Genomic DNA, 230,686 nt, shown 5'->3' on the forward strand with positions numbered 1-230,686 from the left:
TCTGCATTTATCCGTGCTTCCTTTTCACCAAATAAAGCTGGGCTTTGCCTAATCCTCCCGGTATTACATTTCCTACATTAATTACTTCACGTGCATAATACAAAGTAGAATCGTAGCTTTTCAGAGTATAATAATTATCCATCAAGCCAATCCATGCCTGGGTTTGCTCTTTCTTACTTTCAGCATTTCTAAGCAGAACTCTGAAATTTGTTACGGCATTATTGAAATTACCTCTGCCAATTTCAAGTTCAGCAGAACGCTGCGCTGCGGCTGCCACAAAGGTGGACCGGTTTTCCTGTACAACCTTAGAGTAATATTGTAATGCTTCCTCTACATTATCCGTTTTGTCAAAAGATGAACCAATAAAATAGCGTGCATCGTACTGGTGCTTGCTCGCGGGATAGGTATTAATGAATTCCTGTAATGCCTTTTTTGCATTTTCATACTTTTCAGCATAATACAGGTTACGTAAATTGTCAAATTCAACTTCTTCCAGTTTTTCGTTACCAGGATTATTTTTACGTACTACACCGAGCACTTGCGTAAATTCTTCCGGACGGCCAACCGCGGTATAACTCTCCTGAATTCCTTCAAGGGCACTATTGGCGGATGGCGACTCAGGAAATTCAGTTAATATTTTCCGAAAATCCACAATCGCCTGTTCATATACCTGTAAATTGTAATACGACTGCGCACGACGAAGCAAAGTTGCAGGAATGAGATAACTTTTGGGTTTTTCATTAATCATCCTCGTGAAGCCTTTTACAGCCGCAGAGTAACTTTGATTTTGAAAATCAATATCAGCCAGCTGGAAATAAGCGTCATCAAGATATCTGGAAGATGGATAAGCACTGATCAATGATTCGAATTGCTTCCGGGCTTCCTGCTCGCGGTTCATATATACGTAAGCACGTGCTTTTTGAAAAAGAGCATAATCCTTATCTACTTTTCCGTTGGCCACTACTTTTTCATAGGTCCTGATTGCCTCATCATAATTTTTTGCCGCAAGGTAACAATCAGCCAGCCTTGCGTGAGCATCTTCAATTACCTGACTTTCGATTCCGTCCATGTTACTTACAAAATCCTTAAAATATCCTAATGCCTGACTATACTTTTTCTGGTTGTAATAAACATACCCTAATGCATATAAACTCTTCCTGGAATATATCCCGGCTTTCGGGTTTTTCGAAATTTGATTATACAATGAGATGGCTTCGTCGGTTCTTTTTAATCCGTATATAGATTCGGCTTTGTAAAAACCGGCAGCAAGAGATACTTGTTCATCAATAGGGAATTTCAAAGATTTATCAAAAAGCAGAATTGCAGGTTCAAACTTTTGAAGATTGAATTCAACCACACCCTGATTGTACGTGAGCCGCTGATAAGTTCCGTTGATTTTTGTATTTCTCTTGGAAAGGCCTTCAATGTATTTGATTGCTCCTACATTATTGCTTGCTCCGGAATAACCTTCAGCTACCAATTCTGTTGCTTCCTCTATATGCTTGCTTTGAGGATAACTGGCAATAAAGTCATTAAACTCTTTAATAGCATCATTGTTGCTTCCGGCTTCAAGCTGAATTTTAGCATGGTTATATGTAGCTTCTTCTTTAACTACTGCGTTAAAGTCAAGCTTAGATGCATTGTTGAAGGATGTTAAAGCATAGCTTAAATTACTTGTCTTTAAATAGCTGATACCTAACAGGTAAGAAGCGTACTGCGAAACAGAGTCCTTGCCAGGTGCAACCCCTTTTAAGGCCGTTATTGTACCATCATAATTGTTAGTACGGAATAAAGCATGGCCATAATGTAATGCAACTGCGGGAGGAATAGCCCCTGCTCTCATATTCTTATACCGTTCATATGCTTTAACAGCAGAGGCATAATCTCCTTTTTCATAATATACTTCTGCAACATATAATGCCACGTCGTCGAGCTTATTATTACCCTTCTGTTGGGTTAAAATCTTTTCACCATACTGCAATAGCTGATCATACTTCTTTAACTGGTACAGAGAAGAAATAATCCAGTTTGGCGCTTCATTTTTGTAATAAGGATGGTTCTCAATCCTTTGAAAATCCTGATAAGCCTCTTCAAAATTGTTCTTCTGGTAATTAATTACTCCGGCGTAAAAAGAGGCGTCTCCTGCGTTGGCAAACGCAACATCCATTTTTACCTGGTTAAATAAAGGCAATGCAGCATCCAGTTGTTTTGTATTGTAGTAAGACATAGCAAGCTGGTAAGCACTTTCCGTTTTCTTTGCATTGCTTCCTGGTAATTTAACAGATTTTTCCAGATAAGTTATTGCCTTTTCATAATCTCCTGCTTCATAATAATATTTTCCCAGATCACTATAAATCTGCTGTGCTTTGGGGTGTTCAGCATGGTTTTTAACAAAACGGTCTACCTGAACCTCTGCTTCCGGGTAATTCAGGTATAACCCGGTGACCGCAACATAATATTCAGCAGTTACTTTATTATAATCACTTGTGTTCAGTAGTTTATCCTCTGTATTCAAGTACTCACCAAATTCCTGGCGGGCAGCTACAAAATTAGATTTTTCATAATACTCAAGGCCATTACGGAAGTGTGCTTCCGGCTCCGTTATACTCATTGTACTCTGAGCCAATACCGTAGACGCACCAAAAGCGAAATATAACCCAAGGGTATAAGTGCTATTTTTAAAAAGCATAGGGGTTGGTTTGGATTGTAAAATAATTTAATGTGTTTTATAATAAACAGGCATTATACAAATAAAGGAATGAATTACCTTCAAAAATCATCAGCTATCTAACGAAAAGCATTTTAAAACCGTATACGTGTAAATAGGAACAGTCTTCATTAATGTATTAACTTAGAAAATAACTTCATTTCTTGACAGGGAATCCATAAAACCAGCTTCCATAGACTCGAATGTCCTGGCGACTCCTACCAGAAACACATCATCTATGCACTTTTCTATTTCTTCCACTTTTGCAACCTCGTATTCTTCGATTTTGTAAGTTTGCTCGTACATTCCGTTTTCAACCTTAATAATGTATTTATTATTCCATTGATAAATACTGATCTTGTATTTATTATTAACTATATCCTTTATATATCTCATTATATTTAATTTTTATCAAAAGTAATCATTTCAAAATTGGTATGAATTTCTCTTTCAAAACACAATTAGTACTAATATTTATAGTACTAATATTTTTATCTTGTGATGGTCAGGATAAAAAGGATGCAGCTGATTTTTTTAAAGGGAAATGTTGCCTTAACTCAAAATAATTATTCCGAAGCATTGAGAATGTATGACGAAGCAATCAGCAAAAATTCAGAATTTTCTGATGCTTATCTCAATAAAGGGATATGTCTAATGAAATTGAACAGGATAAATGACGCCTATGAGATTTTAACTGAAGCTATTAAAATAGATCCGACTCTTGTACAGGCAATTCTCGTTAGATCTGAAGCCGGGCTGTTATCAGGCAAATTGAACGAAGCAGAAGAAGATCTAAGGCAAATCCAAAAAGTTTATAAGGACTCTTCCAGGTATTTCCTGATACATGGAAATTTAATGGAAACCCGGGGACAAACGCCGCAGGCCCTTGCGGATTATGACCGGGCCGTATTGCTGGACATTGCAAATGTAGAGGCTTTGGTTAACCGCGGTGCGATTCAGTATAAAATGGGATTATATAAGCTGGCTGGAAAAGATTTTAGTGATGCTGTTAAAATAAATCCTCTTCAATCAGAAGCACTTAATAATTTAGGGCTAATTGCCATTAAAAATAAGAATTGGAAAGAGGCAATAGCTTATTTTGACAAAATATTGAACCTGAATCCGGCTGAACCCCTTGCATTAAACAACAAGGGTTATGTTTTACTTCAAACAGCACAATTTCCGGAAGCAAAGAAACTTATTGAACGATCACTGGAAATTTTACCTGTAAATGGTTATGCATTTAGAAATATGGGTATTTATTATCAAAGTATTGGACAAATGGATAGAGCACTGGCAGAATATAAAAAAGCTATTGACCTGGCAGATCCGGTGGATGAACTTTACGGCCTTGCAGGAATTGCTTTCCTGAAATCCAATGATAAATCGTCAGCATGCAAAATATGGAAACAAGGTATCATACTTAAAGATTCTGTTTCCATGGTAGAATATCGGAAAAACTGCAACTGATCATTCTTCTGAAAGCATAAGCGATTTAATTCCTTTCCAAACTAATGCATTTTCTTCCGGGTCAGTAAATATTTCTAATAGACCAATACCAGGTTTGTTTATAAATGTACTTAAACCTGAATCTAAAATAGTAAAATTGTTGATCTGCATATAAGGTATTTCCGAATCCTCAGCTGTTCGTTTGGCAGAGAAAGAATGCGTGGTTTCAAAATAATTCCCAAGCTCAGGTAATTTCGATGGCCCATCAATCATTCGAAAGATGTTTCCGCCTCTGTTATTAATTACAATAATTTTAAGATTAGCCGGTAATGGTTTTATTAACAGGCCGTTTCGGTCATATAGAAATGCGACGTCACCAACTATTAAGAAGGTAGGAAATTTACTTATAATTGCAGCACCTATTGCTGTACTTACAGAGCCATCGATTCCACTTGTGCCACGGTTGCAGAAAAGACCATTGATCCTATCCGTTTTTCCCAATGCATTCACGTAACGAATAGGCATGCTGTTCCCGACATGCAACTGAGAAGACAGGGGTAACTGTGTTAAAATGGCATTAATGGAAGTTAAATCATTTAACGTAGTTAGATTGGAAAGATACTGCTCCAATATTGCGCTTGCACGTTCGTCTTTACGTTTCCATTCACTAATGTACGAGCTGTCATTTTCAGGATCAGAATTCTGCACAAATAGCTGATAATCAATTTTTTCGAATAGATTATCAAAAAAATATTCAGGTGACACAGGGATTTGCGTCGTAACGGATTGTAAAGGATCTGTCCAAATGCTATCCTGACTTATGTGCCAATGCTGAATAGCGGGATTTTTCCGCAAAAAAGTCTTCAATTCCTTTGACAATAAGGACAAACCATAAGTTATCAAAAGATCAGGTTGCAGCTTATCGTTTTCCTTAGTTGCAGATAAAAATAAATCCTGATGATAAACAAATGATTTACTACCGGACAGATTAGTTATACTATCTCCTATTACCGGCACATCCAGCTCTTCGGAAATTTTGGCAAGAGAAGTATTTAATCTGTCACTTTTCCAATACTGACCACCTACAATTAATATTTTTGAAGCATCGTCCCATTCATTTAACAATTCATGCCATATCTCCGTGCTAAGAATAGCTTCTGTTTCTGTACGTCTGATAATCCTTATTTTATCAGATTGTAACAGGTTTTCAGTCAAAGCGGGATAAAATGGTTCTCTAATCGGAACATTGATGTGTACCGGGCCATGTGGTACCGTTTCTGCTATATTAATAGCGTCATTGGTAATCCTGTTAATTGACCATACTACATCTGCATTAGTATAGTCAGAAGATAATTCAAAAAATCTTTTGACATGCTTCCCATATATTTCTGACTGATATATAGTCTGGCCGTCATGCTGATGAATCCATTCCTTAGGGCGATCAGCCGTCAAAACTAACAAAGGAATATGCTGGAAAAACGCTTCTGAAACTGCGGGGGCAAGATTATATGCTGCACTGCCAGAAGTACAAAGCACAACGACAGGTTTTCTGGTTTGCTGTGCCATTCCTAGAGCAATGAACCCCGCGGAACGCTCATCCATTACAGCATGCATTTCAAAGCCCTGGTGACGCGAAAAAGCGAGGGTTAGTGCTGCACTTCTGGAACCAGGAGATAACACTACATGACGGATTCCATGTGCATAACAGATTGCCGCCAGATCAATTAAAGGTTGTAATATTGCCATTTTGCTATTGTACAAAAAAAGCCTCAGTTGAGGCTTTTTTTGTTTATTTTAATATTTACAGAAATTAGATCCTGATTATCCAAGGTAAGTTTTCAGGGCCTTACTTCTTGAAACATGACGTAATCTCCTGATTGCTTTTTCTTTTATCTGACGAACACGTTCACGTGTAAGGTTGAATTTCTCGCCTATTTCTTCCAATGTCATAGCATGTTCACCATTTAAGCCGAAATACAGAGCAATGACATCAGCTTCTCTTTGCGTTAGCGTGCAAAGTGCTCGTTGTACTTCCTTGCGTAAGGATTCGTTCACTAACCCTGAATCCGGCTTGTCTTCCAGGTCGTTTTCAAGAACATCCAGCAAGCTGTTTTCTTCACCCTGTACGAAAGGAGCATCCATAGATACATGCCTTCCTGATATTTTCATTGTGTCAACAACTTCTGACGAAGAAATTTCCAGTACTTCTGCAAGCTCTTCAGGTGATGGCTCACGTTCGAACTTTTGTTCCAATTCAGAAAAAGTCTTGGAAATCTTATTTAAAGAACCAACACGGTTCAAAGGAAGACGAACGATACGAGACTGTTCCGCCAAAGCCTGAAGAATAGACTGGCGGATCCACCAAACTGCGTATGATATAAATTTAAAACCACGCGTTTCATCAAAACGTTGTGCGGCTTTAATCAGACCTAAATTTCCTTCATTAATTAAATCTCCTAAAGACAGCCCCTGATTCTGGTATTGCTTAGCAACCGAAACCACAAAACGAAGGTTGGCTTTTGTTAATCTTTCCAGAGCTAGCTGATCACCGTCTCTAATTTTTTGAGCTAACGTCACTTCCTCATCCGGCGTTAACAAATCCACCTTACCGATTTCCTGTAAATATTTATCTAATGACTGACTTTCACGGTTGGTAATTTGCTTACTGATCTTTAGCTGTCTCATCTAAATTCTTTATTAATATGTATGAATAACGACATCATAAATGCCCTCGTTTAGAAAAACACTATTTTAAGCGTTTTTGTTCTCTGGTTTTGGCAGTAAAACCTTACGGGACAAACGATATTTACCTGTTTTCTTGTCGACTTCTACTAATTTAACCTGAATATCTTCACCAACTTCTAAAACTCCATCCATTGTCTCCAAGCGTTCCCACTTAATTTCGGAAATATGAAGCAATCCGTCTTTACCAGGAAGGAATTCTACAAACGCTCCGAACGGCATAATAGATTTTACTTTACCTTCATAAATTTCGCCTATCTCCGGTACCAAAATAATTCCTCTGATACGTGCAACAGCTTTATCCATTGAAGTCTTATCTGCTGAGAATATACTTACAAAACCTGCACCATCTTTTTCTTCTATCGAAACAGTTGCACCAGATTCCTTCTGAATATCCTGAACAACCTTTCCACCCGGCCCAATTACAGCTCCAATCATTTCGCGATCAATTTTTATTATGACGGCGCGAGGCGTGTGAGGTTTCAGTTCTGTACGACTTTCTTTTATAGTTTTATTCATTTCGCTCAAAATATGCAACCTGCCAGCTTTTGCCTGTAGCAAAGCTTCGGTTAATACTTCAAACGAAAGGCCTTTTACTTTCATGTCCATCTGACAAGCGGTGATACCTTTTTCAGTACCTGTCACTTTAAAGTCCATATCACCCAAATGATCTTCGTCACCAAGGATATCAGATAAAACAGCATATTTCCCTGTAACTTCATCGGATATTAATCCCATGGCAATACCGGATACAGGCGCCTTAATTTTCAATCCCGAATCCATCAAAGCCAATGAACCGGCACAAACCGTAGCCATGGATGAAGAACCGTTGGATTCAAGAATGTCAGAAACGATTCGAATTGTATAAGGATTATCTTCTACTGCCGGAAGTACTTTTTTAAGCGCACGTAATGCCAGGTTTCCATGACCTACTTCGCGACGTCCTGGTCCACGGTTAGGTTTTACTTCACCAGTAGAGAATCCTGGAAAATTGTAATGAAGAAGGAATTTGCTATACCCGTATTTCAAAGGTGTATCAATAATCTGCTCATCATTTTTGGTTCCAAGTGTTACAGTAGTCAGGGATTGTGTTTCTCCACGAGTAAAAAGTGCAGATCCATGTGCATTTGGAAGGAAATCTATTTCAGACGCGATTGATCTTACCTCATCCAGTTGACGGCCGTCCAAACGAATTCTTTCATCAAGCACAAGCCTGCGTGATGCTTCCCAAACAATATCTCCGAAATAACGTTTCAACAATGCATTGTTGATTGTTTCTTCTTCTCCGATTGTACCTAAAAATTCAGTTAAAACAGCTTTAAAACCATCTTTACGAACAGTTTTATTATTTGAACCAAGTTGCGTTACAGCATATACTTTATCATAGCAAAATACCCTTACCCTTGCTTCAAGTTCAAGATCCTGTTCGTCACCTACATATTCTCTCTTAACAGTTTTACCAACCTCAGCTTCAAATTCTTTCAGGGCAACACATTGCAATTTTATTACCTCGTGGGCAACTTTCAGCGCTTCGATAATTTCGTCTTCTGAAACTTCATCCATTTCGCCTTCCACCATTGCGATATCGTTATACGTTGCTCCAACCATCAGGTCAAGAGTTGCTCTTTCCAGTTCAGCAGATCCCGGGTTAACAACATATTTTCCATCAATTTTAGCAACACGAACCTCTGATACAGGTCCGCCAAAAGGAATATCCGAAGCCATTAATGCAGCAGAAGCAGCAAGAGCAGCAAGAGCATCAGGCAATGCTGATGGATCCGCCGATATTACAAGAAGATTCACCTGAGTTTCCGCATGATAATCATCAGGAAATAAAGGACGCAAAACGCGGTCAACCAACCGGCATATTAATACTTCATGATCTGAAAGTTTTCCTTCACGACGCATAAAACTGCCAGGTATTCTACCCGCAGAAGCAAATTTTTCCTGATAATCTACTGATAGAGGTAAAAAGTCAAGCCCCTCTTTAATGTCTTTGTTTGCAACCACAGTCGCCAGTATCATGGTATTACCCAATCTTACTACTACTGATCCGTCGGCTTGTTTTGCTAATTTTCCTGTTTCAATTGTAATTACTCTACCATCTGGCAGAGGTATAGTCTTGGTAACTATATTAAATAGCATAGAATATGTGATTTTTGAAAAGCTGTTGAAACGTGTCCTTACGTTTCGGAAGTTACCTCTGATAAAATTCTGCAAAAAATCAGGGAACTATCTTTATAGAAGTTCCCTGATCAATAATTACTTACGTATGTTCAATTCGGCAATAATCGCACGGTAGCGGCTAATGTCGTTTTTGAAAAGATAGTCCAACAATCTTCTACGCTTTCCTACCATTTTGAGCAGACCCAATCTGGTATCGTTGTCTTTTTTGTGCGTTTTTAAGTGATCGTTCAGATAATTGATACGATACGTAAACAATGCAATTTGTGATTCAGCTGATCCGGTATCTCCACCTTCTCTTTTAAAACCTTTAGTTTCGAAGATCTCTATCTTCTTTTCCGCGGTCAAATACATGATTGTAACGACAGATTAAATAATAATAAGTAATTTATAGCACCCTGCTCTAAATAAGGTTGCAAAATTAAGAACTTTAATTGGTATTATGAAAATATAATTTAACTATGACCCTATTACGTCGGATTTACCGAATCTGTCTGCCCATTTGGCTTTCATTCTTTTGATAAACATATGATATACATCCATCTCGAAAAGCCTTGAATCACTCCTGGCACGATCAACAAAATAAAGTCCGGTAAGGAATAAAACAGTATTGGCCATCCAGGCACCTATACTGACTCCTAAAAGCCCTTCTTTCACCCACTTGTCACCCTGATTTGTCAATACGTACAACAGAATAAAAAAGAGGATAGATATCAGAACCGGAACTCCAAATCCGCCTTTTTTAATAATTGCACCCAATGGAGCCCCTATTAAAAACATGATAAGGCATGATAGCGCGTTGGTAAATTTGTGATGCTTTTCCAGCTCATATTTATTTGCGTCCTTCAACTTGGTCTGCATATAATCAGCCTGTGAATTCACAAAACTGAGCATGCTGTTAGATGCATTTTTCGTATTAGTCAGAATTTCTTTTTCAAACTATCACTGACTGGCTTTATAAGCAAGGAGTCAATCCATTTTCCAGGCTTTATTTTCTGATCAGTTCCCGTTTTATAGTTGTACGAGTAGTATTGCTGGCTTCCGGGAACAAGATTCTTTTGTGTTTCATCATAGGATTTTCTCAGGGAATCAGCAGTTGCCGTAAGATCGCCAATATTTTTCATGAATTCGTGGTACTTAAACTGCCCTTCATCCGTACGTTTCATACCAAACGAAGCTAAACTTTCTGTCAGTTTATAGTGATCAAATGCATCACGCTGAAAATTATGGACAACAGCAGTTGAAATGCCAGGTGAAGAAATATAACTGGGCCTTGACCCGTTTGATCCGGCAACTTCCATGTAATGTGTCCCCTTATAAAGTTCAATTACGAGGTAACGGTTGTCATTAATGGAATACATCCTGCCGGAATCAGCCAGAATTATTTCTGTATTTCCTAATTCATATGATCTGTTATTGTGTTTATATATTACCATACCGATCAGCTTTCCATTCTCTTCTTTCTTATCTACTTTAATACTGTAACCAGGCAGGTCATTATAAAAAATACCTTCTTTTATTTTCAGTGTGGCTTTCGTTGTTTTGATATCATACAGGAGACTATAACCTTTTAAATTGGCCCAGGGCGATACCCGATCGTTGAAATAAAAGGAAAATATACTTATTCCGACTGCAACAATAAATAACGGAGCCATAGCTCTTACAACCGAAATACCAGCACTTTTGATAGCAGTAAGTTCAAAAAACTCTCCCAGGTTACCGAATGCCATAAGTGAAGACAGCAGCATTGCAAGCGGTAACGCAGTAGGAACGGTTATGAGGCTGAAAAAGAAGAACAATTGGGCATAATCCAAGAGTCCAAGATCTTTCGACACAAAATCATCAATATAAAAAATCATGATCCGCATCAAAAAGACAAAAACCACAATGGACATTGTAATAAAAAACGGTCCCCAAAAGGACATTAAAATAAGCTTATCAAGCTTTTTCATCAACTCCCGACAATTTCTTTAAGATTATCAATAAACCCATGCCATAAAGAATCAAGTTCAGCCTGATCACGATTTGACGAATAATCCACGACCCGCAAAAAGGTAGTTTGAGTTAAATCGCTTACTTCCAGTTTTAGTTCCACATGATTGTTGTCCAACTCATCCTCACTTGTATTTTCAAACTCAAACTTTACAGCTTTATTAATTCTGAGTCCTGTTTGCTTTGCTATATGGCTATCTCCATCCCATTGAAAATCAAAACGATGATCCGGCAATACTTTTACTTTTTCAGCGAACCATTGTTCCAGACCCGATGGTGTGGATATATATGGGAAAAGCACTTTGGGTGACGAACGCAATTCAAATTCAGTTACAAACTTATATTTTTCCATACTAACAAAAGTAAAAGGGTTAACCTCATCAGCGAATACTTTACTAACTGATTTAAAAATTGTAATATAGCATAATTCGGTTATATAAAGCATTAATATCCGCTCTGCTTTTTTTCAAAATTATAATTTTATACTGAATTTAATAAAACCCATTGCACCATAAATTATTTTAACATACTTTTGCACCACAATTACGGCGGGGTAGCTCAGATGGTTAGAGCGTAGGATTCATAACCCTAAGGTCGGCAGTTCGATCCTGCTCCCCGCTACGAAAGGCTCCTTAACAGGAGCTTTTTTAGTTTCACCTCAATTCTTTCACAAACCGAAAATTCACGTTTTTAACATCTGAATTTTTTGGACTGATTATCTTCCCCAAATCTTTTAATTCCTAAATGCAAACTTAATTATGCATTCATACATACGAATTTGACATCTGCTGCGTCTTTAAATCAGGTCTGTTATTAAGTTAATTACTACTACCAGCAAAAAAAATATTACATTAATATCTCACTATTTTCAGTCCTATTTCTCCTTGAATTACAATTAATTAACTGATTATTATATAAAATATTTTTTTAATTGGTGCCTATGCAAATACAGTAAATTTTTCTTTCCTTCGTAGCGTTTTAAGGAGAATTAAATAGCTTATTCCCAGAAAGTTTAATTCTTTAAGAATATGAAAAATAGCCTGGAAGAAAAACGAAAAGAAATATTTGAGTTGCATCAGTCATGGCTGAGACCTGAAACACCTCTTATGAGAAATCCTGCTCGACCATCAGCTACTGTAAATACTGAGAATGAAAAAGTAACGAATGCATCGATATCCAAAAAAAGCAGATTCAATACAGCTGTGATTATCATTACCATCATTGTTGTAATACTTGAATTTCTGTTTTTTGCCAATGAACTGGGATGGTTTAAATGATATCCTGAACTATTTCAATCAATTTTATGCCAGATTGATGCAAATTGAAGAATAACAATATTTTTATATTTGGACAATGTAAAACTTGCCCTGGTAAATGAGAAAACTGTATAGCTCAATCCGAAATAAAGTAATACTTACCAACGTAATACCTCTTAATTGAAATTTCAATAATAGGTTAAACTGTCAACTCATGGAAGAAAAAAGCATTGACCAACTCCGCCGTGAAGCACAAGAATTATATCAGTCTAAATTACAAGCGTATCAGCAGGCTCAAAATGAGACAACGCAAAAAAGTGAACCCGCACCCAGTCAATCAAGGAAATCCAACGAATTAAAGAAGTTTTTTGATTTGGTATTTTTTAGGCTGGAAAAAAAAATATACATAAGACTAAAGGTAATACAGAGGAATTATTTCAATCAAAACCGATACTAAATCACCAGATTAGAAGAGAAACACCCCAAATACTAAAAAAACCAGGGATAACGATAACTGAAAAAGTTTTGGAGCCTACGTTTTATAAATCCGTATCAAGGCAAAAAAGTATTGACGAACTCCGCAAAGAATCGCAGGAAGCAAATCAGTCAAAACTACAGGCATATAAGCAATCACAGCAAGAATCTGCAACAAGAAGAACTGCAGAAACCTAAAACATCAAAAATGGAGGCAGCATCTGCCGTAAGCAGAACATCATCTATACTTACTGGCAAATCGGAAACAGCTTCTGGTACAGGTTTAAAAAAATCATCTGAGCAAAAGAATAACCTGTTTGTGATATCAGTTTTTCTTGTAATGGTAATCCTTGTATTGGTAAAACTGCTTTTGTTTGCAGTATAAATATTGGAATGGAGCACTGATAAATTTAATTCTGTTCTGTTAACAAGAGAATTAAATTCGTCAACTTTCAGTTTGTATTACGTACAAGCATCAATACTCCATTCACCACTCTGTATAATGAAATTATTACTACACTATTTAAGCAGATATAAAGCCCTCATTTTCCTTGCCTTACTCCTAGCTGCGGTCAATCAAATTTTCTCTTTGTTAAACCCTTACATATTAGGAAATTACTTAATTGATCCGTTTGCCAATAAGGCCAAGTATTTTAGAGATAACGGTTTGAACAATGAATTTTTCAGAGGAATTACCCTTGGCCTGCTTTTGATTATTGGTACAGCAATGGTATCCCGAATTGCCAAAGCCTTTCAGGATTATGTAGTAAATGTTGTAATACAAAAATTTGGGGCAAATCTTTATACGGACGGGCTTCGTCACGCTTTAAGGCTACCATTTCAGGATTTTGAGGATCAGCGAAGCGGTGAAACTTTGTCCGTACTCCAAAAAGTAAGGGCAGACTGTGAAAAGTTTATAACCAATTTTGTGAACGTACTGTTTTCTACACTGGTAGGAATCGTTTTTGTGGTCATTGTTGCTTTTAAATTGAGCCCGATGCTTCCGCTTATTTATTTGGTTGGTTCCGTCGTTTTGGCATTGCTAACAAGCGTATTAAGCAGAAAAATAAAAAGCATACAAAAAAATATCGTTAAAGAAACCACTGCACTCGCGGGTTCTACCACGGAATCGTTAAGAAATATTGAACTGATTAAAAGCCTGGGACTTACCCAGCAGGAAATAGCAAGGCTCAATACAACCACATTTAAAATATTAAAGCTCGAACTAAAGAAGGTAAAAAGCATCCGCTCAATCAGTTTTATACAAGGAACATTTGTTAATTTTTTACAGCAATGTATCATGTTCGCATTGCTTTTCTTTGTCTTCCGTGACCAGATCACAGTTGGCCAGATGATGATGATGCAGTTTTATTCATTCTTCATTTTCGGTCCCTTACAAGAACTTGGAAATGTAATTTTATCTTATCGTGAAGCCGAAGCATCGCTGGTAAATCTGGAAGCACTTCTTGCAAGGCCAGTCGAACATAAGCCTGCTAATCCGGTTACGATAGAATCCATAGAAACATTAAGATTTCAAAATGTTCGCTTTCAGCACCAGTCGGCTACCCGTCCGGCATTGGAAGAAATTTCATTTCAGGTCAAACGAGGCGAAACTATTGCATTCGTGGGGCCATCTGGTTCAGGGAAAACTACTTTGGTAAAGTTATTGGTAGGTTTGTATCATCCCAATACCGGTTCTATCTTTTACAATGACATTGACGATAACAACATAGACTTTGATGATATGCGTCATAAAATAGGTTTTGTAACACAGGATACACAGCTTTTCTCCGGAACAATTAAGGAGAATCTTCTTTTTGTAAATCCCGAAGCATCTGATGAACTGATAAGTGATGTACTACGTAAATCTGCATGTTACAACTTGTTATCCCGGGCAGAACATGGAATTGAAACGGTTATCGGTGAAGGCGGATTGAAGCTTTCAGGAGGAGAACGCCAGCGTTTGTCCATCGCGCGTGCATTGTTAAGGAACCCGAATCTGATGATATTTGATGAAGCAACTTCCGCTTTGGATTCATTGACAGAAGAGGAAATATCAAACACCATTCGCACCATTACGGACCGAAGACAACATATCACCGTTATGATCGCTCACCGGTTGTCTACGATCATGCATGCAGACAGGATTTATGTACTGGAAAAAGGCAAGATCATTGAAACCGGCAGTCACACTTCGCTGATTGATGAAAAAGGTTTATACTATGCAATGTGGCGTCAACAAATTGGTGAAAGAAAAGATGATGAAAAAGCACTTGCGGCTGTAAGTGATGAAGTAATATAATACTTAGCAAGATCCGGGTTTCTCAAATCTTTCTGCACTGCTATTTTTGAACAAATTAACCATCAACTCAGAAGGTTAATTTGTTCAAAAACAGAATGAATGCTCTTGATAAAATAACCAATGCAGATTGGGAAAGTATAAGCGAAGCTATGCACGAACATGGTTTTGCTTTAATAAAAAATGTATTGGATGATGTTGATAGTGAAAAATTCATAACAAATTACTCAAACAAGGAAATTTACCGGAAAACCATTGTTATGGAACGATACCGGTTTGGATTGGGAGAATATAAATATTTCAATTATCCATTACCAGATCTTATCAGTAACATCCGTGCGGCTGTCTATCCAAAACTTGCACCAATTGCCAATAAATGGATGGAGGTTTTGAATATAAATAAACAATTCCCTGATTCACTCGAATCTCTTAAAGAGTTTTGTCACGCTAATAGTCAAACGAAACCAACAGTTTTGATTTTAAAATATGGTCAGGGTGGTTTTAATACATTACATCAGGATTTATACGGGGATATTTTCTTTCCAATTCAAAGTGTACTTTTTTTAAACGAACCTGACATAGATTATATTGGTGGCGAGTTTGTATTGATCCAACAAACGCCGAGAGCACAATCGAAAGCTATTGTATTAAAACCAGCCAAGGGTGATCTGTTAATTTTTACTACAAATTTTCGTCCGGTAAAAGGAAGCAAAGGTTATTACCGCGCAAATATGAAACACGGGGTAAGTGAAGTACATAGCGGAAATCGTTTTACACTGGGTATTATTTTCCATGACGCCTTGAACTAATGTTTCAACACACAGAATTAGGAAACAGCAGCTTTGAAAGAAAACGCAAATTAAAATCTTTAATAGACAACGGGCAGGTCAAGTTTGGTGGAAACAAACTGTTGAAAATATATGGCACCTTGTCATGCAAATCAGGAAAACGGATGAAAATTGAAAACCGGGTATTTTTTTCAACTGAACCGGAAGCGGTTAAAGAAGGATACCGACCTTGTGGACATTGTATGAGGGAAAAATATCTGGCTTGGAAGAATAATCATAACTCATATTCGAACAGTAAGACTTCTCCATAAGTAAAAAACCAGATAACTTTCCCAGCCTTTAAAGGTCTCGAAAAAAGCAGAAATCTTATCCAGTTCGCTTCTCTGCCCAATTATGTTATGATTGGCCAATGCATTAAGCAAGCCAATATCGCCGTGGGGAATACATCCAGGCTCTTTCAGGGATTTCATAAGTACATAATTGGCCGTCCACGCTCCTATTCCTTTCTGATCAGTTAAAGTTTTTTTTCTGGAAGCAAAATCGGGTAATTCTTCTATTATTGCCTTACTAAGTGTTCCATTTGAAAAAGCTATGGCAGTTCCAACCACGTAGTTAATCTTCTGTTGTGAGAATTGCATAGCACGTAATTCCTCGATATCAACATTTGCGAGGGTATCACTATCCGGAAATATAAAATACAACTCACCTTGATATTCAATTCGCTTGCCATATTTTTCTATCAGGCGTCTTTTCACTTTATAAGCAAAAGTGAGGTTAATCTGCTGACCAATAACACACCAGCAAATGGCTTCAAAAAGATTTTCAATTCCCAGCAGGCGTAAACCTTTAAAATCCTCAGCCATATATGCTAATCTGCCATCTTTTTTTAACAGATCGTAAAACGGCTGGATATTGCGGTTCATATCAAACCATTCAATGATATAATCACTAACAAATTTTTTGCTTTCATAACTGACTTCCCCAACCAGGATATTTACCTCCAAAAAACTGCCATTTTCAGTAACCCGTACCAGGTAAATTTCCCCTTCAAATTCAATTGCTTTCATAATATCATGCTGATGAATAATATGCAGGCAATCGTCATAATTTCTGTTTAAAAACCAAAGACACTCCTGAAAACTGAAAAGGGCAGGAATCGGAATCAATAAAATGCGGTCACTTATCATTTAATAAAATTAATGAATCGAAAAACTTACAATAACCCGCTTCTTGCTTATTATGCGAAATTGAAAAGATTTAATGTACAATTTTAAAAACCAGTTCCTTTAGTAATTCTCCTTCAGGTATGCTGACGCCATCCAGGCCTTTTAATCGGCCGTCACATTCGCGTAAATAGTGAATGACACTGGCTGTTTTCTGTAATGGGAAATTTCTAGCAGCCAGGTTGTAATCTTTTACAAAAAATGGATTAATACCCAGTTCAGCGGCTATTCCTTTTTCAGATTTATCTTTGCTTGCATGCACCAGGAGCACTTTTGTAAAAAAACCGTAGAGAATGATCAGAATTGGCGACAAAGGGTTGTCTTTTAAATTGGCAGCAAAGTAGGTTGAAATCCGGTTTGCTTTGAGTACATCGCGGGTTGCGAGCGCCTTCTGAAACTCAAAAACATTGTATTCTTTACTGATCCCTACGAATTTTTCAACAGCTTCGGCATCTATCCCCTGATCCACGCGTAGGTTCACCATGATCTTACGGATTTCGTTCGTAAGCCGTTTAAGGTCATTTCCGATGTTATCAACAATCATTTGCACAGCCTTAGGACTTATCTTTACACCCTCGGTCTGACAAAATGAAGCAACCCAGTCAGGAAGTTTGTTGTCGTACATTTTTTTGGACTGGACCACCACACCATGATTATTGAAAGCTTTTACATAAGACTTCCTTTCGTCGGCATTGGCTTGGAAACATAATATAAGAACTGTGCTTGTAAGTGGATTTAATGCATAATCTTCCAGTCTTGCCAGTTGTTCTTTTTGTTCAATACCTCCCAGTTTATTAGCATCTTTCACCATAATAAGCTGTCGGTCAGCCATAAATGGATATCTTCGTGCATAACTTAACACGCCGGCAACATCAGTATCCTTACCATACAATACGAATTGATTAAAACCCTTTTCTGACTCTGATACAACTCTTTTTTCCAGCTCATCTGCAATAGCATCAATATAATAGGGTTCATCTCCGTACAAAAAATACAAAGGCCTGTATTTCTTGCTTCTTATCTCTTTTAATACAACATCCGGCGTTTGGGCCATAATAATTTTCTGAATTTTTTAACAAACAATTCTAATTTAACCTTTTTACATTTTCAGTAATAAAAGCAGCGGATATTTCCTGTAATTCAGGAAAAAAAGTCCTGAATTTCTGAAAATAAAATTCTTCATTTTTTCTTAATTCCAATCCCGCATCTTTAATGGAAACAAGAAAATCTGCGCGTCTTGACATTCTGTTAAAGGTTAGATCAATACCTTCAAAAGTAGCATAACTATTTAACCAATCCTGACGGATCATAGACCTGGACATCGGAATCATTGCTTCGGGAATCAGGTATTCATTTTTTTGAATGACAGTATACATTCTGTCAGAATAAGCCAACAGGGATTCCGAACAAAAGTGATTAAAGTATTTAGCCAGAAAATAATCAAAATAAATGTCAACAATTATACCGGCGATCCTGCCATGAACTTCCGCAACCTTATTTTTCGCTTCACGTACAACAGGGTGGGAATCAGTGAACATGTCTATGTGCCTATGCAGTTTAAGGCCAGCTACATACTCCTGATTCCAGTTTACTGTCTTCTCGTCAGTAAGCCGTCCTTTGACAAAATCACCGACATAATTTCCCATAATTACTGCACTCTTATCTCCTGACAGCAATAAATGCGCTAAAAAATTCATAAAAATGACATTTTGACAAAATTGCAGTAGGTTTGCCTAACAAATTTGTGAGGGACTCAATCCGGGAACAATTATTTTACAACAACAATTATTTTAACCAAACAAGCAAATGAAAGTCGAAAAAAATAACGTGATCACGTTAAAATATAGCCTGCGCATACCCGATACGGATGGGGAAATGGACATGGTAGAAGTTGTAACGGAAGAAGATCCAATGTATTTTATACAGGGTGTGAGCGGATTACCCGAAGGTTTCGAAAACCAGATTGAAGGCCTTGTTGCAGGTGATACTTTTGATTTTACCGTTGAGCCGGAAGAAGGATACGGAGAGTTTGACCCGGAAGCCATTGTTGAACTTTCACGCCAGGTATTCCAGATGGAAGATGTAGATCAGGAAGAACTACTTCAGATTGGTAATGTGATCCCAATGACGAACGAAGACGGCGAACGTATGCATGGCCAGATCGTTGAAGTCAAAGACGATGTTGTAGTTATGAATTTTAACCATCCGCTGGCTGGTAAAAAAATGCATTTTGAAGGTCAGATAATTTCCATTCGTCCGGCAACTGCTGAAGAAATAAGCCATGGACACGTACACGGAGAGGGCGGCGTTCACCATCATTGACGTGTCCAGAGATTAAAGTTTAGAGTTTAAAGTTCAAGGACGCACTGTTCCACTCTGAACTTTAAACTCCTTAACTTGTTAATCTGCTTTGTACTGCTCTACTTCTACTCCGAATCTTTTTAGAAATTCGACACCTTCCTCAATTGCAATTCCTTTGTATGCAGCGTAAGAATGCAGGAAAATTACTTTTTTAATTTTCATTGTATAAATAACCCTTGCACACGCAATACATGGGGCCAGCGTTACAAATAGCGTAGATCCTTCAATATTCGAACCATTTTTAACAGCAAAAAGAATGGCATTCTGTTCTGCATGTAATGCAAGTGAGCAGCTTCCTTTTGCATCTCTCGGACAACCGGTCTCGGGAAATTCCTCGTCGCAATTATGCGTTCCTGCGGGAGGGCCGTTATAACCGATTGAAATAATACGGGTATCCTTGGTAAGTACAGCACCTACCTGTGCTTTTATACAATGGGAACGCCTGGCAAGATTTATGGCCAGTTCCATGTATATCTCGGCAAATTCAGGCTTGGAATTCGTTGTTAATAAAGTCATTGAATAGTATAAAACTAGATATTACCTGCAAACTTAGAAAAATGATGGTTTGGATTCAATATACATTAATATTTTGGCTGAGGTGTGTATCGCTTATTGCACTGCTTCTTTTTGGCTGTATTGCGTATTCACAACAGCAAAAAACAATACTGACACTTAGTAAACAATCACCTGCGCTTTTTAAATCCTATAAATTTTTTATTCAGCAGGTAGAAGATAAACGAAAAGAACCTGGCGCCGGAATGGGAAAAGTAATAGTTTTTGGTAAAGAATTGCCTATGACATTACCAGGTGCAGCCGAAAAGGAATTGTTTTTGTACTGGTCCTTTGCAGCGCCGAAAAATAAGGACACTTATTTGCCACTTTATATTACAGTAAAAGATTTCCAGATTAATGAAAAAAGGGTAGCACCAAACAAAGTAACCGGAGAAATAAAATTGTCTGTTACCTTCCGCTGGTACCGGAATATGCAGCCAGTCGAACTGACCAATTACCAGACATCGGCTAATTATATCCGCCCTGAACAGGATTTCGATTATGAAAAACTGGCAGGCCAGCTTCTGAATCAATCTCTTATACATTTCAATAAATGGATGACTTCCAATGCAGGTAAAAGTTCAGCATTGGCGAGAAATTTATTATTGGTTTTTAAAGAAATTACAATTCCCGGTCAGTCGGATACCGTTTTCTACGACCCGAAACGGCCTTTGGTCTGGTCAGACTTCAAAGGCCAGAGCAGCAGGCCGGGCAGCCGGTACGCAGCAGCAGTTTTTACAAGTTTTGGTTATGAGGGTAAATCTTATCCAAAGGGTGATGATCTGGTAGTGGAAATAGGCTTGAAAATTTTTATGGTAAAAAGTATGTCCTGGGGACGGCCTGATGCGCATAATACGACCACATTACGGCATGAACAGCTTCATTTTGATGTGACCCGGATTGTAGTGGAACGATTTAAAGAACGTCTGAAAAAAGCAGAATTGACCATAGAGGACTTTGACAGTGAAATTCAATATCAGTTTCTTGAAGCATTCAGGGAAATGAATACAGAGCAGGAAAATTATGATGGCGAAACAGGGCATGGTATAAACGGATCGGCACAGGCTGGTTGGGATCGTAAGATTTCAGCGGAAATTGAGGCCATTTACTCAATGCAATAACAAAGAACCTTCTGAAAGGTCATAAATTTTGTAATTCTGGCCGGAAAGGTAAGCAGTCCATTTTTCCTTTTTTCTGCCACGGATTTCACCTCCCAGTAAAAACATGGTTCGCTTATCAGGTAACGAAACAGTTTCTGATTTTCTGAATTTTCCACCGGTAATAAGTTCATAATCAATTGGTAATGCAGAATTGATAAAATTGCCGTGGTAAATTATTTTTCCCCTCCACGATATCAGTTTACCTGCTGGCATATTAGCCACATTTAATCTGCCCGACTTTAAATTTTGATCTTTTTGTAAGTAAACTGTTTCAGTGATTCCCTGGCTAATTGCGTAATTTTTGATGTGAAATTTATAAGAATCGACATCCCGTTGAAAAGCTTCGTCGCTTGAAATAAAAAGCTTATTTCCTATTTTAAAGCTCATGACAGAATGCCTGGGTACTGAATGTATAATGGCGGCTGCTGAAAGATAAGTTTGTATGCTGGCTGATAAAGAATAAACCACAAAAAGTACAACGATGACACAACTACGCTTCAAAACTAAATATTCCTGCTTATAGTAACTATACCATACTGCAGTTAAAACAAGATATAAAATCATTACCTCTACCCTATCCAGATACAAGTTTTCAATCAGATATCCTGGTAATAATTTAGGAACTGAAACTGAAATATTGGTTAAATAAGCTGATGCTTCTACCCAGAAATTCACAACAAATTGCAACCAATCGATATGAAGTAAACTTGCAAAAAGCAAAGCCATGGAGGCCGGCAACAAAAAATTGGTGAAGAAAATTACAAAAGGATTGATGAGCCAGAAATAAAACGGGAATTGATGGAAATAAAACAAGCTTAACGGGAATGTAGCAAGCTGGGCTGCAAAGGACAATGCTGTAATTTGCCAAACATATTTTAATAAGAAATTAGAAGGCTTCCAAATACTATCTATTGATTCATACAATAAGAAAATACCTGACATTGCCAGGAAGGACAACTGAAATCCAACATCATACAAAGCATGCGGATCTAATATCAGTATTAATATGCCGGAAATCGCCAGGGTGTTCATTGAAGTCTGCTTTCGGCTGAACGCTTCGGAAATAATAAATACGATGCACATTAATGTAGCTCGCTGAACAGATGGAACCAAACCTGTTACCAATGCATAAAAGCAAAGCAATGCCGTTACAACTAACAGGTAGGCATATTTTCCAGTTTTCCAACGTTTTAACCAGCCAAATAACTTGCTTATCACCATAAACAATATCGCAACATGCATTCCCGAAACAGATAGAATATGAATTGTACCGGAAACAGTATAATCATCAATCTGGTCAGAGCCAAGATCATCTCTCCGGCCCAATAACATCGCTTTGACCAGGCCGTACGAGTCATCATTTTTGATATTATCCCGAAATTTCCGGTCGGCCCACTCGGAAACAGCAGTGCTCCACAATCCGGGCCGGTAAGATTGATTTTCGGAAGTTAAAACAGAATAAGAGTCCTCCGGTAAATAATCCGTCCAAACAATTCCTTTATTCCATAAATAGCGCCGGTAATCAAATTCTTCCGGATTAAGTGATTTTACCGGTTTGTCCAGGCGGCCATTCACAATCATATAATCACCCGGTTTTGGTACCATCGCTGCGTCAACAGCGATGCTTACGAGTGCTTTTACATCTGCTTTAATCCATAACTTTTCATGAAGCATTCGTGTAACCAGGATTTCCAATCGAATGGATTTTGACCGTTTTTCAGGCAGGGATTTTACAATTGCTTCGTAAGCGGAATAATCCTTTTCAGTTAAAGCAAGCTGGTCCGCTTCAAGCCGGCAATTTTGCAAAGAGGAGGATAATGCGCCTCCGATTACCAGAAACAGTGAGAAGGCTGTTCCAAAATAAAAATGAGATTTCTTTTGGTAACAGTAGAAAGCAATGGCCGCAACCGCAATTAATAATCCAAGTAAAACCTTGCTAATTAAGGCTGAATCAAAAATCAGGCACTCTTTGAGAAGAATGCCTGACATGAAAAACAGAAAAAAACTGATAAACGGTACGCGTGAAAGCATGGGCCAATACTAAGGAATAAAAAAACGTTTGGTTACCATGTCATTCGCAGTATTAACTCGCAAAAAGTAAATACCAGCAGGATAATTTTTTACATTGATATAAGTCCAGTTTTTAACTTCATCCGTCATCTTAATTCCACTTGCATTAATGATACTTACAGATAGACCAGTATAATCAGGAGCATAAATATCGGCGTTCAGGAAATCACTCACCGGATTCGGATAAATATCAACAGTTAAATTGGCGTCAGTCTTACTCGCAAATTCAACTAATTTTGCCCTTCTCGGGCTCAAAGCCAGTGCCGCATGCATTCTGTTTTTTTGATCACCCGTAAAAACACTCATACATACATCCGGAGAATAATCCATGTAATTCTCGATCATATTCCGCGAGACCGGACCATTACAGGTTGAGAATTTGGGCTGACAGGAAGTATCCGTTGTTTCATTGGCATTTTCTGCTCGTGGCGTATCGCTGCAATAATCCGTTCCACAGTTTGACAGTCCCCAGATATGATAAAGACCAAGCCAATGTCCTACTTCATGTGTTGTAGTCCTTCCCAGATTATAAATCGTCCCGGAATTACCGGAAGAATTTCTGCCAAAATATCTTGAATCAATAATAACTCCATCTGTTAGTGGACCATCCTCGTCTTCATCCGTTGTGGACAAACCTTGTGTGAGGTCATTAACTTCAGTTACAACAGGAAATTGTGCTACGCCAAGATAACGATTTGACAACCTGCAAACCCAAATATTTAAATAGCGGCTCGTAAGCCACGGAGGCGAAATGGTTGCCAGTAATTTATCATCTGTAAGTGGACTGAACTGAGCCTGGTCATTGTAAGTACGGACAATATCAATCAATTTAAAGCGGATTCCTGTATCAACGGCAAGCGAATCGGTATAAAAACCTTTGTAACCGGACTGATTGGAATAATCCTCGTTCAAAACATCAATCTGGCTCTGGATCTGTTCGTCTGAGATATTGGAATTATTTGTTCCGCCAATCTGATTGTCCGCCTGACTATGTACAACATGTATGATTACCGGAATAGTAATTACTTCATTTGCGGAAGTCCGTAACCTTGAATCGCTCTTAATATAATTTTGAATGAGCCTCTCTGTCTCCTGCCTTCGTTTTAACAATGCAGGATTTCTTAAAAATTTTATTGAGTCGCGCTCTGTTGTAACACAGCGAATTAACGCCGGGTCAGTGGTCTGCGCTTTGGCCGATACAGCCATAATTAGAAAAAATACCGCCTGAAAAAGCAGTATTCTATTGCTCAGATTTATCATAAGCTGCAAGTATATCTCTTACCAAACGATGGCGCACAACATCGGAACCATCCAATTCAACAAAACTAATACCTTTTATCCCTTTTAAAATGGCCAGTGAATCAATCAAACCCGATTTCAGATTTTTAGGAAGATCTATCTGTGATTTGTCACCAGTAATTATTGCTTTGGAGCTTGGCCCCATACGCGTCAGGAACATTTTCATTTGCATGGGCGTCGTATTCTGAGCCTCATCAAGCAGGATGAATGCATTATTCAGCGTTCTGCCACGCATATAAGCCAATGGTGCGATTTCAATCACCCGGCTTTCCAGATATAATTTCAATTTTTCGGGTGCGATCATATCGTCGAGCGCATCATAGATCGGGCGGAGGTACGGATCAATTTTTTCTTTCAGATCGCCGGGTAAAAATCCCAGGTTTTCTCCTGCTTCCACCTGCAGGCCGGGTAATGATAATTTTCCTTACTTCCTTGTTTTTCAGCGCACGCACTGCAATAGCTACGGCTGTATATGTTTTCCCTGTTCCCGCTGGGCCAACCGCAAACACCAGATCAAATTTTGAGGCTTCTTCTACCAAAAGTTTCTGATTGGCAGTTTTGGCTTTTACTACAAGCCCCTTATTACCATAAATAATTACGTCAGCGTCGTCATCAGCGTTTTTTGATGTTGAGTTGGATACTCCTGACAGATAACCTTTTACATTGTCATTTGTAACCTTTCCGTATCTTAAATAATGGGCTATTAAAGAATCCATTACATCAGTGATCCGGATTATTTCAGGAGCAGTTCCCTGTATCCTGATCTCGTTGCCCCGTGAAATAATTTTGCTTTCGGGGAAAGCAGCTGCGACTTCTTTAATGTTCGAATTGTGAATTCCCAAAAAATCGACCATAGAAATGTCTTCGAGCGTGATGATTTTTTCCAGCAAATGAATTGATGTTTGAGTGTTTAATTAATTTTCTAAAATTTAGTAATAATAACCAAGATTTATGTGATTATCATACACAATAACTGTTACCAAATCTTATTTATAATAAAAAACAAAAAAATATGAGCAACTGATTCATTATCAGTCAAACAAAATTATTATTCTACCACAAAAAAAATACTTGTTGCCACTTTCTTTCCTCCATCGCCTGCAATGCTTAAATTTGTGTTAACATGGAAAATAACAAGGCAACAACCAACTACACCTCAACAGGTTCAAAGCAAGCTGGTACCGCAAGGAAGCCAACTGGTACACGCACAACAGGGCCTGATCAAACTTTCAGCAAACTTCCACCCCAGGCCATAGATGTGGAAGAAGCAATTTTGGGGGCGTTAATGATTGAAAAAGACGCTCTAACGGCTGTTGCAGATATTTTAAAACCGGATAGTTTTTATAAAGAGGCACATCAGCGCATATATTCTGCAATCATTACACTTTTTGCAGATTCGGAGCCGATTGATATGCTTACTGTTACTTCCAAATTGAGAAGTACAGGCGAGCTTGAAATTATCGGTGGTGCTTCCTACATTATGGAATTGACTTCCAGAGTCAACTCTGCCGCCAATATTGAATTCCATGCACGTATTATTTCTCAGGCAGCAATTAAACGCGAACTGATAAAAATTTCTTCTGAAATCCTTAAAGAAGCTTTTGAAGATACAACAGATGTTTTTCGTCTGTTGGATAAAACAGAGCAGTCTCTTTTTCAAATTTCCGAATCCAATATAAAGAAAAACTATTCGGACATGGGGGCATTAATGCGTCAGGCATTGGATGAACTTGATAAGAAAAAGAATAATAAGGATGGTTTAACGGGGGTCCCTTCCGGTTTCAGTGCCTTGGACAGACTTACTTCCGGCTGGCAGAAAACAGAATTAATGATCCTGGCTGCAAGGCCGGGTATGGGTAAAACTGCCTTCGTGGTTTCGTCCCTTCGAAATGCAGCTGTGGATTTCAATATGCCTGTTGCTATTTTTTCCCTTGAAATGTCCTCCGTTCAGCTGGTAAATCGTTTAATATCCGCTGAAGCTGAAATTGACAGTGAAAAGATACGCCGCGGTACACTTGCCCCCCACGAATGGGAACAATTGCACCACAGGATTCACAGGCTTACCAATGCGCCCATTTTTATAGATGATACTCCTGCCCTGTCCATTCTCGAATTACGTGCGAAAAGCCGCCGTTTAAAGGCACAGCACGATATCCAGATGATTGTGATTGACTACCTTCAGTTAATGACCGGTGATACCGGTGGAAAAGGTGCGGGAAACCGTGAGCAGGAAATTGCCATGATCTCAAGGTCATTGAAAAATCTTGCGAAGGAACTGGATGTACCGGTAATTGCACTTTCTCAGCTAAGCCGAGCCGTAGAAACGCGCGGTGGAGAAAAAAGGCCGCAACTTTCAGATTTACGTGAATCCGGTTCTATCGAACAGGATGCAGATATGGTTATTTTCCTATATCGTCCTGAATATTACGGTATCACAGAAGACGAATCAGGAAATTCTGTTGCTGGTATCGGTGAAGTAATTCTGGCAAAAAACAGGTCGGGATCCCTGGATACAATTCAGTTAAAGTTTATTGGAAAGTATACCAAATTCGCCGATCTTGATTCACAGTTTTCACCAGCTCCATATTCAGTAGACCGCCCGATTGCCAATACCAATCCAATTGCTTCCTTTGAAAGCCAGGCGCCACCAGCCGCAAGCGGCACATTAAGAAGCCGCGCAAACGATCTCAGCAATTTTGATTACAAAGGCCCCGACAGCGAACCGCCGTTTTGAAAAATGGGTTAAGGGTAAAAAGGTTGATGGCTGAATACGCTGAATACAAAGAAAAAAGGGTTAAAGTGTGAACAATATCTTGAACAAAATACCTTAATAAAGCCAATGTGAACATGGTAGACAGGGATAGTCAATAGCGTACTATACTTCTTTTTGTTTTAGATAATAAATTGAAGTATTAGCAGGCCTAAAATCATGTATGTTATTTTACAGACACTTTTAAAAGGAGTTTCGTTGAAAATTAATATCTAAAAGTGAAAAGAAGGAAGCAACAGTGCCTGGTGTAGCAGTAGCTCCAGAACAAAATAGGAGAAATGACTAAACTTTGTACAAAAACAAGAACTTTCCAAAGCACTTCTCCCCCCTTTGTTCTGTGTTTAATCGCTTAATATAACGATAGTGATGAAAAATTCAGGAACCGATTCCAGGTTTTGTTATAATTATTACGTCTTATTGAGCAATGTAAAATTTGTATTTTAACGTAGTTCTTATTGATGAAAATTATAATCAACTTGTGACAATTAGCTTTGTATGAGTAACTATTCTAGTAGACCGCATCAAATGAGAAAATTTTATCACTTTACCTATAAAAGAACAGTATTGGCTCTATCGTTCTTATATTTAATAACTTGCCCTAGCTGTAATAAGCAGGAGGATAATACAAGTTCAAATAAAAAATTAAGAGCTCTTGAAGCAGAAAACGAGACCTTGAAAAAGAAATTCAAAATTTAAACAAGCCTATTGACACAGTAGCACTTTATCAAGAAAATGGCATTAATGATCAAAAAGTAGTTAACAATAATTTAAATTTGATTAGAGACTTTTGTGATGATGATTTTAAACGATCTCGCTCAGAGCTGATTCAAGAAGGAAAAGAACTTGATTACAAAATTTCAAAAATTAATATTACTGATGGGGTTTTAACTTATGGTGTTGTTATACCTGGGATAAATGGATTAATGGAATATGAGTGTAGTCCTAAATTGGGAGAGTTAACTGTTCGTTTTCGAGGAGATATTGAGTTTGCTCAATTACAATACGATGAAATAAAATCAAAAATTACATGGGAAGGATGTGAAAAAAGGGAAGTTGGGGAACTTTGTGAAGCGTTTCAAGAAATGGAAGCGTTTCCTTTGAAAACTCACTTCCTAATAAATATCGTAAAAGACGATCAAACTGGAATTTTTGTTTTTAAAAGAATTATTAGCCCTAAATGATGAAGCTCGACTAATATTGGTAGACTAGACTATTCGGACCAAAATCCGTAGTCCTAACCTATTTAAAAGGAAAAACACATCACCAAACCCTTTCTATTAAAGTTATATGAGAAATTTAACTTCCATCCTTTCAGTAATATTTATCTTAACGAGTTGTTCAACAGGCTCTAATGGAAATGACTTTTGGATGCTGTTTGCTTTTCCATTATTGGGGGTAGCCTATTTTATAGGCAGAATTGCCCACGATTACTTTGAAAGAAATTTACCTGAGGAAAAGAAAAATAATGACCCTCAACCATTCCCCATAATGATAATTGGTTCTGTAATAATCGGGGCAATAATTTTACTATTCAAAATTATATTTTAACTACATCCCCAAACCTCTCTTTTTCTGCTGCTCCTGCTGATATTTAATTTCCGGCTGCTGCCCCAGCGCTTTCTTTTCCCTTTTATTCTGCTCCAAAGCTTGGTCTTTAGCTTGTTTGGTCTGGTCGGGTTAAATTAAAAGAAAGTGCAAAAACCGTCACGAGTTTTGTAAAGCAAAATAATCTGATCAATATCCCATTTATCTAATTCTCAGCCTAGTCTATGAAGATATTTTAAGAATAGTCAAGTATAGCAAATGACGACTCAGGTCTTTCTTGTTATTTTAGATCAATAATTCATTTTTAAAGGTGTTGAGGCTGATCATAGATGCCGGCAGGGTGACCGGATACGATCCGTTCACCCTTGAACCATTAACCTATTTACCCCCTCCTTTTCAACAACGCTACATTTTCAACGTGATGCGTGTTCGGGAACATATCTACCGGCTGAACCCTTGTTACTTCATAATCGTCGGCCATAAGTGCCAGATCCCTCGCCTGGGTTGCCGTATTACAGCTAACATATACTACGCGGTCAGGAGCTGCTTTTAATATCGTTTCTACTACCGGCTGATCCATTCCTGCTCTTGGCGGATCGGTAATAATTACATCAGGCCTACCGTGTTTTCTTAAAAATTCTTCATTCATAATCCGGCGCATATCTCCCGCAAAAAATGAAGTATTGGTTATGCCGTTTATTTTCGAATTAATTCTTGCATCTTCTACCGCCGCCTCTACATATTCTATACCAATAACTTTCTTTGCCTGCCTCGCTACAAAGTTGGCAATCGTACCGGTACCTGTATATAGATCATAAACAAATTCATTACCTGTCAAACCGGCAAATTCCCGTGTTACACTAAATAAATTATAAGCCTGGGCAGAATTGGTTTGGTAAAAGGATTTTGGGCCAACCAGGAAAGTCAGGTCTTCCATTGTTTCTCTGATATTAGTTTCTCCCGAGTAATGTATAACCTCCTGATCCTGGTAAGAATCATTTCCTTTGAGATTAACAATGTAATTGAGGGATGTAATTTCAGCATGCGTTTTCTGTAAATACTGCATCACCATTTCTATAGCCTCATCATTTTGCTCCCCAAATTGTACGATTACCATGACATCACCAGAATTCGCTGTACGTATAACCAGATTCCTTAACGTACCTACATTGAAACGTACGTCGTAATAAGGTATTCCATGCAACTCGCCAAAATGATGTAGAGAATTCCTGATCGTATTGGAAGGATCAGGCTGAAGGTGGCAATGGTCAACTGTAAAAATTTTATCAAACCTTTTCGGAACATGAAATCCCAAAGCATGTTTGGTAAACTGTGCTCCCGAATCCATTTGTTCCTTGGTAAGCCAGCGCCAGTTGGAAAAAGTAAATTCCAGTTTATTGCGGTAATATTCTGTTTTTGGCGCTGCCAGAATTGGATTAATTACAACGTCTTTTATTTTTCCTATCCTTTCAAAATGGTCAACTACCTGCTGCCTTTTAAAATTAAGCTGGTGCTCATAACCGATATGCTGCCATTTGCATCCGCCACAAACCGAATAATGCAAACAATAAGGCTCCGTCCGCATGGTAGATTTGGAATGAACTTTTGTAACAATGGCTTCCTTTAATTTCTTTTTGACTTTGACGACTTCCAGATCAACTATGTCACCGGGAGCAACATTCCCTTCTACAAAAATTACGCCGTCTTCTGATTTAAATATACATTTGCCTTCTGCCGCGAAATCCGTAATTTCAACGTATTCATAGGTATTCTTTTTGGACATATTTCTTTTATTAATTACTCGACCCGAATATTATCGGATACAATTTACTACCATTTTTAAGCCATGAAAAATCAGTTTACCCTACTATTTCTGATTCTGCTGTCCTTCTTTAATGCAAATGCAACTCATATAGTCGGTGGCCAGCTTTTTATTACTGAAAACAAAGGCTCGTATTATAACTACAAAATAGGGCTCACGATGTACTTCGATGCCATCAATGGCAATCCGGGCGCTGAAGATCCATTTGTAAACATTTATGTCTTTAGAAAAAGAGACAACGTATCGGTTGGCTATCTTCAGGCCCCAAAAATAGAACGAAAATCGGTCAATTACACCAATCCAGTGTGTGGAATCTCAACTTTGGAAACCATTATGATCACTTATGCCTCGGATTTAAGGCTTGAAGGAAGTGCATTTAATGACCCGCAAGGCTATTATATGGTGTGGGACCGCTGTTGCAGGAACGGAACAATTACCAATATAAAAATACCCGGCGATGCAGGAAGTTTGTTTTATCTGGAATTTCCACCAATAGTTAAAAATAATGTCAATTTTAGTAATTCTTCTCCTGTCTTTCCTACCATACAGGGTGATTATGCATGTGTAAATGCACCTTTTCTGTTCAATTTTGGCGGAACCGACGCCGATGGAGATAGTCTGGTTTACAGCCTTATAACACCAATGCAGGGATATTCAACCAAAGATGTACCAAGCGCACCCGGACAGGGAGCTTCCAGTTATCCCACAGTAACCTGGATCGACGGCGTTACTATTGCTAACATTATTCCAGGCCCCAAACCCCTTACAGTTGATTCCAAAACCGGAATGCTTTCAGTTACGGCAGGAAGTACAGGCCTGTATGTGTTCACAGTCCGGGTAGATGAATACCGTAATAAAACCAAAATTGGCACTTTGACACGTGATTTCCAGCTGAAAGTAGTGGACTGCCCCAAAATGGATGCCCCAAAATTGCTTTTCAAACCTGTCGGCAGAGATACTTTTTACACACAAAATGAAATTATCACAATAACAAAAGATGATCCCAATTGTTTTGAAGTAATGGTTACTGATCCGTCTATCAATGATCACATTAAAATAAACGGTGTGGCCATCAACAATTCCGAAAACTACTTTACCGTCCTGCCCGCTGAATTTCAAACAACAACTGCTAATGATACCATGCGTTTTCAGATCTGTCTGGACGAGTGTTTTGTAACCTATGACAACCGGCCGATCAGGATTGAACTGATTGCGGAAGATCAGAGTTGTCCAGTGCCTTTGTCTGATACATTGACCATTTTCATCAGGCGTGAAAGCAGCGGCAATACAGCGCCTGTGGTTACGACATCACTGACAAACGATTACGTACATGCTACAGCGGGGCTGCCGGTTAAATTTACGGTTTATGGTAAGGATATAGATAAGGACAGCATTGCCTTGTCTGCGCAAGGGCAGGATTTTACGATTTCTTCACAAGGGATGGTTTTTAATCCAATTTCAGGAAAAGAAACAATTCAGCAGAATTTCACCTGGACTCCGCCCTGCAATGCAAAAAAAGGAGATACGCTTGCTGTAGATTTTCTACTTAAAGATCTGCGCTGTTCAGGAAATCCCCTTGGCGTTTCTAAACCGGTTTATTTTATTATTGATCAGTCACCAAACAATCCGCCTTCTGTTTCGACAGATCTGAATTCTTCCACTATTTCCTATACAATCGGTAATTCAGGAACTATAGAATTCAATGTGTTGGCAACGGATGCTGATACTAACACAATTACTTTGGCAGCTCTGGGCCGTGGCTTTGATATGCAGGCCATGGGTATGAATTTCACTAATAAAACCGGTATTAAAAATTTAACTTCTCCTTATTCCTGGACACCGGATTGCGCTTTAATGAATGGTTCTACAGAACAGGTTTTTACAATTGACTTCATTACCGCCGACAAAAATTGCCTTTCTGCAAGCGATACAACAACGGTAGAAGTAACCATAAAAGACAATGCAGAAGATCAAATGCCTGAACTGCCAAATGTGATTACACCAAATGGTGATGGCAAAAATGACTGCCTTCTGCTCGACAATCTTCCAGCTGGAACCTGTGTAAACCAGTTCAAAGATGTAACCATTTTTAACCGATGGGGAAAACAGGTTTACTATTCAATCGAAAAAGATAAAAACTGGTGCCCCTCAGATATTTCAGGAGGTTACTATTATTATCTTATCCGTTATACCAACCAATCATATAAAAGCGGATTAACTGTTTTGAAATAATCATTGCCCCGACTGTTATATTATTATTTCATACGTCAAAGATGCGGAAATTCGCATCTGCTATTTTTGCTCTCTGCTCTACAAATAATTGATCATTAAGAAACCGGAAGGCACATCGGGTTGTTAGAAAAAAGTACTAACTATTTTCAACAGGATGTTAACTTCATTTCAGTGGTCATTTCTTTTAGCGCGGCTTGCAATAGGAATGAGTATGTTTGGGCATGGACTGGTCCGGATTCCAAAGCTACACGGATTCAGTAACTGGATGCTTGGACAATTTCAGAAATCTATACTTCCAAATGCAATTGTTGAACCATTCAGTTATATCCTTCCGGTTGCTGAGTTCTCTATTGGATTGTTATTGTTGCTGGGACTGTTTACCAGGCAGGCACTCATCGCCGGAAGCTTTGTTATGATTGCCTTGATTTTTGGATCTTCCATGATAGAGGAATGGGGCGCTATCCCGTCGCAACTTTTCCATGCTGCTTACTTTTCAATATTACTATGCTTTGTACATTCATACAATGTTTTTGCACTGGATAATCTTATCAAAAAAACATGAGTACAATTCAATAATATACTGTATTAATAATAAGCTAAATACATATCATACATTCAATTTTATCGATAAGACAGTACCTTTTAGTATGTATTAAATGTACTAAACTATTATTTTTTATAGTACATGCTTTACTAATAATAGGTATCCTACTTTTCATATTATATATTTTTAACAACATGATTAAAAGACAATTAGGAAATTCTGATTTATATGTTGCGCCTCTCACTTTGGGTGGAAATGTATTTGGCTGGACCATTGATGAAGCAAAATCTTTTGAAATACTGGATGGATTTGTTAGTGCCGGATTCAATTTTATAGATACAGCAGATGTTTATTCAAGCTGGGCACCGGGAAATACTGGTGGTGAGTCGGAAACGATTATTGGTAAATGGATGAAAGAAAAGGGTAACCGTGAGCATGTGATCATTGCTACGAAAGTCGGTGCTGATATGGGTCAGGGAAGAAAAGACCTAAGTAAAAATTACATTGTTAAGGCCGTTGAAGATTCCCTGAAACGTCTGCAAACTGATTATATAGATCTCTATCAAACACACTGGGACGACTTGCTTACACCAGTTGAGGAAACCTTAGAAACTTACTCGGAATTAATAAAGGAAGGAAAAGTACGCTGGATTGGTGCGTCAAATCTTTCAGTTGCCCGGTTAAGCGAATCACTCGAAGCCAGTAAAGAGAATAGTTTTCCAGCGTACCAGACATTTCAGCCAGAATACAATCTATACGCCAGAGAGGGATTTGAAAAGGAAATGGAGGTGGTTTGTCTTGAAAATAATTTGGGTGTTATCAATTATTATTCTCTTGCCAGTGGTTTCTTAACCGGAAAATACCGCAGTGAAGCAGACCTTGGCCAAAGTGCAAGAGGAGGTGGAATAAAAGATTTTTTAAATGAGCGAGGCTTTAAAATTTTAAAAGCACTGGATGAAATATCAACCCGCTATGAAACGGATCAGTCAAGTGTCGCTATTGCATGGCTGATTGCCAGAAAATCAGTAACTGCACCCATTGCCAGTGCTACAAACTTAAAGCAACTAGAAGCGCTGACGAATGCTGCTGACCTGAATCTGGACGCAAGTGCTATTGAAATTTTAAATAAGGCAAGTTCTTATTGAATAAATTAAGCCCTTAAATTTTCACAAAGCTGCATCATTCCGGTGCAGCTTTTTTTATTTTAAAAACTTTAAAATTCCGTAGAACTTTAATTTTAACAGAAACGTATTCATACTGTAATAAAAATAATTACAGTATGAATAATAGTAAATTTGCTATCTCAGTACATATTCTGACGCTGTTAGCAACTGCGGAAGAGGAATGGATGTCTTCGGAATATCTTGCCGGCAGTATTAATATTAATCCGGTTATGGTGCGCAAAGAGTTGATCAATCTGCGTGAATCTGGATTAGTTACCAGCAAGGAAGGAAAATCAGGTGGGAGCAAATTAGGTAAGTCCCCTGACGCGATCCTGATGTCTCACGTATATGAAGCTGTAAGACAAACCGAGCTTCTGGGAAAAGGAAGGAACTCACTTAATCCTCACTGTCCGGTTGGCCGGAAAATTAATGAACACCTGGATAGTCTGTACGAGGAATCCGAGAGAGCATTGATTACGAGTCTGGCCAAAACTACTCTAGCAGATTTTTGTAAGAAATTTGATTAATTTTTTTTCAACAAACTGTAACATTTTTTATTTCAGTATATATATTTTTTTAATATCAAAAGTTTAATAAAATGAAAATTGCACTAATTGGGGCAACAGGATTTGTGGGCTCGCATGTTTTGACAGAATTGGTTAATCGTGGTCATGAAGTTACTGCTATATCGCGAAACCCGGAAAAGCTGGATATAGACAGCAAGCTTGTTAAATCAACACAAGCAGACGTATTTAATGAAGATGAATTTGCCAGGATAATTGAAGGGCATGATGCGGTTATCAGCGCATATAATCCTGGCTGGACCAACCCCAATATATACAATGAATTTTTAGCAGGTGCGCAGGCGATACAGGCAGCAGTGAAAAAATCCGGTGTTAAAAGAATACTGGTAGTTGGTGGAGCAGGTAGTCTGGAAATTGCTCCCGGAATACAGTTGGTTGATACACCTGAATTTCCGGAACAGTTTAAACCGGGAGCTACATCCGCCCGTGATTACCTTAATATTCTTAAAAAGAACTTAATCTGGATTGGACTTTTCTAAGTCCGGCAATTGAAATGCATCAGGGAACATCCGGTGTACGAAGAGGGACTTACAGAACAGGACTCGATAATCCAGTATTTGATAAAAACGGCAGAAGTGTATTGTCTGTAGAAGATCTGGCCCTTGCTATTGTTGACGAAATAGAAAATCCACAGTTCATACAAAAGCGCTTTACTGCTGCATACTAACAGTATTGTATAAAATGTTAGAAATGTATTTTATGCATCTAACATTTTATACAATATAGTATTTTTAAATTTTAATATATGTATTAAAAGTAATATACTAATAAAAATAAATTAACATATTATATCATAGTTACATTTAATACATTCAAAACATATTAAATATACATTTACTTTGATATTTTTTGAATGTATTTTTCTTGTAAAAATCTTTTAATCAAATATATACATCAATGAAACTGAGAGGCCTGAAAAATTTTACGGATAGTTTTTCACAATCTGATACCATGCCCGTATTATTTCTGGGACATGGTTCACCAATGAATGGTATTGAAAATAATCAGTTCACCCTGGAATGGAATAAACTGGGAGAAGCAATTCAGGTTCCGAAAGCTGTAATTGTAATTTCGGCGCACTGGCTTACCAAGGGAACAAAGATCACGGCCATGCAAAACCCAAAGACTATTCATGACTTTGGAGGGTTTCCCAAACAGCTGTTTGACGTACAATATCCAGCTCCGGGTGACCCGGTTTTAGCTCTTGAAACGTCACGTTTGGTAAAGAGCACCAACGTTGGTTTAGATCATGACTGGGGGCTGGATCACGGAACCTGGACTATTGTCAGACATATGTACCCAAATGCGAATATTCCTATATTACAGTTAAGCATCGATTATGATAAACCCGCGGAATATCACTACGCACTTGCGAAAGAACTTGGAGAACTTCGTAAAAAAGGAGTGCTTATTATTGGCAGCGGTAACATGATTCATAACCTGCGAATGGTTGCATGGGACAAAGTCGCAGAACCTGAATTTGGTTACGACTGGGCAATTGAGTTGAAAATAAAAATGAAGGAACTGGTAGAAAATGGTAACCATGAGCCATTGATCCATTATGAAAAAATGGGTGCAGCAGCACGTTATGCGATTCCAACACCCGACCATTATTATCCCTTGTTATATGCATTGGGTTTGCAGGAAAAAAATGAGCAAGCGACCACTTTCAACGATGTAGCTGTGATGGGTTCGCTAACTATGACGTCGGTTAAAATCAGCTAATATTTTTGTTAATAAACAGGACCTGACACAAGTTTATGTTCGGTGAACGGTTATGGCATAGTTTTTCATTACATTTATTATTCAACAAATCAGCTGCTATCATGAACCGTAAACTTCTTGCAACAACATCAATTTCCATTCATGCAACACCTGCTGAAGTATGGCAGGCGCTCATAAATCCGGCAATTATTAAGGAATACATGTATGGAACCGAGACCAGAACTGACTGGGTATTGGGGAGTCCGATTACTTTTTCAGGAGAATATAATGGTAAATCTTACATTGACAAAGGTGAAATTCTGGCGATAAATCCGGAACGTGTCCTGAGTTACAGCTATTGGAGTTCTCTATCCGGTACAGATGATTTTGAAGATAATTACGCACACATAACCTACCACCTTTCCGAATTTGATGACGAGACTATTCTGGTCATTACGCAGGACAATCTGGAAGATGATGAAGAGGTTATAAAAGTAGAAGACAACTGGATGAAAGTTTCCCACACCATTAAATCTGTAGTAGAAGAAAATTCAATTTTGAAGAAAAAATAATATTCCTTCAAAACTAAAAATTTTATGAAAAGATCTTAACCCCTAAATTATCCGAACATGGAGGTTAAGATCTTTTTTCGATATTCAAAAATACCCTTCACTTCATTTTTAACAAATAAAGCGTCCACTATATTTCCCAAAAATCCCAGTGGCACTTTATAATTCAAAATATCTTCCATCAGTACCCCACCATCCACAGCTGTAAAATGATGCTGATGATGCCAAAAAGAATACGGCCCAAATCGCTGTTCGTCGATAAAGTATTTTTTGTCTTCAACATGCGTGATCTCGGTACACCACTTCATTGGAATTCCCAGAACAGGACGCACAACATACCTGATAATTTGCCCAGTGTACATCTTTTCGCCATGATGCTTAGAAGTAACCACAAAACCCATGTGAGCAGGTGTAATGTCTTTTAAATTAGCCGGATTAGAAAAGAATGACCATGCCTCTTCAAGTGAAATGGGTAATTGTTGGGTAAAATATAACTCCTGCATGTAGGCTCTCAAAAACTAAAAGTGAATATGGTACTTAACTTAAAATGATTGTGCCAACAGAATTTTCAACTAAAAATTCTTACACCATGCCTTTCATACTTAGCGCAATTCTTTTCCTGGCCAGATCAACTTCGGTAACTTTTACCGTCACCACCTGTTGCAGCTTTACAACTTCATTCGGATCCTTAATGAATCTGTCTGCCATTTGTGAAAGATGAACCAATCCATCCTGTTTCACACCAATATCCACAAAAGCACCAAAGGCAGTAATGTTCGTAACCAGGCCTGGCAAGATCATACCAATTTTCAAATCCTCAGGTTTGCGGACTGAACTGTCAAATTCAAATCTTTTGACAGGCGTTCTTGGATCACGTGATGGTTTTTCCAGTTCCTGCAAAATGTCTTTTAACGTTGGCAAACCGACGGTAGCTGAAACGTATTTTGAAGGATTGAGTTGTTTGCGTAATTCAGCTTTCTGAACCAGGTCTTTTACTGTTGCTCCCACATCTTTCGCCATTTGTTCTACCAGCGAGTAACTTTCAGGATGTACTGCACTATTGTCCAGCGGATTAACCCCGTTTTCTATTCTTAAAAAACCGGCAGCCTGTTCAAATGCTTTTGCACCCAGGCGTGGAACTTTTAACAACTGCTGCCTTGATTTAAAATTCCCGTTTTTAGCCCTGAAATCGACTATATTTTGCGCCAGTGCCGGTCCTAAACCGGAAACGTAGCGCAATAAATGCTTACTGGAAGTGTTGAGATTTACGCCTACGGAATTTACGCAGCTTTCTACGACTACATCCAAAGCATTCTTCAATGAATTCTGATCCACGTCGTGCTGATATTGCCCTACTCCAATTGATTTCGGATCAATTTTTACAAGCTCTGCTAACGGATCCATTAAACGGCGGCCGATGGATACTGAGCCACGAACGGTAACATCTTTGTCAGGAAATTCCTCACGTGCCACATCAGATGCCGAATAAATGGAAGCACCCTGCTCACTGACCATAAATAAACCTATTTCATCAGATTTGCTTAAAGAATTCAGGAGTTTTTTGGTGAAATCTTCCGTTTCACGCCCTGCTGTCCCGTTTCCAATGGCAATGGCTTCAACTTTAAATTTCGTGATCAGTTCAGTCAGTGTGTAGTTAGCTTCATTGGTTTTGTCAAATGGATAAATTACCTTATCAGCAATCAGATTCCCCTGACTATCAAGCACTACCACCTTGCAACCCGTTCTATAACCGGGATCAATCGCCATCACGTTTTTCTGGCCCAGAGGTGACGCAAGTAAAAGCTGCCTCAAATTTTCTGTAAATATCTGGATAGCAGAAACGTCAGCTTTTTCTTTGGACAGATTCGAAAATTCCGTTTCTATTGAAGGTTTGAGCATACGTTTATAACTATCCTCCACAGCAAGTTCAATCTGGTCTTTGCAGGCATTTGTACCCCTAACGAATATGCGGTCCAATGATTCAAGCACCTGTTCTTCATCCGGGGAAATATCCACGCCCAAAAATCCTTCCTCTTCACCACGGCGGATAGCAAGTAATCGGTGTGAGGGAATTCTGGACAATGGTTCCGAAAATTCAAAATAATCCCTGTATTTGGCACCTTCTTCCTCTTTCTTCTTTTTTACTTTTGAAGATATTACTGCGCTTCGTTGAAAAAGCGAACGAATACGTGTACGGGCTTCCTGATTTTCATTGATCCATTCTGCCATAATATCCCGGGCTCCATGTAAGGCATCATCGACATTTTGCACCTGGTCATTCAGAAAAGACACTGCTTTTCTTTCAGGATCATTTTCTTTCCCCAAAAAAATAAGCCGGGCCAATGGCTCCAATCCTTTTTCAATAGCGACGGAAGCACGTGTTTTACGTTTTTGTTTATATGGCAAATAAATATCTTCGAGTTCTACGAGTGTAAAAACGTTGTTAATTTGCCTTCGTAATTCGGGGGATAATTTCCCCTGTTCGTCAATATTTTTCAAGATAGCCTCCCTTCGTTTCTCAACATCCTGTTGCTTTTGCCATGCATCTTTTATTGCACCAATCTGAACTTCATCCAAGCCTCCTGTTGCTTCTTTCCTGTATCTGGAAATAAATGGCAGTGTTGCTCCTTCTTCAAAAAGCTGTATGGTATTTCGAACTTGTTTTTCAGAAACGCTGGTCTGTTGGGAAATAAGGGAATAATTCATGGTATTCTTCTATCAAAAAAATCTATATGTTGTAAAAGTAACGAGGGATTTTAAAACATGTGTATTCCTTGCTGATTATTCTATTATTGACGGTAGTTCAAAAAATATCATTGAAAACTTATTCAGCGGTTTATATTCTGATTTGTAAAGGAAAACAAATCCTGTAACTTGTAATCTTTACCTCGTTATCCTAAATCCTCATTCAATTGATACAATTTTTCTATAAAAAATATTTTTGCTGCCCTTTTTGATGTATTTGGGCACCAACGCTTTGCATGCACAGCAAAAAGTCAAATTCAATGTTATCGCATTTTATACCGGGATCAATGACATGGCGCACGTGAGTTTTGTGCATGAAGCCAATAAATGGTTTTCAAAAACGGCGGCTCAATACAAGTTCACCTACGATTCCACCAATAACTGGAATAACCTGAATGAAGAGTATTTAAGTAAATATCAGGTTATTTTGTTTTTGGATACCAGGCCCGAAAAGCCGGAACAAAGGAAAGCATTTCAAAAATATATGGAAAATGGCGGCGCGTGGATGGGTTTTCACTTTTCTGCATTTGCACTGACTCCGTCTGATTTTTCGCAAAACTGGGATTGGTACCATCAGGTATTCCTTGGATCGGGCCAGTATAAGAGCAATACCTGGAGACCAACCTCTGCCATTTTACGTGTTGAGAACCAACAACATCCAGCTGCTAAAAACCTGCCGGAAACCTTTAAAGCCTCACCCAATGAATGGTACAGATGGGAAAATGATCTGAAAGCCAATCCTGATATTGACATACTTTTATCCATAGATCCCGCAAGTTTCCCGCTCGGTACCGGGCCAAAACAGCATGAAATATGGCATGACGGTTATTATCCAGTTGCGTGGACAAACAAAAAATTCAAAATGATGTACTTCAACATGGGTCATAATGATATTGACTATGAAAACAAAACCAATAAAGAATTATCGTTTACATTTGAAAATAAACTCCAAAATCAATTGATTTTGAACACATTACTTTGGCTTGGAAATGACAGGAAATAAAGTTTAAGACTAATCTTTAAATCATTTATTATGAGATCCATTTTAACATTATTCATTTTTCTGGTAATGATTTCAGCATCCTTTGCACAAACCAGCGGTTTTGTCGACAATGGAGATTGTAAAACCTATTTCCGGACATTTGGAAACAAAAAGCCCATATTGATCATTAACGGTGGCCCTGGTATGAACAGTGATGGATTTGAGGCTCTGGCTAAAACGTTATCAAAAAATAATCAAACCATTATTTATGATCAGCGTGGTACGGGTAAGTCGGTCCTGGATAAAGTGGATGGTACCACTATCACAATGAAACTAATGGCCGAGGACATTGAAAGGCTCCGGATCCATTTGAAAATTGACAAATGGATCATTCTGGGCCACTCATTTGGCGGAATGATGGCTTCCTATTATGCAACAATACATCCTGAACATATAGAATCACTAATTTTATCTTCTTCAGGAGGAATTGACCTTGAAACATTATCTTCATCTGGTCGCAATTTGATGGCACGGCTTAGTACACAGGAAACCGATTCACTCGAATTTTGGAATAACAGAATTGCCCATGGTGATACCACATATCATGCAAAATTGCATCGCGGATTAGCTTTGGCACCTGCATATTTATACGACCGCAAAAATATACGGGTGATTGCAGAAAGGCTGACTCAAAGCAATATGAAAGTGAACGGAATTGTTTGGAGTGATCTACAAAAAATTAAATTTGATTGCCGTGCACAGGTCCAATCATTTACAGCGCCGGTATTGATTATTCAGGGGAAACAGGATATTATAGCAGAATCCATTGCTATTAAGGAACAACGTGCTTTTAAAAATTCCAGGATGGTTTTGATAGATCAATGTTCTCATTATGGCTGGCTGGATCAACCAAATAAGTATTATTTAGAAATTAATAAGTTTATCTCCGGAGCTTAAAAATATTATAACGCATATTTAAACCCAATAAAATGAGTCACCCACTTTTTGTAAATAGCACAATCAATATTAACGCCCCCGCTGCAAAAGTATGGGATGCACTTGTCAATCCTGAACAAACCAAGAAGTACATGTTTGGCTGTGAAACGGTTTCCGACTGGCAAATTGGTAGTCCATTACTTTGGCAGGCTGAATATGAAGGCAAATTAACGGTTTTCGTAAAAGGTGAAATCGTTGATTTGCAGCCGGAAAAGCTATTAAAGTATACAACCATCGATCCCCATTCAGCAATAGATGACGTTTCAGAAAATTATCTGACTGTTACCTATGAACTGGTTTCTGACGGAGATATAACTATTTTAAATGTTACTCAGGGAGATTATTCAACAGTTGCGGAAGGCGAAAGAAGATACCAGGAGGCTTTTAATAACGGAGAAGGCTGGAATCCGATTTTGGCAGAAATAAAAAAACTGGTAGAAGAATCGGAATAACGGATAACCTAACAAAACCCGGATATTTAAGTGATCTTATTTATCCGGGTTTTACTTTTTGAAAAAAATTAATCTTCTTCCTTACTATCAGAGTTTTCCTGCTGGTCCGGGGTTAACGGTTCAATGCTGGTGCCGGTATTGACCTCCGGGGCATCCGTTCCCGGAATATCAGGAGTTGGGTTCATTGGCCCCATTTGTCCTGGCTTATGAGGATCAGGATAACTAGTGGCTGGTGGCTGATCGGCGGAAAATTCACTGACAAAGCCATTGCTAAAATTATTTGTTTGAAATTCCATGGTCATTTTATTTAATTCTCTCTCTTTTAGAAAAAAAATTGTGCCCTGATATCTGCAAGCCTGGAATGCTTTTTATTCCAAACCATGAATTACACGTAATTGAAGTTTGTTATTGTCAGTTTGTTAATGGTAAACTTTAATCAGAATAAATGGCTGTATTAATTGTCTTGATCCTCTCATTCTCAGCAAGTTTGGGAATCACAAAAATCGTTTCAGGCGAATGGGATTATATTCTGAGCGGCAATATTGCCATGTGCGTCATGCTCTTTTTTACAGCATTCGGACATTTCAGATTTTCCAGGGGAATGGCCAGGATGATACCGAAATTCATTCCCAATAGAATGGAACTGGTTTATTTGACTGGCTTCATTGAAATTGCTGCCGGAATCGGGCTTTTGTTTCCATATTGGCGGCAAAGTACCGGGCAGTTTCTTGTCCTTTTTTTATCCTGATTTTACCTGCAAATATTTATGCTGCGTTGCATAGGCTCGACTACCAAACCGGGGAATTGAATGGAAAAGGAATTGGATATCTGTGGTTGCGCATTCCCATGCAATTGCTATTTATTGCATGGGTCTGGTATTTTTCTGTTGGTGGGTTAAAATAAAAAATCAAAAGGCATTTATTTTTTTTGCAACAAAGCCATATAAAATCCATCGTAACCATCATCGGCTACGGATGTACGATGTTCTGATATGAGACGCCAGTGTTTGCCATATTTTTCTATAAATCGCTTCACCTGATCCTCAGACTCTGATGGAAGAACACTGCACGTAGCATAAACCATTTTTCCACCTTGTTTCACCATATTGCAATAGGAACTCAGTATTTGCCATTGGACATTCCGGATAGATTCGAGGAACTGCGGTTTTAATTTCCATTTGCTATCCGGGTTTCGTCTCAAAACACCTAACCCGGAACACGGTACATCCAGTAACAATCTGTCTGCTGTTCCGGCAAGGCTTTCGACGATTTCAGGAGTAATAAGCATCGTTTCCAGATTTGTTACACCATTTCTGTCTGCCCGCTTTTTAAGTTCTTCTAATTTTAAGCCTTCAATATCCATTGACAAGATAGATCCTGTATTTTGCAATAATGCAGCCAGGTGCAATGTTTTTCCGCCGGCTCCGGCACAGGCGTCAATCACGCTAAGGCCTGGTCTAATATCGAGGAAAGGGGCTATTAATTGTGATCCTGCATCCTGGACTTCAAAAAAGCCTTGCTTGAAAGTATCCAGTTTGGCTACATTCTGGCGTTTTTTCAGGATCAGTCCATTTGGAACATCCTGAATTACTTCGGTATTGTCAAAACCAAACGTTTCTCTTGTAGCTTCTATACTGCTTTTTATGGTATTGATCCTAAGTATCAAAGGTGCAGGCTGATTTAAAGCTGCCAATTCCTTATCCCATTTTTCTCCCAGTGCTTTTTCTCCCGCCTCATCTATCCAGTCCGGTACAGACTGCGCAATTTTACGTATTTGCATGGCTTCCTGATATCTATTCAAAATAGTATCAATGTTTAACGATTCAAATTCTGTCCATTCAGGCAGCTGGTTGTCCGCATCTGTATGAAGATGAGCCGGCTTTATGATTTGCCAGGCTCCAAAAATAATCCAGAAATCTTCCTCGTCAGCAACCCTGTCCAGATCACATACAAACTTAACCAGCCTCCACCATCTGACGATTTCGTATATATTTTCTGCAATAAAGGCCCGGTCTCTTGCACCCCATTTTTTGTTGGATTTCAGCAACTGCTCCACTACTCTATCTGCCTGCCGATGTTTTGAAAAAATGTCCTGTAAACCTGTAACGGTAGCCTGTACCAATCCTCTGTATAGTTTCAATTTGTTTTGAATTATCGGTGTAAACCTTGAAAAGTATGTGAATTAAAATTCTGTAATGGGGTCAAAGTTCGCTAAAATCGGCAAAGTATGTCTCACAAAAATTAAAAAAACGCTACACAAGGCACAATTTTTGCGCATTGGATTTTATGAATAGTTATATCGTTACCATTACAATTATTGGAATTGCAACCCTGGGTATGGCCTGGATGCCATCATTTACAAAAAAAACAGGTATTTCTGACTCCGTAGTTTATGTGCTGCTCGGTATTGTGGCCTATGAATGTATAGACATACTTCCTCCTCCCGATCCTATGGTGTATCAGGATTATGCGCTTCACTTAACAGAGCTTGTTGTTGTAATTTCACTCATGGGAACCGGATTGAAAATTGATAAACCGTTTTCCTTGAAGTCCTGGCAGGTTCCATTCAGAATGCTGACTGTTACCATGGTACTATGCATAGCCTCCGTCACATTCCTGGCCTGGTATTTCCTCCATTTTGATCTGGCTTCTGCACTTCTGCTGGGAGCTGTCCTGGCTCCCACTGATCCAGTATTGGCGGCTGATGTTCAGGTTGGGCCACCTATGGAAGAAATAGTTGATGAAGTACGCTTTTCGTTAACTGCCGAAGCAGGAATGAACGATGGAATGGCCTTCCCCTTTACTTGGCTTGCTATTTTAGTTGCAGCGGCGTCAGGAGGTAGTATTTCAGGTGTTTTTCAGGAATGGCTGACAATCGATTTATTATATAAAATTATTTCAGGAGTAATACTTGGGATTTTATTAGGCAGATTACTGGCTTATCTGATTTTTAATTTTTCAGAAAAGAAGAAATTCATCAATTTAAACGATGGATTTATTGCTGTTGCTGCTGCTTTGTCCATTTTTGGCCTTGTTGAATTACTGCATGGTTATGGGTTTGTAGCTGTTTTTGTAGCCTCTGTAACGCTACGGAATTATGAGCTTGATAATGAATTTCATAAAGACCTGCATAGTTTTTCGGACCAGACAGAGCGGATTTTGGTTGCTATTGTTTTATTGATTTTTGGTGGCTGTCTTGTACACGGAATTCTGGATTATCTGACCTGGCCAATGGCTCTGCTATCTATCGTTTTTCTGCTGTTAATCCGGCCCATTTCCGGCCTAATTGCATTAATAGGAACAAGATTGCATATTAAAGAAAAACTGGGTATCAGCTTTTACGGCATACGCGGCATCGGTTCATTCTATTATCTTGCTTTTGCGCTGAAAGAAGAGCAGTTTACTTTGGGTAAGGAATTATGGTCAATGGTGTCATTTATTGTCCTGTGTTCTGTCCTGATCCACGGCCTTACAGCAACTAAGGTGATGACAAAACTAGAAAAGAAATTTTCACAGCCATTAGAATCTGAAACCTAACAGTCTTTTTCTAATACTTCTTTAAATTGATATAGCAAACATGGAAACTCAGTCAACTATTATTTGCCCGCCAGATCTGACTTCTCGTCCGTTGGGACTTGCAGTGGATGGATTTATCGCTCTGCCAATAGATAAGTTATTCAGGGCATGGACATCTCAGTTTGATTTATGGTTTGCGTCGCCCGCATCTTTTCTTTCCAAAGTGGAAGTAAATGCTCCGTTTTATTTTGAAACTTATTTTCAGGGAATCCGTTATCCGCATTACGGCCGATTTCTTAAAATTGAAGAACCACATCTGGTAGAAATGACATGGGTGACAGGCGAAGGAGGCACTGAAGGCGCCGAAACCGTTTTGACGATCGAACTTACTGCACATGAGGAAAATACTTTTTTACACCTTACCCAGGCAGGATTTTCAAATGAAGCATCCAGAAACAAACATCAGGAAGCCTGGCCTTTAATATTGGATCAGCTGGAAGAAAGAATGTCCAGGCCGGCTGATTGAATAATTACCATATTTTTGGAGCACTGATTATCCTTAAAACAATACTATATGGTAACCAATGATCAATTCCGGCAATTTGCCTTGTCCTTTCCTGGAACAATAGAGCTTCCTCATTTTGAAAGAACTTCTTTTCGTATCAATAAAAAAATATTTGTTACACTTTCGGAAAAAGACAGGATTGCTAACTTTAAACTAACACCAATTGATCAGTCATTTTTCTGTTCCATTGATACAGAAATTGTTTATCCGGTTCAAAATAAATGGGGGATTCAAGGATGGACATCGGCAAATCTGGAAATGATAGATAAAGAATTGCTCCTGGAATTACTAACTTCAGCTTTTAATGTAGTGAATTCAAAATAAAAATCATCAATCCATGATTAATGTTAGGAATGTGACAATTTATTAATAAAATATTTCTAAAATCATCTCTATTTTGTATCTTGATAGTTCTAATCAGTCACAAAATTAATTGCGATGAAAGGCCGGTCACTATTACTAACTATTACATTAGCCGCATTTTTATCCGGCTTGTTGGATCTTGTAGTGGCGATCATCGTTTATTCAATCCTGCTCGATAAAACAACCGCTTTAAGAATCCTTCAATCAGTTGCCAGTGGTGTTTTTGGAAAGACAGCTTACAGCGGAGGAATTGAAATGGCAGTAATTGGCCTGGTTTTTCATTTCATAATTTCTTTTATTTTCACCTACCTGTATTTCTTTGCCTATACGCGTCTGGCGTTTTTACGAAAAGAACGGGTTTTCAGCGGTTTCGTCTTCGGCTTTTTTATCTGGCTTGTAATGAATCTGATCGTCCTTCCAATCACTTTTTCCGGCTTATTTCCTTCTGATTTTGTATCTGCTCTTATTGGGATCGCAATAATTATCATTTCTATCGGAATTCCTGTTTCCCTCATTGCCCATTTCTATTACAACCGGACTTCCTTGAACTAGCTAATCCAGTTTGCCAATACCCTTTTCTGTATTTCACCATTTCGACTTGTACAACCAATTCAGGTACCAGAACTGCTATGGAAGATTTCTTGAAATAATTCATTTAAGAATTATATAAATATCTGTTGTATATTGCCGGTCAGTTTTTTACTGGATATGACAAAATTAAGTATGTAAATATCTAAATTTTAAGCCATTAATAGAATAATTGCAATTCTAACCTTGTTAAATAGCTTTATTACAGATAGATAATAGTAATTTGTAGCAATATCTTATATTTATAAATCTCAACTATTTCGTAATAAACTTATAAGAAAATTACTACAATATAAATATTTCAAGAATCGAATCTCTTAAATTATATATTTTACATAAAAAACAAGTGATGCAAAAACTAGCTTTATCAATACTTTTATTTCTATTCTCCCTGATAACATTTGCACAAAATAACGATGCTGACAGGATAATAGGTGAATGGCTGAATGAAGATAAAGATGGAAAAATAGAAATATATAAAACAGGTAATACCTACTTTGGAAAAGTAATATGGGGTAACAGCATTTATGAGGATGACGGACAAACATTAAAAAAAGACCTGAAAAACCCGGATGAAAAATTGAGGCAACGGAATATTTTAAATATGGTTGTATTGAGTAATTTCACTTATTCTGAGGACATTTTTGATAACGGTAAAATTTACGATCCGAAAAGTGGCAAGACATACAACTGCACGATGAAATTGAAAGATAATAAACTGGAAATTCGCGGATATGTTGGAATTTCATTACTTGGACATTCGACCTACTGGGAAAAATCTGAATAATATTTGAAGAGCAACTATACCAAAGGAAAGCAGACTTTAAAGTTAAAAGGGAATACAAAGCATAAAGTTGTTGTTGTCGGATAAAGACATTTTGAAGCAATGACTCATATCAAATTAGGAATACTCGACCAATCCATTGTAAGACAAGGAAGTACAGTTCAGGAAGCCATTCTGGAAACTGTTGCTACGGCAAAACTGGCCGAAGAGCTTGGTTACAGCCGGTTCTGGGTTTCCGAACACCATAATTCTACATTTATTGCAGGCTCCACACCAGAAGTTCTCATGGTGAAACTGGCGGACGCAACCAATCATATCCGGATTGGTTCAGGAGGTATTATGCTGCCAAATCATAGTGCTTTAAAAGTAGCTGAAAATTTTCGTATGCTTGAAACCCTTTTTCCTGGCCGTATTGACCTGGGTATGGGACGTGCTCCGGGTACAGACAGGATCACTTCTTCGATCCTCAATCCTTCCAATGATTTTAGTGAAACAAGTTATCTGCGTCAGCTGGAACATTTACAGCATTTTTTTAATGATACAGCGGGTACCGAACGCGGATTTATTTATGCTACGCCACAATCTGCAACCATTCCCATGCAGTGGATACTTAGTTCCAGCGGTGGAAGCAGCAGTATAGCTGCCAGGTTCGGGTTAGGGCTTGCGGTTGCCAAATTTATCAATGGCTTTGTCAGACCAGATGTCGTGGAAACTTACCGCAAACAATTCAGGCCATCGGAACAATATCCGAAACCACATGCCTTGCTCTCCGTATTTGTTCTTTGTGGCGAAACGGAAGAAAAAGCCAGGGATCTGAGAAAAATGATGGACTATATTTTGGTAGAGTTTGAACGAGGAAAATTCGGACCTTTCCCGGATGCAGAAACAGTCAGAAATTACCGTTTTAGTGCTGGTGAACTTGAACGGATCAGATACAACAGCGGCAGGATCATTTCAGGAACAGCTGAGGATGTAAAGGAACAGCTTACTGCACTTGCCAATGAATTTGATGTAGACGAAATCATTATTTCGACCATGGCAGACAGTGCGTCAAACAGAGTCAGATCATTTGAATTGGTTTCAGAAGCATTTAGTTTGCGGGAGACCGTAGTTTAAGGTTATTTTTGTGTTTTATCACAAAGACCTCAAACTCACCAATGAACCGCTTTGACCGTATTACAGCAATTTTGATCCAGCTGCAATCACGCAAGATTGTAAAAGCGCAGGATTTGGCTCAACGGTTTGAGATCAGTTTGCGGACAGTGTACAGAGATATGAATACGCTTGCGGAAGCAGGCGTACCAATTATAGGTGAGGCAGGTGTTGGTTATTCTCTTATGGAGGGCTATCGCCTGCCTCCTGTTATGTTTACAAAGGAAGAAGCACGGACATTTATAACAGCAGAAAAACTGATGGAAAAATTCACCGATTTTCCAACTCAGTCGCAATACCAGTCTGCGATGTATAAAATAAAAGCTGTTTTGAGAAACAGTGAAAAATCAATGGTGGAAAATCTCGAAAACCATATACAGGTCAGGCGCAGGAATGTCGCTTTTAACTCACTGGAAAGCAATGTTCTCGATTCTCTTCTTAAAAGTATAGTCGACCGCAAGGCAGTCAGAATCGATTATCATGGAATAAATTCTGAGGAAAAAACGGAAAGAATTATTGAGCCTGTCGGGATTTATCACGAAACCAATTATTGGTACACCATCGCCTATTGCCATCTCAGATATGCTTACAGAAATTTTCGCTCAGACAGAATTGAAAAAGTAGAACCAACCGATCATCCTTTTCAACATCAGCATGCTCCGCTGGATGAATTTTTAACCAAAATAAAGGACAAACAAAATCTAAAGTTGATTGTCATTCTCGTGCCCAGAAACATTTCCAGGTATTTTCAGGATCAAAAATATTATTACGGTTTTGTCTCAGAAAAAGTCTCTGGTAACAGTATTGAGATGACCTTTTTAAGTAATTCACTTGAAGGCTTTGCACGCTGGTACTTGATGATCGCTCCGGAAGCTACAATTATTGAGCCGCTGTCATTAAAAGAACAATTAAAAAAGCTTGTTCTGGATATTTCCGGGAAATTATAAATTTTAGTTTTATCCAGGTAAACTTAATTTGAAAGGCTCAGCACTTTTATAACATAATAACAATGAGCAGTAACAAAATTATCAGCATTCTGGGAATTTCAGGAAGCCTTCTGTGATAACTCTTCCAATACGAATATTTTAAAGGCTTTGACTGGTTTATTTCCAGATCATGTATCATTTAAATTATTTGAAAAATTAGATCAAATACCTCCTTTCAACCCGGGAGATGATGAAAATGAAGCAATTAAAATTTTTAAGCAAGAAATATCAACCGCAAACGGAGTTATTATTTGCACTCCTGAATATGCATATGGCGTTCCCGGTACGCTGAAAAATGCACTGGACTGGACGGTTTCTACCGGAGAATTTAATGAAAAACCTATATCTGCAATTAGCGCATCTCCATTAAACAGCGGAGGGGAAAAAGCACTCGCTTCCCTCCTTCTGACGTTAACAGCTTTGGGGACAAATAAGAATGACCAATCCTCTCTTTCCATTCCCAATATCAAAATTAAGATGAGTGCATCGGGCATGATTACCGACCAGCAAACCATTGACCAACTTCGTTTACAGGTTAATAATCTTTTGGAGATAATCGGCTGATGAACACAACAACTCGATTGGTAAATAAATATTGATTTAATAATAAAATTCCTTACAATAAGAAAAGAATACAAAACCTATATTCTTTGTATAAAATATTTACTTTTGGGTTTCGTAGCCATTAAATATTTTACACAATGAAATTTGAGACCTTACAACTCCATGCCGGACAGGTGCCCGATCCGGTGACGAACTCACGTGCAGTACCACTTTACCAGACTACTTCCTATGTATTCAACAATGCGGAACATGCTGCTAATTTGTTTGCTTTAAAGGAATTCGGTAATGTTTATACCCGGATCATGAATCCGACAACTGATATTTTTGAAAAAGAATTGCTGCGTTGGAAGGCGGTGTTGGTGCACTGGCAACTGCTTCCGGCCATTCAGCGCAATTTATCGCTATCAATAATATCACTACAGTCGGGGACAACTTTGTAACAACTTCGTTTTTATACGGAGGTTCTTACAACCAGTTTAAAAATTCATTCAAAAATATTGGTGTTGAAGCCCGTTTTGCTGATGGGGATGATGTGTCCAGTTTCGAAAAACTGATTGATGATAAAACAAAATTCATCTTTCTGGAAACCATAGGTAATCCAAGTTTCAGTGTCCCTGATTTCGAAGCATTTTCTGCACTGGCCACCAAATACGATTTGCCGCTCATGGTAGATAATACCTTCGGAGCAGCAGGAGCCATATTTCAGCCGTTTAAACACGGAGCACATATCATTGTTGAATCGGCAACCAAATGGATTGGCGGCCATGGTACTTCTATCGGCGGCGTAATTGTAGACGGTGGAAATTACAATTGGGGTAATGGTAAATTCCCCCAGTTCACAGCACCTTCCGAAAGTTACCACGGCATGGTTTATAATGACGTTTTCGGAAGTGCAGGGCCGTTCGGGAATATCCAGTTTATTATCCGTGCCCGTGTTGAAGGATTACGTGACTGGGGCCCTGCAGGTTCGCCGTTCAATTCATTCCTCTTTTTACAAGGCCTGGAAACGCTTTCTTTACGCGTTGAACGTATTGCTGAAAATGCATTAAAGCTCGCAACATGGCTTGAAAAAAATGATAAAATCGACGGTGTCAATTACATTGGTTTAGAAGGTAATAAGTACCACGGACTGGCAAAAAAATATCTCACGCGCGGATTTGGAGGCGTACTTTCCTTCACCTTGAAAGGAGATAAAAAAACAGCGGAAACCTTCGTTGATAAACTGAAACTGATCAGCAACGTAGCCAATGTGGGTGATGCCAAAACATTGATAATCCATCCTGCATCCACCACACATTCACAGTTATCTGAAAATGAGCAGATAGCAGCCGGAGTATTACCTACTCAATTGCGTATTTCAACAGGAATTGAGCATATTGATGATATCATAGCAGATATCGAAGCGGCATTGGCGTAAAGGTTTCAACGCAGAGGAAGGAGCGTTTGACGCATAGTGCATTGGAAATTAAAAGAGAAGTCAACTTTTTAAAAGTTGACTTCTCTCATTTGGAACAGACAATCTCTACGGCCTCTGCCCAAACGCTCCTTCCCTTCGTTGAAACTCTCTATTCCGATATCCCTTCCAAAGCAAACAAAAACGAATACTGTAAAGCAATCTCCTTCAGATATTCGAACCTTCCGGATGCACCACCGTGGCCGGCATCCATATTCGTTTTTAATATCAGCACATTCTTATCTGTTTTATGCGTCCGCAAACGTGCTACCCATTTAGCAGGTTCGAAATACTGTACCTGGCTGTCATGCAGGCCCGTCGTTACAAGCATATTAGGATAATCCTTTTTTACAACATTGTCATATGGAGAATAAGACTTCATGTAGAAGTATGATTCTTTGTTAGTCGGATTACCCCATTCGTCAAACTCATTGGTAGTCAATGGAATGCTTTCATCCAGCATGGTTGTCACCACATCCACAAAGGGAACATCAGCCACAATTCCATGCCACAGATCGGGGCGAAGATTGGCAATGGCTCCCATCAGCAAACCACCTGCACTTCCACCTTCAGCGTATAAATGAGCCTTTGAAGTATATTTTTCGCTTATTAAATATTCACCACAGGCAATAAAATCATCAAAAGTATTTTTCTTTTTAAACAGCTTACCATCTTCATACCATTGCCTGCCCATTTCCTGCCCACCGCGTACATGTGCAATGGCAAATGCAAAACCCCTGTTCAACAGACTTAACCTTGTCGAGCTAAATCCCGCATCCATGCTGTTTCCATATGAACCGTATGCGTATAGCAGTAACGGAGCATTACCGTCTTTTTCAAAACCTTTTTTATAGACTACCGAAACAGGAATTTTCAATCCGTCTTTGGACGTTGCATACAACCTTTCCGTTACATATTCTTCCGGATCGTAGCCACCTACCACTTCCTGTCTTTTCTTCAATTCTTTGGCTTTTGTTTCCATGTTGTAATCATACACAGAATTCGGCGTCGTCAGTGAAGTATAAATGTAGCGCAATGAAGTGCTGTTGAATTCCGGGTTGGAACCTGTATAGGCCGCGTATGCCGGTTCGCCAAAATCAACGTAATGTTCATCTTTGGTTTTATTGTTACGGATGCGTAACTGCAGCAAACCATTTTTTCTTTCTGTTACAACCAGAAAATCTTTGAAAACATCAATTCCTTCCAGCAGTACATCTTTACGCGTCGCAATTACCTCTTTCCAGTTTTCTACACCTGTTTTATTCAGAGGCGTTTCCATCAATTTAAAATTCAGCGCATCTTTATTGGTAACGATCAGGAATTTATCATTCTGGTGATCAATATCATACAATACATCTTTCATTCTTGGCTGGAAAACCTCAAACTTCCCTTCCGGATTGTCCGCATCCAGTATCCTGTATTCCGATGACATCGTCGCTGAAGAGCCTATGATAATGTATTTTTCAGACTTCGTTTTGCCAACACCGATGTAATTGCTCTTGTCCTTTTCGGCATAAACTACCACATCCTGTTTATCATCTGTACCTAACGTATGCCTTTTGATTTTTTCACTCAGCAAGGTTTTAGGATTCGTTGCTGTGTAAAATAAAGTCTTGTTATCATTTCCCCATTCCGATCCCCCGCTCGCAAGGAAAAATTGCGTCGGACAAGGTTTCACCTGTTTCAAGATTTTTAATGTGGATCGTGTATTGCCTTCTCGAAACCGTGTCGACACCATAAGCCAGTAATTTATTATCAGGACTTACATTGAAACCGGCTGCTGAATAATATGGATGGTCTTTTGCCAGATCATCCACATCCAGCAGAATTTCTTCGGGTGCACTCAGCGATCCTTTTTTACGGCAGTATTTAAAGTATTGTTTACCTTCTTCACTTCTTGTATAATAAAAATAACCATTGCTGAAAACAGGAACGGACTCGTCCTTCTCTTTGATACGCCCTTTCATTTCCGTGTAAAGATCTGACTGAAACTTTTTGGTTCCGGCCATCATGGTTTCTGTGTATCCGTTCTCAGCTTTCAGGTAGTCGACCACCTTTGTACTGTCCGGACCGTTACTGAAAAAATCGGCCATCCAGTAATATTCATCATTGCGTTTGTCTCCGTGCATTCCGGTTTCATGCGCTTTCATTTCTGCTACGGGCGGCGTTGCACCCGGCCATTGATATGCTTGTTTCACTTCTTTATTTTGATTACAGGAAAAAATTAGAACAGTTAAAATCAATAAAATAATTCGTATAGGAGCATTTTGTTAAAATATGTACTAAAAGTTTATATTAAATAGAAAATATTAAAAGTATTAATAGTATAAAAAACCTTTTACATTTTATTAGAACAGTTAGTTTAATTAAAAATATACTTTTTATACATATAATTAATATTATTCTTTAAATATATATTTAGTTAAATAGTTGATAATAAACGATTTAACCAAAATAATAATTACTAACTATACTCTATGTTGGAAATTTTAACAGAACCGGACAAAAATCTTTGTGTCTCTCCTCAATTCGTTGTGGCCCTCTGTGTAACCTCGATGACAATAACAGCACCTTAAAACTACAAAAATGAAACATACATCTGATTCATCCCTGCACAAACGTTATATTTGATTTTTGAAATTAATGATCTTATGGATAAACCAGTTCACAAGCTTTTCCTGCTCGACGCCATGGCGTTGATATACCGTGCCCATTTTGCTTTTATCAAAGCCCCGAGAATTACATCGAAAGGACTTAATACAAGTGCAGTTTTTGGATTTACAAATACGTTACTTGAAGTATTACATAAAGAAAAGCCTACCCACATTGGTGTAGCGTTTGATACCTCTGCCCCTACTTTCAGGCATGTCCAGTTTGAGGCTTACAAGGCGCAGCGCCAGGCACAGCCGGAAGATATCACTGTGGCGATTCCGTTAGTGAAAAAACTTTTGCAGGCCATGTGTATTCCTATCCTGGTTCTCGATGGTTTTGAGGCGGACGACATTATTGGAACGATAGCAAAGGAAGCATCCAAAGAAGGTTTTGAGGTATACATGATGACGCCTGACAAAGACTACGGACAGCTGGTAGAAAAATATGTACACATATATAAGCCTGCATTTATGGGCAAAGGCCCCGAAGTTCTGGGAGTGCAGGAAATACTTGACCGCTGGCAAATTGAGCGTATTGACCAGGTTATAGATATGCTCGGACTGATGGGTGATGCGGTCGATAATATACCAGGTATACCGGGGGTGGGTGAAAAAACGGCACAAAAACTGATTGCTGAATATGGCACACTCGAAAATATCCTTACGCATGGCGACGAAATAAAAGGAAAACTTGGCGAACGGATCAGGGAAAATCATGAACAGGCGATCATGAGCAAGCAATTGGCAACAATTGACACCAATGTTCCTGTTCCTTTTGATGCAGAAGACCTTACTATTTGTCCGGTAAATGCCGAAAAAGTAATCGAGCTTTTCGACGAACTTGAATTTAAATCCTTACGCCCGAGAGTACTAGCCATTGCCCAGCCAACAACGGCTACACAACCTGCGGCAGTTCTCACACCAACTCCCAAAACAAAAGCTGCTGATAGAACGGGGCAAATGGATTTATTTGGAAATCCGGCTCAGGAAATTGGCCAGCAACCCGCTGAAATCACAGAAGTACTTGCGGATCCGGATGGAGTTTTACTGGATGAAAACATTCATTTATCCACGCAAAAGAAAACCATCGACAATACATTACACCGTTACCATACCGTAGATACACCGGAATTGCTGACCAGTCTGGCGCATTATCTGAGTATACAGGATGCTTTTTGTTTTGATACAGAAACAACCTCCCTGGATGCCATTGGAGCTGATCTGGTCGGTCTATCTTTTTCATATCAGGCGGGGGAAGCATTTTATATTCCGGTACCGGCTGATAAGGTAAAAGCACAGGATATTGTAGAATATTTCAGAGCGGTTTTTGAAAATGAAGCAATTGTAAAAATCGGGCAGAATATCAAATATGATTTGCTGGTCCTTAAAAATTATAATATTGATGTACGAGGTAAGCTAAGTGATACAATGCTTGCCCATTATCTTTTGCAACCCGACAAAAGGCACGGAATGGATATTTTGGCTGCATCTTATCTGAATTATGATCCTGTTTCCATCACATCGTTAATTGGAAAAAAAGGAATAAAACAAGGAAATATGCGCGATGTCGCCATTCCAGAAATCACGCAATATGCAGCAGAAGATGCGGATATTACATTTCAGTTAAATACCATTTTTTCGCAGGAATTGCCCAAAGTAAATGCTGTCAAACTGTTTGAAACGGTGGAAATGCCTTTATTACAGGTACTGGCGGATATGGAGAGCAAAGGTGTAAATCTGGATATTAATGCATTGAAAGAAATGTCCGGAATTTTGGAAGGCGATATTCGGCAGTATGAATCCGAGATATTTGAGATGGCAGGGCAATCGTTCAACATCAGTTCTCCAAAGCAGCTGGGTGAGGTACTGTTTGATCAGATGAAACTGATCGCCAAACCTAAAAAGACGAAAACCGGCCAATACGCTACCGGAGAAGAAATTCTTTCTGAACTCGAAAATGAACACCTTATAGCGAGAAAAATACTGGATTACAGGGAGTTGCAAAAGCTAAAATCTACATATGTGGATGCACTGCCGTTGCTGGTCAATCCCAGGACGGGAAGAATACATACCTCATACAATCAGGCAGTTGCAGCTACCGGACGTTTAAGTTCAACCAACCCGAATTTACAGAATATACCTATACGTACACATCGCGGACGGGAGATTCGCAAAGCCTTTGTACCTGATAATGAAGAGTTTCAAATTTTATCAGCTGATTACTCCCAAATCGAATTGCGTATAATGGCCGCGTTCAGTATGGATGCAAGTATGATCGACGCATTTAACAAAGGGCGTGATATTCATGCAACCACGGCTAGTAAAGTATTCAAAGTTGCGTTGGAGGATGTGACATCGGATATGCGCAGAAAATCCAAAATGGTCAATTTTGGAATTATCTATGGTATTTCTGCATTCGGTCTTGCACAAAGGCTGTCCATTCCGCGTGGTGAAGCTGCCGAAATTATTAAAGCTTATTTTGAAGAATTTCCGGCTGTGAAGGGATACATGGATAAAGTGGTAAATGATGCACGGGATAAAGAATATGTAGAAACGATTCTTGGCAGAAGAAGATATGTTCCTGATATTAATTCTCGTAACCAGACTAACCGCGGATATGCCGAGCGAAATGCCATAAACGCGCCAATCCAGGGTTCAGCGGCAGATATGATCAAGGTGGCCATGATTAATATCCATGATTTTATTATTAATGAAAAGCTGAAATCACGTATGATTTTACAGGTACACGATGAACTTGTATTCGATGCACACCGGGACGAAATCCCTCTGTTAAAAGAAAAAGTGGATGAACTGATGAGACTTGCAATTCCTCTGCCTGTAAAAATGGAAACCGGAATAGGTATTGGTGCCAATTGGCTGGAAGCACATTGAGATGCGTTTTCTGAGTTAATTAAGATTTATAGTTTACTTAAAAATAAAAACTCAATCCATAAGCGGATTGAGTTTTTACGTTTTATTAGAGCCTTCGTTTCAATTCATTAATTCTTCATTTTTACGTTAAAACCATTTTTATTAAAACTTCAATGTTGCAATTAACTGGTATGTCTGTTAAATTTTTACAAGGATTAAAATGGATTTCAAATTAAAACTGAAAGCATTCCTGATTAATATGGATTTTAATTACATGCTATTGAAAGTTTGAATTATTGTTCTTATTTTTTCCAATATAATTTCAAACATAATAGCCTTAAAAGTGCTTTTAAAAGTACTAAAAGCTTATTTCCAGGTATAAAATTCATTTAATTGCCTGTCCGTAGTTTTTCTATTTTCACAAATTTAATGTGCCTATGGAGAAGAATGAATGATGAAGAAATCTTTTCAGCCGCACTGAATTTTCTTTTTTCTTAAAAATTATTTTTCATAATCCCATCAGATATTGAAAAGTAACCTGCTACTCACCTTAAACATCTAACTTATGTTAAAAAAATTACTGTTTCCAAATAGTATCCGGAAATATTCAAGGATTATCCTGTATCAGGCCTTGTTGTTTGGCAGCGCCGCCACTTATTCCAATGCGGGCATTACAATTTCCCACCAGGTAAGAGCTGATAAAACAATTACAGGTAAAATTACAGATGAAAGCAGTGTCGGACTTCCCGGAGTCAGCATCGTTTTGAAGGGCAGTACGTCCGGAACGATCTCGGATTCGGAAGGTAAATACCAGATCACAATTCCTGACAATGGCGCAACGCTGATCTATTCTTACGTAGGTTATTTATCCCAGGAAAAAGAAGTTGGGAACAGTATAGCGATTGATATTACGATGGTGCCGGATGCAAGAAACCTGAATGAAGTAGTAGTTACTGCGTTGGGTATCAAGCAGGAAACCAAACGCCTTGGTTATGCTGTACAGGAATTAAAAGGGACAGATCTTGACAAAGCCCGTGAGACCAACTTCGTCAGCGGCCTTGCCGGAAAAATTGCAGGGGTGCAGGTAATGGCCAGTCCGAGTGGTATCGGAGGGTCGGCGCGTATTACTATCCGTGGAGATAAATCATTGGATATCAACAAAAATCAGCCTCTTTTTGTAATTGACGGCGTTCCGATTACAAATGCTCTGACTGGTTCAAGCGGCCGTGATTTTCAGGAACTGGATTATGGTAATGGCGCTTCACTGATCAACCCGGATGATGTGGAATCAATGACAGTCCTGAAAGGTGCCAATGCCTCAGCGCTCTATGGATCAAGGGGTGCCAATGGTGTAATTGTTATCACCACCAAGTCAGGAAAAAACAGTAAAGGCCTGGGTATTTCTATCAATGCCGGATTGACATTTGAAAATCCCTTGGTGCTTCCTCACTTCCAGAAAGTTTATGGACAAGGAAATAACGGAGAATTCAGTTTTGTGGACGGTAGCGGTGGTGGTATAAGAGATGGAGTGGACGAAAGCTGGGGACCAAAAATGGATGGCCGGTTGATTGCACAACATAATTCACCGACGTCAAACGGTTACCGAGGCGGTGATATTTCTTTGGTAGATGATGGTGCATTAGGAACTCCGGCGGACCTTGCAGCACGGGGAACCATTACTCCTACCCCATTTTTACCAGGTAATAATCTAAAGAAATTTTATGATACCGGTATTACAAATAATACCAACGTATCAGTTACCGGTTCTAATGAAAAAGGTGATTTCCGATTGTCGTATACACTTCTGGATCAAAAAGGAATTATTCCTAATACGGATATAAAACGTAACACATTTGCAATCAATACAGGTTATAATCTTTCCCCAAAACTGTCGGTACGTATTTCTGCCAATTATGTCAATTCATTGAGCGACAACCGCCCGAACCTGACATACGGAACAGAAAGCATCATTTATTTGCTGCATAACTGGATGGGACAGCATGTGGACCTGAATAGCCTGAAAGATTACTGGATTCCGGGAATGGAGAACAGGCAGCAGTATAACTTCAATTACAATTATCACGACAATCCTTATTTTAACCTTTACGAAAATACGAACAGCCAGAATGCAAACCGTGTTTTCGGAAATATTGCAGTCCGGTACAATTTTACGGACTGGCTTAACTTACAGGTAAGGGGCGGAACGGATTTTAACAATGACCTGAGAAAACGGAGACGGGCTTTCAGTACACAAAGATTTCCATTCGGAAGTTACCGTGAAGAACGCGTTAAAAACAGCGAATCCAACTTTGATTTTCTTTTTAATGCTTCCAAAGAGATCAATGATAAATTCACGATCGGAGCAAATCTGGGAGGAAACCGCCAGATCAGCAAAACTAATAACTTTGAAGTAACGGCTCCACAGCTTTTGATTCCGGGAATTTTCAGTTTTAACAATACCAGGGTTGCACTCGTAAGTTCAATTGATGACATCAATAAAGTGGTGAACAGCGTTTACGGATCGGTACAGTTTGGCTGGAATAATTATCTGTTCCTGGATGTAACAGCAAGAAATGACTGGTCTACTGCTTTGACTTTACCAGCCGCTGCGGATTCACTGGGACAAACAATCAATTCTTATTTCTACCCGTCTGCTTCTCTGAGTGCAGTTGTGAGTGATATTGTAAAAATGCCTGAATGGGTTTCTTTTGGTAAAATCCGTACGAGTCTGGCTCAGGTTGGTAATGATACCGATCCGTACAGATTCACTTCCGGTTATGTGCGGGATAATCCATGGGGTGATTATCCGGTTTATACTTCCAATAGCAGGCTTGTTAACTATAGCCTGAAACCGGAAATCAGTACTTCTTTTGAAATTGGTACAGAATGGCGTTTCCTGAAAGGCCGCGCCGGCCTGGATTTTACGTTTTATAATATCAATACCCGAAATCAGATACTTCCGTCTGTACCAGTTTCTGTAACATCCGGTTATGATACAAGGATTGTAAATGCAGGTGAAATCAGGAATTACGGTTACGAACTTATGCTTACCGGAACACCCATACAGATTGGTGATTTCAGATGGGATATCAATGTAAACTGGTCAGCCAACAGAAGCAAAGTTGTGGAATTTGATGGCGAAGTGGAAGACTATCAAATGGCAGGACGTCATGGCGTTTCAATCCGCGCACAGGTTGGCCAACGCATGGGTGATATGTATGCAATTGGTTTTAAACGTGTTGAAGATAAAAATAGCCCTTATTACGGACAAAAGGTACTGAATGAATCAGGCCGGTTTTTAAGTACAAATAACCTGATCAAAGTAGGTAATTATAATGCAAACTGGATGACCGGGATTCGTAATACTTTCACTTACAAAAATATCAGTCTAACAGGATTACTGGACATTCGCCACGGAGGCCAGGTTTTTTCACAGACTTATGTAGTTGGCCTGGAAGCCGGACAGGTAATTGAGACGCTGGAAGGCCGTGAGAACGGGTATGATATTACCTTGCCAGAAAACGGAGTGATTGCTCAGGGTGTGATTGAAAATGCTGACGGAACTTATCGGGTAAATGATGTTAAACTGACTGCAAGGGAATACCACCAGTCACGTACCGGAAACCGCGATATTCCTGAAGGCGGAATTTTCAATGCATCATACGCAAAGCTTCGTGAAATGAGGTTAGGTTACACGGTTCCTGCCAAATATTTATCCAAAGCAAAAATTAAAGGTTTGAATATATCTGTTGTGGGCCGTAATCTCGCTGTGTGGAGCAAGGTGCCGCATATTGATCCGGAAACTTCGTCTTTGGACGGTGGAACAATCGTTCCGGGTATTGAGTCAGTCGGTATGCCAACTACGCGCAGCTGGGGTTTCAATCTTGGATTTAACTTTTAATTGAGCCAAAACTTTAAGGATTATGAAAAAGATAAAACTATATATACTGATCATGGCTGCGGGATTATTTTTCCTGCCTTCCTGTACAGACGATTTCGTAGAAAAAAATACCGATCCCAACGCTATCACAGATGTAACTCCTGATCTGTTATTGCCTGGAATTATCAGAACGGCAGTAAACCAGATGGTTGACCAGAGCTGGAGTATTGGCAATATTGTGATTCAGCATACGGCCAAAATCCAGTTTGTTTCGGAAGACCGTTATACCTGGGGCGACCGTGACGGGCTCTGGAACAATATGTATGATAACCTGCGCAATGTACAGTTGCTCATAGAATTGAGCGACCAGAATAATGCCAAAAATTACAAAGGAATTGCACTGATCATGCGTGCATGGATGTATTCGTTGCTGACTGATGCCTACGGTGATGTTCCGTATACAGAAGCTACCAAAGGCGTAACAGGCATATTTCAGCCTAAATACGAAACGCAGGAAGTAATTTATGCTGGTATTCTGAGCGATCTGAAAATTGCAAACGATTTACTCGGTCCGGGAGAGGTGGTAGTGGGCGATCTGATTTACAATGGTGACGTGGCCAAATGGAAAAAACTTGCCAATAGTCTGCGTCTTCGGTATTTGTTGCGAATTTCTAATGTAAAAGATGTAAAGGCAGAAATGCAGGCAATCCTGGCTGATGCAACGGCAACGCCAATTTTCAGCGAAGCCAATAAAAATGCTGATAATGGTACTTTACGTTACCTTACCTCTGCTCCTAACCAGTTTCCTTTATATACAGCGAGGTCTGGTTCGTTTGATGAATTCCGTTTGAGTAAGAACCTGGGTGATAAGCTGACTGCACTTGCTGATCCAAGGATTACTGTATTTGCACAGCCAACAGATGCATCAATTGCTGCAGGAACTCCAAAATATACGGGTGTTCCCAACGGCCTGAATGAGGTTGCAGCACTGGATTACGCAGGTGGCCCGAACAATGTTTCCCGTGCAGGAGCACTGTTTTACAAAGGTTCTATCACGGATCGAGGCCTGAACGTAGCGAAAGGATATATCATGGGTTATCCTGAATTACAATTTATACTGGCCGAGGCTGTCAAAAAAGGCCTGATTACCTCTGCTAAAACCGCACAATGGTATTATGAAGAAGGAGTAAAATCGGCATTTATTTATTCTGATGTAACTATACCTGCCAACTACCTGACAAGTGCTGGTGTTGCGTATAATGAGGCCAATGCATTGACACTGATTGGTACACAAAAATGGATCAGCTTGTTTTTTACCGGCCTCGAAGCATGGTTTGACTGGCGTCGTACGGGTATTCCAGCTGTTACTGCTGGGCCTGATAACGTAAACGGCGGAAAGGTTCCGGTTCGGTTTGCTTATCCGCGAAGTGAACAAACACTGAATGCAGCCAGTTTGACCGAAGCCGTTGCCAGACAAGGCGCTGATACCTATAACACGCCGGTTTGGTGGGATAAATGAAGTCAATAAGATTAAAATTTAATTAATATGTTGCTTTAAAAAGAAAGGAAGCCAGGCATAAAAAACCTGACTTCCTTTCTTTTTGTGCCAGTTAGCGATTTATAACAAAAGCTGTATTTCAATTTTGGAAAAATTCATAATAATTCGGGATATATTAGTAGAAAAAAGTGCGAACTTCGCGTTATAATTGTAAACATTACACTTAATAAATCCAATGCAGTATTTGATTCATAAAATCTCTCTTCTTTTCCTGGCTTGTCCGCTCATGGTGGCAGCTCAGACCGGAAAAGGAAACTATTCCCCCTTACCCCTTAAAGACCTCAATTCGTTTGAAACCAGCGGTGCCAACTGGTCTGTTCAGAGCAGTATTTCAATTCATCCGGCCGGTTTTGCCAAGATCAAAATACAATCAGGCGATGGAGTTTTGGTAGGAAATGCAGGAAATCCTATTACCACCAAACTGAAAGCAAATGATCTGCGGTTGTCACTTGAATTCATGGTTTCGTCGGGAGCCGAAGGAAACATTGTGTTACCAGGCGGGCAAAAAATCCGCTTGTCCGACAGCTATCAGCAAAAAACCGCCAATGCATTGACTTCTGGTTTCATTGGCCAGTTTCCAACGCAAAATGCTGCAAAAGCACCCGGATTATGGCAAACCATTGAAGTCGCTTACGATGCCTCACTTCCTCAGTTACCCAATTCCGCGCGATTAAATTCACTGAATCTTAATGGTGTAACTGTTTTGGAAACAGTTTATTTACCAACAACTAAATCGGTGACAAGTCCGGAACCGCTCGCTTTGGAAGTAACTAAAGGAACAATCGCTTTCCGTAATATTGGTTATCAGTTACTTGCAAGCAGTAAGCCACTTATTCTTTCGAATCTGGCCTACAAGGTTTATTCGGATAAATGGGATAGCAAGGAAGTATACAGCAAGCTTGATCATGAAGGCAAATCGGCTGTTCTTACTCAGGAAGTGACAAATGGGATGCGTGAATTTCACCTGATGTACGAAGGTGATATGGTGGTGGCTGAAGCAGGAGATTATATATTTACAACTATTTATTCGGGTAATATCTTTTCCCTGGATGTGGATGGAAAAAGTGTTATTTCCAATGGTGAAGCTACTTCTCAGGAAAACTATTCGGGTTCAGTTAATCTGACACAGGGAACCCATAAATTTAAAATGCATTACTCGCGTTTCCCATGGAGACAACCTGCATTGGGATTACGTGTAGAAAAGGCGGGAATCAGGCCTTATGATTTGCACGTACTTTCCTCACTACCAGAGCCGGAACCAAAACCTTACATTGGAGTGATACCTGAAATGCGTCCTGAAATGGTGCGCTCTTTCGTATTGCTGGATGGAGAAAAAAACAAAAGGACACATTGTATTTCGGTAGGAAGCCCTGCCGGCTGGAATTACACAGTTGACCTTGGACGGGGTGCATTGTTACAGGCATGGCGCGGAAATTTTGCCAATGTAACCGAAATGTGGTACGAACGTGGTGAACCTCAGCTATTAGCTCCCGCTGGTCTTACAGCTCCGGTTTCAGGAAAAAGCAGTCTTGCTATTCTTGAAAATATAAATACAACATGGCCGGATTCTTCAAATATTAACTTTTTAGGATATAAAATTGATGCAAAAGGCTTTCCAGGATTCAGATACGGAATTGGTTCGGCTACGATCAGCGACCAGTTGGTATCTGATAACAATGGCATCACACGTACTTTTTTGGTTGAAGGAACTCCACAAGGCTCACTGTATTCATTGATGGGAAGTGGTAAAGATATTGTGATGATTGAAAAGGGGCTTTATCAGGTTGATAACCGTTACTATATCCAGGTAGACAAAAAAGCAAAAGTTGTACTTCGTCCCGCTGGTGAAAATAAAGAATTGTTATTGCCTGTTTCAACGACAACGAGTTACATGATGTTTTGGTAGACGACCAGGCTTTCCAAGTCCTGGAGTCTTGGGCAGTCTTTGTCCGGAAAGTCTGAAGACAGTAAATTTTCTTAGAATCTTTTGAATCAATAAATGAAAAATATAATATTAACCACGCTGATTTCCCTGGGCTGCAACGCGGTACAGGCACAATCCAGGCAAAATAAGGAAGACGACTTTTACAGGATCGTGACCATTCCGATCCCTGAAAATATTAAAATGGAAGTGGGTGGCTTACAGGCACTTCCCGATGGCCGGCTTGCTGCATCCACACGTCGTGGTGATGTTTGGATGATCGGAAATCCATATCTCAAAGGTGACGGCCAGCCTTCATTTCACCGCTTTGCTTCAGGTTTACATGAACCATTAGGTTTGTTATACCGCGGTAAAGATTTTCTGATATCGCAGCGCGGCGAAGTTACCAGGCTTGCAGATACCGATAATGACGGTGTAGCAGATGTATACGATTCTTTTGCAAAATGGCCGCTTTCAGGCAATTATCATCAATATTCTTACGGCCCGGTAAAACTTCCGAACGGTGAAATGATCGTGACCTTAAACCTTGACTGGATTGGAAAAGGTGCAAGTCAGTCCAAATGGAGGGGCTGGATGCTAAAATTAGGCGAAGACGGTTCGCTTACGCCTTATGCAACCGGACTCCGTTCCCCATCTTCTTTCGGGAGTTATAAAGGAGAAATTTTTTATACCGAAAATCAGGGTGACTGGGTTGGTTCAGGCCGTATGACACAATTGAATAAAGGAGATTTTGCCGGAAATCCTGCTGGTTTGAGATGGAGCAGCGAACCGGGTTCTCCTGTATCATTAAAACCAGAAGATATTCCAGATACCAATGAACCTTTATATGATGTAGCAAAACGTACCCCAGGTCTTAAAATCCCGGCAGTTTGGTTTCCGCATACTTTAATAGGAATTTCCACAGCTGGATTTGTAGAAGATCTGACTAATGGTGCATTTGGGCCATTTACCGGACAAATGTTTGCTGGTGACCAGGGACATAGTAACATAAGCCGTATTGATCTTGAAAAAGTGAACGGTGTTTGGCAGGGAACTGTTTTCCCTTTCCGCGAAGGATTTATGTCAGGAATTCTGCGACTGGAATGGGGCCTGGACGGTTCTGTTTTTGTAGGACAAACCAGTCGTGGGTGGTCAGCAACAGGTAAGGAAGAGTTTGGTATACAAAGACTTGTCTGGACTGGAAAAATGCCGTTCGAAATGAAGACCGTTCGTTCTATGCCAGATGGTTTTGAAATAACTTTCACAAGGCCGGTCGATAAAAAAACAGCAGCTGATCAGGAATCCTATAAACTGAATAGTTTCACTTACGAATACCATCATACTTACGGAAGTCCGATCGTAAATACCAAGGAAGTTCCTCTGAAAGGTATTATTGTTTCCGACGATGGCCTGAAAGTGAGACTGGTACTCGATCCTGCGGTTTTGCGTAAAGGTTACATTCACGAAATAAAAGCGGAAGGAGTACGAGCAACAGAGGGAAATGGCTTGTTACATGCTACCGGTTATTACACACTGAACGAAATTGCAAGCGGAAATGCTGCCAGCAGTGCACAGTTTACAACAACCGTTAAAGCAGTTGCCATGGATCACAGTAACCATTCTGTGACTGAAACAGTAGCAGTAGCCTCAACAGCGGCTTCTGCAAAACGCGTAACCGAAATGCCTGCTAGCTGGACAACCGGGCCAGACCAGACCATTATTATCGGGACTGTTCCCGGACTGAAATTTGATATTTCAGAAATACAGGTAAAAGCTGGCAGTAAAATCAAACTTGTATTCAATAACAATGACGATATGCTTCACAATCTGGTGATTACCAAACCAGGTAAAGTGAATGAAGTAGGTGAAGCCGGACTAAATCTTGGCTTAAAAGGGTCTGAGATGAATTATGTACCTAAAACCAGTGATGTTCTGTTCCATAGCAATATCGTAGAACCGGAAAAATCAGAATCCATTTATTTTGTTGCACCAAAACAGGCTGCAACCTATACTTACGTATGTACATTCCCTGGACATTATACTCTGATGCAGGGTAAACTGAATGTAGTAAAATAGCTGTAAATTAAGTATTAAGTAATTTAGAAAAGAGCCATTTGCACTCAATTTGATTGCAAATGGCTCTTTTTGTTTGTAACAGATCCCAATCAGGTTATTTTACTGAATTAATCCATTTTCATTGAGGAGATAAAAACCACACATTACTTTCGGTAGTACAATTCAGCGATTTTGTAAAAATATTTAACTACAATTCTGACACCAATCCCATCTGACTATTAAGAATTTAAACCCAATCCCCTCGCCTATGCTATAATTTGACGTTAATTTTGCTTTCATTTTTTTGGTGATGATTTTGATATCATCTGCCATTTCTCATTCCAAATCAGTTGCATCCGCCACGGATGTTCAGAATCCTTGCTTCTTTTTCTGAAACCTGACTAAACAAACATTTGTATGAAAAAATACCGAAAATTATCATGGCTGAAATGCAGCATTTTCTCAATAGTATTTTACCAATTATTAATTGTCCATATCTCCGCCAATTTATCCCTTGCCGGTACTTTACTGCATTACAATGGTAAATTTAATTCATTCCCAGACCGTACTGTAACCGGGAAAGTTTCCGATGAAAAAGGACAGCCATTGCCCGGTGTAAGTATTGTTGTAAAAAGTACTAAAACCGGAACGGCCACCAACACAGAAGGAACGTTTCAACTTAATGTTCCCGAAGGGGATGGAACTTTGATCTTTTCTTATGTCGGCTACATTGCCCAGGAAGTACAGATCGGCACACGAACCGATTTTGATGTTGTTTTAAAACCGGATGTACGTAATCTTGAAATGGTGGTGGTAACCGCATTGGGAATAAAACGTGATGCAAAAAAACTGGGCTATTCCACAGCAACCGTTAATGCAGAAGAGTTAACAACTAACCGTACCACCAACTTAGGAAACAGCCTGCAGGGAAAAGTGGCTGGTTTAAATGTTTCACCTCCTGCGAGTGGTCCCGGTGGTTCATCCAAAATCCGTATACGTGGACAGTCTTCCTTTGGTGGAAATAACTCTCCATTAATTATCGTAAACGGTATCCCAATCAATAACAGCAGCGTTTCGGCGGGAGGTTCCAATGGAAACGGAACGGGAAATCCAACGGGCGGTTCATCTGATTCAGGAGATGGTTTGCAAAGTATCAATCAGGACGACATCGAATCTATGACCGTTTTAAAAGGTGCGGCAGCAGCGGCTTTATATGGTTTCAGGGCTAAAGATGGTGCCATCATTATTACTACAAAAAGTGGAAGCAAATCGTCAGGAATTGGTGTAGAAATCAATTCGAATTTCCAGGCTCAGGAAGCTTTGGATTATACTGATTTTCAGTATGAATACGGTCAGGGTGAATTTGGAAAAAGGCCAACCACTACGGCAGAAGCTCAAAGTTCTGGTGTATTTGCATTCGGTGAAAAACTCGACGGCGCGCCAACCCCGCAATTCGACGGTTCGATGAAACCTTACAGTGCACACAAAGACCGCATCAAAAAGTTTTACCGGACAGGTACAAATTTCACAAATTCGGTGGCACTTTCAGGTGGTAATGACAAAGGTAATTTCCGGCTTTCCTTTGCCAATACGGATGCAAATGCCATTATTCCCAATTCTGATTATCATAAAAAGATCTTCAATCTGGGTCTGACCTATAAATTTACACCCAAACTTTCTGCCCAGCTCAACGCAAATTATTCCAACGAATTCAACCACAATCCGCCACAGATTGGTATCCAGGATATGAATGCCAATACAACGATCTACACCCTGGCAACAAGTATTGATACCGACTGGCTTAAAAACAGAAAGGATGTAAACGGTAATGAGATGCCACTGGCACGTTTTACTAACCGTAACAATCCATATTGGGTAGCATACGACAGATTTGAAAATGTCAGGCGCGACCGGATTTTTGGAAATACTTCAGTTCGTTATGATGTTGCCAAATGGCTGTTTGTTCAGGGACGGATTGGCCAGGATTATTATACCCGGCCATACAACTATAATCGTCCAACAGGAACCCGTTCGATTGGTGCGGTCAATACTGGATTTAATGGCTATTACTATCAGGATGTTGCTACTTTCCGTGAACGAAATCTGGATATATTAATTGGAGGCAACAAAACCTTTGGTGATTTTGGTATTGACATTACATTGGGTGGAAACCAGATGTTACAAATCAGTGATAATATGTCTACGGCCGTTACCAATTTTTATGTTCGCGACCTGTATACCATAGCCAACGGGCAAATTAAAAACCCTAATTACGGTTACAGCAAGAAAAAAGTAAATTCGATTTATGGTGCTGCCGAGTTTTCATTCCGAAACTATCTGTATGTGAATGTAACAGGCAGAAATGACTGGTTTTCTACGTTGAATCCGCAATCGAATAGTTATTTGTACCCGTCAGTGAGTGCTAGTTTTGTGTTTAGCCAGGCATTCAGCAAAGCACCTAACTGGCTGAATTATGGTAAAATCAGGGCAGCATATGCGGAAGTTGGCGGTGATACCGATCCGTATTCCGATAACCTGTATTATTCTATTAATGCCAATCCTTTTAACGGAACTGCCTTGGGAACAATACCTTCCACAGTAAGTCCTAATGCTAATTTGAGGCCGCTGAAAGTAAAGGAAACTGAGGTAGGCCTGGAATTTAAAACCTTTGACAGCCGCTTTAATGTAGACATGTCGGTGTACCGGAAAAATACGGTGGATGAAATCCTGAACGTCGACATTTCCAATACTTCCGGGTTCAGCCAAACCAAGGTTAACGTAGGAAAACTACGAAATCAGGGAATTGAATTTTTGGTAACTATTGTGCCTGTCAGAACTGAAAACATAAGCTGGGAAACCGGATTTAACGCCAGTTACAACATCAGTAAAGTAATAGAACTTGCTAATAACCAGCCCAGGCTCAATGTTGGAACAGGTGAATTCTTCGGAACGGTGTCGCACGAATTGGGCATGCCACTTGCTTCACTTCGCGGCTTCGATTATAAGAGAGATCCACAGGGAAAAATCATTACTTCGGGTGGCCTTCCAATGCAAGGTAATCTTACAACGTTTGGAAGTGCAATTCCAAAGTGGGTTGGCGCATGGGTAAATACACTTAATATCAAAGGATTACGAATTACAACCCAAATAGATTTCAAATCCGGAAACAAAATTATTTCAAATTCAAATCTGAACTTCCTGCGTGAAGGTTTGTCTAAATCCTCACTGGTCGGACGGGAAGGCGGCGTATTACTGGAAGGTGTAAATGGTGATGGAAGCACTAACACAACGCGTGTTGAAGCAGAACAATTTTATACCGCTTATAGAAGTACTAACCTGGCCACTCCCTTTATCTATAACGGAAGCTTTATCCGGTGGCGCAGCCTTTCAGCAGGTTATGATTTTTCAAGCTTTCTAAAAGATAAAACTTTCATCAAAGGATTAAGCCTGACCGCCATGTGCAACAACCTTTGGCTGATCAAAAAACATATTGATAATCTTGATCCCGAAGCCCAGGTTTCTTCTTCCGACAATTTGCAGGGAATTGAAACACATACACTTCCAACTACAAGAAGTTATGGCCTCAATTTAAACCTTAAATTCTAAACTCAGTTTCTGATGAAAAAAATATTCATATATCTGACAATCATTTGCGTATTCGCGGCTGCATCGGCCTGTGACAGCGGTTTCGAGGATGTTAATAAAAATCCGGTCCTCGCAACTACAACTGATCCGGTTTACCTTTTTTCTAATGCACAATTCGGTTCCGCCATTGCTACCCAGAATTATCAGATGCAGATTGTCCAGCAGATAAATACTCCATACACAGGTGTGCTGGAAGGTGGAAATCACAATGCTGTTTCTGATCCCAATTCTAACGCAAATTTCAATTCGCTGTATCTGCAAAATGGCCCGGTAAATCTTTTGACAACCGTTATTTACTTTACAAAAGACAATCCGGCACGAAGCAATTTGTATAATATGGCCAGGATCTGGAAAGCATATGTGTTCATGGTTTTAGTAGATACCTACGGAGATGTTCCTTATTTTGAAGCCGGAAAAGCATTTCTGGAAGGTATAAATTTGCCAAAATACGATGACCAGAAAATCATTTATGAGGATATTCTGAAAGAACTTGAAGAAGGAACAAAAGCTTTGGATGCTACCAAATCCATTGAAAGCGGAGACCTTTTTTACAAGGGAAACATAGCTCAATGGAAAAAACTGGGGAATTCCTTGTTGCTGCGTGCTGGGATGCGTTATTCCAAAATTGATGCGGCAAAAGCGAAGACAATTGTTTTAAAAGCAGCCGATCCAGCCAATGGCGGTTTACTTAGTGCCAACTCTGATAATGCTTTAATTGCGTTTAACAGCACTTTCAATCATCCGCTGGCCAATTATTTTCAGGGCACCGAACGTGGAAATGTATATCTGGGCAAAGCATTTGTAGATTATCTTAAAACTACGAACGATCCGCGTTTAAAAGTTATTTCCGTAAAATACGAAACACCCGGAAATCCTATCGCAACAGCTGGGGCAGAAAATAAAACGCCTGCCGATCAGGAAGGTATGCCTTATGGTTATAATGAATCAACGATCCTGACTTCACCGGGTTTTCCTGGAAAAATCGGTTCGGCATTTAAATATTCACAGATCAACAGGAGAACACTGGGCAAAATAGACGCACCGGAATTTTTTATTACCTATTCCCAAATACAGCTGCTGCTGGCAGAAGCTGTGGTAAGAGGCTGGATTACAGGAGATGTAAAAACATTGTATGAAACGGGCGTCAAAGCACATATGGATCAAATTACAAATTACGACGTGTCAGCGGCAATTAGTGCGGCAGATCAGTCCGCTTACATTACTGCCAATCCTTTTGTTGCAACCAAGGGGCTCGAATTAATCAATAACCAATATTGGATCTCCTCATTTTTAAACGGTTCCGAAGCCTGGGCCAATTTCAGGAGAAGTGGATTTCCAACACTGCCGATCAATACTTATCCTGGTAAAGATCCTTCTGTAAAAGATTTCATTCGCAGACTGGTATACCCTGTTCTTGAAAAATCAGTCAACGAAGTGAATTATAAGGAAGCTGTGTCACGAATGGGGCCTGATGAATTGGGAACACCGCTGTTTTGGGATAAATAAGGCGGCGGCTATCGGCCGTCGGCAATCAGCTTTCGGCTATTGACAGTCGGCGGTCGGCATTATATATATTTTGTGTTAATAAATTTTTTCGGTTTATGTTAAAAAAAATCATTTACACGGGTGTGTTCCTACTTTTTGCCATGTTGTCAAGGGCGCAATCTATTTCTCCTGCACCTGACCAGATAAAAGCATATACCTCTCTTTGGAAAGGAGAACGTTCAGCAGATGGGCGGCCAAAGGTTTCAGATGCAATTCTAGCCAGGTTAAAGAACATTTCTATGGAAGAAGCATGGGGTGTTTTGCGAAATAAAGGTTATCAGAACCAGTTTGAAGGCGAATGGCAGCTGATACATTCCGACAGCGCCATGACCGGCAGGGTAGTTACAGCACAATATCTTCCATTACGGCCTGATCTACAGGATCTGGTAAAAGAAACGGGTAAAAAAGAAGGTCGTGTACAAGCTGGTGGTACCAATTCATGGCCTATTGATGTACTAAAAGAAGGTGATGTTTATGTGGCAGACGGCTACGGTAAAATTGCAGACGGAACATTAATCGGCGACAACCTGGGAAATTCCATTTACGCCAAATCTAAGCGTGGGGTAATCTTTTACGGTTCAGTAAGGGACGTTGAAGGATTAAGTAAAATTAGCGGTTTTAATGCATGGACAAAGGGAAATGATCCTTCTTACATCCAGCAAATGATGCTTTCCAATATTAATACGCCGATTAGAATTGGCAGGGCTACGGTGTTGCCGGGAGATGTTGTTCTGGCCAAAAAATATGGTACAGTTTTCATTCCGGCTCATTTGGTGGAAGAACTTGTATTGACTTCGGAAGTAACTGCATTGCGGGATGAATTCGGGCATCTTCGTTTACGTGAGGGAAAATATACACCCGGTGAAATTGATACCAAATGGACGGAAGCAATTTCAGAAGGATTTCCTGCAATGGGTGAATAATTATCCAGGTAAACTTCCCATGTCAAAAAAAGAACTGGATGATTATCTGAAAGAAAGAAATTATTGAGAGGGCAGTCGGCATTTGGCTGTCGGCCATCGGCTGTCAGCCAAAACCTGCCGGTGGCCGATTGCTGACAGCCGACAGCCAAATGCCAATTGCCGAAGTATTTTATTAAATTCTTAAACCTTATCAAATGAAAAGTATACTGAATCAAATCATTGCCTCTAATAGAAAAGTCGAACAGGCTGAAAAAGAAGCACATTTGGCTGAAATTAATAATCCGGCTACAAAGGATAATCGACGTAACTTTTTAAGAAAAGCAGCGGTTGGCGGAATTGCATTAGGTGGCTTTATGTCAATGTCTGCGGAGGATACAATTGCCCAGGCTACTTCAAAAGTTAATCGTGCCTCCAAACCTTCTGAACTGAAAATTACGGACCTGCGCTATTGTATTATTCAGAATGTAGGAAGGACTCCAATTATCCGTATTGACACCAATCAGGGTATTTATGGCTTGGGAGAAGTGCGCGACGGTGCAGACGAACGTTATGCATTATTTCTGAAAAGCCATTTACTTGGTCAGAATCCCTGTAATGTAGAAATGCTTTTCAAATCTATCAAACAATTTGGTATGCATGGCAGGCAGGCAGGCGGAGTTTGCGGGGTTGAAATGGCCCTTTGGGATTTATGCGGTAAGGCTTATAATGTTCCATGCTGGCAGTTACTAGGCGGCAGGTATCGCGATAAGGTGAGGTTGTACGCAGACACTCCGGAATCCAACGACTTAAATGAATTCAAGGACAAAATCCGGTTCCGGACGCAGGACCAGGGTTATACCTGGCTTAAAATGGATGTATCCATAGGAATGCTCCGGAATAATGAAGGAAGTGTTGTAAACAATAAAGTCTGGGGTGGCGGATTTTCACAATGGGCAGGAGATTACCATTCGTATGCAAATACAAAACACCCGTTCACTGCCATTCAGATTACACCGAAAGGCCTTGATGAAATGGCAAAAGTGGTTGAAGATGTACGTAGTGTGGTGGGTTATGAAATCCCGTTGTCAACCGACCATTACGGTCATTTTGACTTGAATAACGGAATCAGATTAGGAAAAGCACTGGACAAATACCGGCTTGCTTGGCTGGAAGACATTGTGCCATGGGAATATACTGATCAGTGGAAAACCATCTCCGATGCTTTGGAAACGCCTTGTCTGACTGGCGAAGATATTTACCTGAAAGAAGGTTTTAAGCCATTGATAGATAAACGTGCTGTTGATATTATTCATCCCGATTTGGCCTCCTCCGGCGGATTACTGGAAACCAAACGTATAGGTGATTACGCAGAAGATAACGGAATTGCTATGGCCATGCACTTTGCCGGGACTCCGGTAAGTTTTATGGCAAATGTACATTGTGCCGCTGCTACTCAAAATTTTCTTGCACTGGAACATCATTCAGTCGATGTGCCCTGGTGGGAAAGTCTGGTGAAAACCACAGATGGCAGGAAAATAATTGATAAAGGTTACGCGCCAGTTCCTTTGGAAGCGCCTGGATTGGGCATTGAACTAAATGAGGAAGAAGTAAAAAAACATCTTTTACCAAAGGATAAGAGCTTCTTCGCTCCTACTCCGGACTGGAATGAAAAGCGCTCACATGACAGGTTGTGGAGTTGAAATCAGTTCCAGACTTTCCAAGTCTCAAAGACTTGGAAAGTCTGAACACCGCACCAAACCCATAATTTTCGTATTTTGCGTACTTCACTACCTATCCCTTTATGAAGAACATACGCAACGTACTATTTTATACCCTAACGATTGGCGCTTTTTCCGGTTTACTTTATTGGTTCTTAATTCGGGGACAAAGCCTTGAAATTGGAAGAACAGCATCAAAAACACCTGATCTCAACATTTCCTCATTTGATCAGTTCATCAGCACGTTATCTCACGATGTAAGCAATCCGCTGGCCATATTACTTTTACAGATCATCACCATCATTGTTGTTGCAAGAATATTCGGATGGGTTTGTAAACTGATCGGACAACCTACTGTAATTGGCGAAATCGCGGCTGGTATTTTCCTGGGACCATCACTTATCGGAACATTTTTTCCTGAATTTTCTTTGTTTCTATTTCCCAAACAATCCCTGGGCAACCTTCAATTCCTGAGTCAGATCGGGCTTATTCTGTTCATGTTTATTATCGGCATGGAACTGGATCTTAAAGTTTTAAAAACCAAAGCGCAGGAAGCTATCGTGATCAGTCACGCAAGTATCATTCTGCCATTTGCTCTGGGTGTTGGACTTTCGCTTTACATATATCAGCAGTTTGCACCGGACGGCATCAGCTTTCTATCATTTTCCTTATTTATTGGTATCGCACTCAGTATCACCGCTTTTCCGGTATTAGCCAGGATAGTTCAGGAGCGGGGACTATCCAAAACCAAACTGGGAACGATGGTAATTACCTGTGCTGCCACCGACGACATTACTGCCTGGTGCATCCTGGCCGCTGTAATTGCCATCGTAAAAGCAGGATCATTTTTAAGTTCGGTTTATACCATTTTGCTCGCCGGAGCTTATGTGTTGCTTATGTTAAAGGTTGTAAAACCATTTTTACAAAGACTGGGAGATCATTACAGTTATAAAGAGGGGCTTACAAAAACTGTCGTTGCTGTATTCTTCGTAATTCTCTTATTATCAGCATACAGTACCGAAGTTATTGGAATTCATGCGCTTTTTGGTGCATTTATGGCAGGCGTTATTATGCCTTCAAACCAAAGTTTCAGGAATCTGTTCATTGAAAAAGTGGAAGACGTTTCTATGGTGCTTTTACTGCCGTTGTTCTTTGTATTTACGGGTCTGAGAACGCAAATTGGTTTGCTTAACGATCCTTATCTTTGGCAGGTTACCGGTATTATCATAGCAGCAGCCGTGGCCGGAAAATTCATTGGAAGCGCCGTTGCTGCACGGTTTGTCAAACAAAGCTGGAGGGATAGCCTGATAATTGGTTCGCTCATGAATACCCGCGGGCTGATGGAATTAGTGGTGCTTAATATCGGATATGATATCGGTGTATTGTCGCCGGAAATTTTTGCCATGATGGTCATCATGGCACTGGCAACTACTTGTATGACCGGCCCTGCTCTTGACCTGATTAACAGGTTTATGCCTGAAAGAAAACTAAAACCTGAGGAGAATATAATTGAAACTTCCGGGTTTTCAGTTCTTGTCGCCTTCGCAAATCCACAGGGAGGACGTAAAATGATTCGGTTAGCCAACAATTTCATTGAAACTTCTTCATCTCAAAATGTAACTGCCCTGCATTTATCACCAAGTAGTTATCTGAATCAGGTCAATACGGAAGAGTACCAGTCTGAAACATTCAGGCCGGTAATTGACGAAGCTGAAAAGCTGGATCTCCCGATTATTTCATTGTTCAAACCATCTCATGATGTTGAGCATGATATCATAGAAATAGCCAATCATGGGGATTACGATATCCTGTTAATGGGCATCGGACACAGTGTTTTTGAAGGTACGATTCTTGGAAAAGTATTGGGTATTACAACCAAGATTATTAGTCCGGTCCGGTTATATGATACCATTAAGGGTAAGTCCAAACTTTTCCACGCCGATATTTTTGACGAACGAACCAGCCATATTATTAAATCTGTAAAAGTCCCTGTTGCAATTCTGATAGAAAAAAACCTGGAAATGGTAAAAGATATTTTTGTGCCATTATTTTCTGTTCAGGACCAATTTCTACTTCATTTTGCTAGTAAAATGATGTTGCATGGCGAAGTGGCTGTCACCATCATGGATCCATCAGGAATGATAGAACAGGATTTGAAAATAAAAGAAATAGTGGATTCTATGGAATTACTTGGGCCTGGCCGGATAAACCTGCACAGTGAAAACGGATTGGAGAAGGATTTTTTACAACAGCAGGATCTCATGATGATCAGCTATGAAAGCTGGAAAAAAGCAGTCGAATCACACAGTATCTGGCTTTCAAATTCGCCCTCTGTTCTTATTATCCGCGGGTAAAAATGCGGAATTTATCGTACTTACCTATCTGGCAGTTTTTAAAAGGAATAATAAGTGTTTATTTTACATGAGTGACGCTAGCATTCCAACCATATGATATCATTGATTACGAATAATAGATTTTTAAATAAAATTAATCCGCAGACGCTTCTTTTCTTTTTTCATAATTTTTTTATAAACGTAGGTACAACACTCGTTTACGTATCTGCGAACATATTATTACTGGAAAATCATCCGGAATCATCACTTCCAATTGCATATATTGCAGCTGCACTGGCGGTGATGATCGCTGGTAAAATTTATGAATATTACGAGCACCATCTAATCCTTGAAAGGCTAAGTCTGGGCACCATGTTGGCTTCACTTTTCATGGTTGTGGCAGTCATGTTGTTATTATGGCTTGGGCATGGCATTGCAACAGCCATCGCTATCATGGTCGGTTACCGAATTATTTACCTGCTTATTAATCTGGAATTCTGGGGTTTATCTGCACTGGTATTTGATGTACGGCAAAGCAAAAGATTGTTCAGCGTAATCGGAGCGGGTGATATGCCGGCAAAAGCACTGGGTGCCGTGTTGGCAGTTCTTATTCATTCCCCTTCCGTACTGATGATTTTACTGGTAATTTCATTAGTATTTTTCGGACTGGCATTTTATACACAAATACTTACATTCCGGCATACAGAAATACCAAATCCGCACCACGCAAGGCCACGTCGGGCCGGGCTTTCCGACTCTAAAATTGTTCAGAAATACTTTGGAGGAAATAAACTGGTCACTGCGCTGTGTCTGGGTATGGTGGCTGTAGCAGCCGCAGCAACCTGGATTGAATACAATTTTTTTGTGAATGTCAAGTATAAGTTTCACAGTCAGCATGATGTCATTTTATTCATAGGTTCACTGCTGACTGCAACTTATGTGATCAGCACCTTTGTTAAAATGCTGTTCTCCGGAAAAACCGTAGAGCGGTTCGGAGTTCGTTACACACTTTATTTATTGCCGCTGACAACCGTTTTGATTTCAATGGGATTACTCATTTCTTCCTATTTCAAAAAAGACGAACCTTCTTTGCTGGTCTATTATTGCATCGCTTATTTCTTATTTGAACTCGTTAGAAGGACGATTTTCGATTCTGTTTTTCTGGTTTTATTCCAGCCGCTTTCAACAAAAAATCGCTTGAAGGGTCATACACTTGCCAAAGGATTTTACGAGCCTTTGGGTATGATGATCGCCGGGATATTACTATGGATCGTTTATTCCAAGAAATTATCTGACAGTAGTCTTGCATTTGATTTGTCACTGTTATTTGCAATTGTTGCCTTGTTCATTTTCCGTAAAGCTTACCGCGAGTATATTGTTGAGTTGAAAAATGCGATCAGTAAAAGATTTATCAGAAGCGGGGAAATGGCATCACAAACCGAAGCGCTTCCTATTATTACCGAAAATCTGAAGAGCGATAAGAAGGAGGAAGTGATCAACGCTATAGATTGGCTGGCAAAAAATAAGGAGTCGCAGTTTAGAAAAAATGTAGATTTTCTATTGAAAAATCCTTTCGTTCAGGTTCGTCTCAAAACATTACAGACTCTGGCTCAAATTGAAAAACCAGAGTTAACAGAGTCGTTCTATGCCTATATTGAACAAGAACCGGACACTGCATGCCAGACATTAGCGGTCCGGATTTTGTGTTCGTCAACTAAATTGTCTGACGAAAAAATAGCCAGATATCTGGCACACCAGGATCCTGACATTGTCCGCGGGGCAATTCTTGGATGTTGGGAAGCACACAAAGCCCTGCCGATGATTCATGGCACATTACGTAAATTATTCCTTTCTGAAAAAGAACAATTTCAGATTATTGCACTGGATTGTATCAATGCGGTCGGGATCGCTTCGTATGAAGATTCGATCAAAAATCTGTTGCGTAAAGGCACATTTAAAGTAAGGCAACAAGCACTGGATGTAATTGCTGCCAGCGGATCCGGTCAGCTTTTGAATGAATTAAAACCGTTTCTGAATGCTCATGCTGACAGCCAGTTATCGGCGGCTACTGTGAGTTCCTTAATGAAGTCAGGAAACTCAGGTATTCCCGTCTTACAGGAATGGCTGCTTGATGATGAATCCGGCGAAAAAATATCCATCCTGATTAAAGTATCCAAAAAACATCACCACGAGTTTATACTCCCTTTACTTTTTCAGCTAATTCAAAGTATTTACCTGCAAAAACATTCAATACATACCGGACATTCAAAAAGTATAAGTCTTTCTGTACATTTAGATGCTTTAAAAGTTCTTTCCAATTATTCCTTAAATACTGAACAAAAGGTAATTGTGTCAGAATTTGTAGAAAAGGAACTGGTACATGCCTACCAGCTGCTGAATGGTATGAATGAAAATGAAACTGATAAAACATGGAACGATGCACTGGAATATGAACTGACACTGACCAGTCAGCGGCTTTTTTACCTGTTTATGATCCAATATGACAAAGATGCCGTGCAGAATGCCTGGAAAGGAATTAAACATGCTTCCAGGGAAAAGCGCGCCAATTCTTTGGAAATGATTGAAAGCCTGTTACCAAGGACATTATATCCTTCTTTGTATGCATTGTTTGAAGACATATCTATTCCCAGAAAGCGGGATGCATTACGTCAGTATTTGGGTAATCAGGACACTAATATTTCTCTTATTAATCTAATTATAAACCAGTTAGAAAAATCCTTTACGCCGTGGACCATTGCATTGGCAATTGAACGCTGGAATATTCAGGAATCTGATCTACAACTTTTAAATACTTTATCAAATCATAATACGAGCCTGATCCGTGATGCTGCACAACAAAAGTATGCAGGCCTGAACCCAGCTTTTTATCTTAAAATTACATCACCAGCTACTATGAAAAACTCAGACAGTTCGCAGCAAATTTCAGAAATGGAACGAATCATTGTTCTGAAAAACACACAGCTTTTTTCTACAACTCCTGAAAATGTATTGAGTTCCATTGCACCTATTATGAAGGAAATATCCTATCAGGAAGGGCAGCAAATATTTGCGAAAGGCGATTTGGGTGATAGTATGTATATTATTTATGCAGGTGAAGTAGGAATTTATGATGGTGTAAAACAATTGGCATTATTCGATAAAGGTGAGATTTTCGGTGAACTTTCGCTGCTTGATACGGAACCAAGATCGGCTTCAACGATTTCCGAATCTGATGTACTCCTGTTCAGGATTGACCAGGAAGATTTTTTTGAGCTAATGGAAGAGCGAGATGAAATCCTGCGCAATGTACTTCGTATACTTTGCCAGAGAATCCGTGTTCAGAATGAAAAAATGAGGTTGTTGTCTACCAATTGATTGCATTATCATTCCCTTACATTTGACCGTAAAATAGCAATGGAATAAAATTCCATCGGTTTCAACCTATGGAATTTATGAATATAAACATCAAACGGACATTAAATTCCGCAAGTGTTTGTGTTTCAGATCATCGCGGTTTTTCCTTGCAGATTCTGTCCAGTATAAATGCGATCCAAGAAATTTAACCTGCATATCGTTCCACGAATCTGCATCTGAAATCAGGTTTCTTGCAGATAATTCTGTAAATAAGGTGTTTGCAATTGGTTCGTAGTCATCACGGCCCAAATAATCCAGATCAGCATCACAAAGGATTTTCTCTAAATGAGTTTGGGGATTTTGAGGAAGTTTTGTAGCCATGATCAAATTGCAAATCGCTACAATTTGTTCAGATGTATATCCAAACCCAGGCAGTTTGTTTTTTACAATATCGCAACCTGCTTCTTCATGATTTTTGTATGTATCCATAAATCCGGAGTCATGATACAATGCAGCCGTTTTAAGTAGCGTCAGCGATTCCGGATCAACGATTCTTTCCTGTTGGGCTAATTTAAGTGCCGCGCTGGTAACATCCACTGAATGATGAAGCCCGTGATAATACAAGTTTCCAGGAAGTTTCCGATTCAGTTCACCTACAATATATGCTTCAGCCGCATCAACATTCGCAAGGTTCTCTTTCATTTCCGTTATTCCAGTACTTCGTAAATGTTGACAACATTGGCTTTATTTTTCAGGTTAACCTCCCCTATCAGATTACATTGAAATGCTTCTTTGATTTTGTGATAAGCAGATTCCTGCACAACTACCTGGCCGGGTTTTGCAATGGATTGCAGGCGCTGAGCAACATTTACGGCATCACCAATGACTGTATAATCAAGTCTTTTTAGTGCCGCCGATCCAATATTTCCAGAAACCATTTCACCGGAGTTAATACCAATTGCCACCTTGGGATAATAACCCGACTGATCCGACAATTCTTCCTTAAAACTGTTGATGTGATTCCGGACTGCAAGAGATGATTCCACTGCACGATCCAGGTGATATTCGCCCCTAAAAACAGCCATTACAGCATCCCCCATAAATTTATCCACTAGTCCGCCCTGGGCAATGATTTCTTTAACCATTACATCAAAGTATTTATTGATCAGCTTTACAACGTTATCCGCAGGTTCCCTTTCAGAGATTGAAGTAAAACCGCACATATCCATAAAAACAACCGTAGCCTCAATATTTTCGCTTGACATTAAAGATTTACCAAATGCATCCTGCGTCATAAATTTCAACACGGACGCATCCACATACATGCGCAAAATATCATTTTCCCTAACCGCTTTCAGTGTTTCCTTCAACTGCTCCACATATTTCAAAGTCTTTTCCATGGTCACTTCCAAATCCTTGAAATCTATGGGTTTTGTAAGGAAATCAAAAGCTCCCCGGTTCATGGCAGTACGGATATTATCCATATCACCATATGCAGAAACAATAACGGACTTTAAGATCGGGCTTACTTCTCCAAGACGGATAAGCAGTGTAAGTCCGTCCATTTCTGGCATATTGATGTCACTTAGGACCATGTCAACGTCCATATGCACATCCAGCATTTCCAATGCTTTTACACCATTTTCGGCAAAAATGAACTCATATTCCTGTTCGCGGATTTGTCTCCTGAATTTTTGTTTGATCAGCAACTGTAAGTCTGCTTCATCGTCCACTACCAGTATTTTGGCTTTCATAAAGTCGTTTTTTTCCGGATCTCGAAAAAGTTGAGTAAAGTGAATATATTGAATATAGCGAAGACTTATTGAATTAATAACAGTTTTTCCTTCAATTCGGAAAAGTTTACCGGTTTGGTCAGGAAATCATCAGCACCAAGCTTTATTGCCTGGTCGTGATTGTGGCTGTCGCCATAAGCTGTGATCATCATAACCTGTGGCGGCGCGTGAGGAAATTCCTTCCGGATGGATTTTAACAGCTCGATACCGCTCATTCCAGGCATATTGATATCTGATAAAATCATTACCACTTTCGAAGCATTTTCCTCCATGAAATGTAACGCTTCTTCGCCTGAAAAAGCGAAGGAAAATTCAAACAATCCGCTTCGGATTTCTTTTCTGAATTTCTGCTCAAAAAGTGATTTGACATCCTCTTCGTCATCCACAACAAGTATTTTCATAAGATTATTTTCTATTGGCGGCCGGCTTTCAGCAGTCGGCAGCAATTAAGATTTATTTATTTAGGAAATAGGTATAGTAATTTTGAACTCAGTTCTTTCACCTGGAATTGTATCTACGTCCAGGGAACCTCCATGGCCGTTTGTAATAATATCATAACTCATAGATAAACCCAGACCCGTTCCCTGACCCGTAGGTTTTGTTGTAAAAAACGGCTGAAATATTTTAGCCTTTACCTGGTCCGGCATACCTGTTCCATTGTCTGAAACTCTGATATATAGCTTATCCGCAAATTTCTTTGTGGTTATTTTCACTTCCGGTTTGTAGCTGACATCTCCGATTTCGGCCAGTTTTTGCTTTTTTCCGCAACAGCATAAAATGCGTTGGTAAATAAATTAAGGAAAACCCTTCCCAGATCCTGCGGCATGACTTCCACTTTTCCAATTGCCTGGTCAAAATCAGTCACCAAAGCCGAATTGAATTCTTTGTTTTTGGCACGCAAACCATGATAAGCCAATCGCATATATTCATCAGCCAGGGCATTAATATCAACCGGTTCTTTCTCACCCGATGATGCCCTTGAATGTTGTAACATGCCTTTTACAATAGAATCTGCACGTTTACCGTGGTGCGTTATCTTTTGCTGGTTCTGACTCAGATCACCAATTATTCCTTTAAGATATTCCTTTTCAGACGCATCAATTGCAGTTTTATCAATTTCATCTTCCAGTTCCTGACAAAGTTCGACGGAAACTTCTGAAAAATTATTTACAAAATTGAGCGGATTCTGTATTTCATGTGCAATCCCAGCTGTAAGTTCTCCCAAAGATGCCATTTTTTCACTCTGAATCAACTGGTTCTGAGTAGCTTTCAGTTCTTCAATCGTTTTTTGAAGTTCCTCCTTTTGCTGGGTAAGTTCATAGGTCCTTTCTGCAACCAGGTATTCCAGTGATTCTTTTTGTGCTTTGCTTTCCTTTTCTTCCCGAAGCCTCTCTTCTCTTTCCTTAATTAAAACCGTCTGCTGTTTTCTTGCATAAAACCATATAATAAAGCAAAGTGTGAAAGCAAAAGCACTCGCCACAGAGAAGTAGTCGTCGTACTTTGCAAAGAACTTTGGTGCCACAAGCTCAACAAAATCATTAAAAATCGAAATACCTATAAATGGCAGAACTGACTGGATTATACTCCGTACCGAACGAAATTCTTCGTTTTTATAGGCGGTTGCAATAAGAAGGATCATAAATATATGCCAGAGCCAGCTGAACCATGATGGCGTATCAGCAATAAAATAGGTAGCCATTAGGGCGATAGAAACATACCGGGCATAAACGAGCAACTTATCCCAGTCAGGTAGCTGGACACGTGTATTTAGCGCGGTACGTACATATTGGATCAAAAAAAATGTTACCAGAAAATAATCCATGCGGGTTTATCAGTATTTATTAATCTTGCTTTAATGAGTTTGTCAAATCACTGGCAAAGTAATTATTTTCCTCCGGAATATAGAATCCAGGCGCTTATCCCATTTTACATTCAAAGAAATTTACTGTTTTAAACCAGCAAAAATGGCTCTAATCTTTTTCTAATGGTTTTTTAACCCAATTATAAAACCGTTTTAATACCATTTTTACCCTGTATACGAATCTTTGCAACCAGATAGGTCTAACTAATAAGTATAAACTGAAAAAGATGTCGTTCAAAGTAGTACAAACAGGACTGATTATATTGCTTTTGGCATGGTCCGCAGTATGCAGTGCCCAAACCAAATACACACTTCAGCAAGCATTGCAAACTGCTAAATCCAACAACCCCATTTTAAAAAGGGAGCAATATAATGTGACAATATCTCAAGCGGATATTACCACGGCGCAGCTTCGTCCTAATCCGGTGATCAACAACCAGTCGCTGCAACTGATCCAGCCTTCTAAATTTCCCGAAAAATCTAACTGGTACAATGGTTCAAATCGTCAGGTTTGGTGGCAGGTTACCAAGCCTTTTCAGTTACCTGTACAAAGGGCGAACAAAATAAATTTTGCAGAACAAAATGTAAAACTGACACAAAAGCAATATGCCGAAACAGAGCGTAATCTGTTTCATGCGGTAGCGCAGAAATGGCTGGATGTCTGGTCTGCTGGAAAACAACTGGATATAATTGGTAATGCAAAAAGTAATATTGATTCCCTGGCTAATATCAACAGGCTACGTTTGAAAAATCAGGTGATTACAACAACAGATCTGGCAAGAACTGAACTTTTGGCTAATCAGTACACGATGCAGATCAAATCTGCTAGACAGGTTTATCAAAACGAGCTGACCAACCTGCGCTTTTTATTGGGTGCAGCAGATTCGGTCGAAATTGATACAACGGATCATTTCATGTTTGCCATTCCATCGCAGATGGATGCAATAGTACAGGAGGCTTTACTGCAACGAACAGATATTCAGGCAATAAAATCTGTGATGGACGTTGCTGATGCCAACATCAAATTGCAAAAATCAACTGCTTTGCCAACTCCAGAGCTGGGTTTGCTTTATAACCCTCAGAATAAAACCCAGTATATGGGAGTTTACGCGACTTTGGAAATTCCTGTTTTTTCAAGAAACCAGGGCGAAATCAGAAAATCGCAGGTGGTGAAACTACAGGCAGAACAGGATTTGCGTACTACCGGATTTCAGATTCAGGCCGAAATACTGACCGCTTACAGGACATACCAGACCCAAAAGCAGAATGTCCGGAACTTCAACCAGTTGTTATCACAATCACAGTCCATTCTGAATAGTGTTAAATACTCCTATCTGCGTGGTGGTACCACTATTATTGACTTCCTGGAAGCCCAGAGAAGCTGGCTGGATACGCAGCATCAGTATTATGATATCCTTCAGCAATATCGCCAAAGCTATATTGACTTACTTTATACATCTGGCTTAATCAATCAATTCGCACAATAAAATGAAAAAGTTAACAATATACGGCTGGCTTATTGCTGGCTTGTTATCGGCCTGTACAAGTAAAGAAACCAAACAGGTTCGGGTCGACGATACAAGTCCGGTTGTCAACGAAGCGGGGACTAAAATTTCTTTTCCCAAAGCGGAAAGTGCCGATTTTTTTGACACTGAAAATACAAAAAGTTCTTCTCTGATGGCCGATATCACTGCACCGGCCAAGGTAGCTGCAACTGTCGTTAGGTCGGACGAGGGTGCTTCGGGAAATATCGTTCTTTTTGACAATCCCGAACTGTCAGGAAATTATACCCAGCTTTTGCAGCATCTGACAATGATAAACCAATTGCAGAATGTGAATATCAAGCAAAGGAAAACTGAACTTTCAAGAATGAAGGATCTGCAGGAACACGGCGCTGCAACAGGTAAAGATCTGCTTGAATCCGAAACTGCATTATCCATGGAACAGACCAACCTGATCAACGAACGTTCTGCCATAATTGAGCACGAAACCAAACTGAAAGCAGGCGGGTTCGAACCTTTACAATTACGCCGCGCTCCTGCCGGAACCGCATATATAATTTGTGATATTCCTGAAAATGAAATCAGCAGGGTAAAAGAAGGAAGCAAATGCACCTTACAATTCACTGCGTTCCCGAATGAGGATTTTACCGGAAAAATAGATGACGTTGCCGACATGGTTGACCAAACTACACGTATGATCAAACTTCGCGTAAGTATCAACAATTCAACCGGTAAGCTAAAAGCCGGGATGTTTGGTTCACTTGCTTTTGGGTTGAGTGAAGGAAAAAACATGAGCATAGACAAAGATGCGCTTATTACGATCCAGGGTAAAAATTACGTTTTCGTTAAAACCAGCCCTACCGCATTTGAAAGGCGTGAGGTGAATATAGGTGATCAGATCGGTGACCGGATCATTGCATATTCAGGCCTGAAAAATGGTGATCATGTAGCGGTTAAGGGAGTGATGCAATTGAAGGGTCTTTCATTTGGATACTAGGGCAATGGTTAATTATAAATGGTTAATTATTAATGACCTCCGGTGTTAAATGCTAACAATAAAACGTTGCCAATCCTTTGATAAATTATTGTTTCACAATGACTTATCGCATCACTAAGACCCGCGCCCGAACCGCATCGCGACATTAACAATTTATAATTAACCATTAACCATTAAAACAGGTGTTACAGGCTCAGATATTTATTGGCAACGACCAATGGAAAGGCGAGTTGCCTTTATATGAATACATACTCCGGTTTTTGGTAAAACAGCGGGTGCAAGGTGCGACGGTTTACCGCGGATGGCTGGGTTACGATGGAAAACACATGAACCGCCCGAATGATCTATTCAGCTTCGACGAGACACCCATGATCATCTCATTTATTGATGATGAAGAAAAAGTACGCGCTGCTTTGACACAGCTTCGTAAAGAAGTAAAAAGCGGATTTATAGTGACCAATCAAGTAGACAAGTGGAATTAAATGATTAAGAACCTGCTTTTTTTTAGTTTACGCAACCGTTGGGTTGTCATATCCATAAGCGTTGTGCTGATGGGAGTTGGATACTGGTGTTTTACCCAACTCAAAATTGAAGCTTATCCTGACATTGCCGATACCAATGTAATCGTAGTATCCCAATATCCGGGGAGAGCTGCCGAAGAAGTAGAGCAGCAAGTAACAGTACCGATAGAACGTGCTCTGCAAAATACGCCTAATGTACTCGACAGAAGGAGCCGTACGATTTTTGGACTGTCTGTTGTTCAGCTCACTTTCAAAGACGGAACGGACGATTATTTTGCTCGTCAGCAGGTGATAGAACGAATTGCATCTGCGGAATTGCCTGATGGCGTTGCTCCGGAACTGGCACCTTTGTCAACTGCTGTCGGGGAAATTCTGCGTTATGTAGTAGAGGCTCCATCCAGTTTTACACCTACCCAATTGCGCGATTTGCAGGATTGGGTGATCAAACCTGCTCTCCTGCAGGTTCCGGGCATTGCAGATGTTACCACATTCGGCGGTCCGCTCAAACAATTTCATATCATTACTTCTCCCGAAAAACTGGTAAAATATGGCCTGTCATTGCAGAATGTGATGGACGCGATAAAGGTTAACAATCAAAATACCGGCGGTAATATCATTTCCAGAGGCGGGCAGGGATTTGCTATCCGTGGTTTGGGAGCCATTAAGAATGAACAGGATATCCAGAATATCGTCTTAAAATCTGAAAATGGTGTACCTGTATTTGTTCGTGATGTTGCCACAATTGAAATTACACCGCCACCTCCAAGTGGTGTAATGGGATATACCATTACAAAGGAAAAAGTGGATGTGAGCAGTGGTGTTGAAGGTATCATTTTGCTTCGCCGTTACGAAAATCCAAGTGAGGTTTTAAAGGTTTTGAAACAAAGAATGGCCGATCTTCAGGCAACCGAATTACCGGAAGGAGTTCAGCTTCGTCCGTTATATGACCGGAGTTTCCTGATTGATCATTCACTTGAAACCGTTGCTCATACCTTATTTGAAGGAATTTCTATTGTGATTATCCTGCTGATCTTCTTTCTGGGTAGTATCCGAAGTGCATTTGTAGTGGCTTTAACTATTCCATTTTCATTATTATTTGCATTTATCCTGATGCGTTTGACGGGCATACCTGCCAATTTACTTTCCCTGGGAGCCATAGATTTCGGTATCATTGTCGATGGGGCCTGTGTGATGGCTGAGCATTTGATACGCAAATACAGAACAGCAACAGTTGAGGAAAAACAGCAGGGAATTGTAAAAATTACGTTGCTCGCTGCACAGGAAGTTGGCCGGGAAATTTTCTTTTCCGTTACTATTATAATTCTGGCTTACATGCCTATTCTTTTAATGACTCGTGTAGAAGGAAAATTATTTTCTCCGATGGCGTTGACCCTGGCTTTTGCCGTTATCGGCTCCATGCTGGCAGCACTAACGTTTATTCCCGTATTGATTTCGTTTGCCTACAAAAAAGCGCTGGCAGACCCGGAAAAACCAATTAAAGAACATAAGAATTTTATTCTGGATTTTATGACAAGGAGTTATGCCAAAATACTGTCGGTAATCCTAAGCAATTATAAAAAGACAGTTTTGTCTGGATTTGCAGTAGTGATCATTTTGGTATTGTTCGGGTTAAAACTGGGAACTGAATTTCTGCCAACTTTGGATGAGGGTTCTATATTCCTGCGGGGTAATTTCCCCTCCGGAATTACGATTCAGGAAAATGCGAAGTATGCACCAAAAATCAGGAAAATAATTGCCAAATATCCTCAGATCGCATTTGTTATTACACAAACCGGCAGAAATGATGACGGTACAGATCCATTTCCAGCCAATAGAAATGAGATCCTCGTGGGACTCAAAGATTATGACCTGTGGAGCAAAACAATCACAAAAAAGGAACTGGTTGAAAAAATCAGGAAAGATTTACAGGCACAGTTACCGGCAGTTTCCTTCTCATCCGGACAACCCATTATTGACCAGGTAATGGAAATAGTAACAGGTAGTGCAGCAGATCTGGCGGTTTCCATAGTAGGTGATGACCTGAACATGATGCGTAAAAAAGCAGAAGCAATAGCTAAAATCGTGAAAGCCACGCCCGGTGCGGACAATGTAAATATTGAACAGGAAGGCCCCCAGGAGCAGCTCGCAATCAATATCAACAGAGAAGCTGCGGCACGTTTTGGTATCAATGTAGCTGATATCCAGAATATGATCGAAGCTGCCATTGGTGGAAAAACAATTTCAACTTTATATGATGGCACCAAACGATATGACATCGTCGTACGGTTTTTACCAAAATTCAGGAATTCCATTGATGCAATCAGGAATGTTCAGGTTCCATCACTTTCAGGCGCACTGATCCCAATGAGCCAGTTGGCCGATATTCATTTTATTGAAGGGCAAACCAACATTTATCGTTACGGAAGTAAAAGAATGGTAACCGTTCGAACCAATATCAGAGGCCGTGACCAGGGTGGATTTGTTGCCGAGCTGCAAAAGAAACTGAATGCTCAGATCAGGGTTCCGAAAGGTTACAGCATCATTTATGGCGGTCAATATGAAAATCTCGAACGTGCGGGAAAACAATTATTATTCACCATTCCGCTTACTATCGTCATGGTATTTTTGTTCCTGTTTATGTTATTCAAAAATTTGCCGCATACAATGGTGACTATGAGCTGTATACTGTTTGCATTAGGCGGTGGAATTATAGCCCTGCTGATGCGTGGTTATTATTTCAATGTTTCAGCAGGTGTAGGTTTCGTAAGTATTTTTGGAATTTCAGTAATGGCAGGTGTACTGCTTGTTTCTGCTTTAAACCGGGCAACAGAATCACAGGAAAATAATATCAGGGAAAACGTATTGGAAGCATCGACAGAACAGCTCCGGGCCTTGCTTTCGATACTGATCGTCGCCATCATAGGTTTAGTTCCGGCTGCTATCTCTTCGGGTATAGGTTCCGATGTTCAGCGTCCGTTAGCAACCGTAATCATTGGCGGATTGACCAGTACATTAATATTCGCCCCTATCCTGCTTCCTCCCCTTTACCTATGGGCGGAAAAAAGAAAAAAACCTAAAAAAACAGATGTTCCTGAATTGGAAATGTCATAATCTACACCAAAATTTTAAGTGCCGCAAAAGAGTTGCCGTAACGGAGAAATCTGTTGCGGCGTTTTTTATGTCAAATTTTCAATTACACCTGGCAAAATTCAGTTTGGAATGTGAAGAATCAGATTACATTTAATGTAATTACTATATCCATTGTCTCATATAAATCGTAATAGAACTGATTTGTTACTTCTATCGATATCTGAAGTTTCAACTAATGAGATTACAAGTAGCGTTGAAAACATATAATTTCCAAAATAAGTGATATTTTCTGTCAAATGACGTAATTGAGAATTATAAAAATGGCTATCCAAAATATGAAACCAGTAGTTACTTGCATTACCTTACTTTGCCTTAACTTGATGGTGTTGCCAATACGGGCTCAAGACGTCTTTTCTCCGGACAGGCAACTCAAACTTTCTATACAACTAGGTACCAAAATCCAATACTCAATTTTTTACAAAAACGAGTTGATTCTGTCACCTTCTACTATTGACATGATGCTGGCAGATGGTAAAAAACTTTCTGACAAACTAGCAAAACCAAAGGTTACAACGCGCTCGGTAAATGAGATCATAATGTCACCTGTTCCGGAAAAAAGGAGGCAAATTCCTGATATGTTTAACGAAATCACATTTAGGTTTTCTAACTCATTCGGAGTGATTTTCAGGGTCTATAATGATGGTGTTGCCTATCGCATAACTACCTCATTTAAAGATTCTATTTTTGTCCAAAACGAAGTTGCAGAATTCAATTTCCCAGATAATCCAAAGGTTTATTTTCCGGAAGTAGCAAAAAGAGGAAATCAGGATAAGTATCATACGAGCTTTGAAGAACCTTACCAAATCAAACCGCTCGACAGCCTTACCGTCAACAATCTATGCTTTACCCCACTTTTAATTGCGCCTGAAAATACACCCAAAATAGTGGTTACTGAATCGGATTTGGAAGAATATCCGGGTATGTTTCTGACAGGAACGGGCAGGAATGGTTTGGTAGGAGAATTTGCGGCTTACCCGAAAAAGGAAGAAGTTCTGGTCGGCGAATTCTCGCAGGTTTTTGTCTCAGAAAGAGAAAATTATATCGCCAAAACCAATGGTACAAGAGCTTTTCCATGGCGGGTTTTGATGATCGCTCCTCATGACAAAGATATGCCTGCGAATGACCTTGTTTATCGTTTGGCTCCGCCTTCACGCGTTTCTGATGTTTCCTGGATTGAACCCAGACAATCGACTGAAGAATGGATCATCACCTCAAATATCTTTAACGTTCCTTTTAAAAGTGGCATCAACACAGAGACTTACAAATATTACATCGACTTCGCGAAACGGTTTGGAATAGAACAGGTTCTGCTTGATGCTGGTTGGAGCGACAATAATGATCTGCTTAAAATCACAGCCACTTTGAACATGGAAGAACTTGTTGCTTATGCTAAAAGCAAACAAGTCAAACTGGGCATGTGGACGCTGGCCATGACGCTGGACAAACAACTGGAACCAGCTTTGGATCAGTTCAATAAATGGGGAGTTGACTTTATTATGACCGATTTTATGGACCGTGATGACCAAAAGATGGTTAACTTTTATCATCGGGTTGCTCAGGCTTGTGCCCGTCACAAGATCATGATCATGTTTCATGGTGCGTTCAAACCCGCAGGTTTTAACCGCACCTATCCGCATGCGCTTACACGTGAAGCGGTGTTAGGATCAGAATATAATATGTGGAGCGACAAGGCTACTCCGGAACATAATTTGTTACTGCCCTTCATCCGAATGACTTCTGGTCCAATGGATTATGAACCGGGTTTGCTTAATAACGGAACGCAAAAAACTTTCAGGCCGATCCAGGAAGGCGTGATGTCGTTTGGAACAAGAATGCAGCAAATGGCGATGTTTGTGGTTTACGACAGTCCGATTCAATTGTTTTCCGGAAATCCTTCACAAGGCTGGCAGGAGCCGGAATTCATGGAATTATTAGGAAGCATTCCGACTGTATGGGACACCACGGTTGTGCTGGATGCCAAATTAGGGGATTACATTATTACAGCCAGAAAAAAAGATAATAATTGGTTCATTGGAGCTATGAACGATATGACATCGAGAGAGTTGATTATTTCCTTAAACTTTCTGGAAAACAAAACTTATGACGCGACAATCTGCGAAGATGGCGTAAATGCGGATAGATACGCGTCTGATTACAAGCTGTCAGCAGGAAATTTAAGTAATAGAGATTCGATTACCATAAAAATGGCACCTGGTGGCGGTTTTGTGATGCGGCTGGTGGCCAAATAGATTTTTGCTCCGCTTCATCTTTTTAAAAAACACAAAAGACAAAAAGAGAACAAAGGTTTTTTGTGTGCTTTTGTGACTTTTGTAGTTGGTTGCTGGTACTATCTCCATATCTGCATTCAGCCCGGCTTTGCCGTTCAGACTGGGTCGTTTGTGCCATTCAGACTGGGTTATTTTTCGGCTAACGTATTAATATCCTTAACTTCCAGAACATTTTTGTCATATCCAATTTTCACGGAATTGATCATTGCCTTTCCCATTTGAGCCAGTGTAGAAACGTAATTCGGAGCAATGACGCGGGCAATCGGATATAACCAGGTGACATATTTGGCATAAGCATTTACGTTTTTCAATCCGGGAGTTGGATGCATATAACCAGGACGAAATGCATACATGCGCTTAAAAGGCAATTTCATCAAATCATTTTCTGTCTTACCTTTTACCCTCGCCCACATGGAACTTCCTTTTTCCGTACTATCAGTCCCTGCTCCGGTGATATAGCCAAAGGTCATATTTGGATTTAATCGGGAAAGCGTTTCAGCTACGTGCATCGTAAGGGTGTAAGTCATTTTATAATATTCCGGTTCTTTCATACCCACGGAAGAAACGCCCAGACAGAAAAAGCAAGCATTATATCCGGTCAGCTGATTTTCGATCTCCGAAAAATCAAAAAAATCCTTGTGTATAATTTCCTTCAGCTTTGGATGCTGAACGCCACATGGTTTTCTATTGATCACCAAAACCGACTCAATATCTGGATCTTGTAAACATTCATGCAAAACCCCCTCACCTACCATTCCGGTCACACCGGTTATTATTGCTCTTATTTTTGTGTTCATAGTTTTTTCGTTTTTCTTGATTTGCAGCAAGCTGATACAGTTACCAATAAGTCTTTACGATTTAGACGGTAATTCGCTCTCAAATTTGAGCAGCTCCGAATACGGATCTCCGTCCAATTTCAGAGCAAGTGCAAATGCCGGTTCCGTTTTGTATCCTTGTTTTTTTAATTCAATAATTTTCAACCTGAACGCTTCTCCGAGCTTACGTAGCAAATGATGCTCTACGATCATATGCCGGTAACCGTTCTGTTGTCTGGTTGGAATATTCTGGCCAAAAATCTCAATTTCAAACTCCCCTATTTCGAAAGTTGAGATAACTGCATTCAAAGTGTCATTTTCTCTGATCTGAAAATCATTTTTACTGGAAAATACCTGTTTGATTGTTTTAATAAAATACTGTTTGTCAGACCAATAGCAAAGAATATCCAGGTCACTATTTTCTATATCAATTTGAATCGGAATAGTACCCGCAAGAACCGGGTCAAATTCTTCCAGAAGATGAAAGATCCTGTTTTTTGCAAGAACTTCGTAAGCAAGATGTTGCTTTTCATTCCCCAATTTCAGATATTCAATATTGTCAAAATTGGTCATTTCAAAAATACATAATACGGTTAATTAGAACCAGATGACTCATTTACAGAAACTTGCTCTTCCTCTACCTTTAATAATTTGACTAACAAAGGCAAACTTAGTCCCTGCACAATTAGTGTTATCAGAACCACAATTACTGATATGAAAATCAGCACTTCGCGCTGTGGGAATACGGTGCCGTCATCAAGCGCTAATGGTAACGACAATGCTGATGCCAGCGAGACAATTCCCCGCATTCCCGACCAGCCTATAATCAGCGAATTTTTCCAGTCAATCTTTTCATCGGCGTACATTCGGAACCTGTATTTATCAAGCCCTTTCAGCCGAAGATCAACTTTTTTGCGAAGATTGTTACTATGCCCGAAAACCCATAATATTCTAAAAACCAGCATAATGAAGCTGATTAAAAAACTGTAACCTATTAAAGGCAGGATATCGGAATGATCAATTTTGCTTACCACCTGAGGAAACGCAAGACCGATAAGAATGAAAACCAAGCCATTCAGCAGAAAAATAATAACGTCCCAAAACGATTTATTCTGATATTTTATTTGAGTGGGAAAAAGCCTGTTGGTAAAAACAGACAATGAAACACCCAGTACAACAACGGCTAGTACACCCGAAACTTCAAATTCCTCAGCCAGCAAATATGCGATGAACGGAGCGATCGCCATGGCGCTGATCGCAATCAGGCTGTTTCCATAAATTTGTTTTAAGAATGTGGCCAAAACCCAGCCAACTGAAATTCCGACCAGCATCCCTCCTGCAACTGCCAGTAAAAATTGACCATATGCACTCCAAAGGGAAAAACCCACTCCCGAAACAGCTGCAACGGCGAAACGGTAAGCGATAAGACCAGAAGCATCATTGACCAGACTTTCCCCTTCAAGGATCGTGAGCGTCCGGTGCGATAAGCCAAGCCCTTTTGTAATTCCTGTTGCCGCCACGGCGTCGGGCGGTGATAAAATAGCTCCCAATATGAAGGAAATTGGCCAGGTCATGCCCGGAATGAGGTAATGAACAGCAACAGCGACGGCAGAAGTCGTCATAAAAACCAAAGGAATTACTAAGGTCGTGACGGTTGCAAGGTTTCTTTTAAGTTCTTTGAAAGAGATATTATACGCCGCGTCAAACAATAACGGAGGCAGAAAAATCAGAAAAACAATTTCAGGATTTATTGCGATATCAGGCATTCGGGGAATGAAGCCAATAGCAATTCCTGCGGAAACGAGTATGATCGGGTAAGGAATTTTGATTTTCGTGGCGATAGCCGATAAACCGATCATTAACGCCATAATGAAGAGTACGATGCTGTAATTTTCCATTCAATTGTGATTAAACGCAGAGTTTAGGAGGTGTATGCCGCAGAGCTACGCAGGCTTTTTTGTATAAATAATTCTCATTACTACATCACTTTCTTAAACAGCTCTTTTATTACTTCAATCTCCTCGTTGTACATTGTTTTTTTACGGTTTGCAAAATATAAAGTGTTGATGAGTTTTGTTTTTCCTTCCCAAATTAACTTGATTTGGCCACTTTCTACTTCTTTTTTGCAAAGAAAATCCGGAATGATTGCCAGTCCAACCCCGCCAGTCAGGCAACGAACAATGGAATTTAAATTAGGTACAATATAATTTGGACGAAAATCGGGATGATGATCAAAGTTCAGTTGCCAGAAACGGTGCAGATGCTCCATGTCTCCGGTTGTTCCGTACCACTTTTGTTTTTTAAGCCAATCCTGCAAATCACCAAGATCTTTTTTGTTGGCCAGTTTCGTAAATTCCTGATCGTCAATGTTATTCCCCCCACCAGCACGATCATCTCTGACGAAAATTCTTCATGTTCAATATTAGGCGAAATCCCTTTCTGCGGCGTTATGATCAGATCCAAAATTCCTTTTTCCAGGTTTTCCAGCATTACAGGATAGTCACCAAACTGAATGATGATATTAAATGGCAGAGTGGAAATGTATTGTTCCAATGTGATCTGAAAAGTTTCGAAACACATACCCACACTTATCGTCGGCGTTTGTTTTTCCGTACTCTTCTGAAAAGTTTTTTCAGCATCTTCCAATCTGCTAAGTGCCTCGATAATATAGTTGTACAGCACTTTCCCTCTTTCGGTCGGTACCATTCTCCTGGCAGTTCTGTCGAACAATTTATAGCCGACATAACTTTCAAGTGAGGTCAAATGCAGGCTGACTCCGGGCTGAGAAATGAACAGATCCTGAGCAGCTCCCGTCAGTGTACCAGTTTTGTATATCGCTTTAAAGGTTCGGTACCATTCCAGATTCACCATGTTTTATCAACAAAATTATAGTTAACCATAAAAGCAGATACTTTAATGATATAAGTGTGAAAGACACGATAGCGCGAACGGTGACGCTCGCGCTATCGTGCTGCATTGTAAAAATCAAACAGTCCTGTAAGATGTAGGCGTCAGATTAGTTTGTTTTTTGAAAAAATTGTTAAAATGAGCAGGTTCTTCAAATCCCAGGCTATAACTAATCTCAGAAATGTTCCAGCTGGTGTGTTTTAATAATGCTTTAGCTTCATTTGCCAGCCTTTCAGCAATGTGATGAGTGGTGGTTTTCCCGGTAGTCTCCCTGATTGCCCTGTTAAGATGGTTAACATGTACAGATAACTGCGTTGCAAAATCATTGGCAGATCTTAAAGAAAACCTTTGTGCCGGTGATTCAATCGGAAACTGGCGTTCCAGTAATTCTGTAAATATAGAAGTGATACGTGAATTGGCATTGGGATGCTGATACAACGATTCGGAAGGCTGCATTTTTAATGCATAATGAATAAGTTCCGTCGTGTAATTTCTTAACAAATCGTATTTAAACTGGTAATCCGAATTAATTTCTTCCGTCATTTTTTCAAAAATCCGGCTCAGATGTTCGTCCTGTTTTTCATTAAGAATATAGGATGGTTTTCCACCCGGAGCGAACATAGGAAGCTCACTAATGCTACCTCGCATCCTTTCCGTAAAAAAACCTTCTTTAAAAATACAGAAAAAACCCGTAAGCTCTTCCGAACAAGACTCCCAGGTGTAAGGAACATGGGGATTGAAAAATATTAGCGTAGAACCATCCGTTTCCAGGCTTTTATCAGCATAATGATAAATATTTTTACCACGTATTAAACTTACTTTATAAAAATCACGTCGGGAGTATTTGAACGGGACCGTATTTGATGCTTTATGATGTTCAAGGTTAAATACATTAAAATGTCCGATATCTTTTTGCAGATTATCAGGCATCCAGTTAAATTTTTGCTGGTAAAATTCTTCGAGCGTTTCTGTTTTTGACATATTCAAAGTTACAAAATTCAAACGAAATACTTAAAAATCAAACCAATTATTTCCTTCTAATCAAGGCTTTTATAAAGTGCAGTTTTCAGATTCGTGTCGGATAATGGAGCATTAAAATTTTAACTAACTTAAATTCAGGCAGGATCTGTGAGAAAAATTGTCGAATTCAGAGCCTATTCAAAGGAATTCAATATTCTTAATTGGTGTTACCTTTGTAGTAGCCATTGAATTATTGTGCAGGAGAATTAATTTATTTTTTTAATAATTACCAGTTTTGGGATTATCAGGAAATTTTTTTCTGCCAATATATTCATAGTAATATTTAAAAGTAAAGAAGACCACATTAGCCAATGAAACCTATCATACTCGATGTTTCGCAAGAATCGCCTTCCGTAGGGAAGACCAAGATAGATACAACCATTTCTTTTTCGAAATATATCAATTACATAAAGGGAAAGGCTGAAAATGAAAATTCAGTTCGTAAGGAATATTTCGAAATGGTTATTAAAAAACTGGAAGAAAATCCCGACTTTCTGAAAGAAATCCCTTTAAGTGAGGTTGGCAATTTTAAAAATCAGCTTGATCTGGTTTATGGAATGTTAATTCCTCCACTTTCAGACGAAAAAAGCCTGTTATGGGCACTCAGCGTTCCAGTTGGACCCGTTATTTTCTACGGAACCGATTCATTTTATGATTTGATGACCGATCGCGATAGTGGTCAGATCAAATGTAACATGATCAAATTAAACAGTGATTCTCTCAGAGAGAAGATACAAAAAGTGTATACTTATATTCTTGAAGAGCTGTATGATTTTCCGCCTTTTCATTATAACGACCAGATCCTTACACTTAAAGATGAATGTTCGGGGCTGCAAAAATTCTACCGTTTAAATGTAGATAATTCATTTACAACCGTATGTCCAAAGGGAGAATTGCCGGAGCTTGACCTGGATTCGATACGCCGGGAATTACAGGAGAATTCCGATGTAAGCATCCTCACGGAATTACTCCCACTTTCCTTGTTCCAGTTTAAAGGTTTTTCTATTATCACGCTAACGGATGTTACCGCAGAACACGCTGTGGAGCACATGAAAAATACGATTATTAACCGCAGTACGATGGATGTACACGCGTTTCATAATCAGATCAACGAATCTTTAAAAATGATGGTAGAAAATCCAGCTGTTGAATTTGGATTAATGCCACTATTAAAGGTCAATAACAGACTTATTTTTAATAAAAATACGATTCAGACAAGCAAACTGATCAACGCGGCAAACACCTCCGACGCTGCTGAAGAAATTTACATCGCTATGGCCGAGGAGTATTTCAAAGCTCCCAAAGTGCTCTTTATGAGGACTATAAGCAAGGAAGATGTAAAGCACGATTTTATCAGGATGTTGAAAAATGATGGTGTAGAATCTTATGCAGTTTTGCCTGTTTATTACGACAAGAAAATCGTGGGTGTACTGGAAGTTTATTCAACCCGGCAGAATGCGATTGATGAAGGGGTTTTATCCAAATTACAACCAGCTCTTTCACTGGCAGCCAGGATTATGCATAATTCCATTGAGGAATTTAACGCAAGTCTTGAAAATGTAATCCGTGAAAAATTCACCTCGCTGCAACCTGCCGTTCAGTGGAAATTTAAAGACGTTGCATGGCATTATCTTCGTGACAATGCAAAAAAACAACATGCCACCATTGAAAGCATCGGATTCAAAGATGTGTATCCGTTATATGGTGCGGTTGATATCCGCAATTCTACAATCGAAAGAAATGCGGCACTCCGTGAAGATCTTCAATTACAGTTTACGGTACTGATAGAGACATTTTCCATATTAAAACAAAAACTGGGATTTGGACTGGCAGATGAGATGGTGTATAAATGTAAAAAAATGATTGCCCGGATTTTGGATGAATCAACCGATAATGATGAAATGAAAATTCATGATTTTCTTGAAACCGAAGTCCATCCTTTTCTGATACATTTTAAAGAAAACAGAGTAACAACACAGTCGGCAGTTCTTGTTGGTGCAGGTGGTGATGAAATTTATGAAGCTGACGAAATTGCAGAGGCCATTGATAAATATTTTGAAATTACTGATGAACAGACCGGTGTAGCATATGCCAACCGGAGAGCACTGGAAAACTCCATGCAAACGATCAATTCATCGGTTAACCTTTATCTTGATCTTTTTAAATCGGAAATTCAGAAATCTTATCCGACCTATTTTGAAAAATTCAGGACAGATGGGATTGAGTATGACATATACATTGGTCAATCTTTGGAGCCTGAAAGAGCATTCAGTAATCTATATCTGAAAAATATCCGGTTGTGGCAGCTTACCTCAATGGCCGCTATTGCTAAAATTACCAATTCCTTATTACCGAATATGGAAAAGAAGCTGCTGACAACCCAGCTCATTTTCATTAATTCGGGTACGATCGATATTAGTTTCCGTGATGATGAACGCAGGTTTGATGTGGAAGGCGCGTATAACATCCGTTATCAGGTCATTAAAAAACGAATTGATAAAGTACACGTAAAAGGAACCGGCGAGCGCCTCACCCAGCCTGGAAAAATTGCTTTGGTGTATTTCAACAGAAAATCCGCTGATGAATATGTTGATTATATCAGATATCTTCAGGAGCAAAATACTCTGTTAAATGATCTCGAATTTCTGGATCTGGAAGAGTTACAGGGAGTTAATGGTTTAAAAGCTTTAAGGATCGGAGTAAATCTGGAATCGGACTGGAAGTGAGGTTGAATAGTGAAAAATAATTTTCAATATTCAACATTCAATTTTCAACAATTGATCAATATACTGGTTAGGGTGTTAGTGCAAATTGATAGTATACTGGTCTTATCAAATGGCAAGTAGTTTTCAATACTCAATTAATGGTAAACTTCAATTAAGCATTGGGTCCGTACTTAATTGATTTAAAATGCAAACCAAAAAATATGATTTAGAAGAAAGGCTTGTGAATTTTACATGTAGAATGATTGATGTTGTTGAAGCGCTGCCTTCAACCAGGGCTGGCAACTACATTTCCGGACAGCTCATCAGATCTTGCCATTCACCCACCTTTAATTATGGAGAAGCACAAGGAGCAGAATCATTAAAGGATTTTATTCATAAAATGGGTATTATTCTTAAGGAGCTTAAAGAATGTAGAGTTGCGCTGAAAATTATTATAAAAAAGGATATGATAAAGCCAATAAAAAAATTAGAGAATATATTTTCTGAAACAGAAGAACTCATTGCCATTATTGCAAGTAGTATTATTACTGCTAAAAGGAGCCTTAAATAATACATACTTAATAATGAACATTGAGCATTATACATTGTTTATTGAATATTTTTACTTTGTTGTAATCAAACTGATTTTAAAGCCAACCCAGATTAACTCTTAATAATTTCTCTATTTTCTTAATTTATGAACTACAATCACCGGCTAGATAAGGTTAGGCATTATGTTAACCAATTTATGGGGAACAAGGAGATTTCACAGTTGTTATATCATAATCTTGTGCATACCGAATCGGTGGTTGCCCATGCGGCGCAGATCGCAGATCATTATCATCTGGATGAACGGGATTCATTTATTGTAGGAGCGGCTGCCTGGTTTCACGATACGGGATATTATGATGGGGACGCACCTGGCCATGAGCAGCGTGGCGCGGATATGGCTGCCAGGTTTTTAACCGAAGACGGAATAAAGGACGATGTTATTTTAGAAATACGGGGTTGTATACTTGCCACCGTGGTACCTCAAAAACCACAAAATATTTTGCAGCAGATTGTATGTGATGCGGACCTTTTTCATTTTGGCACAAAAGAGTTTCCAGAACGAAACAAACTGATGCGTAAGGAATCCGAACAAAGGCTGGGACAAAAAATTGATAAGTCAAAGTGGAGGAAAAGCACCATAGAATTATTGGAATCACACATCTTTCAAACCGATTATTGCATTGAGCTGTTAAGTGCCCAAAAGGCGAAAAATCTTGAAAAACTCAAATTAAAAGATCTGGAAACCATTCCTGACGAGAATATAGAACCTGATTTACCATTGCTCTTACCTCAGGCTGGCTCTGTACAGGAAGTATATGCGCTACCCGAAATGGCTGAAATCAAAAAGCAAAAATCCGACCGGCCGGAAAAAGGAATTGAAACTATGTTTCGTATCAGTTCCAATAACCATCAGCGGCTGAGTGATATGGCTGATAATAAGGCACATATCATGATTACCACAACATCTATTATCATTTCTGTTTTACTGAGTGTACTTATCCGTAAGCTGGAAGATAATTCCTACCTGATCATACCGACCATGTTGTTACTTACGATTTGCGTGATTACCATGGTATTTTCAATAATTGCAACGCGCCCTTCCATTCCGCACGGAACATTCACACAGGAGGATATTGATACTAAAAATGTAAACCTTCTTTTCTTTGGTAATTTTTACCGGATGTCGTATATCGACTATTCCAATGGAATGCAAAGAATGATGAACGACAGGGAATTTCTTTACGGCAGCCTGACCAAAGATGTTTACTCTCAAGGTGTTGTACTTGGCCGGAAATACCGGCTTCTACGGATTGCTTATAATGTTTTTATGTTTGGTATCGTAGCTTCCGTTATTGCTTTTGTAATTGCGTCGGTATTCTTTGGCCGTACTTTGTAAACAATGATAAAAGAACCACTCCTTTTTAATCGGGATATCAGCTGGCTTTCCTTTAATGAGAGGGTGCTGCTGGAAGCTGGCAATACAGAAGTTCCACTTTTTGAACGTATTAAATTCCTGTCTATTTATTCTTCTAATCTTGATGAATTTTACAGGGTCAGGATGCCGGCGTTGCAAAAATCAGATTACGACAATGGACATAATTGTTACGAACAGGCTGCAACGGTCATTAATAAACAGCAGCAGGAATTTGGGAAAATACTAAGTAAATCCATTATTCCTGAACTCGAAAAACAGGGCTATCATTTTTGTTATAAGGAAGACATTCCCACAGAAATCATTCCTTATATTACCAGTTACTTTTATTCTCAGGTCGCCGGTTTTCTGCATCCGGTACACATGTTGGACAATACCGTATTTTTTCCTGAAAACAACCGTCTTTATCTTGTAGTCATCATTCGGAAAGATCTGGAGGAACATACTTATATGGTGAATATTCCAAGTAACCATCTGAACAGGTTTATCAAAATAACGCAGTCTGGTAAATCTTACATTGTTTTTTTGGAAGATATTATTCGTCACAACATAAAAATTCTTTTCCCTGACGCTGATAGTATTTGTTCATACAATATCAAAGTGACCCGTGATGCCGAACTTGATGTATTGGACTCCGACGACGAAGATCTTACGGACAGATTTGAAAAGCAATTAAAAAAGCGCGATTATGGTTCGGCTACGAGGTTTTTGTATGAACCTGGTCTTGATGCGAAACATTTGCAGAATATAATCAATGCATTAAGCCTGAAAAAAGCATCTTTGGTGCAAGGTGGCAGGTATCACAACATGAAGGATCTGGCGTCACTACCCATTCGTGATCCGGCACTCTCCTATCCCGACTGGCCAGCTATTCAGGATTTGAATGGTTTTGATCATTCGGAAACTTTGTTTGAGGCGGTGTCCAAACGCGATCTGATGGTGCATGCTCCATACCAAACTTATGATACTATATTGAGGTTTTTTAATGAGGCGGCTATTAATAATGATGTTGAAGAGATTTATACAACCTTATACCGTGTTGCCAGCGATTCTAAAATTGTTCATGCTCTGATCAGCGCGGCTCGTGTAGGAAAAAAAGTAACTGTACTAGTTGAATTGAAGGCAAGATTTGACGAAGAAAATAATATTCTTTGGGCAAAAAGAATGAAGCTTGCAGGCGTGAAAATTGTTTACAGTGTTAATTCTCTTAAAGTACATGCGAAACTGGCTCTTGTAAAAAGAAAAAACACTGATTTGCCTTATCTTGGATTAATGGCAACCGGAAATCTTAATGAATCAACCGCTCGTTTTTATACTGACCATATCCTGCTTACAGCCAATCAGCCTATGCTGGCAGAAGCGGAAAAACTTTTCGGTTTTCTGAGTAAAAAGAAGAAACCGGAAAAGACCGATGCGATCAATTTTCAGCATTTACTGGTCGCCCAATTTAACCTTCTCACAAAATTCACTGAACTTATTGACCGTGAAATTGAAAATGCACGTAATGGTTTGTCTTCCGGGATTACCATTAAGTTAAACAATATTGAAGAAGAAGTGCTGATCAGCAAGCTGTACGAAGCCTCCAATGCCGGTGTTAAAGTGAACCTGATAGCACGAAGTATTTGCCGGCTTGTTCCCGGTATTCCTGGCCAGAGTGAAAATATTACTGTAAAACGGATTGTAGACAGATATCTGGAACATGGAAGAGTGTTCATTTTTCATAACGAAGGCAATCACGAAGTGTTTATGGGTTCGTCGGACTGGATGAACCGGAATATTTACCGGCGCATTGAAGTATGTTTTCCAATATATGACAATGATCTTAAAAATGAACTGATGTCAATTATTTCGCTGCAATGGAATGATACTCAAAAAGCTGTGCTGATAGATAAGGATTTGAAGAACGTCCCCTTAGTAAAAAAAGCAAAAGGAATCAGGTCTCAGGAAGGCATTTATCAGTATTTATCAGAAGTTGTCAAAAACACCACACAAGAACTTACACAAGCATCAACATGATTATTTATACAAAATTGATAATACCAATATTAATGGTCGCGGCAACTTTGTCGGGTTGTGAGTCGTCAAAAAAAGAAAATAAGGAAAGCAAGCCTGAAAAAACTTCGGAAAGTAAAAGTATACAGGAAAGCACAGAATACGACCTAAATACACCGGACAAATTCAATATGCCGGAAAGTCTTTTTGAAATTTCAGGCATTACGTTCAATAAGGGCAAAAATGATACGATTTATGCCATACAGGATGAAGAAGGTAAACTTTTCAGGTTAGCCTGGGATGTGAAAGTACAGCTTCATACCAAATTTGGAAAAAAAGGTGATTATGAAGATGTGGCTATTGTAAATGATCAGGCAGTAATATTGAAAAGCAATGGTGTGCTTTATACTTTTCCAATGTCAGAAGCACAGTTTGAGGAACCTGAAGGTGTGCGGGAAATAAAAAAACTATTGCCAAAAGGAGAATATGAAGGCATGTACGGGGATGAAAAAACGGGAAATGTTTACGTAATATGCAAAAATTGTGAGCTGGATAATTCCAAAAAGGACGTTTCCGGTTATATAATCAACCTTGCGGACACAACAAAAACTGTTGGAAATTTCACCATACAGGTTGACGAAATCAAGGCTATTAATGGCAAAGTGGCAAGAGGTTTCAGGCCATCTGCTTTGGCTTTAAACCCGGTTACCAATGAATGGTACATCGTTTCGGCAGTTAACAAATTGCTTGTAGTTACAGACAGCAACTGGAAAGTAAAAAATGCTTTTCCGCTCAGCAGCAACATTTTTAACCAGCCTGAAGGAATTACATTTGATAAAGAAGGGAATTTATACATCTCCAATGAAGGCGATGATTTGACCGAAGGAAATATCCTGAAATTCAAAAGAAAATAAAATGAAGGTTTCATGCAAATAACACTACGCTCCGTACTTTTCTTTATCATTTTATCCATTTTCTGGTCTTGTGCCGGTTACAGAACCAGGTACGCAAAAGAAGCAAGTAAATGGCAAAATGAAAGTCCTGATCCGGCTCTGAAACTGAATCATACAATGTATCTGATCGGCGACGCCGGTAACGATATGCCGGAAAACAGAGCCCCGGTACTGGAATATCTGAAAACCAAACTGGCAACAGAGCCCAAAGCAAGCTCCGCCTTATTTATGGGTGATAATATCTATGAATACGGTATGCCGCCAAAAGAAGATTCGGCTGACAGGAAGGTGGCGGAGTACCGGATCAATTCCCAGCTCGAAACTTTGAATGATTTTAAAGGTTATCCGGTATTCCTGCCTGGAAATCATGACTGGCGAGGCTGGGGCGTGAAAGGTTTGAAACGTCAGGAAAAGTATATCCAGGAGTATTTAAATTCACGTCACGGTAAAACAGACAAAGACGATTATGAGGACTATTTCCTGCCGTTAGACGGATGTTCGGGCCCGGAAGTAGTGGAACTCAATGATAATGTGGTCATTATTGTGGTAGATTCGCAATGGTGGCTTACCGACTGGGATAAAGATTCTGGTGTAAACGATGGCTGTGAAATCAAGAACAGAGAACATTTCAAGTTTATATTTGAGAATGTGATCCGTAAGTACCGTAATAAAAATGTAGTGATTGCGATGCACCATCCGCCTTACACTTACGGTCCGCATGGTGGTAAGTTTACGATTAAACAGCATATATTTCCACTGACAGAAATGAACCCGAAACTGTTCATCCCACTGCCTGGAATCGGGACTTTAAGTGCTATTTTCCGTGCAACGATCGGCTCGCGTCAGGATGTTGCCAACAGGCACTATAAAGATCTGAAAGCCGCAGTTTTGGCCGGGGCGAAGAAAAACGGAAATTTTATTTTTGCAAGCGGGCATGAGCATACTTTACAGTTTATAGAAAACGACGGGCAGGAATTCATCGTTAGCGGAAGCGGTTCCAAAAACAGCCCGGTTGGAATGGGTAAAGGGTCACAATTTGCTACCACCGCTTTGGGATTTAGCACACTTAGCTTTTATGAGGGAGGTGAAACGTGGGTAAAGTACTGGGAAGTAGCCAAGGATGGAAAAGATGCTAAAATCATTTACCAGAAAAAATTAAAGACAAACTCGTCTCTCAGCCGATTGATGTCAAAACAGGTTTCGCCGAATACGAGTTGCATAAAGATTCTTTAAACCAGTTTGTTACCAAAAACGAGATCAAACCGGTTGGGAAATTTCATAATTTTTTATTCGGGAAACATAACCGGAATCTTTATCTGGAAAAATATCCTTTCCCAACCTTGGACCTTTCAACTTACAAAGGCGGCCTTACTCCGGTAAAACAAGGCGGGGGAAACCAAACTAACTCATTACGCGTACGGAGCGAAGATGGAAAGGAATATGTTTTGCGTGGCCTGACCAAAGATGTCAGCCGTTTTTTACCATTTCCGTTTAATAAAATGGTTGCAGCAAAATATCTGGTGGAAGATAATTTCCTGTCTACCAATCCTTTTGCACCGCTTTCCATGCCGGTTATGGCTGATGCCATCAATGTTTACCATACCAATCCTAAATTGTACTATGTTCCTGCACAGCCCGGCCTTGCAAATTTTAATGCGATTTTTGGTGGTACGATGAATTTGTTTGAAGAGCGGCCGGATGGTAAAAAATGGAAAGATGCAGCCAATTTCGGCAAACCGGACAAGATCGTAAATACACCGGAAGTGGTAGAAAGTATTCTTGAAAATAATAAAAGCAAGGTTGATGAGTCCTGGGTAATCCGGACCAGGCTTTTTGATTTTTTAATAGGAGACTGGGACCGTCACGATGACCAATGGGCATGGGCATCGATCAAACAGCAGGATGGTACCAATCTTTTTCGGCCCATCCCAAGAGACCGTGACCAGGCTTTTTCGTTGTACGACGGATTGCTCACCAATACAGCCAGACTAACTTTACCATTCCTTCGCCAGCTGCAAAGTTTTAATCCGGAAATCAAAAGTATGAAGTGGACGACATGGAGCGCCCGCCTGATTGACCGTACTTTCCTGAACGAACTGAACTGGGAACAATGGCAGGAACAGGTAACTTTTATTCAGAAAAACCTGACTGACGAAGCAATTAAAAGCGCCTTTGAAGACTGGCCTGTCAAAGCAAAAAAGATGTCGTCGCCTGATATTATTAAGAACATCAGGACACGCCGTGATGACCTGATGAAAATTGCGAGGGCGCATTATGAATTTTTGAGTAAATCGGTCAATGTGATTGGTACAGAAGAAAACGAACGCTTTGTAGTAGAAAGACTGGATGACAAACGGACGAGTGTAACTGTTTATGAAACCAATAAAAAGGGTGAAATTAAGAAGCAGAATTACCATCGTGTTTTCGAATCTGATATTACCAAAACGATAAATTTATACGGTAATGGAGATGACGATGAATTTATTCTGCACGGTGATGTACAAAAAGGAATAAAGGTTAGGGCAATTGGCGGATTGGGAAAAGATGTTTTTATAGACAGCGCCCGGGTACATTCAGGTGGTAAGAAAACTTTGGTTTATGACGATCTGAAAAATAACACACTGATAGCCGGGCCGGATACAAAAGATGCTCGGACGAGTTTGTACCGTTATAATGTATATGACCGGCGAAATGATGACAGCAATTATGATATCACTTTGCCTTTTCCAATCCTGGGTTTCAATCCTGATGACGGACTTTTGATAGGAGCTAATTTCAGTATGACCAAATATGGTTTTAAAAAAGAACCGTATGCTTCAACACAAACATTTGGAGGAAGTTTTGCATTTAATACCAAAGCGTTCAAGGTCAATTATACTGGTGATTTTATCAACGCGTTTAAGAAATATGACTTTTATCTGGACACCTATTACCGTGGTCCAACTTACGCTTTCAACTATGCAGGTTTAGGAAATACTTCGGTTCGGCCGGTTGACAACCCTAATTACTACCGCGCACACCAGAGTTCATTACATATATATCCGGCCATTAAAAAACGCTTTGCAGGTAACAGCGGATTTATAACATTAGGGCCATATCTGGAAATAACCGATTTGGAAGAAACGTCAGGGCGATTTATTACAGCCGGAGAAAACGGTTTGGATGATGATATTTTTAAAACCAAGTATTTTACCGGCGCCCGGTTTTTGTTCAATTTCAATAGTGTTGACAATATTTTTGCTCCGCATTCCGGTATCCGGTTCAATACGGGCTTAAACTGGACCACTAACCTGAAAACCAACAATAGTTTTGCAGCTTTGCGCGCGCAACTCTCATTTTATACTGCATTGGATACGAAAGAAAATTTTATCCTTGCGAGTCAGATTGGCACTGGTATCAATTTCGGTGATGGTTATGAATTTTTTCAAATGCCAACTATCGGCGGAAAGCTTGGATTGCGCGGTTACCGTACCGAAAGATTTTATGGTAAAAGCAGTGCATGGCACGACACGGATCTCCGAATAAGACTCGGCAGCAGCATCAACCCTACCCTGCCATTAACATACGGTATTTTTGGAAGTTTTGATTATGGCCGCGTCTGGCTGAAAGATTATCCTTCCGAAAGCTGGCATTTCAACTATGGTGGAGGTATTTGGCTGGCTCCCGTTGATATTTTGACACTTGCCGTTGGCGCATTTATACCAAAGGAAAAATCTGAAGAAAAGCCAAGAATAGCTCTTCAGATAGGATTTTGGTTTTAACGGCAATCTGATTGTCATTTGCATAGATCATTGATTTCATTCCTCCGGATTGATGCAGGCAATAATTACCAACACAATAGAAAGCGCGGAAGCAATTGTACGGATTGTGTGCAGGTTGTTCCAGGAAGTTTCAAAGTTATTCCTTTGTTCAGCAATCAATTCAGGATTAGATAAGGTAAGGCTAAAACTTTCCAATGAGTTATTTAATGGTATGTTGCCAAAAATAGTAACAGCCATCACACCCAAAAGATAAGCAATACTTGCAGTCAGTAAAAGCCAGAAGCGGATTGTAACCGGATGGCTGAAATACATGTATGTACTGACCGGAAGCAAAATGGCCGTTCCGAAAAAACACAGGAAAAACAACTGATTCTGAATAGCTAGATTAAAAGATTGCATGGCCCTGATATATTCTACGCTATTCAACCGTGCCAAACCCGGAATGACTGAACAAGTCCAGGCATAAAAAAGCCCGGCGATCAGTGCGGTAGTGGTAGCGGTCAGAACCAATATTATATTTTGGAGAGTCATCATGGCCAGTCAAAGTTTGGGTTTAGATTTGTCGGTCAGATATCAATGAATTCTGTTTGAAATAATACTATTATTCCTAAATTTAAAAGAATTAAAAGTAATATCATATATATGATCTACCAGCCGAATCCCAATCGTTACGAAACAATGACATACAACCGCTGTGGCAGGAGCGGCCTGAAACTTCCTGCTATTTCTCTTGGTTTATGGCATAATTTCGGAGGCGTCGATGTCTTTGAAAATTACCGTGATATTCTTCATACTGCTTTTGACAGCGGTATCACACATTTCGACCTGGCGAATAATTACGGTCCGCCTCCGGGATCAGCAGAGGAAAATTTCGGTATTCTGCTCAAAAAGGATTTTGCTCCTTACCGGGATGAACTGATCATTTCCACCAAGGCCGGTTATCATATGTGGGAAGGGCCTTATGGGGAATGGGGTTCAAAAAAATACCTCATCGCGAGTCTTGACCAAAGCCTCAAACGAATGGGACTGGAATATGTGGATATATTTTATTCCCACCGCCCCGATCCCGAAACGCCTTTGGAAGAAACTATGGCAGCTCTGGATCTGATCGTCAGGCAGGGAAAAGCTTTATATGTGGGAATCTCCAATTACCAGGCAGATGATGCCGCAAAAGCAATAAAAATCCTGAAAGAGCTTGGAACACCATGCCTCATCCATCAACCTAAATACTCTATGTTTGATCGTTGGGTGGAAGGAGGATTAATGGACATACTGGAAAGGGAAGGCGTCGGTTGTATTCCATTTTCTCCGTTGGCACAAGGTTTACTCACTGATAAATACCTGAAAGGCATTCCGGTAGATTCCAGGGCAGCCAGGCCGGAAGGATTTCTAAAGGAAAATCAGGTTACTCCGGAAATTGTGGAAAAGATCAGGAAATTAAATGTCATTGCCTCTGAACGGGAGCAGACTTTGGCCCAAATGGCGCTGGCCTGGCTGCTGAAAGATCCACGCATCACATCAGTCCTGATTGGTGCCAGCAGGGTAACCCAATTGGAAGATTCATTAAAATGTCTGGACAATCTGGAATTTTCTGCTATTGAACTTGCAAGTATTGAAGGGATTTTGTGGTAAACAATTACCATTGGAATGGCGCATATAACGGATCATCCACATTAGAAATTTAAAATTCCAACCTAAAATATGTCACAAACCACAGGGAAATATCTGATAGTAATTGGCCTTGTCGTATTGACTCTTGGCATTATTATTTATTTCCTGAGTGACAAACTTCACTGGCTCGGAAGATTGCCCGGAGATATCCGGATTGAGAAAGAAAACTTTAACTTTTACTTCCCCATAACCACCATGATAATCCTCAGCGCTCTGCTGAATCTGATTGTTATTCTGGTGAGAAAGCTCTTTGGGTAACCGGCAAAAAGAAACAACCGGAACAAATAAATATATTATATACTGATAGCGAGCTTCTTAGATAAGTATAAAAAAATTTCCGTTAAATAATTATAGCAATTTTTCAATCCATCTTTTAGGGTAAACCATTTAATTTTGAATATGTACAATTCATTTAACACTGTTGATTCAATGTCCGACATATTTAATTTTAAACCGGTAATAATTGTTTGCAAATTTAAAAACTGCGTTAATTGCCCATGGTATGTCTTCGGTGTCATTGATCAATCAGGATTTTATCCTCACAGATTGGAAAATGGCTAAACGAAAAATAACCATGAAAAGACTACTGTTAATTTTTGCCTTCCTGTCCATTTTTGTAAAAGTACAGGCACAAAAGATTGAAATTGATCTGTCTGCGTACGCTACCAAGGCTTATGTTGATAGTGTGATTAAAGCTGGACGCAATGATGTAATTGTCAAGGTTGCATGCAAACGCGGACCAACAATTGGTACAATAGATAGTATCAGTACGACTTCCTTAAAATTCCAGTTTGATGCTGATGGCGTTGATACGATGTCAATTGCCATATTATCTGGTACCGACAAGACGATTTTTTCCCAAGTCATTGCGCCAAAATCCAATACAATAAAAGTTTCCTACCCTTCCATAATTCCGGCTGGAAACTACAAGCTGGTGATAACTGGTGTATCCTGTAAAGGAACTTCAAATAAGGCTTTTATTATCCCAAATAAAGATGATGGAGGCGTTACACCAGATCCGGTAGAAAAAGGAACATACGTCCCTGTAACACTCGCCAAAGGGATGGACGAGCACCTGAACCTGAAAATAACGAAATCTGATTCAGGTAATTTACTCTCCGACGTTTCCAATACAAAAAAAGGTGATGCTTACGAATACAGATACATGATCGGGGCAGAAGTTTTTACAAGTGAAACGCCTTTCGTCAATTATCAGTTTGGTGGACATAATCCACTACGCGTTCTGAAATTTAAAATGCGGCGTGGAGTTGATACAAATCACTGGGATGGTGAAACTGATAATCCGGGTGATTATTACAGCTCAAATGCAGGTGAATCTTTCAGCTACAATACTACTGCAGGATTTCAAACTTTGTTTTATCGCGGGCCTCAGGCGGAAACGGGCTTTCTAAACCATATCCCTCAAAGCTATCAGCCAGAAAAGCAAAATGTGCAATGGGCAGATATTGTACCGGACATGCAACTGCCGAAAGGCCATGTCTGGATATCGGCCGCGGCTCCCTGGGGAATCGAAACCGTAATGAAAAAGGGTGTTACGCACATTTCTAATTACCAGCTGCCCTGGGAAACTAATACTCAGGAAGTGATAAGGCTTCGTGATTCAGGACTGTCGTATAACGATGTTCCCCGCACAGAAGTGATCATGAATTTGCCTTACAGCGCTCCGGATAATTGGGTTAACGGATATAACCTGGCTTACTGGCCGCACGGAGCGCTAACAAATGAGGAAGCCATTCAAAAGGGTAACGAAGCCAGCATCGATCATGCTGTCTGGATAGGTGAAACCATGGAGCAGGGCTCAGCCGCTCCTCCTGATTCGCCGATGTGGAACCCATTTTATACTGTTGTAAAAGCACGTTACAAGGAAAGATTTGGCAGCAGGAACATCCCCTACTACATCTGCCACAATTATTTCATGTTCTGGCCGGGCAATACCAAACTCGGAAACGGGAATACAGCTGAACATAGTAAGTTACTCTTAACGCTCGATCCGTCGCAATTCCCTTATACAAACTTTTCTCCCGGCGGCTCACTTAGCAGTACCAACCTGATTGTTGAAGCAGTTTATCTTAATGCTCCGGATATACAGCAGGGGCAAATTTATGAGACAATATACAGGCTGCAGACTATTCATAATCTTGGATACGAAGGCGGGGTGTTTTTAATGGGCGTTCATGAATGGCGGCCAAACAACTGGTACCAGTACAACTATCCCGAAGGCACGTTTTATGCAGCTAACAAAATACCGCTTGACCCGAATGTGTTGATTGCAAACGGGTTTATTGCCCATACATTTGGTAAGGTTTACATTGAATGGGGAGGTTCGGGAAAAACAAAAGAAAAGAAATTTGATGTTGAATGGAATAAAGGCCTTTGGTTTCCGAAAGGTTCGGCAGAAGCGAAAGAAGGATTTCCCTATTATAAAAAAGCAGGAGAAGAAACTTATTCGGGGTATACCGGTTCAACCGATTTGTCTGCGTTCTCACAACATCTATGGAATTCAACTTTTGGACAAACAGAGGGCGGTGAGCGTTTATATCTGACTTTCAGGATTGACAATGGCGATTGGATCACACCCGAACAATTTCAGGTTAGTGAGGTAGTTAATGCCTATCATCAGAAAAGAGGTTTCGTTTTATCACAATCAAAAAATGGAAAAACCGCCTGGTTTTACCTGAATTCTTTTGCAGATAACAAATTACACGTACTTGAAGTGAAAATGCCGGACGGAAAACGGATCAAGGAATATGTGGCCGGCAACGGGATACACGCGAAGATTATTTGAAATTCACTGAATTTTGCGACATATTTTTATTCAATGACAAAGATTTTCATGTTTACAAAAATTAATAATTATACAAAACATGTAATCACAGAAATTATTGATAATAAGCTTTTGTTGCGTTTAACAAATTACTTTTTTTATAAAAACTCAGTCAAGTCTGAAATCAGAATTAAAAAAGATACATATTGCACAGAAATAGGATGCATTGATAATTATTGTTTTTGTTTAAAAGAAAAATATTTTAATTTCAATTTGTTCAAAACTGACTCCGTAGCTCAGCTGGTAGAGCAACAGACTCTTAATCTGTGGGTCCTGAGTTCGAACCTCAGCGGGGTCACCAATAAAAAAATATAAAATCCTGTAAATTAGACACTTACAGGATTTTTTTGTATATTACTGAAACAAGATTTATGCTTATCTCAGTCCTACCATTTAAAATCTTATTCTATTTTTAACAAATCTTAGCGCAATCATATTTAATTCCCCCATCAAAACCTGATCATAAGTTCAACTGAAACTTCAATTTTAATAAAACTTCCTGTCTCAAAAATTTATTTCTACATTCCTGTAACCTTTTCAATTATTCGGAGTTTCCACATACAGACAACAAAACCTAACCTGTTTGAACTCACTGACCGACAATTCGCTGATGTTGAAAGTTAAGTCCGGTGACCTGGACAAGATGGGATTGCTGTTTGAGCGCTACCATCGTCCGTTATATACTTTTCTGTACCATATGACAAGTCGTGACGATGCATGCCAGGATATGGTTCAAAATGTATTTTACAGGATGCTTAAATACCGGCATACGTTTACCGGTGAAGGTGAATTTAAAACCTGGATGTATCATTTGGCAAGAAACGTCCTGAATGATTATGCCAGGCAAAATAAGTCGGCTAACCATGCCGATGTGCATGAACTGGCCGACAGACTGGAAGGTGGTGTAAAAGCAGATGCAGCATTCGAAAATTACCAGGATACCGAATCACTACATAATGCTATGGCTGGATTAAGTCCGGAACACAAAGAGGTATTGGCTTTAAGCCGTTTCCAGGAACTGAAGTACAGCGAAATAGCCAAAATTATAAATATCAGCGAGGGAGCTGTCAAAGTCAGGGTACACAGGGCAATGGAAGAATTGAAAAAAATATTTTTGAAAAATAACAGGAAAATGGCATGAACTGTGAACATACCAGGGAACAATTGGCAGACTGGCTGAATGGCAGTTTAACCAATGCACAACGAGCCGGGATTGAAAAACATCTGGTTCACTGCCTGCGTTGTCAGGAAGAATTTGCAGAAAACAAACAACTTTGGTCGGCTATGAGACAGATCAATATAGCTGTCCCAAGTGAAAATATGAAAGTCCAGTTTAACGCAATGCTCGATGATTTTAGGCTAACCCAAAAGTATGAGAGGAAAAATATCCTTACACAGTGGTTAGAAAAAATGAAGGGATTTTTAACACCGCAGCTTGCATTACAATTTACCTTTTGTTTTCTGCTAGTCGGATTGGGCGGAATGATTGGTTATTATATGAAACGCCCGGAAACAACGGCAACGGCTTACGAACAACAGATTGATACGCTCGCTGGTCAGGTCCAGCAAATGAAAATGAAAGTCATGCTTGCACTGCTTAACGACCCATCGGCTACTGAGAGAATAAGAGCGGTAGGTTACAGCACAGATATCACCAATGCAGATGATCGTGTCTTAGAGGCGCTGTTTGCTACGTTAAACAGCGACCCAAATGTGAACGTGCGGCTTGTTACACTGGAAGCACTCACACAATTTGCTGATGATGCTTTGGTCAGAGAGAAACTGATAAAGTCATTAAGACAGCAGGATTCTCCAATGGTACAGGTTGCACTGGCAGATGTTATGTTAAAATTACAGGAAAAACGCGCTGTCAAAGCCTTTCGCGAATTACTTGAAAAGGAGGATCTGAACGATCTGGTAAAAATCAAAATAGAACAAACAATTAAGGATTTATCTTAAAAACAATCAATCAAAATTTATTAGCTATGAAACATTTTGCAATCCCCTTGTTAGTGGGAATGGTGGTTTGTTGTACCCAGGCACCAGCCCAAAAACCAGAATTTAAAGAACATTCGGTCAAAGAATTTACCTTGTCCACCAAGGCAGAAAATAATACGATCGCAGTTTATAATATCAATGGAAATATTAAAGTGGAAGGCTATGATGGCGATAAAGTAATACTAGAAATTGATAAAAAAATTACTGCGAAAAATAATGAAATCCTGCAAAAAGGAAAAGATGAATTTAAAGTAAACTTTGAACAGAAGGCAGACAGTATAATTGCCTATATATCTGATCCATTTGATTCGAGGCCAAACCGTAACTGGAAAAATAATAAAGATCATCAAATTGAATATGAATTTAATTTAGACTTCATTATAAAAGTCCCGCATGCAATGAACCTGCATGTATCAACAGTAAATGGCGGAGATATTATTGTAAATAGCGTGACAGGTTTCCTTGGTGTATATAATGTGAATGGTGCAATTAAATTGACCAATGCAAAAGGTGCCGCAGAAGTAAGAACTGTAAATGGAAATGTGGAAGCGGATTATGTATCCGTTCCGCCTGGAGAATCAGATTTTAAAACTTTGAACGGGGATATAAAAATCAGTTATCCGGAATCGTTTCATGCCGATTGTCAATTCAAAACTTTTCAGGGAGAATTCTATACTGATTTTCCAAACACAGAAACTTTGCCGGTTAAGGTTGTGAAAAATGAAGAAAGCAAAAACAATAAAACGGTTTATAAATTAAACACGGAAACATTAATACGATTTGGAAACGGTGGGAAAAATTACCGGTTCGAAACATTTAACGGAAGCATTTATATTAAAAAACAATCATAATCAACATGAAAACCAAATCAGTAAAAATCACTGTATTTTCTTTGTTATTCTTCGCCAGTACTGTTTCACTAATGGCACAGAATAGTATCAAAGAACAATTAACAATTCCATTGTCTGATCCTAATAAAAGCGGCCTGTTAAATGTGGGTTTAATTAATGGTTCAATCCATGTAATTGGTTATTCAGGAAAACAAATAATTGTTGATGTAACAATGGAAGGAAGTTCCGGTAAAAAAGAAGAGACGGATAAAGATGCAGCAGCAAATGGAATGAGAAAATTATCATCAAATGGTGGCTTAGAATTAACAGCAGAAGAAGATAAAAATACCGTTACATTAAAAACCGGTCTTCCAAGAAGGCCATTAACTTTAACCATAAAAGTACCGCTTCAATTTTCATTAAAATTAAGCACAATAAATGAAGGCGATATTCTTGTTGAAAACGTAAGCGGTGAACTAGAAATATCAAACGTAAACGGTGCCATTCAGCTTAAAGACGTTTCCGGATCGGCCGTAGCCAATACAATTAATGGAGATTTGAAAAGTAATTTTAAGACAATCAATTCCAGCTCACCAATGGCATTTTCAACGCTTAACGGAAGTGTGGATATTACTTTTCCTGCCACTGCAAAGTTTGATGTAAAACTTAAATCAGATCGTGGCGATGTTTTCAGTGATTTTGATATTGCTGTTGAAAAAGATAAACCCAAAGCCAATACTTCCGGAACCAATGGCATGTACAAAATTAGCATTGAAGATTGGGTAAAAGGCAAAGTGAACGGTGGTGGCAGCGAAGTAATGATGAAAAATATGAATGGCAATATTTATGTAAGAAAAGCCAAATAACGTAATTCTTGCTTTATTAATTAACACTTAAACGAACAGCCCCGGAATTAATTCCGGGGCTGTTCGTTTTTAATATCTTGTCCAAAACAATTTGCAGAATTACTCAATTGTCCCACCTAACTCGATAAGAACTCTTGCAATATCATCCAGCTTTTTTGTTTTTGTTAAGTTCAATATTTGTTCTGTTGCAACCTCAGCAGTAGCAATAGCTTCATTCAATATCCGCTTTCCTGCGGGTGCCAGTTTTACATAACTAACGCGTGCATCCCGGCTGTTTGCTTCCCTGCGGACAAGGCCTAACTTCTCCAGAGGAGATAACATTCGGGTAATACCCGAAGCAGTTAGACCAATCTTTTCGGCAAGGTCTGTGCGCCTTAATTTCTCATCAGGAGCTTCTCCTATGTGGTAGAGGATCATAAAATCATTCAGACTGATCCCATGATTACTGAGCTTGGAATCAAAGCGTTTGGCGGTGATAAGCTGTACGGTGTTCAGGTTAAGGAAGAACTTTAATGATTGAGATATAGTTGACATATACTTGATTTAATGTTGATATTTACTTGATATATACTTGCATATTCAAGTATTTTGCAAATATAATAAATATTTAACAGAATTAGAATCAATTAGTTAAAAATTTAAATTGTCATGAAAATTTAACTGTTGTGCGAGAACGCTTAACCAATAGTCATAATGAATTTTACAGTAAGAATCTGATGCAATGAAATGTAAAATTGACCATAAAATATAAAACCCTCCTGAAACACTCAGAATGGCTTTTTAGAATTTGAATACTTTACTTGAAAAATTTTGTACAGCCAATTCTCAGGCCTATCCGTTTCTACTCTCAGGTTAGCAAATGTTGTGTTTTAACTTTACCGAATGGTAATTCTGGGAAATGTTTAAATGAAATACCGGGGAGTCACAGAAAGTTAAATGTTCTTTTTGAATGAAACCTACTTTCATTTCATTACCTTAAAAAGCAAATTGGAGTTAATGACCTTAATAAATATCATTTAATCTGATTTTTAACCTGAATGAGATTGCAATAATTGCCGGTACCTGTTCAATACACCGGACTTGGAAATGAACCCTACATATGCTCCGGAAACTTTAATTACCGGTAAATTCCATGCACCGGTTTCATCAAACTTTTTAACAACCGATACCACATTATCCAGTTCATTAATACATGCAGCAGGTTCTTTCATAAGTGCCGATATGGTAGTAGTTGCGCATGCATCTTCATCAAAAAGTATAGGACGAAGATCATCCATTGTTATAATTCCAATTAATTTTAATTCATCATCAATAACTGCGATCATATTTCTGCTTCCTCTTTTTACAAGTTCTGTGAGTTCATCAAATGATGCATTTATATGAATGGTCTGCACATCTTTATCAATCAGATCCAGGGTATGCAACATGGATAATAAATTACGGTCATGCTCTCTTGTAAATATTTTACCCTGATCTACCAGCTTTTGTAAATCGGGAGAAACTGGTGAAAACCATTTTGCAATTAAAAAAGAAGTAACTGTTACAATCATCAAAGGAATAAAAAGATCGTATCCTGAACTAGACTCCGCAATCAGGAAAATAGCAGTTAACGGTGCATATAAAACACCGCTCATAACACCAGCCATTCCCACAATTACAAGGTTGGTGACAGGCACATTTATGATACCTATTTGCTGACAAAATAATGCAAAAACGAATCCTAATGTACCTCCTGAAAATAGTGATGGAGCAAAGTTTCCGCCATTACCTCCACTGTAAATAGTGATGGAACTTGCAAATGCCTTAAGCAAACAAATTACAGTTAAAAATATTAAAACGACCCAGTCGCGGTAACCGATAAAACGAAAGAAGCTATTCTCCATTACTTCGCGGACTTCACCATTTGTAAGTGCTTTTATTGTATCATATCCTTCACCAAACAACGGTGGATATAAGACGCAGAGTACAGAAACAATTGCACCGCCTGCCATAGCTTTCTGAATTCTTGACCATTCTAAATCGTGAAAAAACTCTTCAATATATTTGGTTATCAAAACAAAATAGCGTGCATATAAACCACATAAAATACCCAAAATTAAATAATAGGGAATGTTATGGTAATCAAATGGATTACGGGATTTAAATTGAAACAGAACATCTTCTTTTAACAAAATCCGTGAAACCAGGCTACCGCAAACTGCTGCAACAACGAGCGGAATAAAGTCTGTAAAGACAACACCAGTCAGCAAAATTTCGAAAGCAAACATTACACCAGCTATTGGTGCATTGAATGCAGAAGCAATTCCGGCGGTAGCTCCGGCGGCTAATAATAATGTCCTTTCTTTGTAACTGAGCTTGTAAGTCTGAGCGAAATTAGAACCAATTGCCGCACCGGTAACGGCTATCGGGCTTTCCAAACCAGCCGACCCTCCCAACCCGACCGTGATGGCACTTTGTACTATTTGTGAATACATTTTTACTGATGAAACCACGCTGGAATTTTGGGCGATTTCTGATAAAATACTTGGTATTCCTTTTTTATCCTGGCCTTTAAAAATAACAATTACCACGAAAGTTGTAATTACAATTCCCAGAAAAGGAAATAATAAATAGAAGAGAATCTGGTCTTCAAAATGTACTTTAAACGTAATAATGTAGTGAATATAATGCACCAGGGATTTCAGAATTACACCGGCTAATCCACAGCTGAAACCAACAAGAACACCTGAAAGAATTAAAAACTGGGAACGTGAAAGCACACTCTTTAACCAAAATAAAACGATCTCGTAACTCTTGGCTTTATTGACACTATACCTCGTAAAATTACGCCTGAATTTGAGGAAGCTGTACAGTTTTCTGATGGTGCTAATCTTCACAACGGTTCAATTTTTGAAAGAATAAAAGCAGATTGATCCAACAATTTGCTGATCATTAATTACTGCCTTCTTTGTAAAAATGGGGCGTATATTCCAGACTACAAATTATTGCGGACTATTTATTCTGAAATACAATTAACTGGAACTTCAAAAAAAATGCCTGCGGTCCGGAAACCAACAGGCATTCTTTTACTGATAGAAATTTCTTTTTTACATGTTTGCACGTGCAAGCTGTACTTCAAGGCGAATGTCAACATTACGGTCATCGTTACCATATCGTGATCCTCCGCCGGTACCAATACCAACGCCCATTCCACCACCCATACCGATTCCACCTCCTAAACCAATTCCAATTCTTGGTGAAAGGCCGGATCCGGATGATTGCCCGTCAACCCTGATATTAATGCCCAATACAGAACCTTCTCTAGTGTTAACTGCCATCAGATTGAATGGAATCGCAATCTGCTCGGTTAGTTCACCATTCTGGTCCATTGAAATGTGCGATTTAATACTGCCTTCTCCCGTTACCAGATTGATGGAATGCGGCCCTTTGGGATCTTTCCATAAAGCTTCCTTATTATAAGAATCAAGCAGCAGACTGAGGCCAAGACTGTTAGGCATATCAGTTTCAATCCTTCTGAGCGCTTTTCTGTCTTCCTTCATAATGACTGGAAAAGTCAGGGAATATGCTTCCTTTTTTTGTCCTTCAGGACTAAATCCGATTTTCAACCCGCTGCCCAATATTTTCTGAATAGTAACGGGATCTTTTGTTTTTAACGTAAGGTATACATACTGGTCATCATTTATAATGCCATATCTAAGCCTCGATTTCTGATCCTGCTGATCCGGTTTTACTTCATCTACATAAGCAAACGGGGCATTCCACTTGGCTTCATAAGGCATTGTTTTATTCGAACTGCATGCTGCGGCAACAGCAATCAGAAGAATGGCCCAACTATTTCTTTTTACTTTCATCTGGCTATTTATTTCAAAATAATATGGTTTACTGCGATCATAACGAAAATCGCCTCAAAATCATTACGATATTTGAACGAAATTCGTTGCAGTAAGTTATATTTGACTATCTGGTCAGTATAAAGAATTAAGCATGGAATCAATTTTTTCATGGAGCTTGGCGGGTTGAAAAGGCTTTGAAAGTGTATCGTTCATGCCTGACTCATAAGCTTCTTCCACTTCTTCTGCCAGCACCGTAGCAGAGAGAGACAATATGGGAGTATCAATTTTTAAAGTTTTACGGATATATCTGGCCGACTCAAAACCGTTCATTACCGGCATTCGGGTATCCATGATAATCAAATCGAATTCATCATCCTCCAATACTTCTATTGCCTCCTGGCCATTTTCAACCATAATGGTTTCAATTAACCAGGTTGTTAAATACTTTTTAATCAATAGGGCGTTAATTCGGTTATCTTCCGCAACCAATATCCTGATCCCTGAAAAAGTCGGTAAAGCGGTATACGACACCAATGCAGTTTTTTCTGATACTTTTTCATTGGCAGCTGCCATATCCATAGTGAAATAAAATTCACTTCCAAAGTTTAATTCACTTTTGGCCTGGAGTTCACCTTTCATCAACTGAACCAGTTTTTTGGAAATTGTAAGCCCAAGTCCTGTTCCTCCATAATGATGCGAAGTATGTTCGGAAGCCTGTCCATATTCCGAAAATACATTCTGCATGTCTTCTTTGGAAATCCCTATTCCGGTATCAACCACAGAAAATCGGATCTGATGGAGTCCATCATTAAATCCCTGATATTCCATCTTAAGCTTTACCAGGCCAGAATCTGTAAATTTGAGTGCATTTCCAATCAGATTCAGCAATATTTGATTTAACCTCATTCCGTCAACCGAAACGAATTCAGGAATTCTTTCATCCACAAACAGGCTCAATTCGATATCTTTTTCGTCACTTTTAAATTTCATCAGGTCAATAATTCCTTTGCCCAGCAACCTTAAATCTGTTGTTTTTGGAACAATGGAAAATTTACCTTCCTCTATTTTTGAGATATCCAAAATGTCATTAAGTATATTCAAAAGCGATCCCGAGGAATGGGTAAGCATTTCCAATAGGTTTCGCTGAGACAAATCCAGTTCTGTTGCCTCCAGTAAATTGGCAATTCCAAGTATTCCGTTTAGAGGTGTCCGGATCTCGTGGCTCATATTCGCAAGAAAAGTTTCTTTCATCTTCCTCGCTTTTTCTGCAACGGACTGGGCTTCCAGCAGCTGTTTCTCATATGCTTTTCGTTTCTCGATATTATGTAAATTAATAAAGAGTAACCTGTTTTTATACATAATCCGAAGTTCCAGCCACAACGGTTGCCTCAAACGGCCATAAAACCTATCTTCAATTACAATAGTCTGACCTTCCATATATGAGCGGTCTATCAGTACTTCCTTAAGTTTGGAATTAGAAGAATCTACAAGTAAATCTAGCATGGATGTATCTTCCAAACTTTGCGGTGCAAGGCCTAGGATTGTTTCTACCGAAGGATTGATTGATAATATTCTGGCAGTCTCAGGCTCAACCATAACAATAATGTCAGGTGAATTTGTGACGATTGTAGCATAATTTTCAAGAAGCTTATTCTTTTCACGTATCTCTTTCTGACTTCGTGAGAGCCGGATCAGTGCATCGACTTTTGCATTGGTTATGTAGGGATCCAGTGGTTTGTATAGATAATCAATTGCACCGGATTTTAATCCCCTGACTGCATAAGTGGTTTCTTTGGAAATTGCGGTAACAAATACAATCAGGATTTCTTTGGTTTTGGGGTTTGAAGCCAGTGTTTCGGCAAATTCAAAGCCATCCATTCCTGGCATCTGTACATCAACAAGTGCGACTGCAATCTCATTTTCCCATACGATGCGCAGCGCTTCATTAGGGGAAGTTGTTTCGTATATATCAATGTCATCCCTGCTCAGTATCGCTTTTAGAGAAATTAGATTTTCTTCCCGGTCATCCAGCAGCAGAATTTTTGTTTTGTCCATTATTTGTTGAGTAGCAATCATAAAACTTTTTCTAAATCCGCCTTTCGCTATATAAACTGAAGGCGGTTTTATAATATCTTTTGGTAAATATTTAGTGGAATACTAATTATCCTGAATTTTTCCTCCAACCCTGAATAGCTTAAGGATTCTCTTTTACCAAGGCACAAATAACCATACATCGAGAGGCTTTCATACAGTAATTCAAGTACTTTTTTTCTTTGTTCCAGTGTAAAATAAATCATCACATTTCGGCAGCAAATCAGTTGGAATTCATTAAAAACCCCATCACCTACCAGGTCATGATGAGAGAAAATGATCTTTTTTCGTAATTCGTGATGCATAATTGCCTTTCCATATGAAACCTGATAGTAATCGGATAAGGAATAATTTCCACCTGCTTTTAAATAATTTTCGGAGAAATTACGTGCCCGGGCCAAAGAAAAAACACCTTCTCTAGCAGATGCAAGTATTTTCTTGTTAAGATCTGTGGCATAAATAATCGACTTATCTATCAGTCCTGACTCCCGCAATAAAATAGAGAGAGAAAATGCTTCTTCTCCGGATGCACATCCGGCCACCCAAATGCGAAATGTGGCGCAGGATTCAAAATAGCTCAGAACTTCTGATTTCAACAAAGCAAAAAAATCAGGGTCCCGGAACATTTCAGAATAATTGACTGTCAGATCCTGCACCAGATCATAAGCCGCAACTTCATTACGATGAATGTCAGTCATTAACTCTGACAGGCTAACCGCACGTTTAACCAGATGCAACCGGGCTCTTCTCATTAGCGAAGGGCGTGTATAACCCGAAAAATCAAATCCTGATGTTTCCCTCAGCCGGAAAATCAGTGACTCAAGTCCGCGATAATCAATAGTTTCCATGTTATTTAAGCTGAGTGTATCCAAACTTTGATGAGCGAAAGCAGTTTGTCAGTATCTACTGGTTTCGAGATATAATCGTTGGCACCGGCAGCCATACATTGTTCCCGGTCTCCCTGCATTGCCTTAGCCGTTACCGCTATGATCGGCAAATCCAACCATTTTTTATTCTCCCTTATTACCCGCGTTGCCTCAATTCCATCCATTTCAGGCATCATTACATCCATCAGGACAAGCTGAATATCGGGTATTTCTTCCAATTTCTGAATGGCTTCCTTACCATTCATGGCAATTACGATAGAAAAGCCTGCTCCTTCCAGTACAGCGCTTAATGCAAAAATATTACGCATATCATCATCGGCCAGCAATACTTTTTTTCCGACAAAACTTTTTTCAGTATAACCTTGTACATTGCCAGAATCCCGCTTTGCAATCGGAGTGAAAATAGGTTTTGGAAGAATTTTTGTAAGGAAAAGTTTTACTTCGTCCAGTAGCCTCTCATTAGATTTACGCGTTTTCATGACCACCGGATGAGCATATTTCATAACCCTGACAAGATCCGGATGAGAAAGATCTTCTGCTGTATTGATCACAACAGGCAAAGCGGAGTAAGATGGATTTTGCTTGATCTGGTCCAAAAAATCAAGGCCATTCATATCGGATAAGTGGATATCCAGAATAATACCATCGACAGAATCATTTGATAGAATTGCCATGGCTTCCCCTGCCGAATAGGCGTATAGAACAAAAATATTATTGTCAGTCAGGAAATCACCCAGATATTTACTTTGGAACGTATCATCTTCAACAAGCAGTATTCTTTGTTTAGATAGATTTTTTCCTTCAAATTTCAATAAGTCAAAAATTCCTTCTGCCGATTTTCTGTTAATCGGTTTTTGAATAAATCCGATTGCACCTTCCGAATTAAAGTCATCTTTATCACCGGCAGATACAGTATGCACGGGAATCAGTCGGGTTTTGTTATCTGATTTAAGTTCTTTCAGTAAAGCTTCGCCAGACATATCCGGCAAATGCATATCCAGTATAATCGCAGTTGGCCTGAAAGATCTTGCTAATTGCAGACCGAGCTGGCCAGTTTCAGCAGTTGCAACCTGAAACCCACTATTCCGGGCCTTGTTGGCCATATCAGCAGCGAAAAAAGGATCGTCCTCAATGAGCAGTAACCGGTTTTCCTGTTCTTTTTCGTTCACAGGCTTTTTAAATTCCTGAGATTTAATAACAGGTAATTCATCCTTTATGGGAAACACATCAGCTTGTTCGGTAAATACTGGAACTGGCAGTGTCAGCGTAAAAACTGACCCTTTTCCGGGTTCACTTTTTAAGGAGATCGTGCCCCCGAATAAATTTGTAAGCTCTTTTGTAATGGACAATCCCAACCCGGTACCGCCGTATTTTCTACTAGTAGAGCCATCAGCCTGCTGAAAAGCTTCAAAAATTGCCTGCTGCTTATCTTCCGGAATGCCAATACCGGTATCCGAAACTTCAAAAATCCAGCGATCATTTTTCAATGAAACTACCAACGAAACTTCACCGGGTGCTGATGTAAATTTTATGGCATTCGAAAGTAAATTTCTAAGGATTTGCAGGAGCCTTACGTGATCCAGGTACATTTTAGCAGGACAGGATTCATCCTTCGTAATGCTTAGTCCAAGCCCTTTATTTTCAGCAACTTTATAAAATGTGTTCCTGATTTCTATAAGCAAAAATTCTGTATCGATATTTTCATGATGCAGATCGATTTTCCCGGATTCAACCTTGGCAAGGTCTAGTATATCGTTAATCAGGGTAAGTAAATCGCTTCCCGAATTATGTATAACCGAAGCATAGCGCTGTTCATCTTCACTTAGTCGCTGCTCTTTATTTTCTTCGAGAATATGGGATAATATCAGTATACTGTTCAGTGGTGTTCGTAATTCGTGGCTCATATTGGCAAGAAATTCACTTTTAAACTTGCCACTTTTTTCGAGCTCATCCGCTTTTAGCTGTAACTGATCCCTGGCTTCTTCCAGCGTTCCCTTTTGCTCCTCAAGCATAAAGGCTTTTTCTTCCAGTTCTGTATTGATCTGCTTTAATTCTTCCTGTTGAATACGAAGTTCTTCTTCCGAAACCTGAAGCAGGGATGAGTTCAGGATCAACTCTTCATGTGTATTACTTAGCTGCTCCTGCTGGGCTTCCAGTTCTTCTGCCTGCCTTTGGCTTTTATCAAGTAATTGCTGCATAGCCAATCTTGCCCTTGCTGCCATCAAAGCAATTGCAACATTTTCGGAAATTGTTTCCAGCAAACGAACTGTTCCGGAATGCGGCTCATGTAGCAGGGCTATTTCAAGTAATGCAATTACAGTACCTTCAAAAATCAGAGATTTAACGAAAATAATTCCGGGCTTACTCCGTCCGGTTCCACTAACAACCTGAATGTAGTCCGGGGATACGTCTATTTTTTTAAAATCAAGTTTATCCTTAAATACTTGTCCAAGTATACCTTGTCCTGGTGCTATTATTTTTGGGACTAATTCATCATTAGCAACGCCATAAGAAACGGCATATTCAAGATAATTGCCCTCCTCGGATTTGAGATATATAATGGCAATTATTGCACCGGTAATTTCAGCTATTTTATGGATCAGGTTATAAGCCAGTTCATCTCTGGAAGGCTCACCTCTCACGGCAATACTAACTTCGGCAGCGGCACTCAGTATCCAGTTTTTTTCCTGATCGGCCAATACAATCTTTTCAAGTTGTGCATTTACCTTTTTTGTTTCCTTTTCAGAAGCAATTTGTGAATTGTAAGTCTGGCGGATAAAATAATAAAGCAGAAATATAACCAGCATAAAAATTCCGGTTCCAAAAACGATCACCATTTTAGCGTTAGAGGAGCTTTCTATAGCTTTTTGCTCACGTTCGGTCAGCAGGGCCTGTTCAGTATTTTCTATCCTGTTAAAATTGAAATCAATTTTTGAAGACAGATTTTTACCTTTTATAATAAGTAAACGAAGCGTATCCGAACTGTTACTATCAGACTGGAGCTGGTCCAATTGTATGCTCATTAATTCCAGCTTATTGCTCAACAGGCCTGTCAAGGTATCAAGTTTCGCACTTTGCACAGGATTATCCTGTGTTAACACTTTCAGGTTGTTAATTTCATCCCAGATATTTTCATTTGCATCATTGTATGAATTTTCGAACTTACTGTTTTTAGTAAGTGCAAATCCCCTGATATTCGATTCGGCTGTAAGCAATAAATTTTTTACTTTATTAGAAACTGCAATGACATCCTTGGTGTGATTGACCCACGAAGAATTCTCCTGCTGAATTACCAGGGCATTATAAGATGTTAAGCCAACCAATGTGACTAAAACAATAGAAAAAGCAATGCCTAAAAAGACTTGTTTCTGAAAAGTAAGACGCATAGAATAAAAATGCCGTTGAGCCTGGATACCAAATAATCCTAAAATTCCTCTAAGATCATAAAAATTGTGCAATTTCCGAATAAAAAATACTAAATAATACTACATATTTATATTACATAATTCTATAATAATTGATAATTATTTATGGTTAACTATTTTCATTGGAATAAGCACATGCCAGAACAAAAAATGACTGTTCCTGAATTAAAAGAAAATGATATTATTAATTTAAAAATTGTCATTTAAACGCAATTTGGGTTAGTTTTGAAGCTTTACCTTGTATATAAAACACTATTTATGATGTTATCGGCAAATGCTACTTTCTTCGTTACAGATGGTTATGAGGAGTTTTTTAGCAAGAACGAAAATGGAGAAAAACTGACAACCGGTAAGTTCACGATCGTTTATGAAGGTGAAATGAAAGGAGAAAGCATTTTGATGGAATTGAAAAATAATATGAGTAAAGCGAATACAACGGTATATGGATTAGAACGGTTTACCGGTGTTATTGCCGGGAGAACGGGAAGTGTTGTATTTGAACATAAGGGAAATTATGAAAACGGATTGGTCACAACTGTACGTAAAATTGTTCCTGGAAGCGGCACCAATGAACTGGTCGGTATTGTAGGAGAAATATTATTTACTTCGAAAAATGCAAAAGAATATCACCTCACTTTAAACTACAATTTCACTGAATAGTAAGTTATTTCATACCCATTCCACCATTTCGTTTTCAAGCGTTACCAAAACACCCTTTGCAGATTTTCCTGTATTTTGAAACACAGTTACCAGCTTCCGGAGATGGCGGCGATTTTCATCGTTTCCGTTTCCGCCAACAAATATCATAAACACATAATTTCCATCCGGCAACTGTACTATCCGGTCAATATGCAGTAGTTTTCCTCCCGGGATCAAAAGTTCTTTATTGGTTTGAATACTATTTTCATCATCGTATAAATCCTGCAAAGAAGTATTTCCAAGCAGATTTGTCATTTGCACACTAACTGATTCCGCCTCGGATCTTGTAAAAATACCCTCGGAAATTAATTTCTGAATGGCATTGGGCAAATCAGACAGGCTTTTTAGGCGAGTCAATAAATACCGTAGTTTCTGTAGACGGTCATATTTCAGTTCAAATGTCTCCACATCAAAAATCCGGTCGGCCATCCTGCGCAATCTCAATGAATTGGTACGATCATTACTCAATATACCTGTCATCACAAAAGGCTTTGCATCCGTCCTGACATGGGCATGCCTGCGATCGTCAGTTCCTTCTGCAATGATGTATAGCACCTGTTCGTCGCTCCATGCAGGTTCAAAATCCGGCTGACTAAGGAAATCGTGTAGCCAACCGCCAATGGTGGTTGAGTTCTGCCAGTTTTTTTCACTCTTGGCTAAAATATACAAACGTTGAATGGATCTTGTAAATGCAACATAAAGCAAGTTCAGTGTTTCCACCAGTTTCCGCGCACGTTCATCTGCATACTGATCTGCTAACAAGGTGTTTTCAAGATCTTTGACAACCGAAACCATCGAACTTTTGAGTTTTTTACCTTCTCCAGATCCTTCCGATTTTCCGGTTAATATCAATTCCTCGTAATCAATATCATCCAGATCAACCCAAATCCTATCCAGTGTAGGATTAGATGTGTATTTCCAATTGGCGTATGGAACAATCACTACCGGATATTCCAGTCCCTTTGACTTATGAATGGTCGTAATCCGCAATGCATCAGTGTCGGCTGGAATCGTGATGGAAAGCTTATTTTTGGCAGTTTCCCAATAATGCAGAAAATCGCCTAAATGGTTGGTACGCCTGGTTCCAAATTCCAGCACCACATCCAGAAAACGGAAAAGATATTCATTGTCAGAACCTCCGTCAAAAAGACCAAAGTTTTGCATAAGCTGCTCGCTCAGTTCAAAAACAGAAAGCTGCCTCATTCTGAATGCAGTCAGTACTATTCCCCATTTGGAAAAATAATCCAGAAAGGTGTCAAGCCCTGGTTCGGTACATACTTTTCTTATGGCTTCATATTCGGCGGCACCCGGATTTTCCTGCCTGATTACATGATGGAATAAATAAGCTGCTTCGTATCGTGCCAGTCGATGATCAGAAGTATGCAAAACCTTCATAAAGGAAATCACAAAGTGTACAGCCCGGGAATAGCCCAGCGACAAGGCATCATCAGAAATCAGCGGATATCCTTCATTTTTTAACGCATTGGCAATGGCAGTCGCTTCCTTTTTACGATGGCACAAAATTGCAATATCTCTCCATCGGTAACCATTACCTTTCAGTTCTTCAACGAGTTCAAGCGTTCGTTTTATGATCGGATCATTCGTGCTTTCCTCACTTGAAATTTCATCCAGGTCTTCATACATATTCAGAAATTCCATTTGTACGTGGCCGCCTTCTGAAACACCATCTGGAATTTCCTGCTGAAAATTTTCGTCATAAACATCTTTTACCAAAGGAAACTCACTTCCCAGAGAATCAGACACAAAAGAAAAAAACTGGTTATTGAAATTAGTGATTTCGCGGTAGCTTCGGCGATTGGTACGTAAGTGATCCACGGCCAGATAAGTATCCAGGCTCCATAAACGTTCCTGGTTGAAAGCATTATCTCCCAAAACAGAAGTTAGCTGCATCACCTGATTTTGTGCCAGATGTAACAACAAATCCATATCACCCCCGCGAAAACGATAAATAGATTGTTTGGCATCTCCAACAATCAGATTAAAATAACCATCTGCCAATGCGTTTTCAATCAATGGAAGCAAATTGGCAAATTGCAGTTTGGATGTGTCCTGAAACTCATCAACCAGAATATGGTTATATTTTTCTCCAAGCCTTTCAAAAATAAATGGAACGGGTTCCTGCGAAACAATTTCAAGAATTTTCTTATTAAAATCTGAGATGTGTACCTGGTTGTTTTGCCTCAATAGCGCGTCAAATTCTTTACGGATCTCACCTAATAGAGAAAGGTTGTAAATATGCCGGTCAAGAATATTATATAAAGCAATTTTCTCTGATTCTGATGTGCGAATGTTTTCAATCTGGTGAAAGAAATTTTCAAGTTCAGGCCTGATCTCTTCAATTTTATCCTTGATCATTACAGCCGTTTTGGCGCCATACCAGGTGCCTTCACCTATGGATTTATAAGCATAAGAATTAGGTTCAGCCCAAAGTTTTTTTCCATCACCTCTGTCTTTATAATAACCAAAAATGCCCCGTCCACCCTGATGAAAATCCTTATCCACCAAAAAACCTTCCTGTATTAATTCACATGCTTTTTTGGCAAGTGTTGTGATCCGGCTCTCCTTTTCACGAACAAATTTACGCATCTGGTTACGTATAGCAATCCAGTCTTCCATTTGCAGGTCAGCTATCCGCAGCATTTGTATGTAGCTTTGCTCACTCAGCAAGGTACCAGAGGTTTGACGGATCTGGGAAGGAAGACTTGACCAGCTTTTGCCTTCTTCTGCATTTTCACGGTAATATTTTTCTACGATATCTGTCAGGACTTCCTCTCCTTCCTGCCCTATTCTGGCTAATAAGCGGTCAACTGCTTCGTCCAGTAAATCGCCATCAAGCTGGGTTTCAAAAACAAAAGGAATTCCGAGCTCATCGGTAAAACTACTGATCAGCCGCTGAGTAAACTTATCAATCGTCATGACTGAAAAGTCGGAATAGCGGTGCAGTATCTGGCGAAATACCAGTTGGGCCCGCACAGAAATCAACTCACACGCACCTGTAAAAAGCTCTTCATCTGTTTCAGTGGCCGGATACATTTCAATTACAACATCCCTAAGCATAGTTGGCACAATTTCCGGCGAATTCTGGTAATCAGAAAATTGCCTTAGCATAAGCAAAATACGCTCCTTCATTTCATTTGCTGCGGCATTCGTAAATGTGACAGCCAGTATTTGCCTGAAATAAGTATCTGAGCTGGAGTGTAATGCCAGTTTAAGGTATTCTTTTGTCAGTGTATATGTTTTGCCTGAACCGGCAGAAGAACTGTAAACTTTAAACACGTAGCGTTGATTTGAAAATTAAGATTGGCCAAAAGTAATTACCAATTTACAAAAAAGAGCAGGCTAATGCCCGCTCTCTTCTAATATTATTCGCAAGTTAATTTTTAAAAGCCGGTTATTACAGGTTGAAACGAATTCCACCGGAAAGATTAGGGCTTAGATAAAAAGGCCTTGGAAGAAGTTCTACGTAAGCTCCTGCTTCCAGAAATACCGATATTTTATTATTTGGGATAAAATATTCAACACCACCTAATGCCGAACCGCCCAACGATATTTGTTTTTCACGGTCTCCTGGTGAAGGGATTGATTGCTTGTTATCAGGATAATAATTACGGCTATTTACCTGTCCTCCAAGTCCATAATAAACGTGTACAGCCTCAGAATTGAACAATGGAGTGTGCCATAAATAATGAGCCTGTACAGACAAACCTGCATTCTTGTACACCCCTCTTCTGTAATCACGTTTATTAGCAAGAATTCCTCCGTAAGTCCCTATTGTTACATCAATAGCGTGAACATTATTAAAATATTTTCGAATATTAACTCCGGTGGGTTCTCCCAGTTTAAATCCAACTGCCCAGTTATTTTCATATTGTGCATGGGCAAAACCAAAACATAGGGTGCAAAATACTGTTAGTGCTAATTTCTTCATAGATAGTATTGTTGTAGGGAAATGTTTAATTGGTTTTTTGTTAATTAAGTGCTTCAAACTGTTACGATCGTTTGCTGGTATTTTTTCAATGATTCTATTAAAGCTTCATTTTCTTCTTTTGTACCTACTGTTATCCGCAGGCAACCTTCGCATAAATGAACGCGGGAGCGGTCGCGGACAATGATAGTTTCCTTTAAAAGATAGTCCATAATTGCTTTGGCATCATCGAATTTAACAAGCAGGAAATTGGCATCTGACGGAAATACTTTATTCACCAACGATAAATTTTCCAGCATGGTACATAAAGAAGATCTTTCTTTAAGAATATCCTGCACCATTTCTGTCATTTTTGCTACTGAATCCAATCCTATTAATAAAGCCTGTTGTGCGGGCTGACTGATATTATAAGGAGCTTTGATCTTATTTAAAATGTAAACGAGTTCTTTTGATGTAAAACACATACCTGCGCGTAATCCTGCAAGCCCCCACGCTTTTGAGAAGGTTTGTAAAACTACCAGATTAGGATAACTGTCCAAACGGTGCAGCCATGACTCCGAATCTGTAAAATCCACATAAGCTTCATCCACTACTACAAGTCCGGAAAAGTTTTCCAGTATAGTTTCAATATCCTTTTCCTTCATGACATTCCCACTTGGATTATTGGGCGAGCATATCCATATAATTTTCGTTTCCGGAGTAATTGCACTTATAACTGCCTCAACATCTATCTGATAATCAGCGGTAAGCGAAACCTTATCTATTAACACATCGTGGATAGAAGCACTAACTTCATACATTCCGTAAGTTGGAGGCATGATCAAAACGCGGTCTTTACCAGGAGTACACGTAGCCCGAACCAGTAAATCGATAGGTTCATCGCTTCCATTTCCTAAAAATATACGTTCGATATTTATATTTTTTATTGGAGCCAGTTTTCTCTTGATATCATTCTGATGCGGATCAGGATAACGGTTATAATTTTCTTCCGTTACTGAGCCATACGGATTTTCATTGGCATCCAGAAAAATCCCGACATGGCCCGTGTATTCGTCTCTGGCAGAAGAATAAGGTGATAAATTTAAAATATGCGGACGAAGTACTTTATTCAGATCAAAGGATTGGTTCATTTCTGCACTTATTTATTCATTCAAAAATAGCTTTACGAATTACTTTTATCTTCTACTAAACAATCTGTTATCGAATTGAAAAGGTTCAATATTAATCACTTTTACCGATTCACCATCCGGATGATCAGAACTGACCAGATTACACCGTTGCATATTGTACAAAAGGTTACGTCAATTTTATGATTTCCACTAAACAATCAAACTTTGCAAACGTATCCTGACCGCTCTTTTGTGCGCATCTAAAGATTCCGCTGCAGCCATTGCTTCCACAGTCGGGCCAATATTTTGAATACCTTCCTTGGTAATATTCTGCACCGTAATTTTTTTCACAAAACTATCCACCGAAACACCGCTGTAAGCTTTTGCATGCCCGTTGGTAGGAAGTGTATGATTGGTACCCGAAGCATAATCACCACACGATTCAGGCGTATAATTCCCCAAAAATATAGAACCTGCATTAATGATTTTTTCAGAAACCAACTCTGCATTTTCAATACTCAGGATTAAATGTTCCGCTGCATATTCGTTCAAAAGATCAATGGCTTCTTCTTGTGTTTCCACCAGAATCGCCTTGCTGTTTTCTATGGATTGGGCTGCCAGATCTCTCCGAGGCAACTTATCCATTTGGGATGACAAGGTCAGATTAACAGATGACAGCAGTTTTTTACTTGTCGATACCAGCAATACCTGGCTATCTGCTCCGTGTTCTGCCTGTGACAACAAATCGGCTGCCACGAAGGAAGGAATAGCTGAATCATCTGCATAAATTGCTACTTCTGACGGACCGGCCGGCATATCAATAGCAATTCCTTCTTTACTTACAAGCATTTTAGCAGTTGTAACATATTGATTTCCAGGGCCGAATATTTTGTAAACTTTTGGCACACTTTCTGTTCCGTAGGCCATCGCCGCAATTGCCTGGGCACCGCCAATACGAAATGCTTTGGTAACACCCACGAGTTTTGCAGCATATAATATGGCAGGGTGATTAGAAGGTGTACAAAGCACAACTTCACGACAACCTGCCAATTGAGCAGGAATACCCAACATCAAAACTGTGCTGAATAAAGGCGCGGTGCCGCCAGGAATGTATATACCGACTTTTTCGATGCCAACGCTGCGACGCCAGCAAGTTACACCAGGCATTGTTTCAATTTTCTCCGCTGGCTGAAGCTGAGCTTTATGAAATTTGTAAATATTCTGATAAGCCTGGTGAATTGCTTTTTTCAAATCATCATCCAGCTGATGTTCAGCCGCGGATATTTCTTCTTCGGAAAAAGCAAGCTCGCCAAGATCAATGTTATCGAATTTTTTGGCTAGTACCCTTAAACCTTCATCTCCACCAATTTTCACCTGTTCCAGAATCGGAAGTACTTTTTTTCTATTTCCTGAGAATCCTGTACCGGCCGCGATAGTAAAGATGGCCATAGTGTTCTGTTTGGAAACGCAATAATATTCATATATTCAGCTAATTGTCAGCGGTGTATGTCAAACTAAATAAGCGGGTTAATTGAAAAAATAATTAAATGATCATTTTCTCAATTGGAATAACCAAAATTCCTTCTGCCCCAGCCTGCCTTATTTTTTCAATGTTTTCCCAGAAATCATTTTCATTGATAACAGAATGCAAAGAACACCATCCTTCTGTTGCCAATGGCAATATGGTTGGAGAGCGCATTCCGGGAAGGAATTTGATTATATTTTCAACAGCTGAAGTCGGGCAGTTTAATAAAATATATTTATTATTTTTTGCAACCTGAACCGATTTGATACGAAATAACAGCTGATCCAGAAGTTCCTGCTGCTGAACTGAAAGATGTTTACTTGCGATCATGACCGCTTCGGATTGGAAAATCGTTTCTACCTCTTTTAGTCCATTGCTCAGCAACGTACTTCCCGAACTTACTATATCACATATAGCATCGGCAAGACCAATACTTGGTGCAATTTCAACCGAGCCGCTAATTTCGTGTATCTGGGCTGAAACATTATTTTCCTGTAAATATTTGCCTAACAAACGAGGATACGTTGTGGCAATACTCTTTCCTTCCAGGTCATTCAGGCCATTGTAATCCTGTTCTCTCAAAACGCCGATTGATAAACGACATTTCGAAAATCCAAGCCTGTGAACCGTATTTACATCCCTTTCAGATTCAACTGATACATTTTCACCTACAATACCAAGATGTGCAACTCCGTCCTCTACATAGCCAGGAATATCATCATCGCGTAAAAAAAGGATTTCAGCTGGAAAATTGGTGGCAGAAGTTTTGAGTTTACCAGCTCCGTTGTCGAAACGAATTCCGCATTCTTTGATCAGTTTAAGAGAATCTTCACTTAATCTTCCGGATTTTTGAATTGCAATTCTTAATATATTATTATTCATGTTCGCATTAGCCTCCGGCAATTGACTTGATCAGTCTTGCATTCAGCTTGTTAGTCTATAATTTTATGTTAATCGATTTAATAATTTTGCAATCAGCTATTCAAAACTATGGAAATAATATCATCCACACTTACTTTTTGCTGTTCACCGGTCTTCATATTTTTTAAGGTCAGCAGGCCAGACTGTATTTCATCTGATCCTATCAGAACTACGAACGGGATATTTTTTCTGTCTGCGTAATCCAGTTGCTTTTTTAGTTTCACAGAATCCGGATACATTTCAGTATTAATACCCGCAAGCCTTAATTTTGGTAAAATGGATAAACCAAACTGAAATGCTTCCCTGTCAAAATTGGACAACATGATTTTCGTACTCGTTGTCTGGTTATCCGGAAAAAAATTTAACTCTTCCATGACATCGTAAATCCGGTCAACGCCCAATGAAATTCCCACGCCTGAAATTCCCGGAACACCAAATGTACCTGTCAGATTATCGTATCTGCCACCTCCGCAAATGCTTCCCATTTGTACATTGTTAGCCTTCACCTCGAATATAGCACCAGTATAATAGGACAAACCACGTGCAAGGGTAACATCAAACTGTATTTTTGCGTTTTCCAACCCCAATAGTTTAACCATATTCCAGACTTCTTCCAGTTCAGCAATTCCTTTCAATGCAATTTCAGAATTTTGAAGCCAGTTTCTTAGTTCGCTAAAAGGTTCATCGCCGTCAGATAATGAAAATATCGGATTAAGAAGCTCAATACTTGTGTCCGTAAAACCACGCTCAGACAATTCGTCAACAACTTTATCTTTTCCGATCTTATCCAGTTTATCAATGGCAACACAAAGCGGGCCTTCCATGCCCTCGGCTCCTATTATGTCGGCAATTCCGGTCAGGATTTTTCTGTTATTGATTTTAACCGTGAAATCGTCTATTCCCAACGCCGGAAGAATGTCATGCAACAGATTTACAATCTCCGCCTCACAAAGTAAAGAATCAGTTCCTACGACATCCGCATCACATTGATAAAATTCCCTGTAACGGCCTCTTTGTGGTCGATCAGCACGCCAGACGGGCTGAATCTGGTAACGCTTAAACGGCATTGCCAGCGTTCCGCGGTTCATCACTACATATCTTGCAAATGGAACGGTCAGATCATAGCGCAAACCTTTTTCAGAGATTTTAGATGTCAGCGGTTTATAACCATCCAATAAATCCTTCTCAACAAGTTTTCCGCTAAAGTCCCCTGAATTCAGGATTTTGAAAAGCAGCTGGTCACCTTCTTCGCCGTATTTACCCATCAATACAGATAGGTTTTCAAAAGCTGGTGTTTCCAAAGGGAGAAATCCATAACGCTGAAATGAACGACGGATGGTTTCAAAAATAAAATTACGCTTTGCCATTTGTTCCGGACCGAAATCGCGGGTGCCACGGGCAAGGGATGGTTTACTCATTATATCTGTATCAAATAATCATTTACCCCTGCGTTTCCTGATCAGCAAAACCAGACAGAATATCCGGATTGTTCAAAACAACTGCTCTAATCAATGGCAGGAAAAACGCAAAAGGACATTAAAACCGTAAAGTTAGGGCAGGTTACGCAATATTTATGACTATTAACTTCATTATTTACACATAAATCCTTAATTTTGCGGCTCTTTCACAAAACAATAATTTTACAATGGGAGTTACGGAATTAAAACGTAAAGGTCGCAGAAACAAAGCAGTAGCTAATAATCGCAAAGCGAAAATTAAAGACCTTTTACGCAAGCCAGAAGTACGGAACGTCGATGTTGAGGCAATAAAGGCTCAGTTTGCAGCTAATAAAGTTAATTAATAGCCTCTCCGATAACATGTTATCCAACAAGTCCCTGTCAATCTGTTTTGGTAGGGCTTTTTGTTTTCTTAACTGGTTTTAATTTACGGGTAGTCTTTGCATTAACCTTGCGAAGTAACTGGCGCATACTCCTACGCGTTTCACGGCGTACATCCAATAGTATCCGAAAGCGAAGTGCTTCTCCAAAGAAAATTAAACCGGCGTTGATCAGTACAAGGCTGTACAATCCCAAAAGAACCCAAACCTGCGTGGGTTCACCGGTACGGCGCTGATGCGCTGCCTCACTTAGGACAGTAAGGCCAAAGCTGAATAATATTAGTCCGAAAGGGGCAAGAATCATCCATTTCGTACGAGTTGACATACGTTTTATAAGTTTTTTACCTGGAGGTTTTGGGTCTATTGCTGGAATCATTAATTTTTTGTTTCCTTATTATGATCCTAAATTTATTAAATTTTTAATCAATTGATTGAATGAAAGCCATTATTAGTTTAGTGTTAAGATATATTCCCCGGCCTTATCTTCAATTAGTGGGACACTGGGCAGCACGTTTTTTAAGTATTTTCTATATTGGTAATAACGTAGAATGCCCTGTTTGCAATAGCCATTACAAGAAATTTTTACCATACGGAAGAAATAGTTCCAGTCGTGAAAATGCATTATGCCCAGGCTGCCTGTCTCTGGAACGGCATCGGTTAATGGGTTTGTACCTGAAACGTAAAACTAATTTTTTTACAGCCAATCTTAAAGTGTTGCATGTAGCACCTGAGTACTGCTTTATTGACAGATTTGAGAAGATGAAAAATCTGGATTATATCACCGGCGACATTGAATCACCACTCGCAAAAGTAAAAATGGATATTCATCAGATTCCATTCCCGGACAATACTTTCGATGTCGCTTTCTGCAATCACGTAATGGAGCATGTGGATGATTATATATTGGCTATGAGCGAATTGCACCGTGTGTTAAAACCGGGAGGATGGGCATTGATCCAGTCACCGCAGGATATGAAATATGAAGTTACTTATGAAGATGCGACTATAACTGATCCGAAAGAAAGGGAAAAATACTTTTTGCAAAATGACCACTTACGTTTATTTGGACAAAATTATGGCCAGGAATTGGAAAAAGGTGGTTTTACAGTCAAAGAAGACCGTTTTGTCATGGATGAATTGACCAAAGCGGAAGTAAAACGCTATGCCTTACCTTCAGAAGAAATCGTCTATTTTTGCCAAAAGAGCAATTAAAATTTCAGGTCTGCCCAATGCAATGAGAAAAGCAATGATTAATAGCTGAGTCTTACATATACCAAGGCTTTCAGATGATTTCAAAAAAAGTGCCAGTAAGATTCTTCACAGACGCTTATTGACACTTTTTTTAATAGTTTATTTCTCTTTATTTCCTTGTTTTAGTCGGATTGCTGACCCTGATCATTAAAAATCAGCCTTCCTTTTCAGTATTTTTGATTTTCATGAGCAAGGCATATGCATTTTTTACAACAAGCCGTGTTTGATTGTCTACTCCAGATGCTTCAATTTGCTGCTTACCGTGGCTAATTACACCAGGTTTAACGTTAATCATTTTAAATTTCCCCCTTGCATTTTCTGTAAATACATAAAATTTATTTTCCCAACGTACCAGAGCATCTTCCGGGACAGTTAACGATTTATTACTTTGAACAGAAACTTCACCATTCATAAACATTCCTGGTGCAAGAGAGGGATTATATTTTTCAAAATGACAATGCACCTCGGCCATCCGGTCCTGATTTAGACTTTTGGTGATCAGTATCACTTCTGCCAGAAACTTTTTGCCCGGATCACTGTTCGTGTAAGCCGTAACATGCTGTCCAACTGAAAGGGAATTCAAATCTTTCTCAAAAACATTAAGTACCAGATGCACATCACTCGGATCAACCAATTCAAATAACATGTCAGTAGGAGAAGTATACTTTCCAACATTAACGTTCACTTTGGACACAAAGCCATTGATTGGTGAGATTATTGAAACACTTTTTGATATCTTATTGGCTTTTAACTTGGCAGGATCAATGCCAATTACTTCCAGTTTCTGACTCAGTGCACTTGTCAGTATCCGCTGCGTCTCCATTTCAGCCCTAGCCTGCTGGTACACTTTATCGCTGCTGGCTTTGCTGACATTCAATTCACGCTGACGGTTAAACTCGGATTCGGACAAGAGCAATCTTTCTTTGGCCGTGAGGTAATCCTGCTGTAGCTGGATGAACTGCATATCTTCAAGCTCTGCCAATACCTGGCCTTTTCTTACATGCATACCGGGGAGCATCTTAGTTGATTTTAAATATCCTCCTAATGGGAAGCTCAGACTTACCATACTCTGGGGCGGAACATCGATAGTCCCCTGTAGCGAAATTATTCCGCTTATATTTTCAAGCTGTGGTGTCCCGACTTCAATACCGGCGCTGCTTAACTGCTCCTGATTCATAGAAACAACCTGTTCAATTTTGGTAGCATCCGATACTTTATTTTCGGTTTCTGCATTGTTTGTTTCCGGTTTCGAGCTGCACGAGCATGCGATGAAAACCAGAGTAATCATGATGAATTTTTTCATATTATGGTCTATAAATTATTTAGCTTCAACAATTGAATTACCGCCATGTTATAGCTATTTAATGCGTTGATATATTCGTTTTTAATATTAACTGCCTGGTCGATTACTATAACCCATTGTAAAAAATCAATGTCTCCACCCTGAAACTGTTCATCGGATACGGATACAATGAAGTCAGCATTTTTTAGTCCCTGCCCCTCATAATACTGCAGGCTTTGCTGATATTTTCGTACCTGGCTAACGGCATTGGCGAGTTCAGTTTTGAGCTGTAATTCAATTAAATCGGTCTGTTTCCTGTTCCTTTCCCAATCTATTTTGGCAGCTGAGATACGGGCAGATTGTGCTTTAAAAAACAATGGTATCCCAATACCCGCACTGACATAATTAAATCGCTTATTCCCGTTGAAATATAAATCCTGGTTCCCAACCTGTTGTGATCCGATCAAACTTTGGTTACTATATCCAAGGGTAAAATCCGGTAACATTCGTGATTTTTCAGTTTGCCATCTGAATTGTGCAGCATCTTTCTGATGTTTTGCAAATTCAATTTGTGGAAGCTGATCTGTTGCAAATGTGGAATCCAGTTTAACAAACTGGTTTTCTAATTTTGGATTTGAGATAATTGGAACATACTCTTTTATATCCTGGATGTAGAAATTAAATTGTCGGACAGCGATTATCAGATCACTATTGACCAAATTTAACTGGTTGGTGATCTGTTGCCTTCTGGATTCTGCTGCAGTTTTTTCCAAAATATTTGCAGAGCCTTTTTCAAAGCGCAAATTCGATTTTGATTCAAATAACCTATAAATACTGTCAGCATACATGAGCAGTTCCCTGCGTTTAGCCAAATTGACATATTCGAAATAGGCCTGCCGTACTCCTGCTCTAATGTCCTGTTCTGTAAGCTTAGTATGCGCTTTTGACACCATGAAATTTGCTTCCAGAACTTTACGCTGATTGGAATAAACGCTTGGAAAATTTATTGTCTGGCTAATACCAATCCTTGTATCGTTGTTGATGCTGTTTACTTTTCCGTAATCTGCACTGATTGTAGTTTTGCCAATATCCAACGCACTGTATTGCAGTCTTTGCGCGACCTGTTCGTTTAAACGGAAACTCTGAACCTGCAAATTCTTTTCAACTGCAATTTTTACAGCACTTTCCACATCGATCGGCGTAGGTCCGGACTGTGAAAAAACCTGGCTGCCAGTGAATATCAGAAATAGTGCTAATACTGGCCTGGCTACTTTTACTTTCGCGTTATTATCAAACAATAAATAAAGTGCCGGCAAAACAAAAAGTGTGAGCAAAGTTGCTGTTATAAGGCCACCTATAACTACTGTTGCCAAAGGCCTCTGGACTTCGGCACCCGCTCCGTTACTCAGAGCCATCGGCAAAAACCCAAGTGAAGCTACTGCTGCGGTCATCAAAACCGGACGTAGCCGGTTACGCGTACCAGTCATGATAAGCTCCAATGCATCAGTAATAATTCCCTCTTTTTTTATCCGGTTAAATTCAGAAAGCAACACGATACCATTTAAAACAGCCACACCGAAAAGTGCGATGAAACCTACACCGGCAGATATACTGAACGGCATTCCACGGATAACTAATCCAAAAACCCCTCCTATTGCAGACAATGGAATGGCAGTATAGATAAGTGCACCATCCTTTACAGAAGAAAAAGCAAAGTACAACATTATGAAAATCAGCAATAATGCAACTGGTACCGCAATGATTAACCTTGCTTTGGCCTGCTGTAAATTTTCAAATGCACCACCATAAGTGATCGTATAACCAGCTTCAAATTTAAGCTGCACATCCACTTTTTTTGTAGCTCTTCTACAATGGACTGTACATCTCTTCCGCGCACATTAAATCCGACAATGATCCTTCTGCGAGTATTTTCCCGTTGAATTTGATTGGGACCTTCAATTTCCTGTATACTGGCTACCTGATAGAGTGGTATCTGAATGCCCGATGGAGTCGAGATTAACAAATTCTGAACGTCGTTAATGTTGCGCCGTCCCTCATTACCAACACGTACTACAAGGTCGAATTTCTTCTCTCCCTCATAGATTTGTCCCGCCGCTGCACCGGCAAAAGCTGCATTAATTGTCCGGTTAATATCATCGATATTCATTCCGTATTTCGCAATTTCGTCCCGGTTAAATTCAATTACAACTTGCGGCATTCCGGTTACTTTCTCTATATACCAGTCAGCTGTGCCCTTTACCGATTTGGATATATCGCCTAGTTGTTCCGCATAAGCTGCCAGTTTATCAAGATCTTCTCCGAATATTTTACAAACTACATCCTGCTTTGCCCCTGTCATTAACTCATTGAAACGCATTTGTACCGGATACTGAAAACCAGTTGTTACACCGGGTATAACCTGCTGGGCGGATTCTGCCATTTTGCTGGCTAACTCAGGGAAAGTCTTAGCGCTGCTCCATTCTGATTTGTCCTTCAACACGATAATCATATCACCTCCTTCGATCGGCATAGGATCCGTGGGAATCTCGGCACTACCGATTCTCGAGACAATGTTCAACACTTCGGGATATTCAGATTTTAACCTTTCCGAAATCCGGTTAAAAGCATCGATAGTCGTACTTAAATTAGTGCCAACCAAAAGCCTGGTTTCTGTGGCAAAATCACCTTCTTCAAGCTGTGGGATAAATTCGCCGCCCATTTGCATAAACAGGAAAACTGCAACACCAAATAGTGTGAATGCCGACAATACCATAATCTTTTTGACACGCAATGCCCCGGCTAACATTCTTGCATAACCGTTTTCCAGACGATTCATAATTTGGTCCGAAAGATTGGGTTTATGGGAAATATTTTTACTGATGAACATGGAACTGATCATCGGAATGTAGGTTAGTGACAAAATGAATGCACCAGTTACTGCAGAAGGCAACTGTCTGAGCCATGGGTTTAAACATTTTCCCCTCAATCCCTGAAAGCGACAGTATGGGTAAATAGACGATCAGAATAATGATCTGTCCAAATACAGCCGCATTCATCATTCGTGAAGCAGATCCGGATACTTCTGCATCCATTTCCTGCTGAGAAACCCTGTCTATTAAGGCATACTTTTTTGAAAAATGCATGTGATGCAAAATGGCTTCCACGATAATAACCGCCCCATCTACGATCAGACCAAAATCCAATGCTCCCAGGCTCATCAAATTACCACTTACACCAAATAAATTCATCATGGCAATGGCAAAAAGCATTGATAATGGAATAACAGATGCTACGATTAGTCCTGCTCTGAGATTTCCTAAAAAAATCACCAGAATTAAAACTACAATTAATGCACCTTCGATCAGGTTATGTTCAACTGTTCCGATTGCATTATTTACCATTTTGGTACGATCCAGAAATGGTTCTATTTCAAGTCCTTCCGGAAGTGTTTTCTGGATCTCAGCCACACGAGCCTTTACATTTTTAATGACCTCTGACGAATTACCTCCCGTAAGCATCATTACAATACCACCCGCAAGTTCACCTTTTCCAGCCATTGTCAGTGCTCCATAGCGAATTGCAGATCCCAAACGGACTTCTGCAACATGACTGATCAGAACCGGTGTACCATTGCTATTATTTTTGACGACAATTTTCCCGATATCACTCATGGACCCGGCAAGGCCTACACTTCGGATATACAAAACAGATGGTCCCTTTTCTATATACGCACCGCCGGTATTTTGGTTGTTGCGGCTTAAAGCAGTAAAAACATCGCTGATCGTTAAATTCATCGCTTTAAGATTAGCAGGAATTACAGCCACTTCATACTGCTTAAGCTCACCGCCGAAAGTAGACACGTCAGCTACACCCGGAGTACCTAAGAGCTGCCTTCTTACAATCCAGTCCTGGGTTGTACGCAAGTCGGCAAGAGAATATTTTTTTTCGTAACCATCTTTTGGCTTAACCACATATTGATAAATCTCACCAAGTCCTGTTGTTGCGGGTGCAAGCTGGGGTTTGTTGGCATTCTGATCAATTTCAACCTGAGTCAGGCACTCGGTTACTTGCTGGCGAGCCCAGTATACATCGGATCCGTCATCGAAAACTATTGTAACTAGGGATAGTCCAAACCGTGACATACTCCGGCTTTCCTTCAATCCGGGAATATTACTTATGGCCTGTTCTATAGGAAAGGTAATCAGGCGTTCTACATCTTCTGCTCCAAGAGAAGGAGCAGTTGTAATGACCTGAACCTGGTTATTGGTAATGTCGGGTACAGCATCTACTGGTAACTGGGTAAGTTCATATGTGCCATATACAATCCACAGCAGCATGAATATTCCAATTACCAGTTTGTTCTCCACAGAGAACCGGATAATTTTATTCAGCATAATTTATTATAATAAATACAAAACAAATTGAACCGGAAGCGCATCATTTAAATGCACAACCAGATAATGGGATCAAATCCCTTTCAATAAGAATATATTTATACTCGCGGCGGGCGGAACAAGGATCCTAATGTTGTGCAGTAATCCAACTGAGGCTTATCCGGCCCATATTTTGACCGGATCACTACCGGAGTATCCCGAACAAATGAGAAAGCTTCTGTCCGGGAAACGAAAAGGAAATTTGCGTGGGTATTTTCAACTTTTTTAAAAGGCAGTTGCATGTCCTTTTCATCATCATTATCGTCAATATCCTTGCCACCGTAGTGCATGGCCATAAAATCAACAAAGTCGATTTTATTATTTAAAGACTTATGTTCAATGAAATGCCTGATCAAAGAAGGTACCTTCATAATCTGGTACAACGATGTTGTATCAAGTATGACAATAGCCAGTATAATATTTCTTATCAGTTTTTTCACGCCTTAAATTTAGGCCTCACCACCGGGATTAACAAGGAAAAATACAATTCTAAGATTTTAATTGCCAGAAGACTTGATTATTGTTATTTAATCTTGGCATAATTTAGTTTCTATTCCAACTATAGTAAGTCCAGAATGAATTTTTGGATTCGAAATGGTTATCTATTGTTTAATCAATTTGTACTGTTAGGAAGGCCTGAAACCAAGTTAATAATTCAAAATGAAATGAATTTGTCAATCCATTTTCAGTGAGAAATAATACTCAATTCTTAAATTCTATTTCTCAATTTCCATTACGAAGGATATTCAATAGCCGCCCCGGTTTCTCTGTGCGATTTATTTTCCCAGATCCTGGTCCAGCCTTCCTGTAAAAAACCAATGCCATAGCCGAACAATTGTACAAATGCTGCTGCAATTCCCAGAAAGGCCACCTCTGCACTTTTAGTTATTCTTAATGCATCTATAAACAGCAGAATGATGTATGTTGCAAGTCCGGCTAATCCCAGGTAAAAAAATGGCTTAAAAATCAGGAGCCAGAATGGAATGCTACAAACGCCGATGGTAAATAAAAGTGGAAATGTATGTACCAGTTTTAATTCGTCCGGATAGAACCTGGCAATATTAATACGGGCTCTGCCAAAGAATTTTAGTTGTTTAAAAAACTGTGCAAATTTCGTCCTGCGCTTATGGTATATAAAGGCTTCGGGTATGAGTGCCGAACGAAATCCCAGGCGGATAGCTCCAATACTAAACAGGATATCCTCTCCCATCCGGCTGGTTTGAAAACCTCTGGTTACTTCCCAAACTTTTCGGGAAAGCCCCATATTGAAACTTCTGGGATGAAAAGTACCGCCCATATTATTTTTCTTTCCCCTGATTCCGCCGGTCGTAAATACCGAAGTCATAGAATAACTGATGGCCTTTTGTATAGGAGAAAAGGAAGGGTGATCTGTATCCGGCCCACCGTATAAATCTATATAATCTGAATCTAGTTTTTCGTTTACGATGGCAAGATATTCCGGTTCGACCAAGGCATCGGAATCCAACAAAATAAAATAATCACCGGAGGATTTTTCAAAACCAGTATTTCTTGCAAAACCCTGACCGCCGTTAATTTTAAAAAAATATTGAATATCGATCTTTTCCTGAAACGATTGAACCACATCTTCAGACTTTACTACTGAACCGTCTTCTATGATAATTACTTCAAAGTTTTTGAAAGTCTGCTGTTCCAGGCAATCCAATAATTCCTTCAATTCGTCGGGACGGTTATAGACGGGAATGATGATGGAATATTTGCGCATGGTTTGTTCTTGTGTATTAAAGACTGAGTGCCACTTTTAAAGCCTGTTCATTTGCCTCAATTATCCTGTCAAGATGCGCGTCGGTAAGTGCCGTTGAAAGGAACATACTTTCGAATTGGGATGGGCCCATATAAATGCCCTGGTCCAGCATAGCATGAAAATATTTTCCGAATAATACCAGATCAGAAGATTTGGCAGAGGGAAAATCTTTAACTTTCTGATTGGTAAAAAACAGCGTATACATAGACCCAATGTGATTAACTGTAAAATCCAGTCCTAATTTGGCATTGGTTTTCGCAAAGCCTGAAGTCAATTTATTTCCAGAAGCTTCCAGTTGCGAATAAACTTCCGGATTTTCATTTAAATAATTCAGCATAGCCAGTCCGGCAGCCATTGCAATAGGATTACCAGATAAAGTACCTGCCTGATAAACAGGCCCTAATGGAGAAACCCAGTTCATAATTTCCGCCTTACCTCCATACGCTCCCACCGGCATTCCCCCGCCAATTATCTTTCCAAGTGTGGTCAGGTCAGGTATGATTCCAAAACGTTCCTGAGCGCCGCCTTTTGACAACCGAAACCCTGTCATTACTTCATCAAAAATTAAAACAATGCCTTCTTCATCACATATTTTGCGTAAGCCTTCCAAAAATCCTTCTTCCGGCAGAACGCACCCCATGTTACCCACAACAGGTTCCAGGATTAGTGCTGCTATGTGATTTCGATTAGCTTCAACCAATTGCTGTACTGACGCCAGATCGTTATATGGAGCTGTTAATGTATCATTGGCAACACCTTTTGTGACACCCGGACTATCCGGTGTGCCAAATGTAGCTGCACCGCTTCCTGCTGCTATTAAAAAACTGTCACCATGACCGTGGTAGCAACCTTCAAATTTAATTATCTTGTCACGACCCGTAAACCCTCTTGCCACACGAATTGCAGACATGGTTGCTTCGGTACCTGAATTAACCATTCTTACTTTTTCAATAGAAGGTACCATAGACACGATCAATTCTGCCATTTCGACTTCCCTGCGTGTCGGGGCACCAAATGAGAATGAATTTTGAACCGCATCGTAAACTGCCTTCTGGATCATTTCATTGGCATGGCCCAAAATCATTGGCCCCCAGGAATTTATGAGCTCAATATATTCATTTCCGTCCTCATCATAAATATATGGCCCTTTGGCGGACTTTATAAAGACCGGAGACCCTCCTACTGCACGAAAAGCACGAACAGGAGAATTAACACCTCCGGGAATAAATTTTTGGGCTTTTTCAAAAAGCTCCTGACTAGTCGAAATATTCATTTTAAAATTTTTGTCAACAAACCCGTAACGAAACGATCACTTCACTTTTCACTTACAACTGCTTTACTTTCAATTGACCGGTATCCACTTGCCACTATTATATCTCAGGATTGGTGTTATCTGGTTGTCATGTGATTTGGTGAAATCAAAACCTGATAAAAGGTAATCGTCTCCATTATACTTTCTCGATTCCAGACCTTTGGAAATTCCTTCTTTGTGCTGATTTAGCATTCTTCCAAAAAACAGCAACTGATCATAACCCTGATACGAATAAACGGATGGAAAAGTATTGGTGTAATTCCAATAGGTCTTCTGAAATTCGCGTACAGTATCTTTTTCCCTGTCAATGTAATCAGTGTCAATCAAAAATAATCTCGAACCATATTTACCAACCCTGGACTGCAGCATATTAAAACTGGTTGATGCAGCTAAAACCGGAGTTTTGTTTAGTTTTCTTCCATTAATTACATCTATCAACAGCGAACCAGATTTTGCATCAGATGAAAAGAGGGCAATATGTGATGGCTTGTTGGTTTCAAATAAAGAAATTTTTTCTTCCAGCCACTCCCTGTCCGACAAAATTTTCATCAATTCCACTACTTTTCCGCTCTTACTTTTTACTTCATTTGCATATGAAAATGCCATCACAGAATCTTTCGCAGTATTTCCGTAATAAATTGCTGCCGTCATAACGGGAGAAGTACTTTTCATCCATTGTGCAGCTTTTTGAATTTGATAGGTGATCGATGGATGCGCCAGATATAAATTTGAACTGGTTTTAAGCAGGTTTGCATCTGTCGATAATGGGTTAAGCATGATCATATTTGCATCGGAAACAAATTCTGCCGTAATATCGAAAGTACCTGCATAAAGTGGGCCAATAACCAGATCAGATTGCCTGAAAGCATTATTGTCAATAATACTTTTCATTGGTTTAGGATCATTGCTCACATCGTAAGCCCACAAATTCACGTTGATACCTTCTGTTTTTAATTTTTCTCGCGCCAGCGTCAGGCCAATATAGTAATCATACGCAAATTGGTTGGTTCTTCGTCTTGCAGTATTTAATTCATCCAAACGAAACGGCAGTAATACGGAAACTTCATAGTATCCTTTTGTCCATTGGGTGTCTTTTTTCGGAATACTACGCCTGGGACGCTCTTCAGCGACTGCATTTTTTTCTTTGTTACTAATTTTAAACTGGCTTTCAATCTGTTGTGCAAATTGCAGATCCGTTTTTGTTGAAGAAGGTGAATTTTGAATATACTGAACCAAAACAATAGCAATATCGCGGTCATCTGGAAACTCCTTATGCAATACGATAAGTTTTGTCAGGTCATTAAGCTCAATCAGATAGTGTTGTTTTAAAGACAAAATATCTTTTGAAAATGATGAATCCTTAATTCGCTGCAAATAATCCATTGCCTCTTTGTACTGCCCGGTTCCTAAACTATTTGCGCCAAGCAGATAATATGCATCATTAATTTTATTCCATCCCGGATACTTACTTATTAATTGCAAAAGCATCTGCCTGCTTTCACGGTGTCGTTTCAGCTGATAAGCAGCAAGCGCATAATAGTAATGTGCGTAAGCCGTGTAAGATGACCTGTCGTTGGAACTGGTTAATGGTGCCAGCTTTTCCATAGCAGCCGCATAGCGCTGCTGCCTGTAATCATTTACGCCAGCTTTGTATTTACTTTCACTCTGAGGGCTATATTGAGCGTACAAGCTTCCCCCAAAGGCAAGATTAATTATCAGTATCAGAAAAAAACTAAATTTCATTCGCTTACTGGTCATATTTAGTTAGGTTGAACAAATTACAAAAACTGTTCTTAGAGAAAAAGAACGGGCAATGTTTCTGGTTAGAAACATTGCCCTTGTTCAAATAATATAATTAATCTTATTTCTTTTTTGCACGCCTCTCTAAGTCAGCTTGTTTCTTTTTAGCTTCATCAGCTGCCTGCAAGGATTTTTCAAGATACTTTTGGAATTTTGTCTGCTTCTTTTCGCCGGTAGCGTTTTTCTTTCTGTTCTCTTCAAGTATGTTCCGGATTTTATCTTCGTTTACGAATTTTTTAATCAGCAATTGCTGGGCAATTGTAACAACGTTGGAAACGAAATAATAAAAAGTTAAACCTGCGGGAAATGAATTCAACACAAACATGAACATTAAAGGCATAATGTAACCCAGCACTTTCATATTCACCGGTCCCGGCTGATTCGGTGTAATCTGGTTGTTATAATAGGCATATCCAATACTCGAAGCGGTCATCATCACCGTAAACAAACTGATATGATTTCCAACTCCGAAAGGAATAGAGAATGGTAATTTGATAAACGAATCATACGTAGACAAATCTGTTGACCAAAGGAAATGCTGCTGTCTTAACTCGATTAAATTCGGGAATAAGAAAAACAGGGAGAATAAAATTGGCATGGTTGCCAGTACCGGCACACATCCGCTGAGCGGGCTGACTCCGACCTGCTGGTACAGCTTCATTTGATCCTGCTGTTGTTTCGCTGCATCATCAGGATTTTGCTGGCGCAATTCTTCAAGTTCAGGGGCAAGCAGTTTCATTTTAGCCATACTGATGTATGACTTATATGTTAATGGTGTCAAAAGTGTTTTTACAAAGAGAACCAGACATATAATCAGCAAGCCGTAATTGGATATAAACTTTTCAAGAAAATTGAAAAGTGGTACCAGCACGAACTTATTGATTGGTTTCAAAAATGCATATCCAAGATAAACATTCTGATCAAAATTTTCTGCCTTCACTTTATCTACAATATGATATTCGTTAGGCCCCAGGTAAAACTGAAAATTAGCCTCGCCTTTCTGCACAGCAGACATTGGTATGCCCGCAGCAACTTCCATCGTTTTTACAATGATCGAATCATTCGGATTCACATCCGCCTTCATGGATACATTGCTGAAAGGATTTTTTTCAGAGATTAAACCAGCCAAAAAATATTTATGTTTGATCGTAAACCATTTTACAGGATCTGCCGTTTTCGCTTCTTCATTGGCAGTCGGGCTTGTAGCAAGGCTTTGCAGTCCGTCAGTAAAGTAGTTTATAGTTACTACTTCCCGGTTTTTATGCATATCATTTTCAAGCTGAAGTAGATCATTCTTCCAATCAAATTGTAAGGATTTATCTCCTAATCCAACACCGTTTGATTTAATGCCATAATCAATAATATAACCTGAACCATGCACAACATAAGTCTGCTCTACATACTGGTTATTTTTTAAATCCGTCCGGTAAGTAATTACTGCTGAATCTTTTAGCAGATAATGTTCCGCCTTCGGACTGTGTCGTAAAGTAAAGGTCTGTTAACCTTACATCGCCAGTCTGAGTTGGAAAGTCAATCTGAAACTTATTATGTTTATCAGCAATAAGATAAAGAGGTTTCTGATCATAGGTTTTGTATTTTTTTAACATTACCTCTTTCATTACCCCTCCTTTATTCGAGAAAACAACACGAACATCCTGAGTTTCAAAAATAATGTCTTTTGATACAATCTGCTTCGCCGAAGCCGAATCAGTAATAACTGAGTTTGTTTTAGCCGAATCTAATGCTACTGTATTCGCAACTGAATTGCTTTTAACTTCATTTGTAATCTGTGCCACAGGCGTTGGCTCCGCAGGTTTTGGAACCAGTATCTGGTAGCCTATCAGCATTAGCAGGATAAGTACTAAGCCGATTATAAAATTTTTATCCATTCGTAACTTAAAATTATTGAAATAGTAAATCCCCTTCGGGAGCGCAAAGGTAATAAGATTTTCCTGATTGGCCTTTTAAGATCAAAGGATTACCGAATTTCAGGAAATCACTGCTCTTTTTTCCAGGGAATAAGTAAGTGCGGCCTTCACAAAATTAACAAACAAAGGGTGTGGGCTCATCACTGTACTTTTTAATTCAGGGTGAAACTGCACGCCTACATAAAACGGATGTCCAGGTAATTCTACCATTTCAACCAGATTATTATCTGGATTTATTCCCGTTGCAAGTAATCCCTTTTCTTCAAAATCTTTCAAATATTTGTTATTGAACTCGTACCGGTGACGATGCCGTTCCCTGATGTTGACCTTACCATAAATCCGATTAGCCAGCGAATCTTTTTTAATGCGGCACGGATAAGCACCTAAACGCATCGTTCCACCTTTGTTGGATACATCCTTCTGGTCTTCCATTAAATGTATAACCGGATGATCCGTTGTACCGTCCATCTCTACTGAATGCGCATTTTCCCAGCCAATTACGTTTCTGGCATATTCAATTACAGCCATTTGCATACCCAGACAAATCCCGAAAAATGGTATATTATTTTCACGGACATACTGAATAGCAGAAATTTTACCATCTATCCCTCTTTCACCAAAACCCGGAGCTACCAGGACACCATCCAGGTTTTCAAGTTTTTCAAATACGTTTTCTTCGGTAAGGCTTTCTGAATGTATCCATTCAATATTTACTTTACATTCGTTGGCGGCACCGGCATGAATAAACGATTCTACAATGGATTTGTAAGCATCGTGCAGTTCAACGTATTTTCCAACCAAACCGATCGTAATCGAATCTACAGGATTTTTTAACCGGGACAAAAATGTTTTCCAGGAATCCAGATCAAGATCTTTATCATTGTATATGTCTAGCATATATAATGCACGCTGATCAAGCCTTTCTTTTAACATAAGCAACGGGACCGCATAAATTGTATCGGCATCCATAGCCTCAATAACCGAATTGATCTGAACATTACAGAACAAAGCAATCTTTTTACGCAGTTCATATGGTAAAGGATGTTCTGTACGACAAACAAGAATATCCGGCTGAATACCTGCTTCCTGAAGCATCCTAACAGAGTGCTGGGTTGGCTTTGTTTTTAATTCACCTGCGGAGTTCAGATATGGGATCAAAGTAAGATGGATGACCAAAGTATCCTTTTCTTCCATTTCAAATTTTACCTGGCGGACAGCTTCAAGAAACGGAAGCGATTCAATATCCCCCACACAACCACCGATTTCGGTAATAACAATGTCATAATCACCGGTTTGCCCAAGCAGTAGAATATTTCTTTTGAGCTCATCCGTAATATGAGGAATAACCTGAACCGTTTTTCCTAAAAAGTCACCACGCCTTTCCGCCGTAATTACATTATGGTAAACCCTTCCTGTGGTTACATTATTTGCCTGTGAAGTACGGACATTTAAAAAACGTTCGTAATGCCCCAGATCCAGATCTGTTTCCGCGCCATCGTCCGTTACATAGCATTCACCATGCTCATAAGGATTCATCGTTCCCGGATCAATATTCAGGTAAGGATCAAATTTCTGGATAGTGACTGAAAGACCTCTGGCTTGCAGCAGTTTCGCCAATGAGGAGGCAATTATTCCTTTGCCAAGTGAAGATGTTACACCGCCCGTAACGAAAATGTACTTAGCGGTCTTTCGTGCTTTAGAAGCCATAAGACATTGCTTTTTTTCTATGATTACGGGATACAAAGGTACAGTAAAATAGGAATACTTCTAATTACCTGCGTTTAAAAATTTAATTGAGGGAGTCTAAATGGTTGTAGGTCTATACTTTTACGAATGAAAAATATTTTTTTATAAAGAACCTGGTGATTTGTTTAATCATATTAATTATTCAATATATCTAACAATTTACATTTTGTACCATAATGCACATACGTATATTAATCTTAATGCCAAATGTGTTCTACCGATTTATTGAAAATATATTTTAAAAATTGATTTTCAATGGTTTCTCTTTTGATTATACAAGCAAAAAAGCTAATCTTCTCTTTCAAACTATATTCAGTATTTTCGTAGCTTACTAAACCTTGAAAAATGAAAAATCGCATTCTACTGATTTTGATATTATCCAGCTTCCATCATTTACAGGCGCAGACCAAAGCTGATCAGGCTAAAAATCCAATCAGGGTAATTGTATTTGGTGCGCATCCTGATGATTGTGATCTGGGTGCCGGTGGAATCGCTTCTATTTATGCTTCACTTGGCCATAAAGTAAAATTTGTTTCATTAACAAATGGTGATAAGGGCCACCAGGATATTGGTGGAGGTGAATTATCTAATATTCGGCTCAAAGAAGCCAAAGAAGCAGCAAGAAGATGGGGAATTGAATATGATGTTCTGGATAACCATGATGGTGAGCTCTTGCCAACACTTGAAAACAGAATGTCTGTCATCCGGCTTATCCGGGAATGGAATGCTGACATGGTGATTGCACCCAGAACCAATGATTATCATCCCGATCATCGTAATACAGGAGTTCTTGTACAGGATGCTGCCTACCTGGTTATTGTGCCAAATATCCTTAGCAGTGTGCCTCCCCTGACTAAAAACCCTGTCTTTTTATATTTTCGTGATCGTTTTCAACGTCCTAATCCATTCCGTCCCGATATCGCCATAGATATTACGGCAGTCCTGGCTAAAAAAGTAGATGGCCTGGATGCACACGTTTCGCAATTTTATGAGTGGCTGCCCTGGACAAGTCAAGATTTGGCTAACGTACCCAAAGATAAAACAGAGCGAAAAAAATGGTTGTTAGCAGCAATGGAAAAACGATCTGCTGTCACACCTGAAATCAAGGTCTCTCTGGATAAGTGGTATGGAAAAGAACTGGGCGATAAAATTAACCAGGTTGAAGTTTTTGAAATATGTGAGTATGGAAAGCAGCCTACTACCGAAGAAATAAGGCAACTTTTTCCAATGTTGCCCCGGAATTGAAATCATATTAGCACCTAACTTACAGGTTAAAATAAAGGGTTGAAAAATCAGAAAAATTTGATTTTTCAACCCTTTATCTAAGTTAAAAATGGTTACAAAACAATTATTAAAGTTTCTAATTATGATAACCTGTCTTTAAAACTCTCATAGCCAAAGCTTCTGATTAGCCTAAATACACCATCAGATCGAACAATACCAATGGAAGGCAAGTTAACACCGTTAAATGTGGTAGTTTTTACCATTGTATAGTGGATCATATCTTCAAAAATAACTTTGTCCCCTATTTGTAAAGGATTGTCAAAAGAATAATCACCAATAAAGTCTCCGGCCAGACAAGTCATACCACCCATTCTGTAAGTAGGCTTGCCGGCAACCGGTTCCTGGTATGCCTGGCTGATCACAGGTTTGTAAGGCATTTCCAGCGTATCCGGCATGTGTGCGGCAAATGAGGTATCAAGTATAACCACCTCGATTCCCTGGCTATCCATAATATCCAATACCGTGGTAAACAAATTCCCTGTACGCCACGCAATTGCGGAGCCGGGTTCAAGTATTACATCAAGATTATATTTTTCCCTGATTCCTTTTACCAGACGTATCAGTTTCTCGATATCATAACCTTCTCTGGTCATCAAATGGCCTCCACCCATATTAAGCCATTTTGCCTGATGCAAAAGATCACCAAAACGCGCTTCCACTGCTTCCAGTGTACGTTCAAGGGTATCAGAACCGTTTTCACAAAGCGTATGAAAGTGAATACCATCTATACCTTCCGGTAAAATATCAGGCAGTTTATCACGGGTTACTCCCAGCCGGGATCCGGGTACGCAAGGGTTATACATTTCAGTAGCCACTTCCGAATATTGCGGATTGACACGTATTCCACAGGAAAGTGAATGTTCGGGCTTATTTCTCTTAAATTCCTCAACTCTGCCCTGAAATCGCTCCCATTGGCTTAATGAGTTAAAGGTAATATGGCTGCTGCGTTCCAGTACTTCGGTAAATTCCTGATCCAGATAAGCAGGCATGTAAGTATGGGCCTGACAGCCCATGAAATCATTGATCAGCTTAATTTCATTTAGCGAACTTGCTGTGGCGCCACTCAGATATTCTTTTACGATAGGAAACGCACTATACATGGAAAAACCTTTCAGTGCTAAAATAATGTTGCAGCCCGCTGATTTTTGCACTGAATCAATCAGTTGCAGATTTTTACGAAGCAATTCCTCTTCTAGGACAAAGCATGGAGAGGGTATATTAGTGTAATCAACAGGCATTTTATAAATAAATAGAATGATGAAAGACAGGCAAAAGCCATTGTTTTTTTACTTTTACACACAAAAATATAGGATTGCGTTCCTAAAACACTTAATTCATTTCGTTTTACAACAATTTATTCTTAAAACATGTCCTTCCTCGTACTCGATATTGAAATGACCGGACCAGAACCAGGCTGGAACGAAATTATACAAATTGGCGCTGAATTGTTTGACGATCAGTGGAAGTCCCTGGGTACTTATTTACAAAATGTATATCCGGAAAATGAAGAAGCATTTTCTGTTAAATCAGAGGAGATACACGGTTTATCAATGTCTGACCTGGAAGACGCACCCATGATTTACGATGTTATACCGGAATTTGAAAAGTGGATCAAAAAACACAATTCCGGAAAACCTGGTTTTTCAAACGTGATCATGTGTGGCCAGAGCGTTATCAATGACATCAATTTTTTGCGTTTTGCATACCGAAATGAAAAGATGAAATGGTCATTTTCTAACAAATTACTTGACCTTCACACCATTTCCTATCTATTTTTCCAAATTCTTGAAAAAAGTGGCAAGACTGTTCCGCGTTCTCTCAGCCTGGGATCTGTTTCTACCTATTTTGGTTTTGAGCGGGAGGAAGAAACACATAATGCACTGGAAGACGCACAGCTGACAGCCAAATGTTTCAAAGAGTTTTTTAAACTAATTGACAAAGTTAAACTGGTATGATTGATTACAATCCGAAAGAGTGGTTTAAGTATATATTTTATTTCCAAAAAGCAGATACAGTCCGTAAACTGACACCGTTAATATTAACGATAGGTGTTTATTCGGCAGTTGTAGCTTATTTATTGATAGTTCACTGGCATTTTAAAGATTCTACGGATTTGAAAAACATATCCATCATGCACTCTCTGCTTGGATTTGTAATTTCGATGCTTTTGGTTTTTCGTACCAATACTGCTTATGACCGTTGGTGGGAAGGAAGAAAACAATGGGGATCTCTGATGAATTCCAGCCGGAATCTTTGCCTAAAGATCAATGCCCTTTTAGGTGATGAGTACGAAGCTGAACGTGCATTTTACAGGAGTATGGTTCCTAACTACGCTTTTTCTTTGAAGAACCACCTTCGTGGAAAATATTTGTCAGAAGAATTTGAAGAAACCAGTCTTGTTAAAAGGTCTTTCCTAACAATCCAGGATCACGTACCAAATCAGATAGCCGCGGCTATATTTGCCAAAACTATTGAATTACAAAGAAAAGGAATTTTACTTCCGGAAAATGTGCTGCTGCTCAATAATGAGCTGGAATCATTTACCGATATATGCGGGGCATGCGAACGTATTAAAAACACCCCTATTCCACTTTCATACAGTTCATTTATTAAAAAATTTATCTTTACCTACTGTCTCACTTTACCAATCGGGTATGTTTTCAGCCTGCATTTTTTAGTGATTCCATTTGTTATGTTCGTTTTTTACATTCTGGCAAGCCTGGAAGTTATTGCCGAGGAAATTGAAGATCCGTTTGGTGAAGATTCCAACGATTTGCCAATTGAAAGAATTTGTAATGGCATCAGGACTTCCGCGAATGCTTTATTAAAGTAGCTTCCTTACTTATTACGCTATTTCAAATACCGGTTGAATAGCTTTTCTTCACTCTACTGATACATTTGTACGGCTTAATCACTCATCCCATAACTAGAATTTATCATGGCAATTCTTAAAAATTGATTAGAATTTAGTCAATTCGATTTTATTTTTTCAACCTCCTTTATAACCTGTTTCAATAAAATATTCAAAATTAAATTACATGTTGGTGTAATATTAATCCTATTTTCAAACCGTTTGCATAAATCTCCCAAATGTGCACTCCTTTAGAAACCAATATACAGAAATACTGCATTTTCAATCAATTTAAGCCTGTTTTTGTTCAAATGCAAAAAGTTGTTTATTGCATATGTCAGTAAAAAGACGCTTCCTTTATTAACGTAAACGAATGTAATTATGCTCAAATCATCTTTTTTCATAGCACTTATAATAGCTGGTTTTGGAATAACATCAGTACGAGCTCAGTCCAGTGTTGATGCCGGTGTTTCTACTCACAATTATAAACATCCTAACAAAGCAGCGGCAGCCAGGGCAAAGCAGTCAACAGGGAAAACTATTACAGTTGCCAGCCTGAATACCGTCGAAAGTTATTATAAACGCCAAAACAGGAACACGTTTGTAACTACTACACCCAAGTATGCACCACGACCGGCAGCTTTGGTAGTAACACGTACATATCAGAAGGAAAACCTTCACCTGAACCCGCACCTGTCGCCAAGGAATTACAAAACCCAGAACACTTATCAAAGTAAAAGTAATATGGAGACAGCCGACTATCAGATTTCTTCTGACAGTACTTTATATCCTACGGTCGACTAAGTAAGCATTATATCATATTTTAAAGCCGGTATCGCAATGATACCGGCTTTTTTCGTTTTTTCATTTCAAAAACAAGAAATAGTATAATGATAATAGGAGTTATCTTTATTTAATCCGTTTTTAATTTGGTGTCTCGTACTTCAATATTTGAATTTCATAGTTTTACTCTATGATAACCAATGAAACACTCGAAGATTTTTACCGTAATCATCCGGCTGCACAAAGACTACCTAAACTTCCGGATTTTAAAAATGGGGAACATGGGCATTTTAATGTATTTTCCAGGAAATACTGTACAAAATATACTTCTTACAACAGACGGGATTTCTACAAAATTTCATTGCTGATCGGAAAGGGTAAGCTGTTTTATGGAAATCAGGAAATAGAGATCAACCGCAATGCATTGATATTTTTTAACAGGAACGTTCCCTATTCCTGGCAGGCAGTTTCAGAAGAACAGGCTGGTTATTTTTGCTTATTCACAGAAGATTTCATTAATGATGGCAGCCGGGCCAAAAACATAACAGATAATCCTTTATTCAGAGGCGACTCCATTCCGGTGTTTTATATTGATAAAATTCAGGAAAGCGAATTGTTCAATATTTTTCAGAAAATGAGCAAAGAGCTCGAATCCGGTTACATACACAAATATGACCTGATGCGCAGTTACTTAGACCTGATTATTCATGAAGCAATGAAAATGCTGCCTTCCGAATCTGCCGGTGCTCATATGAATGGTTCGGCCAGGGTTACCTCTCTTTTTCTTGAATTATTAGACAGGCAATTTCCAATAGATTCTCCCGAGCATAAACTTCAGCTCAAAACAGCCAACGACTATGCTTCCAGATTATCCATTCATGTAAACCACCTGAACCGGGCGCTAAAAGAAATTACCGGAAAAACGACAACTGAACATATTATTGAGAAAGTTATACTCCATTCAAAAGTGATGCTGAGACAATCAAACTGGAGTGTAACTGAGGTGGCATATTGCCTCGGATTTGAGTATGCAGCTTATTTTAACAACATATTTAAGAAGCAAACCGGGATAACACCAAAATCCTACAGGGAAACACACAGAGTATAATATTTGAATTTTATAATTTATTGTTTGAAAAACGTATAGGAAACTAATAGTTACATAATTACTTTTGCATCACCAAACAAAAGTTTGCAGAATGCGCTAAAGCACAAATTTAGGATCACGTAATTCTGGTTTGCATTACATAATTATTTGAATACGTAATTACATACAAAATATGTCAAAACAAGGTATTTTCAGCTTCACAATTTTGCTGAGCCTTTATATTTCTACAACGATTGTTAATGCGCAGCAGATCTTAACAATTGAGGAAGCAGTTCATACTGCACAGGAGAATTATGGTATTTTAAAAGCCAAATCAAATTACGTCAACGCTTCAAAAGCAACTGTACTTCAAAGTAAAGCGGATTATTTACCAAATCTTAATTTTTCATTGCAGCAGGATTTTGGTACAGTTAATGGCCAGAACGGGCCACTTTATGGACTAGGCCTTTCAGTTGCATCGTCCGGATTGCCATTGCCACAGCAAAACTGGAATTCGGCTTTCGGCTCACTTTATTTGACGAATGTCAACTGGGAATTTTTGCATTTGGCCGTGCGAAAGAAAAAATCAAAGTGGCTGAATCTGCTGTTGCCCGCGATCAGAGTGATCTGGATCAGGAAAAATTTCAGCATCAGGTACGGGTAGCCGGCGCATATCTTAATTTGCTTGCGGCACAACGCTTAATCAGATCGTGGGAAAAAAATCTGGATCGTGCAACGGCTTTGAAAAATGTAGTTGTAACCAGAGCTAAAAATGGCCTGCTGCCCGGAGTAGATTCGTCACTGGCAAATGCCGAAGTATCCAACGCGAAAATTTCCATAATACAAGCCAGGGATTATGAACAGGAACAGGCAAATAACCTTGCGCAACTCATGGGAGTTGTTTCACAACAATTTACACTGGATACTATTTTCGTTTCAAAAATGCCCGAACTTCCTTCAGATTCGGCTTACAGTGCTAAAAATCATCCGCTGTTACAGTATTATGCCAACCGGATTGAAATGAGTAACCAGCAGGCAAAATATTTCCAGACGTTAAGCTATCCGACCTTATCTATGTTCGGCGTCTTCCAGGGCAGAGGTGCCGGTTTTTCTTCAAATTATGCCACCGATCAGCATGCATTTACCCAAAATTATTTTGAAGGCGTAAAGCCAGTCAGGGCAAATTATCTTTTAGGTGTTGCCGCTACCTGGAATGTGACCAGCATTTTAAGGATCAGAAAGCAGGTTTTGTCCCAAAAATTTGTATCCAATGCTTTACAGGATGAATATAATGTAGTGGATAACCGGATCAAAAATCAATTGTTATTGTCAGAAAACAAGATCAAAAATGCAACGGCTAATTTTCTGGAAGCACCCATACAGGTAAAATCCGCAGGAGATGCCTATTTGCAAAAAAGTGTATTATATAAAAATGGCCTGAGCAATATTGTTGATATCACCCAGGCATTATATATCCTGAACCGCGCAGAAACAAGCAGGGATGTTGCCTTTATTAACGTTTGGCAGGCTCTGTTACTGAAAGCGGCAGCGGCAGGTGATTTCGGAGTATTTATGAAATAAGGAGTGAGAGGACTTAAATCAAGTTGATTCAGCTGATAATAAACGGCTTTACCTGATAAAAGATAATCCTGATGAATTATGATAAAAATTAAGAATATATGGATTTAATTCGTTTCGCATTACGCAAGCCCATAACTATTATCGTGCTTGTTGCTGGTTTGTTTTTCTTTGGGATTAATGCAGTACGCACGATTAAGGTGGATATTTTTCCCAAGCTGGATTTGCCGGTTATGTACATAGCCCACCCGTTTGGAGGTTACACACCTAACCAGATGGAAACCTTTTTTGGTAAACAATATGTCAATATCCTGCTATATGTAAACGGTATCAAAAGCATTGAGACCAAAAATATTCAGGGATTAACATTAATGAAACTGAATTTTTACCCAGGTACGGATATGGCTCAGGCCGCCGCCGAGCTTGGCTCTTTTACCAATCGTATTCAGGCCGTTTTTCCTCCCGGTTCCAATCCGCCGTTCATTATCCGTTTCGATGCCTCTACTTTGCCAGTAGGCCAATTGGTTTTAACCAGTGATAAGCGTACCAACAATGAACTGCTGGATATGGCCAATGTTTATGTACGCTCGAATTTCACTTCCATTCCGGGTTTAGTTTCGGCTCCTCCGTTTGGTGGTAACGTGCGTACGATCGTAATTAAAGCAGATCCGGAATTGCTGCGCTCACATAATATGACCGCCGATCAGCTCGTGGAGGCGCTTAAAGTTAATAACCAGACTGCTCCCTCGGGCAATGTAAGGATTGGGGATAAAAATTATATTACACCAACCAATACGACAATTCGGAATGTTAAGGATTTTGAAAACATACCTTTATTTAAAGGCGGAGTACAGAACATTTACCTGAAAGATGTTGCCACTGTGGAAGACGGAGCTGATATAACGTCCGGATATGGTTTGGTGAATGGCAAAAGATCTGTTTATTTAAGTATTGCAAAAGGCGCTGATGCATCTACCTGGGAAGTTGTTCAAAATCTTAAAAAAGCGATACCAAAAATTCAAAGTACACTTCCTGACGATGTGAAGGTCAGTTATGAGTTTGACCAGTCGGTGTATGTAATGAACTCCGTGATGAGCTTACTTACAGAAGGCGCAATTGGTGCCATCCTGACGGGCCTGATGGTAATGCTTTTCCTTGGTGACCCGCGTGGTGCTCTGATCGTGATATTAACTATTCCGACTGCAATTATTTCAAGCGTTTTGTTCCTGAATTTATTCGGGCAAACCATTAATATCATGACGCTGAGCGGGCTGGCTCTTGCAATTGGTATTCTGGTGGATGAAAGTACAGTAACGATCGAAAATATTCACCAGCACTTTGACATGGGCAAGCCCAAAGCGCTGGCGATCTGGGACGCCTGTCAGGAAATAGCATTTCCAAAGCTATTGATCCTGTTCTGTATTTTGGCCGTATTTGCGCCAGCCTTTACAATGGGAGGAATTCCGGGATCGCTCTTTTTACCATTAGCACTTGCAATTGGTTTCAGTATGATCATCTCCTATTTTCTGGCTCAGACATTTGTACCCGTTATGGCTAACTGGATTATGAAAATAAAACATCATAAAAAATCGGACGGCAGTGAAATGACTGATGCAGAAGAATTTGCAGCATCCGGATTAGGCAAAAGCAGTGCCGATCAAAAAGCACATCTTGCAGAAAAGCATCTCGATGAACATAATGAAAAAGTTGGTATTTTTGATCGTGTAAGAAGCCGGTTTATGCGCTTTATCAACCGGATGATGCCTTACCGCAAGTCTATTGTTGTTGGCTATCTGGTTGTGTCTACGGCGTTGGCAGCTCTGATGTTAACCAACATTGGAAAAGATGTATTGCCAAAGGTGAACGGGGGCCAGTTCCAGGTGAGGCTGCGTGCTCCGGAAGGTACCAGGATTGAACGGACTGAGGAAAAAACGCTTAAAACAATCGAACTCATCAAAGAAATAGTAGGAAAAGAAAATGTATCGGTTACGTCGGCCTATGTTGGAACGCACCCTGGATTATTTTCTGTAAGTCCGCTTTATTTATGGATGGCTGGTCCGCAGGAAGCGGTAGTTCAGGTAGCATTAGAAGAGGATTTTCATACTAATCTGGATGAACTGAAAGAGAAAATTAGAACGCGTGTTCGTGAATCAATGCCAGATGTGGCGTTGTCCTTTGAGCCAATAGAACTGACAGATAAAATATTAAGTCAGGGCTCCCCTACTCCGATTGAAGTCAGGATGTCGGGCAGAAACAAGAAAGTAAATGAGGATTATGCCAAAAAGATCATCGCTAAACTTCAAAAAATAGCGTATCTGCGCGATGTACAACTGGGACAATCTAATAAATACCCGGCTATAAATATAGAAGTGGACCGGATTCGTGCGGCACAGCTCGGTGTAGATATGAATGATGTATCACGTTCGCTGATTGCCTCCACATCATCTTCACGTTATACGGATAAGAACATCTGGGTTGACGAAAAGGCGGGTTTAAGTTATTCGGTTCAGGTGCAGGTTCCGGAAAGTAAAATGAGCAGCATCAATGATATTGGTGAAATACCATTACTCAAAAATTCAAGCCGTCCGATATTACACGATGTGGCAACAATAACTGCCGACACAACATATGGTGAAAATGATAACTTAGGTGCAATGCCGGTTTTGTCTGTTACCGCCAATTTAAATAACATAGATCTTGGGGTAGCAAAGACAGATGTACAGGCTGCGATCAATTCGCTTGGTGAATTGCCGCGCGGGCTGAGTGTGGAATTAATAGGTATGAGCCAAACTTTAACCGATACACTGGATAGTTTGCAAAACGGATTGATCGTTGCGATCGTAGTTATATTCCTGATGCTGGCGGCTAATTTCCAGTCTTTTAAGGTTTCGGCAATTGTACTTGCTACTGTTCCAGCTGTAATTTTGGGTTCACTGGCTTTATTAATGATTACAGGCTCAACACTAAACCTGCAATCCTATATGGGAATTATTATGTCTGTCGGGGTTTCTATTTCCAATGCAGTTCTGATGGTAACCAATGCAGAACAGTTGCGAAAATATAACGGTGATGCGATCATTTCCGCCAAGGAAGCAGCTTCCCTGCGCTTACGTCCAATTGTGATGACAGCGGTGGCAATGGTCGTGGGTATGATCCCAATGGCCAGCGGACTCGGTGAAGCAGGTGATCAGTCATCGCCACTTGGCCGTGCAGTAGTTGGCGGTTTGATTGCTTCTACCTTTGCAGCTTTATTTATATTACCACTGGCATTTGCATGGGGACAAGGCAAAGCTACCACGCAAAGCGTTTCCCTTGATCCGGAAGACGAAGAGAGCGAGTTCTATGTTCCAATGAGTCATTAAAATACTAAATCGAAAAATTAATTAAGATGAAATATTTGTCAAACATCACATTTTCACTCCTGCTTGTTGCTGCCGCCGTAACATTTCAAAATTGTGGTTCTTCAAAAGCAAAAGAAGAAGAGGAAACAGCAGAAAAACCGGTTGAAGCGCTTGTAATTGAAGGTTTTGTATTAAAAAAGGGCAGCTGTCTTCCGACTTACAGATTCCTGGCGAACTCATTGCGTTTCAGCAGGTTGATCTTTATGCCAAAGTAAGCAGCTTTGTTAAAAAGCTGCATGCCGATGTCGGAACGGAGGTACAACAGGGACAATTACTGGCAACTATGGAAGCTCCTGAAATAACGGCTCAATTTTCGAGTAGCCAGTCAAAATTAAAATCCCAGGAAGCTATGTACCTGGCGAGCAAAGCCAGTTATGACAGGTTGCTTGAAACCAGCAAAACTCCGGGAACTGTTTCCCAGAACGACCTGGACCTAGCCCTTGCCAGACAAAACTCTGATCTGGCTCAACTGGAGGCTGCAAAATCCGCAAGTAAAGAAATAAGTGATACGCGCAATTATCTGGAAATCAGGGCTCCGTTCAGCGGTGTGATCAGTGCAAGGAATGTAAGTGCAGGTGCCTATGTGGGCCCATCAGGAAAAGGCTCGGAATTTCCGATTTTCACATTGGTAGAACAAAGAAAATTAAGGCTTGTAGTAAGTGTTCCGGAGGCATATAGCGGTTATTTGAAAAGTAACAGTGTAGTTAATTTCAAAGTAAAATCGTTGCAGAATGATAAGTTCCCTGCAAAAGTTTCCCGTTTGGCCGGGGCGCTTGATACACGTTTGCGTTCCCAGCGTGTGGAAATGGATGTAGCGAACAATGACAAACGATTGTTGCCCGGCATGATCGCAGAGGTCACAATACCATTAAACAGCGGTTCAAGTTCTTTTATAGTACCTACTACTGCCGTCCTAAATTCTACTACGGGAATATTTGTTATCAAAGTAGCCGATCAGAAAGCGACCTGGGTTCCTGTTAAAGTAGGTACAAGCAACGATGGTAAAACCGAGATATTCGGTGATGTGAATGAGGGTGATGTATTTGTGAAAGCAGTAAATGAAGAGATAAGAGACAAATCTGAAATTAAAAACTTCAAAACCGTAACGATATAGTCTAAGATCTTAGATCCTGAATCGTTCTTAATGAAGGGCATTTTTTCCTTCATTAAGAACGATTCTCAGTTTAAAACCAGCCAGGTCCGTTTTCACTTCCCTGCACAGGCCATTTTTATATGTATAAACTCCCTTCTTTCCATCTGGCAAGGAAACTGCATAATTACCTTCTGACGTCTTTTTGATGGCACACATCTGCCCATATCGCTCCGAGTATACCTCGTTGATATTTACAGGTTCTTTGTAATAAAGGCTTGTAACTGTATTATTAATTGGAGAATTGAATTCCTTTTTTGGCTTTTTATCTGCGTCTTCGCCAGAAAACCAAACCTCATACAACGTTTTTACACTGGATTTGGTTTGCGTTTTTTCTTTAAGGTCACCATTCACCTCATGTGCGCAAACGGCAGAAACGAGTTGCCCTTGTACAAAGCTTGTTTGTGTTGAGTATTTTCCGGAGTAGAACAACAATTTAAACTTTGATTCTATCCTATGCGTTTCCACATTATTCGTCCCGGCATCATCAAATACTTTTAGCGAACCTATGGTTCGTCCAGCCACGATCACATCATAAACATTGGTTTGGGATTTTACCTGAAATGAAATAAGCAATAATACGGATACAAACGTGAAGCTGAATAATTTCATGAACGATGGTTTTTAGTACAAATGCCGGTTTGGTATTTACTATAAAATTTTTGTTCCAAACTGTTCAGGAACAATGAAATATTCATTCGCTATAAAACCGTGCTTTTGCTGAAGTACTTATTTAAACGTTGAATAACTTCTAAAAAATATATAAAATTTTCTAAATGTTTGATTCTGTTTGTAATAATTTGGCTATATCCGTTTTAAAAGATGATCTAAGAAGTTTTAGGCATGTATACTAAAATAATTTGTAGTTAATATAGATTTTACTTTTCCCTGGCTATGGAGAAGTCCAACTGCTGTATCAGTGCAGGATTTTCGGGAGATAAGGTAAAATATACGTTAATATTTCCCTGCTTCCCTTTAATGGTAAATGATCCCCGTAATTGGTTTTCGGCAATCATTTCACCAACAGAAATAATTTCACCAGTTTTTGCATACAAAAGGTCCCATTCCTTTTTGCGGTGTTGAACGGATCTGTCAGGAAAGAAGTTTTCGGCAAATATTCCGCTCTGCTCAGCATTATTCCAGCCTGGTAACAACTTCACTAATTCCTGTTTACGCTGATTAAGAATTTTCGAAACAGCAACAGGAAGCGGCTTTAAGCCTGCCAGGGCAATAATTGTATCCAATACTGCTGTATTGATTGTTGCCATACCCGCATAGGTCCTGTTGGCATAACCTATAATCCCGATACCATAATCCGGCAAAATCTGCCACTGACTCCCAAATCCGGGCAAACCTCCCGTGTGTCCGACTCCTACCCTGCCTTCACAGTCTTTACTCCAACGCAATCCGTAGCCATAGGCAGAAACCATCGCACAGGTACGTCCGCCCGGATATTTAAAACTGGGATTAAGATTATTAAAATTCCAGGGCTGCTGCATTTCCCGCAAATCGCTTCTCAAGACCGGCCCCGTTTCCTTAGCTGAACTTGCCGGCCATGCCGACTGGTGAAATGCAACATATTTTCCAAAATCTTCAATGGAGGTAATCAGTCCGCCCATGACGCCATAGGTTCCATCGTGCTCTAATTGCTCTTCTTTCCAGATCTCATCTTCATAACGGTAGCCGTGAGCCAGTAAATTTTTCGGAGCCTCGGTATATTCCCAAATCGTGTGGTTCATACCCAATGGCCTGAAAATGGTTTCATTGATATATTGCTGATAAGTCTTGCCAGAAACATTACCAATAATTTTACCCAAAATTGCAAAGCCCAGATTACTGTATTCATATGTAATGCCCGGTGTATTGGAAAATGATATCCCATTTTTGATCAAATCGATCAGCTCCTCATCCTTAGTATCAAGCTGACGGTCACCCCATGGATTATCTTCAGGAAAACCTGCCATATGTGTCAGCAAATGCCTTATAGTGATCGGAGGCGAATCGGCAGTGAGCGAAGGCATTGATTTTAGCTCAGGAATGTACATGAATGCAGGATCATCAAGTTTGAGTTTTCCTTCTTTCCGCAAAGCCAGAATTGCCATTGCAGCCACACTTTTAGACATAGAAGCAATTCTAAACATTGATTGGGAGGTAGCTTTGGTTGAAGTAGCAATTTCAGTAAAGCCTATTGCTCCACTATGAACCAGTTGTCCATCTACAACCAAGCCAAAAGCCACCGCCGGAAAATGGCTTTTATCTGCATACTCCTTATAAAGCTTCTCCATAAACGGAATAGCTGCTTTTATTTTGTTAAGGCGTTCAGAATTGGGAGCTTGGGAAAATGTAAGGACGGAAAAGAGTAAAAAGAGTGGAGTTAATATCAATTTCATATTGTAATGAGCTTATTTTAACGGGTATGATGGTGAATTTAGTGATTTTGAACCAAACTTTCTTCTTACAAAACCGAACATATCCATTTTAATATTGGACAATATTTATAAAATTTCTAATTTCTTGAAATAATACAAACAGTGCTTTTTTATTTTATTTAAATAATACAATTATTGTGAATCTTATTCGGCATCAATGCGTTAATTTTGCATCAGGGATAGATTTAATTTAGATTATGTGACTATTCCGGTATGAATGTGTAATTAAGAAAAATAAAAAAAGTTATATTAAGTTAGTTAGAATGAATAGTTGGATTATTATTCCAGCAAAAATGAACACAATTATGAATTATTCAATTTTCGCCCCCTCCGATTCCCGAAAATATCTGCGTATTGCAGTGGCTGCTTTCTTTTTTGTTCAGGGTTTAAGTTTCGCAGCCTGGGCTAGCCGCATACCGGATATTAAAAATATGCTTCACCTTACAGAAGGTGGATTGGGAACTGTTTTATTGGCTTTACCAATTGGTTTAATGGCCAGTTTGCCTATTTCAGGCTGGATGGTAACGCATTATGGCAGTAAAAAAATGGTACTTATCGGTGCAGTTCTCTATGCTACAACACTTGCCTTTATTGGTTTTGTAACCCGTACGGAACACCTGGTAATTGCTCTATTCGCTTTTGGTCTTTGGGGAAACCTTACCAATATTGCAGTTAATACGCAGGCTGTTGCAGTTGAACAGGCATTTGGCAAATCAATTATGGCTTCCTTTCACGGTTTGTGGAGTATGGCGGGATTTGTAAGTGCCATGATCGGATCTTTATTTATATCTATTCATGTTCCGCCGCAAATTCATTTTAGCATTATTGCCCTGGTTGCTTTCGTTGTAATTTTCACCGCTTACAAACATACGATGCCTGACAGTGAGAAAAACAGCGGCGAATCTCAGCCAATGTTCGTTAAACCGGATCGCGATTTGTTGATCTTAGGTTTAATCGGTTTTTGTGCCATGGTTTGTGAAGGAGCTATGTTTGACTGGAGTGGTGTTTATTTTATGGAAGCCGTACACGTTCCGGCATCAATGACAACACTTGGTTATGTTGCTTTTATGGGCACCATGACCGGCGGACGTTTTGCTGGTGATTGGCTGGCTAACCGCATTGGCAGGAAAAAAATGTTACAGATCAGCGGCCTTTTAATGGGAACCGGTTTAGCAATTGCCGTATTGTTCCCATTTCTGGTCACTGCAACTATTGGTTTTTTATTGGTAGGATTTGGAGTTTCTTCTGTGGTTCCGCTTGTTTACAGTGCTGCCGGCAGATCAACTACCATGTCTGCCGGCATGGCTCTTGCAGCGGTTTCATCCATCAGTTTTATCGGATTTTTGATCGGACCTCCACTGATTGGTATAGTGGCACAATTTGCAGATCTCCGCTGGTCATTTGCCATTGTTGGTATGCTTGCTTCTCTGACTACTCTGCTGTCTTCAAAAGCAAAATTGATCCAATAATATCTGACACTTTCCATGACCAAGCTTTACCTTTCTTCAGACGGGGAACCTGGTCCTGGAAAGTTTCTATGCCAGAAACTGCTTCAGATAATTTCTGCTGGTCAGTATTGCACTGATCACATCCTGAACATTTGACTCGTATGCTTTATCTTCCACTTCAATGACCACCGGACCACGGTAACGGACGTCCGTCAGTGCGCCAAAGAAACCACGCCAGTTCACATCCCCTAATCCCGGGAGCTTCGGAGAATGATATTCAAGAGGATTCGCCATGATCCCTACCCTGTCCAGTTTGTCTTTATATAGTTTGGCATCTTTTAAATGTATATGGTGCAATCTGTCCTTGTAAGCATAAATAGGTTTTATTTCATCCATCATTTGCCAAATCATATGTGAGGGATCATAATTCAACCCAAAGACCGGACTTGGAATAACTTCAAACATGCGGTCCCAGACCGCAGGACTGACCGCGAGATTTTTGCCACCCGGCCACTCGTCGTCCGTAAAAAACATCGGACAATTTTCAATCCCGATTTTAACATTGTTTTCTTCTGCTACTTTCACAATTGACGGCCAAACGTCTGCAAACCGGGCAAGATTATCTTTGACACTTTTGGAAGGATCACGGCCAATAAATGTAGTTACAACCGGAATTTCTAATTTGGCGGCAGCCCTGATCACCTGTTTGATATGCTCAATAAAAAACTCTGAACGGTTCGGATCAGCGTCAAGAGGGTTAGGATAATAACCTAATGCAGAAATAAAAATTCCCGCCTCCTTTATGGCATACTTAATTCCGTTTATTTTTTCTGCTGTCAGATTATTGACATCAATGTGGGAAACCCCTGCATATCGCCGGCTATCTGTATTATCGGCAGGCCAGCACATCATTTCCACACAGGAAAAACCATGTCCGGCTGCAAACTTTATTACATGATCAAAACCGAAATCAGCAAGAATGGCGCTGTTAAAACCTAATTTAAGCATATTGGCACGAAATTATGAAATGGGCATTTAAAAAAACTGACCGAATGTGACTGCTCGTGAAATTAAGAATAACACTTAGAAATCTTGATAAGATCTCAGTGAATTTCAGTTTATGAAATGAAAAAACACCCGTTTTACACTTTTCTCTAAAAACTCATCCAAATTTTAAACGGTTTCATCAATCCAGGCTACCATTTGTAACTATCCTGCAATAGTAAATCCTTTGAATTTTAGTAATATTGACATAAGAAATTGATGAATCTAAACACTTAAACGTACTTATGGCAGATTCTGAACAGGGTATTGGCAAAAAAATAATAAGCTTTTTTATCAAAGAAAGTACTGAGCCGGTAACATTAGCCCAAACGAATGAAAAACCTATAGAGCAGCCAAAACAGGCGCCTACCACGACAGTACCTAATGTAGCCGGAACAGCAAATGTTGACCGGAAATTTGTGGATCATTTTGTGGATTTGCTCGAAAAAGCAAATTTACCCGGACCCGATTATTTTGAATACAAACAGGCATTAAAAAGTATGGAAGGCCTGAGTTTGGGTGAAGACAAGCAGTTTCAAGCCGCCTGGGCGAGTTTTAAGGCCATGGGAGGTGCGAAAGAAACCACTGTTCTAAAATCTTCCGCCGATCAGTATCTGGCTATTTTGGATAAAGACAGAAATTCTTTTCTTAAAGATGTGGAAAAAGCGATCGGTGACCGGGTTGGCTCATTACAGCAAGAGCATAAAAAACTGGAAGAAAACAATGCTGCTTTTCTGCAGGAAATGGCTAACCTACAAAAGAAAATTGATGATAATAAAAACCGGTTAGGTCAAATTTCAGGAGAAATTACTGAGCAAAGTGCCAAAATTAATGCGAATAAAGAAAATTTTGAAGTAACATATAAAAGCTTTGTTGATCAGATAAATTCTGATTTGAATAAAATTAATCAATATTTAAAATAACCTAAACTAGATACTATAACAATGGCAACACCAGATTTCAGTCAAATTGGCGGCTCACAGGAAGATGCATCCAAGCGGTCCTACTGGAGTAAACCTGAGGGCATTACTTCGCTGCTTTTTCTTGGTGGAATAGGCGCGGTAGGACTTTATTATTGGAATAAAATTGCAGCATTCCTGATTGATGTAACCCAGAATACGCTCTACCTTGGATTTTTGATGGCAGTTCTTGCTGTCTTCGTTTTTCTGTTTACCAGTAAAGATGTGCGTACAGCGGTATTTTTTCTATTCAAAACACTGATGAGAAATATAACCGGGCTAATTATCAAGCTTGACCCGATCGCAATAATGAAGATCTATATTGATGACCTGAAAGAAAAAAGAGAAAAAATGCAGGGACAAATCAATACACTTGCAGGCCAGTTGATAAAATTAAACAAGAATATCAACGAGAACAATGAGCAGATCAAGCAGAAATTTGCAGAAGCAAATAAAGCGGGAACCATGCTTGACAGGCCTGGAATGAAAGAAACGGCATCTTTGGCCACTATTGAAGGAGCAGGTTTACAGGAAATGAACGAAAAGCTTTTTCCCTTGCAGCGAAACATGAAAACTGTATTGGAATTTATGGAAAAAGTAAATAAAAGCGCTGATTACATCATTAAAGAGACAGAAATTAAGGTAAAACTGAAAGAAGCAGAATATAGGATTGTAAAAGAAAGCTCTAATGCATTACGTACCGCTGTTAGCATTTTTAAAGGAAATCCCGACAAAAAATTCTATTTTGATGAATCAATGGAATATATCCAGGATGATATGAGCCAAAAACTAGGTGAAATGAAACGTGCAATGGATTTATCTCTTGATTTTATCAATGGTGTGGATGTTCAGAATGGATTGCTTTCAGATAAAGGACAGGCAATGCTGGAAGCATATAATCATGGGGAATTCAAACTGATTCAACTTGATAAACCGCAAGCAGATCCGCGTTCGATTGATACACCAAAGGATTCCAGCTATAAAGGTTTATTAGATTAATATATTAAACTAATTAATAATTTATAAAATTAAATATCTAATCAATTTACAATTATATATCAATGAAAAGATTAACAGTAGCTGGACGATTATTCATTACCGCCTTGATTTTAGGAGCAATATTTTTAGGCTACAAATATTTCGGTGGCCAAAAGATGATGGATCAGATGGCAAAAGATCAGGCTCAGGTTCCTCAAACAGAAGCAACAACTACCGGTGAAGAGCCTGCTTCTACCGAAAAGAATACAAATGACACAGAAGCATCCGATACACGAGTGTCCTCATTCGCTTATACCCCGCCCGCTCCTGTCGATGGTAAATTAAAAGGTGTTGTCGAATTAGGAGCAAGTGGTTTTAACTCATTTATCATTAAGGTAGATAAACAGAAAAGATGGAGCCTGGAAAAATCTGAATTTGGCAACAGCCTTGTTACTGAAAACATGGCCACAGACGAAGATGTAAGAATCGGCCTCAAAAAATACATTGGCTCCATGCTTGATTTTGGGGTTGGAGCTAGGGATATTCACTTTGTGGTAAGCTCAGGAGCTGCGAAAGCAGAAGTAACCCAGAAAATTACAAAGGCTTTGAAATCACTGAATTACGTAGTAAATCAGGTTACGGCTGAACAGGAAGGTCAATTGGCACTTAAATCTGTATTGCCTGCTGAATACGCCAGCAAGTCATTTGTGGTAGATATCGGATCAGGTAATACAAAAATTTCCTGGATGGATGGAGGCAGTCAGGTAAAAGCATTGGAAAGTTACGGAGCCAAGTACTTTCAGGAAGGTATTGATGACTCAAAAGTGTATCAGGATGTCACTGCAAAATCTAAACAAATTCCGTCAGAGTTGAGAAAAACCTGTTTTATAATAGGCGGTGTTCCTTTTGAAATGGCGAAAGAAGTACGTAAAGGAAAAGAAAGATACACAACACTAAGTGCTCCGCTTGCATATAGTAAATTAAGCAATGCCAAATCGAAAGCTGGTGTTAACATTTATAAAGCAGTTACAGATGCAACCGGCTGCGATCAATTTGTATTCGACTGGGATGCAAACTTTACAATTGGATTTTTATTAGGACTTTAAGATTACGAGGAAGGAGGATGCGGGAAAATGAGAAAGGGGCATTTGTTTCGATTTCCATCATCCTTCCTTATCCTCCTCCCTCATTCCTCCTTCCTCCATAATTATGACACTACAACAACTATTTATTTCTATCTCTGAAAATCCCTGGCCATTGGCTGTGTATTTTATTTTGATGCCGGTAATTGCCTGGGCAGTCGGACAGGTTTCAAATGGTAGTCGTGATATTACATTCTGGAGTTATGTTTATGCTGTGCTGATTTATGCAATCTGTATTCCCGGAATTTTTGCCGTTACCCTCAATATTTATCTTTTCCTGTTTGAACGTCAGAGCATTTGGCAAGCAAATGTTATACTTCAATTTTTACCTGTCATTTCCATGGGTTTAACACTGATGTTAATCAAAAGCAAGATTCCCTTCTACTTAATACCCGGTTTTGGTAAAATTTCCGGTTTTCTCACCCTCATTACTGCACTCATTGGCACCATGTGGTTTTTTGACAGAATCCACTTAGTAGCATTTACTTACGTTCCGTTTTCAGTTATAATTATAGGATTTGTGCTCACTTTAATAGCCATCAGATTTGCATGGAGCAAACTGTTTTGAACCACACTACGTATATTCAAATCTCGGTAAGCGAAAATCAGAAGCTTTTTGCCCGTGAACTGGTCGAGCATTCACTGCGGCATCATCATGTTTCCAATATTTGGGATAAAAACGAAAATCAGCTTTCCCAAACCAGAATGCTGCGCTTTACCGGAAGTTTGGGCGAAACTGTTTTTGCAGATACGTATCACCTCCCCCGTCCGATCCGATCCTTTGGTGCAATCGACGGACAAGATTGGGGCCAGGATTTTATCATAACTTCGGAAGAGCAAAATTTTTCACTGGATATCAAATCCATGAAAAGGCGTTCCGGAAATCTGGCTGCTGATTATGTATTAAATATCCCGGCATCCCAATTGCACAAACCTAATTCAAAAACCACACATTATTTCTGCATTTCATTTCATCAGTCAGAAACCGATGGTACCATCGCTTCTATGCTTGGCTTCATTGATAAATATGCTTTGCAAAATGGAGAAGTCGGAAAATTTTACAAAGCAGGTTCTAAACGTATCCGAAGCGATCAGACTTCATTTATTTTTAATGAAGATACTTATGAAATTTTGCTGGGTGATATAGATCCGCCTGTTGTAACGGATTATATAAAAAATTTAAAAGGTTTTAGATATTGTCAATTGAGATAAATTATCTGTATTTTAAGAATTATAAGAGAACAGGATTTCGTTTATAGATGATTTAAATTAAAATATCTCGCTTGAAGAATATTTTTTATAAATTGTTTCAAAAATATTCTTCGCAACAAATAAGGGAATTGACTTACTGAAATGAATGGCCTCACAAACACGGGATTACGACAAAAAAAAACTACTTGGCCAAATATATACGCCATTACACATTGTTGAAAAAATACTGACCGATACTGGATTTTACTCTTCAGATTTTGACCATTCGACGATACTTGATCCTGCTTGCGGGGATGGCCGTTTCCTTATTCCTGCCGCTCAATTCATTATTAAGAATTCAACTCCTAACGAAGTCGAAAAGCGCCTGGAAAATATTTATGGATGGGATATTGACCCGGATGCAATTAATATGTGCAGGCAAAATCTGGATGACCTGGTTGTTCCACTTGGCTTAAAAATCAGCTGGAACTTGTTCATAATAAATGCGTTAGAACAAATTGACAGTACTCAAAAGTTTGATTTGATAATTGGCAATCCTCCTTACATCAGGATTCAGCATCTTCCTATATCACAACGCCAATACGTCCAAACAGTTTATTCGTTTTGTAATTCCGGCTCAACAGATGCTTATGTTGCTTTTTTCAGCTAGCTTCGGCGCTATTAAAAGAAAATGGAACCTGTGGGTTTATCACGCCTAACTCTTTCTTTATTTCAGAAACTGGAAAACAACTTCGCTCCTATTTTGTTCAGAGCCAAACCTTAAAACAAATTACTAATTATGGCTCCGTTCGCATATTTGGTACTACTGGAACATACGCTGCTATTACTGTTTTCAGAAAGACATTTTCAAAGGATTTTAAATATGAAATAAGTGACCCCGAATATAAATATGAAAGTCGTGATATCCCCTTTTCCGAACTTTCCAATGAAGATCCATGGCATTTGTCAGTTACCAAAACACAGGAAACTGACGGAATTCGTTTAGGAGAACTGTGTCAAATCTCTGTTGGAATTACCACACTATCAGATAGTTTATACCTTTTTTCAATCCTGGAAGAAGACGGCGATTTGGTGAAGGTTACCAGTAAAAATGGAACCAGCGTTTGGATTGAAAAAGCAATATTAAAACCCATAATAAAAGGATCCAAACTAAAACAATCCACAGATCCGATTACAGAATATATACTTTTTCCTTATGAAAAAAATGTTGAGGACAAGCATAAAATAATTAAGGAGGAAAGGCTTAAAACTGATTATCCTAACGCTTATGCCTATCTGAAAACGGTTAAAGGCGAACTGGATAAAAGGGATAATGGTAAAACTAATCCTGTTGCATGGTACGCATTTGGTCGTGCGCAAGGTTTGGATTCCTCTTTTGGAAAAAAGATTATTTTTTCACCGATGAATCGTTTTCCTAATTTTATCCTCCATGAAAATCCGGATTGTACGGTTTATTCAGGCTATTTTATTAAGTATGATGCTGATTATCAGACATTATTAACTCAATTAAATTCTCAAAGAATGGCCGATTTTATTTCTGTTGCAGGGCGTGATTTCCAGGGTGGTTATAAAGGTTATAACAAAAAAGTGGTGGAAAATTTTATTATTACATCCCTGGAATAAACATGGTTATTATAGAGCCCATCGAAAGACTGCAATACTTATACGGCGCAATTCCACCTTTACTACAACAAATTTCTGAAGAAGAATTTGCATTTAAACCTACTCCCACCATATGGAGTAAAAAGGAAATACTGGGTCATTTGATAGATAGTGCTACAAATAATCACCAGCGATTTGTCAGGATCCAATACGAAAACGAGCCTGTAATATTTTATGATCAGAATCAATGGAATATACTTAGCAACTACAATCAGCTGGACACCAATCATTTAATTAACTTCTGGGCAATTTACAATCAACACATTATTGATATTATTAAGGTTATTCCTTCTGAAAACCTACAAAGAAATGGGATGGGTAAAGACGGACAAAATTTTCCACTTCATTTTTATATCAATGATTATGTCAGTCATTTAGAACATCATTTAAGACAAATACTTGCCTACTAATTCTCTAAAACAGGTTTTTCTTAAGTTCGGGAAATTTTTTTAGTCATTTAATATAAATAAACGAACGTTCATTTATATTTGCATTATTATGAGAATCAGAGATATTAATAAAGAATTGGTTATCCGTGAAAAGGCCATTGAAATGATTGTGAATCAGGGCTTTGATGGACTAAGTATGCATAAGCTAGCTAAATCGGCCGGGGTATCCGTTGCTACAATTTACATCTATTTTAAAGACCGTGAAGATTTAATCCAGCAGCTTTACACAGAGGAAACAAAAAAGATGGCTGACGCAACGCTTATTAATTTCGATCCGGAATCGCATTTTGATGAAGGGCTGAAAATCCAGTGGATGAACCGGATTAATTATTGCGTGGCTAATCCTTACAGCATGACATTCATGGAGCAGGTAAAACATTCACCGCTGATTGACCGATCGGTCATAGACAGAAGTTTTTTAGATGCGATGTCAAAGTTTGTACTATACAGCTATCAAACGGAAAGAATTATTGCCACTACCTATTGAGATATATTGGTCGATCGCTTTTGCTCCGCTTTACCAGCTTGTTAAATTTCAGGTTTCCAAAACCAGCATGTTTGGCAGGCCTCCTTTTATTATTGATGAGGAGATAATAAACCTGAGTTTACAACTTGTGCTGAAAGCATTAAAGCCTTCCTGAAATTAGGCTAACGAACTAAATATCTGCTACTTAACAAACATCATCATATGAAAAATAACCAAATAAAACCAGAAGTGATATTGGTTTTCAAAACAAACCTAACTGGTGAGAATGATGTTAAGCAAATAGCTTCATTATTAAATTCAGCGGATGGAATAGTTAAATGGAATGTGGATTTGTCAGATGTTGACAATGTCCTGCGTATTGAAGCCTTTCAGGTCGAAGCAGTTAATATCATACAATTAATAGCAGCAGCTGGATACAGCTGTGAAGAATTACAGGATTAAACCAAAACTTAAACTCATGTCGGAAAAAGAATCAAAAGGTTTCACCCGTTACCAGACATTCATCATTGTATTATTGGCAACACTGCAATTCACTGTTGTATTGGACTTTATGGTATTGTCACCATTGGGAGCCATCTTATTAAAGGAACTCTCTATTTCAACTGTCCAGTTTGGACTGGTAGTTTCTGCTTACGCATTTAGTGCAGGAGCCTCCGGACTTTTAGCAGCAGGATTTGCTGACAAATTTGACCGAAAAAAACTGTTGTTATTTTTCTATACCGGTTTTGTAGTCGGCACTTTTCTGTGCGGGCTCGCTCCTACTTACAACTTTCTGCTTATGGCGAGAATTTTCACCGGAATTTTCGGAGGAGTGATTGGATCCATTAGCTTCGCCATCATTACCGATATTTTTGCACTCGAATTCCGTGGGAGAGTGATGGGTTTTGTTCAATCAGCATTTGCGCTAAGTCAGGTAATTGGTATACCATTAGGCCTCTACCTTGCCAATTTATACAACTGGCATGCACCGTTTTTACTGATCATAGGACTGGCTGTTATTATTGGAATAATTATATTCATATACTTAAAACCAATTAACGAACACTTAAAAATTCAGTCCGGACAAAACGCCTTTTTTCACCTTACAAATGTTATTTCCAAGCCACAATACCTTCGCGCGTTTGCTGCAACTACCCTGCTTGCTACCGGCGGATTTATGCTTATGCCATTTGGGAGTGCATTTGGCGTTCACAATTTAGGTATATCCATGTCTCAATTACCATTCTTATATATGGTTACAGGTATATGTATGTTAGGATTTGGCCCGCTGACCGGATTATTAAGTGATAAGATCGGCAAGTACAAAATGTTCATCATAGGTTCCGTTATTGCTTCAGTTATGACACTCATTTACTGTAATCTGAGTGTAACTCCGTTATGGATTATACTTGTTCTGAATGTACTTTTATTTGTCGGAATCAGTGCCCGTATGATCTCTGCATCTGCATTGATGACTGCCGTTCCGGAACCTCAGGACCGTGGTGCTTTTATGGGTGTAAACTCTTCAGTTCAGCAAATTGCAGGTGGAATTGCATCATTAATTGCCGGATTAATTGTAACCGAAACGAGTACAGGTTATATTGAAAATTATCCATTGCTTGGAAATGTTGTCGTTGGAGCGATCATTATTACCATATTTCTAATGTATGGTATTCATAAATATGTGGCAGCAAAACTTGCCAGTGTACCAACCTCAATTGTTTCAACAGAAGTTATTTAAGAAATAAAAAGTTAGTAGCTCATCAAAAAACCTCCTGTTTACGGAGGTTTTTTTTCTTCAGATCAAAAATTAATTATACAACTTTCTATACTTAAATACAGAAAATAGGATAACCGAAATCTAAATAGCTATTTACCAACACATTCCTATGTTAACTCAATTATAATTCATAAATATTTATAATACTTTTTAAATGTTTTATACATATAATATTATTATAAACTTTTAAATCTTTTTATTTAAATAGATTAGTTGTAAAATTATTTTACGTTTATTTACAAACTTATCATTGAATAAAATTTTAACTTTTTATACATATAATACTTTTAAATGAAAATAATAAGTATTGTCAACAACAAAGGTGGTGTAGGAAAAACAACTTCTGCTCAAAGCATAGCTGCCGGTCTTAATAAATTTGCCAATGCGCGCGTACTTGTAATCGACCTCGACGCGCAGGCCAGTCTCACAAAAAGTTTTGGCATTGCGCATGCAGGGCTAAAAAAAGACAGTGGCTCATTTATAACAGGTGAATATGAATTTGACGAGATCGTTAAAAGAGTTGGTGAAATTGATATATTGCCGGGTTCAGCAGAAATGATTCACAGGGAAGATACTATCAAATCAGCTCCGATATTTCCTTTTAATTTAAGGATTGCACTTGAAAAAGTAAAAGACCGCTATGACTTCGTGATCATAGATTGCCCTCCGGCACTATATGGAAATACACGGCTTGCGCTGGTATCATGCCACCAATATTATGTCCCGCTTCAGGCTGAATTTCTTAGTTATGAAGGTTTGCGTAATTTCCTTGTCTATTCTGCCGAAATAAAAAAATCAGTCCATCAACCAATCTTGGCGGAGTATTCGCAACACGGTATAATCCTAAAATAAGAAAGAAGATCAGCCATGAATTGGTCAATGCAACAAGGGAACAACTTGGTGAAGTATTTATGGATTCGTACATTCGCGATAACATTGCGCTCTCAGAAGCGCAGGCTAGTGGAATGACAATTTTCGATTATGCTCCGAACAGTAACGGTGCCGAAGATTACTACAAGCTTACAAAAGAAATTCTTGAACGAATTAATAATTAAAAACTATGGCTAAGGAAAGGAAATTTGATTTTGCACCTCTTCCACTGGTAACCGATATACAGGAAGAACTGGAAACAAATAAGCCTAATGATGCAGCTGACGCCGCTCCCACGAAAGTAACTTTTGATTGTGATTACATTTTGATGGAAAACATGAAGGATTATGGATATTGGGAAGGACTTACGCAAAAGGATATTATTCTGGAATCTTTGAAATTATATTTTCAGGATAAAGAAATACGTCCCCGCCCGGATAAAATCCGTAACAGGACCAAAGTTGGACGTAAGCCTAAAAATGCCGTAACAGACTAGATAACCTGCCATCTGAAATTCCGGCCATGTTGTTAAATATATTGATCAATGAAATTGCTTTCCAAACAGAAAACATTTTCATTGATCTTTTTTTATTTCATTCAAAACAATTGTATACAGACAGCTTCCAGTTCCTCAATCACGATGGCAATATCCGCCTGGGTTGTACGATAATTTACAAATGCTGCCCGAATGCACAGCTTCCCATCAAGCAAGGTTGCAGTCATAAATACTTTTCCCCGGGAGTTAAGTACAGATAGAAATTCCGCCGTTTTCTCCCCTGATCTTTTTAATCCAAAACAAACTACATTTAGACGAACCGGTGCTTTTAGCTCTAATGCATCGCTTTTATCCAGATAACTGCCAAAATTCTGTGCATTGGATATACTGTTTTCAACAATCGATTGAAAACCTTCCCTGCCATACGCCATTAAACTGAACCACGCCGGCAATGCACGAAATCTGCGGGAATTCTCAGGCAGGAAATTCAGATAAGAAAAATCGGTTTCGGGGTCTCCCAGATAAGGTGCGTTTGAATTCTGAAATGTCTGGGTTTGTAATGTATGGTGTTCTTTTTTCGTCAGTATGATGGCACTGTCGTACGGTACATTCATCCATTTGTGACAGTCAATGGTGATACTGTCAGCGTGTTCCCAACCATTTAGTAAATATTTTTGAGACGGTGAACAAGCTGCAAATCCTCCGAAAGCGGCATCAATATGAAGCCAGAAATTGTATTTTTTCTTTAATTCAACAATTGCACGGATATCGTCAAAATCAACCGTGTTTACTGTTCCAGCGCTACAATTCAGAATAACCGGCTTACCGGAATACTGTATAAGTTTTGATTCCAGATCACTGATATCTAAGGCTTCCCTACCAGATAACGAATTTATTTTAACCACATTACTACTTCCAAATCCAAGCATAGAAAGTGCTTTAAAAACGGAAGAATGTGGTGTTGGACCAAGTACCACTATTTCGGAAGTCATTCCTTCCAATGCAATGTCCATTCCTAAACTAACTCCAGCCCATTGCCGGGCAACCGCTAATCCGGTAAAATTTGCCATTGTTGCGCCGCTCACAAAACCACCATTAAACTGAGCGGGCAAATTAAATAATTCAAGTAAGAGCCGTATCGTCTCCATTTCTATTTGAGCAGAAATATCACCTGCTCCTTTTAAACTTTGCGGATTTTGGTCAAAAATAGAAGTAAGCCAGTCTCCGGCAATGGCTGCTGGTGTAGTTCCTCCAATTACAAAACCTAAATACCTTGGACCGGAACTGGCAACAATGAGTTTCTGATAATTTTCTTTAAATATTTCAAGACTCTTCATTGTTCCATGACCTGTACCCAGTAACTGAATTTCTTCTATATCCTGGTCTGAAACGGAAGTGGGAAGCAGATCCAATCCATTCAAATAAGCAATACCTGAGCTTTTTACTTCATCTAAAATATCCGACAGCAAATTCAGGTCATTTTTTAATACCAAATTCATGTTTTAAATTTTGTTAGTTACTGATCAGGTTATTCTTCATTTTTTGTTGTTTCAAAATATCTCCTGTGATAATTAATTTGCCCGGTATGCCAGGTCAGGTGCATCAGTAAATGTGTCAGAACGGTGCTGATGCTTTGTTCGGGAAAAATGGTCAGTACCTCGTGCGGATATTCGTGTTGCAAAGTCTCATCTGTAATCGTTTCAATTGCGTTGCTTAATATTGTTTTTAACAATTCAATTTCCTGCAAAAGATTTTCCTGTGTAAACAAGCGTTCGCCAAATTCCGCATCACGGTTTCTTATGTAAGCAGTGTCACCTAATGTAAGACCAATATAAGTTCTCAAATTTCCAACAAGATGCTGGACCAGGTTTCCACCGGAATTGATCGTGCCAGGTAAGACCAGCCACATTTGATCATCTGAATGATATAATTCAACTTCACTCCGAAGTTTTTCCAATTCTCTTACAAAGAGCCTTTTAAATTCAATACAATTCATGAGTGATTTTTAGCATATTTTGTCTGCAAAAGTATGACCTTTCCGGATTTATGAGAAGATTCTATTAGTGATATAATCCTTTGTGTGTTCCATGCAATCCTATTGCAAACCGCAACAACATTGCAACTAATTGATTTTCAGCACTTGTTACCCTGTTGCACTCTTTTATCAAGTACATTTGTTAAAGTATTATGGGAGTAACAGCAATTTAATACATCATCCAATTTAAAATTTTAGACAAATCCCGGTTTGCAACGGGCAAATTTTATGAATATTAATAATCCTGAAAATAAAGTAGTTGTTAAAGATCATTGCTGCGACCATGATGCTCCAATTATTGTAACAAAACATGTACATGAGCATCATGATCACGAGGAACATAACCATGGAGACGATGATCATGACCATGATCATGGAGGAGATGATAATGTTAATCTTTTAAGCAGTCGCTGGCCATTATGGATCAGTTTATTGATTCTCAGCGTCTTCCTGGTTCTTAATTTTGGATTTGGAATAAAGATCAACCGTTATGTAGAAATTGGATTTATGTTATCAGCCTATATTCTGGCCGGGCATAAAACCATTGATATGGCGTTCAGAAAGATTAAACGAGGAGATTTGTTTAATGAATTTACACTGATGACAATTGCAACGCTGGGTGCATTTTACATTGGTGAGTTTAGCGAAGGTGTAGCGGTAATGATCTTTTACGAAATCGGAGAATTGTTTCAGGATCTTGCTGTAACACGCTCAAAGCGTTCAATTAAAGCACTTCTGGACATCCGGCCTGATAGCGTTACTGTTATCAGGGATCTTAAAAACACGACAGTTTTACCAGAAAATGTAAAGGTAGGAGAAACAATTCTGGTAAAAGCTGGTGAAAAAGTAGCGTTGGATGGTACACTGGTTTCCCTATCCGGAACTTTTAATACAGCCGCATTAACAGGAGAATCTAAACCTGATGTAAAAAGGCAGAATGAACCCGTTCTGGCAGGAATGATTAACACCGATAAATCAGTTGAAATTACAGTTACGGCATTATTTAAGGATTCAAAATTGTCGCGTATCCTGGAAATGGTTCAGGAAGCAACAGCCAGAAAAGCACCTACACAATTATTAATCAGCAGATTAGCGAAAATTTATACACCTATTGTGTTTGGCCTCGCTGTTGCAATCATTCTTTTACCCTTGTTTATTGTGCCCAATTATGATTTTCAGCAATGGCTCTATCGTGGCATGGTTTTCCTGGTTATTGCCTGCCCATGCGCGTTAACTATCTCTATTCCATTGGGGTATTTTGGTGGAATTGGTCTTGCTTCCAGAAATGGGATTTTAGTTAAAGGCTCTAACTTTCTGGATATTGTAACGAAAATAGATACTGTTGTCACAGACAAAACGGGTACGTTGACTAAGGGGGTTTTTAATGTTCAAAAAGTAGAAACGAATATTGACAAGACCGATTTTTTGACCAAAACCGCATCACTTGAAAGTTATTCAACACACCCGGTTGCCAGGGCAATTGTACATTATGCTGAAAAGGTAATTCTGAATAAACCTCAGGACGTGGAAGAAATTTCCGGACACGGCTTGAAAGGTACTGTGAACCAGGAAACGGTGTTGGCCGGAAATCTCAAATTACTTCAAAAATTTGAGGTAAAATACCCTGCGGAATTAGATGCAATTGTTGAAACAATTGTCGTGGTAGCTATCAATGGAAATTATTCAGGCTACATCACGATTTCAGACGAGGTAAAGGAAGATTCGGCACAGGCAATTGCAGAGCTTAAAAAGATGGGAATTGAAACCATTATGCTGTCTGGCGATAAGTCAGCAGTAACTTCCGAAATAGCACAGCAATTACATATTGATCAATCCTATGGCGATTTGCTGCCTGAAGGAAAGGTTAAAATTGTACAGGATTTAAAAGATAAAGGCCGGAAAATTATATTTGTCGGAGACGGAGTGAATGATGCGCCCGTTATCGCATTAGCTGATGTCGGAATTGCAATGGGTGGCCTCGGTTCCGACGCTACCATTGAAACTGCTGATATCGTGATCCAGAATGACCAACCCTCAAAAATCGTTTCTGCAATAAAAGCTGGCAGGATTACAAAGAGTATAGTCTACCAGAATATTTCCATCGCAATGGGTATTAAAGTTTTGGTGATGGTTCTTGGAGCTGGCGGAATTGCTACGTTGTGGGAAGCAGTATTTGCAGACGTAGGTGTGGCATTGCTGGCTATTTTAAATGCTTTCCGGATTCAGGGAAAGAAGATATAAATATAATTCCCGGAAGGTTTAGCGGGCATTCGAGTAATTCATGGCTGGGTTTCTGATTTAGCCATGAACTTTTGCACATATTCCTTTTCTAATTGTGAGTCTGTCTGGTGCAGTGTTGCTTGTAAGTAGGATTTTGCTTTGGTGTAATTTCCCTCCGAGAAGTTGAGTTTCCCCAATGCTGCATTGAGCAGATAATATTGATTCAAAAACGGTTTTTGCTGTAAACTGTACAAAATATCAAATGCCTTTTCTTTCTGACCGGAATAGTATAAAGCAATTGCATAATTCATTTCCACGAACGGATTTAAGTTATTTTGCAAAAGCTGGTAATACAATTTGCTGATAGAAACCCAGTCCGTGGATTTAAAATCTTTTGCCATGCAATGCAGATAAGCAATTGAAGCTTCGTAATGATAGGACGAAATCGCCCCTCCTTGCGACTGTGATAAAAATTTGGATGCGTAGATAATTAATTCCTTATTCCACAACGACCTGTCCTGTTCTTCCAGATCAAGCAGTTCGCCCGAATTCCCGAATCTGGCTTTAAATCTGGCAGCATTGAACAGCATCATTGCATGTAACGCAGCCGTTTCTTTATTACCGACTCCGCTTTCCAAAAGTGCCTTGTTCATCAGTAATGCATCTTCACAGAGCTCTTCCCTGATAATCTCCTTTCCCCAGGAAGACTTATATCCTTCGTTAAAAATGAGGTAAATAATTTTATGAACAATAGGTAGCCTGTATTTTAAAAAATATAAATCAGGTTCGGTAAAAAGAATATTTTCATCCCTTATCTTTTGCCGTGCACGTAAAAGCAGTTTGTCAACACCGTCAATAGTCATACCTAAAATTTTGGCAATTGCTTCTACTTTGAGATTGATCACATATTTTAAGGTAATGACAACCTGTACTTTTGGAGAAAAATCCTGCTGTGCACAGGCAAATAATAATTTAAGTTGCTGGTCATCAATTGGAGATTCAGATACTTCTTTTTCAACAGCATCAAAATCTTCGTTTTCAAAAAAACCCCTGACTTTTTCTCCCTGTTTGATTTTATTTAAAGCCTTATTCCGGCAAACCCTGAAAATCCAGCCTGCCGGATTTGCCGGTATTCCTTCCTCCGGCCAATGGGTCAGCGCCGACGCAAATGCATCCTGTACCAGGTCTTCGGCGGTTTCTACATCAATACTTTGAGAAAAATACAACAACGACGAAACCATTTTACCGTAATGGCTTTTATACAAGCGGTCTACCTGCTGTTGTACGAGTTCAGTAACTTCACACATTTTTTTCCATTTCAATGATTGGACGAACTTCAATTACAATTCTGCCATCTATAACTTCCGGGCAGGTCTTTGCAATGGACGCAGCCTGATCAATATTTTCGGCCCGGATAAACACATATCCACTGATAGCTTCTTTAGCCTCAATAAAAGGGCCATCAGAAATAATGTGTTCGTTGCCTACATATTTTCCCTCAGGTTTCAGTGGTTCACCGCTTATGTAGTTGCCTGTTTCGGCCAGGTTTTCTACCCACCTCGTCATGGTTTCTATATTTTTATTAAATTCTTCTTCGCTTAACCCACTTTCTTTTTTTACATCTTCCCTAATCAACAACAAAAATTTTTCCATGAGTTATGTTTAAATTTTATCAGAAATTTTCTTCATCCAATTCTAAAATTGGCCTGACTTCCACAACACTATTGCCATTGACAACCTGAGGACAAGTCTGGGCAATAGCTGCTGCCTGTTCCAGATTTTCAGCATTGATAATAAAATATCCGCTGATTGCTTCTTTGGCTTCAATAAACGGCCCGTCGGAAAGAACATTTTCTTTACTCACGTATCTTCCAATTGTTCGCAGAGGTTCGGCAGCCACATAATTCCCGGTTTCAGCGAGTTCCTCCACCCATTGTCCCATACGATGAATGCATGCCTGAAATTCCTCATCCGGCAGCACTTTAAGTTTCTCCATATCCTCCCTGATCAGCAATAAAAATTTCTCCATGTATAGAAAAGTTACGAAAATTGAATAATTGTTAAGCAAAATATCAGAACCGGTATTCCATTGACCTGATTGGCCTGACTTCTATCACAACATCTTCTGTGATCACCTGCGGGCATTTTTGAGCAAGAGAAACCGCATGATCAATACTTTCAGCATAAACGATAAAATAGCCGCTTATGGCCTCCTTGGCCTCAATAAAAGGGCCATCGGAAATTACGCTGTTTTTAGTTACATATTTTCCGGTTGTCAGTAATGGCTCAGCTGAAATAAAATTACCGCTTTGGGTTAGCTCATCGACCCATTCGAGCATGGCATCTAGCCGTACCTGGTACTCTTCCTTAGACATCTGGCTCACTCCAATAAGATCCTGTCTGATGAGCAGCATAAATTTTTGCATATTTAGTTTAATATTGAACAGAACGTTAGAAAATGATTCCCGATGATACTAAAATAACAGTTAAATAATAATCACTTAACTGATTCTCGTTGAAAATCTACTTCAAAAGATTCTAAATTCAATATATTTACCGATATATATGAAGTATTTGGAAGATATTACATAGACCATCAGAAGTGGTCAAATCCGGACACTGAAGGGAAATATTTATCAAACAATGGGTACTCCTATTAAGAGTATCAATAAAATCTATTATTTAAGAAGTAAAATCTGAAATTATGGGCAAAAGACTTGATAAAATCACACCGGATTTGCAGTTGTTTATAGAAAATCAAAAGATATTCTTTGTTGCAACTGCCATGTGTACCGGAACTGTAAATCTTTCTCCAAAAGGTATGGATTCATTCAGGATACTGGAATCCAATCGTGTTATGTGGCTTAATGTAACAGGAAGCGGCAACGAAACGGCTGCACATTTGCTTGAAAGTGATCGTATCACAGTAATGTTTTGTGCCTATGAAGGCAAACCAATGATTCTGCGTCTGTATGGCCACGGCAAAGTCTATCACCATCACGATGAAGAATGGAATACTTATATAGATTTATTTCCCAAGCTGCCGGGTGCCAGGCAAATTATTGATATTTCGATTGATATTGTACAAACTTCTTGCGGAATGGCAGTGCCGTTCATGGATTATAAAAGTGAACGTGATGAACTAAATAAATGGGCCTGTAAAAAAGGAGATGAAGGGATTCAAAAGTATTGGGAAGAAAAAAACACGATAAGTTTTGACGGATTAGAGACAGGAATTTTTGATCATTAGGAATCTTAATTTTTCAAAGTATAGTATTCAGGTCAGTTTAATTCCTTTCATTTAAAAAAGCCTTACTAACAATAAAATTATGAAAAGATTTATCCTGTCAATTATTATTTTCTTAGGCGTACAAACGAATCCAGCATGGTCACAAACCACATCTAAATCATTATTTAATGGAAAAGATTTAAATGGATGGCATATTGACGTCCCGGATATGGATAAAGACCCAAAATTAAAAACACCTTTTATTGTACGAAATGGTTTGCTGGTCAGTTTAGGAACCCCAGGCGGACATTTGATCACGGATGCCCGGTATGAAAATTTCAAACTGACTTTTCAATATCGTTTTGCGGGAGAACCAGGAAACTGCGGAGCGTTGGTCTTTGTATCTACGTCACGTGCCTTGTACGATATGTTCCCAAAATCTATAGAAATACAGATGATGAACCAGAATGCTGGCGATTTCTGGTGTATACAAGAAGATATTACAGTACCGGATATGGAAAAAAGACGCGGGCCAAAAAAAAATGGGGTGTTAACGGAGACAAATTGCGCCGTATTCCTAACCTGACTGATGGCACCGAAAAGCCTCTTGGAGAATGGAACACCATGCACATTGAATGTCTCAAAAATTCAATAAAAGTCTGGTTAAATGGTGTTATGGTGAATTATGGATATAATGCTACTGCACAAAAGGGACAAATTGCGTTACAAGCTGAAGGCTCAGAAGTAGAATTCAAGAACATCGAAGTGGCAAGAATCAGTAAATTGACAAAATAGAGAACTAGGTTAAAAAGTCCAGCTACGCTGTTTATTTATGTGTGCCTGTTTACTAAATACCAGCTGTAACTTTTTTCATTTTTTCCAAACCTGTTTTAGCAACCAGCAACGCATCCTGGGAATAATAACCTTTATTAAAAACCTCAAATGAAAGGATTACAGGTTTGTCCGGATTTTTAAGTGTTTTGAGCAGGTCTTTCAAAGGCGCCACTCCATCTCCTGCATATACCCGGTCGGCATCCGCAATAGTTTCTCTTGGCGGAGTTGCCGGATAATCATTCATATGGAAAATTTCGATCAGCGGTTTACCTACCAGTTTCACACTTTCCAATCCCGAACCACCTCTGTGTAAATGATATACATCCATAAGTAATCGTGCAGAAGGGTGTGAGGCTTCCGCCGCAACGTAGAGTATTTCTCCTACCCTGCTCAGGTTTTTCGAAAATCCCCACAATTCAAGATGAGGGACAACACCTGTTTTATCGCCTAATTCCAGGATAGTCCTGTAACGTTCTGCTACTTTTGCCAAGTCCAGTGAAACACCGGTAGTCGCGCCCATAGGCGGTGCCGCTATTCGTGGACAACCAATTTGAGCCAATTGGTCCATTTCCATTTTCAGCTGATCCAGCGCTTTTGCCCTGGCCGTTTCGTCATCAACAATCCAGGTAGCGAATCCTATTGCATCTTCTACTTTTAATCCGAGATCGTCAATGATACGTTTCGCTTCGGGTAAAGTAGCACCGGTTTTTAAGAAATCCTGTAAAGTATTTATCCATATTTCCACTGATTTATAACCAGCCTGTGCCGCTACTTCCAGCTCTTTCCTGAACCCCAATTGATGACCACGCAATGTGCTCATGTTCAGAGAATAAACAAAAGAACTATTTTTTTCTTTAACAATTTCGGCTGGTAATATTCCGGCTCCGGTTACGGCCAGTATAGAAGAAAGTGATTCGCGTCGGTTCATTAACAGGATTTCTAAAAATAGAGTGATATGTGATTAAAGAGTCTAAGCAGCTTTTTTTACCGTTGCACAAGTAAATTAACGTAAAATCCATGAGGATGGCGCGAACGTCCCCGTTCACGTCATCTTATGCCATCTGCAAATATTAATCAGAAACGGGATGTTCTCGCTACCGGATATTTGTAAATTGCAAAAACTATATTTTCCTATGCATCAGGATTACTCCATACCAACTCAAACGCGAATCGGTCATGTTCACCTTAAAGTGGCTGATCTGGAACGGGCAATAGACTTTTACTGCGGATTACTGGGGTTTGAAATTATGGCCCGGTATGGCGATCAGGCAGCATTTATATCAGCTGGCGGTTATCACCACCATATCGGACTAAACACCTGGTACAGTAAAGACGCTCCACCTGCACCGCGAAACGGGGTCGGATTATTTCACACTGCCATTGTCTATCCTACCAGAAAGGATCTGGCAACGATTTTTAACCGGTTACGACATGCCGGTTATCCAATTTCAGGAGCAAGTGACCATGGTGTTTCCGAAGCGCTTTATCTAAATGATCCGGACAGCAACGGAGTTGAATTGTACTGGGATCGCCCAAAAGAACTATGGCAGTTTCTGGAAGATGGTACGATTGAAATGTTTACCAAGAGCCTGGATTTAAAAGGCCTGCTGGGTGAATTGGATCCGGTTAAATAAGTCTGATTCATGTAAAAGCTTTTTTAAAGCAAACTAATTTTAAAATAAACGAGAACCTCCTTCATTAAATGACTTTAAAAATAAAAGAAAAACCATTTGAAAAGCAAAACCTGCATCCCCGGAATCCGCATCGCTTTCAGTATGATTTTAAAGCATTGATTCAAAGTTGTCGTGAGCTCTTGCCTTTTGTACAAATCAATAAATATCAAAATGAATCCATTGATTTTTCAAACCCAGAAGCAGTCAGGACATTAAATAAGGCCATTCTCAAACACTTTTATAATATTCAGTATTGGGAAATCCCGGCCAATTATCTTTGTCCGCCTATCCCTGGCCGGGCAGATTACATCCATTATCTGGCTGATTTACTTGATATAAAAACAAAGCATATTTCTTTGGGTAAAATCATTACCGGCTTGGATATTGGTGTAGGCGCCAACTGTGTTTATCCGATTATCGGACATCAAACTTATGGCTGGAATTTTGTTGGAACTGATATTGATCCAAAGGCAATTCAATCTGCACAAAGAATTGTGAATGCCAATGCAGACTTAACCCCGTTTATTGAATGCCGTTTACAAAACTCATCCGCCAGTATTTTTAAAGGAATTATTGAAGCAAATGAAAAATTTGATTTTACCATGTGCAATCCTCCATTTCATGCTTCATTGGCAGAAGCGAAAGCAGGAACCCAGCGCAAATGGCAAAATCTTGGACATCACAAAGCTCAGCAAAAAGAGTCTCTGAATTTTGGCGGCCAACACGCAGAATTATGGTGCCAGGGCGGAGAACAAGCATTTCTTATTAAAATGATTGAACAAAGTACACAGATATCCAGTCAATGCCTGTGGTTTACATCTTTGGTTTCCAAAAAAACAACTCTTCCGGCGTTATACAAATTGTTAAAAACAACCAAAGCCACGGTAGTAAAAACAATTGAAATGTCCCAGGGACAAAAAGTAAGCAGAATTATTGCCTGGACATTCTTAAGTGAAGATGAGCAGAAAAGGTGGAAATTGGATAAATGGCAGAAAAATACAAAATAGCATAAGTAACCAATGATCCCAGCAATCAAAACACTTCCCAATAAAAAACTCATTGGCAAGCGCCTGACAATGAGCCTCATCAATGATAAAACTCCTGAACTATGGCGAATTTTTATGCCCAGGCGTAAAGAAATCAAAAATTCCCTGACTTCGGATTTGTTTTGTTTGCAGATGTATAATCAATCCTTTGATGGCAACCAATTTAATCCTGACATGTTATTTGGAAAATGGGCAGCTGTGGAAGTTTTGAATTTTGATATGATCCCGGAAGACATGGAAACTTATACCTTAACTGGTGGTTTGTATGCCGTTTTCATCCATAAAGGCGCTGCAAATACAGGTGCCGAAACTTTTAACTACATTTTCAGTACATGGCTGCCCGCTTCGGAATATGTTCTGGACAACCGCCCACACTTTGAAATTTGGGAGAAAAATATAAAAACAACGATCCGGACTCGGAAGAAGAAGTTTGGATTCCCATTAAACTCAAATTATAGATTGTATTATCTCCAATTCAAAATCTTTTAATTCTCCGTTATGCCCGTATTCGTACAAAAACTGTCCGAATACGGACAATCCCAAAAAAGAAATCTCCTCAGAATCAGTTGTAAACTGCACATTCACCGGCTGGCACATATATTTTATACAAAGAACTATGTTATACAATGTACTGGAAGATTATTAATGATTAATTATCAATGCCGGATTACCGGTGCAATTAATTCCAGCTGCCCGTATGATTAACTTTTGAAAAATATCTATTAGCCAAAAAATAAAATTGCAGGTTGTCAAAACCCAACTATTATGTTTCAGAACTACTTTAAAATCGCCTGGAGGAATCTCTTGCGTAACCGCGCTTTCTCTGCCATCAATATTGCCGGGCTTTCTATTGGACTGGCTTCCTGCATGCTTATCAGTTTGTATGTTCTCGACGAATTAAGTTTTGATCGATACAATGAAAAAGCGGATCAAATTGTTCGTGTGGTCTTTAAGGGTACCATGCAAGGAGGCAAAATAAATGAGGCCCATGTAATGCCGCCTACAGCACAGGCTATCAAAGCCGATTATCCCGAAGTAGTGGCTGCTACACGTTTACGTCAGGGTGGATTTCCAAAGGTATTTGTTGGCAACAAACAATATACCGGTGACCCGATGGCATTTGTTGATCCCAACTTTTTCGAGATTTTCACATTACCGTTGGTTCAGGGAAATTCAAAAACTGCACTTACAGAGCCAAATACAATTATCATAACTCAGGAACTGGCAGAAAAATATTTCGCCAGGCGAGATGTTCTGGGTAAAGTAGTGAAATTCAAGGACTCAGATATTGCTTACAAAATTACCGGTGTGATGGAAAAGGTCCCTGCCAATTCCCACTTCCATTATGACATTTTCATTTCCATGACTGGTCTGGAAGAAGCAAAATCAACGTCGTGGATGCAGTCAGAATACTTTACTTACTTGCTGCTTCAAAAAGGATTTGACTATAGAAAACTGGAAGCAAAATTACCGCAAACAGTAGCAAAATATATGGGGCCCCAATTGCAAAAAGCAATGGGTGTAACATTGTCCGAGTTTCGTAAAAGCGGAAATGACATTGGTTTATATTTACAGCCACTGACTGAAATTCATCTGTATTCCAGTGCATCATACGATCTGGGAAACAGTGGAGATATTAAGTATGTTTATATTTTCGGAGCTGTTGCGATCATCATGCTGCTTATAGCATGTATCAACTTTATGAACCTATCGACTGCCGGAGCTTCCAAAAGAGCACGCGAAGTTGGAGTAAGAAAGGTTATGGGGTCAGAAAAAATAGAACTTGTCTGGCAGTTTTTACTTGAATCTGTATTACTTACTTCTATTGCGTTGGTTTTAGCAACAATTTTCGGTTTCATTGCGCTTCCATTGTTTAACAAACTTTCCGGAAAAGATTTATCATTACAGCTAAATTCTGTCCCTGCCGTATTATCAGGAATCCTGTTATTTGGCCTTATTGTTGGCATTCTGGCTGGAAGTTACCCGGCATTTTTTCTTTCTTCCTTTAAACCAATATCTGTCCTAAAAGGGAAATTCACATCCGACAAAGGCAGTATCGGGCTTCGAAGTGGGTTAGTTATTGTGCAGTTTTTCATTTCTATTACTTTAATAATCGGTACTACCGTTGTTTATCAGCAGCTCAAATACATACAAAACAAAAAATTGGGATACAATAAGGAGCAGGTTCTCATTTTAGATTCCTGGGCACTTGGTAAAAATCAGGAAGTATTCCATGATGAAATCCTGCGCGATCCGGAAGTGATCAACGTAAGTTCATCAGGTTATCTTCCGGCCGGACCTTCTTACAACAATAATTTCATGATCTATCCGGAAGATAAAAGCACCCAACTTGTTAAAACGCTCAGATATGACGTGGATGTCAATTACATTCCTACATTGGGTATGGAAATGGCTGCCGGACGTAATTTCTCTAAAGAATTTGGCAATGACACATCAGGCGTGATCCTGAATGAAACCGCTGTGAAAATGATGGGATGGAAAAATGATGCACTCAACCGCACCATTACCAATACCAATAATGATGGTAAAAAGAACACTTATAGAGTGATAGGAGTTGTAAAAGATTTCCATTTCCGATCACTGCACGAACGTATTACACCATTGGCTATGGTATTAAGCGGAGGTGCCGGAACGATGATCATAAAAGTTAAAACCAGGAATATGACTGCCTTATTATCCAAAATGAAAACGCAATGGGATACTTTCAAACCGGAAATTCCTTTTGCTTATTCGTTCATGGATGAGCGCATTAACAATACGTATCTGGCTGAGCAAAAAACAGGACAGATTCTGGGTGTATTTGCAGGCCTGACTATTTTTGTGGCTTGTCTGGGGCTATTCGGACTGGCAACTTTCACAGCTGAACAACGTACTAAGGAAATTGGTGTACGTAAAGTCCTGGGTGCATCAGTGACCAGTGTGGTTGCACTGCTTTCCAAAGATTTCCTTAAACTCGTTGCGGTTGCTATCATTATTGCTACACCAGTCGCCTGGTATGGAATGAACCGCTGGTTACAGGATTTTGAATACAGGATCAATATTTCATGGTGGATTTTTGCATTGGCAGCAATCCTGTCAGTTGGTGTTGCATTGTTAACTGTATCTTTTCAATCAATAAAAGCAGCGTTAATGAACCCGGTAAAATCCCTTCGTTCGGAGTAAGAAAATCCTCTGGATGTAATTTACTGAGTCAATTTTGAAGTGCATGTGAATCAGTGCTTTCAATTAAAAAAAATATTAAAAAATGAATAAGCTTAAACATATCTCAATAACTATAACCTTCATAATACTGTCAATTTCTAAACTGGCGGCTCAAAGTGCGACCGAAAAAGAAATAGACATTTTGATGCACAAGGTTCACGAATCCGGTATTTTCAATGGTAACGTATTGGTTGTAAAAAATGGAAAAACAGTTTATCAGTCTTCGTTTGGTTATGCAAATGCAGAAAAAACCATAAAATTGAATGCTGATTACCGTTTTAATATCGGATCCATCAGCAAGGAATTTAATGCAGTTGGAATCATGATGTTGAAAGAGCAGGGAAAACTTAATCTGGAAGACAAAGTTTCGAAATACATTGATTCATTACCAATTTGGGCTAATAAAATCAGTATAAAAAATCTCTTGCAATATACCAGCGGATTACCGGATATCAACTGGAAAACGATCCAAAGTGATTCAGACATTTTAAGGGATATGAAGCAGATCAGCGCCCTGAATTTTGAGCCCGGAACCAACTATGCTTATAACAACAGCAACGTCTTTTTACAACGCAGGATTATTGAAAAAATAACAGGTGCGACTTTTCAGAAATTCGTTGAAATGAATATGCTTCAGCCATGCGGAATGACAGCTTCGATGGTTGATCCGTATTTGAAAGGAAAAAATATTGCGGTATCCTTTAATAACGATTATGTAGAATCGCCCCGGCAGTTTTCATATGTAATGTCCGGCTGGACATCTGTAACTGCCAGTGATCTTTACAAATGGACGCAGTGTTTACATCAGTACAAATTGATCAGTAAAGCTTCATTTATCGAAATTCTTTTACCCGTTTCCCCTAACAAACAGTCAGGCCTGGGCGGTGGAAGAATTGAAAAAAATGAAATAACAGAGCACACACACCACGGTTCCAGTATAGATTTTGAAGCCCTCATGTACACCGAACCTGCGGATGATAATGCAATTATTTTGCTGACAAATAATATGAACTTTAAGGTTTTTGAAATAAAGGATGCTATAAAATCTATTCTGAATGGCACACCTTATATTATTCCAAAGAAGTCACTGTTAACTGCATTTAAACCAAAACTGAACGAATTAACAGGAGATGGCCTGGTCGCATTTTATAATGAACTGAAAACAAAATATCCGGATGAATATAACTTTCAAAACGAATCCGAACTTAATACAATCGGTTACCAACTAATGGGCAGTAAACGTTTTGAAGAAGCAATTACAATATTTGAATTAAATTTGAAATTATTCCCTAATTCTGCCAATGCATTTGACAGTCTGGGTGAAGCTTTTTATAATAAAGGAGACAAAAAATCAGCTCTTATAAATTATAAAAAATCACTTTCCTTAGATGCCAATAACCCCGGAGCAAAGGAAATTGTCGCTAAGCTGGAAAGTGATAAATGATTTGTTTGATACTAACTATCTCAACTTAGTGAAGTAATCAATTTAAAATTCATTTCTTCTTTTCTGTAAGTTTTTGGCATAAAAAAGCAACCTATATTTCAAATAGAAATAGATTGCTACAATAGTCAAAACTTAACACAATACATGCAAGATCCTTTTCTGAAAATAATTGGCCAGCATCAAAAGATCGTTCACAAGATCAGCCGGTTGTATAGAGATAACCGGGAAGACCAGCAGGATCTTTTTCAGGAAATTGTCTATCAACTCTGGAAAGCTTATCCAGGCTTTCGGAGCGAATCCAAAGTAAGTACCTGGATTTATCGCATTGCACTAAACACTGCCATTGCAACTTTTCGAAAACCCAAAATCCCGATTGATCGAACTGAAAACATTCCCGATCAATACCATCCCACCGATCAGCTTAAAATATCTGAAAATGAAGAGCGGCTATTTGCAGCTTTGAGGCAGTTAAATGATTCTGATAAAGCTGTTATATCGCTGTTTCTGGAAGATTATAGCTATGTCGAAATCGCTGCAATGATGGGCATTTCCGAAAATTATGTGGGTGTTAAAATCAATAGGATCAAAGAAAAATTAAAGCTAATCTTAAACATAAAAGAGAATGGATATCAATGACTTAAAATCAGAATGGCAAAATGCGGGAAATAACTTTGTTGATGAGGAAAAACTTAAATTAATGACAAAAATCAATCAGCATCCTGGATTAAAAAAACTGAGAACAGAATTATTTTTTGACGCAATTATACTGACGGCATTTCTTATTTTTTACTACGATGGTTTTGATGGAGACAAAAAGCCTATCCTGATTAATGCATTTTTGATCGCAAGTATTCTTATTTATATTGGCAATAATGTATTTGGTTACAAATTAATAAAAAATCCGGTTAGAGCAGAAAATATTCTCGCTTCAGTTGAGCGCTATATATTGGTTTTAAAACGATTGTCAATTACCACAATTATAGCATCCGTGTTGTATGCTACCACATTTACACTCTTTTTTACAATATCCTTACCCTCAACTCCAAAAAAATATATTGCTATTGCAGTTATGGTTCTTATTTTTGGCTCGGTGCGTTATGCCTATTACAAGAGGTGGCAACAAAAAATTGATCATTTCCGCCAGTTACTAAATGAGTTTAATAATGTAGATTAATTATGCAGCTAATCCCTTTTGAAGTTAGAGACCTGAAATTTTTACCTGAATTACAACCTCCGGATTGGGGAGATCTTGTTCCAAGATTTGAGTATTTTATTAAATCCGAATACTGTAAGCCTGTTAAGATCACAGAAAATAATCTGATAGTAGCAATCGGGACCAGCATGTTACATGACGACACGGTTTGGCTGGCTTGTATAATTGTTCATCCAAATCATAGAAAAAAAGGATTAGGAAATATTATTACAAAAAAGCTGATTGACGGAATAGATGGAAACATATTTAAGACTATCTATCTTGATGCGACTGAAATGGGATATCCGGTTTATAAAAAGCTGGGGTTTAAAATTGAATCTGAATATGTTCACTTACAGCAGGAACTGAACTTTGAACCTGATCCGATTTCTGAAAATATCATCCCGTTTCGCGAGGAATTCAGGAATTGTGTATTGAAGTTAGATGAAGAAATTTCCGGAGAAAGCCGTAAAGGAATTTTATCTGACTTCCTGGGTTCAGCTTTGGTCTACAAAACCGGGACGGAAATTCTGGGATTTTATATTCCCAGCTGGGGCGACGGGCCGATCATAGCCACGAACAATGAAGCAGGGCTGGAACTGATGAAACTACGCATACAGCAAAAGAAAAATGCCGTTATACCCATTGCAAATCAAATAGCCATGGAATTCCTGGAAAAAAACGGTTATAAAACATACAAAACTTCTAAAAGAATGTTGCTGGGAAATCCTGTAAAATCTAATCCAGCAGGAAGTTATAATTGGATCAGCGGACAACTTGGATGAGGTTACACAGAGGTATACAGAGAAAAAGGAGAGGGCAACAGAGTTCTTATAATTTTTCTCTGTGAAACTCTCTTTAAATCTGTGGCTCTCTGCGTCACCTTCAATATCTATAATACCAACTCTCCTATTTTGGCAACAAATTCAGTATGAGGTGCCATGGCTTTTACTATCCCGTTTTTATCAAGCAATATAAAATAAGGTGTTTCTCCAATTTTATAGCGATGGTTAAAACCATAAGACTCAGGAACAGGTACAAAACCACAGTTTCGCTTCGGTATGGCTTCACGGCATTCTTCTTCCGTATTCAAAGTGGTTCCCAGGGAAATAATATCAATTCCTTTTCGCTTGTTTTCTTCAATAAAAGCCGAAATGATCTTGGTACTGTTAAATGTGTAAAGTGGTTTTTCAAACTTAACCCAGAATCCCAAAAGGACATATTTTCCTCTCAATCTCTCAGAATTGTACTCCTTACCGTCCAATCCCTGCATGATAAATGGTTGCAACGGCTCACCAATTTCGGGCATCAGATCCGAATTCATAATAATTGAACCATCGTCCGCAATATCCTGTGATTTTTTTCTCACTAATGCATAAGATGAAGCTTGTCCAAATTTGTCAAAAACCGGTTCAGTTCTATACTTACCAGGATTTTTCTTTAAAATATCGTCATAGGCCTGATAACTGATATGCTTCCCGGTGGACTTGTCAATGATCACAGATTCTTTATTCATCACAAATTGCTGGCTCACTTTACCCTTGTAATTGCTTACCTGAGCAACATTTATTTCAACAAATAAAGCAAAAAAGGGTACAATAAAAATCCCGATTTTCTTAAAATTCATTTGGAACAATTTTAGTAAATATATTAGGTGAAATGGTTAAAAAGATGTGTTTTCAAGCACCAAAAGAGTTGTTGTAATGTTAATATAACTGATTATCCTCTCCCAATATTTTAAGCAAATCAACTTTTTGAAATTCTTATATGTTCGATCGGATTCGTGAGAAACTGGAAATTTTGGCCGACGCCGCCAAATATGATGTATCGTGTTCATCCAGTGGAAGTAATAGAAAAAATCTTAACAAAGGATTGGGTGATGCCGAAGGAATGGGCATTTGTCACACCTATACAGAAGATGGCAGGTGCGTTTCGTTGTTGAAAATTTTGCTCACCAACCATTGTATCTACGATTGTGCATTTTGTGTTTCACGCCGAAGTAATGATATTAAACGGGCTGCATTTACAGTTGATGAAGTGGTAGAGCTCACTATGAATTTCTACCGCAGAAATTACATTGAAGGTTTGTTTCTTAGTTCAGGCATTTTCAAAGATGGTGATTATACCATGGAACGCCTGCTTCGGATTGTCAAAAAATTAAGAGTAGAGGAAAAATTTAATGGCTACATCCATCTAAAAACAATTCCCGGAGCAAGTCCTGAATTACTGAAAGAAGCAGGTTTGTATGCAGACCGTATGAGTATTAATCTGGAAATGCCTACTGAACTAGGATTGAAATTACTTGCTCCCGAAAAATCCCATGAAGATGTTAAAAGGCCCCTTGATCTGATACATAAGAGTATTATCCAACTTAAAGATGAAAAGGCGCTGATTAAAAGTACACCAAAATTTGTTCCTGCCGGGCAAAGTACACAAATGGTAATTGGTGCTACACCGGAATCTGACAAAGAGATTATGCATACGGCTGATAAATTTTATAAAGATTATTCCTTGAAAAGGGTTTATTATTCGGGCTATATTCCGATCAGCCACGATAATCGTTTGCCGGTTATCGGAAGCCAGCCGCCATTGATACGAGAAAACAGATTGTACCAAACCGACTGGTTAATGCGGTTTTACGGTTTTGATGTAAAGGAAATATTGAACGATGCAAACCCAAACCTGGATGTAGATATTGACCCGAAATTAAGCTGGGCCTTGCGAAATCTGGATCAGTTTCCAGTGGATATTAATACTGCAGAGTATCAGATGATTTTGCGTGTACCTGGGATTGGTGTGGGATCGGCAAAGAAAATTGTTCAGGCAAGGCAATTTGGAAATTTACGTATGGATCAGTTGAAGAAAATAGGAATTTCTTTTAATCGTGCCAAACATTTTATTCGATACGCTGACAGCCCAATAAAGTTGAATGATTTTGAAGCCGGGCATATTAAAGGTATAATCTTATCAGAAAGTAAAAGCAAATATCTAAAAACGCCCGTCAATCAATTATCACTTTTTTGATGGAAATATATGTTTTTGATGGCGCGCTGGAAGGTTTGCTTACTGCCATTTTTGATAGTTATGAACGGAAAGCAATGCAGGTAAATGTCGTAAGTTCCGATCGTTACCTGCCAGACGTTTTTCAGGAATCTCACCTGGTAATTAGTAGTGACAATAAGGCTAATCGTGTGTGGAAAGGACTTCGTAAAAAACTGGATACGGACTGGATGAAAAAGTTTTATAATTCATTCCTGTCTGAGCAGCCTGATCTTTTCCAGGACCTGTTTGATTTTGCCCGTTACATTTTTGATAATCCTGCCGGAGCCGAAACGAATTTTGGTAATAATTGTGTATTATCCGTATCCCAAATGGAACGTAAAGTACATCGCGAAAAGCACAGAATGGAAGCATTTATACGCTTTCAGCAAACCGCCGATGGGATATTTTATGCTCATATTGAGCCGGATTACAATGTCCTTCCGCTCATTTCAGACCATTTCAGAAAACGTTATGCTGATCAGAAGTGGATTATTTTTGATTTAAAACGGAAATATGGATTGTTTTTTGACCTCGAAAAAGTTGAAGAAATTACCTTTGATTTTACTGCTGAAATGTCTTCTAACCTGAATACTTTGCCGGCACAGGTTCTCGATCCCAAAGAAGAACTTTATTCGTTGTTGTGGAAAGACTATTTCCGTAGTACTAACATCCCAGCACGAAAAAATATGAAACTGCATATTCAGCATGTTCCTAAACGGTATTGGAAATACCTTTCTGAGAAGCAGATGTGATTTATCCGTAATAAAATTACTGTTACCTCACAACTTTACTTTCCAGCCAACCTTTTCTAAACTTCACAATCTCCTCCGAAACTGCAAGCTTTGAACTTTCAAAAGGCTGAACAATGAACTTTGGGTTTTCAATCAGCTTGATAATACCCATCTTCGTTTCATCACGATGCTGATACTCAATATTTAGCTGATCACCAGGCTTATAGGTCGCAATAATTCCATCCAAATCCGCTTTTCTACTGATTGTTTTCCCATCTACTTTCAAAATTTGATCATCAATATCCAATCCTGCATCATACAGAGGGGTTCCAACAATCGTGTTGGAAGAAAGTTTCAGTGATGAGCCATCTTCATACCTATTGTCACCAAGCCATGCTTGTCCTTCAAACTGTCTTTTTAGAGTTAATCCGGCTTTTTTCAATAAAGGTGCATAATCAAATGATTGATGGCCGTTTACATATTTTTCAAAAAATGAGTATGCAAAAGCTTCATTCCTGGTAAAACTTGCCAGGACATTTTCCAGATCAGATACAAAGTATGGAATTTCCGTTTTGCCATGTTTCTGCCAAACGGCTTTCATGAAATCATCTAATGTAAGATTTCTTGAACGAAGCTCTAATTCCAAAGCAAGTGCAATAGAGGCTCCATATGGATAATAAGAAGTATATGTGTTTGGGTAATTTGTTTTATCCACTGCTACACCGGCATCCACAAACACAGCCTGGCAACTTGCCTGAACTGGAGACACACGCTTTGCACCAGCGGTATTTTCCTTTGTATTAATGAGCGAACTTAGCGTTCCGCAAAATTCTTCAAGAGAATCAAAGTTGGCTCTTTTCAGTAGTAACTCACCATAATACTGCGTAAAACCTTCCGCAAACCACAGTTCAAAACTCATATTACTTTTTTCATAATTAAACGGTTCCAGACTTTTAGGACGGATTCTTTCTACATTCCAGCTATGAAAAAATTCATGTGAAAACACGCCTAATAAATTGCTCGTACCATTAAATTTAACCGGTAGGGCAATCATAGTACTGTTTCTGTGTTCCATTCCGTCTCCTTTTACATATGGATTTATACTCGCCAGAAATGTGTATTGTCCGTAATCGAATGCCGGCAACTCACCATACACCATTTGTGCTTCTTGGGTAACCCGCTTAACCATTTCAGCAAAAGCATTTTTGAGTGTATCCTCACCGGCAGCTTCCAGTGCCAGTCGAAAATTGTAAACCTTATTATCAGGATTAGTCAGTTTCCATTCTTTAATGGTAAGGTCACCAATTTTTATCGGTGAATCCATGAAATACTGTAAATCGGGCGCGGTAAATATATTCGGGTTACTGGTTGGTTTTAATTGCGTGGCAATGGCCCATTTTTTATTTGCCGGTAGTTTAAACCCAATTTCTATAGGTGCTTTCTCCAAACCTTTCACCCACATAAATGTAGCCGGCATGTTCAATTGTACACTTGATTGGTCTACACCAGCATAAGTGCCATCCGGATAGTTGGCATACAATGTGTATACCACCTTAACATACCCATTCAGATTCGATACTTTATATACGTCACCGTCTAAACGTGTAATTGTAACTGGTTTCCCCGCCTTATCAGTTGCTTTAACATCATAAATATTTTTACCGTATTCATGCGTTGCGTATCTGCCAGGTGAAGATCTGCTCATTCGGTAAACTAATTCCTTTTGTGTAAAATCCATTGCCTCCACTTCTATTTTAGCTTCGTGGTGAATGATATTTGGAAAGGAAACCTGATAAGAAACTTTTTGGGCTGAAACGACATTTCCTGAAAGAAACAGAGCGGCAATTAGGGCAAAAGCTTTATTCATTGTATATAAATATTATATGACCGTTTTGCTAATTTAAGTTTATAAAAGATATATGTAGTAACGCAATAGTTGTTTTAATCATGAAAATGGATAAAATCCAAAGAATTATGGGTTATGCTTAAATAGAATATATATTTGTTCCGGAAAAAGAAGAGTTGTAAATTAATACAGATAAGTGCAAATTGATAAAATGAAATCTCAAACTATAATAAAAAATATCGCTTTTTTCGTAATACTTCTGGCTAACATAGGTTGTGACCAGATTTCCAAAAACATTGCACGCCAGGAATTAAGCGATTACGAGAGGATCAGTTACATAAAGAATCACTTTACCTTTACCAAAGTTGAAAATACCGGAGCTTTTCTGAGTCTCGGAAGTGCCCTACCCGATTTTATAAAATTCTTCCTGTTGTCGATTGTACCATTGCTTGCACTGAGTTATGGAATTGTATTTTTATTCCGGAAGCAAAATCTATCTAAAGTAAGTGCTGTGGCACTGTGCTTCGCCATTGGTGGTGGAATTGGAAATATTTACGACAGGATCATTCACGGTTCAGTTACAGATTTTATGCATATTGATTTCGGCTTCTTCGAAACAGGAATCTTCAATATGGCTGACGTTTCTATAATGGTCGGTATGGTTTTATTCTTTGGCCAGTCTTATTTTAAGAATAGTAATAATGCTGTTAAAAATTGAATTTACTATTTATATGCAGCCGTAACCAATGGCGGAGCCCAACTGCAGAGAGAATTTTTGATTGTCCGGATTATCCCTCAAAGTCTGCCGGAATTTCAGGTGTTGCACGAATCAAACTAAATGAAAAATTAGTTATTTGGGCTGATTTAATTTTTGTTATGGAAAAACGACATCGTACCGTCGTTCAGGAAAGATTTCCTTATGAACTAGCCGGTAAAAAAATCATAGTTTTAGATATTTCTGATGACTACCAGTTTATGGATGAAGAATTAATAGAAATACTTAAAAATGGTGTAGAGCCCTATTTGTGACTTCTAATCAAGATAAAGGCCCAGTCTGAACGGCATTATTAGCGAAAAAAAGTGAATAATAGTTTTCCTGGATTGCATTTAGCCTGGCTTTGCCGTTCAGACCGGTAGCGCACCTTTATAACAAAAAACTCCTGCAAGCAGGAGTTTTTTGTTATCAGGGAAATTTTATTTTAGTAGATTATGCTCCTACAACCGAACGGCGAATGATATTCAAAGCAGAACCTGCTTTAAACCATTCTATTTGTTGTGCATTATAAGTATGGTTAACAGCAAATTCCTCGCTGGTACCATCAATATGATGCAAAACAATTGTTAGAGGAACACCTTCTGTAAAAGTATCCAGTCCAATGATGTCAATAGAATCGTCTTCCTGGATTTTTTCATAATCGGCATTGTTGGCAAAAGTCAATGCCAGCATACCTTGTTTTTTAAGGTTGGTTTCATGAATCCGGGCAAATGATTTTACCAGAATCGCACGAACACCAAGAAAACGAGGTTCCATGGCGGCATGTTCACGGGATGAACCTTCACCATAGTTTTCATCACCAACCACTATTGTTCCGATCCCATGTGCTTTATAATCACGTTGAACCGCAGGAACTTCTGCATATTGGTTACTCAGCTGGTTTTTAACAGTGTTGGTTTTTTCGTTGTAGAAATTGACCGCACCAATGAGCATGTTATTAGAAATATTATCCAAATGGCCGCGGTATTTCAACCAAGGGCCAGCCATTGAAATGTGGTCAGTTGTACATTTTCCTTTTGCTTTGATAAGCAGTTTCAAGCCTTTCAGGTCAGTGCCTTCCCATTCCTTGAAAGGTTCCAGAAGCTGAAGACGATCAGAAGTAGGGCTAACTAAAACCTGTACCGTACTACCATCCTCAGCAGGAGCCTGATATCCTGCATCTTCAACATCAAATCCTCTCGTTGGAAGTTCCAGGCCACTTGGTTCATCAAGCATCACTTCAACCCCATCCGTATTTGTCAACTTATCAAATCGGGGGTCAAAAGTAAGACGACCGGCGATTGCTAAAGCTGTAACTATTTCAGGAGAGGCAACAAACGAGTGCGTATTTGGGTTACCATCAGCACGTTTCGAGAAGTTACGATTGAAAGAAGTAATAATGGAGTTTTTCTCGCCTTTCTCAGCACCATGTCTTGCCCATTGGCCAATACAGGGCCCACAAGCGTTCGCCAAAACCACACCGCCAATTTTAGCAAAAGTATCAAGGAAACCATCACGGGCAACAGTAAAACGTACCTGTTCGGATCCCGGTGTAATGGTATATTCAGAAGTGACAACCAGTTTTTTATCAACAGCCTGCTGTGCAAGAGAGGCCGCACGGCTCATATCCTCATAAGAAGAGTTGGTACAAGATCCGATCAAACCTACCGAAAGTACTTCCGGCCATCCGTTTTCTCTAACTGCGGTAGCAAATTTAGAAAGCGGCCATGCAAGATCCGGAGTAAATGGTCCGTTTACATGAGGTTCAAGTGTAGAAAGATCAAGTTCAATTAATTGGTCATAATATGTCGCAGGATCTGCATAAACTTCGTCATCAGCTCTGAGATATGAACTTACAGCATCCGCAGCGTCAGCCACATCAGCGCGGTCTGTTGCACGAAGATAATCCGATATTTTTTTGTCGTAAGTAAAGATAGAAGTAGTCGCTCCAATCTCGGCTCCCATATTACAGATTGTACCTTTACCGGTTGCAGAAAGGCTTTCAGCTCCTTCGCCGAAGTATTCAACAATATAACCTGTACCACCTTTAACAGTTAACTGGCCGGCAACCCAAAGTATTACATCTTTTGCTGCTGTCCATCCACTGAGTTTCCCTGTTAGTTTCACACCAATCAGGCGGGGCATTTTCAATTCCCATGCTAAGCCTGACATTACATCACTGGCATCGGCACCGCCCACGCCAATCGCGATCATACCTAAACCACCAGCGTTAGGTGTATGTGAATCCGTTCCGATCATCATACCACCCGGAAATGCATAATTTTCTAAAACAACCTGGTGAATAATTCCGGCTCCTGCTTTCCAGAAACCTAAACCATATTTGTCTGAAACGGACGAAAGAAAATCATAAACCTCTTTATTTTTGTCTTCAGCATTTTTCAAATCCTGTACTGCTCCAACCTCCGCCTGAATAAGGTGATCGCAATGTACAGTTGACGGAACAGCAACCTGAGGCCTTCCTGCCTGCATGAATTGTAAAAGAGCCATTTGAGCAGTCGCATCCTGCATCGCAACACGGTCTGGCGCAAAGTCTACATAAGCCTTTCCGCGCTCATAAACCTGTGTAGGCATACCTTCCCACAAATGAGAATACAAGATTTTTTCTGCCAATGTTAAAGGCCGCCCTTCTATTTGACGCGCAGCTTCCACCCTTTCTTTCATTCGGGTGTATACACCCTTAATCATATCTAAGTCAAACGCCATAGTAATTAAATTAATGTCTATACATTCACACTTATCAAAAACTGAGCCACCAACGATTAAATGGTGTATTTCCGTTTAGAATGATCGCCGCCTGTAAATTAAGGATCCAGGCCTGCGAAACACTCAGAACAGATTCTATCTGCTTAACTGCTTAACAGGAGGCGCGAATTTGGTCAGGTCAATGCCAACTACAGCAGCTTTGTATTCATCTATATTAGGAATCCGGCCAAGGATTGCAGACAACACAACCACTGGTGTGGATGCAAGCAGTGATTCTCCTTTTTTACGATCCGAATCTTCAACGACTCTTCCCTGGAAAAGACGGGTTGATGTTGCCAAAACAGTGTCCCCTTTTGCAGCTTTTTCCTGATTACCCATGCAAAGGTTGCAGCCAGGACGTTCCAGATACATCATATTTTCGTATTCTGTACGTGCCGCAACTTTCGGAGCACTATCGTTAAACTCGAAACCTGAATACTTCTGCAATACCTCCCAATCACCTTCATTTTTGAGCTCTTCTACAATGTTGTAGGTAGGTGCTGCCACTACGAGCGGTGCATGGAATTCAACCTTACCTTGTTGTTCTTCAAGGTTCCTAAGCATTTGAGAAACAATTTTCAGATCTCCCTTGTGAACCATACAGGAACCGACAAAACCAAGATCTACTTTTTTATCTCCGCCATAGTGCGAGAGCGTCCGAATTGTATCGTGCGTGTAGCGCTTGGAAACGTCTTTATTATTGACATCAGGATCCGCAATCATTGGCTCAATGATCACATCAAGGTCAATAACCACTTCTGCAAAATACTTTGCATTTGCATCCGGAACCAGCGCTGGTTTTTCACCTGATTTAATCTCTGCAATCCTCTTATCAGCCTTGTTGATCAATCCCTGAAGAACCTGTTTATGGTTTTCCATACCCTTGTCGATCATGATCTGGATTCTGCCCTTTGCAATTTCCAGTGATTCAATCAGTGTGTCGTCTTCAGAGATACAGATGGAGGCTTTTGCCTTCATCTCTGCAGTCCAGTCTGTAAAAGTAAATGCCTGGTCAGCTGGAAGTGTTCCGAGATGAACTTCAATGATCCTGCCCTGGAACACGTTCTCTCCGCCAAACTTCTGGAGCATCTGAGCTTGCGTTGCATGAACTACATCACGGAAATCCATGTGATCCTTCATGTCGCCCTTGAACGTCACCTTTACAGATTCAGGAATTGGCATCGACGCTTCACCTGTAGCAAGCGCAAGCGCAACCGTTCCGGAGTCAGCACCGAAAGCAACGCCTTTGGACATTCTTGTGTGAGAATCGCCACCAATGATGATCGCCCACTCGTCAATCGTGATATCGTTAAGAACTTTATGAATTACATCGGTCATAGCATGATATTCCCCTTTCGGGTCCCGCGCAGTAATAAGTCCGAAATCATTCATAAACTTCATCAGTTTTGGAATATTGGCCTGTGCTTTTTTATCCCATACTGACGCAGTGTGACAACCCGACTGGTATGCACCGTCAACGATTGGCGAAATGACCGTAGCCGCCATTGATTCCAGTTCCTGAGCGGTCATAAGACCGGTAGTATCCTGTGATCCTACGATATTGACCTCAACACGTACATCCGAACCGGCGTGCAAAACTTTGCCCGGAGTGATACCAACAGCATTTCTGTTAAAGATTTTCTCTACTGCTGTCAGACCTTGATCCTCGTAAGAAATCTCCTTCGACGGAGCAAATACCAGAGGAATTTCAATCCCCAGAATCTTTGATGCGATTGTTTGTATTTTTTTACCAAATACAATAGCGTATGATCCGCCAGCCCTTATAAATTCCCTTTTCTGAGGTGTAAGAGCCTTAGAAATATCGATCAGTTCCTGATCACCGTTATAAAGCTTTTTTGTTTTCGTATTGATCGTAAGCACCGTGCCCGTAGCAACAGAATAAGTTTCCTCTAAAACAGGGTCACCATTTTCATTACGAACAATGTTACCATCTCCATCCAGTTTTTTCACCCAGTTTTTGAGATCAATACCAATGCCACCGGTAACGTCAACAGTTGTGAGAAAAATAGGAGAAATACCATTTGTTCCTCCAACGATCGGAGCAATATTTACGAATGGGATGTATGGGCTCGCTTGTTTACCAGTCCACAAAGCCACATTGTTTACTCCTGACATTCTTGATGAACCTACACCCATCGTGCCCTTCTCAGCAATCAGCATCACGCTCTTGTCAGGATGTTCTTCCTGTAAAGCTTTGATTTCCTGCTGCGCCTTGGGAGTGATCATACATAACCCATGAAGTTCGCGGTCGGACCGCGAGTGGGCCTGGTTACCAGGAGAAAGCAAATCAGTCGAGATATCGCCCTCGCCGGCAATAAAAGTAACTATCTTAATTTCTTCAGCTATATCCGGAAGATTTGTAAAGAATTCAGCCTGAGCATAGCTTTCAAGAATTTCCTTAGCAATTTCGTTACCACTTTTGAATGCCTCCTTTAAACGGTCTACATCCGCATCATAAAGGAAAACCTGTGTTTTAAGAACCTTTGCAGCTTCTTTAGCCTTAAAGAAATCGTCACCCAGAGCTATATCAAGTAATACTTCAATAGAAGGCCCGCCTTTCATGTGAGATAATAACTCAAATGCAAAGGCCTGTGATATTTCTTCCAGTACGGATTCGCCAAGAATAATTTCTTTTAAAAACCTGGCTTTCACACCAGCAGCACTAGTGGTTCCTGGTAAGGTGTTGTAAATAAAAAATCTAAGAGAATCTTCCCGATATTCGTTAGCTGAATCTTTAATTTGAGCAATGATTTCACCTAGCAATTCGGCACCATCAATTGGCTTTGGATGAAGCCCCTGGGTTTTTCTTTCTTCAATCTCTTTGATGTAATCCTTATAAATATTCATTAATCAAAATTGGGATTATCAGTTGTCAATAAACACGCGAAAATACTAAAATAACCAACATCAATAGGGTTCTAATTGTATTTTACAGCTATTTAGCATCATTATGAACTAACGTCGCATTTAATCAACCGTAACACGGTAATTTTTGTTCTTTAATTGTATGATTAATTATGAAATATGGTGTAAAAATCAGGTAATAAAAGTACCTCAAAATCAAATTTATCATACAGCTTTTCTAAAGTACTTTGATTTTTTGCAGGTTTGTGCCCTATATTTGAGCATCGAAAGTGCTGTTTAGTATATTAAATCCAAAATTATGTCTAAAAATCTGGTGATCGTTGAGTCACCGGCGAAGGCCAAAACCATTGAAAGTTATTTAGGCGCAGACTTCACTGTCAAGTCTAGTTTTGGACACGTTCGTGATCTTCCGGAGCATGATATGGGTGTCGACGTAGACAATGGTTTTTTGCCATCCTACGAAATCTCGGCCGATAAAGTAAAGGTCATATCGGAATTAAAAAAACTGGCAAAAGGTGCGGAAGTATGGCTTGCAACGGATGATGACCGTGAAGGAGAAGCGATATCATGGCATTTAAAAGAAGCATTGGGCCTGCCTGATGATACCAAAAGAATTGTATTCAGGGAAATCACTAAAACGGCTCTTCAAAATGCGATCCTGAAACCGCGTATTATAGATGTAGACCTTGTTGACGCCCAGCAGGCACGCCGGATTTTAGATCGTTTAGTAGGTTACGAGCTTTCCCCTGTACTTTGGAAAAAAATAAGAATTGGTAAATCCAACCTTTCCGCGGGTCGCGTACAGTCGGTAGCCGTTCGTATTATTGTAGAACGCGAGCGCGAAATTGAAGCATTTAATAGTAAAGGCAGTTTTAAAATTACAGCGAGTTTTAATCTTGGAAATGGTAAAGTTTTATATGCCGAACTATCAAAAAACTTCGCGTTAGAAACCGACGCAATGGCATTTCTTGAGAAATGTGTCGGAGCAGAATTTTCAATAAAGAATCTTGAAGTAAAACCAGCAAAAAAAACACCGGCACCGCCATTCACTACTTCTACATTACAACAGGAGGCTTCCAGGAAATTAAGTTTTTCAGTTGCCCAGACCATGACGGTCGCCCAGCGTTTATATGAAGCAGGTAAAATATCCTATATGCGTACGGACTCTACCAATTTATCGGAAGAGGCATTACAAAAAGCACAGGATCAGATCATAAAAGAGTACGGAAAAGAATATTTTTTCAAAAGAATTTTTAAGACCAAAAATGAATCGGCGCAGGAAGCTCACGAAGCCATCAGGCCAACTGATTTTTCTACATTAAATGCCAGTAGTGACCGTAACGAGCAGCGATTGTACGAGCTGATCTGGAAACGAGCTATTGCCTCCCAAATGTCGGATGCACAACTTGAAAGAACGACTGCTACGATTAAGATTTCCACTACTTCCAGAAGAACTTATAGCTCAGGGAGAAGTAATCAAATTTGAAGGGTTCCTCAAAGTGTACCTGGAATCGAGTGATGAAGAAAGTGATGAAGAGCAAAAAGGAATGTTGCCACCATTAAATATCAATCAGATACTTCAACTGGCAGTAATGAAAGCAACTGAACGCTTCACCAGAAATCCACCCCGGTATACTGAAGCCAGTTTGGTTAAGAAGCTTGAAGAAATGGGAATTGGACGGCCATCTACCTATGCTCCTACCATTTCCACCATTCTGCGCAGGGAATATGTGATCAAAGAAGACCGTGCGGGAATTGAAAGAGAGTTCAAGGAAATGTCTTTGACTGAAAATCTTATTTTTAGTAAGATCAACAAGGAAACTTACGGGACAGAAAAATCGAAGTTATTTCCTACGAGTACAGGGATGGTTGTAAATGATTTTTTGGTAAACAATTTTGAAGATATTGTAAACTATACTTTTACAGCAAAAGTTGAAAAGGATTTTGACCATATTGCTGACGGGGAACTTGCCTGGCAGAAAATGATCAGCAATTTTTATACACCATTTCAAAAGAAAATTACTGAAGTCAAAGAAGAAGCCATAGATAGAAGCCTTACTTCGCGTGACCTTGGAGAAGATCCTGTTTCGGGCAAAAAGATATCAGTAAGGATTGGAAAATACGGACCTTATGTCCAGATCGGTGATGCTGAGGACGAAGAAAAACCAAAATTTGCGAGTTTACTGAAAGGCCAGCTTATGGAAACCATTAAGGTTGAAGAAGCAATGGAACTGTTCAAATTACCACGAACTGTTGGTGTTTTTGAAGAAAAAGAAATGTCAGTGAACATAGGCAAATTCGGCCCTTATGTAAAACATGATGGTAAATACTATTCCCTGAAACCAACGGACGACCCGATGGCGGTAACGGAAGACCGTCTTGTTGAAGTAATAGAAGAAAAAAGATTACTGGAAAGCAGCAGGCTAATTAAGGAATTTGAAGAAAATGAGAACGTAAAAGTCCTGAACGGAAGATATGGCCCTTATGTTGCATTTGAAAAAAGAAACCTGAAAATTCCGAAAGGAACAGATCCTGCCAGCCTGACATACGAAGAAATACTAAAAATAGCTGCTGATACGCCTGATAAACCTGCTGGTCGCGGATTCAAAAAAGCAGCACCAAAAACCGCTGCACCGAAGAAAGAAGCAGTCAAAAAGGAAACGGTTAAGAAAGAAACAGTCAAAAAGCCTGTAGCTAAAAAAGTAGTAAAGAAATAAAATAAAGGTTTCACGCTAAGTAATGAAGAAAAAAACGGGGAGAATACTAAGAAAACTCTTCGCCCTTTGCTCTTTAACTGCGCGGCGTCCGCTTACCTACTCTGCGTGAAACCTGTCTTCACCCGGCACACAAAATGAAAAAACTAGTCGTTCTTACCGGAGCAGGAATCAGTGCTGAAAGCGGTATCAGCACTTTTCGGGATAATGGTGGCTTATGGGATACTTACAGAATTGAAGATGTAGCCACTCCCGAAGCCTGGGAGAGAAATCAGGAACTGGTACTGCAATTTTATAACGAAAGAAGAAAACAAGCAGAATCTGTAAAACCAAATGCTGCTCATTACGCGTTGGTTGAGCTGGAAAAAGACTACGATGTCACGATTATAACACAGAATGTAGATAATCTGCATGAAATAGCAGGATCATCCAAAGTGATCCATTTACACGGCGAATTGTTCAAATCCCGTAGTACTAAAAATCCCGAACTGGTTTATGAAATGAAATCCTGGGAACTGAAGACCGGCGATTTGTGTGAACTGGGAAGCCAGCTTCGCCCACATATTGTCTGGTTTGGTGAAGAAGTTCCTATGATGGATATGGCCGTAGAAATCACCGAAAAAGCTGATATTTTTGCTGTCATTGGTACATCCCTTGCTGTTTATCCGGCAGCAGGACTTGTAAATTACATAGAACTATCCAAACCCATTTTCATCATTGATCCTGCACAACCTGAAATCAGGCTGAAACACAACATGATTTTTATTCAGGAAAAGGCAACGGTGGGAATGGAGATACTGAAAAAAGAATTATCATCATTGTAAAGCTGAGAGCCCGGAGCAATCAGCTAAAAGCTAAATAAAATTATCAATGCAATTACTTGACGGGAAAGCAATTTCAGCCCAGATCAAATCCGAAATTAAAATTGAAGTTGAAAACTGGATATCTTCCGGTGGTAAAAAACCGCATTTGGCAGCCATATTGGTTGGACAGGATGGAGCAAGCGAAACATATGTTGCTTCTAAAATCCGCAGTTGTGAAGAAATTGGCTTCACTTCTACCCTACTAAGATTCGGCGCCGATACAACTGAATCTGAACTTCTGGAAGCGGTAGAATCTTTAAATCAGAATCCTGATGTGGATGGATTTATCGTTCAGCTTCCATTACCCAAACATATTTCTGAAAATACGATTATGGAAGCCGTTGATCCAAAAAAGGACGTGGACGGTTTTCATCCAATCAATGTAGGCCGTATGTGTAAAGGCCTTCCTGCATACATTTCTGCGACACCGTTTGGTATTCTTGAAATGCTGATACGTGCGGGAATTGAAACTAGTGGCAAACATTGTGTAGTAATCGGCCGCAGCCAGATTGTTGGCCTGCCCATGAGCATTTTGATGCAACGTAATGAATATCCGGGCAATTGCACAGTTACGATCACACACAGTAAAACTAAAAATCTGAAAGAAGTTTGTCGGACAGCTGATATTTTAATTGTTGCACTTGGCCGTCCTGAATTTGTAACTGCTGAGTATGTAAAAGATGGTGCGGTTGTCATTGACGTAGGAATCAGCCGTGTTGAAGATGCATCCAAAAAAAGCGGCTTTGCCATAAAAGGTGATGTGAATTTTAATGATGTGGCTCCAAAAGCCAGTTTTATTACCCCTGTTCCGGGGGAGTCGGTTTAATGACTATTTGCGGCTTGCTGACTAACACTTTAAAGGCAGCTCGGAAGGAAATTTATGATTGAGTGAATTGAAGATATTAAAGTATGAAACTCCTTATTGATCTTGAGATAAATTAAGATTATTAAGGAGTTTTTGCTTTTCACTGCTTTGGATAACTTTCAATATCCAGTATGAATAAACTAAAATTTACTAAAAATTAACCCCTGGATATTGTTTATTTTTTTCAATGATTTTAATCGGATGAAATGATATTTACTCAATTTATTTAGCACCATTTATAATTTAGTTATGGTTTTGCTGGAATCTTTCCATTGATTTAATGGAAAAGACTTAATTGGTAATATTCAAATTAGTAGCATTACAAAATGGAAATAAGCCTTATTCAAAAAGCCAAATCTCTTCCCAAAACCTCACCAAATTCCATTTTTACTAAAAATTTTGTTATTTAGTATGTAACTTTCCCGGAAAGGTTTATTTATGAGCATTGTAAGCAATAATATCAAGTATCTCAGGAGGTTGAATGGCCTTACTCAGGAACAATTTTCCAGAAAAATTGCGATAAAACGATCTTTGCTCGGGGCTTATGAAGAAGCACGTGCTAATCCGAATCTTACTAATCTGAAAAATATGGCGGCGGCTTTTGGTATCAGTGTAGACCAATTGCTAAAAAATGACCTTCGGAAATTGCGCGAAACTCCTGATATGTCGTTGCCCATCACTGCTTCCAGGCCAATGACGGTATCACATTCAGGATCGGCATCTACTTCTGCCCGCACACCAACTTTTGCCGAACCCCAGCCTTTGTCCAAAATTATGGACAAATACCAGCAGCCAAAGCAGGAAATCCGAACTGTTGCGCGTCAGGTGAATCTTAAACCTGTGAACGGTGATACCTATCCGCCGGTGAATGTATCCAGAAATTCACCAGTAACAACCAATCAGCCAGTCAATCAATATAAACCTGAAAATAAAATTGCAGGACAGCAAAGTTCGCCACAATTACCTATTTTCAATAATCAATATCCACCAGTCAGTCAGGTAGTTCAGGAACAAAAAATTAATAGTCAAGCCAATTATCCTACCGTTCAATGGGTAGCGAAAAGTCAATCGAAAGAATACATCGCAAATTGCCAGAACCCGGTGTTCCTCACTCAGCTTCCCTCATTTCAATTACCAAATTTACCTACAGGTTATTACCGGGCATTTGAAAGTGGCGCTGATTTTATTTATCCGGGCTCCTTGCTTATCGGGACATTCATAAGAAACTGGTATGAAATACAGAATGATACGCAATATGTGTTTGTCCTGCATAACCAGGGAATTGTATATCGTAAAGCTTTCAATCAGGTTAAAGAAAGAGGTGTACTCATATTGGTTTCTGATATCGCAACCATACCTGATACAGAAATTGCTCTACAGGAAGTTATGGAAGTCTGGGAGATAAAAGCTTTTATCAGCCTTCAATTGCCTGCACCCCAACCATCAATAGAAAGAATAGGTCATCTGGTTGATGAAATGTATAAAGAGCTGAAACAAAGGAAATAAACAGTGTCAGGAGTTCAAAGTTTACAGATACAGGATCTGCTTCAAAGTAAACATGCATCTTGTTGATAGCAACTAAAAATCGATAGTGTCAAGCTGAATAAACTTAACACTATCACTGATATTATCGCAGTGTCAACGAAGTAAATAAGGATTCTATTTTGGCTAGTTCCTTGCTTTTGGCGGTTGGTTCCACTACTGCAACACCCATTTGATACCATAGATCGCCTCCTGCTGAAATATAGTTACCGCTTTTGACCGGTCTGGCTTCGGAAGCATTGTCTTCAATAAATTCTGCTTTGTAAACCGTATCCATCACCTTTTGAAGCTGTGCCCAATCCAGTTTTTTGGTTTCTCCATTATTAACCAATATAAATGTTTTATTGGCAAATGAAGCTTTTAGTTCCAATAAGTTTTTTTATCAGAGTCAATTTGTAAGTAACTCATTTCAAATGGTTTCTCACGTCCGCCTGACTCAAATATAGCCTGCATAAATTCCTGAAGAAAATAAGACCAGCGTTCTTTGTCAACCGGATAAACTGTTACTTCTTTATCGTTTTCTTCTATTTCAATCTCAATAAAATCTTCAAATTCCTTTTCCTCTCTTTGTCTGATTATTTTAGAAGAAGACAGAATATTCTGAAATTCTTTGATCCAAACCGCAGGTACCGATCCCCTGTATTTGTAATCATCATCCATTGAAAAACCTTCGTCCAGAATTTCATCCTCATCCATATCTTCGCGATCGGTATAAGAAATTGAAAAATCTACTTCCAATTCGACATTGGAAATAAGGTCTAATTTAAGTGTGTAAAAATGGGAAAACGGTGCAGGAACCACCGGCGCCGACTGGTACCTAATAATGTATTGACCAGGAATTTTAAGATTTTTATCCATTGATAGTTTTAAAAAGCATTTCAACAGTACGGCGCTTGTCGATTTTGTCCGTCTCTGTTTTTACAAACTGATTTGCAAAGTAAACATGTTTTGGTATTTCATACGCTGAAACTTGCTTTCTTATTTCTTCAATTATTAATGTTGCCGGCAAATCGTGATCGTTTTTTTCTATCACAAGAATTAATTTCTGACCTAACTTTTCATCTTGCTCATACCAGGTAAAATAGGAGGCGGTATATTCAAGATCATAAAAAACCGAAGCAACTAATTCATCCACCCGATCCAGGATTATCTTCACACCACCGGAATTGATCACGTTATCAATCCGGCCAAGCCATGTAAAAGCACCGTCCGAAATGATTTTGATAAGATCATTAGTCTGGATTATTTCACCGTTTGTCATCGGACCGGAAACATACAAACAACCTCTTTCATCGTTTCCAATATTAACTCCGCGCAAAACGGTGTAATTCTCCTCAATACCAGGACAATTTAATTTTCGAAGTGCAATGTGTGAGACCGTTTCGGTCATACCGTAACTTTGGTAAACCTGAACATTCAGATCAGCTATTTTTCTCAACAAAGAAACACTGACAGGAGCTCCGCCTAAAAGTATTTTACCTAAGTTATTCACTTTGCTCTTCGTTTCTTCATTTTCCATACAAGAAATGAACTGCATCGGAACCATGGCAACAAAATCGAATTGATAATCATTTTTTAAACTGAGCAATGGATTGGAAGCTGGTTCTATAATGGTCAGTTCCCAGCCAAGCTCCATTCCACGTACCAACATCATCAATCCGGCAACAAACGACACGTTTAAACAAACCAAAGCCCTTGTTCCTTTTCCAAGATTTAGTGCTTCACCTGTCATTAGGGCGCTGCTTCTCAGCTGACTTCTGGTAACTGTGATCGTTTTAGGTGCGCCAGTTGAGCCGGATGTTTGCAAATCAAAATCTTCTTTATCACTCATCCAAATCTGCATGAAATCGTATGCCTTTTGAAAATACAGATTTTCAGGACGTGATTGCATTTTTATTGTTTCAGGATTAGTTTTCCATGTTAATTCCAAAGTAAATTCTTTTATGCTCATTAGTTGTTATTCGTCTCTAAAATGTCAATGAAAACAAAACATATTCGAAAGTTATTCAATCATTTTTGAAGGAAACCCAAACTATCTGTAATTTCGGGGATTGAAACCCAATGTGAATGGTTCAATACGGTCTTTCTTATGATACATTCACTCATTAATAAAATCACATTCATTGCTCCATATGTCTAATTCAGCTCAATGGGAAACCATTAAGGAATACGAAGAAATACTTTTTTCACTTCACGAAGGAATCGGAAAAATAAGCATTAATCGTCCACACAAACACAACGCATTTACACCAAAAACTGTTACTGAAATGATTGACGCGATGCATATTTGTCGCGAAGACCCCCGTATTGAGGTGATTATTTTAACAGGAGAAGGTGGAAAAGCATTCTGTTCAGGGGGCGACCAATCTGTTCGGGGTGATGGTGGTTATATAGGTGCAGATCATGTTCCGCGCCTAAATGTGCTGGATTTACAACGCATGATCCGTTCGATACCGAAAGCCGTAATTGCGATGGTTGCAGGCTGGGCCATTGGGGGCGGACACGTTTTACATGTTATATGTGATTTGTCGATCGCAGCAGAGAATGCACGTTTTGGACAAACCGGGCCCAAAGTAGGTAGTTTCGATGGTGGTTTTGGTGCATCTTACCTGGCAAGAGTGGTCGGCCAGAAAAAAGCGCGTGAAATATGGTTTCTTTGCGATCAGTATGATGCACAGGAAGCATTACAAATGGGATTGGTTAATAAGGTTGTTCCTTTGGAAGATCTTGAAACAACCACAATTGAATGGTGTAAAAAAATCCAGCAAAAAAGTCCGTTATCTATCCGGATGCTAAAAAGTTCATTCAATGCAGAACTCGATGGACAAGCAGGAATTCAGGAACTTGCCGGAAACGCAACACTTTTATATTATCTGAGTGAAGAGGCAAAAGAGGGCAAAAATGCTTTCATTGAAAAGCGTGAACCTGATTTCAGCAAATTCACAAAGTTCCCGTGAAAGGGAGTTAAGAGTTAAAAGTTAATGAGCCGCCGCCGCTTGGTTTAAAGTGCCATTCAATTTGAGTGAACAGAACAATTGACCATGGAGGTGCGCTTTAAACTCATAAACTCCAAGCTCATAAACTTTATACAATTAAACTCCAAAAAATGAACTACTGGCTTATAAAATCTGAACCTGATACCTATTCCTGGGATGATTTCGTGAAGGAAGGACAATCTATGTGGGATGGTGTTCGTAATCATACTGCCCGTTTAAATATGATGGCTATGAAAAAAGATGATTTCGCACTTTTCTATCATAGCAATGAGGGCAAAGAAATTGTTGGCCTTGCAAAGGTTACGAAAGAACATTATCCCGATCCGACAGCAGAGGATCCAAGGTGGGTCGTAGTTAACTTTGAACCGGTAGAAAAATTCCCAAGACCTGTCACACTTGCAACCATTAAAGCAGATGAAAGATTTCAGGATATGGCGCTTGTCCGTTTATCAAGATTATCTGTTGGACCCGTTAAACCGGAAGAATTCGATTTCATTCTTGCAATGGCACATGACTAAAACTCATTTATTCCGGCTAACAGCTTTGTTATTGATTGTGTTTTTCATGCATGTATCAGTAACATCAGCCCAGGTAGTAAAAAGGATAGAGCTGCCACTGGTTGGCAATAATTCTCCATATCAGGCAATGCCCCTGGGTGAAAAAGGGGTTTTGTTGATTTCAAAACCAGAGAAAGGTACTTTTAATGTTCAAAAGTTTGATACAGAACTCAATAGGGTCTGGTCAATTGATGGCACAGTTGAAAATAACCTTGACTATATAGCTTCCTCTTATGATGGACAATCGGTTTTTTTGTTATTCAGCAAGTACCGAAGTTCGTTATATCAAATCGTGAAAGTGAACGTTGGGCCCGGATTCGTTGAAACTTTCACGATCAACACGCTGGATCGCTTTGAGATCACTGATTTTAAGACACTGGGATATTCGGCATTTATGGCGGGTATGGTTCGCAATGAGCCGGTTTTACTTCATACGGTTCTTACTACTTCCCAAACCCGCGTTTTACCCTCAGCGATTAAGGGTTCCAATGCAATACAAACCCTTGAAGTTGACACCCTTAACCATCTTGTCAACGTTTGTTTTGCGGTAAAAAAGGAAGGCAGACTAAAATTGTGGCACGTTCTTATGAAGAAACAGGAGAACTTTACACGCAGGTTTCGGTAGATCCGGAAGACGATTATTCGTTGCTTAGCGGTCGTTTACAAGTTTTGAACGATTCTGTGCGTATGGTAATTGGCACATATGGTTACCGAAATATGCAAAGCTCCAGCAATGCAGCATCTCAGGGTTTATACATCAGCAAAATTGTAAATAACGATTTGATTTTTACACGTTACCACAGCTTCACGGATTTCAAGAATTTCTTCAATTTTATGGACGATCGTCAACAGGAAAAAATGGAGAAAAGGATTCGGAAAAAGAAAGAAAGCGGTGATGACCTGAAATTAAATTACCGTTTGCTGGTACATGACATAGTGCCTAAAGGAAACAATTTCCTGATGGTTGCGGAGGTTTTTTATCCTGAATACCGTTATCAAAGCCCGAATATGATGGGAGGCCTGGGATATGGCGGGATGATGGGTTATCCATTTGGAATGGGTTTGTACAATCCCTACTTATGGAATCCTATGTACGGAGGACGTGGTATCAATCAACAAATATTTGATGGATTTACTTATACCCATGCAATTGTTGCTGATGTTGATCAGAATGGAAAACTTTTATGGGACAACAGTATCAGCTTCGACCATGTTAAAAGTATGGATCTTCGCGAAAAAATAAAGGTTCAGTCAGCAAGAAACGGTAATACACAGCTGGTTTACAGCCATGATGGTTCGGTCAGAAGTAAAGTGATCAAAGACAGCCAGGTGATTGACGACAATAAAGTAATTCCAAATTCGACAAATATTGAAGGCGACAAGGTGCGTAAAACGAGTACAGATGATATAGATTACTGGTACGATAAATTTTACCTTGCCTGGGGCGAGCAGCGAATCGTAAATGCTGCGGGTGACGCACAGACCAGAGGACGCCGTAATGTCTTTTACCTCAATAAAATATCTTTTTGAGCCGTTTGCTTTTAGCCCTCCTTTGAATTTCATATTTTTTGTGTGGTATGCGATATTAGTTAGTGTCTCTTTCCGCTAATTAATTTTTTCATTATCCGCCATTTATAATAAACATTTTTTAATTCACAATTACCCGGATGCTACTACTTTCACCAGACCAACATACTGATTATCAATTAATAGATTCCGGTGGATTCGAAAAGCTGGAGCGCTTTGGTCCTTATATACTTTCCCGTCCTGAACCGCAGGCAATTTGGGATAAATCCTTATCAGTACAGGAATGGGAAAAACGTGCCAATGCTACTTTTAAACGTGATAAAAATTCTCAAGAGAAGGGACAATGGGTTTCGAAAGCTGATATGCCCGACAAATGGGTATTTCAATACCGGACCAACACGCTTCATTTAAGAGCGAAACTTGCCTTGTCATCATTTAAACATGTAGGTGTTTTCCCAGAACAGGCGACGAATTGGGATTACATTTCAAAAAAATTAAAACAAATTCCGGAAGATAAGCCTAACGTACTTAACCTGTTCGCCTATACAGGGATTGCATCTCTGGCAGCAAAATCTGCCGGAGCAGATATTACGCATGTGGATTCTGTGAAACAAGTGATTAACTGGTCTCGTGAAAATATGGAGCTAAGCGGCCTTGATAACATTCGCTGGGTGGTTGAAGATGCGCTTAAATTCGTTCAGAGAGAAGTAAGAAGAGGAAATCAGTACAACGGAATAATTCTTGATCCTCCTGCATATGGCCGGGGGCCAGATGGTGAAAAATGGCTTTTGGAAGAAAACCTGAATGAAATTTTAAGGTTGTGCGCTTTGTTATTGAAGAAGAAGAATTTCTTTTTTATCATCAATTTATACTCATTAGGTTTCTCTGCACTTATTGTCGAAAATCTGGTCAAAGCACATTTTGGTGATCAGATCCATCACGAATTTGGAGAACTTTTCATTCCCGATTCTTTTGGAAAAAAGCTGCCACTTGGAGTATTTTCCCGATTTTCGGATCAGAGTGTCTAAATTATTAATAGATTGTTCAATTTTGTAATATGATTGAAACAGTGCATAAAATAAAACCGGATCAGCAACTTACATGAAGGTGAACCGAATTTTATACCCGATATTTTATTCCCTCATCATTTTGGCCACGACTTGTATTTTACAGTCCTGCCAGAGTGATGCCAGAAATAATACGCGTATTCCTCCCGTAATAAAGAATACAAAAGCAAAATTGGAAAAAGACGCTTTATTATCTCTCACCGAGCTGATTAACCGCAACATTGACCAGAACTCTAATTATTTCAAAAGAGCGAGGATCTATTTTGACAAGGAGCAATTTAAGCAGGCATTGGCTGATATTAACGAAGCGATTGAAGAACAGGAAAATGTTGGGGAATATTTTTTATTGAGAGGTAAGATTAACAGGGAGATTGGCGAAATGGATCTGGCATTGGAAGATGCCGAACGTGCCGAAGCTTTGCAGCAGAACAGCCCTGAACTGTATGTGTTGCTGGCCGATATTTTACAGGTAAAAGGAAAATTCAGGGAGGCCGGTAAATATCTGAACCAGGCAATGCAAATGGCTCCTTACGATGGATCTGCTTATTATGTTAAAGGAATGCTGGAAGCCCGCCAGGGTGATTCTCTTTCTAGTCTGACCAGTTTAAGCTATGCGATGAATGTAAATCCTCGTTTGCTTCGTGCCTATCTGCAGAGTACAATTATTAATAGGAAACTACTGAATTATGATCAGGCACTGGTTATTAATGATATGGCTATAAAAAGGTTCCCGAATATGCCGGAGCTTTATTTTGAAAAAGGCGAGCTATATAATGTCCTGGCCAAGCCTGATACTGCTATTATTTATTATCAAAAAGCGGTTTCTCTTAATCCTAAATATACGGAGGCTCTATACCAGATGGCAACCTATGAAATTAAGCAAAGATATTATTACAAAGCACTTGTATCGTTGCAGCAATTGCAGAAGGTAAAACCTGACTATCCGCTTATCAATAATATGATAGGGCTTTGCTATGAAAAAACGGGTGACTATCCAAGGGCACGTGAATATTATACCGTAGCGCTGAACATGAATGATGCCGACAGGGATGCACATAACGGATTGTGGAGGATCAGAGTTCGGGAAACCAACCCTTCTTATTATTCCGGTGAATCCGATGAGCGGCAATACAAGTTACTGGACACCGCACGTGTAAAAATCGACCTGATACAACCGCGAAAAAGTATAAATATGCAGGTTGATTCGTCACGAAAAGCGAAAATTCAATAGATTTGCAACTTTACAGGTTCTAATTTAACCTAAAATTTGTCGACGGATAAATAAAACTGTTATTTACCTGGCCAATTTAAGGTCCATCAGAAATAACAGACTAAATTACTGTTAACGAATAATCTATAACGATCATAGTACAACTTTGAATGAAAGACGAGTCTCAAATTAAAATTACTCTGCCCGATGGTAGCGAACGGTTTTACCCAAAAGGTATTACTGCTATGGGCATCGCTTTAAGTATTAGTGAAGGCCTTGCCCGCAATGTAATTGCTGCAAAGGTGAATAGTGAAGTGTGGGATCCGTCACGTGAAATAACGCAGGATTCTTTAGTAAAACTTCTCACGTGGAATGACGAAGAAGGAAAAGCTACTTTCTGGCATTCATCAGCGCATTTGCTTGCAGAGGCATTGGAATCGCTATATCCAGGTATTAAATTTGGAACAGGGCCTTCTATTGAAAAGGGTTTCTACTATGATGTAGACTTGGGTGAACAATCCATTTCACAGGATGATTTTCCAAAGATTGAAGCTAAAATGCTTGAGTTGGCCAGGCAGAAAAATGAATATCTCCGTAAGCCAATAAGCAAAGCTGATGCTGTTGACTTTTTTACTGAAAAAGGCGATGAATATAAGCTTGAATTAATTGATGGCCTTGAAGACGGCTCTATAACACTTTATGAACAAGGTGCATTTACTGACTTGTGCCGTGGGCCCCACATTCCAAATACAAGTATAATTAAGGCTGTAAAGCTGACAAATATTGCCGGGGCATACTGGCGCAATAATCAGGAAAACAAAATGTTAACCCGGATTTACGGGATTACTTTTCCAAAACAAAAAGAATTGGAAGAGTATGTGACATTGATGGAAGAAGCAAAAAAACGGGATCATCGCCGTTTGGGTAAGGAACTGGAATTGTTTGCATTTTCGGAGAAAGTTGGCCAGGGATTACCTTTGTGGCTGCCAAAAGGTGCTATGCTGCGCGAACGTTTGCAGGCATTTTTGAGCAAGGCGCAATCCAGAGCCGGTTATTTGCCAGTTGTTACTCCGCATATTGGAAGTAAAGAACTTTATGTGACTTCCGGGCACTGGGATAAGTATGGAAAAGACTCATTTCAGCCAATTAAAACACCAAATCCGGGTGAGGAATATTTGCTGAAACCGATGAACTGTCCGCATCATTGTGAGATTTACAAAACTTCTCCACGGTCCTACAAAGACTTACCACTTCGCTTTTCGGAATTTGGGACTGTATATCGTTATGAGCAAAGCGGTGAATTACATGGACTTACACGGGTAAGAGGATTTACGCAGGATGATGCGCATATTTTCTGCCGGCCTGACCAGGTTAAAGAAGAATTCGTACGTGTAATAGACCTCGTTCTTTATGTATTCAGGTCCTTAGGCTTTGACGATTATAGTGCACAAATCTCACTTCGTGATCCAAATGACAAGCAAAAATACATTGGAAAAGATGAAGATTGGGAACGTGCAGAAAACGCAATTATTGAAGCTGCTCAGGAACGTGGACTAAATACAGTAACGGAATTGGGTGAAGCGGCTTTTTACGGCCCGAAACTTGACTTCATGGTACGTGATGCTTTGGGAAGAAAATGGCAGCTTGGAACGATTCAGGTTGATTATCAGCTCCCGCAGCGTTTCAGCCTCGAATATACTGGCTCTGATAATCAGAAACATACACCTGTAATGATTCACCGCGCACCTTTTGGTTCTATGGAAAGGTTCATAGCGATTTTGATCGAAAGTACTGCCGGACAATTTCCATTGTGGCTTTCACCTGAACAAATTGCCATACTTCCGATTTCTGAAAAATACGGAGATTATGCACAGGAGATATTTGCCAGATTACAAGATCAGGATATCCGAGGATTTGTAGACAACCGTGATGAGAAGATAGGACGTAAAATTCGTGATGCGGAAGTTACAAAAATCCCATTTATGCTTATTGTCGGTGAAAAAGAGATGGAAGAAGGTAAAATATCTGTCCGAAGGAAGGGAGAAGGTGATCTTGGAAGTATGTCTGTGGAGGAATTTGCGGCTTATTTTAAGAATGAAGCAAAATTAATTTGATCATTTTATTATTTTTACTTATTATTCCGCCATGAAGGCACTATTTTTGTGCTAACGATGTTAACTTTTTTGATTTTCACCCAAAAACCCAAAAATCACCAATCCCAAGTTATATGGCATTAAGACCCCCAAGTGGACGTTTCAGAGTTGTAGAAGAACCTTATAAAATAAATGAACGCATCACTGCAAAAGAAGTTCGTCTGGTAGGCGAAAATATTGAAGCAGGTGTTGTAGATATCAATACAGCAAGAGCAATAGCGAAAGCACAAAACCTTGATTTAGTTGAAATTGCACCAACAGCGGTTCCACCGGTTTGTAAAGTAGTAGACTATTCCAAGTTTAAATACGAGCAGAAGAAAAAGCAAAAAGAAATAAAGGCGAAGGCCCAGAAGGTTGTTATCAAAGAAATCAGGTTCGGCCCGAATACAGATGATCACGATTTCGATTTTAAATTAAAGCATGCGATTAATTTCCTTAAAGAAGGTTCGAAAGTAAAAGCGTACGTTCATTTTGTAGGACGTACTATTGTGTTTAAGGAAAGAGGAGTTAATCTTTTGAAGAAATTTTCGGAGGCTTTAACAGATTACGGCAAACTGGAAATGGAGCCAAAGCTGGAAGGTAAAAGGATGACGATTATTCTTGCACCGGCTGTTGCCAAGAAATAATAGATACCGTTATATTACCGGAAAACGTATTGCAGACTCTATATCTGTAATACGTTTTTTGTTTTAGCCAGAATTTACTAATTTTGCGCGCTGTTTTATATTTATTCAATTATTACTTATTTGTATTATGCCTAAAATGAAAACCAATTCTGGTGCCAAAAAGCGTTTTTCGCTTACAGGTACTGGAAAAATCAAACGTAAACATGCGTTTCACAGTCACATCCTGACCAAAAAATCAAAAAAGCGTAAAGCTGGTTTGGTAAAAACTGGTCTTATTGATGTGTCTAACCACAAACAAGTATTGGCCTTGCTTGGAAAATAATTCCGAAAGTCAATAAAATTTAAAATACCATTCCGGTTTTTTGTTCAACCCGATAGAAGGCTTTCAAGTCTCAGCAGAGCGCCGACCATCAAAAACAGTTTAAATTATGCCACGTTCAGTAAATCATGTTGCGTCACGTGCAAGACGTAAAAAAGTATTAAAATTAGCGAAAGGCTATTTTGGCCGTCGTAAAAACGTATGGACAGTTGCCAAAAATGCAGTAGAACGTGCATTGGCTTACGCATACAAAGGCCGTAAACAGAAGAAACGTAATTTCCGTGCTTTGTGGATTCAGCGTATCAACGCAGGAGCACGTATCCACGGATTATCTTACTCAGTTCTTATGGGCAAACTTAGTGCAAAGGGTGTAGAACTCAACCGGAAAGTACTTGCCGATCTGGCAATGAATCATCCGGATGCATTTAAAGCAATTGTTGATCAGGTAAAGTAAAACAGCATCCCGCCAACTTCCGGCGGGATTTTTTTATGTATGGCTATTATGAATATGTTACCTTTGCTGTAAAGGATCGTCAGACTAACCGTACTTAAAATAATATCCAATGTTAGATCAGCTATTAGGCCTTATACAACAGAATTCACAGGAAGCCATTGTTCAAAATCCTGCCATTCCAAACGAAAAAAATGACGACGTGATGCAGACCTTATTAGGTTCTGTTACAGGCGGATTGCAGGAACATGTCCATAGTGGCAATATACAGGGCATTATGGGACTACTTTCTGGTAATAGCGGAACCTCATCATCAAGCCTGATGAATAATCCTATCGTGTCATCCATTGCCACAAAAGCGATCAGTGCAATCATGCAAAAGTTTGGTATGGACAGCAGTGCTGCCAGCGGAATTGTTGCTTCGGTTCTTCCTGGCGTTCTTGGTGGATTGATCAGCAAAATAAGTAATCCCGGTGATTCAAGTATCGACTTTAACGGAATGCTTGGTGGTTTACTTGGCGGTGGTTCCAGTACAGCTAATCAAGCGCAATCTTCCGGTTTTGACTTCAATCAAATCGGATATGCTATGGCAGACGGAAAACTGGACATGAGCGATCTGATGCGTATGGGAGGTAGCCTGATGGGCGGTGGAAATACTTCTGCAGCGGCAAATAATCAACAACAAAGTGGCGGAATGGATCTCGGCGGACTGCTCGGCGGTCTTTTTGGAAAATAAAAAAGATGTTTCTTTATTAATATAAAACCGGCTGTTTCATTTATTGGGACAGCCGGTTTTTCGTTATAACTTCATTAGTTTTAAATTTGCTTATTCAAGAAAATGTCTGATTAACACTTCTGGACCATCATTAACCATTATTTAACATATCAGTAATACAAAAGGATGGTACATTTGTATCTATAAAGTGTATGTATAACACACCCATTATTCCTAAACAATTATGGACTCCCGTAGAGAATTTATAAAAAAGGCGGCTATGCTAACTGGCGGAGCAGGTCTTTTCAATGCCTTACCCGCTTCCATACAAAAAGCACTTGCCATAAATCCGGCACCCGGAAGCACTTATCTGGATGCTGAACATGTCGTAATTCTTATGCAGGAAAACCGCTCCTTTGACCATTGCTATGGTACATTACGGGGCGTAAGAGGTTTTAATGATCCGCGTGCGATAAAGTTGCCGAATAAAAATCTGGTTTGGCTGCAAACAAATGCATTCGGGGAAACATATGTACCTTTCCGCCTCAATATTAAAGAGTCCCGTGCAACTTGGATGGGATCTCTTCCGCATTCCTGGACCAATCAGGTGGATGCCAGAAATAACGGAAAATACGACCAGTGGCTTATTGCAAAACAATCCGGAAATAAGGATTACAAAAAAATGCCTCTTACTCAGGGATTTTACAGCCGGGAAGATATTCCATTCTATTATTCACTTGCTGATTCATTTACTGTCTGTGACCAGAATTTTTGTTCTTCACTTACCGGTACTACTCCAAACAGACTTTATTTGTGGTCCGGAACCGTAAGAGAAAACCACATCCGGAATCATATGCCAATGTAAGAAACGAAAATGTTTCCGATGATCATGAAGCTTCCTGGACTACATTCCCCGAACGTTTGGAAGACAATGGCGTTCCCTGGAAGATTTACCAGAATGAGCTTAGCATCAATACAGGGTTAGCCGGGGAACAAGATTCATGGCTTGCAAACTTTACCGATAATCCAATTGAATGGTTTAGCCAATACCAGATCAGGTATTACACCGGCTATCAGAAATATTTAAAATCACGGGTTGAAAAACTTCCACTTGAAATAACAGAGACTGAAAAGAGATTAAGCGCATTGGCTAAAAATGATGCTGAAACGGAAAAAGTCGAAAAAATATTAAAAGAAAAACAGGCAACGCTTAAAATCAGTCAGGATGAACTGATCAGATGGAGCCCTGAAAATTTCGAAAAACTTACCCAAAGAGAAAAAAATATCCATCAAAAAGCATTTACCACCAATGTGAATGATCCGGATTACCGGCATTTGGCAACGGTCGATTATGATGATGGTGACATTATCAATCATGCAAAAGCACCGCAGGGCGATATTTTACATCAGTTCAGGGCAGATGTGAAAAATGAAAAACTGCCAACAGTATCCTGGTTGGTTGCGCCTGAGAACTTCTCCGATCATCCAACTTCTCCCTGGTATGGAGCCTGGTATGTTTCGGAGGTGATGGATATTCTTACCAAAAATCCGGAAGTCTGGAAAAAAACGATTTTCATATTGTGTTATGACGAAAATGATGGCTATTTCGACCACGTTCCTCCTTTTGTAGTTCCAAATCCATATCAGAAAAATTCCGGGTTAGTTTCAGAAGGGATTGATGCAAAAGTGGAATATGTCACACTGGAACATGACATGGCAAAAAAGGAGAAAAAAGAAAGCAGGGAAAGTCCTATCGGTTTGGGTTATCGCGTTCCTCTTCTCATTGCTTCTCCCTGGAACCGAGGTGGAAATGTTAATTCCGAAGTTTTTGACCATACGTCAATCCTGCAATTCTTGGAAAAATTTGTCAGCCATAAATCAGGTAAACAAATTAAGGAAACGAACATCAGTGAATGGCGCCGTACAATTTGCGGTGACCTGACATCCACTTTTAAGCCATACGACGGCAAGGAAATTCCATTGCCGAAATTTGTTGAAAGAACTGAGTTCATGGAAAGCATTTTTAATGCTCAGTTTAAAAAATTACCAAACGGGTACAAAGCATTGACAAAAAAGGAGATAGACGAAATTAATGTTGACTCGATATCTTCCCCCGTCATGCCATCACAGGAAAAAGGTACTCGTCCGGCTTGTCCCCTGCCCTACGAGTTATATGCTGATGGTAGTCTGGATACTGCCAAAAATGCATTTCAGGTCAGACTGAAAACCGGAAATGGCATATTTGGCAAACAAGCAGCGGGAGCTCCATTCGCTGTTTATGCTTATGGAGACAAAGAAGAGAATGTAAAAGTGAGGAATTATGCGGTAAAGCCAGGAGACGCACTTACAGATAGCTGGGATTTAAATGATTTTACTGATCAGAATTACCATCTTGCATTGTACGGTCCAAATGGATTTTTCAGGGAATACATGGGAAACAGTGAAACACCGAAATTAGGTTTTGAGATTGATTATCAGCTTGATAAAGCAAAAAAACCTACTGGTAATATTCTTTTAAAAATTAAATACCACGATAAAAATAAAAAGCTGAATATTAATATAACAGACAATGCATATAAGGCTGAAAATCAACGTAAAACATTAAGTACATCATCCGCTGAACCAACAGAATCAGTAATAATTCTCAATCTGGCAAAGAATTTTAACTGGTATGACTTTAGCATTACTATAGATGGCTCAGAAAATTTTCTGGTGCGGTTAGCGGGTCATGTTGAAACAGGAAAAGAAAGTCAAAGTGATCCTTACATGGGGCAATCAGTTTAACGTTGATTTGTTATAATCCATATTCATTCAAATAATTTAGTATAAGTAAAGGCTCTGGAAATGATATTCCAGAGCCTTTACTTATTCAAATCGTATTTCTGCTCCGTACAGAACTTTTTTTTAAAATTGAAAATTTATTGACTGACACTTTGTCATTTCTAAACGCAACTGATTTATTGTGGTACGGGCTTTTTAGTAACTACACAGACGGCAGTTTAAAAATGACACGTTGAACAGTCTTACAAACAGAAATCAAATAATACTTAACTTTTAAAATAAAAAAATGGGAAAAATTATTGGCATAGACTTAGGAACTACGAACTCTTGCGTAGCTGTAATGGAAGGTAACGAACCGGTCGTGATAGCAAATAGCGAAGGCGCTCGTACAACCCCGTCCGTAGTTGCCTTTATGGATAACGGCGAACGTAAAATAGGTGCGCCTGCAAAACGTCAGGCAATCACCAATCCCAAGCACACGGTAAGTTCGATCAAACGTTTCATGGGTAAAAAATATGATGAGGTATCCAGTGAAATGAAAACCATTGCTTACAGCGTCGAAAAAGGCCCTAATAATACTCCACGTATACCTATTGGAGATCGTTTATATACTCCGCAAGAAGTTTCGGCATTCATTTTGCAAAAAATGAGACAAACTGCTGAAGATTATTTAGGACAGGAAGTAACAGAAGCGGTTATTACAGTTCCGGCTTATTTCAATGATGCTGAACGTCAGGCTACTAAAGAAGCCGGTCAGATCGCAGGTCTGGATGTGAAACGTATTATTAACGAACCTACCGCTGCAGCCCTTGCTTATGGTCTTGACAAGCAACATATCGATATGAAAATCGCTGTGTTTGACTTAGGTGGCGGTACTTTCGATATTTCAATCCTTGAATTAGGTGATGGTGTTTTTGAAGTAAAATCTACTGACGGTGATACACATCTTGGTGGTGATGACTTTGACCAGGTTATTATAA

At 39.3% G+C, this 230,686-nt stretch carries 188 protein-coding genes, 2 tRNA genes and 12 pseudogenes (1 of these 202 cut by a window edge); 127 read left to right on the forward strand and 75 right to left on the reverse strand.

All coding sequences use genetic code 11. The annotated features are described in order from the left end of the window. Positions 1-7: 7 nt before the first annotated feature. Entirely contained in the window at positions 8-2,689 is a 2,682-nt protein-coding gene (locus KZC02_RS00105; RefSeq protein ID WP_221392239.1) for a tetratricopeptide repeat protein, read from the reverse strand. A 162-nt stretch (positions 2,690-2,851) separates the two neighbouring features. Further along, positions 2,852-3,103, reverse strand: a complete 252-nt coding sequence (locus KZC02_RS00110) for a hypothetical protein (protein WP_221392240.1) — start codon at positions 3,101-3,103, stop codon at positions 2,852-2,854. Between the two features lie 123 nt (positions 3,104-3,226). Here KZC02_RS00110 and KZC02_RS00115 point away from each other — a divergent pair, with 123 nt between their 5' ends. After that, complete coding sequence (locus tag KZC02_RS00115) at positions 3,227-4,177, forward strand: tetratricopeptide repeat protein (RefSeq protein ID WP_229253912.1); 951 nt, start codon at positions 3,227-3,229, stop codon at positions 4,175-4,177. Here the strand turns inward: KZC02_RS00115 and menD are convergent, their stop codons facing one another. From menD to KZC02_RS00145, 6 genes and pseudogenes are all read right to left on the reverse strand, one after another. After that, positions 4,178-5,902 (reverse strand): 2-succinyl-5-enolpyruvyl-6-hydroxy-3-cyclohexene-1-carboxylic-acid synthase, encoded by a 1,725-nt coding sequence (gene menD / locus KZC02_RS00120; protein ID WP_221392241.1) that lies wholly within the window; start codon positions 5,900-5,902, stop codon positions 4,178-4,180. Positions 5,903-5,977: 75 nt separating this feature from the next. Further along, on the reverse strand, positions 5,978-6,841 hold the full coding sequence (locus KZC02_RS00125; RefSeq protein WP_131957614.1) for an RNA polymerase sigma factor RpoD/SigA: 864 nt from the start codon (positions 6,839-6,841) through the stop codon (positions 5,978-5,980). A 66-nt stretch (positions 6,842-6,907) separates the two neighbouring features. Beyond that, positions 6,908-9,043 carry a polyribonucleotide nucleotidyltransferase gene (gene pnp / locus KZC02_RS00130; RefSeq protein ID WP_221392242.1) on the reverse strand — a complete coding sequence of 712 codons (2,136 nt, stop codon included), beginning with the start codon at positions 9,041-9,043 and terminating at the stop codon, positions 6,908-6,910. A gap of 117 nt (positions 9,044-9,160) precedes the next feature. Further along, positions 9,161-9,436 carry a 30S ribosomal protein S15 gene (gene rpsO, locus KZC02_RS00135; protein WP_221392243.1) on the reverse strand — a complete coding sequence of 92 codons (276 nt, stop codon included), beginning with the start codon at positions 9,434-9,436 and terminating at the stop codon, positions 9,161-9,163. Positions 9,437-9,541: 105 nt separating this feature from the next. Then, a pseudogene (locus tag KZC02_RS00140) lies at positions 9,542-11,034 on the reverse strand (LptF/LptG family permease). Next, the gene (locus tag KZC02_RS00145; RefSeq protein WP_221392244.1) at positions 11,034-11,426 is read right to left on the reverse strand and encodes an START-like domain-containing protein; all 393 of its coding nucleotides are present in this window, start codon (positions 11,424-11,426) and stop codon (positions 11,034-11,036) included. Before KZC02_RS00145 ends, KZC02_RS00140 begins: the two are co-directional and overlap by 1 nt. Positions 11,427-11,621: 195 nt before the next feature. Between KZC02_RS00145 and KZC02_RS00150 the strand changes: the two genes are divergently transcribed. The 7 genes from KZC02_RS00150 to KZC02_RS32375 all read left to right on the forward strand — a co-directional run bounded on the left by KZC02_RS00150 (position 11,622) and on the right by KZC02_RS32375 (position 16,202). Beyond that, positions 11,622-11,695 (forward strand) — tRNA-Met (locus KZC02_RS00150). A 407-nt stretch (positions 11,696-12,102) separates the two neighbouring features. Beyond that, complete coding sequence (locus tag KZC02_RS00155) at positions 12,103-12,351, forward strand: hypothetical protein (protein ID WP_221392245.1); 249 nt, start codon at positions 12,103-12,105, stop codon at positions 12,349-12,351. Positions 12,352-12,544: 193 nt separating this feature from the next. Continuing rightward, a complete protein-coding gene (locus tag KZC02_RS00160) occupies positions 12,545-12,787 on the forward strand; it encodes a hypothetical protein (protein ID WP_221392246.1) in 243 nt (80 codons plus the stop codon). 225 nt (positions 12,788-13,012) lie between these two features. After that, complete coding sequence (locus KZC02_RS00165) at positions 13,013-13,189, forward strand: hypothetical protein (RefSeq protein WP_221392247.1); 177 nt, start codon at positions 13,013-13,015, stop codon at positions 13,187-13,189. 117 nt (positions 13,190-13,306) lie between these two features. Beyond that, positions 13,307-15,106 (forward strand): ABC transporter ATP-binding protein, encoded by a 1,800-nt coding sequence (locus KZC02_RS00170; RefSeq protein WP_221392248.1) that lies wholly within the window; start codon positions 13,307-13,309, stop codon positions 15,104-15,106. 95 nt (positions 15,107-15,201) lie between these two features. Next, positions 15,202-15,912, forward strand: coding sequence for a 2OG-Fe(II) oxygenase (locus KZC02_RS00175; protein WP_221392249.1), 711 nt, complete (start codon positions 15,202-15,204; stop codon positions 15,910-15,912). Next, complete coding sequence (locus tag KZC02_RS32375) at positions 15,912-16,202, forward strand: Ada metal-binding domain-containing protein (RefSeq protein WP_221392250.1); 291 nt, start codon at positions 15,912-15,914, stop codon at positions 16,200-16,202. The genes KZC02_RS00175 and KZC02_RS32375 overlap by 1 nt, the downstream gene beginning before the upstream one ends. On the opposite strand, the gene KZC02_RS00185 is transcribed toward KZC02_RS32375, so the two are convergent. The 3 genes from KZC02_RS00185 to KZC02_RS00195 all read right to left on the reverse strand — a co-directional run bounded on the left by KZC02_RS00185 (position 16,173) and on the right by KZC02_RS00195 (position 18,811). Then, positions 16,173-17,078, reverse strand: coding sequence for a DNA-3-methyladenine glycosylase (locus tag KZC02_RS00185; protein ID WP_221392251.1), 906 nt, complete (start codon positions 17,076-17,078; stop codon positions 16,173-16,175). The two genes, KZC02_RS32375 and KZC02_RS00185, sit on opposite strands and share 30 nt — an antisense overlap. A 70-nt stretch (positions 17,079-17,148) precedes the next feature. Beyond that, positions 17,149-18,168, reverse strand: coding sequence for a DNA polymerase III subunit delta (gene holA / locus KZC02_RS00190; RefSeq protein ID WP_221392252.1), 1,020 nt, complete (start codon positions 18,166-18,168; stop codon positions 17,149-17,151). A gap of 31 nt (positions 18,169-18,199) precedes the next feature. Beyond that, positions 18,200-18,811: an ACP phosphodiesterase gene (locus tag KZC02_RS00195; RefSeq protein WP_221392253.1), complete on the reverse strand. Its 612-nt coding sequence runs from the start codon at positions 18,809-18,811 to the stop codon at positions 18,200-18,202. Between the two features lie 109 nt (positions 18,812-18,920). On the opposite strand from KZC02_RS00195, the gene KZC02_RS00200 reads away from it, so the two are divergent. Further along, entirely contained in the window at positions 18,921-19,436 is a 516-nt protein-coding gene (locus tag KZC02_RS00200) for a peptidylprolyl isomerase (protein ID WP_221392254.1), read from the forward strand. Between the two features lie 78 nt (positions 19,437-19,514). On the opposite strand, the gene KZC02_RS00205 is transcribed toward KZC02_RS00200, so the two are convergent. Further along, the gene (locus KZC02_RS00205; protein WP_221392255.1) at positions 19,515-19,991 is read right to left on the reverse strand and encodes a dCMP deaminase family protein; all 477 of its coding nucleotides are present in this window, start codon (positions 19,989-19,991) and stop codon (positions 19,515-19,517) included. Between the two features lie 41 nt (positions 19,992-20,032). Between KZC02_RS00205 and KZC02_RS00210 the strand changes: the two genes are divergently transcribed. After that, the gene (locus KZC02_RS00210) at positions 20,033-21,148 is read left to right on the forward strand and encodes a hypothetical protein (protein ID WP_229253913.1); all 1,116 of its coding nucleotides are present in this window, start codon (positions 20,033-20,035) and stop codon (positions 21,146-21,148) included. On the opposite strand, the gene KZC02_RS00215 is transcribed toward KZC02_RS00210, so the two are convergent. The 3 genes and pseudogenes from KZC02_RS00215 to KZC02_RS00225 form a co-directional block, all read right to left on the reverse strand. After that, on the reverse strand, positions 21,137-23,176 hold the full coding sequence (locus tag KZC02_RS00215) for a ComEC/Rec2 family competence protein (RefSeq protein WP_221392256.1): 2,040 nt from the start codon (positions 23,174-23,176) through the stop codon (positions 21,137-21,139). The two genes, KZC02_RS00210 and KZC02_RS00215, sit on opposite strands and share 12 nt — an antisense overlap. Before the next feature lie 51 nt (positions 23,177-23,227). After that, positions 23,228-24,463 carry a M43 family zinc metalloprotease gene (locus KZC02_RS00220; protein ID WP_229253914.1) on the reverse strand — a complete coding sequence of 412 codons (1,236 nt, stop codon included), beginning with the start codon at positions 24,461-24,463 and terminating at the stop codon, positions 23,228-23,230. A 34-nt stretch (positions 24,464-24,497) separates the two neighbouring features. Continuing rightward, a pseudogene (locus KZC02_RS00225) lies at positions 24,498-25,446 on the reverse strand (PhoH family protein). 233 nt (positions 25,447-25,679) lie between these two features. Here KZC02_RS00225 and dnaB point away from each other — a divergent pair. The 3 genes from dnaB to KZC02_RS00240 all read left to right on the forward strand — a co-directional run bounded on the left by dnaB (position 25,680) and on the right by KZC02_RS00240 (position 28,874). Further along, complete coding sequence (gene dnaB, locus KZC02_RS00230; RefSeq protein ID WP_221392258.1) at positions 25,680-27,290, forward strand: replicative DNA helicase; 1,611 nt, start codon at positions 25,680-25,682, stop codon at positions 27,288-27,290. A gap of 809 nt (positions 27,291-28,099) precedes the next feature. Beyond that, on the forward strand, positions 28,100-28,507 hold the full coding sequence (locus tag KZC02_RS00235; RefSeq protein WP_221392259.1) for a hypothetical protein: 408 nt from the start codon (positions 28,100-28,102) through the stop codon (positions 28,505-28,507). Positions 28,508-28,613: 106 nt separating this feature from the next. Then, positions 28,614-28,874: a hypothetical protein gene (locus tag KZC02_RS00240; RefSeq protein ID WP_221392260.1), complete on the forward strand. Its 261-nt coding sequence runs from the start codon at positions 28,614-28,616 to the stop codon at positions 28,872-28,874. Between the two features lie 379 nt (positions 28,875-29,253). Here KZC02_RS00240 and rlmD read toward each other — a convergent pair whose 3' ends face one another. Then, positions 29,254-30,654: a 23S rRNA (uracil(1939)-C(5))-methyltransferase RlmD gene (rlmD, locus tag KZC02_RS00245; protein ID WP_221392261.1), complete on the reverse strand. Its 1,401-nt coding sequence runs from the start codon at positions 30,652-30,654 to the stop codon at positions 29,254-29,256. A gap of 63 nt (positions 30,655-30,717) precedes the next feature. On the opposite strand from rlmD, the gene KZC02_RS00250 reads away from it, so the two are divergent. The 8 genes from KZC02_RS00250 (at position 30,718) to KZC02_RS00280 (ending at position 37,492) form a co-directional block, all read left to right on the forward strand. Continuing rightward, entirely contained in the window at positions 30,718-32,925 is a 2,208-nt protein-coding gene (locus tag KZC02_RS00250; protein WP_221392262.1) for a gliding motility-associated C-terminal domain-containing protein, read from the forward strand. Between the two features lie 154 nt (positions 32,926-33,079). After that, positions 33,080-33,487 (forward strand): DoxX family membrane protein, encoded by a 408-nt coding sequence (locus KZC02_RS00255; protein ID WP_221392263.1) that lies wholly within the window; start codon positions 33,080-33,082, stop codon positions 33,485-33,487. 176 nt (positions 33,488-33,663) lie between these two features. Then, a complete protein-coding gene (locus tag KZC02_RS00260; RefSeq protein WP_221392264.1) occupies positions 33,664-34,614 on the forward strand; it encodes an aldo/keto reductase in 951 nt (316 codons plus the stop codon). Between the two features lie 134 nt (positions 34,615-34,748). Continuing rightward, on the forward strand, positions 34,749-35,159 hold the full coding sequence (locus KZC02_RS00265) for an Rrf2 family transcriptional regulator (RefSeq protein WP_221392265.1): 411 nt from the start codon (positions 34,749-34,751) through the stop codon (positions 35,157-35,159). A 71-nt stretch (positions 35,160-35,230) separates the two neighbouring features. Then, positions 35,231-35,695, forward strand: a complete 465-nt coding sequence (locus tag KZC02_RS00270) for an NAD(P)-dependent oxidoreductase (protein ID WP_229253915.1) — start codon at positions 35,231-35,233, stop codon at positions 35,693-35,695. 14 nt (positions 35,696-35,709) lie between these two features. Next, positions 35,710-35,883, forward strand: coding sequence for a hypothetical protein (locus tag KZC02_RS31260; RefSeq protein WP_229253916.1), 174 nt, complete (start codon positions 35,710-35,712; stop codon positions 35,881-35,883). 230 nt (positions 35,884-36,113) lie between these two features. Then, entirely contained in the window at positions 36,114-36,941 is an 828-nt protein-coding gene (gene ygiD / locus KZC02_RS00275) for a 4,5-DOPA dioxygenase extradiol (protein WP_221392266.1), read from the forward strand. Between the two features lie 101 nt (positions 36,942-37,042). After that, the gene (locus KZC02_RS00280) at positions 37,043-37,492 is read left to right on the forward strand and encodes an SRPBCC domain-containing protein (protein WP_221392267.1); all 450 of its coding nucleotides are present in this window, start codon (positions 37,043-37,045) and stop codon (positions 37,490-37,492) included. A gap of 47 nt (positions 37,493-37,539) precedes the next feature. Here KZC02_RS00280 and KZC02_RS00285 read toward each other — a convergent pair whose 3' ends face one another. Continuing rightward, positions 37,540-37,992 carry an SRPBCC family protein gene (locus KZC02_RS00285; protein WP_221392268.1) on the reverse strand — a complete coding sequence of 151 codons (453 nt, stop codon included), beginning with the start codon at positions 37,990-37,992 and terminating at the stop codon, positions 37,540-37,542. A 79-nt stretch (positions 37,993-38,071) separates the two neighbouring features. Next, complete coding sequence (locus tag KZC02_RS00290) at positions 38,072-40,195, reverse strand: Tex family protein (RefSeq protein ID WP_221392269.1); 2,124 nt, start codon at positions 40,193-40,195, stop codon at positions 38,072-38,074. Positions 40,196-40,445: 250 nt separating this feature from the next. Here KZC02_RS00290 and KZC02_RS00295 point away from each other — a divergent pair, with 250 nt between their 5' ends. From KZC02_RS00295 to KZC02_RS00305, 3 genes are read left to right on the forward strand one after another with little or no spacing between them, the layout of a single operon-like run. After that, positions 40,446-41,237 (forward strand): ThuA domain-containing protein, encoded by a 792-nt coding sequence (locus KZC02_RS00295; protein ID WP_221392270.1) that lies wholly within the window; start codon positions 40,446-40,448, stop codon positions 41,235-41,237. Between the two features lie 30 nt (positions 41,238-41,267). Continuing rightward, positions 41,268-42,173: an alpha/beta fold hydrolase gene (locus KZC02_RS00300; protein ID WP_221392271.1), complete on the forward strand. Its 906-nt coding sequence runs from the start codon at positions 41,268-41,270 to the stop codon at positions 42,171-42,173. A 32-nt stretch (positions 42,174-42,205) separates the two neighbouring features. Continuing rightward, a complete protein-coding gene (locus tag KZC02_RS00305) occupies positions 42,206-42,664 on the forward strand; it encodes an SRPBCC domain-containing protein (RefSeq protein WP_221392272.1) in 459 nt (152 codons plus the stop codon). Positions 42,665-42,732: 68 nt separating this feature from the next. Here KZC02_RS00305 and KZC02_RS00310 read toward each other — a convergent pair whose 3' ends face one another. Beyond that, entirely contained in the window at positions 42,733-42,960 is a 228-nt protein-coding gene (locus tag KZC02_RS00310) for a hypothetical protein (protein ID WP_221392273.1), read from the reverse strand. Positions 42,961-43,109: 149 nt separating this feature from the next. On the opposite strand from KZC02_RS00310, the gene KZC02_RS00315 reads away from it, so the two are divergent. After that, positions 43,110-43,412 carry a hypothetical protein gene (locus tag KZC02_RS00315; RefSeq protein WP_229253917.1) on the forward strand — a complete coding sequence of 101 codons (303 nt, stop codon included), beginning with the start codon at positions 43,110-43,112 and terminating at the stop codon, positions 43,410-43,412. Positions 43,413-43,582: 170 nt separating this feature from the next. Here the strand turns inward: KZC02_RS00315 and KZC02_RS00320 are convergent, their stop codons facing one another. Then, positions 43,583-44,803: an RsmB/NOP family class I SAM-dependent RNA methyltransferase gene (locus KZC02_RS00320; protein WP_221392274.1), complete on the reverse strand. Its 1,221-nt coding sequence runs from the start codon at positions 44,801-44,803 to the stop codon at positions 43,583-43,585. A 146-nt stretch (positions 44,804-44,949) separates the two neighbouring features. On the opposite strand from KZC02_RS00320, the gene KZC02_RS00325 reads away from it, so the two are divergent. From KZC02_RS00325 to KZC02_RS00365, 9 genes and pseudogenes are all read left to right on the forward strand, one after another. Next, positions 44,950-46,200: a sodium:proton antiporter gene (locus KZC02_RS00325; protein ID WP_221392275.1), complete on the forward strand. Its 1,251-nt coding sequence runs from the start codon at positions 44,950-44,952 to the stop codon at positions 46,198-46,200. Positions 46,201-46,240: 40 nt separating this feature from the next. After that, complete coding sequence (locus KZC02_RS00330; RefSeq protein ID WP_221392276.1) at positions 46,241-46,705, forward strand: SRPBCC family protein; 465 nt, start codon at positions 46,241-46,243, stop codon at positions 46,703-46,705. A 48-nt stretch (positions 46,706-46,753) separates the two neighbouring features. Beyond that, the gene (locus KZC02_RS00335) at positions 46,754-47,068 is read left to right on the forward strand and encodes an MmcQ/YjbR family DNA-binding protein (protein ID WP_221392277.1); all 315 of its coding nucleotides are present in this window, start codon (positions 46,754-46,756) and stop codon (positions 47,066-47,068) included. Positions 47,069-47,182: 114 nt separating this feature from the next. Further along, positions 47,183-47,659 (forward strand): DUF1440 domain-containing protein, encoded by a 477-nt coding sequence (locus KZC02_RS00340; protein WP_221392278.1) that lies wholly within the window; start codon positions 47,183-47,185, stop codon positions 47,657-47,659. A gap of 385 nt (positions 47,660-48,044) precedes the next feature. Then, a complete protein-coding gene (locus KZC02_RS00345; protein WP_221392279.1) occupies positions 48,045-48,482 on the forward strand; it encodes a DUF2147 domain-containing protein in 438 nt (145 codons plus the stop codon). Between the two features lie 99 nt (positions 48,483-48,581). Further along, a complete protein-coding gene (locus tag KZC02_RS00350) occupies positions 48,582-49,595 on the forward strand; it encodes an LLM class flavin-dependent oxidoreductase (protein WP_221392280.1) in 1,014 nt (337 codons plus the stop codon). A 41-nt stretch (positions 49,596-49,636) separates the two neighbouring features. After that, positions 49,637-50,578, forward strand: coding sequence for a YafY family protein (locus tag KZC02_RS00355; RefSeq protein WP_221392281.1), 942 nt, complete (start codon positions 49,637-49,639; stop codon positions 50,576-50,578). Between the two features lie 129 nt (positions 50,579-50,707). Continuing rightward, positions 50,708-51,181: pseudogene (locus KZC02_RS00360) on the forward strand (NADPH-dependent FMN reductase); the annotation flags it as partial. Between the two features lie 137 nt (positions 51,182-51,318). Further along, positions 51,319-52,598 (forward strand): annotated as a pseudogene (locus KZC02_RS00365) (O-acetylhomoserine aminocarboxypropyltransferase/cysteine synthase family protein). Between the two features lie 148 nt (positions 52,599-52,746). Here KZC02_RS00365 and KZC02_RS00370 read toward each other — a convergent pair. Beyond that, positions 52,747-54,763 (reverse strand): annotated as a pseudogene (locus tag KZC02_RS00370) (S9 family peptidase). Between the two features lie 522 nt (positions 54,764-55,285). Here KZC02_RS00370 and polA point away from each other — a divergent pair. The 11 genes and pseudogenes from polA (at position 55,286) to KZC02_RS00425 (ending at position 81,088) form a co-directional block, all read left to right on the forward strand. Next, entirely contained in the window at positions 55,286-58,177 is a 2,892-nt protein-coding gene (gene polA / locus KZC02_RS00375; protein WP_221392283.1) for a DNA polymerase I, read from the forward strand. A 544-nt stretch (positions 58,178-58,721) separates the two neighbouring features. Then, positions 58,722-62,057: a SusC/RagA family TonB-linked outer membrane protein gene (locus KZC02_RS00380; protein ID WP_221392284.1), complete on the forward strand. Its 3,336-nt coding sequence runs from the start codon at positions 58,722-58,724 to the stop codon at positions 62,055-62,057. 22 nt (positions 62,058-62,079) lie between these two features. After that, entirely contained in the window at positions 62,080-63,555 is a 1,476-nt protein-coding gene (locus KZC02_RS00385; protein WP_221392285.1) for a SusD/RagB family nutrient-binding outer membrane lipoprotein, read from the forward strand. 214 nt (positions 63,556-63,769) lie between these two features. Next, a complete protein-coding gene (locus KZC02_RS00390) occupies positions 63,770-65,500 on the forward strand; it encodes a family 16 glycoside hydrolase (protein ID WP_221392286.1) in 1,731 nt (576 codons plus the stop codon). A gap of 93 nt (positions 65,501-65,593) precedes the next feature. Continuing rightward, complete coding sequence (locus KZC02_RS00395) at positions 65,594-67,591, forward strand: plastocyanin/azurin family copper-binding protein (RefSeq protein ID WP_221392287.1); 1,998 nt, start codon at positions 65,594-65,596, stop codon at positions 67,589-67,591. 396 nt (positions 67,592-67,987) lie between these two features. Continuing rightward, positions 67,988-71,176, forward strand: a complete 3,189-nt coding sequence (locus KZC02_RS00400) for a SusC/RagA family TonB-linked outer membrane protein (protein WP_221392288.1) — start codon at positions 67,988-67,990, stop codon at positions 71,174-71,176. A 12-nt stretch (positions 71,177-71,188) separates the two neighbouring features. Continuing rightward, positions 71,189-72,721, forward strand: a complete 1,533-nt coding sequence (locus KZC02_RS00405; RefSeq protein WP_221392289.1) for a SusD/RagB family nutrient-binding outer membrane lipoprotein — start codon at positions 71,189-71,191, stop codon at positions 72,719-72,721. A gap of 95 nt (positions 72,722-72,816) precedes the next feature. Next, positions 72,817-73,750: pseudogene (locus KZC02_RS00410) on the forward strand (RraA family protein). A gap of 127 nt (positions 73,751-73,877) precedes the next feature. Further along, entirely contained in the window at positions 73,878-75,362 is a 1,485-nt protein-coding gene (locus tag KZC02_RS00415; protein WP_221392290.1) for a mandelate racemase/muconate lactonizing enzyme family protein, read from the forward strand. A gap of 101 nt (positions 75,363-75,463) precedes the next feature. After that, positions 75,464-77,734 (forward strand): cation:proton antiporter, encoded by a 2,271-nt coding sequence (locus KZC02_RS00420; RefSeq protein WP_221392291.1) that lies wholly within the window; start codon positions 75,464-75,466, stop codon positions 77,732-77,734. 93 nt (positions 77,735-77,827) lie between these two features. Further along, on the forward strand, positions 77,828-81,088 hold the full coding sequence (locus tag KZC02_RS00425) for a cyclic nucleotide-binding domain-containing protein (RefSeq protein WP_221392292.1): 3,261 nt from the start codon (positions 77,828-77,830) through the stop codon (positions 81,086-81,088). 90 nt (positions 81,089-81,178) lie between these two features. Here KZC02_RS00425 and KZC02_RS00430 read toward each other — a convergent pair whose 3' ends face one another. The 5 genes from KZC02_RS00430 to KZC02_RS00445 form a co-directional block, all read right to left on the reverse strand. Next, positions 81,179-81,769 carry an HD domain-containing protein gene (locus KZC02_RS00430; RefSeq protein WP_221392293.1) on the reverse strand — a complete coding sequence of 197 codons (591 nt, stop codon included), beginning with the start codon at positions 81,767-81,769 and terminating at the stop codon, positions 81,179-81,181. A 5-nt stretch (positions 81,770-81,774) separates the two neighbouring features. Further along, the gene (locus tag KZC02_RS00435; protein WP_221392294.1) at positions 81,775-82,821 is read right to left on the reverse strand and encodes an adenylate/guanylate cyclase domain-containing response regulator; all 1,047 of its coding nucleotides are present in this window, start codon (positions 82,819-82,821) and stop codon (positions 81,775-81,777) included. 65 nt (positions 82,822-82,886) lie between these two features. After that, on the reverse strand, positions 82,887-83,261 hold the full coding sequence (locus KZC02_RS00440) for a response regulator (protein WP_221392295.1): 375 nt from the start codon (positions 83,259-83,261) through the stop codon (positions 82,887-82,889). Between the two features lie 60 nt (positions 83,262-83,321). Continuing rightward, positions 83,322-83,573 (reverse strand): ATP-binding protein, encoded by a 252-nt coding sequence (locus KZC02_RS32775; protein WP_310590389.1) that lies wholly within the window; start codon positions 83,571-83,573, stop codon positions 83,322-83,324. Further along, positions 83,570-84,682 carry a histidine kinase dimerization/phospho-acceptor domain-containing protein gene (locus KZC02_RS00445; protein WP_310590390.1) on the reverse strand — a complete coding sequence of 371 codons (1,113 nt, stop codon included), beginning with the start codon at positions 84,680-84,682 and terminating at the stop codon, positions 83,570-83,572. Before KZC02_RS00445 ends, KZC02_RS32775 begins: the two co-directional genes overlap by 4 nt. 266 nt (positions 84,683-84,948) lie before the next feature. Here KZC02_RS00445 and KZC02_RS00450 point away from each other — a divergent pair, with 266 nt between their 5' ends. The 5 genes from KZC02_RS00450 to KZC02_RS00470 all read left to right on the forward strand — a co-directional run bounded on the left by KZC02_RS00450 (position 84,949) and on the right by KZC02_RS00470 (position 93,140). Beyond that, positions 84,949-86,208, forward strand: coding sequence for a TolC family protein (locus tag KZC02_RS00450; RefSeq protein ID WP_221392296.1), 1,260 nt, complete (start codon positions 84,949-84,951; stop codon positions 86,206-86,208). Between the two features lies 1 nt (position 86,209). Continuing rightward, positions 86,210-87,220, forward strand: coding sequence for an efflux RND transporter periplasmic adaptor subunit (locus KZC02_RS00455; protein ID WP_221392297.1), 1,011 nt, complete (start codon positions 86,210-86,212; stop codon positions 87,218-87,220). A 182-nt stretch (positions 87,221-87,402) separates the two neighbouring features. After that, a complete protein-coding gene (locus KZC02_RS00460; RefSeq protein WP_221392298.1) occupies positions 87,403-87,702 on the forward strand; it encodes a DUF190 domain-containing protein in 300 nt (99 codons plus the stop codon). Further along, positions 87,703-90,852: an efflux RND transporter permease subunit gene (locus tag KZC02_RS00465; RefSeq protein WP_221392299.1), complete on the forward strand. Its 3,150-nt coding sequence runs from the start codon at positions 87,703-87,705 to the stop codon at positions 90,850-90,852. A gap of 299 nt (positions 90,853-91,151) precedes the next feature. Further along, positions 91,152-93,140: a glycoside hydrolase family 97 protein gene (locus tag KZC02_RS00470; RefSeq protein ID WP_229253919.1), complete on the forward strand. Its 1,989-nt coding sequence runs from the start codon at positions 91,152-91,154 to the stop codon at positions 93,138-93,140. A gap of 167 nt (positions 93,141-93,307) precedes the next feature. Here KZC02_RS00470 and KZC02_RS00475 read toward each other — a convergent pair whose 3' ends face one another. The 6 genes from KZC02_RS00475 to KZC02_RS00495 form a co-directional block, all read right to left on the reverse strand. Next, entirely contained in the window at positions 93,308-93,976 is a 669-nt protein-coding gene (locus KZC02_RS00475) for an NAD-dependent epimerase/dehydratase family protein (RefSeq protein WP_221392300.1), read from the reverse strand. 54 nt (positions 93,977-94,030) lie between these two features. Beyond that, positions 94,031-94,567 carry a DUF4269 domain-containing protein gene (locus KZC02_RS00480; RefSeq protein WP_221392301.1) on the reverse strand — a complete coding sequence of 179 codons (537 nt, stop codon included), beginning with the start codon at positions 94,565-94,567 and terminating at the stop codon, positions 94,031-94,033. 20 nt (positions 94,568-94,587) lie between these two features. Beyond that, entirely contained in the window at positions 94,588-95,892 is a 1,305-nt protein-coding gene (locus KZC02_RS00485) for a Na+/H+ antiporter (RefSeq protein ID WP_221392302.1), read from the reverse strand. 80 nt (positions 95,893-95,972) lie between these two features. Then, positions 95,973-96,263 (reverse strand): substrate-binding domain-containing protein, encoded by a 291-nt coding sequence (locus KZC02_RS31270; RefSeq protein WP_229253920.1) that lies wholly within the window; start codon positions 96,261-96,263, stop codon positions 95,973-95,975. After that, positions 96,233-96,865, reverse strand: coding sequence for a LysR family transcriptional regulator (locus KZC02_RS00490; protein WP_229253921.1), 633 nt, complete (start codon positions 96,863-96,865; stop codon positions 96,233-96,235). The genes KZC02_RS31270 and KZC02_RS00490 overlap by 31 nt, the downstream gene beginning before the upstream one ends. 114 nt (positions 96,866-96,979) lie before the next feature. After that, entirely contained in the window at positions 96,980-97,882 is a 903-nt protein-coding gene (locus KZC02_RS00495) for an AraC family transcriptional regulator (RefSeq protein ID WP_221392303.1), read from the reverse strand. A 350-nt stretch (positions 97,883-98,232) separates the two neighbouring features. On the opposite strand from KZC02_RS00495, the gene KZC02_RS00500 reads away from it, so the two are divergent. The 7 genes from KZC02_RS00500 to KZC02_RS00530 all read left to right on the forward strand — a co-directional run bounded on the left by KZC02_RS00500 (position 98,233) and on the right by KZC02_RS00530 (position 109,316). Continuing rightward, positions 98,233-100,647, forward strand: a complete 2,415-nt coding sequence (locus KZC02_RS00500; protein WP_221392304.1) for a GAF domain-containing protein — start codon at positions 98,233-98,235, stop codon at positions 100,645-100,647. Between the two features lie 184 nt (positions 100,648-100,831). Then, entirely contained in the window at positions 100,832-101,197 is a 366-nt protein-coding gene (locus tag KZC02_RS00505) for a four helix bundle protein (RefSeq protein ID WP_221392305.1), read from the forward strand. A 177-nt stretch (positions 101,198-101,374) separates the two neighbouring features. After that, positions 101,375-102,574, forward strand: a complete 1,200-nt coding sequence (locus KZC02_RS00510; RefSeq protein ID WP_229253922.1) for a Pycsar system effector family protein — start codon at positions 101,375-101,377, stop codon at positions 102,572-102,574. 3 nt (positions 102,575-102,577) lie between these two features. Further along, positions 102,578-104,626, forward strand: a complete 2,049-nt coding sequence (gene ppk1, locus KZC02_RS00515) for a polyphosphate kinase 1 (protein ID WP_221392307.1) — start codon at positions 102,578-102,580, stop codon at positions 104,624-104,626. After that, the gene (locus KZC02_RS00520; protein WP_229253923.1) at positions 104,623-105,516 is read left to right on the forward strand and encodes an SdiA-regulated domain-containing protein; all 894 of its coding nucleotides are present in this window, start codon (positions 104,623-104,625) and stop codon (positions 105,514-105,516) included. Before ppk1 ends, KZC02_RS00520 begins: the two co-directional genes overlap by 4 nt. Before the next feature lie 12 nt (positions 105,517-105,528). After that, on the forward strand, positions 105,529-106,788 hold the full coding sequence (locus KZC02_RS00525; RefSeq protein WP_221392308.1) for a metallophosphoesterase: 1,260 nt from the start codon (positions 105,529-105,531) through the stop codon (positions 106,786-106,788). Continuing rightward, a complete protein-coding gene (locus tag KZC02_RS00530; protein ID WP_221392309.1) occupies positions 106,770-109,316 on the forward strand; it encodes a hypothetical protein in 2,547 nt (848 codons plus the stop codon). Before KZC02_RS00525 ends, KZC02_RS00530 begins: the two co-directional genes overlap by 19 nt. Positions 109,317-109,352: 36 nt before the next feature. Here KZC02_RS00530 and KZC02_RS00535 read toward each other — a convergent pair whose 3' ends face one another. Then, on the reverse strand, positions 109,353-109,850 hold the full coding sequence (locus KZC02_RS00535; protein ID WP_221392310.1) for a DUF1772 domain-containing protein: 498 nt from the start codon (positions 109,848-109,850) through the stop codon (positions 109,353-109,355). Positions 109,851-109,958: 108 nt separating this feature from the next. Here KZC02_RS00535 and mgrA point away from each other — a divergent pair, with 108 nt between their 5' ends. The 8 genes from mgrA (at position 109,959) to KZC02_RS00575 (ending at position 117,526) form a co-directional block, all read left to right on the forward strand. Further along, positions 109,959-110,948 carry an L-glyceraldehyde 3-phosphate reductase gene (gene mgrA, locus KZC02_RS00540; RefSeq protein ID WP_221392311.1) on the forward strand — a complete coding sequence of 330 codons (990 nt, stop codon included), beginning with the start codon at positions 109,959-109,961 and terminating at the stop codon, positions 110,946-110,948. A gap of 69 nt (positions 110,949-111,017) precedes the next feature. Then, complete coding sequence (locus KZC02_RS00545) at positions 111,018-111,245, forward strand: DUF2905 domain-containing protein (protein WP_221392312.1); 228 nt, start codon at positions 111,018-111,020, stop codon at positions 111,243-111,245. A 316-nt stretch (positions 111,246-111,561) separates the two neighbouring features. Then, positions 111,562-113,793: a hypothetical protein gene (locus KZC02_RS00550; protein ID WP_221392313.1), complete on the forward strand. Its 2,232-nt coding sequence runs from the start codon at positions 111,562-111,564 to the stop codon at positions 113,791-113,793. A gap of 264 nt (positions 113,794-114,057) precedes the next feature. After that, a tRNA-Lys gene (locus tag KZC02_RS00555) sits at positions 114,058-114,133 on the forward strand. 309 nt (positions 114,134-114,442) lie between these two features. Then, positions 114,443-114,973 (forward strand): RNA polymerase sigma factor, encoded by a 531-nt coding sequence (locus tag KZC02_RS00560; RefSeq protein ID WP_221394902.1) that lies wholly within the window; start codon positions 114,443-114,445, stop codon positions 114,971-114,973. After that, complete coding sequence (locus KZC02_RS00565; protein WP_221392314.1) at positions 114,970-115,791, forward strand: zf-HC2 domain-containing protein; 822 nt, start codon at positions 114,970-114,972, stop codon at positions 115,789-115,791. The genes KZC02_RS00560 and KZC02_RS00565 overlap by 4 nt, the downstream gene beginning before the upstream one ends. Positions 115,792-115,817: 26 nt before the next feature. Next, positions 115,818-116,681, forward strand: coding sequence for a DUF4097 family beta strand repeat-containing protein (locus KZC02_RS00570; protein ID WP_221392315.1), 864 nt, complete (start codon positions 115,818-115,820; stop codon positions 116,679-116,681). Between the two features lie 5 nt (positions 116,682-116,686). Further along, positions 116,687-117,526 (forward strand): DUF4097 family beta strand repeat-containing protein, encoded by an 840-nt coding sequence (locus KZC02_RS00575; protein WP_221392316.1) that lies wholly within the window; start codon positions 116,687-116,689, stop codon positions 117,524-117,526. Positions 117,527-117,625: 99 nt separating this feature from the next. Here KZC02_RS00575 and KZC02_RS00580 read toward each other — a convergent pair whose 3' ends face one another. The 6 genes from KZC02_RS00580 to KZC02_RS00605 form a co-directional block, all read right to left on the reverse strand. Then, positions 117,626-118,060: a MarR family winged helix-turn-helix transcriptional regulator gene (locus tag KZC02_RS00580; RefSeq protein WP_221392317.1), complete on the reverse strand. Its 435-nt coding sequence runs from the start codon at positions 118,058-118,060 to the stop codon at positions 117,626-117,628. Between the two features lie 494 nt (positions 118,061-118,554). After that, positions 118,555-120,402: a chloride channel protein gene (locus KZC02_RS00585; RefSeq protein WP_221392318.1), complete on the reverse strand. Its 1,848-nt coding sequence runs from the start codon at positions 120,400-120,402 to the stop codon at positions 118,555-118,557. Positions 120,403-120,612: 210 nt separating this feature from the next. Next, positions 120,613-121,377 (reverse strand): hypothetical protein, encoded by a 765-nt coding sequence (locus KZC02_RS00590; protein WP_221392319.1) that lies wholly within the window; start codon positions 121,375-121,377, stop codon positions 120,613-120,615. A gap of 114 nt (positions 121,378-121,491) precedes the next feature. After that, the gene (locus KZC02_RS00595) at positions 121,492-123,414 is read right to left on the reverse strand and encodes a response regulator (RefSeq protein ID WP_221392320.1); all 1,923 of its coding nucleotides are present in this window, start codon (positions 123,412-123,414) and stop codon (positions 121,492-121,494) included. A gap of 68 nt (positions 123,415-123,482) precedes the next feature. Then, positions 123,483-124,298 (reverse strand): protein-glutamate O-methyltransferase CheR, encoded by an 816-nt coding sequence (locus tag KZC02_RS00600; RefSeq protein ID WP_221392321.1) that lies wholly within the window; start codon positions 124,296-124,298, stop codon positions 123,483-123,485. A 5-nt stretch (positions 124,299-124,303) separates the two neighbouring features. Next, positions 124,304-127,723, reverse strand: coding sequence for a response regulator (locus tag KZC02_RS00605; RefSeq protein ID WP_221392322.1), 3,420 nt, complete (start codon positions 127,721-127,723; stop codon positions 124,304-124,306). 297 nt (positions 127,724-128,020) lie between these two features. Between KZC02_RS00605 and KZC02_RS00610 the strand changes: the two genes are divergently transcribed. Next, entirely contained in the window at positions 128,021-128,422 is a 402-nt protein-coding gene (locus KZC02_RS00610) for a DUF3224 domain-containing protein (RefSeq protein WP_221392323.1), read from the forward strand. A 9-nt stretch (positions 128,423-128,431) separates the two neighbouring features. Here the strand turns inward: KZC02_RS00610 and KZC02_RS00615 are convergent, their stop codons facing one another. From KZC02_RS00615 to hisS, 6 genes and pseudogenes are all read right to left on the reverse strand, one after another. Next, positions 128,432-131,758: an exodeoxyribonuclease V subunit beta gene (locus KZC02_RS00615; protein WP_221392324.1), complete on the reverse strand. Its 3,327-nt coding sequence runs from the start codon at positions 131,756-131,758 to the stop codon at positions 128,432-128,434. Between the two features lie 118 nt (positions 131,759-131,876). Further along, a complete protein-coding gene (locus KZC02_RS00620) occupies positions 131,877-132,410 on the reverse strand; it encodes a hypothetical protein (RefSeq protein ID WP_221392325.1) in 534 nt (177 codons plus the stop codon). Positions 132,411-132,463: 53 nt separating this feature from the next. Next, positions 132,464-133,537, reverse strand: a complete 1,074-nt coding sequence (gene hisC / locus KZC02_RS00625; protein ID WP_221392326.1) for a histidinol-phosphate transaminase — start codon at positions 133,535-133,537, stop codon at positions 132,464-132,466. A 189-nt stretch (positions 133,538-133,726) separates the two neighbouring features. Further along, positions 133,727-134,997 (reverse strand): annotated as a pseudogene (gene hisD / locus KZC02_RS00630) (histidinol dehydrogenase). A 62-nt stretch (positions 134,998-135,059) separates the two neighbouring features. Next, positions 135,060-135,923, reverse strand: a complete 864-nt coding sequence (gene hisG / locus KZC02_RS00635) for an ATP phosphoribosyltransferase (protein WP_221392327.1) — start codon at positions 135,921-135,923, stop codon at positions 135,060-135,062. Positions 135,924-136,015: 92 nt separating this feature from the next. After that, on the reverse strand, positions 136,016-137,380 hold the full coding sequence (gene hisS, locus KZC02_RS00640) for a histidine--tRNA ligase (RefSeq protein WP_221392328.1): 1,365 nt from the start codon (positions 137,378-137,380) through the stop codon (positions 136,016-136,018). A 227-nt stretch (positions 137,381-137,607) separates the two neighbouring features. On the opposite strand from hisS, the gene KZC02_RS00645 reads away from it, so the two are divergent. Next, complete coding sequence (locus KZC02_RS00645) at positions 137,608-137,763, forward strand: hypothetical protein (RefSeq protein ID WP_221392329.1); 156 nt, start codon at positions 137,608-137,610, stop codon at positions 137,761-137,763. Positions 137,764-137,800: 37 nt separating this feature from the next. On the opposite strand, the gene KZC02_RS00650 is transcribed toward KZC02_RS00645, so the two are convergent. Next, complete coding sequence (locus tag KZC02_RS00650; RefSeq protein ID WP_229253924.1) at positions 137,801-138,124, reverse strand: hypothetical protein; 324 nt, start codon at positions 138,122-138,124, stop codon at positions 137,801-137,803. Positions 138,125-138,234: 110 nt separating this feature from the next. Here KZC02_RS00650 and KZC02_RS00655 point away from each other — a divergent pair, with 110 nt between their 5' ends. Then, a complete protein-coding gene (locus KZC02_RS00655) occupies positions 138,235-139,011 on the forward strand; it encodes a class I SAM-dependent methyltransferase (RefSeq protein WP_221392331.1) in 777 nt (258 codons plus the stop codon). 193 nt (positions 139,012-139,204) lie between these two features. On the opposite strand, the gene KZC02_RS00660 is transcribed toward KZC02_RS00655, so the two are convergent. The 11 genes and pseudogenes from KZC02_RS00660 to KZC02_RS00695 all read right to left on the reverse strand — a co-directional run bounded on the left by KZC02_RS00660 (position 139,205) and on the right by KZC02_RS00695 (position 153,295). After that, positions 139,205-140,353 carry an efflux RND transporter periplasmic adaptor subunit gene (locus KZC02_RS00660; RefSeq protein WP_229253925.1) on the reverse strand — a complete coding sequence of 383 codons (1,149 nt, stop codon included), beginning with the start codon at positions 140,351-140,353 and terminating at the stop codon, positions 139,205-139,207. A gap of 8 nt (positions 140,354-140,361) precedes the next feature. Beyond that, entirely contained in the window at positions 140,362-141,522 is a 1,161-nt protein-coding gene (locus KZC02_RS33210) for a TolC family protein (RefSeq protein ID WP_409014278.1), read from the reverse strand. A 159-nt stretch (positions 141,523-141,681) separates the two neighbouring features. After that, positions 141,682-143,231: pseudogene (locus KZC02_RS31280) on the reverse strand (efflux RND transporter permease subunit); the annotation flags it as partial. Beyond that, a complete protein-coding gene (locus KZC02_RS31285) occupies positions 143,206-144,726 on the reverse strand; it encodes an efflux RND transporter permease subunit (RefSeq protein ID WP_229253928.1) in 1,521 nt (506 codons plus the stop codon). The gene KZC02_RS31285 and the pseudogene KZC02_RS31280, both read right to left, overlap by 26 nt. A 98-nt stretch (positions 144,727-144,824) precedes the next feature. Further along, entirely contained in the window at positions 144,825-145,205 is a 381-nt protein-coding gene (locus tag KZC02_RS00670; RefSeq protein WP_229253929.1) for a hypothetical protein, read from the reverse strand. A 293-nt stretch (positions 145,206-145,498) separates the two neighbouring features. After that, on the reverse strand, positions 145,499-146,509 hold the full coding sequence (locus KZC02_RS00675) for a glycosyltransferase family 2 protein (RefSeq protein ID WP_221392332.1): 1,011 nt from the start codon (positions 146,507-146,509) through the stop codon (positions 145,499-145,501). A 16-nt stretch (positions 146,510-146,525) separates the two neighbouring features. Continuing rightward, positions 146,526-147,821 carry a glutamate-1-semialdehyde 2,1-aminomutase gene (gene hemL / locus KZC02_RS00680; RefSeq protein WP_221392333.1) on the reverse strand — a complete coding sequence of 432 codons (1,296 nt, stop codon included), beginning with the start codon at positions 147,819-147,821 and terminating at the stop codon, positions 146,526-146,528. A gap of 69 nt (positions 147,822-147,890) precedes the next feature. Further along, positions 147,891-149,618: an ABC transporter substrate-binding protein gene (locus KZC02_RS00685; protein ID WP_229253930.1), complete on the reverse strand. Its 1,728-nt coding sequence runs from the start codon at positions 149,616-149,618 to the stop codon at positions 147,891-147,893. A gap of 103 nt (positions 149,619-149,721) precedes the next feature. Next, positions 149,722-151,116, reverse strand: coding sequence for a membrane protein insertase YidC (gene yidC, locus KZC02_RS00690; protein ID WP_310590463.1), 1,395 nt, complete (start codon positions 151,114-151,116; stop codon positions 149,722-149,724). Next, complete coding sequence (locus KZC02_RS32780) at positions 151,067-151,549, reverse strand: hypothetical protein (RefSeq protein ID WP_310590392.1); 483 nt, start codon at positions 151,547-151,549, stop codon at positions 151,067-151,069. The genes yidC and KZC02_RS32780 overlap by 50 nt, the downstream gene beginning before the upstream one ends. Positions 151,550-151,648: 99 nt before the next feature. Further along, positions 151,649-153,295, reverse strand: coding sequence for a CTP synthase (locus KZC02_RS00695; RefSeq protein WP_221392334.1), 1,647 nt, complete (start codon positions 153,293-153,295; stop codon positions 151,649-151,651). 384 nt (positions 153,296-153,679) lie between these two features. Between KZC02_RS00695 and KZC02_RS00700 the strand changes: the two genes are divergently transcribed. Further along, a complete protein-coding gene (locus tag KZC02_RS00700) occupies positions 153,680-154,579 on the forward strand; it encodes a PIG-L deacetylase family protein (protein WP_221392335.1) in 900 nt (299 codons plus the stop codon). A gap of 119 nt (positions 154,580-154,698) precedes the next feature. On the opposite strand, the gene nspC is transcribed toward KZC02_RS00700, so the two are convergent. Further along, positions 154,699-155,856, reverse strand: a complete 1,158-nt coding sequence (gene nspC / locus KZC02_RS00705) for a carboxynorspermidine decarboxylase (protein WP_221392336.1) — start codon at positions 155,854-155,856, stop codon at positions 154,699-154,701. A gap of 129 nt (positions 155,857-155,985) precedes the next feature. Here nspC and KZC02_RS00710 point away from each other — a divergent pair, with 129 nt between their 5' ends. From KZC02_RS00710 to KZC02_RS00740, 9 genes are all read left to right on the forward strand, one after another. Continuing rightward, positions 155,986-156,573, forward strand: coding sequence for a PolC-type DNA polymerase III (locus tag KZC02_RS00710; protein ID WP_221392337.1), 588 nt, complete (start codon positions 155,986-155,988; stop codon positions 156,571-156,573). After that, on the forward strand, positions 156,570-157,451 hold the full coding sequence (locus KZC02_RS00715; RefSeq protein WP_221392338.1) for a bestrophin family protein: 882 nt from the start codon (positions 156,570-156,572) through the stop codon (positions 157,449-157,451). Before KZC02_RS00710 ends, KZC02_RS00715 begins: the two co-directional genes overlap by 4 nt. Before the next feature lie 399 nt (positions 157,452-157,850). Continuing rightward, entirely contained in the window at positions 157,851-158,273 is a 423-nt protein-coding gene (locus KZC02_RS00720; RefSeq protein ID WP_221392339.1) for a hypothetical protein, read from the forward strand. Positions 158,274-158,442: 169 nt separating this feature from the next. Next, complete coding sequence (locus tag KZC02_RS00725; protein WP_221392340.1) at positions 158,443-159,360, forward strand: AraC family transcriptional regulator; 918 nt, start codon at positions 158,443-158,445, stop codon at positions 159,358-159,360. Between the two features lie 172 nt (positions 159,361-159,532). Beyond that, the gene (locus KZC02_RS31290; protein ID WP_255637158.1) at positions 159,533-160,003 is read left to right on the forward strand and encodes a TolC family protein; all 471 of its coding nucleotides are present in this window, start codon (positions 159,533-159,535) and stop codon (positions 160,001-160,003) included. Then, the gene (locus tag KZC02_RS32380) at positions 159,931-160,920 is read left to right on the forward strand and encodes a TolC family protein (protein ID WP_255637159.1); all 990 of its coding nucleotides are present in this window, start codon (positions 159,931-159,933) and stop codon (positions 160,918-160,920) included. The genes KZC02_RS31290 and KZC02_RS32380 overlap by 73 nt, the downstream gene beginning before the upstream one ends. 98 nt (positions 160,921-161,018) lie before the next feature. Further along, positions 161,019-164,279, forward strand: coding sequence for an efflux RND transporter permease subunit (locus KZC02_RS00735; protein WP_221392341.1), 3,261 nt, complete (start codon positions 161,019-161,021; stop codon positions 164,277-164,279). A 26-nt stretch (positions 164,280-164,305) separates the two neighbouring features. Continuing rightward, complete coding sequence (locus KZC02_RS31300; protein ID WP_229253931.1) at positions 164,306-164,533, forward strand: hypothetical protein; 228 nt, start codon at positions 164,306-164,308, stop codon at positions 164,531-164,533. Then, a complete protein-coding gene (locus KZC02_RS00740) occupies positions 164,497-165,432 on the forward strand; it encodes an efflux RND transporter periplasmic adaptor subunit (RefSeq protein ID WP_229254439.1) in 936 nt (311 codons plus the stop codon). The genes KZC02_RS31300 and KZC02_RS00740 overlap by 37 nt, the downstream gene beginning before the upstream one ends. Before the next feature lie 27 nt (positions 165,433-165,459). Here KZC02_RS00740 and KZC02_RS00745 read toward each other — a convergent pair whose 3' ends face one another. Continuing rightward, entirely contained in the window at positions 165,460-166,080 is a 621-nt protein-coding gene (locus KZC02_RS00745; protein WP_221392342.1) for a DUF6134 family protein, read from the reverse strand. Positions 166,081-166,346: 266 nt separating this feature from the next. Further along, positions 166,347-167,858: a serine hydrolase gene (locus KZC02_RS00750; protein WP_221392343.1), complete on the reverse strand. Its 1,512-nt coding sequence runs from the start codon at positions 167,856-167,858 to the stop codon at positions 166,347-166,349. 344 nt (positions 167,859-168,202) lie between these two features. Here KZC02_RS00750 and KZC02_RS00755 point away from each other — a divergent pair, with 344 nt between their 5' ends. Then, positions 168,203-169,366: an MFS transporter gene (locus KZC02_RS00755; RefSeq protein ID WP_221392344.1), complete on the forward strand. Its 1,164-nt coding sequence runs from the start codon at positions 168,203-168,205 to the stop codon at positions 169,364-169,366. A gap of 66 nt (positions 169,367-169,432) precedes the next feature. Here the strand turns inward: KZC02_RS00755 and KZC02_RS00760 are convergent, their stop codons facing one another. Continuing rightward, the gene (locus KZC02_RS00760; RefSeq protein WP_221392345.1) at positions 169,433-170,353 is read right to left on the reverse strand and encodes a sugar phosphate isomerase/epimerase; all 921 of its coding nucleotides are present in this window, start codon (positions 170,351-170,353) and stop codon (positions 169,433-169,435) included. A 281-nt stretch (positions 170,354-170,634) separates the two neighbouring features. Here KZC02_RS00760 and KZC02_RS00765 point away from each other — a divergent pair, with 281 nt between their 5' ends. The 15 genes and pseudogenes from KZC02_RS00765 (at position 170,635) to KZC02_RS00825 (ending at position 180,403) form a co-directional block, all read left to right on the forward strand. Continuing rightward, positions 170,635-171,312 carry a hypothetical protein gene (locus KZC02_RS00765; RefSeq protein ID WP_221392346.1) on the forward strand — a complete coding sequence of 226 codons (678 nt, stop codon included), beginning with the start codon at positions 170,635-170,637 and terminating at the stop codon, positions 171,310-171,312. A 21-nt stretch (positions 171,313-171,333) separates the two neighbouring features. Further along, complete coding sequence (locus KZC02_RS00770; RefSeq protein WP_221392347.1) at positions 171,334-172,347, forward strand: hypothetical protein; 1,014 nt, start codon at positions 171,334-171,336, stop codon at positions 172,345-172,347. A 62-nt stretch (positions 172,348-172,409) separates the two neighbouring features. After that, positions 172,410-173,432, forward strand: a complete 1,023-nt coding sequence (locus KZC02_RS00775) for a hypothetical protein (protein WP_221392348.1) — start codon at positions 172,410-172,412, stop codon at positions 173,430-173,432. 103 nt (positions 173,433-173,535) lie between these two features. After that, positions 173,536-174,036 (forward strand): hypothetical protein, encoded by a 501-nt coding sequence (locus tag KZC02_RS00780; protein ID WP_221392349.1) that lies wholly within the window; start codon positions 173,536-173,538, stop codon positions 174,034-174,036. After that, positions 174,018-174,680, forward strand: coding sequence for a hypothetical protein (locus KZC02_RS00785; RefSeq protein ID WP_221392350.1), 663 nt, complete (start codon positions 174,018-174,020; stop codon positions 174,678-174,680). Before KZC02_RS00780 ends, KZC02_RS00785 begins: the two co-directional genes overlap by 19 nt. 145 nt (positions 174,681-174,825) lie before the next feature. Next, positions 174,826-175,418, forward strand: a pseudogene (locus tag KZC02_RS31305) (class I SAM-dependent DNA methyltransferase); the annotation flags it as partial. Between the two features lie 204 nt (positions 175,419-175,622). Then, on the forward strand, positions 175,623-176,303 hold the full coding sequence (locus KZC02_RS31310; RefSeq protein ID WP_229253933.1) for a hypothetical protein: 681 nt from the start codon (positions 175,623-175,625) through the stop codon (positions 176,301-176,303). 2 nt (positions 176,304-176,305) lie between these two features. After that, positions 176,306-176,752 carry a DinB family protein gene (locus KZC02_RS00795; RefSeq protein ID WP_221392351.1) on the forward strand — a complete coding sequence of 149 codons (447 nt, stop codon included), beginning with the start codon at positions 176,306-176,308 and terminating at the stop codon, positions 176,750-176,752. Between the two features lie 88 nt (positions 176,753-176,840). After that, complete coding sequence (locus tag KZC02_RS00800; protein ID WP_221392352.1) at positions 176,841-177,278, forward strand: TetR/AcrR family transcriptional regulator; 438 nt, start codon at positions 176,841-176,843, stop codon at positions 177,276-177,278. After that, complete coding sequence (locus KZC02_RS00805) at positions 177,262-177,432, forward strand: hypothetical protein (protein ID WP_221392353.1); 171 nt, start codon at positions 177,262-177,264, stop codon at positions 177,430-177,432. The genes KZC02_RS00800 and KZC02_RS00805 overlap by 17 nt, the downstream gene beginning before the upstream one ends. A 47-nt stretch (positions 177,433-177,479) precedes the next feature. Beyond that, entirely contained in the window at positions 177,480-177,719 is a 240-nt protein-coding gene (locus KZC02_RS00810) for a hypothetical protein (protein ID WP_221392354.1), read from the forward strand. A 16-nt stretch (positions 177,720-177,735) separates the two neighbouring features. Continuing rightward, complete coding sequence (locus tag KZC02_RS00815) at positions 177,736-178,998, forward strand: MFS transporter (protein ID WP_221392355.1); 1,263 nt, start codon at positions 177,736-177,738, stop codon at positions 178,996-178,998. Positions 178,999-179,328: 330 nt separating this feature from the next. Beyond that, on the forward strand, positions 179,329-179,889 hold the full coding sequence (locus tag KZC02_RS00820) for a ParA family protein (RefSeq protein WP_229253934.1): 561 nt from the start codon (positions 179,329-179,331) through the stop codon (positions 179,887-179,889). Positions 179,890-179,948: 59 nt separating this feature from the next. Next, the gene (locus tag KZC02_RS31315; RefSeq protein WP_229253935.1) at positions 179,949-180,092 is read left to right on the forward strand and encodes a ParA family protein; all 144 of its coding nucleotides are present in this window, start codon (positions 179,949-179,951) and stop codon (positions 180,090-180,092) included. Between the two features lie 5 nt (positions 180,093-180,097). Then, positions 180,098-180,403 carry a hypothetical protein gene (locus KZC02_RS00825; protein WP_221392356.1) on the forward strand — a complete coding sequence of 102 codons (306 nt, stop codon included), beginning with the start codon at positions 180,098-180,100 and terminating at the stop codon, positions 180,401-180,403. Positions 180,404-180,504: 101 nt separating this feature from the next. Here the strand turns inward: KZC02_RS00825 and KZC02_RS00830 are convergent, their stop codons facing one another. After that, positions 180,505-181,902 carry a pyridoxal-dependent decarboxylase gene (locus KZC02_RS00830; RefSeq protein ID WP_221392357.1) on the reverse strand — a complete coding sequence of 466 codons (1,398 nt, stop codon included), beginning with the start codon at positions 181,900-181,902 and terminating at the stop codon, positions 180,505-180,507. A gap of 29 nt (positions 181,903-181,931) precedes the next feature. Beyond that, positions 181,932-182,399: a DUF1572 family protein gene (locus KZC02_RS00835; protein WP_221392358.1), complete on the reverse strand. Its 468-nt coding sequence runs from the start codon at positions 182,397-182,399 to the stop codon at positions 181,932-181,934. A 267-nt stretch (positions 182,400-182,666) separates the two neighbouring features. On the opposite strand from KZC02_RS00835, the gene KZC02_RS00840 reads away from it, so the two are divergent. Continuing rightward, on the forward strand, positions 182,667-184,679 hold the full coding sequence (locus tag KZC02_RS00840) for a heavy metal translocating P-type ATPase (RefSeq protein ID WP_221392359.1): 2,013 nt from the start codon (positions 182,667-182,669) through the stop codon (positions 184,677-184,679). A 38-nt stretch (positions 184,680-184,717) separates the two neighbouring features. Here the strand turns inward: KZC02_RS00840 and KZC02_RS00845 are convergent, their stop codons facing one another. Genes KZC02_RS00845 through KZC02_RS00860 form a run of 4 tightly spaced genes read right to left on the reverse strand, consistent with a single transcriptional unit; the run spans position 184,718 to position 187,084 of the window. Further along, positions 184,718-185,965, reverse strand: coding sequence for an RNA polymerase sigma factor (locus tag KZC02_RS00845; RefSeq protein WP_221392360.1), 1,248 nt, complete (start codon positions 185,963-185,965; stop codon positions 184,718-184,720). Continuing rightward, complete coding sequence (locus tag KZC02_RS00850) at positions 185,958-186,311, reverse strand: YciI family protein (RefSeq protein WP_221392361.1); 354 nt, start codon at positions 186,309-186,311, stop codon at positions 185,958-185,960. The genes KZC02_RS00845 and KZC02_RS00850 overlap by 8 nt, the downstream gene beginning before the upstream one ends. Before the next feature lie 19 nt (positions 186,312-186,330). Further along, entirely contained in the window at positions 186,331-186,687 is a 357-nt protein-coding gene (locus KZC02_RS00855; RefSeq protein ID WP_221392362.1) for a YciI family protein, read from the reverse strand. Between the two features lie 43 nt (positions 186,688-186,730). After that, a complete protein-coding gene (locus KZC02_RS00860) occupies positions 186,731-187,084 on the reverse strand; it encodes a YciI family protein (RefSeq protein ID WP_221392363.1) in 354 nt (117 codons plus the stop codon). A 278-nt stretch (positions 187,085-187,362) separates the two neighbouring features. On the opposite strand from KZC02_RS00860, the gene KZC02_RS00865 reads away from it, so the two are divergent. Both KZC02_RS00865 and KZC02_RS00870 read left to right on the forward strand, forming a co-directional pair. After that, positions 187,363-187,908: a pyridoxamine 5'-phosphate oxidase family protein gene (locus tag KZC02_RS00865; RefSeq protein WP_221392364.1), complete on the forward strand. Its 546-nt coding sequence runs from the start codon at positions 187,363-187,365 to the stop codon at positions 187,906-187,908. A gap of 79 nt (positions 187,909-187,987) precedes the next feature. Further along, positions 187,988-188,682 (forward strand): annotated as a pseudogene (locus tag KZC02_RS00870) (DUF1080 domain-containing protein). A gap of 52 nt (positions 188,683-188,734) precedes the next feature. Here the strand turns inward: KZC02_RS00870 and KZC02_RS00875 are convergent. Then, positions 188,735-189,649 carry a sugar phosphate isomerase/epimerase gene (locus KZC02_RS00875; protein WP_221392365.1) on the reverse strand — a complete coding sequence of 305 codons (915 nt, stop codon included), beginning with the start codon at positions 189,647-189,649 and terminating at the stop codon, positions 188,735-188,737. 205 nt (positions 189,650-189,854) lie between these two features. Here KZC02_RS00875 and KZC02_RS00880 point away from each other — a divergent pair, with 205 nt between their 5' ends. The 8 genes from KZC02_RS00880 (at position 189,855) to KZC02_RS00915 (ending at position 198,083) form a co-directional block, all read left to right on the forward strand. Next, positions 189,855-190,355, forward strand: coding sequence for a VOC family protein (locus KZC02_RS00880; protein WP_221392366.1), 501 nt, complete (start codon positions 189,855-189,857; stop codon positions 190,353-190,355). Between the two features lie 68 nt (positions 190,356-190,423). After that, positions 190,424-191,401, forward strand: coding sequence for a 23S rRNA (adenine(1618)-N(6))-methyltransferase RlmF (gene rlmF, locus KZC02_RS00885; RefSeq protein WP_221392367.1), 978 nt, complete (start codon positions 190,424-190,426; stop codon positions 191,399-191,401). 12 nt (positions 191,402-191,413) lie between these two features. Beyond that, the gene (locus tag KZC02_RS00890) at positions 191,414-191,929 is read left to right on the forward strand and encodes a GyrI-like domain-containing protein (protein WP_310590393.1); all 516 of its coding nucleotides are present in this window, start codon (positions 191,414-191,416) and stop codon (positions 191,927-191,929) included. 276 nt (positions 191,930-192,205) lie between these two features. Next, positions 192,206-194,623, forward strand: coding sequence for an ABC transporter permease (locus tag KZC02_RS00895; RefSeq protein WP_221392368.1), 2,418 nt, complete (start codon positions 192,206-192,208; stop codon positions 194,621-194,623). 82 nt (positions 194,624-194,705) lie between these two features. Beyond that, a complete protein-coding gene (locus tag KZC02_RS00900; RefSeq protein ID WP_221392369.1) occupies positions 194,706-196,106 on the forward strand; it encodes a serine hydrolase in 1,401 nt (466 codons plus the stop codon). Positions 196,107-196,250: 144 nt separating this feature from the next. After that, positions 196,251-196,742: an RNA polymerase sigma factor gene (locus KZC02_RS00905; RefSeq protein WP_221392370.1), complete on the forward strand. Its 492-nt coding sequence runs from the start codon at positions 196,251-196,253 to the stop codon at positions 196,740-196,742. Further along, entirely contained in the window at positions 196,729-197,280 is a 552-nt protein-coding gene (locus KZC02_RS00910; RefSeq protein ID WP_221392371.1) for a hypothetical protein, read from the forward strand. The genes KZC02_RS00905 and KZC02_RS00910 overlap by 14 nt, the downstream gene beginning before the upstream one ends. A 2-nt stretch (positions 197,281-197,282) precedes the next feature. Next, the gene (locus KZC02_RS00915) at positions 197,283-198,083 is read left to right on the forward strand and encodes a GNAT family N-acetyltransferase (RefSeq protein WP_221392372.1); all 801 of its coding nucleotides are present in this window, start codon (positions 197,283-197,285) and stop codon (positions 198,081-198,083) included. A 107-nt stretch (positions 198,084-198,190) separates the two neighbouring features. Here the strand turns inward: KZC02_RS00915 and KZC02_RS00920 are convergent, their stop codons facing one another. Next, positions 198,191-198,925: a thioredoxin-like domain-containing protein gene (locus KZC02_RS00920; protein WP_221392373.1), complete on the reverse strand. Its 735-nt coding sequence runs from the start codon at positions 198,923-198,925 to the stop codon at positions 198,191-198,193. Positions 198,926-199,065: 140 nt separating this feature from the next. Here KZC02_RS00920 and KZC02_RS00925 point away from each other — a divergent pair, with 140 nt between their 5' ends. Continuing rightward, on the forward strand, positions 199,066-200,322 hold the full coding sequence (locus KZC02_RS00925) for a putative DNA modification/repair radical SAM protein (protein WP_221392374.1): 1,257 nt from the start codon (positions 199,066-199,068) through the stop codon (positions 200,320-200,322). Continuing rightward, positions 200,322-201,092: a TIGR03915 family putative DNA repair protein gene (locus KZC02_RS00930; protein WP_221392375.1), complete on the forward strand. Its 771-nt coding sequence runs from the start codon at positions 200,322-200,324 to the stop codon at positions 201,090-201,092. The genes KZC02_RS00925 and KZC02_RS00930 overlap by 1 nt, the downstream gene beginning before the upstream one ends. A 22-nt stretch (positions 201,093-201,114) precedes the next feature. Here KZC02_RS00930 and KZC02_RS00935 read toward each other — a convergent pair whose 3' ends face one another. Next, complete coding sequence (locus KZC02_RS00935) at positions 201,115-202,938, reverse strand: M61 family metallopeptidase (protein ID WP_221392376.1); 1,824 nt, start codon at positions 202,936-202,938, stop codon at positions 201,115-201,117. Positions 202,939-203,128: 190 nt separating this feature from the next. Between KZC02_RS00935 and lspA the strand changes: the two genes are divergently transcribed. Continuing rightward, positions 203,129-203,635, forward strand: coding sequence for a signal peptidase II (gene lspA, locus KZC02_RS00940; protein WP_221392377.1), 507 nt, complete (start codon positions 203,129-203,131; stop codon positions 203,633-203,635). Further along, positions 203,632-203,946 (forward strand): low molecular weight protein tyrosine phosphatase family protein, encoded by a 315-nt coding sequence (locus tag KZC02_RS00945; RefSeq protein ID WP_221392378.1) that lies wholly within the window; start codon positions 203,632-203,634, stop codon positions 203,944-203,946. Before lspA ends, KZC02_RS00945 begins: the two co-directional genes overlap by 4 nt. Positions 203,947-204,124: 178 nt before the next feature. On the opposite strand, the gene KZC02_RS00950 is transcribed toward KZC02_RS00945, so the two are convergent. Further along, positions 204,125-206,395 carry an aconitate hydratase gene (locus KZC02_RS00950; protein ID WP_221392379.1) on the reverse strand — a complete coding sequence of 757 codons (2,271 nt, stop codon included), beginning with the start codon at positions 206,393-206,395 and terminating at the stop codon, positions 204,125-204,127. 135 nt (positions 206,396-206,530) lie between these two features. After that, on the reverse strand, positions 206,531-209,302 hold the full coding sequence (locus tag KZC02_RS00955; protein ID WP_221392380.1) for a bifunctional aconitate hydratase 2/2-methylisocitrate dehydratase: 2,772 nt from the start codon (positions 209,300-209,302) through the stop codon (positions 206,531-206,533). A gap of 316 nt (positions 209,303-209,618) precedes the next feature. Between KZC02_RS00955 and topA the strand changes: the two are divergent. The 4 genes and pseudogenes from topA (at position 209,619) to KZC02_RS00975 (ending at position 215,268) form a co-directional block, all read left to right on the forward strand. Further along, positions 209,619-212,037: pseudogene (gene topA, locus KZC02_RS00960) on the forward strand (type I DNA topoisomerase). A 134-nt stretch (positions 212,038-212,171) separates the two neighbouring features. Next, positions 212,172-212,858, forward strand: coding sequence for an NAD-dependent deacylase (locus KZC02_RS00965; protein ID WP_221392381.1), 687 nt, complete (start codon positions 212,172-212,174; stop codon positions 212,856-212,858). 46 nt (positions 212,859-212,904) lie between these two features. Then, positions 212,905-213,785, forward strand: a pseudogene (locus KZC02_RS00970) (bifunctional 5,10-methylenetetrahydrofolate dehydrogenase/5,10-methenyltetrahydrofolate cyclohydrolase). A 415-nt stretch (positions 213,786-214,200) separates the two neighbouring features. Continuing rightward, on the forward strand, positions 214,201-215,268 hold the full coding sequence (locus KZC02_RS00975; RefSeq protein WP_221392382.1) for a helix-turn-helix domain-containing protein: 1,068 nt from the start codon (positions 214,201-214,203) through the stop codon (positions 215,266-215,268). Between the two features lie 121 nt (positions 215,269-215,389). On the opposite strand, the gene KZC02_RS31320 is transcribed toward KZC02_RS00975, so the two are convergent. Genes KZC02_RS31320 through KZC02_RS00985 form a run of 3 tightly spaced genes read right to left on the reverse strand, consistent with a single transcriptional unit; the run spans position 215,390 to position 217,255 of the window. Beyond that, positions 215,390-215,674, reverse strand: coding sequence for a hypothetical protein (locus KZC02_RS31320; protein WP_229253936.1), 285 nt, complete (start codon positions 215,672-215,674; stop codon positions 215,390-215,392). After that, entirely contained in the window at positions 215,665-216,162 is a 498-nt protein-coding gene (locus KZC02_RS31325) for a hypothetical protein (RefSeq protein WP_229253937.1), read from the reverse strand. The genes KZC02_RS31320 and KZC02_RS31325 overlap by 10 nt, the downstream gene beginning before the upstream one ends. Continuing rightward, positions 216,155-217,255, reverse strand: coding sequence for an AMP-binding protein (locus KZC02_RS00985; protein WP_221392383.1), 1,101 nt, complete (start codon positions 217,253-217,255; stop codon positions 216,155-216,157). The genes KZC02_RS31325 and KZC02_RS00985 overlap by 8 nt, the downstream gene beginning before the upstream one ends. Before the next feature lie 181 nt (positions 217,256-217,436). On the opposite strand from KZC02_RS00985, the gene menB reads away from it, so the two are divergent. From menB to dnaK, 14 genes are all read left to right on the forward strand, one after another. Beyond that, positions 217,437-218,261: a 1,4-dihydroxy-2-naphthoyl-CoA synthase gene (gene menB / locus KZC02_RS00990; RefSeq protein WP_221392384.1), complete on the forward strand. Its 825-nt coding sequence runs from the start codon at positions 217,437-217,439 to the stop codon at positions 218,259-218,261. Between the two features lie 149 nt (positions 218,262-218,410). Then, entirely contained in the window at positions 218,411-218,818 is a 408-nt protein-coding gene (locus KZC02_RS00995) for an EVE domain-containing protein (protein ID WP_221392385.1), read from the forward strand. Between the two features lie 46 nt (positions 218,819-218,864). Further along, on the forward strand, positions 218,865-219,482 hold the full coding sequence (locus tag KZC02_RS31330) for a hypothetical protein (protein WP_229253938.1): 618 nt from the start codon (positions 218,865-218,867) through the stop codon (positions 219,480-219,482). After that, a complete protein-coding gene (locus tag KZC02_RS31335; RefSeq protein ID WP_229253939.1) occupies positions 219,431-220,387 on the forward strand; it encodes a hypothetical protein in 957 nt (318 codons plus the stop codon). Before KZC02_RS31330 ends, KZC02_RS31335 begins: the two co-directional genes overlap by 52 nt. 137 nt (positions 220,388-220,524) lie before the next feature. Beyond that, positions 220,525-221,412, forward strand: coding sequence for a class I SAM-dependent methyltransferase (locus tag KZC02_RS01005; RefSeq protein ID WP_221392386.1), 888 nt, complete (start codon positions 220,525-220,527; stop codon positions 221,410-221,412). Positions 221,413-221,485: 73 nt separating this feature from the next. Next, a complete protein-coding gene (locus tag KZC02_RS01010) occupies positions 221,486-222,682 on the forward strand; it encodes a lipopolysaccharide assembly protein LapB (RefSeq protein ID WP_221392387.1) in 1,197 nt (398 codons plus the stop codon). Positions 222,683-222,831: 149 nt separating this feature from the next. After that, positions 222,832-224,775: a threonine--tRNA ligase gene (gene thrS / locus KZC02_RS01015; RefSeq protein ID WP_221392388.1), complete on the forward strand. Its 1,944-nt coding sequence runs from the start codon at positions 222,832-222,834 to the stop codon at positions 224,773-224,775. 113 nt (positions 224,776-224,888) lie between these two features. After that, a complete protein-coding gene (infC, locus tag KZC02_RS01020) occupies positions 224,889-225,440 on the forward strand; it encodes a translation initiation factor IF-3 (protein ID WP_221392389.1) in 552 nt (183 codons plus the stop codon). 127 nt (positions 225,441-225,567) lie between these two features. After that, a complete protein-coding gene (gene rpmI / locus KZC02_RS01025; RefSeq protein ID WP_221392390.1) occupies positions 225,568-225,762 on the forward strand; it encodes a 50S ribosomal protein L35 in 195 nt (64 codons plus the stop codon). Between the two features lie 106 nt (positions 225,763-225,868). Next, positions 225,869-226,213 (forward strand): 50S ribosomal protein L20, encoded by a 345-nt coding sequence (rplT, locus tag KZC02_RS01030; RefSeq protein ID WP_221392391.1) that lies wholly within the window; start codon positions 225,869-225,871, stop codon positions 226,211-226,213. Between the two features lie 109 nt (positions 226,214-226,322). Continuing rightward, entirely contained in the window at positions 226,323-226,946 is a 624-nt protein-coding gene (locus KZC02_RS01035) for a hypothetical protein (RefSeq protein ID WP_221392392.1), read from the forward strand. Between the two features lie 223 nt (positions 226,947-227,169). Beyond that, the gene (locus KZC02_RS32785) at positions 227,170-227,790 is read left to right on the forward strand and encodes an alkaline phosphatase family protein (RefSeq protein WP_310590394.1); all 621 of its coding nucleotides are present in this window, start codon (positions 227,170-227,172) and stop codon (positions 227,788-227,790) included. Next, a complete protein-coding gene (locus KZC02_RS01040) occupies positions 227,739-229,709 on the forward strand; it encodes an alkaline phosphatase family protein (RefSeq protein WP_310590395.1) in 1,971 nt (656 codons plus the stop codon). The genes KZC02_RS32785 and KZC02_RS01040 overlap by 52 nt, the downstream gene beginning before the upstream one ends. 283 nt (positions 229,710-229,992) lie before the next feature. Continuing rightward, positions 229,993-230,686 carry the start of a molecular chaperone DnaK gene (dnaK, locus tag KZC02_RS01045; RefSeq protein ID WP_221392393.1) on the forward strand. 1,211 nt of this gene lie beyond the right edge of the window, so 694 of the gene's 1,905 nt are visible here — the first part of the coding sequence; the start codon lies at positions 229,993-229,995; its stop codon lies beyond the right edge, outside the window.

The sequence above is a fragment of the Dyadobacter sp. NIV53 genome (assembly GCF_019711195.1).
Classification (GTDB): Bacteria; Bacteroidota; Bacteroidia; order Cytophagales; family Spirosomataceae; genus Dyadobacter.

Coding starts and splice junctions, on each gene's coding strand:
- KZC02_RS00105 (WP_221392239.1), bottom strand. CDS start 2,689: ATGCTTTTTAAAAATAGCACTTATACCCTTGGGTTATATTTCGCTTTT.
- KZC02_RS00110 (WP_221392240.1), bottom strand. CDS start 3,103: ATGAGATATATAAAGGATATAGTTAATAATAAATACAAGATCAGTATT.
- KZC02_RS00115 (WP_229253912.1), top strand. CDS start 3,227: ATGCAGCTGATTTTTTTAAAGGGAAATGTTGCCTTAACTCAAAATAAT.
- menD (WP_221392241.1), bottom strand. CDS start 5,902: ATGGCAATATTACAACCTTTAATTGATCTGGCGGCAATCTGTTATGCA.
- KZC02_RS00125 (WP_131957614.1), bottom strand. CDS start 6,841: ATGAGACAGCTAAAGATCAGTAAGCAAATTACCAACCGTGAAAGTCAG.
- pnp (WP_221392242.1), bottom strand. CDS start 9,043: ATGCTATTTAATATAGTTACCAAGACTATACCTCTGCCAGATGGTAGA.
- rpsO (WP_221392243.1), bottom strand. CDS start 9,436: ATGTATTTGACCGCGGAAAAGAAGATAGAGATCTTCGAAACTAAAGGT.
- KZC02_RS00145 (WP_221392244.1), bottom strand. CDS start 11,426: ATGGAAAAATATAAGTTTGTAACTGAATTTGAATTGCGTTCGTCACCC.
- KZC02_RS00155 (WP_221392245.1), top strand. CDS start 12,103: ATGAAAAATAGCCTGGAAGAAAAACGAAAAGAAATATTTGAGTTGCAT.
- KZC02_RS00160 (WP_221392246.1), top strand. CDS start 12,545: ATGGAAGAAAAAAGCATTGACCAACTCCGCCGTGAAGCACAAGAATTA.
- KZC02_RS00165 (WP_221392247.1), top strand. CDS start 13,013: ATGGAGGCAGCATCTGCCGTAAGCAGAACATCATCTATACTTACTGGC.
- KZC02_RS00170 (WP_221392248.1), top strand. CDS start 13,307: ATGAAATTATTACTACACTATTTAAGCAGATATAAAGCCCTCATTTTC.
- KZC02_RS00175 (WP_221392249.1), top strand. CDS start 15,202: ATGAATGCTCTTGATAAAATAACCAATGCAGATTGGGAAAGTATAAGC.
- KZC02_RS32375 (WP_221392250.1), top strand. CDS start 15,912: ATGTTTCAACACACAGAATTAGGAAACAGCAGCTTTGAAAGAAAACGC.
- KZC02_RS00185 (WP_221392251.1), bottom strand. CDS start 17,078: ATGATAAGTGACCGCATTTTATTGATTCCGATTCCTGCCCTTTTCAGT.
- holA (WP_221392252.1), bottom strand. CDS start 18,168: ATGGCCCAAACGCCGGATGTTGTATTAAAAGAGATAAGAAGCAAGAAA.
- KZC02_RS00195 (WP_221392253.1), bottom strand. CDS start 18,811: ATGAATTTTTTAGCGCATTTATTGCTGTCAGGAGATAAGAGTGCAGTA.
- KZC02_RS00200 (WP_221392254.1), top strand. CDS start 18,921: ATGAAAGTCGAAAAAAATAACGTGATCACGTTAAAATATAGCCTGCGC.
- KZC02_RS00205 (WP_221392255.1), bottom strand. CDS start 19,991: ATGACTTTATTAACAACGAATTCCAAGCCTGAATTTGCCGAGATATAC.
- KZC02_RS00210 (WP_229253913.1), top strand. CDS start 20,033: ATGATGGTTTGGATTCAATATACATTAATATTTTGGCTGAGGTGTGTA.
- KZC02_RS00215 (WP_221392256.1), bottom strand. CDS start 23,176: ATGTCAGGCATTCTTCTCAAAGAGTGCCTGATTTTTGATTCAGCCTTA.
- KZC02_RS00220 (WP_229253914.1), bottom strand. CDS start 24,463: ATGGCTGTATCGGCCAAAGCGCAGACCACTGACCCGGCGTTAATTCGC.
- dnaB (WP_221392258.1), top strand. CDS start 25,680: ATGGAAAATAACAAGGCAACAACCAACTACACCTCAACAGGTTCAAAG.
- KZC02_RS00240 (WP_221392260.1), top strand. CDS start 28,614: ATGAGAAATTTAACTTCCATCCTTTCAGTAATATTTATCTTAACGAGT.
- rlmD (WP_221392261.1), bottom strand. CDS start 30,654: ATGTCCAAAAAGAATACCTATGAATACGTTGAAATTACGGATTTCGCG.
- KZC02_RS00250 (WP_221392262.1), top strand. CDS start 30,718: ATGAAAAATCAGTTTACCCTACTATTTCTGATTCTGCTGTCCTTCTTT.
- KZC02_RS00255 (WP_221392263.1), top strand. CDS start 33,080: ATGTTAACTTCATTTCAGTGGTCATTTCTTTTAGCGCGGCTTGCAATA.
- KZC02_RS00260 (WP_221392264.1), top strand. CDS start 33,664: ATGATTAAAAGACAATTAGGAAATTCTGATTTATATGTTGCGCCTCTC.
- KZC02_RS00265 (WP_221392265.1), top strand. CDS start 34,749: ATGAATAATAGTAAATTTGCTATCTCAGTACATATTCTGACGCTGTTA.
- KZC02_RS00270 (WP_229253915.1), top strand. CDS start 35,231: ATGAAAATTGCACTAATTGGGGCAACAGGATTTGTGGGCTCGCATGTT.
- KZC02_RS31260 (WP_229253916.1), top strand. CDS start 35,710: ATGCATCAGGGAACATCCGGTGTACGAAGAGGGACTTACAGAACAGGA.
- ygiD (WP_221392266.1), top strand. CDS start 36,114: ATGAAACTGAGAGGCCTGAAAAATTTTACGGATAGTTTTTCACAATCT.
- KZC02_RS00280 (WP_221392267.1), top strand. CDS start 37,043: ATGAACCGTAAACTTCTTGCAACAACATCAATTTCCATTCATGCAACA.
- KZC02_RS00285 (WP_221392268.1), bottom strand. CDS start 37,992: ATGCAGGAGTTATATTTTACCCAACAATTACCCATTTCACTTGAAGAG.
- KZC02_RS00290 (WP_221392269.1), bottom strand. CDS start 40,195: ATGAATTATTCCCTTATTTCCCAACAGACCAGCGTTTCTGAAAAACAA.
- KZC02_RS00295 (WP_221392270.1), top strand. CDS start 40,446: ATGTATTTGGGCACCAACGCTTTGCATGCACAGCAAAAAGTCAAATTC.
- KZC02_RS00300 (WP_221392271.1), top strand. CDS start 41,268: ATGAGATCCATTTTAACATTATTCATTTTTCTGGTAATGATTTCAGCA.
- KZC02_RS00305 (WP_221392272.1), top strand. CDS start 42,206: ATGAGTCACCCACTTTTTGTAAATAGCACAATCAATATTAACGCCCCC.
- KZC02_RS00310 (WP_221392273.1), bottom strand. CDS start 42,960: ATGGAATTTCAAACAAATAATTTTAGCAATGGCTTTGTCAGTGAATTT.
- KZC02_RS00315 (WP_229253917.1), top strand. CDS start 43,110: ATGGCTGTATTAATTGTCTTGATCCTCTCATTCTCAGCAAGTTTGGGA.
- KZC02_RS00325 (WP_221392275.1), top strand. CDS start 44,950: ATGAATAGTTATATCGTTACCATTACAATTATTGGAATTGCAACCCTG.
- KZC02_RS00330 (WP_221392276.1), top strand. CDS start 46,241: ATGGAAACTCAGTCAACTATTATTTGCCCGCCAGATCTGACTTCTCGT.
- KZC02_RS00335 (WP_221392277.1), top strand. CDS start 46,754: ATGGTAACCAATGATCAATTCCGGCAATTTGCCTTGTCCTTTCCTGGA.
- KZC02_RS00340 (WP_221392278.1), top strand. CDS start 47,183: ATGAAAGGCCGGTCACTATTACTAACTATTACATTAGCCGCATTTTTA.
- KZC02_RS00345 (WP_221392279.1), top strand. CDS start 48,045: ATGCAAAAACTAGCTTTATCAATACTTTTATTTCTATTCTCCCTGATA.
- KZC02_RS00350 (WP_221392280.1), top strand. CDS start 48,582: ATGACTCATATCAAATTAGGAATACTCGACCAATCCATTGTAAGACAA.
- KZC02_RS00355 (WP_221392281.1), top strand. CDS start 49,637: ATGAACCGCTTTGACCGTATTACAGCAATTTTGATCCAGCTGCAATCA.
- polA (WP_221392283.1), top strand. CDS start 55,286: ATGGATAAACCAGTTCACAAGCTTTTCCTGCTCGACGCCATGGCGTTG.
- KZC02_RS00380 (WP_221392284.1), top strand. CDS start 58,722: ATGTTAAAAAAATTACTGTTTCCAAATAGTATCCGGAAATATTCAAGG.
- KZC02_RS00385 (WP_221392285.1), top strand. CDS start 62,080: ATGAAAAAGATAAAACTATATATACTGATCATGGCTGCGGGATTATTT.
- KZC02_RS00390 (WP_221392286.1), top strand. CDS start 63,770: ATGCAGTATTTGATTCATAAAATCTCTCTTCTTTTCCTGGCTTGTCCG.
- KZC02_RS00395 (WP_221392287.1), top strand. CDS start 65,594: ATGAAAAATATAATATTAACCACGCTGATTTCCCTGGGCTGCAACGCG.
- KZC02_RS00400 (WP_221392288.1), top strand. CDS start 67,988: ATGAAAAAATACCGAAAATTATCATGGCTGAAATGCAGCATTTTCTCA.
- KZC02_RS00405 (WP_221392289.1), top strand. CDS start 71,189: ATGAAAAAAATATTCATATATCTGACAATCATTTGCGTATTCGCGGCT.
- KZC02_RS00415 (WP_221392290.1), top strand. CDS start 73,878: ATGAAAAGTATACTGAATCAAATCATTGCCTCTAATAGAAAAGTCGAA.
- KZC02_RS00420 (WP_221392291.1), top strand. CDS start 75,464: ATGAAGAACATACGCAACGTACTATTTTATACCCTAACGATTGGCGCT.
- KZC02_RS00425 (WP_221392292.1), top strand. CDS start 77,828: ATGATATCATTGATTACGAATAATAGATTTTTAAATAAAATTAATCCG.
- KZC02_RS00430 (WP_221392293.1), bottom strand. CDS start 81,769: ATGAAAGAGAACCTTGCGAATGTTGATGCGGCTGAAGCATATATTGTA.
- KZC02_RS00435 (WP_221392294.1), bottom strand. CDS start 82,821: ATGAAAGCCAAAATACTGGTAGTGGACGATGAAGCAGACTTACAGTTG.
- KZC02_RS00440 (WP_221392295.1), bottom strand. CDS start 83,261: ATGAAAATACTTGTTGTGGATGACGAAGAGGATGTCAAATCACTTTTT.
- KZC02_RS00445 (WP_310590390.1), bottom strand. CDS start 84,682: ATGGATTATTTTCTGGTAACATTTTTTTTGATCCAATATGTACGTACC.
- KZC02_RS00450 (WP_221392296.1), top strand. CDS start 84,949: ATGTCGTTCAAAGTAGTACAAACAGGACTGATTATATTGCTTTTGGCA.
- KZC02_RS00455 (WP_221392297.1), top strand. CDS start 86,210: ATGAAAAAGTTAACAATATACGGCTGGCTTATTGCTGGCTTGTTATCG.
- KZC02_RS00465 (WP_221392299.1), top strand. CDS start 87,703: ATGATTAAGAACCTGCTTTTTTTTAGTTTACGCAACCGTTGGGTTGTC.
- KZC02_RS00470 (WP_229253919.1), top strand. CDS start 91,152: ATGGCTATCCAAAATATGAAACCAGTAGTTACTTGCATTACCTTACTT.
- KZC02_RS00475 (WP_221392300.1), bottom strand. CDS start 93,976: ATGAACACAAAAATAAGAGCAATAATAACCGGTGTGACCGGAATGGTA.
- KZC02_RS00480 (WP_221392301.1), bottom strand. CDS start 94,567: ATGACCAATTTTGACAATATTGAATATCTGAAATTGGGGAATGAAAAG.
- KZC02_RS00485 (WP_221392302.1), bottom strand. CDS start 95,892: ATGGAAAATTACAGCATCGTACTCTTCATTATGGCGTTAATGATCGGT.
- KZC02_RS31270 (WP_229253920.1), bottom strand. CDS start 96,263: ATGGAGCATCTGCACCGTTTCTGGCAACTGAACTTTGATCATCATCCC.
- KZC02_RS00490 (WP_229253921.1), bottom strand. CDS start 96,865: ATGGTGAATCTGGAATGGTACCGAACCTTTAAAGCGATATACAAAACT.
- KZC02_RS00495 (WP_221392303.1), bottom strand. CDS start 97,882: ATGTCAAAAACAGAAACGCTCGAAGAATTTTACCAGCAAAAATTTAAC.
- KZC02_RS00500 (WP_221392304.1), top strand. CDS start 98,233: ATGAAACCTATCATACTCGATGTTTCGCAAGAATCGCCTTCCGTAGGG.
- KZC02_RS00505 (WP_221392305.1), top strand. CDS start 100,832: ATGCAAACCAAAAAATATGATTTAGAAGAAAGGCTTGTGAATTTTACA.
- KZC02_RS00510 (WP_229253922.1), top strand. CDS start 101,375: ATGGGGAACAAGGAGATTTCACAGTTGTTATATCATAATCTTGTGCAT.
- ppk1 (WP_221392307.1), top strand. CDS start 102,578: ATGATAAAAGAACCACTCCTTTTTAATCGGGATATCAGCTGGCTTTCC.
- KZC02_RS00520 (WP_229253923.1), top strand. CDS start 104,623: ATGATTATTTATACAAAATTGATAATACCAATATTAATGGTCGCGGCA.
- KZC02_RS00525 (WP_221392308.1), top strand. CDS start 105,529: ATGCAAATAACACTACGCTCCGTACTTTTCTTTATCATTTTATCCATT.
- KZC02_RS00535 (WP_221392310.1), bottom strand. CDS start 109,850: ATGATGACTCTCCAAAATATAATATTGGTTCTGACCGCTACCACTACC.
- mgrA (WP_221392311.1), top strand. CDS start 109,959: ATGATCTACCAGCCGAATCCCAATCGTTACGAAACAATGACATACAAC.
- KZC02_RS00545 (WP_221392312.1), top strand. CDS start 111,018: ATGTCACAAACCACAGGGAAATATCTGATAGTAATTGGCCTTGTCGTA.
- KZC02_RS00550 (WP_221392313.1), top strand. CDS start 111,562: ATGAAAAGACTACTGTTAATTTTTGCCTTCCTGTCCATTTTTGTAAAA.
- KZC02_RS00560 (WP_221394902.1), top strand. CDS start 114,443: ATGTTGAAAGTTAAGTCCGGTGACCTGGACAAGATGGGATTGCTGTTT.
- KZC02_RS00565 (WP_221392314.1), top strand. CDS start 114,970: ATGAACTGTGAACATACCAGGGAACAATTGGCAGACTGGCTGAATGGC.
- KZC02_RS00570 (WP_221392315.1), top strand. CDS start 115,818: ATGAAACATTTTGCAATCCCCTTGTTAGTGGGAATGGTGGTTTGTTGT.
- KZC02_RS00575 (WP_221392316.1), top strand. CDS start 116,687: ATGAAAACCAAATCAGTAAAAATCACTGTATTTTCTTTGTTATTCTTC.
- KZC02_RS00580 (WP_221392317.1), bottom strand. CDS start 118,060: ATGTCAACTATATCTCAATCATTAAAGTTCTTCCTTAACCTGAACACC.
- KZC02_RS00590 (WP_221392319.1), bottom strand. CDS start 121,377: ATGAAAGTAAAAAGAAATAGTTGGGCCATTCTTCTGATTGCTGTTGCC.
- KZC02_RS00595 (WP_221392320.1), bottom strand. CDS start 123,414: ATGGACAAAACAAAAATTCTGCTGCTGGATGACCGGGAAGAAAATCTA.
- KZC02_RS00600 (WP_221392321.1), bottom strand. CDS start 124,298: ATGGAAACTATTGATTATCGCGGACTTGAGTCACTGATTTTCCGGCTG.
- KZC02_RS00605 (WP_221392322.1), bottom strand. CDS start 127,723: ATGCGTCTTACTTTTCAGAAACAAGTCTTTTTAGGCATTGCTTTTTCT.
- KZC02_RS00610 (WP_221392323.1), top strand. CDS start 128,021: ATGATGTTATCGGCAAATGCTACTTTCTTCGTTACAGATGGTTATGAG.
- KZC02_RS00620 (WP_221392325.1), bottom strand. CDS start 132,410: ATGAAGAAATTAGCACTAACAGTATTTTGCACCCTATGTTTTGGTTTT.
- hisC (WP_221392326.1), bottom strand. CDS start 133,537: ATGAACCAATCCTTTGATCTGAATAAAGTACTTCGTCCGCATATTTTA.
- hisG (WP_221392327.1), bottom strand. CDS start 135,923: ATGAATAATAATATATTAAGAATTGCAATTCAAAAATCCGGAAGATTA.
- hisS (WP_221392328.1), bottom strand. CDS start 137,380: ATGAGTAAACCATCCCTTGCCCGTGGCACCCGCGATTTCGGTCCGGAA.
- KZC02_RS00645 (WP_221392329.1), top strand. CDS start 137,608: ATGGGAGTTACGGAATTAAAACGTAAAGGTCGCAGAAACAAAGCAGTA.
- KZC02_RS00650 (WP_229253924.1), bottom strand. CDS start 138,124: ATGTCAACTCGTACGAAATGGATGATTCTTGCCCCTTTCGGACTAATA.
- KZC02_RS00655 (WP_221392331.1), top strand. CDS start 138,235: ATGAAAGCCATTATTAGTTTAGTGTTAAGATATATTCCCCGGCCTTAT.
- KZC02_RS00660 (WP_229253925.1), bottom strand. CDS start 140,353: ATGAAAAAATTCATCATGATTACTCTGGTTTTCATCGCATGCTCGTGC.
- KZC02_RS31285 (WP_229253928.1), bottom strand. CDS start 144,726: ATGCTGAATAAAATTATCCGGTTCTCTGTGGAGAACAAACTGGTAATT.
- KZC02_RS00675 (WP_221392332.1), bottom strand. CDS start 146,509: ATGCGCAAATATTCCATCATCATTCCCGTCTATAACCGTCCCGACGAA.
- hemL (WP_221392333.1), bottom strand. CDS start 147,821: ATGAATATTTCGACTAGTCAGGAGCTTTTTGAAAAAGCCCAAAAATTT.
- KZC02_RS00685 (WP_229253930.1), bottom strand. CDS start 149,618: ATGACCAGTAAGCGAATGAAATTTAGTTTTTTTCTGATACTGATAATT.
- KZC02_RS32780 (WP_310590392.1), bottom strand. CDS start 151,549: ATGGATAAAAATTTTATAATCGGCTTAGTACTTATCCTGCTAATGCTG.
- KZC02_RS00695 (WP_221392334.1), bottom strand. CDS start 153,295: ATGGCTTCTAAAGCACGAAAGACCGCTAAGTACATTTTCGTTACGGGC.
- KZC02_RS00700 (WP_221392335.1), top strand. CDS start 153,680: ATGAAAAATCGCATTCTACTGATTTTGATATTATCCAGCTTCCATCAT.
- nspC (WP_221392336.1), bottom strand. CDS start 155,856: ATGCCTGTTGATTACACTAATATACCCTCTCCATGCTTTGTCCTAGAA.
- KZC02_RS00710 (WP_221392337.1), top strand. CDS start 155,986: ATGTCCTTCCTCGTACTCGATATTGAAATGACCGGACCAGAACCAGGC.
- KZC02_RS00715 (WP_221392338.1), top strand. CDS start 156,570: ATGATTGATTACAATCCGAAAGAGTGGTTTAAGTATATATTTTATTTC.
- KZC02_RS00720 (WP_221392339.1), top strand. CDS start 157,851: ATGCTCAAATCATCTTTTTTCATAGCACTTATAATAGCTGGTTTTGGA.
- KZC02_RS00725 (WP_221392340.1), top strand. CDS start 158,443: ATGATAACCAATGAAACACTCGAAGATTTTTACCGTAATCATCCGGCT.
- KZC02_RS31290 (WP_255637158.1), top strand. CDS start 159,533: ATGTCAAAACAAGGTATTTTCAGCTTCACAATTTTGCTGAGCCTTTAT.
- KZC02_RS00735 (WP_221392341.1), top strand. CDS start 161,019: ATGGATTTAATTCGTTTCGCATTACGCAAGCCCATAACTATTATCGTG.
- KZC02_RS31300 (WP_229253931.1), top strand. CDS start 164,306: ATGAAATATTTGTCAAACATCACATTTTCACTCCTGCTTGTTGCTGCC.
- KZC02_RS00745 (WP_221392342.1), bottom strand. CDS start 166,080: ATGAAATTATTCAGCTTCACGTTTGTATCCGTATTATTGCTTATTTCA.
- KZC02_RS00750 (WP_221392343.1), bottom strand. CDS start 167,858: ATGAAATTGATATTAACTCCACTCTTTTTACTCTTTTCCGTCCTTACA.
- KZC02_RS00755 (WP_221392344.1), top strand. CDS start 168,203: ATGAATTATTCAATTTTCGCCCCCTCCGATTCCCGAAAATATCTGCGT.
- KZC02_RS00760 (WP_221392345.1), bottom strand. CDS start 170,353: ATGCTTAAATTAGGTTTTAACAGCGCCATTCTTGCTGATTTCGGTTTT.
- KZC02_RS00765 (WP_221392346.1), top strand. CDS start 170,635: ATGGCAGATTCTGAACAGGGTATTGGCAAAAAAATAATAAGCTTTTTT.
- KZC02_RS00770 (WP_221392347.1), top strand. CDS start 171,334: ATGGCAACACCAGATTTCAGTCAAATTGGCGGCTCACAGGAAGATGCA.
- KZC02_RS00775 (WP_221392348.1), top strand. CDS start 172,410: ATGAAAAGATTAACAGTAGCTGGACGATTATTCATTACCGCCTTGATT.
- KZC02_RS00780 (WP_221392349.1), top strand. CDS start 173,536: ATGACACTACAACAACTATTTATTTCTATCTCTGAAAATCCCTGGCCA.
- KZC02_RS00785 (WP_221392350.1), top strand. CDS start 174,018: ATGGAGCAAACTGTTTTGAACCACACTACGTATATTCAAATCTCGGTA.
- KZC02_RS00795 (WP_221392351.1), top strand. CDS start 176,306: ATGGTTATTATAGAGCCCATCGAAAGACTGCAATACTTATACGGCGCA.
- KZC02_RS00800 (WP_221392352.1), top strand. CDS start 176,841: ATGAGAATCAGAGATATTAATAAAGAATTGGTTATCCGTGAAAAGGCC.
- KZC02_RS00810 (WP_221392354.1), top strand. CDS start 177,480: ATGAAAAATAACCAAATAAAACCAGAAGTGATATTGGTTTTCAAAACA.
- KZC02_RS00815 (WP_221392355.1), top strand. CDS start 177,736: ATGTCGGAAAAAGAATCAAAAGGTTTCACCCGTTACCAGACATTCATC.
- KZC02_RS00820 (WP_229253934.1), top strand. CDS start 179,329: ATGAAAATAATAAGTATTGTCAACAACAAAGGTGGTGTAGGAAAAACA.
- KZC02_RS31315 (WP_229253935.1), top strand. CDS start 179,949: ATGGATTCGTACATTCGCGATAACATTGCGCTCTCAGAAGCGCAGGCT.
- KZC02_RS00825 (WP_221392356.1), top strand. CDS start 180,098: ATGGCTAAGGAAAGGAAATTTGATTTTGCACCTCTTCCACTGGTAACC.
- KZC02_RS00830 (WP_221392357.1), bottom strand. CDS start 181,902: ATGAATTTGGTATTAAAAAATGACCTGAATTTGCTGTCGGATATTTTA.
- KZC02_RS00835 (WP_221392358.1), bottom strand. CDS start 182,399: ATGAATTGTATTGAATTTAAAAGGCTCTTTGTAAGAGAATTGGAAAAA.
- KZC02_RS00840 (WP_221392359.1), top strand. CDS start 182,667: ATGAATATTAATAATCCTGAAAATAAAGTAGTTGTTAAAGATCATTGC.
- KZC02_RS00845 (WP_221392360.1), bottom strand. CDS start 185,965: ATGTGTGAAGTTACTGAACTCGTACAACAGCAGGTAGACCGCTTGTAT.
- KZC02_RS00850 (WP_221392361.1), bottom strand. CDS start 186,311: ATGGAAAAATTTTTGTTGTTGATTAGGGAAGATGTAAAAAAAGAAAGT.
- KZC02_RS00855 (WP_221392362.1), bottom strand. CDS start 186,687: ATGGAGAAATTTTTATTGCTGATCAGGGAGGATATGGAGAAACTTAAA.
- KZC02_RS00860 (WP_221392363.1), bottom strand. CDS start 187,084: ATGCAAAAATTTATGCTGCTCATCAGACAGGATCTTATTGGAGTGAGC.
- KZC02_RS00865 (WP_221392364.1), top strand. CDS start 187,363: ATGGGCAAAAGACTTGATAAAATCACACCGGATTTGCAGTTGTTTATA.
- KZC02_RS00875 (WP_221392365.1), bottom strand. CDS start 189,649: ATGAACCGACGCGAATCACTTTCTTCTATACTGGCCGTAACCGGAGCC.
- KZC02_RS00880 (WP_221392366.1), top strand. CDS start 189,855: ATGCATCAGGATTACTCCATACCAACTCAAACGCGAATCGGTCATGTT.
- rlmF (WP_221392367.1), top strand. CDS start 190,424: ATGACTTTAAAAATAAAAGAAAAACCATTTGAAAAGCAAAACCTGCAT.
- KZC02_RS00890 (WP_310590393.1), top strand. CDS start 191,414: ATGATCCCAGCAATCAAAACACTTCCCAATAAAAAACTCATTGGCAAG.
- KZC02_RS00895 (WP_221392368.1), top strand. CDS start 192,206: ATGTTTCAGAACTACTTTAAAATCGCCTGGAGGAATCTCTTGCGTAAC.
- KZC02_RS00900 (WP_221392369.1), top strand. CDS start 194,706: ATGAATAAGCTTAAACATATCTCAATAACTATAACCTTCATAATACTG.
- KZC02_RS00905 (WP_221392370.1), top strand. CDS start 196,251: ATGCAAGATCCTTTTCTGAAAATAATTGGCCAGCATCAAAAGATCGTT.
- KZC02_RS00910 (WP_221392371.1), top strand. CDS start 196,729: ATGGATATCAATGACTTAAAATCAGAATGGCAAAATGCGGGAAATAAC.
- KZC02_RS00915 (WP_221392372.1), top strand. CDS start 197,283: ATGCAGCTAATCCCTTTTGAAGTTAGAGACCTGAAATTTTTACCTGAA.
- KZC02_RS00920 (WP_221392373.1), bottom strand. CDS start 198,925: ATGAATTTTAAGAAAATCGGGATTTTTATTGTACCCTTTTTTGCTTTA.
- KZC02_RS00925 (WP_221392374.1), top strand. CDS start 199,066: ATGTTCGATCGGATTCGTGAGAAACTGGAAATTTTGGCCGACGCCGCC.
- KZC02_RS00930 (WP_221392375.1), top strand. CDS start 200,322: ATGGAAATATATGTTTTTGATGGCGCGCTGGAAGGTTTGCTTACTGCC.
- KZC02_RS00935 (WP_221392376.1), bottom strand. CDS start 202,938: ATGAATAAAGCTTTTGCCCTAATTGCCGCTCTGTTTCTTTCAGGAAAT.
- lspA (WP_221392377.1), top strand. CDS start 203,129: ATGAAATCTCAAACTATAATAAAAAATATCGCTTTTTTCGTAATACTT.
- KZC02_RS00950 (WP_221392379.1), bottom strand. CDS start 206,395: ATGGCGTTTGACTTAGATATGATTAAGGGTGTATACACCCGAATGAAA.
- KZC02_RS00955 (WP_221392380.1), bottom strand. CDS start 209,302: ATGAATATTTATAAGGATTACATCAAAGAGATTGAAGAAAGAAAAACC.
- KZC02_RS00965 (WP_221392381.1), top strand. CDS start 212,172: ATGAAAAAACTAGTCGTTCTTACCGGAGCAGGAATCAGTGCTGAAAGC.
- KZC02_RS00975 (WP_221392382.1), top strand. CDS start 214,201: ATGAGCATTGTAAGCAATAATATCAAGTATCTCAGGAGGTTGAATGGC.
- KZC02_RS31325 (WP_229253937.1), bottom strand. CDS start 216,162: ATGGATAAAAATCTTAAAATTCCTGGTCAATACATTATTAGGTACCAG.
- KZC02_RS00985 (WP_221392383.1), bottom strand. CDS start 217,255: ATGAGCATAAAAGAATTTACTTTGGAATTAACATGGAAAACTAATCCT.
- menB (WP_221392384.1), top strand. CDS start 217,437: ATGTCTAATTCAGCTCAATGGGAAACCATTAAGGAATACGAAGAAATA.
- KZC02_RS00995 (WP_221392385.1), top strand. CDS start 218,411: ATGAACTACTGGCTTATAAAATCTGAACCTGATACCTATTCCTGGGAT.
- KZC02_RS31330 (WP_229253938.1), top strand. CDS start 218,865: ATGCATGTATCAGTAACATCAGCCCAGGTAGTAAAAAGGATAGAGCTG.
- KZC02_RS01005 (WP_221392386.1), top strand. CDS start 220,525: ATGCTACTACTTTCACCAGACCAACATACTGATTATCAATTAATAGAT.
- KZC02_RS01010 (WP_221392387.1), top strand. CDS start 221,486: ATGAAGGTGAACCGAATTTTATACCCGATATTTTATTCCCTCATCATT.
- thrS (WP_221392388.1), top strand. CDS start 222,832: ATGAAAGACGAGTCTCAAATTAAAATTACTCTGCCCGATGGTAGCGAA.
- infC (WP_221392389.1), top strand. CDS start 224,889: ATGGCATTAAGACCCCCAAGTGGACGTTTCAGAGTTGTAGAAGAACCT.
- rpmI (WP_221392390.1), top strand. CDS start 225,568: ATGCCTAAAATGAAAACCAATTCTGGTGCCAAAAAGCGTTTTTCGCTT.
- rplT (WP_221392391.1), top strand. CDS start 225,869: ATGCCACGTTCAGTAAATCATGTTGCGTCACGTGCAAGACGTAAAAAA.
- KZC02_RS01035 (WP_221392392.1), top strand. CDS start 226,323: ATGTTAGATCAGCTATTAGGCCTTATACAACAGAATTCACAGGAAGCC.
- KZC02_RS32785 (WP_310590394.1), top strand. CDS start 227,170: ATGGACTCCCGTAGAGAATTTATAAAAAAGGCGGCTATGCTAACTGGC.